The organism is Flavonifractor sp. An92, assembly GCF_002159175.1.
Taxonomy (GTDB): Bacteria; Bacillota; Clostridia; order Oscillospirales; family Oscillospiraceae; genus Pseudoflavonifractor_A.
Map to the genome: position 1 here is coordinate 55,760 of NZ_NFGZ01000001.1, position 229,796 is coordinate 285,555.

A 229,796-nucleotide genomic window follows, 5' to 3' on the forward strand; every position below is an offset into this window, starting at 1 on the left:
GAAAATGGGGCGGCATCCCGACAGGTGCCACCCAGAACGTCAAAGACCTGCTTTCTTCCCCGGAGATCGAAAACATTCTGGAAAATAGCGACTTCATTTGCCTGCTCAATCAGGCGTCCGGCGACCGGCGTATCCTTGCAGAGCGATTGAACATTTCCCCGCAGCAATTACGGTATGTGGACAATTCCGAACCCGGCGAGGGGCTTTTGATCTATGAAAATGTGATCCTGCCGTTCCGCAACCCCATCCCACAGCGCAGCCAGCTCTACAAGATTATGACGACCCGGTTAGGCGAGGGCGAAACGGTATGACAGACAAGGAGGTGACGCCCTATGAAGCCATTGAAGCCCCGTGACAAGGTGACGCAGCACATGACCCGCGACGGCCTGACGCTGGACAACCAGACCACCGGCGAGAGCATCAACATTTCCAGCCGGGAGGCCGAACAGGACTATTCCGCAGCCGAGCCGGGCGGCACCGCTGAAAAGGTGCTGGAACGTGCCGGGGACATCCGGGAGCGCAGCAAGGCGAAGCGGGCCGCCAAGGATGGCGCGAATACGGCGGCGCAGGCCACCGGCCCCGCGTCCCGCCTGCAATTCACCGCCGAGGAACGGGCCGATCCCGCCCTTTCCAAGTACATCCACAAGGCGGAAAAGCGGGCGGATAAGCTGGACGCAGCCAAAGAAGCCCTGCCGAAAAAGCGCGTCGTCACCACGGAAACCGTCTATGACGAGGCCAAGGGCAAGGCCAAAACCAAGCTGCACTTTGACACGGTGGAGAAACCGGCTCCCAAGCTCAAACCCAACCCGGCCAGCCGTCCGATGGAGGAAGCTGGCCTGTATCTGCATGGAAAAATCCATGAGGTTGAGCATGAGAATGTGGGCGTCGAGGGCGGCCATAAGGGAGAAGAACTTGCCGAGCGCCAAGCGGGAAAAGCCATTCGCAGCAGCATCCGGCGTCATAAGCTCAAACCCTACCGGGCCGCAGCCAAGGCCGAGAAAAAGGCCATTGCCGCCAATGCGGAGTACATCTACCAGAAATCCTTGCGGGACAACCCGGAAATGGCGCAGGCGGTGAAAAACCCGGTGGCCCGGTTCTGGCAGAAACAGAAAATCAAACGGGACTACGCCAAGGCAGCACGGGCGGCGGGCCAGACGGCACAGGGCGCAGCCAGCGCCACAAAAACCACCGCCGCAGCCGCCAAAAAAGCCGCCGAGAAAAGCAAACAGGCCGCGTCCTTTGTGGCCCGGCACTGGAAAGGTGTGCTGCTGATCGGCGGCGTGGGCCTTATGCTCATGCTGATTATGGGCGGCCTGCAATCCTGTACGGCCATGTTCGGCAGCGCCGGAACCGGCGTGGCGGCCACGTCCTATCTGTCCGAGGACAGCGATATGCTGGGGGCGGAAGCCGCCTATGCGGACATGGAGGCCGATTTGCAGTATGAGCTTGACAACTACGAAAGCCTGCACCCCGGCTATGACGAATACCGCTACGATCTGGACGAGATCGGCCATGACCCCTATGTGCTGACTTCCATCCTGTCGGCGCTGCATGAGGGCGTCTATACGCTGGGCGACGTACAAGGCGACCTTGCCATGCTCTTTGAGAAGCAATACACCCTGACACAGACCATTGAAACCGAAACCCGATACCGCACCGAAACCCGGACGGACAGCGAGGGCAACCCCTACACCGTGGAAGTTCCCTACACCTACTACATCTGCAATGTGAAGCTGGAAAACTTTGACCTGTCCCATCTGCCTGTCTACATCATGGGCGAGGATCAAATGAGCCTGTATGCGGTGTATATGCACACGCTGGGCAACCGGCCTGACCTGTTTCCCACAGGCACTTATCCCAACGCTTCCACCGTCAAGGAGCCGACCTACTACGACATTCCCCCGGAGGCTTTGGAGGACGCCACCTTTGCCGCAATGATGGCCGAGGCGGAAAAGTATATTGGCTATCCCTATGTGTGGGGCGGCAGCTCTCCCAGCACCAGCTTTGATTGCAGCGGCTTTGTGAGCTGGGTAATCAATCACAGCGGATGGGATGTGGGACGGCTGGGCGCACAGGGCCTTTGCAATATCTGTACCCCTGTTTCCCCGGAACAGGTTAAGCCCGGCGACCTTGTGTTTTTTGTCGGCACCTACGACACCCCCGGCGTTTCCCATGTCGGCATTTATGTGGGCAATTCCGTGATGTTGCACTGTGGCGACCCTATTTCTTACACCAACCTCAATTCGAGTTATTGGCAGCAGCATTTCTATTGTTACGGGCGTCTGCCTTGACGCCAGAAAGGAGTTTTGACGATGGCAAACAAACTTGACCGTATCGAAAAAGACATTGAGAAAACCAAGGCCAAGATCGCGGAGCTGCAAAAGCAGCTTCGTGAGCTGGAAGCGGCAAAGACCGAGCAGGAGAATTTGCAGATCATCCAGCTTGTGCGCGGCCTGAACATGAAGCCGGAGGAATTTGCGGCGTTCCTGCGCGGCGGCGCTTTGCAGAGCGCCCCGGCCCCGCAGCCGGATTTTGAACAGGAGGACAATGCCGATGAAGAATAAGATCATTCGCACGTTTACCGTGACGCTGGCCGCCGTGCTTTGCCTGACGGCCTTTTCCACCACCGCTTTTGCCGGTGGAACTGACCCCAACCCGGAGCCTTTGCCGGAAACCACCGAGGCACCGCAGGAGGAAGAACCCACCACTGGCGGCATGGAGCCGGAGGGCGTACCTGTCACCCCGGAGGGCAACGCAACGCTGGTGGATGATTTCTATGGGGACAAGCAGCTTATCACCGTTACCACCAAGGCGGGCAACTACTTTTATATTTTAATCGACCGGGCCAACGAGGACAAGGAAACCGCCGTTCACTTCCTCAACCAAGTGGACGACGCCGATCTACAAGCACTGTTGGAGGACGGCGAAGCTGCCCCGGAAACCTGCACCTGTACGACCAAGTGCGCGGCAGGAACCGTCAACACGAATTGCCCGGTATGTAAAACCAATATGACCGAGTGTACCGGCCCGGAGCCGGAGCCGCAGGAGCCGGAGGAAACCGAGCAGCCGCAGGAAGATGAAGCGAAAGGCAGCGGCATGGGCGGCCTTGTCGTGTTCCTTGTGGTGGCCCTGATCGGCGGCGGCGCGGCCCTTTACTTCTTCAAGTTTAGAAAGCCCAAGGCCGACACCAAGGGCGGCGACGAGCTGGACGAATACGATTTTGGCGAGGACGAGGACGACGAGGACGAACCGACCCCGGAGGACGAGGAACCCGCGCAGGATAAGGAGGAATAAAGAATGAGTATTCAGTTGGTAATTGCAGAGAAACCGAGCGTCGCCCGCAGCATTGCGGGCGTGATCGGTGCAGATCAGAAACGGGACGGCTACATGGAGGGAAACGGCTATCTGGTGAGCTGGTGTATCGGCCACCTTGTTTCCCTTGCCGACGCCGGAGCCTATGACGAGCGTTTCAAGAAGTGGCGCTATGACGACCTGCCGATTTTGCCGCAGGAGTGGCAGTACATCATCCCCGCCGAGAAGAAAGGACAGTTTGCCGTGCTGCGCTCTCTGATGGAGCGCCCCGACGTGACGGGGCTTGTGTGCGCCACCGACGCCGGGCGCGAGGGCGAATTGATTTTCCGTTTCGTCTATCAGATGGCGGGCTGCAAAAAGCCGTTCAAGCGCCTTTGGATTTCCAGCATGGAGGACACCGCGATCCGCGATGGCTTTGCCCACCTGAAACCGGGGGCCGACTACGACGACCTGTATCAATCGGCCCTGTGCCGGGCGCAGGCCGATTGGTTGGTGGGGATCAACGCCACCCGGCTTTTCTCCATCCTCTATCACAAGACCCTGACCGTGGGCCGTGTCCAGACGCCTACCCTCAATATGCTGGTTGACCGGGAGGCCAAAATCAGCAATTTCAAGAAAGAGAAATACCACGTTGTCCATATCGCGGCGGGCGGCATGGAGGCGGCCAGCGACCGCTTTATGAACCCCGACGACGCCGACGCCACCAAGACGGCCTGTGCAGGAGCGCAGGCCGTTTGTGTATCGGTGAAGCGTGAGAAAAAGACGGAGCAGCCGCCCCGTCTTTACGATCTTACCACCTTACAGCGGGAGGCCAACCGCCTGTTTGGATTTACCGCCAAACAGACCCTTGACTATGCCCAACAGCTCTATGAAAAGAAGCTGCTGACTTATCCCCGTACCGACAGCCAGTATCTTACCGACGATATGCAGCCCACAGCGGAAAGCATCGTGTCCGGCCTGTGGCCGCTGCTTTCCTTTGCGGCGGGGCTGGACATTGCCCCGCAGTTTAGCCGGGTGCTGAACAGCAAAAAGGTGTCCGACCACCACGCCATTATCCCCACGATGGAGTTTGTGCAGAAAGGCTTTGACGGGCTGACCGAGGGCGAAAAGAAACTGCTGTCCCTTGTGTGCTGCAAGCTGCTGTGTGCCGTGGCTGCGCCCCATGTGTATGAGGCCGTCACCGCCACATTCACCTGCGCCGGGAACGAGTTCACCGCCAAGGGCAAAACCATTTTCACCCCCGGCTGGAAAGAGATTGAGCGCCGCTTCAAGGCGTCGTTCAAGACCGACGCCGACGAGGACGCGCCGGAGCTGGCGCGGGAGCTGCCGGAGATCACCGAGGGCCAGACCTTTGACCCGGTGGAGGCCAGCATCACCGAGCATTTCACCACGCCGCCCAAGCCCTACACCGAAGATACGCTGCTGTCGGCTATGGAACGGGCCGGGGCCGAGGATATGCCGGAGGACGCCGAGCGCCAAGGTTTGGGAACCCCGGCAACCCGCGCTTCCATTCTGGAAAAGCTGGTGCAGATGGGCTTTGTGGAACGCAAAGGCAAACAGCTACTTCCCACCAAGGACGGCCACAACCTTGTGTGCGTCCTGCCGGATGTGCTGACCTCTCCCCAGCTCACGGCGGAATGGGAAACCAAGCTGACGGCCATTGCCAAGGGCGAGGCTGACCCGGAGGGCTTCATGGTGGGCATTGAGGAAATGACCCGGAGCCTGATTTCCCGGTATTCGCAGATCAGCGAGGACGCGCAGAAGTTGTTTCAAGCCGAGCGTGTTGTTATCGGCAAGTGTCCCCGCTGCGGCGAAGCCGTCTATGAGGGCAAGAAAAACTATTACTGCGGAAACCGGGCCTGCCAGTTTGTCATGTGGAAGAATGACCGATTTTTTGAGGAACGGGGCAAGACGTTCACCCCGAAGATCGCCGCCGCGCTGCTCAAAGACGGAAAGGCAAAGGTAAAGGGCCTGCGCTCCATGAAAACCGGCAAAACCTACGACGGGACGGTGCTTTTGGCCGATACCGGCGGAAAATACGTCAACTACCGCGTGGAGAAAAGGAGCTGACGGAGTAACGTAGCAAGCATAGGAAGTGTAGCCACACTTCCGATAAATCCCTGACCCGGCCACCCTGCCGGGCCGGGGATTTTGCTTGTTGGGGAAAGCCCCAAACCCCTATTTTTGAAAGAAAGGAGGGCTGCCAATGGCAAGTCTTAGGGACGTTGTATCAGAGTATCAAGACGACCTGCGGAACGGCATTGCATGGCTGGCGTTCTGGCGCGAGGGCCGGAGCTGGCAGGCCGAGGCGTTCCACCTTGATCTGGACGACACCCTTTATCCAGAGGACAGAGCGCGGCTTGCCGAGATACAGGCCGCCGATCCACGGGCCATTGCGGTGAATGGCTACTATTCCGGCTATCTGTCCGAGAAAATGAGCGTGGCGGAGTTGGCCGCCGGTGTGAGGCACCACTATGACAACGGCCTGAACAACATTGCTCCATTCATAGAGGCCCACAGCGACGAGCTGCCGCCGGATGTGTTGGAGGCAGCAAGGGAAAAAGCCCATGCTGCCGGACTGCCTTTCTATGAGCGCCCCTACCGTGGGGACGACATCGACCCATACACCTATGACGGCCACATGAGCATTGAGGACTACGAGTTAATGCAGAAATTGATGGAACAAGACAGAGAAAGGAGTGAACCCATGAGCGAAGTATTTTCGATCCTGCTTCATAACCGACAGCGTTATGAGCAAGGCAAAGAGGGCCTTTGGTTTTCTTTGCCGACTACAACCGAAAAGCTGCAAGCAGCCCTGCGGGAAATCGGGATCAGTGCCGACAATCCGCAGGATTTTTTCTTGTACGGCTACCGAAGCCCGCAGGAGCGTCCCATTAAGCTGCCCCGCGATCTGGTGCTGTCCGCTGACGTGGACGAACTGAACTTCCTTGCCGCGAGGCTGGAAAAGCTGGACGCCGCCGAGCTTGCGGAGCTGAACGCCGCCCTGACAAGCCCGCAGAGCGATTTTCACAGTATCGGCCAGATCATCGACTACCCCGACAACGTGGACTACTATGTGCATCTGCCGGATGTCACCGGCACGGGCCAGTTGGGTGACTACTACCTGAACCGTTCCGGCATGGTGGATATGCCGGAGGAATGGAAAGCGGGAATTTTCCTGCCCAGTTTCGGCCTGCATATTGCCAATACGGAGCATGGTGTTTTCACCGATTACGGCTATCTGGTGAAAAGCGGCGACGAGTGGCAGCGTGTCCATGAGGGCCAGCCGGTGCCGGAGGAATACCGGGTGATGGCCTATCCCGCGCCGGAAATTTTGCGGGACGAGGCCCCGGCCCGGACGGTGCAGCCGGAGGCAGCGCCCGCCGCCGAAGCTGCGGCCCCGCCGCCCGTCGTCCCTATCATTCTCAACAGCCAGAACAGCGCCGACCGCATGAAAGAGATCACCGACCGGCTGGAAACCGGCATACAGGAGCTTTTCGAGAGTGAACGCTACAAAGCCTATCTCACCTCTATGGCGAAGTTCCACAGTTACAGCTTTAACAATACACTGCTGATCGCCATGCAGGGCGGTCAGCTTGTAGCGGGCTACAACAAGTGGCGGGACGATTTTCACCGCAATGTGAAGCGGGGCGAGAAAGGCATCAAGATTCTGGCCCCCGCCCCCTACAAGGTGAAAAAGGAAGTGCCGAAGCTGGACGAACAGGGCCAGCCGGTCATGGACAAGGACGGCAACCCCGTTACCGAGAAAAAAGAAATCCAAGTTCCGGCGTTCAAGATCGTGTCTGTCTTTGACGTGAGCCAGACCGAGGGAGAACCGCTGCCCTCTATCGGTGTGGACGAGCTGGCCGGGAATGTGGAGCAATACGAGGACTTCTTCAAGGCGCTGGAACAGACTTCCCCCGTGCCGATGGCCTTTGAGGACATCCCCGGTGGTTCTCACGGCTACTACCACCTGACGGAAAAGCGGATCGCCATTCAGGAGAACATGAGTGAGCTGCAAACTTTGAAAACAGCCATCCATGAGATTGCCCATGCCAAGCTCCACGCCATTGACCCGGACGCCCCTGTGACCGAGCAGGCCGACCGGCCCGACAGCCGCACCCGCGAGGTGCAGGCCGAGAGTGTGGCCTATGCCGTCTGCCAGCACTACGGGCTGGACACGTCCGACTATTCCTTTGGGTATGTGGCCGGTTGGAGTTCCGGCAAAGACCTGAAAGAGCTGCGGGCGTCCCTTGAAACCATCCGGGCCACCGCCCATGAGCTGATTACCGCCATCGACGGCCACCTTGCCGAGCTTCAGCAACAGCGGCAGGCGCAGCAGACCGTGGAACAGGCCGCCGAGCAGCCTGCCCCCGACAGTGTGTTTTCCAAGCTGCCCCCGGAACAGCAGCAGGAAATGACCGACAGTGTAAAAGCTATGCTGCAAACCCTGATTGACGCCGATGTGAAATCCACCGGCGAGGTGACGCAAGGCACGTTGGACGCCATTCAGACACAGGGCTTTGTCCTTTCCGGCGACGGGACGCTGCAACGGGCCGAGGCCAGCCAAACGCCGGAGCCGCAGGCCGAGGCCCCGGCCCTTGACCCGGCAGCGGAGCCGGTTGTGACGATCCTGTTCAGCGAAAGCCCCCATCTGGAAATGGGCCAGCAAATGCCGCTGCATGAGGCTGACGCCTTGTTTGCCCGGCTGGACGCAGAACATCGAGGCGGCGGCTACTATGACAAGACCGACTTCCGCATTGATTTTACATTCCAAGGAGAGCCGCACAGCTATTCCGGGCGGCAGGACTTTGGCGACCGGGACGGTTCCCTGATTGAGCATATCCGGGAGTATCAGACCTTTTATCTGAACGACGAAAAATGGAAAGACCATCTGACCCGGCAGGGCGGCCCGGAGGCATGGGCGGAGGATCACGCCAGCCGGGAAGCCTTTCTCACCGAGATCATCCCCTACATGGAGCTGCATTGCAACCTGTCCCGGCTGGAACAGGAGGTGCAGACCCGTTTGGCGTCCAGCGACACCCTGACGCCGGAGGAAACCGCCTACTATGGGGCGTTGGTGGACTACGCTATGGAGTGCCGCCCGCTGCTCAACCACGGAGAGCCTTTGCCGGAAATGCCGAAACTGACCGACTTCGACCAGAGCTTGCAGGACTACAAAGCGCAGGTGGAGGCCGAAATTGCACAGGAGGCCGCCGACGCCGGTATGACCGTGGAGGAATATGCGGCGGTTGGCTATGAGGCCCCGGCCCAGCCGCAGGAAGCCCAAGAGCCGCCCCAGCAGGAAACCCCGGAACAACCGACGAAAGAGCCTGCGGCGTCCGACTACTACTATTCCATCAATGAGGGCGCTGCCCGCCGTGCCAAGGAAATGAACAGCTTTTCCGACTACCAGCCCGGCAGCGCCACAGCCGAGTACCGGCATTATGTGGATAAAGCCTTTGCGCTGGCACAGGAACAGAAAAAGCGCGTCGATCCCATGTACCATGAGAAGATCGACAGCCTGCTTGACACCTATGCCCGGAAACTGGCTGCCAACATGAACCACGGCTATGAGATTGACGCCCGTGTTCCGTCCATTTTGATTGCCGGTGGTTCCAATTTCCCGGTACGGAAGAAAGAAAAACAGAACGCGGCCCGCGACAGCAATATGCAGGAATGGCAGTACATTCAAGGGCTGCTTGATAAAATCCGCAGCACCGGCATGGGCGGCATCCGGCAGGACGATCCGCAGGCCATTCCCAAGCTGCAAAAGAAGCTGGACGGTCTGGAAAAGGCGCAGGAAACCATGAAAGCGGTCAATGCCTATTACCGCAAACACGGTACGCTGGACGGCTGCCCGCACCTCTCTCCTGAAAACATCGAAAACCTGAAAGCGGATATGGCGTCCGGCTGGCACTATGAAAAGAAGCCGTTTCAGAGCTGGGAGCTGTCCAACAACAATGCCGAAATCCGCCGTGTCCGGCAGCGGATCGAAAGCCTGACCCGTGCAAATGAAGTGGCCTATGTGGGCTGGGAATTTGACGGCGGCCATGTGGAGGCCAACCGGGATCAGGGGCGCTTGCAGGTGTTCTTTGACGGCAAGCCGGAAGCGGACGCCCGCCAGCAGTTGAAAGAGAACGGTTTCCGCTGGGCGCCGAGTGTGGGCGCATGGCAGCGGCTTTTGAACGACAATGCCTACCGTGCGTCGGACAGGATCGCTTGTATTCAGCCCCTTTCCGGCATCAAGCCCACGGAGCTGCAACGCAACAGCAGCCGGGAGCAGCGGGAGCAGATGGCACAGGATCAGACCGAGCCGGACTACTTCTACCGGGTACACGCCACCCCCAGCAGCGACAGCCGGGAAAACCTGTATATGCTGCAAGCCTATGTTCCGCAGGACAACGGCAGGGCCAAGATCGGGGATATTCTCTACGTCGGAACGCCGGAACGGTGCCGGGAGCTGATGGATCAGCTCAATACCGGGGAGCTGACGCAGGAGGCCATCAAGGAGCTGTATGCCAAGGAGCAGGAGCAGCCGACACCTGAACCCACCCCGGAACAGGAACCGGCACCAGAGCCGGAGCCGGAACAAGAACCCATGCAGGAGCCGGAAACCGCCCCGGCGCAGGAAGTTACTTCCGACGACGAGCCGCAGGCAGCCCCCGCAAAAACCCTGACGGAGTTGCAGGAAAAGGCGCTGGAAATCGCTGACCGCTACAAAGACCTGCCCTTGCAGGCCAAGATTGATGTGATCGCGCAGGCGTTTGGCTGTAAGACCGGCGAAATCCACACGTCCCCCTGTACCGGCAAATGGCGCGGCACCAGCGACATGACGATCCGTTTTGACAACGGCGCGTCCCTGTTTATCGGCAACCACCTGACGCCGAAAGCCAAGACGGTCAAGGTGCAGACGGAATGTGTCAACCGTACTTTGGTACAGTACAACCCGGAGATCGTCAAGGCCACCAAGGAAGCGGCCCTGCCCGCGCTGTTGCAGCGGGAGGCCAAGGACAATGAGATTGCGGCCCAAAAGGGCTTGAAGCCCTACACGCTGCTCAATGTGGAATTTAACGAGGGAGCCGACGAAAAGACCGGCGGTTATATTGGCTGGTACTATGTGACGCTGGCCGTGGACGGCAAAATCTGTACCCATCTGGAAACGGGATTGAACCATGATATTGCGGACGGCAAGGTGAGCGACACCCCCACACGGGCCGACTACTACCCGGCAGGAGCCTTGAAAGAGGCCGATGTGGACTACGTTTTCAATAACGTGGGCTTTTCCTCTGCATCAACCCTCTATACGGTGCCGCTGCGGGACGATGTGCGGGAACGTGCCGAAAAGACACTGGCCGAGCGCAGCGCCGCCGCGCCGGAAGCTGGCCGGGAATGGGGCTTTTACATCATTCCCGACCTGAAAACATGGGCCACCAATGCCGAACAGCAAACCCCGATTGAACACTTCGCCACCTTTGAGGAAGCCAAGGCCCGGTTCGACGAGCTGCGGAGCCAGCCCTACAACAGCGAGGCCAAGGATTTGAACACCGATGGCCGCCCCTACGCCCATCTGACGCTGGGCATGGAAAGCAAGGACGGCATGAGCGCCGCCGATATTCTCCATGTGCGGGCGGGCCAGAATTATCTTGTGGAGGATTTCACCCGCATGGAACGTCTGCGGAGTGATCCCGTGGTACTGGAAAGCCTCTCCCGTGTGGCACAGGAAATCGGCTTTGACCGGGTGCGGCCCTATGTGATGGAGAACAGCAGCTACAAGGCCATGCCGGATATGCCTTTCACCCAATGGGAAAACCCTTATTTCACCGTCGATCCCCCGGCGCAGGAGCAGGGCAACACCTTTGCCATCTACCAGCTCAAAGGCGGGCCGGAAACACGGGATTATCGCTTTGAGGCTTACGAGAGTTTGCAGGAAGCGGGGCTGGCCGTTGACCGGCAGAATTACGATCTGGTTTACACGGCCCCGCTGGACGGTAAAACCACGCTGGAGGACATTTACCGCACATTCAACCTTGACCGTCCCGCCGACTTCACCGGCCACAGCCTTTCCGTTTCCGACGTTGTGGTGCTGAACCACAGCGGCAAGGAGGAAGCCCATTATTGTGACAGCTTCGGCTTTACGCCGGTGCCGGAGTTCTTCTTGCAGCGGGAAAAACAGCTTACGCCACGGGAATTGCTCACCGGCGAGAGCATCCAGACCCCACGGGGCAGCTTCCTTGTAACCGACATGAGCCGGGAGCAGTTGGAGGCCGCAGGCTATGGCTTCCACCACCAATCCGAGGACGGCAAGTATCTTATCATGGGCAACGGCACGGACGCCTTTGCCATCCCCGCCCAGCAGGAAAGCCCCATCAAGGCCGCTGAAATGACGACCGAGCAGAACTACAACATGATCGACGGCGTTCTGAACAATGCCCCGACCATGAGTGAGCTGGAAGCCAAGGCCAAAGCCGGGGAACAGATTTCCTTGTTTGACGTGGCCGAGGCAGCCAAGGCGGAAGCCCGAAAGCCCAAGCAGCCCCAGCGCCCGGCGCAGAAACCGAAAAAGCCGTCCATCCGGGCGCAGCTCAAAGCCGCCAAGGAGGAACAACAGAAGAAACCGCCACAGCGGGAAAAGACACAGGAATTGGAGGTGTGACGCCATGAACAGGTTTGAGAATGTGGATGTTGTGGCCGCGCTGGAACAGCTCATGCGGCAGAACACCGCCTTTTATCGCAATGATTTTGAGATCGACAAGGAGATCATCGGGCGGGCCGCTGCCAGCGACAAGGCCGAGGACAAAACGCTGCTGTGGATGTCCCGTCCGTCCGGGACGTACTGTTTCCGGGAGCGCGACGTTTTCCTGCAAGATACCCGGCAGCATAACACATGGCGCTTTTATGGAGAGCAGACCCGTGACCGTATTCTGGCCTACGCCGTGGAGCTGACCGGCAAGGTGGGCGGAAAGATACGGGGCAATCTCTATGAGCTGGACTATCCCCAGCATTTCCAGCACGTCGCAGCCGAGGCGGTACAGGCCGACACCATCATCCTGCACTATGAAAAGGGCAACCGGGAACAGCCCGCCAGCCTGTATTTTGACGGACGGCCTGACCCCAAGCTGGGGGCGTTCCTACGGTATGAGGCAAAACCCAATGAGCCGGAAAACCTGCGGGAAGTGCTGCGGCAGGAGCAGAAAAGCCGGGAGCAGCTTGCCCCCGGCGACTTCAAAGCCCATGTCACGGCGCTGCATGACCGCCTGATCCGGGACGAGGCCCAGCGTATTGTTGCGGAAATGAAAGGTCTTTCTGCCCCCAATAGCCCCAACAAGACGCATTTCATGGTGGAACTGTCCCCCTATTTTACGCAAATCGCGTCCAGCAAGGACACCGACCGCCTCTTTTCCATGCTGCCCTACAAATCGCTGGTGTTTACCGGCATCAGGGACAGGCATGGGATATATGCCATGATAAGCAAAGACGAGAACCGGGACAAGGAAGTGCGGCGGCCCCGCGCTTCCATCCGAAAGCAGCTTTCCGAAAATAAGCAGGCCCAAGCCCCGAAAAAGGCCCCGGCCCGCACCAAGAAAAACGAATTGGAGGTATGACAATGCAGTTTAATGTGGAAGAAGAAAACCTGATCTGTCTGTATCACAATGCCGACCGGCGCAGGACGATGGCGAAGCTCCATGCCGCGCTGCCGGATATGGACGGGGAAATGGCGGCACTGGCCCGCCAGACCCTTGCCAAGCTGGATACCATGACCGACGCCGACTTTGCGGCGTATCAGTTCCATTTCACGGACGAGTAAGTAAAGCATAACGAAGCGCCGGGCGCGGGGGCTGTATGGCCTCTGCGTCCGGCGCTGTTTTTTTACGTTTATGATCCCTTAAACACTTCTGTCATAGTTTGGCCTTGCTTTTTGTACGAGAGAAAACTATACTAAATCTTAGACAAACAACTTCTTTTGTTCAATTCAATAACGTACTTAATTCTTGTGGGAGGGAAAATATCATGCGACGAAAACTTATTCCGTTGCTTGCCCTTTGTATGTTGCTGTTTTCCGGGTGCGTTCAAAATACCAGAAATAGCTATGATGTACCAGATAATTATTCAGTTGGAATTATCCGTACAAATGGTTCAAGAAATAGCAGCGACATACTATATTTTGATGCCAATTTGTCACAAACAGGTTCCATTCACTATGATTATGCAACAATGGGAGAATTGTTCTATCCCCCTGTAATTTACGATGGTTCCTTATATATTGTGCCACAGGGACAAGCAAACAAGAAAGATGAAAAAACTATTCTTCGCCAAGATTTAGATACTTTTGAACAGAATGAATACTATTTGGATCAGATAGCAATTTATGGTTTAAGCGTTGATGCATCGGCTATTTTTGCAGCCAACAATATCAATCAGCAATCTTTTATTAACCGAATTGATAGGGCGGATGGAACTGTAAAAACCGTAACATACGACAATTCATATATTTCTATTGTATATTCGTATCAAGATAAATTGTATGCTTTTTCAAGCCAAAGTACGCCGTCTGGAAAGAATGAAACTTTACACTGTCTTGATCCTATAACACTGGAAGAACTGAAAAGAATTGATATTTCAGAATTTGGATGTGATGTCTATTCCGTGACAGGGGTTGGCGATACTTTGTATTTTGCTCCCATGGTAACTTCACAAGACACATTCAACCAAATTGTATGCGCTTACGATATTTCCACCGAAGAAATTAGTACAATAAAGTTTCCAGATGATGTCTTTCACCTTTTGAATATGGATGATAAGTTATATGTTACACACGGAAATCTGGTAACAGGGGAAGGTACAACTTTGTCTGTTTATGAAATATCGACAGGAAAAATTGATACTTATGATTTGGGTGTGTGGATAGGGCAAATTGCCATAAATGACGATTATTTGTATCTAATGGGAACGGGCAGAATTGCGAAGTATGATTTACACACTATGAAAAAAGAGATGGAAACAGAAATTCCTCTTGAGAATGGGGACTATCTATCGGGTATTTTTACGCATTAGCACAAGCAAAAAAAGATGCCGGGCGCGGGGGCTATATGGCCTCTGCGTCCGGCGCTGTTTTTTTGCGTTTATGCCTGCTCCATTGGGAAATTCGGCAGGGCTTCCAACAGTTTCATAATCAAGTGCTGCTTCGTATCCTCGTCCACGGCCAGCTCGTCGATCATGGGGGCATAGTGTTCAATCACCTTTTCTGTGGCCCACTTCTCACCCGCGACGGCGGCCTTGATCGTGACGCTGTCCAGCAACATTTCCTGTTCAGCCATCCCTTAAACACTCCTGTCATAGTTTTACTATGAGCATACCACAGAAGCACCGGGAATACCACTATAAGAAGAATTTTCCTACGCATTTAGAAGCCCTCTCTGGCAGGGATTGGATAATCTGTCCCGTCTACACGCCGACCACGCCGGGAAAGTCTTGTTATGGCTGGCTTTTCACCGTCCTAAATGCGTAGACAACAGGCATCTTTGCCGCTATTGTTCGGCTTCTTTCTTCCGGCGCATCCGCACCGCGCAATCCGGGCAGTATTTGGCCCGGTTGGATTTCGGCGTGAACACGGCCCCGCATACGGTGCAGCGTTTCAGCTCGTCCCGGCTCTTGCTGATCTCGGCGTACAGGGCCGCGTCCGGCGCTTTCTTATGGGTTGTCCTCTACACATTTAGAAGCCCTCTCTGGCAGGGATTGGATAATCTGTCCCACCCACCTGCCGACCTTGCCGGGAAAGCCCTGAAATGACGAGCTTATTTGCGCCCTAAATGCGTAGACAACAGGTGTCTTTTTTGTTGCCGTTCGGTCTTTTCCTTTCTGCTCACGGCTTTCTCTGGATATGGCCTATACTTAGACAGTTATATTTCTCATTGAAGTTTTCCTCTGTTTATTTGAAACGTCAAATTTCAATTAGCTAAAACTCGTAGGCATACCCATTCTAATGATTAAAACGATAAATAAAATACCAACGGTGAAAATTGCTAACCAAATCCATAACTTTTTGGATTTCCAGTCAAGCGTGCTTTTGGTGATTTTTTCAAAGATAATACCCATTACAATGGAGAATGTAAAGATACCGCCCCAAATAGCCCAACCGTAATGACCGTAACCGTATGCTGCTCCTGCGGGATTCTGGCCCACTAATTCACCAATAAGTAGTCCAAGCGCAAATCCTGCCAGTGTTGTAAATGAAAAATACTTTTTTCCAAACAATGCAGGGATTACAGATACCGCCATAGCAATCCAAAATATATTTTGATGTAGCAGCCAACCATATAAATAGCTTAATTGTGCTGGATCATCTCCAAATAGCCACCCTATTACACTTGTTTGCTGCCCAGTCGTACCGAAAATGCGTCCAACAAGATAGACAATGACATACCCAACGGCAACAACCAGTGTAAAAAATATATTCTTTCTTATTTTTTTACGGCGTTCTTCACGTATCTTTTCTTGCTCCATTTTGTAAAGATAGTAAATCTGTTCCGCCGGTGTGTCTTTTTCTTCTTCATCGGAAGCTAACAGTATATCTACTGTCGTGCCGAATATCTCTGCCAGCTTGAAAAGATTCTCTGTGCTTGGGGCGGATTGACCTGTTTCCCACTTTGTTACTGCTTGTCGGCTTACACCGACAAACTCGGCCACTTTTTCTTGTGATAATCCAGAGATTTTTCGTTGCTCCTTAATCCTTTCGCCTAATGACATATTCTTCACCTCCACCCATATTGTAGCGAAAGTGGCACTCTCATTCTACCAACTATTCGGCAACTATCGGTTGCATTCCAAAATTTGTAGCAATTTATCACCTTAACTCTCAAAAATGATACGATCTTTGGGTGTTCCTGTTATGTATATTATATCAAAGGTTAATGAACAAAGCTACATCATTTCAACCTGCCAACGGATTTCATGGCAGGGTGCGTCTGCCCCTGTCTGTATTTGCAAATGCCTGTGCCGGTGATCCGCTGGCAATGGAGCGCATCTTACGGTACTATGACGGCTATATGAATAAGCTATGTACCCGGACGCTCTATGATCTGGACGGAACGCCTCATGTGCGGGTGGACGAGTACATGAAACACCGCTTGCAAAGCAAGCTGATCCAGGCCATCCTAAAGGACAGCCTATGAGAAAACGCCGGGCGCAGGGCCAGCAGGCCGTGTCCGGCGCTTTCTTATGGGTTTTCCTCTACGCATTTAGAAGCCCTCTCTGGCGGAGATTGGATAATCTGTCCTGTATGCCCACCGACCATACCGGGAAAGTCTTGAAATGGCGGGCTTATTGGCGTCTTAAATGCGTAGACGGGAGGCATTTTAACCGGGCCACACCCGGCTACCACAACAAAATTGAAATCTGAAAGCACAGGCGGAAACGCCTTTTCCATATCTTCACGACCTGTCACCACTTTTCCGGCCTGTATTTTGCGTACTTTCGCAACGGCCTTGCGTGCATTATACGGAATTGTTCGACGGATTTGTAGGACGATCATTAACCAAACCAGCGCAGATCGTTGACATGTTTTTATCTGCATGGAATTTTTCTTGTGCGTCCATTTCCCTGCGGCCAAAGACAGGTATCTTTGCCGCTGCCGTTCGGCCTCTTTCTTCCGGCGCATCCGCACCGCGTCCAGAGGGATGACGGCGGCCTTAAACTACCATAGACATATTGAAAATATCTTTTACAAATAGCAAGAAATATGTTATACTGAAAAGCAGATTTTCGAGGAAGGCGGTGAGTAGATGGCGGGAAAAAGCAAATACACTTTTGAGAGCAAAATCCATGTGTACCGAGCAACCAAGCGAATGACCCAGCAGGAACTTGCCGATTTAGTCGGTGTGTCCCGCCAAACCATTATGCAGCTTGAAAGAAACCGTTATAACCCATCTATGCTTTTGGCATATAGCATTGCGAAAGTATTTGATGTAACGATTGAAGATTTGTTTGAGTTTCGGGAGGGAGAATAATGCAGAATTTTCTTGAACTATTATTCGATAGTCAAATTGCTCTAAGAGGTAATGTCATATTGGGATGTATATTATTAGCTATTTTCATTTTCTATTTTTTCTCTAAAGAAGGTCGTGATGAACGGGGACGAAAAATTATTGCAATCGCGGCTCTATGTTCATTTGTAACGCTTTTTGTTGTTCTCAATATGATACCTTTTTTTGTTACATGGATGATGGATAATGAAATTCGCCTTGCCAATGTAATACAATCCGCTTATACGATAGTCCTTTTAGTCGCAGATATAGCTATATTGATCGTGCGAAAACTGAAAATAAACTAAGAATTGAAACGCACACCCATAAAATCGGATTATTGGGTGCGCGTTTTTATTTCTTGCTTAAAGTATGAAATACTTGACATGCAGAAAGAAATATGATATATTTTGGGTATGGCATGAAAGGCCAATCACGATTTTTGTTCAAGGAAAGGAGAGCACAAAATGGCTAAAGAGCGATTTTTAGAAACCTACTCACAAGGAGTAACCAATGTACGGAAAATCATCGTTGATACAGAAACCGGCGTGAATTACCTGTTGATTTCTTCCAATATGACAACTGGCTGCGGCATAGCTGTTCTTGTTGATAAAGATGGGAAGCCCATTGTTACACCTATTGACGCGGAAAATCAGTAATTTCAAAGAGGGTTGACGGTCATGGGGCGACAGCAAGGAGTGCTGCCGCCCCATGTGATTATAAATACAACTCGTCTGCCATCAATGGCCTGTGTTGAGAAAAGGATTTGTTATCCTGCCTCGCCCTAAAAAGTGCCGGGTGCGGCGGCCTGCTGGCCCTGCGCCCGGTACTTTTTGTAATTGAAGATACTACCAGCCTGCCCCGCCCGATGGGGAAAGAAAAAAACCGTTGCCGGGCAGGTTGCTTTCGTGCGCTCAATATACATTTCTCTGCGGCGGTTTTGAAACACAAATCAAGGCCGCCGTTCTTTATGCCCTCATACAGAGCGACGCCCTGACGCTGGCGGGATCGGCGGCCCACGGAGGGAGCCGCCATGAAGCCAAAAGCGTTTCGACAAAATCCGACGGGGTATAAACCGTCAAAAAAAGCCCGTCCCCGGCAGCGGGGACAAGCGGCCATGAGTATGTACTATACTATGTAAATCAACTGCATATCGCTTCTTCTTTCGCCCGGTGGGTCTGCGACCTGCCGGGCGAAATTTGTTATTTCCTGCGGTTCCCCGGTGCGGGCCGGAGCCGCCACATTGCTGTCAGTGAAAGGAGTAGAATAAGCAACTTTATCTTCTCACTCTCCCGCAGATCGGGGGTGAGAAGATGAACGAACACACCTTTGACTATGTGGAACGGAACCGGCTGGACGCTTTCTGCAAGACCGTTCTCCGCAACGAGGCCATCAACTACCTGTCGGAGCTGGCCCGCCGCCATGACCGGGAAAAGTCACTGGACACCTTGCCGCAGGCTGAAATGGACAAGCTCTCCACGCTGGACGAGTACCCCAGCGACAGCTTTAAGTTCTCGGCCTTTGGCTATGACCTACATATCCGGGACGAGCTGGTGGCCGGAGCTTTTGCCGCCTTGCCGGAACAGGAGCAGCAGATTTTAATTCTGCACTGTGTCGCGGCTATGTCGGACGGCGAGATCGGCGGCCTTGTGGGGATGTCCCGCAGCGCCGTCCAGCGTCACCGCACAAAGACCTTGAAAGAATTACGGCAAAGATTGGAGGACGACGGAGGGAGGAACGCAAAATGAAGCAGCCCACATTTCACGGCAGGGTGCTTCTGCCCCTGTCTGTATTTGCTGACACCCGCGCCGGTGATCCGCTGGAAATGGAGCGCATCTTGCGGTACTATGACAGCTACATAAATAAGCTGTGTACGCGGACGCTCTACGAGCTGGACGGTACGCCTCATGTGCGGGTGGACGAGTACATGAAACACCGCTTGCAAAACAAGCTGATCCGGGCCATCCTAAAGGACAGCCTATGAGAAAACGCCGGGCGCAGGGCCAGCAGGCCGCCGCGTCCGGCGCTTTCTCATGAGTTGTTTTCTACGCATTTAGAAGTGTGTTCTGGCGGGGATTGGATAATCTGTCCCGCCTGCCCGCCGACTATGCCGGAAAAGCCTTGTCACGGCTGGGCTTTCACCGGCCTAAATGCGTAGACAGGAGGTATCTTTTCCGCTGTCGTTCAGCCTCTTTCTTCCGGCGCATCCGCACCGCACAATCCGGGCAGTATTTGGCCCGGTTGGACTTCGGCGTGAACACGGCTCCGCATACGGCGCAGCGTTTCACCTCGTCCCGGCTCTTGCTGATCTCGGCGCACAGAGCCGCGTCCAGCGGGAGGACGGCGGCCCGAAACCACCGGCACAGCAGCGAATAGGAAATGCTTTGGACGCACACACATTCCTCTCCATCGTCCAAAAGCAAGCAGTTCCCGTCACAGTAATTGCAGCACTCATGCGTCAGCTTCCGGGCCTTGCGGTACTGCCGGTAATTCATTCTCGGTATGCTCATAGCTCTTGTGTCCTTTCTTGATGGGGCGTCACCCGCAAAATGCTGTCCACATTCTGCTTGATGATGCCGTAGTCGGCCAGTTCCTTTTTCACTTCGCCGTACTTCTGGTACAGCCGTTCCTTTTCCTCGTCCAGCTTTCGGTATTCGGCTTTCAGGGCGGCCAGATTGGGGAGCTTTGTCACGCCTGCGTCCCTGATGGCTTTTGCCGCTGCCTCGTACAAGATAAGCTGACTTTCATGTTCGCGCCGGTACGCGGCCTTGTCTTTGGCCTTTCTGTATTCCAGCGCCACGGGCCTTGTCTGCCGGTAGGTGGAGATATTCTTTATCAACACCGCCATGTCGGATAGGCGGCGTTCCACCGCTTTCAGGGCAGCGGCTGCCTCGTCGTTGGCCGCACTGATCTCAGCCACCTTGCTTTCCAGCGCCGCATAGTCGTCTATGCCGTGTTCCGTCAGGAAGTTCAGCGTCCGGGCGGCCTGCTTCAAGTTGTGGACTTTCGCCCACTTTGCATAGCCCGCGCTCTGCTGGGCCTTGATGCTGTTTTCCAAATCAATCCGTAGGGTGATTTCCTTTGTGGCTTTCCGTTTCGGGCCTCTGTCCACGGCCAGCCCCTTGATCCGGCGGGTAATGGCTTCTTCCGTGTAGTCATCACCCAGCGTCTTGCAGCGGGTGAAGCGTTCTTGTCCGGGGGCGCGGAAAGAAATAAATTTCCCCTGTTTGATTTCATAGCCCTGCGCCTGCATGAGCCGCAGGAAGTCGTCAAAGTCTTTGGCCTGCGGGATGGCTGCGTCGATGGCGATTTTCAGTTTGGCTTTCCAGCTCTTGCCCTTGCGCTGGGCGTCCCATTCGGCGTAGGACTTGCCCTTGTCCTTGCCCGGCTTTACGACGGACAGGCCGTTTTCCTTGCACAGCCGGTCACTGGTTCGCCGGATATAGGCGTAGCTGCGCCGGTTAGAAATGTACTTGCGCTGCTGTACCATATCCACGGCGCAAAAAATGATGTGGTTATGCAGATGGCCCTTGTCAATGTGGGTAGTCAGCACATAGGGGTACTTGCCTTGCAGCACTTCGTCGGCAAGCTGCCGCCCGATCTCATGGGCCTGCTCCGGCGTGGTTTCCCCCGGTTCAAAGGCTTGTATCAGGTGGTGGGCCAGATTGTTGCCTTTGTTGAACGCCTGCGCCAGCAGCATTTGAAATTCGATGTCCGCCGTTTCGTAGGAACAGCCAAAGGACGATACCAGCATTTTATCGTCCGTCTTGTCCGGGTTTTCGATATAGTCAAGGGCCGCTTTCAAGTTTACCTTGATAGGATGGATCTTTGTAACTGCCATATCTGTGTAAGCGCCCCCTTGATGTCCTCAACGTCCTGCGCGTACACAGCCCCGGTACTGTTGATACGCCGCGCAATCTGGTTGACGTTGACGCCGATTTTTTGCAGCTCTGCGGTCTGCGCCCGGATGTCGCTGGTGTCCATGTGGATGATATACCCGTCAATCAGCATTTTCCGGGCATAGGCCGAAAAATTCTTTGTGCCGAGCTGGGCCATTTTCTGCTGGATGATGGCCCGTTCTTCCGGCGTCACCGGGACGCGCAGCACGATTTGACGTTTACGGTTTGCCATTGCGTTTCACGCTCCTTTCCGGCAAAGGGGTTTGGGGATTTCCCCAACAAGCAAAACGGACGGCCCGGCAGGGGCGGGACGGAGCGTTTTTCGGAAGTGTGGCTACACTTCCTATGCTTGCTACGTTTCTTCTTCTCCGCAAATAAGACGCTCCCAACACGTCCAACTACCCGCAAAACGAGGCTTTTCCGTAAAAAACACAAAAAAAATAAGAGGGCCTTGCGGCCCTCTGGCAAAACGGAAAACGGAGGATGTTTTCACACATCCCCCGTTTCTTTCGCTGATTGTTCGATTTTCAGCGCCCCGTCGATTGCGCCCTCAATGACTGGTAAATAGTGTTCCGGGCAAAGTTTCAACTTGTGGCTGACCCGCTGCCGCTGTTCGCTGTCCCCGCGTATGATTTCCGGGTTGAAATACTGTTCCACGGGAAGCCCGCAGACTTTGATAAGCTGGATCACAACCGGGAGGCTGGGGAGTGTGCCTTTATTTTCAATATTGGCAAGATAGCGCCATTCAATTCCCACTATTTCGGCCAGCACCTTGCGCGTCAGGTGCTTTGCTTTCCGCGCAGCTTTCACATCCGCGCCGAAAGTTTCAAAGCCGGGGCAATCTTCAACTTTCGCCATATAACATCACCCATTTACATTGTATAGTTCATAGTATCTCGATGGAATGTTGTTATATGCAGGTAAATTAAACTTTATAATTCATATATCACTTGAAAAGGAAAAAATAATACGCTATCGTTAGTTTACAAAAGTGAGCAGAAACGGCGAGGAATATAATTTCAAGTTGCTGTATGCTATATGCAAGGAGGTCAAGAAATGGAATGGTTAAACAATCTAAGTAAGGCCATTGAATACATTGAAAATCACTTAGATCAGGAAATTTCGTTTGACGAGGCGGCGCGAATTGCGTGCTGCTCAACATATTACTTTCAACGAATTTTCTCTTATGTTGCCGGTATATCATTGGCGGAGTATATCCGCAGACGCAGAATGACGCAAGCTGCCTTTGAATTGCAGCGAACAGATAAAAGAGTGCTGGACATTGCTTTGAAATACGGGTATGCTTCCCCGACCTCTTTTAACAGAGCGTTTCAATCCGTTCATGGGATTTCTCCAATCGCAGCCAAAGAGAAAGGTGCTATTTTGAACGCTTACCCGCCAATCCGCTTTTCTGTGAAAGTTTCAGGAGGGAGTGCTATGTCCTATCACATTATAGAGAAGCCTGCTTTCCGCATTGTCGGCATCCGCATGAAATTGGTTGACGATATGGAAGAAAACCAGAAAAATGTGCCGCTTTTCTGGGAACAGACTTTGAATGACAACCGTTTTTCAGAGCTATGTGCCTTAAACAATGCCGCACCGAATGGAATTTTAGGTGTCAGCGTATATGAAAATCCCGAAAACATCTTTTACTATATTGCGGCATCCAGCAGCAGCAAGGCACCTGATGGAGTATGTGAATACGAAATTCCTGCATCCACATGGGTAGTCTTTGAAAACAACGGATATTTCAAAGAAAATGTCCAATCGGTTTTTAGAAGATTTTATACGGAATGGCTGCCGTTTTCGGGCTATGAGTATGCGGGCCTGCCGGACATCGAAGTATATCCGATCCAGCACAAAACAATCCAGAACGGTCATTCCGAAGTGTGGATCGCTGTGAAAAAAGAAAAGGAGAATTGACATGGAATATCAAATTGAGATCAGAGAAATAGAGCCTGTGCGAGTGGCTTACATCAAGTACAAAGGCTTTGCCCCGGAAGCAAACAAAGTGTTTCCCAATGTGTTCAAGTCGATCCGTGGGCAAGCAAACGGAGCGCCCTTTTTCAGCTATTTATCAATGAACCCCGAAACCAAAATTGGAGATATGGAACTCTGTGTGCCAACGGAGGCCACCCCTTCGGGAAATGGCATTGAAGTAAAAGAGATGCCCCGGATAAAGGCTGTGTGTGTCACGCATATTGGCTCCTATGAAACACTTACATCTGCTTATGCTGCGATTGACAGCTATGCGGAGCAAAACAAGTTGAAGCTGCGTCCGCCTTTCCGAGAAGTTTTCATTAAAGGCCCCGGAATGTTTTTGAAAGGAAATCCAGACAAGTATATCACGGAAATTCAATTTCCCATTCAGGAGAACTAAGCACCATGTACGCTATTGAAGTGAGCAATGCGGTAAAAAAATATAAGAATGGTGTGCAGGCGTTAAATCAGCTTAGCTTATCAGTCGAGCAGGGACAGATTTTTTCCCTGTTGGGGCAGAATGGAGCGGGCAAATCGACACTCATTCGCATACTGACGACATATCTGCGGCCCACGGCTGGCGAGATCACCATGCTGGGAAAGGATGTCTATACCGAAGCAGCGGCAATCCGTTCTGAAATCGCCTGTGTATCACAGCATATTTCCATTGATACACACCTTTCCTTAGAGGAAAATATGATGTTCCAGAGCCGCTTATATAAAATCCCAAAAGCGGATGCAGAGAAGCGTATGGAGAAGTTGATCGCAGATTTTGATTTGAGCAAATACCGAAAATATCCTGTATCTTCTTATTCTGGCGGTGTAAAGCGCCGTCTGGATATTGCGCTGAACATGATGTCCAATCCTCGCATTTTATTTTTAGATGAACCTACTGTCGGCATGGATATTCAGTCACGCATGGCTATGTGGGATATGATGCGAAAAATACGGGACGATTTTGCGACAACGATCTTTCTCACAACTCATTATTTGGAGGAAGCGGATCAACTAAGTGATGCAATCTGCATTATGAAAGACGGAAAAGAAGTCATACAGGGCAGCCCTGATGCCTTGAAATCTGTACTGCGGCAAAATGTTATTCAAGTGAAATTTGCGACCAGCAAGGATGCCCAAAAATATCTGCCACTTTTGCAGCAACAACACCCCTCTCATAGATTCTCTATACGAAACACTTCTGTCCTCTGCAATTCCGATGATGATCGTTCCTGCATGGTGGATTTAATGACGTTTCTTTTGGAACACCACATTCCGCTGGTTGGAATTGAAATTGTGCAGCCTACATTGGAAGATGTGTTTCTTCGGCTGACACAAGCTGGACGGGAGGGATGTGCGTGAGCGTTCTTACAATTTTACAGCGAAATGTCAAATGGCGGTTTCATAATTCCTTTACCATTGTCGTGACGATTTTGCAGCCGATCCTTTGGCTGGTTCTTTATAGTGCGGTTGCCTCTCAAACCATGCAGGGAACGGGAATTAGTAACTATACAGGTTTTATTTTGCCCGGCCTTATTGTGTTAGTGAGTTTTTCCGCTTGTAGCAGCGGAGGAATAATGAACTATATGATGAAAGCTGACGGCAGCTTTTACCGCATTTTGATTGCCCCTGTCCGCCGATGTTCCATTGTTTTGGGACAACTTTTAGAAGCGGTGCTATGCACATTCCTTGAAGTTTTCATTATGGCAGCTATCAGCCTTTTGTTTTCCGTAGAATTTTCTGCTGGTATTGGAGCATTTCTACTGGCCATCCTTCTGGTGTTTTTGGCAGCTTTCTTTATATCGGGAATGGCGTATGGAATTAGCCTAATTCTCCCGAATGAAGTTGTTTACGAAACGGCAATGAATGCCATCGTGCTGCCTCTGTTCTTCCTTAGCACGGCACTGTTTCCGGCAGGAGGAATTGACGGAGTTTTGGGCGTGATTGTTAATCTCAACCCCTTTACTCATATTATCAATGCTCTGCGGTCTTTACTGTTGAATGGAACACTGGCAACTGGTGAGTTACTTTTCGTTATCATTCTTTATACCGCAATGGGAAGTATCAGCTTTGGATGGGCTTTGCATCGCTTAAATCGTGAAACTGCTTTATAAACCATTGGAATAAGTGCTTGCTGCCGGACGACGGCAAAAGAAAAAAAGCCGTCGTACAGCAGCCCATTTGACACGCCCATATAACCAGCGGCGGCTTTGAGTAATCAAGGCCGCCGCTTTCTTTTGCCCGGCGCAGGATCGGCGGCCCACGAAGGGAGCCGCCATGCTGATACGACTTGCTTTTCAACGGAATAACTTCTCAAAAAAAGCCTGTACCCAACAGGGGGCAGCTCCGGCCAACAGTATGAACTATACCATGTAAGAAAACTTCATATCGCTTTCAAATTCGCCCGGTGGGTCTATGACCTGCCGGGCGAATTTTGTCGTTTCCTGCGGTCTGACATTCGGGCAAAAACCTTTTTCAAGTTTTTATGGAAAAAGAGGCGTTTTGCGGGTAGTAAAAGGGCTTGCCGGTGTCATTTTGGCGGAAAGGGAGAGAACCACCTAATCCCCCAACAGAAAGGGGGTGAGAAGATGGAAACTATCCCCCGTAATTATGGCAGACAGCACCGCTTTGACGCCTATTGCAAAGTGGTGCTGCGGAATGAGGCCAAGAACTATCTGCGGGAACAGGCGCGGCAGCGGAACCGTGAAAAGTCGCTGGAAGCTCTGACGCAGGCGGAATTGGACAAGCTCGCCACGGTAGATCATTACCCCAGCGACAGCTACGTTTTTTCGTCGCACGGCTATGACCTGCTGATCGACAATGAGCTTGTGGCCGACGCCTTTGCCAGCCTGCCGGAACAGGAGCAAAGCATTTTGATCCTGCACTGTGTTTTGGAAATGGCAGACGGTGAGATCGGTAACCTCATTGGGATGTCCCGTAGCGCCGTCCAGCGCCACAGGACAAGCACTCTGAAAGAGCTGCGTATCAAGTTAATGGCGCTTATGCCGGGAGGGAGGTAACGCGGATGAAGCAACCCACATTCAACGGCAGGGAGCTTCTGCCCCTTTCGGTAATCGACGCCGCCCGCAGCGGGGACGCCGAGGCTATGGAGCAAGTGTTGAGGTATTACGAGGGCTACATATTCAAGCTCTGCACCCGGACGCTCTATGACGAGGACGGTTATCCCCATGTGTGCGTGGACGAGTATATGAAGCGCCGACTGGAAATTAAGCTCATTCAGTCCATCGTCAGTCAGACGATTTGACGACAGGCCCCCGGCAGCACGGAACGGCTTACCCTTTCCACGATCCGTCATCCCCCCGGAGGCCCCTGACAGCACCTTGACAAATATGCCCGCAAGATAACGGCGGCGCATCATAGGGCAGCGGACACATTCTGCAACTTCCGCATCGGCGTGGTGCGCCATGACCTCATATCCTATGAGAGAGCGAGAACCACCGGGCCGAGGGCAAGGCAGCTCTTAAACAGCGGAGGTAGCGACAATGATACTCCCTTATAGCTAAACGAGGCCCCATGTTTGGGTGCTTCCAAGTCCGAGCGTTAAAAGCGTCGCAGGCAATGGGTAGGGCCGCGTGAGAACCACGCGGGGGTGAGATTCCCGTGGAGCTGCGCCAACAGCCGTCCGTACTGCCCATTTCGTTTTACATCAATGTAAGCGAAAGGGGGATTACTGTATGAGTACAGTAACAAGTCAGAACAAGACCGCCCCCGTAGTACGTCAGTACGAGATCGGAGGCGTTCGCTATATTGTCAAAGCGACCGTCAAGGACGGCGCAAATGAAACCGCAGTCAAGAAAATCCGTCGGCTGCTCCAAAATGATTTGAGCAAGGCAGCCACTTAAAATTAAAGATTTTTTCATTTCCTACAAGCAGACGGATGGGGCATGATATGGTATAATATGCTTGTATCATGCCCCGTTTTCCGGCTGCGGAATAGGAGGAACTTATGAGCAAACAGCCGGAAATGGTGATTGCACGGAACCACCGTGCGACACGGAATAACGATACTACTTTGAACCTTGACAATCAAATGTACCAACAGCCAGTCACTTCCTTTCAGCGCGTGTCCAACGACGCGCCATTGAGCGAGGAAACCAAGACGGCCATCCAAAACACGGTGCTGCAATTTTATGTTCACAGCCAGCCGCAGGAGGAAGCCGAGGGCATTACTGCCTGCTATGAGCGTCTTTCCCAAGAAGATAAGCTGGACGGCGAGAGCAACAGTATCAGCAACCAGAAGCGGATTTTGGAAAAGTATTGCCGGGATCACGGCTATACAGCCATCCGCCACTATGACGAGGACGACGGATATTCGGGAACCAACTTCAACCGTCCCGGATTCCAGCGGATGCTTGCCGACATCAAGGCGGGCAAGATCAAGCGTGTTGTCGTTAAGGATATGAGCCGGTTCGGGCGTAACTATCTGCAAGTCGGGATGTACACGGAAATGCTGTTTCCAGAGTACGGCGTCCACTTTATTGCCGTCAATGACGGTGTGGACAGTGTGCGCGGGGACAGCGAGTTTACCGCCATCCGCAACGTATTCAATGAAATGTACGCCAAGGACACCAGCAAGAAAATCCGGGCAACGTGGCAATCCAAGGGACGCTCCGGCGAACACCTTACCACCATCCCGCCCTATGGGTACAAGAAAGACCCGGAGGACAAGAAGCGGTGGATCGTGGACGAAGAAGCTGCCGCCATTGTCCAAAAGATTTTTGCACTGTGCATGGACGGTTTGGGGCCGACGCAGATCACAAAATGGCTGCAAAAAAACAAGGTGCTGAACCCTACTGCTTACGCCTACGATAAAGGGCTGCCGGTATCCAACAAGCCGCCGGTCAATCCCTATAAGTGGACGAATGAAACGGTATCACGGATTTTGGAGCGCCTTGACTATTTGGGCCATACGGTGAACTTCAAAACCACCAAGCAATCGTTCAAGAGCAAGAAAAAGCTGTGGAACGACCCATCGGAATGGGTGATCTTCGAGAACACACAGGAACCTATCATTGAGGAAAGCGTGTTTCTGATCGTCCAGAAAATCCGGCAGGGCCGCCGCCGCCCGACCAAGATGGGCGACATGGGGATGTTCTCCGGCCTGCTGTACTGTGCGGATTGCGGCGGAAAAATGTACCTGTGCCGGACGAACTACTTCAAGCCGGAACAGGAATACTACATTTGTTCTACCTACCGCAAAGACCGCACCTTATGTACGACCCATTCAATCCGGCGCGTTGTCCTTGAAGAAATCGTACTGCGGAACCTGCGGGAAGCCATTCAGTATGTGACGCAGTATGAGGACGACTTTGTGCAGCGGGCAGCGGATCAAAGCCTGCGGGAACGGGACAAGGAGCTGGCGCAAAAGAAAGATACCCTGACGCAATCGCAAAAGCGGATTGCCGAGCTGGATGTTATCATCAAGCGACTGTATGAGGATAACATTTCCGGCAAGCTCTCCGACGAGCGTTTCATCAAACTGTCCCGTGACTATGAGCTGGAACAGACCAACCTTACAAACCTTGTCGAACATCTTCGGCAGGAAGTCAAGGAACAGGAAAAGCAGAAAGTCAACGTCAGACAGTTTATTGCAGCGGTCAGGAAGTACACCAATATGCAGCAGCTTGACGCCTCTGTTCTCCGGGAGTTTGTGGAGAAAATTTATATCTCCGAGGTTTACACGCCGGACGAGAACGAGCCACGCATTAAGGTCAGAGAAATTGAGATCGTCTATAACTTCATTGGTGCATTTGATTTTGAGGAAGCAAGGGAGCAATCCCAAGCAGCCCAAAAAGAAAAGAAAACCGGCGTAGCCTAAACTACGCCGATTCTCTCACATAAATGTTTTCTTACGTCACCGCCCCTAATCGGCGGTGATTTTTCGTTTGACCACAGAAATACCACAGACGGATTTCCGGTTTGACCACTTGGCGGGCACCCCCTCTCAGGAGTGCCCGCCTTATTTTGTTTATAGCGGCCCAAAATTTGAAGGGCATTCCTCGAAATCTGCGTGCTTACCAAGTCAGTTGTTCTGCCTGCAAAAACAGGTTTCCTCATGGGAATTGATGACTCCTACCGCCTGTAGGTAGGAGTAGACGATGACGATCCCCACGAACTTCATGCCACGGCGCTTCAGATCCTTGGAAACCGCATCCGAAAGTTCGGAACTGACCTTGCCTGTCTCATAGACCACTTTCCCTTCCGTCCAGTGCCAGAGATAGCAGTCAAAACTCCCCCACTCTTGCTGGATGGCTTGGAATATCCTGGCATTGTTCACAGTGGCGCGGATTTTCAATTTGTTGCGGACAATGCCGGGCTCCTGCATCAGTTTCTCCAGTTTCTTCTCGCCGTATCCGCAGACCGTCTCCAGGTCAAAGCCGTCAAAGGCCTGTCGGAAAGCCTCCCGCTTGTTGAGAATACATTCCCAGGATAGCCCCGCCTGGAAACTCTCCAAAATCAGCATTTCAAACAACTTGTGGTCGTCGTGAACGGGAACGCCCCACTCCTCATCGTGGTATCGGATAGAAAGGGGATTCTTGGGGTTGGCCCAACTGCATCGGATTCTCTTTTGCATATTGCACCTCTTTGCAGACAGAACTTCCGCCATGAATGGCTCACTGATGGTATCACTCTTTTATCCTCTGCCTTCAACCAGTATACACTTATCTTCCATTTACTCTCAAGGTTTTTTTCATATACAATCGTCAGGAGCTCTGCTATACTGGAATTCTTCCGTTGGGGCGAAAATTCAGATACACCCGCCGAAAGGGATGAAACAATGAAAACACAACAGTTTATGATCGACCAGATTCCGGCCGTTTTATATGGCGAATACGCGGAGAAGTTGTGGCTATTTCTACATGGACAGATGGGGCACAAGGAGGAGGCGGAGGCCTTTGTCAAAATCGTCTGTCCGAAAGGCGCTCAGGTTCTGGGCATTGACCTTCCGGGGCATGGAGCCCGTCAGGGGCGGGATGAGGCGCTGAACCCATGGACAGTGGTACCGGAACTGCTGGCGGTGATGGATTGGGCCACAGTGCGCTGGAACTCTATCTCCCTCCGGGCCAACAGCATCGGTGCTTACTTTGCCATGCTTGCTTTGGACGCACCTGATAAGGCCTTGCTGGTGTCGCCCATTCTGGACATGGAGCGCCTGATCCTGGATATGATGGGCTGGGCCAATGTGACAGAAAGGGAACTTTCAGAGAAAGGAGAAATCGTCACCTCTTTTGGACAGACGCTGTCATGGGCGTATCTCTGCTATGTGCGGGAGCACCCTATCCATGATTGGCACTGCCCCATCTGTATTCTGTATGCCGGGCAGGACAACATGACTTCCCGCCAAACAGTGGAGGAGTTTACCAGGCATCACGGGGCGCAACTCACGATTATGGACAACGGGGAGCATTGGTTTCACACGCCGGAGCAGCGAAAGGTTCTGCAAACATGGGAAGATTCCAATACTTGAACATACTTTGAGCACCATCTATCGTCATCAAAACAGGGAACACCTTTCTTTTGAGGTATTCCCTGTTTGCCTCAGTTTTGCCTTTGAAACTCCGATCGGATCTCATCGTAGTACCGCTGCACCGTGGAGCGGTCCATCTGCAATTCCCTGGCGATTAAGGACTTGCTGGATACGCCGGGGTGCTCCCGCAGGTAGGCGGCGATAGCTTTCTTCTTGGGACTCACCCCGTCGGGGTATTCCGTCCTTACCCCGGAGCGGAGGGCGGCGATCTCCGCTTTCATCTCCAGGATCAGTACCTTCAGTTTCTCCTCGCACTCCTTGCGGGTTTTGGCATAGACATTTCGGGAGTGCTTTTTTCCGTCCGGCCATACCGGGGAGTACCGCCCCTCCCAGAGGTGTTCTCGCAGTTGGCTGACGCACCCGGTTCCCGGCCTGCGCCTGGGTGGTTCCACCGGCACAAAGTCCTGCTTTGGGGGGGCGTCTGTCTGTTCCGGCATGGGCTCCACTTCTGCTTTGGCGATTCCCTGGTCGATACTTAACGCCGCTTTCTTCCGCATCTCATCGGTGATGTGGGTATAGGTGTTCAGGGTTGTGGCTGCAGAGACATGACCGATGATGGTGGAGAGGGTCTTGACATCCATCCCATTTTCCAGGGACAGGGTGGCAAACGTGTGACGCAAGTCATGAAACCTCACTTTTTTACACTCTGCACGCTCCAAGATTACTTGCAAGCGCTTGCGGACATAGCCGGGGTCGATTGGCTGTTCCGGCTTGATTCGTGATGGGAACATCAATTCAGAGAAGACGCCTTTCTTGTACTCCGCCAGCAGTTCCACCATGGCAGGTGGCAGGATAATGGTGCGGTTGGCCGCTTTGGTCTTGGGCTCGTTGAGAATGAGTTTCCCGCCCACGGGGTAGACTTGCTTGTCGATACGCAGTTTCCCAGTGGCAAAATCCAGGTCGTCCCATCGGAGGGCCAGCAGTTCGCCCCGGCGCATGCCGGTGGTCAGCTCCAGTAGGAAGAGTTCGTACATCCCCTCCGCCTTGGCTTGAATGAGAAATCGCTGGATCTCCTCCTGGGTCAAAATTTTCATCTCTTTACCCTTCAGAGGAGGCAGTTTGCACCCGATGGCCGAGTTGCTGTGGATCAGCCGCTCCTCCACCGCCTTGTCTAAAGCCATCTGACAGACGGCGTGGCAGCTGCGCACCGAGCGGTCCGCCATGCTGGGGCCTCTGCGTTCTACATTGGCTTTTCGCCCACTCTCCTTCATGCGCCGGAAGAACTGCTGGAGTTCTGCCTGGGTCAGTTGGTTCAGTGGGATGTCTCCCAAGCCTGGGATCAGATGATTGTAGATCCACCCCTCATAACTGAGTTGGGTTGTTTGTCGGAGTCTGGGTTTGGAATAATTCTGGTACCAGTAGTCCAGCCAGTCCCGGAAAGTCATATCGGATCGCACCTGGACAGGTCGAACCACCTGGCAGACACTTTTCAGGTCCTCCAATTTTGCGATACATTCCTTCTTGGTTTTTGCCAGTACATTTTTTGTCCTGGGATTGCCCGCCTCATCGTAACCCACCACTACCCGGCCCTCCCAGCGGCCGTCCTTCCGCAGGCGGACAGTGCCCTCTCCCTTCTTTCTCTTTCCTGCCATACGATCACCTCACCATAATATTTTCCATGAAGCCGCCCACGATCTCACTGGCCCGCTTCTGCATATCGCCAGTCACATGGGTATAAGTATCCAGGGTGAACGAAGCCTGAGTATGGCCCAGGATTCCCGAGAGGGTCTTGGCATCCACGCCGCTGGCCAGGGCGTGGGTAGCAAAAGTGTGCCGGAGATCATGAAAGCGAATACTGGGCAGCCCCGCCCTTTTCAGTAGCGTTTTCAAGTGATTGTAGGCGCTACCAGGACTGGCGGGCTGCTCCGGTCGGAGCGGATTTGGGAAGATCCACTGGGAGTAGGAGTGCTTCTTCCGCTGGGCCAGAAGCCCCGCGGTGCTGGGCGGCAGGGTGATGGTCCGTTTTCCTGTGCCCGTCTTGGTCTCACCGGCAACCAGCCTTCCGCCTTTCTGCGCATGGAGCGTCCTGCGGATGGCGAGGGTCCCATGGGCCTCGTCGAAGTCACTCCACATAAGGCCGCAGATCTCGCCTTGCCGCAGGCCGGTGGTCAACTCGGTGTAGAAGAAGTCGTACCAGACACTGTCCTCACGAATCACCTCCATGAAGCGCTCCAGTTGAGAGTCATTGAGAATCTGCTTGGGGGCCGTTTTCTTCTTGGGCAGGGTGATGCCCTCGGTGGGGTTTCGGGCGATGAGGTTTTCCTGTACTGCTGCATCCATGGCCTGATGAAATACCCCGTGGATACGACGGATCGTCGCGCCGGACAACTGGTATCCATACTCTGGGTGGAGTTCCTTCCGCCCGTTTTTCTGGAGTTCCCGGTATAGTTTCTGGACATCTTCCCGAGTGACCTTCCCCACCGGCTTGTCCCCCAGGTAGGGCTTGATGTTGCGGTCGATGTACCCCCGGTAGCCCTCCAGTGTAGATGGACGCACCGAGGGTGTGGCATACTCCTCCAGCCAGCGGTCCAGCCACTGGCCCAGGGGCATTTTGCTGTTCTCGCTCAGATCCACATCCCGGTATTCCTCAATGTTCTGATGGAGCTTTTTCAACAGCTCCTTCTGCGTCTTGGCAGATAGATAGCGGAAGATGGGCTCTCCGCTTTCCTTGTGGCCGATGACAATGCGCCCTTCCCAGCGGCCATCTTCCCGCTTGCGCACCATGCCGTCCCCGGACGGTCTGCGCTTTCCCATAGTTTTATTCCTCCTCTCTCATCTGGCGGCAGGCACGCTCTGTCTCCTCCTCATCGAAGGAGTACAGGCCGTCTGCCTCCAGTTCTTTGCTCAGCCCCCAGGCCAGTTTGAACCCAGCGGTGAAGCTGGCCAGGGAGATTTCTTCTTTCAACAGATTCTGACTGTCCACCAAATGCATGAGCCTGCGGCGCTGCATCTTATCCAAGAAATCTCGGACCTCCTGGCGGGTGTTCTCAATATCCTCTTCCAACTCTGACACATCCGGTTCCCGGAAGAACCGCTGGTGCAGGGCTCTCATGTAGTCGTTCATGTGTACCGCCTCCTTGCAGCAACACACCATACCACAAGGTTTGGTCAATAGCCATCCCAATCCCAGCGAGTTATCAAATTGTTATCAATTGCCCTGCGCTTATTTTTGTTTATGCGGCGCAAGTCCTGCGCATTGTCTTGTATTGGCCCGGAGCCTATGGTAAGATGCGGTTACTTCTTTCTAAGGGAGGTGCGGCAGATGATCTACTGTATGGCAGATCTTCATGGAGAACGGGATTTCTTTCTCCGGATGTTGGAGCAGATCCGGTTCTCTGATACGGACCATTTATACATTCTTGGGGATGTGATTGACCGGGGCACCGGCGGCATCGATCTGCTGGAGCAGATCATGGAAGCCCCCAACATGACCATGCTCCTGGGCAACCACGAGCAGATGTGTCTGAGTACCCTCGGCCCCCACAACGAGTTTGGCACCCGGGACCTGTGGCGGCAAAACGGTGGAATGACGACCTACCGGGAGTTGCTTTACCACTGCACGTATCAGGAGAGGAACCGTATCCTGCGTTTTCTCTCTGAATTACCAGATGATCTGGAACTCACGGTGGGCAATCAGAAATTTCATCTTGTCCACGGTTTCCCAGGTGATGATCACGACACCCGCATCTGGGGCCGGGTGGAACCGGACAGTGCAAGCCCCTATCCGGACACCATCTGCATCGTCGGCCACACGCCCACGGTCTTTCTCACCGGCCGAATGGGCGAAGATTCCTCCATCTGGCATGGGAACGGGATCATCGACATCGACTGCGGCTGCGGCAACCTGAATGCTCCCCACCGCCGTCTGGCCTGCCTGCGCCTGGACGACATGGCTGAGTTCTATGTGGGCGGAACAGAAACTGAAAACTTCATTTGAGTTTTGATTGAGCCTCCCGCACAGTTGCGGGAGGCTCGCTGACTATTTCACAGTACTTGTTTTCGATTCTTACCATCCACCCATAGTCATGTCACCTATATTCTGCTCTTTCTCATGGTCATCCGGCTTGTGACCCAGGGCGATTTTCTTTGCCCTGAGTTTCTGGAGACGCTTGCGATCAATGTGCATACCACCCGAGGTTGGAGTGGTTGGTACATTGTCCTTGAATATGTTGCCCATGTGGTGGAGCAGTCGGGTAGCCGAGAGCAGTAGGCTTGGTGATACCTGCTGTTCCTGCTGCTCCATCCTATCCACAAAGAATTGCGCATAGGTATGGCCCTGCTCCGCTGCAGCCTGAAACCACTGGTAGGCGGTGTCTGCATCCTGCTCTACACCCTCACCCGCCAGGTACAACTTGCCCAGCAGATACTGCGCCCAAGGGTTATCCGCTTGTGCCGCCTGGTGGAGATACTCCGCCGCTGTGCCAGAATTCTTCACCACATGCTTACCGCTGAGATACTCCTTGCCCAACACATAGGCGGCGTAGTCATTTCCGTTTTTGGCGGCTGTTTTCATCCAACGGATACCTTCGCTCGGATCACGCACATCCGGATCGTCAGAGAGAAACAATCTGCCCAGGGAATATTGTGCGACGTGGACTTCGTGCTTTGCCGCCTGCTCCAACCAGTGTCGGGCTTTCTCTGCGTCTGGGATCAGCAGTCCGCCGTCTCGATACAACAGTCCCAGGAAATATTGCGCGTATGCGTCACCCGCTTTGGCCATCTGCTCCAGCTTTGCCACGGCAGCATCCCGTTCCGCAAGAGGCAGTTCTTCATTTTCGATCGCCCCTCGCAGTTCCCAGCACGCCCAGGTGAGTTCCCGGTCATCCACCCAGCCGCCACCATCCTCCATGTCCATGTCCTCAAAGGAAATTTGATTTTGCCGGATGCGCTCGGCCTCCTGGATCACCGCATTCTTGATGGCACGGAACTCTTTCTGCTGAGACAGTGGCGGACGCCGGCGTTCCTTTTCCGAGTAGAAATCATTCACTTTGCACTGCAGGTCCCACCACTTTTGGTAGCACTCGTTTACAACAGTCAGCCGTTCCATCTGGTTTACGATCTCATCTACCTGTTTCTTCAATGCTTTCGGAAGATACCCGTAGGACTTCTTACCTTTCACATTACCCAACTGTTGCGCGAGATCCAGTATCATCTGCTCTGCCTCAGGATGTTCACAGACCGACTCACTCATCTGCTGAGACAACTCCAGCATGGCTCTCCGGGTTTCCCGCACCAGTTCGTCTCTGCTTTCAGACTTCTGCTCATAAAGATGAAGCATTTCCTGTTGGAAGATCTGATTGGTGAGGGTGGATTTGATCTGCCGGATACCGTCCCGTGTCAGATATGCTTCACCGGGTACCGTCGACCACGCCATCATGTGCACATGCGGATGCTTTCCCTCATCATGGAAGGCGGCGTACCAACGGAAGTCCTGGGGCGGGATCTTCATGGCGGCGGCAATGTCATTGCGATGTGTACGCAGGAGAGCACGCCACGCCTGGGCGTTGTTATAGCCCAGGCGCTCAGCGTCCTCCCGATGGAGCGAGATGATGTGCGTCCACACATTTCCCGTGTAGTGCTCCAGTTCCGACATGGCCTTGTCCAAATCCACACTGTCTTCATCGCCAAACAATCCATGGTCACCCAGACGCTCCGCACGGGGACGGGTAGCAATGTATTGTGCGTAGCCCTCGGAGGATTGTACTTGCGACCAGTTCTCCTCCAGGGCCAGAGTGATGAACGCCGAGGCGTTGGCCTTGGTGGGACGACTGGTGTAGTCCTCATACTCCAGCAGATCTTTTGTGTCAGGGAAATCTTTCACCAGTTTGGCAATGAGTTGCTCCTGCTTGCGGGTGGGCGGACGGTCATCCGGTATCATCTCCACCCGCTCCCGCGTGGCAATGTACTTCATATAGCCACCGGCACCCTGACCGCCGCCACACTTGATATATGGACTCTTGACGATCAATCTTGCCACTCATCATCACTCCCTTTGGCGTCTTTTGCAATCTGCTCGAACCGCAGCCGCCCATTGGTCCGTTTCACATTGGCGATGCTGTTGGCGCGACGGCGGCGCAGATACTCCTCATCCAGTTTGACGCAGTCAGCCAGCGTACTCATTCCTATGTCCAACTCCACCGCCTGCTTGAACAACAGCGACGCCATGCGATTTTCAAATTGATCCAGTCTGCCATCCAGGTAAGACTGAACCGAGGTGGGGAGAAACAGTCCGGCGTTATTGGCACTGAGGTAGTCCAGATAAAAGTCGATGGCATTCTCAATAAATGCGGTGAGGCTGCGGCTCCCATCTTCCGTATATCGCCGTTCCAGAGTGGCTTTTTTCTCCGGCGACAGGTAGAGAGGAAATTTTTCTTTTTTGCTCATAATGGCTCCTTTCTGGGGTTTGACCCCTGTTTTTTTCTTGTGGGAGTAAGCGTTGGGGGATAACGACCTCAGAACTCTGTTTTCTCTCCGATTTTGACCCCATTTCCAGCGCCCACGGAAACCCCTGAAACTGCCCGCACTGCGGGCAGTTGTGACCGGCAAAAGGCGTCGCGGTCGACGCCTTGCCTTTATCCTGCCTTTTCTTTCGTCCTCGCCTTGCGCTCTCATCCGAGCCGATAGTGGGCCAAATCCGCCTCAAAATCCCCGGATGGGGCAGGGACTCTGCCCTGCCCCGAAGGAGGGCACACAGCCCCTCACAGTGGGGAACACGGGGGGTTTTTGGCTTGCTGCTCCAGGCACTTTTGTACCCGCTGCCGTTCTGTTGCCAGTTCCAGTTCCGCCAACTTTTCTTCGTAGTATCGGGTGATCACATTCTGAGGCGGCAGCAAAGTGAACTGCAAGGTCCCATTGCGTGTCACACCCGCTTTGGTCGTTACCTTGGTGGGCTCCACCGAAATTAGCCCTCGTTCTTCCAACTTTTTCACATGTCGGCTCACGGTGTTTGCGCACATCCCCACCGCCTCCCCAATGGTTCTGTAACTTGGCCAGCACTGGTGCGTCTTCTGGTTTTCGCACCGACGCAGATAACAGTACACTGCCAACTCGCCGGGACCCAAGCCCAGGAGAAAGATCTCATTAGGCAGAGAGAAAAAGTTTCCTTTGTACTTCATCCAGCACCTCCCGTATGCTCCTCCACCCACTGTATGAACTTTTCCTTTGGTACCACCATACGGCTGCCCACACGCAGTACCGGGAAGTCCGGTTCATGCATCAGTTCATACCCACTGGACGGTGATACACCTAACACCTTCGCCACCAATTCCGAATTGAGAAACAGCGGCAACTCGTCGTAACTTTTGTAGACAGATTGTTTCATTTCAGATTCTCCTTTACAAAAAAGTAAGGACATCAGCGGCGGTACTGATGTCCTTCTGCTTGTATTGTGTCGGAGATTTTGATAGACTGAGAAAAAGGTGTGACCATTTATTTTTTAAGTGGGACAATTTTGAGAGGGGGCGGAGTTTGTATGTATGGAGAGATCGTATTTTATACGCACGGCAGCACGATTGAGTACGGCGGCGAAATCTTTCCGGCCGGTGAATTAACTGCTGACATATTGAACTTTACTCCCGAGGACTATCCCCCCATCCAGCGTCTTTTGGATCGCATGAAGGACTTGGCCAAGCAGTATGAGGACACATTGGATCGAGGCGTATGGTGGGAGTTGAACAACCAGTTGATGGAGCTGCGCAATCAGTTGATGCGGTATCGGGTATTTCAGATTTTACTGAAAGAGGATGACCGGTTTCTCAACGAAACCCAGCAGTACACGGAGAGTTACTCCTTTTTCACCGACGAGGAAATGGATGAGCAGGAGTGCTCCAATGATCGGTGGTTGGAGATGTACCGGCAGAAGGAAGAGGAGGGCTGGACGCCGCCTTTTCTCCTCATAGTAGATGGCGGCCGTGAGGACAAGTGGCGGTACTACAAACTGCAGATGGCCCGTTACCGGCGATACATCGATGATGTCATCGTGTTCAATCCCACCATCCATAACTTCATCAACTTTCTTCTCTCCAAATTGAAACGGAACTCCCCGGAGGAGTACGCCGCCGCGCTGTATCAGTTTTATAACGATGAGCGTCTGGTAGAGAAACTGATCGTGAACCCAACCAGCCTGGAGCGTCCCTTCTATCAGAAGTACGATCCCTGCGTGGTGAGTTATCTGCCCAGAGAATTGCCAGACGGAACCTTCGCCATCGCGCAGGAGCATACAACGAACAGTTTGCAGATGCTGCTGAAGGCCGACTTCATGACAGCCCTGAACGCCGGGCACAACATTCGCCGCTGCATTGTCTGTAAAAAATATTTCCTGGTTCGCAGCGGTGTCCATGCTCTCTACTGTGAGGGACGCTGCCCGTTGGATGAGCGGTTCACCTGCAGGCAGTATGGTAGTTACGAGATCCAGAAGGAACTGGCCCGGGATGTACCGAAAATCAGAGCCAAGATCACCGCTTTTAACCGCATCCGGAAGGACTACCAGCGGGGAGCCATTACGGAAGAAGAGATGCGGCAGCTGAAGGACGCCGTGCGGGACAAACTGTTTGACGCACTGAGCAGTCCCGACATCTCCAATGAGGACTTCAAACAGTCAATCTCCTCCGAACGCCTCTATCCCCTTTTCGGGATCGCCCGTCAGGCCAATCCCCGAGGCCGTCCCCGCAAAGTGAAGGACGGTGACGGCGCATGACCAATGAGGAACTGTTAGAGCGGATCGCCAACGGTGATGAGGCGGCTCTGGCCAAACTGTGCCTGATGAACACAGGTCTGGTGAAAGACCGTGCCCGATTGATTGCCCGTCAGTATCACTGCCTGCGGCAAACCAAATACGGCGGCTTGAGTGATTACACAAAAGAAACGCTCTCCGAACTGGAGAGCGTGGGAAAACTGGCACTGGTGGAGTGCGTTCGGGCCGGTGGCTATGATGCAGAGAAAGGTCGGTTCACGACCTATGTTACCCCGTTTCTGGACGGAGCCATGCGGCGGCATTTGGAATGCAGCATGGGGACGCTTGCGCTGGACCGGGACAGCATGGGATTGGTGCGAAAGGCACAGCGCCTTTATTATCAGGAAGGAAAAGAACCCAGTGAGATTTGTGCGTCCCTTGGCATTCCTTTCCGTGCTGTCGTCAGGGCGATTACCTACCCCACACATTTCTTCTCTGTCTATGATTTGCAAGGCCCTGACGATGGCGGCGATATTTTTGAGCGGCTTGCGTCAACCCGACTATCCGGATCTGCAGAAGACACGGTAATCCGCATGGTAACGATGGAATGCCTGCGGGAAGAGTTTTTGCAGCTTTCCAAGAAAGAGCAGGACATCCTGGGTCGCTATTTCGGCGTATACGGCTTTCCCAAGGCAGACCTGCGGGAAATCGCCGTGCGAAACCGGATGAAAGAATCCGGCGTAGAGAAAGCCACGGAGCAGGCACTGAAGCACCTGCAGGATCGGTGTCAACATAGTTTTGCTTGGGAACTCCGTCGGGCCAGGCGAATGGTGTCGCAGGCGGAACCGATATCACCCGACTCTGTCCCGCATTCTGCATGGTGGGAGGAAAAATAATACCCTTACTTATTTAGCTGAAAATATTTATGTGTGACATAGATTTGACACAATTTTTTGATGGTGTCCGAGTTGTCTATACTTATATCGGGGAAATCATATTCTATTGACATATACTTGACAAAAAACGGAGCGTCTGCTTTGTCGCAGGCGCTCCGTTTGATGTTGGATTATTTTTACTTTCGTGCTGGTTTCCGCAGTCGGCATGTTCCCTCCGTCTCGTCCTGCGCTTTCAGCAGGGAAACCAGAGCAGAGAAAAATTTCTTTCGCTGATAGTCCGTGCTGCCACGGTTCAGCTGATGGGCATCCGCGTACCTGCGGATAGGCAGGCCGTTTACACACTGGCCCACGAAAGCCTTCTTCCATCAGTCGCTCCACAGCTCCCCTGGAGATTTTCATATTAACCGGTCGCTTATGCTTGGCCCTCCGTTCACCATTCACCGCCACAAAGGTGCAGAAAAGCAAAGTCACCTTTCCAGCAAAGTATGGCTCCCCATATCCAGAAAACCACACTTTGTTTTCTGTGGTCCATCTCTAAATACTGTCACTTACAAAATACAGTGCCACATATTTAACTTCTAAAGTTTATAATAGGCAGTTGAAAATTTCAATTTAATTTTGAGGATTTGGCCGTCTTGTTGAAATCTCAAAAAATACTTGATATGATACTACATATATAATTGACCTAAGAGAAGATGCTATTACGAAGAGCGGAGGATTCAAAATGGCATACTCGTATAACCGTCTTTGGAAATTGATGATCGATAAGAAGATCAACAAAACAACTCTGCGCCGAGAGGCTGGCATTACATCCAATGCCATGGCAAAGCTGGGCAAAGATCAGCCGGTCAATATAGAAGTTCTGGCAAAGATTTGCCGCGTCCTTGATTGTACAATAGATGATATTATGGAAATCATTCCAGATACAAGTGTCTAAAACTCAGATATCTCTTAATGATATATTCCTGTTTAGATTAGAAAAGATCATTATTACAAAGTTGCAAAGGAAGGTATTACCTCATGGCAAGAAAGAAAGCCGAAGAAACTTTGAATTTGGATGCGATCCTTTTTAAATGCCGTGATATTCTGCGCCAAGCGCGCAATTCCGGTTCATTTTTTGAAAAACGTGACATGATGCTTACACTTGTGTTTTTGCGCTTTATTGGAGAAAAGTTTGAAGACGGGATTGAGCACCTACGCCAAACACTGATTGCACAGGGCCTTGACCCTGATGATAAAGAAATCCAGGCGGCATTTTTTGACGATGCCACTTTTACGGACGGCACCTATAACCTGCCTGTGGAAGCGCGCTGGTCAACGATTATCAATACGCCGGCCCCTCAACTGAATGTTGCATTGGATTCCGCTCTGCACAATCTGGCCGTTAGCAATAAGCAGCTCAAGGGCTGTTTTGTTGAGGGTACATTTACCACCCGCAACCTTGCGCCCAATGATATTAAGAAGGTTGTAGATGAAGTCAATAAAATCAGCCACAAGACTTTTGGCGAGGAGAAAGATCTGATTGGCCGGGTATATGAATACTTCCTCAAAGAATTCGCAGTAAATGCCACCAAAGAAGAAGGTGAATTTTATACGCCCCACGATGTGGTTCAGTTGATTGCTGCCATGATCGAACCCTTTGATGGTACGCTCTACGATCCTTGCTGCGGCTCCGGCGGAATGTTTATTCAGAGCGCAGACCTTGTGAAAGAAAAGCAGGGCGATATCAGCCGTATCAACATTTATGGCCAGGAAAAGGAGCCTGCAACCTATCGCCTGGCCAAGATGAATCTTGCCCTGCGCGGTCTCAGCCATCATCTGGGTGAAGAGGCAGACTCCACCTTCACTCACGATCTGCACAAAGGGCTTTACTTTAACTATATCATGGCAAATCCGCCCTTTAACCTGAAGGGGTGGTATAACGAGAATCTGAAAAATGACCCACGCTGGGCAGATTATTCCACGCCGCCGGAAAGCAATGCCAACTACGCCTGGATTCTGCACATTCTTTCCCACCTGAAGCCTCTTGACGGTGTGGCTGGCTTCCTTCTGGCAAACGGCGCTCTGGGTGACAGCGACACACTGGAAATTCGGAAAAAGCTGATCCAGAATGACAAGGTGGAGGCTATCATCATTCTCCCTCGCGAACTGTTTATCACTACGGATATCAGCGTTACCCTATGGATTCTGAATCAGAACAAAAAGGGCGGAGCCTATCACGGAAGAACTCTACGCAATCGGGAGCATGAACTTTTGTTTATGGATTTGCGCACTTGGACAGAGAATCCAGTCAAGGGCGAGAACAAAAAGAAAGTGCAGTTGGTAACAGATCAAATCGAAAAAGCAGCCCAGATCTACCACACCTGGCAGATTGAAGGGACAGACAGCTCAAATTATGCAGTGCCGGAGCTGTACCGCAGCGTTGGTATGGATGAGATCGAAAAACAAGGTTGGAGCCTGATTCCCAGCAAGTATATTGAGTTCATTGACCATGACCTGGACATTGATTTTCAGGCAGAAATGCGGCGGATTCAGGAAGAAATGAAAGCTGTCATGCAGCAGGAAAAAGCATCGCAGGCTATGCTGTTAGACGCTTTCAGGGGGATTGGTTATGGCATTGACTAAGTGTAAGCTGGGCGCATACATTGAACTGCATGGGGAAACAAATGCCAGCCTCATATTTGGCTCTGACGATGTACGTGGAGTTAATAATCTAAAATTGCTGATGCCAACAAAAGCAGACATCAATGGTCGTGATTTGAGTAAATTTCAAATCGTATATCCAGGAGAGTTTGTATTTAATCACAGAACATCCAGAAACGGCAGCAAATTCAGCATTGCGTATAACGATGGCGAAAAGGCCGTAATCTGCACAGAAGATTATGTTGTGTTTCGCATTAAAGAAGATGCAAAACAGGTTCTTGCTGCTGAATGGCTCTATATGTTCTTTAATCGGTCAGAGTTTGATCGGTATGTGATTACTAACTCATGGGGCAGTTCTACCGAATTCTACAATTGGGAAGACCTTTGCGAGGTAGAATTGGATTTGCCGCCATTTCCCGTTCAGCAGAAATATGTAAACATTTATAAATCCATGGTGGCCAATCAGAAAAGTTACGAGCGTGGGCTGGAAGATTTGAAACTTGCCTGCGATGGGTATATTGAAGAGTTGAGACGAGAGATGCCACGCGAGGCAATTGGGAAATACCTAATACAAAAAAATGATAGAAACACAGAGAAAAATATTACAAATGTAGTTGGTTTGAGTACGAAGAAAGAGTTTCGGGAGGCTCAAAGTCGAGTGAACAGGAATGAGCTTGGTAACTATAAAATAGTTAAACCTGATGAAATTGCTTTCGTGCCGACTACCGATACATGGAAAGTATTGGCTTTTGCTCAAAATACTTGTGGACACGCAGTCGTAGTCTCACCAATTTACGAAGTTTTTTGCGTTGATAAAAATGCGGTTTTACCGGAATATCTCGCGATGTGGTTATCGCGCAAAGAATTTGATAGATATGCTCGGTTCTATTCATGGGGTTCTGCACGAGAAAATTTTTCATTTGAAGACATGTGTAATGTACAAATTCCAATTCCTGATATTAAAATACAAAAGGCTATTGCAGAAATTTTTACTGTATATATTGCACGCAAGCGAATCAATGAACAGTTAAAAGCCCAGATCAAAGATATCTGTCCGATCCTGATAAAAGGCTCAATGGAGGAGAGCTAAGATGAGCTTATACACTGAACGACACGGGATGAGAACTCCCATAGAAAGGACTTACTCAATATCAATAAAAACTTATTCGCGCCTGTTTGACTGTTGTTCAAGATACTTTGAATACCTGGCATGGAAGTATCCGGTGGAATGTCCCGACGGAAACGGATGTTGTGGTTTGGATTTTAAAAAGTTCAGTGAAGATATGGAGTTTGAAATCCCGACATTGTTTCGAAGAGAGGGGCGCATTGATAAACCACAGTCCATACAGTTTCCATTTGATGATGAGCCCATTGATGATGAATTCGATCAATATGCTCTGATTGATTTAATAGAGTTTGTGGCACAGAACATCCGCGACATAACCCAGAAAAGATATCATGACTTTTTTCGACATAATGATTTATTCTTTGGGGGAACCAATGAAATTGCAGAAAAGTTTATTAAAGAGATAAACAACACTTTTCAAAAAGCCGGATTACTATACCAGTTAACCACAAACTTAGAGGTCGAACGCATTGAAGAAACCGCAATTCTTTCAGAGAAGATTGAAAAGGATATCCAAGCTATTAAAGAACCGGGACTTCATGAGTTATTAATAGTGGCTGTCCAAAAGCATAAATCACCTTATCCCGACGATCAAAAGGATGCAGTTGAAAAAATATGGGATGCATTTGAACGACTGAAGACCTACTATATCGGTAAAAAGAAAAATGAGTCCGCAGATCAAATCATAAGTGATATGTCTGAGGGAAAAGAAGCGTACATCAAACTCTTTACCGCAGAATTCAAACTGTTAACTGAAATTGGAAACAATTATCGTATTCGCCACCATGAAACCGATAAAATCGATATAACCGATATTCGTCATTATGATTACTTTTTCAACCGGTGTCTGGCTCTAATTGGAACCGCAATTCAGTATTTGAAATGAAGAAGTATCATTGGATACGAATTCGAGATTTGCTCGAACACGGAGGTCAACAGCAATGGCAAGACTGAAAAACTTCAATGGCCGCTATTGCGAGTCAGATTATGAAAATGCCTTCCTGAGTTTTTTAGAAAGAGAAGGCTGGCAATATCTCTCTGGTGGGGGAATTCCCCGCGCTTCCCGGAGAGAAGTGCTCTATACGGATGATCTGGAACAGTTTTTAAGCAATACCAATCCGGATCTGACTCCGGACGAGGTTCGGCAGATCATCGACACAGTCCGACTGGCCGGTGCAGAGAGCGATTTTACCACACTGCACAAGGTGTATGGTTGGATGGTAAACGGCATCCAGTTCACACCTCAGAATGGTTTGCCCAGAATGGTGCCCCTGATTGATTTTGAGCATCCGGAAAATAACATTTTCCGTGCAGTCAATCAGTTCACCGTGGAGTATACAAACAACGGGCAAACAGAAAACCGCCGGCCAGATATTCTTCTTTTTGTCAACGGAATGCCACTGTGTGTGATCGAGTTGAAAAATCCGGCAGATGCAAGTGCCACAATTTATGACGCATGGGAGCAGATCAACATTCGCTATTGGCGAGATATTCCTCATCTTCTGCATTATTGTCCCTTGGCCTGTATCTCCGATGGCGTTAAAACACGGCTTGGCACAGTCCGTACCCCTTATGAGCATTTCTACGCCTGGCGTCGGGTGGACGACGGCGACAAGGTATCCACACTTCCTTTTGAAGAAATGGAAACCATGATAAAAGGCGTATACACTCCGGAAAGATTTTTGGAAATCTTCCGTGATTACATCTATTTTCAGGACAGCGAATATGACGGCGATGAGCGGGAAATCGTCTGCCGGTATCCGCAGTTTTTTGCAACGCGTCTATTAAAACAGAGCATCATTAAATCGGTGATAGAAAAAAGTGGCAAGGGCGGAACCTATTTTGGAGCTACCGGGTGTGGTAAGACCTATACCATGGCATTCTTGGCCAGGCAGCTTGCCCTTCGCTGCACTGATGTCCCACAGATTGGATCTCCCACCATTGTCATGATTGTCGACCGTGAGGAGCTCCAGAAGCAGGGTGCCAAGCTGTTTACAAAAAGCAAGGAGTTCTTGAACCTGGGAGAAGTTAGCGTCGTGCCGAGCCGCAAAGTGTTGCGCGAAGAGCTTGGCGCACGTCAAAGCGGCGGTTTTTACATCTGCACCATCCAAAAGTTTTGTGACAGAGAGGACGACAAGATCGGTCTCATCAATGACCGGGCGAATATCATCTGTTTTTCAGATGAAGCCCACAGAACGCAGCTGGAGCACTCCAGAAAAATTCAATTCAGCAAAGATGCGGACGAGAACATGAAAGCCATGGTCTCGAAGCCCTACGCAAAAGTACTGAAAGAAGCATTTCCGCAAGCTACCTTTGTGGGCTTTACCGGTACACCGATTGCGGAAACCTATCAGACATTTGGCGACGAAATTGACCGCTACACGATGGATCAGGCTGTTGCGGACGGCCTGACCGTGTCTATTAAATATCATCCGCGTATTGCGAAGGTTTTGCTGGATCAGGAAAAAGTTAAGCTCATTGAGGACTATTACAAGAAATGTGCCGATGATGGCGCGACGGCCGAGGATATTGAGGCCAGTAAAAAGGCCATGAGCTCCATGGAAGTCATTCTGGGCGAACCTTCACGGTTGGAGCGTCTGGCCGTAGATATCCATGACCACTATGTGTCCTCCTGCGCCAATGACCCAGATAGGGTACAGAAAGCAATGGTGGTGTGTTCCAGTCGGCCTATTGCTTATGAATTGCTGAAAAAGTTTCAGGAGAGATATCCGGAGTGGTTTGTGGAAAAGAAATTCCCGGACGGTATGGATGTTTCCGAAGAAGAACTGCGCGAGTTGAAGCCGATGCCGTTCATGGCAATGGTGGCCAGTGTGGGCAGCAACGATCCGGCATATATGTACCGGTATCTTGGCGGCGTGAAAAACGGGAAGCGCTCGGAGGAACTTGATGCTGCATTCAAGCAGGAAAAGTCAAACTTCCATATTGCAATCGTTGTAGATATGTGGATTACAGGATTTGATGTTCCATCGCTCACCTATATGTACAATGACAAGCCGCTGAAAAAACACCTATTGATCCAGACGATCAGCCGTGTCAACAGAAAGTATCCTGGAAAAGAGTATGGTTTAATTATAGATTATATTGGAATCCGGGATAATATGCGCCAGGCTATGAAGCTATATGGCGGAGATAGTTCTGTGGCTCCTACGGCAGATGATGTGGATCAGGCTACCGGTGTATTCAGAGAAGAGCTTTTGATTCTGAAAGACCTCTTTTCTGGATATGACTTGGCTCTTTTCCTTGACCCAGATGGTGATCCTGCGGAGCGATATAGGCTACTGGCTAAAGCGGCAGAGTATGTTTTTGTTTCCACAGAGGAACTAAGCACAGAAAGTAACGGCGGAAAAACCACAAAGAAAGTTTCGTTTAAGACCTACTTTCTCAAAACAGTGAAAAGAATGCGCGCCGCATATGATATTTGCCAGCCTTCCGGCGAGCTCAGCGAAGAAGAGTCCTCCCTTGCACAATGCTTTATGGCTATTGCAGGCTTTGTCCGCAAAATGAGCGGCACCAGCGAGGTTGACACCGACACTATGAATCGCCATGTAGCGAAAATGGTTGAAGAGGCTTTAAAATACAACCAGGTTGAGAGTATTTTGGAAAACGGCGAACAGGAGGATCTTTTCAGTCCGGAGTACTTTGAAAAGTTGTCTGATGTAAAAATGCCGGCGTCCAAGCTGGAGCTGCTGGTAAAAATGCTGCGCAAGCAAATCTCGGAGTACAGTAAAACGAACCAGATGGCAGCAAAAAAATTCCAAGAAATGCTGGAGGAAACTATTAAACAATACCACGAACGGCGGAAACATCTTACCACAGAAGAGGCTGGAGTTGCACAGGAAGAGACCTCCGAGGAGATCATTCGAAATGCAACCGAGCAAGCTTTACAGATTCTCAGAGAGATGCATGCCGATCGGGAGAGTTTCCGAAAAGTTGGGCTTACATTCGAAGAAAAGGCCTTTTATGATATATTAATGGCTTTACGTGACCAATATAACTTTGAATATGGTACCGACAAAGTGGTTGACGGCGTATCTGTGAACGATAAATGCAAATCGTTGGCCAAAAAAATTAAAGAAATTATAGAAGTAAAATCTTCGTTTGCTGATTGGCTCAACAATCAAATTGTCAGGGATCAATTGAAATTTGATATCAAAGTTTGCTTGATTAAAAACGGATATCCCCCACAGTATAGCCCGGAGGTCTTCCGTAAAGTTATGGAACAGGTGGAAAATTTCGAGGAAAATAATTTGTAAACTCAGGGCTTTCGCTTAACGAGCATCTCTGCATTATATTATCGTTTTATCGTTGATTATAGAATGTCCTTACAAATTAAAAGAGGGGCCGCCAAGCGGTTTCCTGACCACGTACCAAATCCTACTCAATCGTCTCAGACAAAGTACAACATAAAACAAACCCCGGAAGAAGGTTTATACTCCTCTTCCGGGGTTGTTTTTAAGATAACCAATTATTGTTCCGCCAGAGCTTGTTTCAACTCTTCCTCAAAGGCCTGTACCTTTTCCATGCACAAGTCCAGTTTCCCAAAAATCTCCTTTTTATCAACGGACTCGCCGAGCTTCTCGCTCTCCGTACGGAAAATCGTCCACCATTTCCAGCCGTCTTTTCTGGGCCGGACGAAGGGCAGAGAACTGACCCGGTCGCAGGTTTCCAAGAAGTCTTCCGTTGCGTTCTTGGAGCTAAGGGCCAGTTGAATATGTATCTTGTCTCCCGTGCGATTGACGATTTCGTAAAAGTAATGGTTCTCTGTGCCCCAGCCACTGGGAGCGCCGGGGATGGCCGGGAAGATTTCCGACATCTGATCCGTTGTAAAGCGGGTCAGGGTACGGTTACATTTCGCCAGATTTTCCTTTACTTCCGGCCGGCTTACTGTCCACTCCCGCAGGATACCGGCAATCTCGGAAAGACGCTGCCCCAGTGCATCCTCGCTCTGCAAATATGGGAGGACCGCATTACAGATGGCGTCGCTCCATTCCGCATGGAACTTTGCCATGCGGGGCCAATCTCCCTCATCCGCAATACTCACATCTTTCAGCTCATAAGAAATCCAGGACGCCTTATACTGGTCGGCCCGCACCCAATTCAGGGAGATTCCAAGTTCTTCCTCGATCTCGGCCTTATGGCTGTACAGCAGATCAAAGGAACTCTTATTCCATGCGGTATCGCTGCTGCCCAAAAAGAAGTCGATCCGTGCTCCGTCATAATTGGCGATACACTGCACCGAGCATCCGCTGATTCCAAAGAAGCCCACCACGGTATTGGATGTGCTGGGGCTGACGTTGCTGAAACTGCCCCGGTGCATATGCTGCTTCTGGATGAGTGGCAGGGCATAAGTCCAGTACCGCCTGCGAAGTTCAAACCGGCTGGCCTCCGCCATTTTTTCGCTGTCCGGATCTTTCAGGTAAAACACCAACTCCATGGGGTCCACATCATAAAGGGCAAACAGCCGCCGCAGGATCGACAGTTTCATCGCTGTGCTGGTATTCTTCTCAAAGTAAATCGTGTCGTCAATTTGCAGCGCACTACGCAACTCGTTTCCGGTGCCAGAGACATACCCCGCAAGGTCCGTCGCCTGGTCCGCGCTGCACGCCAAAGCTGAAAGGACAGACTTATCTTTCTGGTGCAGGAACTTCACCACATGTTCAAACATGTCTGTCCAACTGGCTGCGGGCTGCTCCGTATTCAGCAGGCTGTATTTCACAATCTCCCGGCCGGTGAGATCCACATCCTCATCATCCAGCGTGCAGGAATCAAACTCCTTTTCCGCCGGCTTAAAGTCCGTCTGTGGGCAGGGCCAGATCTGGAGAGCCTGGGCAACCATCTCGCTGCTTCGTTCTTCCAGTTCCGATAGACCCCAGGCATCCTTCTGCCCGATCTTCTGGTTCATCCGCAAGCCACTGTTCCGGTATCCGCCTTGCTTGTCGTCCCGCTTCTCCCGGAAACTTTTGTTGCTGAGATTAGGGTTGTATCCGGTCAGCGTCAGGTTGGCCAGGCGGTGCAGCCATGTCGCATGGATCTCTGCCGCATTGGGTCCCAGCTCCTCCGTCCAGGCCGGCGTCAGGTGCTGGGGCATGATGTGCTCAATGCTGTACTCATTGTTGTCTAAATGGGCGTAAACATCCTTGGTCTCCACGGTGCCGAAGTTCTCAAACCGCTCAAACAGATATGCCTTGTATTTGCCCCGCATCAAATAGACCTGCTTAACCGCCAGGGCATCGGCAAATTCCTGGTCATCCGGAAAACGCCCACTCTCTCGTTTGGCCCGCAGGGCATAGATGCATTTGTCCACATAGTTATCGGCGGTATTGTCGTAGCGCAGGATCTCTTTGTTGAGCGTCAAGAACACCTTGTTTAACGCATTGGTGGGGACTTCACAGATGTTCCGCCGGAAGAGGTAGTTCTCCGTGATCTCGAAAACATCCCGCACCGCTTCCACAGAGAGTTTGCCATCCTGATTCAGCCGCAGCACCTCCATCAGGAAGGGGCGGGTCACCGTGATCTCCAGGCGGGCCATGCGGTACAGGCAGTTATCCAGCCGCTTCTCTCCCAGCCCACTTTCACAGGTCAGAAGCTTTTCAAAGAGCCGTGCATACTTCAAAAGATCCTCCAGCAAGGCCTCAATGGGCAACTGAACCTCCTCCACATATCGCTTGAATGCCTGGTAGATCGTGTTGACATTGGGAGTCATCTGCTGTTTGATACTGAGATAGTCCCGGACAAAAGAGCTGACATCATTCCGGGTACATTTCTCAATTTTCTCCCAGTACTCGGTGTAGTACTTACTCTGCTCTTTGGATGGAAGGCCCATGAGAATGTAATTGCGGATTTTATCCCCTTCCGCAAGAGCCAGGCCGGTGGAGTTCAGGCTCTCAAAAATCAACTGGGCATTGTCGTCCGGTTCCAGCGTAATACTGATGATCTCCAGCTTGCCGATGGCGGCATACAACTCATCGACGGAGACCTCTTCCTTCAGCAGAATATCCCGGAAAAACAAATAGTTGAGGGTCAGGTTGGAGGCACGGTCATAATCCTCCTCCGGGCCAAACAATTTGGCCAGAGCAGCCCGGTCGCTCTTGACAGGATGAAGCTTGATCCGGTCGTCCTCGCTGGCCCAGGGCGCAATGAGAAAGCGCTGACTGATCTGCTCGTCGAGCCTGGCTTCCTTGGACGTCAGGTTTCCTTTTGCAATCAGGTTACAGAGAGCCAGGAGCAGTAGGGAAACGGTGGTCAGGCGCTGCTGACCATCTATGATGTGGTACTCGATTTTGCTCCCGTTGGGAACTACCGACGAGACGATGCTTCCGAAAAAATGACTGGAACGGCCATTTTTAATGACTTTCTTGAGGTCCTCATAAAGTTGGCGGCAGTTCTCCTGTCTCCAGTCGTATTTCCGCTGATAGACAGGGATAATATATCGTTTATCCGCACCTTCCATGAATGCGGTCATTCTGGTCTCTGAACCCTTCATGAAACGCACCTCTCTTTCCTCTCGCAAAACTGTTCGCTATAAAATTCCATTTTAGTATAACATAACAGCAGTGATGTATCTACCCGCACATTATCAAAGTCCATTTTACTTCCAGGCAAACCAGCCAGCAAACAGCACTTCTTGCACAATACCTCTCTTTGTTTACAGTCCCATAATTTCTGAGTCCCTGACGGCACAGAAGTGATTTGCTGATCCCGGTTCTCGAAGTTATCATTCAAGGCAGAGAAAACCAGCCCGAGAACAGTCTCAGGCCGGTTCGTGTATTTATGGTGTATATCGCTTTTGCTTGGTAAGGGACATTGGCATTGATCTTTACTATAATTATATCAATTTCTTCAAATGATATAATTATAGTAGCCAATGATAAAATTATAATCCATTGACCAGTTTCATCTCAGTCCCAAGTATTGAATACGATCTCACCAACTGTTTGCGGATTCCAATAACGGATCTGCTCCAGTTCTTCCGGGCTCATCTCCCCGCACAGGCCATGCCAGTCCTGGTTCAACTCGTTGGGGCTCAGAACCCACACTGGGCCATCCCACAGTTGCAACCAATCCGGTGGACTGATAAGAACAAATCTGCTGGCGGCGTCCCGCTGGGCAAAAGTTATGTAGGGATAATGGATGTTCTGCAAAATAAAGACGGACTGGTCATATACGCTGAGTTTGGCAGAATAGAAGTTTCTTGGGTATGTATCTGTGTCCAATTCTGTCACAGTCCCGCCGTTTTTCCAGGCCAGTGCATGGCACATCTGACAGAACGCTTTCTCATCCAGAAACAGAGGCGGCGCTTCGTTCACGCTCCAAAATCCAGTGATTCCTCTTGAAAGTATCATGTTATCACCATCAGCACATTAGATCATCAATGCAGTTCCCGTTAAGATCAAAAATTGCGGTGTAAATTGCCACATAACTGCCCTCATTATCGTAGATGTCCATACTGAAAGCGATGCAAAGTAAAGGCGAGTCATACATATAGTTTTTCTCGAATGCGGCAATTTTGCGCTTAAACTGGTAAGTTTCCGCCACAGTCCGGTAATCTGCCCTCATTTCTCTCTGAAAATCTTCCGGGCCATCATCGTACCAATTCTTCAGGTACTCCATCATGAACCGCATGGTTTTCTCGAATATTTTGTACTTTTCAAGGTAGGCGTCAAATGGTATTCCGTTCAGTAACATCTCGCTCATGACATACAATCTTCCTTTATCCGATCCTATTCTGAAGAAGAAACTTTTGCAAAGCCTTCTGTCCAGTGGCGCTGGCCAACCCGGTAGGTATCCAGGCTCCACTCTTGCCTGCTCATCTGCTGTTGGGCTTCCCCCATAGCTCTCTGGGCTTCTTCAAAATCCGCATAACAGGCGCTGCACCAGACATCTGTCTCATCCCCCTCTGCGTCCTCGTCCCAGCCCCAAATCATATGGACTTTCTGCGATTGGCCGATTGTCCCAACCACCAACTTTTCTGTGATCTCATAGGTACAGGGGTAATCCCGGAATCCTGGGAGAGCAGATAAGTAGTGTTCCGCTACTTGCCGGGCCTTTTCAGTGGATTCGAACAGGCCGATGAAAAAGCCTTCCTGTCGCTCATTAAACAGCATTAAGCCGTATAGCATATTTGTCATATGCATCTTCCTTCTGGCCTGTTTAGTCTCCCAGGCCGGACAAGCCGTATCCATGCTCCATGGCTACATCACATACATGACCCAATTCATCCGCAAAACGCCGGATCTTTGGGAATGACAGGCCATATTGCTGGATCAATCTGTTTTCTTCTGTGCCATGTTCTTCAAGCCACTTTACAATGGACTGCGAAAAAGTCTTGATTGCCGGAACCTGGTCCGCTTCCAGTTGGGTTTCCCTGTATGGATCAAATTGGTAATAGTATGTATAGTTTGTGTGTTCGTTTCTGGTATCGTACAGGAAGCCGTCTATTCCTTCCGGTTCTGATACCACGTGATGTTTCATCGTTTTTCTGGGGCTCACCGATACAATCTCAAACGCATGGTTAAGGTCTTTGGCTGCAACTATCTCAAGTGCCATCCTTCCACTGTCCTTTCTTTTCGTTATTTTGCAGGGTATCCCTTACTGGTCTTCTTCCGGCCAAACCGGCTTTCCCGGAGTGCCGTCCCCGTTGATATAGTAGCCGTCTACGATGGTTCGTACACCGCCACCAAAACTCCATCTGTTCTCCTCGATGAACGTCAGGAACCTATCCAGGAACTGGTCCTCTGAAAACTCCATCGGCACCTCCACGCACCCTTGGAACTCAAACTCCTTGCGGTGTGCCTTAGCAATTCCAGCACTGGGCGCGATCACGGTGACCTTAGGCGGCTGCGCTGCAATTACATCTACAACAAGTTTGGTTCCCACAAACAGCCAATGGACAGTGTCCTCAGGAAGCAGGGCGCTTCGTTCTCGGAGCGTATTCAAATATTCAGAGTCTGTACTTTTCCAGAAAGACCACGCCTGCTTAGGATCGGAGATCCAGAGATCTTCCCGGTAACATTCCCCGGACAGTTGATAACTGACGATGGATTCCCAGGTGAGCATCAGTCGCTGCCCTTCCAGTTCCTCTTTGTATTTCCCATCCGGCAGCAAAATCAAGGTGTATCCATCCGGCCTCATCCATACATCGTCCACATCGTACATCGTGTCCAGGTTATCATAAGGATACCATTTTTTAAATATTTGCTCCATCCTTTGCCTCCGTTTTGCCCCGTGTTTATTCCTTACTGTCCACCCATATCAAAACTTTTCTGCACCTGGGACAATGCCATGCGGGGTTCTCCGCCAGGGTAGAAGGAATGGTAATGGTCTGCCGGGTAAGCGATCCCGCAATTCCTTTTTTCCTCTTCTCTGTCTCTGAGGTAAACTCATACCAACTTTCAAAACCAGCGCCAACGCACTCCGATGTGCCTTGCTCCATCTCAGCGCCACAATCCAAACATTTCATAGGTCAATGTCCTCGCTTTCCGGCTCCTCAAACGGCAGCCTGATCGGATAAAAGTCCAGCACAAAGTGCTCCTCATCAATTCCTGTATTGGGATGGCAGTCAGAGCGGCCAAAGGTCACATCCCCGATCCGGTGGGTGAAGTCCTTGGGGCAGCTGCCAAAGACGATATACTGACAGACGCAGTATTCCAGGTATCCGTTCTCGTCCGGCTCCAGTGGAGAAGTCTCAAAGGGCTTTTCGATGTCCACCCCCAGGGAGTCCAGATACCGGGCCACCTCCGGATAGGCCGTCTTGACCCTGGCGCAGTAGTTTTGGCAGTAGGCACAGTCACAGATGTTCTCTGGGCCAAGATTGCGGTAATAGTTCCTTGTTTTTTCAATATCCGGTTTCATCACGGCTTCTTTCTCCTTTTCCTCACGATAGCCTTCAAAAACTGCAAGTAGCCGACAAGCGCAATTCAGAAAAATTCCTCTTCTGAAAAGGCCCTGGCCTTCAATCACAAATACCAGAAGAAACAAGCTGGAGATAGCGATGAGAAACACAAAGGATATGAGGGCGGTGCAGAGAATCCGGATGGTTCTGGAAACCTGCTCTGACTGCACCGCATCCATGCAGCCCTGAAATAAAAGGTCAAGCCACATCTCTTCCCCTCCTCACACCAAGAGCCACTTCTGTCCGTCCGGCATTTGGCGGAGGCTTCCCGGTATCCGCTCCAGCACTTCCCCGGTATCATAATCCCGCACCAGAAGCTCCTCCCGGTAATCCGGGTCCTCATACCAGACCGAAGTATACAGCCTGTTTCCTTCCAAAAACTCAAAAAATTCATGGTCCTCTATCGTAAAGTCCCGGCGTTCCGGCCAGATAATCTGAAACTGATTGTCGTGGGCTGACCGGGTTAACATAAGCGGTGATGCCTCCAGCATGAGATTATAGCAGTCCGCCACGATAGAGAGAGGCAGCACCGCCAGCGGCTCAGCGGTTTCCTCTGCTTCGTAGAAGGTCAGAACGCGAATCTCTTCCTTTGGAAAATCTACCATCAGCAGTACCACCCGCCCGTCATGATACACCGGTCTTCCAAGATATTGCCCCGGATTTGTGCGTACCGGCTCATAGAGCGTGCCCTCCGGGCAGCGGACCAGGACAAGCCGGTTTTTGTCGATGGGATGGCCGTTGCGGAACAGTTCCTCCGCCTCATATAAATCGTTGCTGGCATAGTCGGCACCCCAGTACCATTCGCTGCTGCCAGGCAGTGGCTCCAGATTGGTGATCCCGTTTGTGATGATGCGTTTCATATCATATCCTCCGGCTATGTCTTGATGCAGTTCTGAGATTATATCATAGCAAGCGGAGGATTCTCATGAACATTCTCTTAAGGTTTCTTAATCTTTGGGAGCAAAATGCCTCTTTTTGTTTACAGTCCCTCAATTTCTGAGCCGTGGACGGCGCAGAAATGACTTGCTTAATCCTGTCCACAGAGGTACAATGCAGGCAGTTAGAAGCATGAAAAACGCTCCCCGTCCCTGTCGGCGAAAGGCACCGGCAAGGGCTGGGGAGCGTTTCTGACCACAGAACCTACCACACACCGTTCCGGACCACACGGAAACAGTATGGGCAAAGAGGCACAAAGATGAAGTGGAGCGGAGCGGAAACGGCTAAAAATGGCCAGAAATGCTCAAAAAAAGTTTTAGGTTCTGGTTCGCATCCGTAAGGTCGTCGGTTCGATCCCGATTAGGTCCACCAAACTCGAGAGATCTCGAAATGAGATCTCTCGAGTTTTTTTATGCTTTCAGGATGCACGATAGGACATCCTCTTGTCCCCTTTTGGGTGTAGGAAATCAAGAACGCCGGGCACATATCGTGACCCGGCTTCCGGAGAAAAACCCGTAATTTATCGGTGAACCCATTTATGCGAAACAGCTGAACGGAACGCATACTTTGGTACTTCTACATTCCATTTTGCTTTTGCGCAAGAAGATTTGATTAAATGCACTCCATCAAAATTTCGTAAATCTCATCGTGGGTAAACTGCTGATAACCGTTGGGCAGCAGATTGGTGCTGTCGGCTACCTGCCGCAGAAGCTCGGGCGTGATTTCCGTTCTGGAGCGCAGCTGTGACAGTTTGGTGGGCAGGCCGCATTCCTTGATGAAGGCAGCTAACGCCTCCACCGCGGCCACAGCCCCGTCCACACCAAAGACAGCCTGACCCATCCGGGCGAACTTCTCCGGTGCATCCTTTACAATATGGCGGTAATAGACTGGATGGAGCACCGCCAAGCCCTGCCCGTGGTTACAGTCTGTGTAGGCCCCCAGCTGGTGCTCAATCTGGTGGCATTCAAAATCGGTCCGGCGGCCCACCTTCAAAATCCCGTTTTCCGCCATGGCGGAGGTCCACATCAGATTGCTCCGAGCGGTATCATCATTGATGTCCCGGAGCAACGTCCGCATATTGACCACCGTGCTGCGCATGATGGCCAGAGCTACCTCGTCCGATACATTGTCCCGGTCGGAGCGACCGAAGTAGGTTTCCATGGCGTGGCTCAGCGTGTCAAAGGCCCCTGAAAGCACCTGCATCCGGGGCAGGGTCATGGTATAGTCCGGGTCGAGAATGGCAAACCGGGGTGCGGCGGCGAACATTCCACCTTTAATCTTGGCGCTCTCGTTGGTGATGACGGCCCCGCCGTTCATCTCCGCTCCGGTGCCGGAGGCAGTGACCACTGCACCCAGGGGGATGGGTTTGCCTGCGGGGATACCGTGGCGCACCATCTCCACCTCCCACAGATCCTCATCCGTGACAGCCTGGGCGCAGACAACCTTGCAGCAGTCCATCACAGAGCCGCCGCCCACCGCCAGTACCAGGTCGATTTTGTTCTCCCGGGCCAACTTAGCCCCCTCCCGAACCTTTTCCCAGGTGGGATTCGACATGATGCCGGTAAACTCCGTGACCGTCTTGCCGTTCTCCTTCAAAATACCGGCAATCTCGTCATAGACACCATTCTTCTTGATGGAGCCGCCGCCGTAGGCCAGCAAAACATTCGGACCGTAGGCGGGCAAAATGTTAGCAAGGTGCTGTCTGGCCGCCCCCTTTCCAAAATAGACCTTGGTAGGATATTCGTAAACGAAGTTTTCCATGGAGAACGCTCTTTTCAGCGGATGAAGTATGTTCAGACTTTCCGACTCAGCCCGGAAAGCATCTCCACCACAGCGGGGTCCCGATGGTCAAAGAAGGAGCTGACGCCGGTATCCAGGGCGGCAATCGCATCCATGTCCTCCTGGGGCAGGATGAAGTCGAACACATTGAAGTTCTGCTCCATGCGCTCCCGTCGGGTGCTCTTGGGGATGCAGACGATCCCCCGCTGGAGCTGCCAGCGAAGCACCATCTGGGCCACGCTCTTGTGATATTTCTCCCCAATGGCAGTCAGGACGGGATGATTATGTCCCTCGGCAAAGGGCGCCCAGCTCTGCATCTGCACGCCCTTGGACTTCATGTACGCCTGGGCCGTTTCCTGCTGGAAGAAGATGTTGCACTCCACCTGGTTCACGGCGGGGGCAACCTCGTGGAAGGCAATCAGATCGGCCAGCCGGTCGGGATAGAAGCTGCACACGCCGATGGACCGGATCTTGCCCTCCCGGTACAGTTCTGTCATCGCCCGCCAGGCCCCGTAGTAATCGCCCAGAGGCTGGTGAATCAGGTACAGGTCCAGGTAGTCCAGGCCCAGCCGCTCCATGGAAGCGGCAAAGCCATGTTTGGCCCCCTCATAGCTGGCGTCCGAGATCCACAGCTTGGTGGTCACAAACAGCTCTTCCCGGGGGACGCCGCTCTCCTGCACTGCCTTGCCAACTGCCTCTTCGTTCCCATAGGAGGCAGCGGTGTCGATGAGCCGATAGCCCACATCGATGGCATCCCGCACCGCCCGCTTGCACTCTGCCGGGTCTTTGATCTGGTAGGTCCCAAAGCCCAGCAGAGGCATCTTGATACCGTTGTTTAAGGTCACATTGGAACCGGTAACACCTCCCTGGGGAAACCGGTTCTGAAATACTTTGTCCATACCAATTACCGCCTTACTTCTGCTCATCCACGGGAGGCACCATTTCCGCGTACTTCTTCAGCATCTCCGGGGTGCTGTGATAATACCGCTGTTTCTGATCCATGGCAGCGATTTTCGCCATTTCCTCGTCCGTGAGGGAGAAGTCGAACAGATCCAGGTTGGCCTTGATGTGCTCCGGGTTCTTGGAGCCGGGGATCACGATGTTACCGGCCTGGATGTGCCAGCGGAGGATGATCTGGGCGGTGCTCTTACCGTACTTTTTGCCCAGCGCGGTGAACAGAGGTTCCTGCCGGAGTGCCTTGTCCCCGTGTCCCAAGGGATACCACGCCTGGATGACGATACCTTCGTCGGACAGAAAGGACTTCAGCTCCTTTTCCTGGGAGTAAGGGTGGACCTCCGTTTGGAGAACGGCAGGCTTTACCTCGCAGATGTCCAAAATCTCCTGGATCTGTCGGGTGTTGAAGTTGGACAGGCCGATGGCCTTCACCTTGCCCTCCTGATATGCCTGTTCCATCTGCTTATACCCGGCCACATAGTTGCCGGCGGGCTGGTGGATGAGCAGCAGGTCAATATAGTCGGTATCCAGCCGCTCCAGGGTCTTATCCACCGCGTCCGCCTGTTCATAAAAGCTGGGCCACAGCTTGGTCTCCAGGAAGATGTCCTTGCGCTCCACACCGGACTCCTTCATGGCACGGCCCACCGCTTTTTCGTTCACATAGGCGTTGGCGGTGTCGATGAGCCGGTAGCCGCACTGGAGGGTGCTGAGGACGGAGGTCTCCGCTTCATCCGGCGTCAGCAGAAAGGTTCCGATACCCGCCATCGGCATGTTCACGCCGTTATTCAAAGTCGCAAATTCCATATAAGTCATCCTTTCATCCTGGAATATTGTAGCCGTAGTCTCCCCGTGGGAGAAGTCTCGAAAAGTTTCGCTCTGTATACCTTTTGGTTTACAGTTTTTTGCCGAGCTGGTAGGCCTCCTGGAACGCCTTCGTGTCCATGACCTCACCTTTCTGATAGACGCCGGAGCCGTAAACAGTCCCCTTCACCGCAGAGGCGGACTTCTTCAAACGGCACCGCAGAGCATCAGCCAATTCCGAATCCTCCGTGGGCAGCTCCAGTTCCCGCAGAAATTCCACAAAAGCGCGGACACCGGCCTGGGCCGTTTCCTGATCGAAGCGCCCCGTGTCATCAGTCCCCCACACACGGCGGGCCAACTGAGCCAGAACGGCGGGATGCCGCTCTGCTTGTGCCTTATTATAAAAAAATCGAGACCTCCGCAGAAGTCTCGAAAAGTTATGCAGTATATACCTTTGTGTTACAGCTCGTACACCGTTCTGACCGCCTTGAGGAACCGCTTCACCGTGGCGGAGGGCTTGGGGGAATGGAACAGGCCGAAGGGAATGGTATAGTCCCAGTCCACCGGGATAGTTTTGAGCAGCGGATGGATGTTCTTCCAGTTGTCGATGGTCATCAGAATGTCGTTGGAGTTCTCGCACTGATTGAAGATGTCGATGCTGAGAAAGTCAAAGTCCACGATGTGGATCTCTGGGTGATCCCGCCAAAGCTCGTCCCGCATCTGGTCCAGATAGCGGTTCCAGCCCCGGCGGATCATCCGGAAGTTCTCTCCGTGGAGGTCATCCGCCGTCAGGCAGGCTTTGGCGGCCAGCGGGTGGTAGATGGAGACTGCGCAGCGGACGGGCGCGCGGCTTAGTTCCAGAGCGGCACACTGGCGGGTATCCAGCAGATTTTGGTCATAGGGACCGGCCACGATGTCGATGTTCTGTCCCAGATTGCGCAAGATTTCCCTCGCGTTCTCCGGGGTGTTCTCATAGGGCACCAGCTGGAACTTGATGTCCGGGCAGTGCTGGTGGAGGCTGGGCCACAGATCCAGCAGAAATTGCCCCGGTGTCATGGGGGAGGTGCCGATACGGATGACCTTGTCCCCCTCCTCCGCGGCGTTCTTGGCCCGCACCACCGAGTCCTTGCAGTATTGGATGATATACTGGGCATCCCGGTAGATCGATTTGCCCGCCTCGGTGAGCTTCAGGCCCCGTGGACTGCGGACAAAAAGCTGGAGATCCACCCCCGCCTCCAAGGAGGTGATCTGCTTGATGACGGCCGGCGGCGTGATGAACAGCTCCTCCGCCGCTTTATTGAAGCTCCCCGCATCCGCCACCCGGAGGAAGGTCTCAAGCTGAGGATTATACATCATATGCGCCACCGCCTTTCCGCCCATGCCTTGGGCCCTGTTTCAGAATTATTTTACTGTCTTTTGCCGAATATGGCAAGAAAAACACACGGGCAGGCCTCGTACTGCTCCTGCCGCTGTGTGAATTTTCTTCCAGGAACACATCCCCTCCTCTTGACAATCGAAGCGCCCCTGTATATAATCGTTTCATCAGTTAGTGCCTGCTAACAGCAGTGGGTGCTTTCCTTTTATCCCTTGATTAGCAATAGCTAACCATATAGTCGGACCACACAGGCACACGCCGATCGGATCATCGAGACAGGTCGTGAGAAACTCATGCTGAAAGAATACCTTTTTCGCCAACATGCTCTGCCTCTCTGCTGGAGCAGCCGAATGCCCGGGGTCCAGACCTGCCGTTTCGTCCTGCCGGAGCCAGACCAGGCCCCTGTGCAACCGGTTCCGGTATGCGGTGTCCCGCTCCAGTTTGAGGTCTTTTTCTGCCTGACCGGCCGCCTTACCGTCCAGCCGCTGCAAGACGCGCCTGATACGGTGGAGGCGCCGGGGCTCTTTCTTCTCTCCGACAGCTCGGGGCTGCGCGCCTGCCAGTACAGCGGAGAGCTGGGCGGCATTTTGGTTGCGGTCGACGCCAAAGCTGCCAAAGAAAGCCTGATGACGGTCTGCTCCACCCTGGGCATGGACCTGGACACCCGGTTTGTCAAGGAAAAGATGGCGGTGAAAAAAGGCTGCATGGCTCTGCACGGCACCCCCTGGGCACAGGCGGTGTTTGAAACCATTCGGTGCCTGCCCGCGGAAGCCCAGGAGCGTTACTGTGTGTTCAAGTCGGTCGAGCTGCTGTACCTGCTCTGCACCGAAACTCCCGCCCCGGATGGCATTGCCCCCGGCTTGAACCGCACGGTATCGCACAGCCTGTTGGAAGTCGGGACTTATCTTCAGGCACATCTGTCCGAAAAGCTCACCATCGAACTCCTCTGCAAGCAGTTTTCCATTTCCCCCACCTGCTTGAAAGAGGGGTTTCGCCGCGCCTATGGCGTCCCGATCCACACCTATCTCGTCCAACAGCGCCTCCAGCGGGCCCGAAAGCTGATCTGCACCACCAGGACGCCGATCCAGAAGGTGGCCCAGGCCGTGGGGTACGAGGGTATGAGCCAGTTCAACGCGGCATTCAAGCGGCATTATGGCATGACCCCCGGACAATACAGAAAAATGTCGGAAACCGCAACTCCGCGTCCGTTTTGACAGCGACAAGCCTTTTGATTCCCGGTATAATAATCAGACATTCCACCCTCTCAAAGGAGTGACAGCCATGAAACAGCATCGTTTTTGGGCCTGGGGCGCCGTGATCTGTATGGTCATGGTCATGGTCACCGGCTACAAACGGAAATAAGGGAAAGGACGATCATCATGAGCGTGTATACGAAACTGGCCTGCTTTGCCACCGGTGCGCTGTTCGGCTCCTTCGGCGTCAAGCTGCTGTCCAGCAAGGACGCCAAGAAGGCCTATGTCCATGTGACAGCCGCCGGTCTGCGGATGAAGGACTCGGTCATGGAGACTGTGACCACCGTGCAGGAGAATGCCGCGGACATTCTGGCCTCCGCCAAGGAGCTGAACGAGGACCGGGCGGCGAAAGACGCGGAGGAAACCGCCGCTGCCGTTCTGGAGAGCGAAGAAACCTGATATCCGCAGAGGGAGCCGCCAGCGGCTCCCTCTTTTCGTGAAGGAGGTACCTATGAACGCAACCATTTTGCACGAAAGCCGGGGGCGCATCCGGCTCCGGCTGCGGCAGAAGCAGATGACGCTCGGCCAGGCCGACTTGCTGGAGGCGTGGCTCCAGGGGAAGCCCTGGTGCCGGCAGGTCACCGTCCATGAGCGCACCGGCTGTGTCATCCTGTACTACGATGGGGCGCGCCAGACCGTGCTGGACGAGATCCGCCGCTTCTCCTGGCGGGAGGCGGAGCAGACCACCGCGCTGCCTGCCCACAGCAGCCGGGCGCTGAACCGGGCATTTGAGGAGAAACTGGTGGGAAAAGTCCTGTGCAAAGCGGCCTGTACGCTGTTTCTCCCCCTGCCTCTGCGGATCGCCCGCACGCTCTGGCACATGGTCCCCTTTGTACGCCGGGGCCTGCACTGCCTGCTGCACCGGCACGTCAAGGTGGAGCTGCTGGATGCCCTGTCCATCACCATTTCCGCCTGTCGGGGCGACTTTGAAACCGCCGGTACCGTCATGTTCTTGCTGGAAGTGGGCGAGCTGCTGGAGGAGTGGACCCGAAAGAAGTCTGTGGCAGATCTGGCCCGGTGCATGTCGCTGAACGTGGATCGGGTCTGGCTGCGCACCGCTCAGGGCGAAGTGCTTGTCCCTGTGTCCCAGATCCAGCCGGGGGACGCCGTGGTGGTGCGCGCCGGCGGCATCATCCCCGTGGACGGCCTGATTCTGGAGGGCGAGGTCACCGTCAACCAGGCCTCCCTCACCGGGGAATCCATCCCGGTCCCCAAACACCCCGGCGGAGCGGTCTACGCCGGGACCGTGGTGGAGGAGGGCGAATGTGTGCTGGAGGTGAAGCAGGCCTCCGGCCAGAGCCGCTATGACCAGATCCTCCAGATGATCGAGCAATCGGAACAGATGAAGTCGGAGGCCGAGAGCAAAGCCGCCCATCTGGCGGACAAGCTGGTGCCCTATACCTTCGCAGGGAGTTTGCTGAGCTTCGCCCTCACCCGCAATGTGGCGCGGGCCCTTTCGGTGCTGATGGTGGATTTCTCCTGCGCGCTGAAGCTGGCCATGCCGCTGGCGGTGCTCTCCGCCATGCGGGAGGCGGGCCGCGCCCACATCACCGTCAAGGGCGGCAAGTTCCTGGAGGCGGTGGCTGCCGCCGACACCATCCTCTTCGACAAGACCGGCACCCTGACCCACGCCTGCCCCCGGGTGGCACAGGTGGTCGCCTTCGGCGGCAACGAGGAACCGGAAATGCTGCGGCTGGCCGCCTGCCTGGAGGAGCACTTCCCCCACTCCATGGCCAACGCTGTGGTGGAGGAGGCTAGGCGCCGGGGCCTGCACCACGAGGAATACCACTCCAAAGTGGAGTATCTGGTGGCCCACGGCATTGCCAGCACGGTCAACGGCGAGCGGGTCCTCATCGGCAGCGCCCATTTCGTCTTTGAGGACGAGCAATGCCAGATCCCGGAGGGAGAACAGGCCCGGTTTGACGCGCTGCCGCCGGAGTATTCCCACCTGTATCTGGCCGTCGGCGGGCAGTTGGCCGCGGTGATCTGCATCTCCGACCCCCTGCGGGAGGAGGCCCGAGACGTCCTGAACGCCCTCCGCGCCCTGGGGATCACCCACACCGTCATGCTCACCGGCGACAGCCGCCGTACCGCCGCGGCCATTGCCGCCCAGGTGGGGGTGGACGTCTTTCAGGCCGGAGTGCTTCCGGCGGACAAGGCGGAGTATGTGGCTCGTCTCCGCCGCGAGGGGCACACGGTCCTCATGGTGGGCGACGGCATCAACGACTCGCCGGCACTCTCCGAGGCAAATGCGGGCATCGCGATCCGCGACGGCGCCGCCATCGCCCGGGAGATCGCAGACATCACCATCGCCGCCGACAGTCTCTGGGAGCTGGTGGAGCTCCGCCGCATCGCGATGGCACTCATGGCGCGCATCCACTCCAACTACCGCTTTGTCATTGGCTTCAACGGCGCCCTGATTGCCCTGGGCATGGTCGGTCTCCTTCCGCCCGCCACCACCGCCACCCTCCACAATCTCTCCACGCTCGGCGTCAGCCTGCGGAGCATGAGCCCTCTGTCCCCCCACAGACAGTTGCACAATGAATAAAAAATGTGCTTGATCCGCTCGTCCTCTTGTGCTTTTTGCGTGGTTGCACATTGCTAACTCCATGTGCTATAATAAGCCCACGATGCGCAGTGCGTGATGCATGGTAAGTCCAATCGCCGCTGCGCATCTTTTTATCTGCATAGGTTAGCTTAAGCTAACCTATGCGAGAAGGGAGAGGATTTTATCAGATCGTATCGCTCCACCATCGTCCTGTTGGTGCTGCTGCTGGTACTGTCCGGCTGTTCGCTGTTTGTGGGTGTCATTGACCTGACACCGTCGGATCTGCTGGCAGGAAACCTGGAACAACTGGAGATCTTCGTCATCTCCCGGCTGCCCCGCCTGCTGGCGATCCTGTGTACGGGGATCGGCATGAGCGTGGCCGGCCTCATCATGCAGCAGCTGTGCAGCAATAAGTTTGTTTCCCCCACCACCGGCGCCACCATTTCTTCAGCCCAGTTCGGCATCCTGCTGGCGCTGCTGTTTCTGCCGTCCTCCACCCTGTGGAGCCGGGCCATCTTCGCCTTTGCCACGGCGATCCTGGGGACCTGGATCTTCGTCTGGTTCATTCAGCGCATCCAGTTCAAGGATGTGGTGATGGTTCCCCTGGTGGGCATTATGTTCGGCAATGTCATCGGCGGCATCACGAACTATCTGGCCTACAAATACGAGATGACCCAGGCCCTGTCCTCCTGGCTGGTGGGCCATTTCTCGCTGGTGCTGAAAGGCCGGTACGAGATCGTCTGGCTGACGGTGCCGCTGGTCATTCTGGCCTTTGCCTTTGCAAACCATTTCAACATCGTGGGTCTGGGCCGGGATTTCTCCAAAAATCTGGGTGTCCCCTACAACCTGGTCCTCTTCTCCGGGCTCACCATCGCCGCCATGATCACCGCCAGCATCGTGGTGGTGGTGGGCTCCATCTCCTACATCGGCCTGATCGTGCCCAATGTGGTGGCCATGTACAAGGGCGATAAGATCCGGGGCACGCTGGTGGACACCGCGCTGTTCGGCGCTGTCTTTGTGCTGGTGTGCGACATGCTCGGTCGGGTGGTGATCTTCCCCTATGAGCTGCCCATCGAGCTGATCGTGGGCATTCTGGGCAGTCTCATCTTCATCGCCCTGCTCTTTTACCGGCTCAAGCACGGCCGCAAGGCCATCCGCCTGGGCGGCGCCGGGACAAGCTGCTGTGCCGCCATGCCCGGCCTGAAGGGAGGTGCGGGCCAGTGAACACCGCTGCTGTGCGCGCCAACCGGCGCAAACTGCTGATCCTGGCGGCGCTCGTCCTGCTCTGCGCAGCGGGCTATATGCTGGTGGAGGTGAACTTCTCCAACCCTAAGCTGTTCGCCTACGCCATGAAGATCCGCGCCCCCAAGCTCATCGTCATGCTCATCACCGCCTTTTCCATCGGCGGAGCCTCCCTGGTGTTCCAGTCCATCATCAACAACACCATCGTGACCCCCTGTCTGCTGGGCATGAACTCCCTCTACACCCTCATCCATACGGCGGTGGTGTTCTTCCTGGGCTCCGCCAGTGTGGTGGCCTCCAACTCCAACCTGTCCTTTGCGGTGGATGTGGTGCTCATGGGCATCACGGCCACGGTGATTTACAGCTGGATCTTCCAAAAGGCAAAGCACAATGTGCTCTATGTGCTGCTGGTGGGCACGGTGCTGACCTCCTTCTTCGGCAGCATTCAGACCACCCTGACCCGCGTGATGGACCCCAATGAGTACGACAGCCTGCTCAGCACCCTGGTGGCCAGCTTCAGCAACATCAATTCCGAGATCATCGTCTTTTCCCTGATCCTCCTGGCCGCTGTGATCTTTGCGCTGCGCAAGGAGCTGGCCCTGCTGGATGTGTTGACCCTGGGCAAAGCCCAGGCCATCAATCTGGGCGTGGACTACGACCGCTGCATCCGCCGCCTGCTGCTGGGCGTGACCCTCTGCATCGCCGTGGCCACCGCCATGGTGGGCCCCATCTCCTTCCTGGGGCTCATCATCGCCAACCTGTCCCGGCAGCTCCTGAAAACCTTCCGCCACACCCAGCTGATCCTGGGCTCGGCCCTGTTCGGCATGATCGTGCTGGTGGGCGGACAGCTCATCGTGGAGCATGTCTATTCCTACTCCGTGCCGGTGAGCGTATTCATCACCGTGGGCGGCGGCCTCTACTTCCTCTATCTCCTCCTGACCAGAAAGAAGGTGTAATCGTGCGTATCCAAGCATTGACCAAACAGTACGACGGAAAGACGGTGGTGAACGGCGTGACCTTCACCATCCCCAAGGGCAAGGTGATCTCCCTCATCGGTCCCAACGGCGCGGGCAAATCCACGGTAATGGGCATGATCTCCCGGCTCATCGCCCACGACAGCGGGTTGGTGGACTTCGAGGGCAAGGACATCGGCAAATGGAAAAGCAAGGAGCTCTCCAAGCGCCTGGCCATCCTGACCCAGAGCAACAACATCCAGATGAAGCTGACCGTGCGGGAGCTGGTGACCTTTGGCCGCTTCCCCTACTCGGGCAACCGGGTCACCCCGGAGGATCAGGCGATCATCGACCGGGCCATTTCCTACATGGAGCTGGAGGAATTCCAGGACCGCTTCATCGACGAGCTCTCCGGCGGCCAGCGGCAGCGGGCGCTGATCGCCATGGTCATCGCCCAGGACACCGAGTATGTGCTGCTGGACGAGCCCACCAACAACCTGGACATCTACCACGCCACCAACATGATGAAAATCGTCCGCCGACTCTGCGACGAGCTGGGAAAGACGGTGATTTTGGTGCTGCATGAGATCAACTATGCGGCATTCTATTCCGATTACATCTGTGCCTTCAAGGACGGAAAAATCGCCAAGTTCGGCACGGTGGAGGAGGTGATGACGAAAGAGAACCTGTCCGATATCTACCAGGTGGACTTTGAGATCCTGACCATTGCGGGCAAACCCCTGTCCATCTATTATTGACATCTGTTTTTCGGTACTTTTTTGAAAAAGGAGCGTTTCGCATGAAAAAAGTCGTTTCTCTTGCCCTGGGCCTGGCCCTGACCCTCTCCCTGGCCGCCTGTTCTTCCGGCACTTCCTCGGCCCCCTCCTCCCCCGCCCAGAGCGAGGGCCCCTCCACCGTGACCATCCAGGCCCTCAACGGCGCCAAGGAGACTGTGGACCTGGAGGTCCCCTATGATCCCCAGCGCATCGCCATTCTGGACATGGCCTGTCTGGATATTCTGGACGCCCTGGGGGTGGGCGACCGGGTAGTGGGCACCGCTGATACCAGTCTGGACTATCTTCAGGATTATATCAATGATGACATCGTCAACCTGGGCACCATCAAGGAGGCCGACCTGGAGGCCGTCATGGCCTGCGAGCCGGACGTCATCTTCATCGGCGGCCGTCTGGCCTCCAGCTACGACGCCCTCAGCGAGATCGCGCCTGTGGTGTATCTGTCCACCGACACCGAGCTGGGCGTCGTGGAGAGCGTTCGCCAAAATGCTACCACCATCGCCTCTATGTTCGGCCTGGAGGACAAGGTGGACGAGCTGATGTCCGATTTTGACGCCCGCATTGCCGCTCTGGCTGAATTTGCCGCCGGCAAGACCGCTATTGTGGGTATGTGTACCAGCGGCAGCTTCAATGTGCTGGGTAACGACGGCCGCTGCTCTCTCATCGGCGTGGAAGTTGGATTTGAGAACATCGGCGTGGACGCCAACCTCGACACCTCCACCCACGGCAACGAGGCCTCCTTCGAGTTCATCGTGGACAAGAATCCGGACTACATCTTCGTGATGGACCGTGATGCCGCCATCGGCACCGACGGCGCACAGCTGGCCCAGGATATTATGGAAAATGAGCTGGTGATGGGGACCGACGCTTATCAAAACGGCCATCTGGTCTATCTGGCCCACCCCGCCGTGTGGTACACCGCCGAGGGCGGCATCACCGCACTGGATCTCATGCTGCAGGATCTGGAGAGCGAGCTGCTGGGCTGAGCCGCCTGACCGCCCCATATCATCCGCCAAACACAGAAATCGCCGCAGGTTGCACTGCGGCGATTTCTGTTTCCCTGACGGCGGTACGAATCGGAAACGGGTCCCCGCCTCACACCAGGAGCCAGTTCTGGCCGTCCGGCGTGGGCCAGATGCTCCCCGGCATCCGCTCCAGGACTTTGCCCGTCTTGAAATCCCGCACCAGGACCTCCTCCCGGTAGTCCGGGTCCTCATACCAGATCGTGGTATACATCCGGTCTCCGTCCAGAAAAATAAAGCTCTCGCGCTCCTCCAGCAAAAACTCCCGCTGTTCCGGCCAAAGAATGCAGAAGCGGTCGTCCTGGGGCGCTCGGGTCAAAAGCAGGGGCGCGGTCTTCAGCATCAGATTGTAGCAGTCCTCCGCCAAGGCGAGGGGCAGCACCGCCAGCGGTTCGGTCCCTCCTGTCTCCTCGTGAAAGGCCAGGATATGGATCTCCTCTTTGGGAAAGTCCACCAGCAGCAGGGCCACCTTCCCGTCATAGTACGCCGGCTTTCCCAGATACTGCCCGGGTTCCGGACGGACCGGTTCATAGATGGTCCCCTCCGGGTAGCGGACCAGGATGCCCCGGTTGCACTGGATGGGGTGTTTGTCCCGGTAGAGGTCGCCCGCCTCGTACAGGTCTCCCCCTGTGTAGTCCATGCCCCAGTACCACTCGCGGCTGCCCTGTAGAGGCTCCAGATAGGTGATCCCATTTGTGGGTATGCGTTTCATGCCATATCCTCCCGGCTATCTCTGGATTCGGTTCTGAAATGATAGCACGGGCCCCTTTGAATCCCCCCGAAGATTCCCTTAACTTTTCTTAATCTCCCCCGGCAGATTCAGCGCGTGTTGCCCCAATAAATCAGCGCCAGCATCCCGGGTCCGGTGTGCGCCCCGATGATCGGCCCGATGTCCGCCGTAAAGACCTCCGCCTCAGGGAAGCGCTCCCGCACCGCCTTTTCCAAGGCCTGTGCCCCCTCCGGACAGTCTCCATGGCCCACCACGATCCGCTTTCCCAGCTCCGGGGTCCAGCCCTGCTCCAGTTTGGCCAGCTGGGCCCGGACGGCCTGCTTCCGTCCTCGCGGCTTCTCCACGACGGCCAGCGCTCCGGTCTGGCTCACATGCAGGAGCGGCTTGATCTGCAGAGCCGTCCCCAGGACAGCGGCACTTGCCGACACCCGGCCGCCCCGCCGCAGGTGGTCAAACACATCCACGGTAAACCAGTGGCAGACCTCCAGACGATGCCGGGTCACCCAGAGGGCCAGCTCTTCCAGGGTGTATCCCTCCGTCTGTCGCATGGCCGCTTCGCAGACCAGAAAGCCCTCCCCCACCGAGGCGCACAGCGTATCCAGACAGATGATGTTCCGGTCCGGATAGCGTTCCTGCAATTCCTCCGCGCAGATCTGCGCCGACTGGAAGGTCCCGGACATGCCGGAGGAAAAGCACAGATACAGAATATCCTTCCCCGCTCGCAGCACCGGTTCAAAGGCCTGCAGGTATTGGCTGGGCGTGATCTGGGAGGTCACGGCGTACATTCCGGCCCTTTGCCGCGCGTAAAAATCCGCCACGGTGATGGTCCCCTCCGGCCCGTAGGTATACTCCCGGTCTCCAATCGCCACCTGCATGGGAAGGACTTCGATGGGCGGCAGGGACGCGAGCCACTGGGGCGCGCAGTCCGCCGTCGCATCGGTGAAGATCTGATAGGATGCCATACTCACTACTTCCTCTCTCCGCAGCCGCCGCAGTTCTTCCAGAGCTCCTGCGCGGTATCCTTCCAGTGTTCCGCGTAGGGCGTGGTCCTGTCGCACAGGTGGTCCACGCTCTCCGGGCTCTGGTATTTGATGCTGACCGCCCCGGGCTCTCTTTTTCTGCCTGTTCTCGGCCGGGTCAAGGCACATTATACGAAAAAACTCCGAAAAGTCATGGGACACAACACCAGGCCGGTCCAAAATTATGACATACCCCGGTCAACGTTACGTTTTGGGACAGCGGGCGCAAATTGTCCCTTGTCCCCAGGTCCCTGCGGCACTAAGCTTTTTTATCATCGGTCATACCGTCGCCCGGGAAGGAGACCCGTTCATGGAACATAGCATGTACCGCATTTTAATCGAGACCACCGTCCGGCAAACCCTGAAGGGGTTGAGAGAAAACCCCAAGCGGAGCATCCGGAACCTGGTGGATCTGGCCCTGCATTTTTCGGAAGGCCGTTTTCAGAGCCGCTTTTTCCAGACGGCCCAAACCATGCTCCAGCACGAGGACAGTGCATACTATACGCTGGTGGAGGACGCCGTCAGCCACATTGAGACGGAACACCTGGTGACCTTCGGCATGAATCTGGGGTATAACAGCTTCACCTGGGGCGCCCAGCGGATCCGCATAAACGAATCCCGCCTGGGCTTCAATATCCCCTGGACCGTACTGCTGCAGATGGAGGACTGCCAGTCTCCCGACCGCCTCGCCCAGTACGACCGCGTCATCCAGGAGGGCGAGCAGCTGGGGATCTACTGCTGGATGCTCCTGTCGCAGCGCGACCCGCGGGAGCTGTTCCCCCTCATCGGGTGCCATCCGGACAGCGCGTTTTTCCTCTTCTGCCGGTCTGACGCTGTCAATGCCGCCAGCCTGGACGGGATGCTCCCTCTCAAGCACCTCATGCCGGTGGTCCGCTGGGACGAGGGCGCCGGCGCGGCCTGCACCCTGCTGCGAAACGCTCAGCTCCCCTATGCGGTCTGCTGCCCCTACGGGCAAGACGAGCTCCCGGCCATCCTCAGCGGGGACCTCTTCTGTGACACCCAGCAGCTGCACCCCCTGTTCACGGTGCTGGCCGCAAAGCCGGACTGCCCCACCGATCTGCGGCGGCAGGCCCATGAGGCGGCGGTGCTGGTGCGGAAGGGACAGGCCTATCAGACCATCCCCTGGGAGCTGTCCTACGACACCCGCAATTTGGATGAGATCATCTCCGAGGACGCCTGCTGCGTCTTGTTCGACGGTCAGGGGCAGCTGCTCGCGCTGGATCACCCGGACCGCGCGCCCTTCGGCAACCTGTTTGAGGACGGGCTCACCCCCCTCATCCGGAAGGCCTATCCCAAATCCGCCCCCCTGCTGTCCAGAGCATGACCTTCGCGCGTATCGCTGCCCGGCGATACGCGCTCTTTTTTACCGCCCGTTCTCTTCTTGCTCCGCCTGCGACAGCTCCCGGCAGATGGAGCGGGCGCCCTCTTCGGTCAGCCGCTTGATCTTCTCCAAAAACTCCTCCGGCGGCATGCACTCCTTGGTCAGCAGCCAGCGCTCCATGGCGCAGAGCAGCGCGTCCGTAAAGAAGTCCAGGGTGAACGCGTCGGGCTGCGCCTGTTTGAACACATAGGTGATGCGGTCAGCCAGAAGGGGGCGGATATACTCCCGAAAGTGCTCGTAAAACGAATTCTGCCCCCGGATCTGCAGCGCTTTGCGATAAAACACATGGTTCTGATAAAAATAGTGGCAGGTCTTTTCGATGAAGGCCCAGCGCTCCTGATACCTGCTGCCCAGGTCCTCCTCTTTGACCAGCGCGATGAACTCCGTGTCAAAAATCCAGTTCACCAGGTCATATTTGTCTTTAAAGTGATAATAAAAACTCTTCCGGTTCATGTTGCAGCGTTCACAGATCTGCGCGACATTGATCTTTTCAAAGGGCTGCTCCATCATCAGCTCTTTCAGGGAAGCCGCCAACGCCCATTTGGTAATGTTGGACTCTGCCATATACGCTCTCCTTTCCTTGCGCCCGGGGGAACGGGCTGAACGACTGTCTTTTCTCCACGGGTAAAAAAAAGACTTATCTGCCCGCACAGATAAGTCTCGTCATTTCAGATAATACCAGGAAAGCTCCAAAAAGCTCCAGGATGTTGGTATCACCACACCAAAGTGCCGACTACTCCCTTATATAAAATGGAGTATAGCATACTGCCGGACACTTCTCAACCGCGCGCTTTCCCTTATCTTTGGACAAATCCGCCCATGTGTCCCAAAATGTAACACTGTCCAGCGAGCTGTGGAAAAGTGTAACGCCGCAACTATTTTGCCCAGTGCAATGGACCCCTTCTTTTTCTACAATAACTTTCGTGTACGATAGGTCAGCAAGATCTCACGACCAAGGAGCCGTTATGAAGAAAAAGCGTCCACGGCGGTTTTATGCAGCAGGTTTTGGTTTGGGCGGGGTCGCTCTGGGGCTTGCCGTCCTCTGGGCCCTGCGCTCCGATCTCTCTTTCCATGCGCTCCTGGCCCAGCCGCTTCAGGCTCCGCTTTGGACCGCGGGCTTCCTGCTGCTGTGCTACGCACTGAAGAGCGCCACCGTTGTCTTTCCCCTGCTCGTACTGGAGATGGCGGCAGGCTACCTCTTCCCCCTCCCCGCCGCCCTGCTTCTCAATTTGCTGGGGATCTGGATCATCCTGACCATCCCCTACGGGATCGGCCGGGCGCTGGGGCTCCGGCAAGTGCGCAAACTGACCCAGAATTACCCCAAGTTTCAACTCCTCATGGAAAAGCAGCAGGACCACTCTCTGTTCCTCTGCTTCTTCCTCCGCGCCATCAGCTGTCTGCCGGGAGATCTCGTCACCCTGTATCTGAGCGCCACCCACACCCACTTTTGGCACAACTTTCTGGGAGGTACGCTGGGGATCGTACCGGGGATGATCCTGGCCACGGTCATGGGCGTAGGCATCCAGGACCCGTCCTCCCCCACGTTCTGGGTTTCTGCGGCGCTTACGGTGGGCCTGTCTGTCTCCTCGACGGTGTTCTATTCCGTCTATCTGAAGCGCCACAGGGGCAAGGAGGACCAGGAGTGAACCATTTTGCTGACAAGAAGCCACCATCCTATCTCAAACGCAGGGAGGGACCCATATGATGAATCAAAAAGTCCAGCCTTCTGAGGGCTGCATTTCCCTGGAGCTCCAGCCGTCCCGTGTCATCCGCCAGGTGGATGAGCGCCTCATGTCCTATAACATCGAGATGACCGAGGTGACCGGCGGGACCTTCTGGAAAGCCTATACCCCCGAGCAGATCGCCGGCACCGCGAAATTTCCCTCCGTCACGGCCTTCGCCGATGTGACTGCCATGCCGGAGCTGATGGAGTATAATCCCCCCATCGATCTCTATGACCGGCAACTGCGAGAGCTCGCCAAGCAGCTCGGCCCCGCCTGGGTCCGGGTGTCCGGCACCTGGGCCACCAAGACCTACTACGACTTTGACGGCACTACCGGCGGGACCCCGCCGGAGGGCTACACCAGCGTCCTCACCGCAGAGCAGTAGACGCGCGTACTGGACTTTGTGTCGTATGTGGGCGCCAAGCTGCTGGTCTCGGTCAGCAACTGCGCCGGCGACCATCCCAGCGGCGGACCGCTGGACCTGGCGCAGGCGAAAAAGCTCTTTGCCTTCAGCCACCAGCACGGCGTGGACATCGACGCCATCGAATTCATGAATGAGCCGAATATGCTGGAGCTGTCAGGCGCGCCGAAGGGCTATACCGCCGCCGACTACGCCAGAGATCAGGATATTCTGTATGCGTGGGTCCGGGCCAACTATCCGAAGTGCCTTCTGGTCGGCCCGTGTACCACCGGCGATCCCTCTGCGGTCACCAGAACCAGCCAAGGCTTCGGCGCCGGAATCGCCAGTCTCACCAGGACCTGCACCACGCAGGAGCTGTTGGCGGGCACCCGCATCCCCCTGGATGTGTTCAGCTATCACTACTACAACGGCGTGTCCGAGCGGATCGCCGGGGTCTTGCCGTCCGCCCACTGGCCCAGTCAGATGGCCCATACCGCCCCCTATCTGGCGGTGGCCCCGGACTGCGCCCGCGCCCATGCGGCCCTGCGGGACCAGTTCGTCCCCGGTACACCCATGTGGGTCACCGAGTCCGGCGACGCCGGTGGAGGCGGCGATACCTGGGCGTCCACCTATCTGGACGTTCTGCGCACGCTGAATGAGCTGGGAAGCTATGCCGCCATCACCGACGGCGTCATCTTCCACAACACCCTGGCCTCCTCCGACTACGGCTTCCTGGCGCCCCGCATCTTTCTGCCCCGTCCCAATTACTTCGCCGTTCTGCTCTGGAACCGGCTGATGGGGACCCCCGTTTATGACTGCGCGGCGCTGAACCGGGAAAACACCCACATCTACTGCCACTCCCGCCGGGATGGAGCTCCCGGGGTCGTCTATCTGATCCTCAACAATTCGTTGACGGAGGTCCGGACCGTGACTCTGCCCAAAGACGCCCTGCGCTACACCCTCCACGCCGAGACCCTGCGCTCCCCCACCATCCAGCTCAATGGGGCCGAGCTGTCCCTTTCCGATACCGGTGCGCTGCCCGCGCTGGAGCCGGTTCCGCAGGCACGGGGCACGGTACCGCTCGCCCCCGGAAGCTGCACCTTCCTGGTGCTGTAATCAGCTCCCAAGAATGGGCATCTGGCCGATGAAGCGGACCAGCGTCCAATCCAGTCCCGATGTCCGGACCAGCTCCCCGATCGCCACCATCTCCCGCTTCGCCTGGGGGAACGCGATTCCCGCAAGAATGCAGGGTGCCACGGTGAGGAAGGATTTTTGATCCCGCTCCGGCGAGATGCTGGGCGTGCCCCAGTCGATCAGCCGCTTCACCCCCTGTTCCCGCATCTCCCGAATCAGGATCTTATGGTCTTCCAGAGATGCCATCCCCGGATACCCGCGCTTCATCGGAATGCCCACGCACCAAATGACCGTATTCTTCCCCGACACGGCCTCGGCGATCTTCTCCTCCTCCGTCAGGCCCGCGCCGGACGTTTACATCTTTTCCGGGCGGCAGACACCTGATGGCCATTTTGAAGCGCATGGCGGACCACATATTGTCCGATTCCCCCTGTGGCTCCAAAGATCAAGACATGCATAACACCACTCCTCTGGCTGTGTATTTACAGCCACGAGTATATGGTGTATGCTATCTTTTAGCAAGTACGTTATTTTTTCATAGGTACTATTAAAAAAGATAGGATCGGAGCCCGGAGATGCAACAACACGATGAGAGCGATCTGGAACACTGTCCGGTGGCAAAGGTCCAGAAAATCATCCGCGGGAAGTGGTCCATGGTCATCGTCTACTTCCTCTCCCGCGAGACCCTGCGCTTCCGTCAGCTGAAGCGGAAGATGCCCCAGGTCACGGAAGCCAACCTGACAAAAGAGCTGCGGATGCTGGAGCAATACGGCCTGGTCCACCGGGAGGTCTACCGGGAAGTTCCGCCCCGTGTGGAGTACTCCCTGACGGAGACGGTCGGAAACTGCTCCCCGTTCTTGAGTCCCTGGAACAGTGGGCACTGGAATATGAGCGGGAACAAGCAACGCAAGCCTCTCCTTCGGAACACCGCACAGCCCCGCAGGCATCAGGCCTGCGGGGCTGTGCTGCTCCACTCCTCACGCACCCTCCCTGTTCATCCGGAGCCAGGTATGCGACGCATTCCTCCTGGCCCAGAAATCGGTTGGTTCCGCTTGCAATCCCTTGCCTGCAAAGCTATAATAATTCCATCGATTTCAGACGCAAATCAAGCATATTTTTGTGTCATAGTTACCGCAAGGATACATTTGGAGGGATGTGAGCCCATGACGGAACCCAAAGAGCTGCCAGCCTGTCCGGTCGAGACCACACTCATGCTGATCGGCGACAAGTGGAAGGTCCTGATCCTGCGCGGTCTGATACCCGGAACCAAACGATTCGGCGAATTGAAGAAGTCCATCGTCGGACGACACTTCCCCAAGGCTTAGAAAAGGCCCACAGATACTGAAAAGCTTCGCCCCGAAAACCGCCGGATAAGCATATGATCCCTATTTAGCTGGATTAAGCATCCTATCTATCCCCCAAAAGTAAAATCATAGAAATCCTCAGGATGATATCTTGCACCAGAAATTTCTCGGTTAAAAAACTGCATATATCCCATGTAGCACAGTTGGTAGCGCGCTTGCTTTGGGAGAAACCGCCCGGGCAGTTCCACAATTTCATATCGGGGTGTTGCGCAGTTGGTAGCGCGCCTGCTTTGGGAGCAGGAGGCCCGGGGTTCGAGTCCCCGCACTCCGACCAAATTTTGCAGAAAAACCGCCTAAACAGGCGGTTTTTCTGCATTTTAAGTTTGATTTTTGTGGTTTTGGAGATTGCTGTTTTGCGGCGGTTTCAGTGGTGGAACAGCGGTCGGGGGATGAGTGAGCGCAGCCGCCGAAACCGCCAAATCCCTAACCCATCCCTAACGGGGAAACTTCCGCATTTTCTCCGTTTCTATCGGTGCCGTTGTCGACCACTCCTGATTGTATGTCTACGCTGCGTAGGTCGTGAAGCAGGATTTTTCCTGCTATGAGTCGATCTTTGACCAATCTTAAATTTAATAGAGCGTCCACCAGTATTCAAACACTTTGCGATACTGGTTGCCCTTCTTCGATAGGCCGAAATACTTACGGACTTTTCGATTGGATCTTCGCTTCAGGTACTGTTGACGATCGCTGGACTTCATATACTGAATGTGCAGTCCAGAATGAAGTAATGTTCTTAATCCCTCATAGTCTCCCATGATATACCCCATGTTTGGTGCATACCTGCTGTGCTGAATCAAAAACAGAAGATGGTCTGAGTGCCTGACACATTGGGTACGGCGATATTGGCGGCCGGAACGTCGACCGCATCCGGGCTCGTTTTTAGTAGATCCCAAGATCTCGGCGATCCGCTTGTTTAACTCTTGCTCTGTCATAAGTCTTCCTGCTCTGTACGGTTCGGGTGATAGGGTTGACCCCGTGCCAGGAGCCACGCTGTTTCGCGTGGTATTCCCGCTGGGCTTTCTTACTGCGTTTGTCCAATGGAACCAACTGCGTCACAGCTGATCATCTCCTTCTTTTTGTCTTGGTGTGAGCACCCCAGAGGGCACAGCACAGCAATCGCTGGCTGATATACGGACGGCACCGAGGATGTTCCGATCGTAGACTCTTGTATAACAATCTCATTACAAATGGCAAAGATCGCTTGCTATTTTAGAGCACATCAGGTATGCTGAAATACTCCGCTAAGGTGGAGATCATCCTGATGAATGGAGGCGATCCATATGTCCATGATTCAGTTTCCTGTCATCGATCCTGTGGCTACCGGGGCAAATATCTGCCGGCTCCGGAAGGATCGCGGCCTGACAGTCCGAGATCTCCAGCACTATTTCGGATTTGAGGAGCCGCAAGCCATCTACAAATGGCAGCGGGGCCAGAGCCTTCCCAGTGTAGATAACCTCTATGCACTGAGCGCTTTGCTCCAGGTGCCGATGAACGAGATCATCATCTCCACTTCTCATATCGTTTCTTGCGAGCAGCAGGCAGCCGCCTGCTGCTCAGGTCTTTTTATGGGGACATTTCCTCAGGTACAGTGGGCATGGCAGAATTTCAAAACCGCTTAGATCCTTATCCGCCTGTACCCATAGGCCTGCCGCGGTCCTGCCGGACGGCCGCAGCCCTTGGGTGAACAAGCGACTTTATAAATAGAATATCACGCCATTATGGCAAGTATCAGAGAAGCGTAAGGTCGAATTCTGCTTTTGACAATGGATGTGTGTTAGAAATGGCAGTATTTCGGTGGACGAGGATGGAGGCGACTGACGAGCCTTTCACAATGAGTTATGAGCTCATGTTGCATTCATCAGATGCAGTCCATTTTTTGCCGGGGGATGCGCAGCATCATAATTCATCTGCGCCTGAACCGATCATCACTGCCTATCCATTCTGCCACGCCCACCACACCTGAAGGTGTGGTGACGGCATTTATGCAGCCGTGCTCTTTTCGATGAAGTCGCTGAGGATGTCCTCAAAGCTGTCATTCATGTCAAAGGGCGGCTCATAGGATACCTCGGTGTTGACCAGACACTTATCCAGGGACATGGAGATCTCGTCGGCCTTCTTGCTGAGCGCCGTAGCCATGCCCCGGATCTTGTTCCGGTCAAAGTCGATGGTGGTGACCTGCGTGGCATCACATCGGTAGGAGACCTGGTTTCCCTCGCCGTTGAATCGGAAGCCGGAGCCTCCGCCGGCAATGGTCTTTTCGCTGTTGCGAAGCATGGCCATGTGGCGGAATACCTCAGCCAGGTCCTGACGCTGCCGGTTCAGGCCCACCTCGCTGTCCATATCCAAATCCAAAGAGTTCTTGGCAGTATGGATAGCCCGACACAATTTCTCCCGCTCCTCCAGCAGGGACATGAGGAAGGCGGCTACCTCGTTGGCATGGCCGGCATACTCACTGGGAGCAGCTTCCTCCACTACAGCATCCTGGGTATCGGACATGACCTTGCTCCGAAGATGTGTGGTCTTGACCTTGACGATATTGCGCCGATCCTCAAGAATGGCAGTGGCCTCACACATCAGAGCTTTCAGCTTATTCTGAAATCGAAATGCATCTTTCATATTCATGGATCATACCTCCTCATATCACTCCCCGGCGGAACGATTCGATGGGTCAAGCATACTCCAAACTCGATCAGTTGTCATTGAACTGCTGGTTGAATATGGAGAGGCATGCTTTTTATGCTTGCCTGTGATAAACAAGGAAGTGGACTTTATTGCTACTAATGCAGAGGAGAAACGGTATATCCAAGCGACCGAGTCCATGAATAAGCCGACCACCCGCGAGCGGGAACTGGCTCCACCGCGCATAATCCGGGACAACTACGCGCTTTTGTTATGCCCTCTTTTATGGTGTATGGGTTTATTAAAACCGCCTCCGGGATGAAAACCGGAGACGGCTAAATTTGGGTGTCTTATCTCAATGAGATCAAGCATAAGCTGGACTTTTTCGACAAGTTGTGAGTACATCCTTTCCGGATGCATTCTGACTTTCCATATGGAGATCCCCGGTTATCCCACGCTCTCGAACGGGATTACCTTGCACCGGCTCTCCTCCGGCGGGTCAGGCGGCTCTGGTTCCGGTTTGGCCGTGGCCGTTTCCATGAAGCCGCCGATCTTCTCTGCCGCGCCTCTCTGCATATCGTTGGTGATGTGCGTATAGGTGTCGAGCGTAAACCCTGCGCTATAGTGGCCCAGCATGCTGGACAGGGTCTTCACATCTACGCCGCTGGAGAGGGCCATCGTTGCGAAAGTGTGCCGGAGATCATGAAACCTGATGTGAGGCAGTCCCGCCTCTTTGAGCAGCACCTTCATCCAGTAGTAGGCGGCGCTGGGGCGCACCGGTTTCTCTGGAGCCAGCGGTTCCGGGAAGATCCATTGACTGACCGCGTGTTTTTTCCTCTCCTTTAATCGCTGGACAGTACTGGGGGGCAGACGGATGGTGCGTCTGCCCCTCTCAGTCTTGGTCTCGCCAATCTCCAGTTCACCCCGCTTGGGCACATTCACCGAGCGGAGGATTTTCAGCGTCCCTGCGTTCTCATCGAAGTCCCTCCACATGAGACCGCAGATCTCACCTCGACGCAGGCCGGTGGTTAACTCCGTGTAGAAGAAGTCCCGCCAGATTTCATTCTTGTCCACTGTCGCCAGGAAGGCATCCATCTGCTCCCGATTGAGAACCTGCTTGGGTTTGTAGTTGTTCTTGGGTAACTTAACACCGTCCGTTGGGTTATAGGGAACGATGTGGTCCCGCTCCGCATCTTTGAGGCAGCGGTGGAGCATGGCGTGGATGCGGAGCACCATGTTGTCCGATAGCTCATGTCCATACTCCGGGTGGTCGTGGACGCGGCCCTCTTTCTTCAGCTTCCGGTACAGCTTTTGGATGTCCAGCCGTGTGACGCGGGAGACAATCTTGCCGCCCAGGTAGGGCTTTACATAGCACCGGATGTACTGCTCGTAGCTGCGCAGAGTGTTGGGCCGCAGGGTGACGGCACCGTACTCCTCCATCCAGCGATCCAGCCACTCGCCCAGGGTCATACGGCTGTCCTCAGTGAGCTGTGCGTCCTGATAGATATCCATGTCACGGTGAAGCTTGGCCAACAGTTCTTTCTGGGTTTTGGCCAGCACATATCGGAAGATGGGTTCGCCGTTTTCCTTGTGGCCCACCACGATGCGGCCTTCCCAGCGGCCATCCTCCCGCTTGCGCACCATGCCATCTCCTGATGGTCGTCTTTTTGCCATGTTGTTTCACCTCCAATCGTTCAGTTTCATTTGTTGTGCGGTTACTGTGTAGCCTATTTCACAGGAGGATACTTGTAAGGTTCCGCCACATACTGGTAGAGCACAGCGCCGCAGCGGCGGCAGATCAGATACCGCAGTCGGTTGCCCAGCATACCGTGTTTCTTGAATGTGACCAGCGCTTCACCGTGCTGCCAGCCAAGACCGATGTCCTCGCACCCGCAGTACTGACACCGCTGAACGGGAAGTCGATTTGTCATCTCGATCGCTCCTCCTGTTCTATTCTGCGGCAGACGCGTTCTGTCTCCTCCTCATCGAAGGAGTACAGGCCGTCTGCCTCCAGTTCTTTGCTCAGTCCCCAGGCCAGTTTGAACCCGGCGGTGAAACTGGCCAGGGAGATTTCCTCTCGCAACAGATTCTGCGTGTCAACCAGATGCATGAGTCTGCGGCGCTGCATCTTGTCCAGGCAGTCCCGCACTTCCTGACGGGTATTCTCGATGTCCTCTTCCAACTCTGACACATTCGGTTCCCGGAAGAACCTCTGGTGCAGTGCTCTCATGTAGTCGTTCATTGCGCATCGCCTCCTTATCAGCAACACACAATACCCGAACCTTTTTACAATATCCAGCCCTTATTTGAAACTTTTTGAGAAAGATTTCTGGGCTGTGAAGAGGTTTTTATCTTTGTTTGGGCATGTCAGATTTTAATACGCCTACATCCCGCCCATGGTCATGCCACCCATGTTCTGCTCCTCCTCATGATCATCCGGCTTGTGGCCCAGGGCGATCTTCTTCTGACGGACCTTCTGGAGCAGTTTACGGTCTGTTCTGTGACTGCCCGGCGGGCAGGGCGGAATGGAGTTGTCCTGAAAAACCCGGCCCATGTGGTGGAGCAGTTTGGTGGCAGAGAGGAGCGCATTGGGACTGTGGTTGTCATTGAAGTGGTCTAGGAAGAACTGGGCGTACTCGTTTCCCTGTGATGCGGACGCCCAGAACCAGCGGTACGACTGCTCTTGATCCCGAGCCACATCCTCTCCGGTGAGATACAGCTTGCCCAGGGTGTACTGAGCATACTGGTTACCCTCTTGAGCGGCATCGGTCAGATACTCTACCGCCTTGGTTATATTCTTCGGGACATCCGTTCCATCCAGATACAGTTTCCCCAGCCGGTAGGCGGCATAGGAATTGCCTTGTGCCGCCGCTCTCTCATACCAGGACACCGCTTCCTCCATCCGCTTTTGACTTTGCAGCAGTTTACCAAGAGCGTACTGTGAGAAGTCATGACCGGCTTCGGCGGCACGGCGGAACCACAGCTCCGCTTGTTCGTCGTCCGGCAGCACACCCATACCATCCCGCCAGCATTTTCCTAACTGATGTGCTGCCACGGAAAAACCTGCGTCCCAGAGCTTCTTCAGTACTTGCACCTGTTCCGCTTTTTCTTCCTCTGTGTTTTCATAGACCGAGAGGATTTCTTTCGCGTTCTGGTAGGCCTCCGCCATCTGCCAGCGGGAGGACCAGGCGTAGGACACCTCCTCCTGGTCCTCGTCCATCTCATCCACCATGGAAACATCCTCGAAGGTGAATGCACCCAGGCGCAGTTCCTCCGCCTCCCGTATAATCATGTTCTTGATGGCCTTGAATTCCTGTTGCTGCGACAATGGTTTGTGTTCTCGTGGCGTGTCTTTGTAGTACCGCTCCAACTCATCCCGCAGCCGGTTCCATTGTTCATAGCACTCCGCTACCTCCGGGAGCCTGGCCAGTTCGTCCACGATGGCATCCACCTGCGCCTTTACTGGCTTTTTGAGATAACCGTAGGCCTTTTTACCTTTGACCTCCGCCAGCATTCCGGCCAGCGTTTCCATCTGACTGGCGATGATAGGACTGTCGCAAAATCCGGACTTCATCTCCCGGATAAGACGGCCCATAGCTTCCATAGCTGCGTCCCGTACCTCTTGGTAGGACAGATCTTTTTCTTGATAGAGGGACAACAGCTCGTCCTGGAAGATATCGTTGGACAGCTGGGAGCGCATCTGCTCAATGCCTCGTTCGGTCAGGTAGCCCTGCTTTGGATCATTGGACCACGCCATCATGTGGATGTGCGGGTGGTGCTTTTCATCGTGGCAGGCGGCGCACCAGCGAAAGCTGCTGAGTGGAATTTTCATCGCCGCTGCCAGTTCTGCCTGATGGGCCAGCAGCAATCTGCGCCAGCTCTCGCCGTTTTCGTAGCCCAGCCGTGCAGCATCCTCCCGCTTCAGGGAGTAGATGAAGGTCCACACCGGACCGGCGTGTGCGTTGATCTCCTCCATGGTTCGCTCCAGATCAGCAGCACCGTCCGCAGAGAACAGACCGTGAGAGCGGGGGCGCTCTGCAATGTACTCCAGGTAACCACCGCCTGCCGTGGGTTCCATCAGTTCCACACCATCTCGGGTGGCGATGTACTCAGCGTAGTGTCCGCCGCCACTTCCCGGCTTGATGTAGCCGGACTTTTGAATGAGACCCTTCATTCCTCAATCCTCTTCTGAAACCGGAACGCATCCTGAAAATCAATTTCCCCGTTGGTCTCTTTCACATTTTTCACGCAGCGCACCCGAAGTTTTTGCAGCGTATCCAGGCCGACATTGATATCGCTGGCAAGCAGATTCGCCATCACATCTTGGTCCACTGCCTGCTTGAAAAGCAGGTGCCCTATCCGTTTTCCAAAGGCGCCCAGCTTTCCCTCCAGCACATCAGAGAGGACACGAGGCAGATACTCCTCCGCGTGTTTCGTGTCCAGATAGCCGGAATAGAACTGGATCGCCTTTTCGATGTACTCGTTTTTGGTGGAGCAGTTGTCCGCCTGGTAGTGATGTTCCACATTGGACCAGGCCGATTCACTCAGCCACACCGAATGTTTCTTCTTCAACTCTTTCATCGCCAAAATCGCCTCCTTTTCTCATCAGCGCCGCCTGAAATCCCACAACGGCGGGGATTCAGGCGGTTTTTTACAAGAACAGCGCCAATCTTAAAGCCTACTGGCCGAAACAGCGCCAACTTCAAATTCCCGAAACCGCCCGCACTGCGGGCGGATGTGACTGCCCGGGCGCACAAAAGCGCCAGGGGTTTCTCCTGCTCCTCGTCCCTCCGTGGTTCCTGTTCCGAAAATCCGGCCCAAAGCCGTCCAAAAGCCCTCGGTAGGGCAGGGACTCTGCCCTGTCCCCAGGGAGGGCACACAGCCCCTCACAGGCCGTTACACGGGGGGATTTGGCGGCCAGGCTCACCGTCTTTTGGCTTGGAAAAGACAGTGGCGAAATCCTCGGGGCCGGACACCAGATGCAGGCTGTGCATGACCTGATACAGAATGAGTTCATACGCGCTGAGAGAAAAACTGCTGTGTACTTCTGCCTTCTTCTCCTTGGCGAAGGCACGCTGCTCCTCCGTGAGATCGCCCCGCTGTTCATCACAGAGAAAGAGCATCACCGCATTTTCATCCATGGTGTCTTCATGACTTTCGTTGTACCGGTTGATGATGTACCACTTTGTTTTTACGGTGCGCCGGGCGGCGAGCACAGGGGTGTGCTCGATGAGACTGTTAAGCATTTGCATCAGCATTGTTTGCACCTTCCTTTCTCTCCAGCGCGGCCAGGCGCTTTGTTACCTTCTGCCGCTCCAGTGCCAGGTCGGCCTCCTGGAACTGCCGCTCGTAGTACTGGTTGATGGACATCTGGATGGGCAGGATTTGATAGAGCAGACGGCCGTTGCGCTTGCGGCCGTCCCTGGTAATGACAGAGGTGTGCTCCGTGCGGATCAGCGATCGCTCCTCCAGCTCCGAAACATACTTTCTCACTGTGGTCACGCACATGCCCACGTCGTCACCGATCTCCCGGTAGCTAAGCAGACATTGGTAGGTCCTGCGATCCTCCCGGCGGAGCAGGAAACTGTACACCGAGATTGCGCCGCGGGACAGCCCCAGATCGTAGATCTCGTTGGGCAGTGGGAAATAGTTTTTGATGGGATCCCGCTTGGTCCAGCTCTGCTTTCTCATTTCGCACCTCCGGACTGTTCTTCCACCCACCGAATGAACTTTTCTTTCGGTACCACCATGCGGCTGCCCACACGGAGTGTCGGGAAACCGGGTTCGTGCATTACCTCGTAGGCGGTGGAGATGGACACGCCCAGCACCTGTGCCACCAGTTTTGCATTGAGAAACAGCGGCAGGTCGCCGTAGCTTTTACAGACTGACATCTTCATTTCAATACCTCCGATCATTTTCAAATACAGAGAAAAATTGTTCTTGCGTTTCGGAGGTCTCTCTGATAAACTGAACACAGATTGGGCTGTGTTTTCCGAAACGCAGCGGGCCGTTGAACTGTTGCAGCAGTTCAGCGGTCTTTTTTTACGGTGACTGTCTTTTGCCTGTGTTTGGCCATCACCATACCTGTTCCAGCCCTGCGGCCTTGTTTGACACGCACGGCGTTTGCTTCCCCTTGGTATGCTCGGCTGCTTCGCCCACAACAGCGTCATGGCAATACTTCTCCGGGGAGTATCATCTCTGGTGATGGGTATTTATTTTTCAAGGTGCTGTTGCCCTTCCGGCTGAGTTCATTGTAAAATAAAAAAAGAATTGCTTACATCAGGAAGTGATCTTGAGAGGAGGCGAGCAGATGGCAGGCGGAATTTCCGCATTGCTACTGAAGGCAGAAGATAAAAATCGATGGTCCGTGATCCTGCACCATGCAGACGGCAGGGAGACCACACTTCCCTCCGCAACTCCCGCTGAGCATCTGATTACCGCTTCGGAGATCGATTACAGCGCGTACCGCCGGGAGATCCGGAACCTACGGGAACATCATCCGCTGTTGGAGGAGCGTCTTGAAGTTTCCCAGGCAGACTTTGAGGATTTTGTTGCCGAGGCACTTCTGCTACCGAGTATGATCCGGGATATTGATCCTGTAGGCTACTTTGTGCTGGCGCAGCTCATAGACCAGTCCCTGCGACAGGAGGATGACGGTAGCGCATCGTTTCTCCTCAATGCCGCGGCACAGCTGCTTCAGATCTTGGAGGAGCCTCTTCGGGCTCAGGTGTACTTGCGCAACGCACTGGAAATTGCCTGTGACGGTATGGAACGGGCCACTCAGCAAAAGCGATACCAAAAACTGATTGGGACTTATCCGGAACTGCAAAACCTGTGTGATCCGACCTTACTGCCGGATGGGCCAAGTAAGGGGCAGGTATATGCAGCCTATTCCATCTTTGGGCTGCTGGGGCTGGAGCTTGCCCTATACTTCCATCAGGACAAACAGCGCATTGCACGTTGTGATTACTGCTGGCTCTATTTCATTCCCAAGACGAGAAAAGAAACTCACTACTGTGACCGGGAGACGGACGGGTTTCCCTGCAAACAGAGAGGTTCCCGCTTTAAGCGCAACCTGGACGCAGAGCAGGACGAGGCTTTGCTGGCCTGCAAGCGGCTACGGGATCGCATGTACGCCCGCATGCTGCGCTACACCACAGCGCTTCCCGAAAACCGGCAGGACCTGATTCCCATGGATTATGACCAGTACGACACATGGAGTGAGAATGCCCGGCTGGCCCGGATCGACTATCTGGACGGCAAACTGACTGCGGAGGAATTTCTCCGGAAGATCGATACCATGCACGATCTGGAGGACTACACCGTGGATGAGACACAGACCTCACCAGCGGAGACAGCTTGGCAGAGGATGGTGGCCGGCAATATTGGATTTGACCCGGAACTGCACTACCCGGAAGGGTTTATGCTGTTGGATTTAAGAGCCGACGATCCCAAGTGGCAGACCTTTTCAGCGGATGATCTGCGGCGGCGGGACCAGGAAGGTCATCAGAGCCTACGGGAAAAATACGGGAAGAAATAAAATGAGCCGGAGGGCACTTCAGTTGAAGTGCCCTCCGGCCGTATTCTTTGTATAGGCGATGTAGATTTTGTACTGTTTACATCAAGTAGATCTTTTCACGGTCAAAACAAATTTGATCTGTGTGATTAAAAATCCGTATGACATCTTCCAGCCGGTCAACAAAGACGCCCGTTTGGGGATTGCTGATTTCAGCAAACTCTTTGATAGACTGGGCCTGCATACTATAAGCGCTTTTTTTCATATGTGAACCCTGATCGACCAAGAATTCGCCCACTGGTCCCTCTTTAATGCCAGGAATGTTGCCGATCAATGTGCCCACCGCTTTGCCCGCAGTGCCAATACCGGCCAGAAGATTCTTCTCTATCGATGAGCCGCTTAGGTTTTCCAGGTATACAGAGCACCTGCCAAAGAGGTCTCGGTAGGCCTCGGACATCTGACGGATCTCATCTTTGATACCAGAGACATATTCCTCGTTGAAGTTACCGCCCAGCATAACCTCCATCAAAGAGGCCATGGAGAATGTGTAGAGAGAAAGCCGGTAGTACTTGAACTTCTTCAGTAAATCTTGTAGTGCAGATTTTACCTGCGCATGGGCAACAATCAGCTTTTTCCCTCTCACAATATCGCCGACTTTTTTCTCATAGCTCAGCATATTCTTTCGTGCTGTGCGCTGGATATCCAGAACCAGTTTGTGGTTGCTGGCGACAAAATGTTCATTATCCCAGTTCAGTTTGTACTTGAATGCAATGCTGAAGATGGTTTCCACATCTGCTTCTATTTCAGATTCTTTTTCGATTTCCAGAAAAGATAGGATCTGTTTCTGCATCTCGCTAATTTTGCCAAGTTGTTGCTCTATGGAGAACAGGGCTACAGCCATCATCATAGTTGCTGGATTGATGGCGGCGACTGACTTGGATGTTGCGGTCAGGGGGCCTGCAGACTGAAGCTGGGCAAGCTTTGAACCACCATCTGCGGTTTTTAAAGCACCCCAGGAGTTCCCGTTCTTAGCAATCTTTAAGGTGTCTCCCACGGCTTGATTGGCTACGCGATACAAGCCTGAGGTATTGAAACTAATCGTCTGTGTTACCGTGTTGAGAGCAGGGGCCAGTGAGGCCACCCCGGCCCCTAATGTGGCCAGTTGTGCAATGGGGACACTCAGCGTGGTTGCTTTGGTCAGTTCCGCACGAGTATCAGCCAGGAGATTACCGGTGAGTTCGAAAAGATTGTTATCACCAACTGAAATTTCTCCAGGAGCATCAAAATTCATGATTTCATCCACACAGCTCTCCCCTTTGTTTTTAGCGTTGTATCGTTACATATAAATTTCTAAGGCAGGAACTTTCTCTCAAACTAATGTGCGACATATTATACCAGATGGCAGGATCGTGGACAACCAAGATCATCCAATCATATACTCAGAGGAGGCTGGATGTTTTTTCGCACATTCGTTTTCGTCCTACAACCGTAGCTGTCAAGCTCGGCGCGAGATTGATGAAACTCTCAGACCTGGATTCAGCGGGGCAAGGAGTGAACAGATACATTGTGCCGCTCACTCCTGTCATTTAACTGATCTTCAACTTTTGGGTGATACCTCACGACTCCGTCTCATAGGGCCAGGTGTTAATGCCGCCGAATTCGTAGATGTTGGTGTAGCCCAGGTCGGCCAGCGTGGAGGATGCGGTCTTGCTGCGGTTTCCGCTGCGGCAGTAGACCAGCACCGTGGAGTCCTTCTCCGGAATCACCTCGGCGGCGGTGGTTTCATCAATGGTGCCCACCGGCAGCAACACGGCGCCGGGGATGTGGCCGCTGTCGTATTCGTCCTGTTCCCGCACATCCAGGATGATGACCTCCTGGTTGTCCATCATCTCTTTGGCCTCTTCCTGGGTGATCTGCTGGTAGGCACTGTCGGCGGCATTCCCGCCGCATCCGGCCAGCAACAGTAGAGAGAGCAGCAGGGGGATCATTCGTTTCATCTGAGTTCCTCCAGAAGTCCGGCGGCAAAGGCTCTGTGGCCCTGCTCCGTGAAATGTACGCCGTCATAGGCCAGGGAGACGTCCCACTTTCCGGCGTCGGCAAAGCGGATACCCAATTGCTCCGCCAGAGTCTGACAGCACTTGGCAAAGGTATGGGAGTCATCAATGAGCTGCGGACTGGGCACCCACTCGCCCAGGGTCACCGGTGGCGGTGCGATCAACAGGATCTTGCTTCGGTCCAGAGGGATTCCTGCGAGGAACCGCTCCAATTTCTCAGCGGCCCGCTCAGGACTACATCCCTGGAGCAGATCGTTGGTCCCCAGCATGACGATCAGCAGATCTGTGTCGGTAAGCAGGTTAGGAGCGGCGGACGGGATCTCCCGGCCATTCTGTCCCATGTTGGAGATCGTCCATCCGGTTTCCGTCGCCAGGATGTCCACCCACCGGGAGTCCGCGTCATAGCGCCCGCCGAAATAGCCCTGTGGGTCATAGCCGTAGGTGTTGGAGTCGCCGAAACAGATGACTTTCATCCCGTATGTTTCCTTTCTCTGTATATATGCGTTTTCCAGTAATAGTCCCGGAGACTTCCGTTTACTCAATAGTCTTCAGCCTGGTTAGGATTTCCTCATCTGCCGGACAAAAATCATATTGATCGATTTCATCCACAGTAATCCATCGGATATCATTGTGCTCCAGTTTTTGAGGAATGCCTGCTTGAATGGAGGCATTGAACAGGGTGAGGTGGACAGTCAAGTCTGGATATTCGTGGATCACATCCATAAACACTTGTCCTACATCCAATATAACGGCCAGTTCCTCCTGGCATTCCCGAATCAGTGCCTGCTCCTTTGTTTCGCCAGGCTCCACTTTGCCGCCAACAAATTCCCAGAGAAGGCCTCTGGCCTTATGTGTCGGCCGTTGGCAGATCATGAACCTTTTCTGATTCCAAATTAGGGCTGCAACTACTTCAGTCATCTGTTTCACCTATTCTTGCATTCTGTGCTCATAAAGGCTTATGAATCAATTCATTTTCATTCTCTGGTAGTACTGTTCCAACTTCTCATCGCAGATTAGTTCGATCTCCTGCTTTTCCTCTCGGGTCAGCTTTTTCCAGACGGACTCGTCCACCTGAATTACGCCCAGAGTCTTGGTATGGTGGAGCATCTGCATATCCTCGAACCGCTTGAAGGGGTTGGACAGGATATTCCGCTGGGCCTGGGCGTCGGTGTAGCCGCCCTTGGCATAAATGCTGTTGGCCTTTTCCACCACCAGCCCAGCTGCCCGGCGAGCCTCATAGAACTCCCGGAAGTAGGCGACGATATCGCTGAGCTTCACCCGGCCTTTGTCGTCAGCAAACAGCAGCACTGCTTTGAGCAATACCGGCTTGTAGGAGTAACTCATGTCCATCTGCCGCACCATATCCAGAAACAGATCCTTGCGGTTGGAGTCGTCGATGAGCGTCCAGCCGTACTGTTTCGCATACTTCTGGAGTGTTTCCTCTTTGAAATACTTGAAAGTCCGATGCTCGCTCATGGGCACCACCAAGTCGGGCACCAGCAGACCGTCCCGGACATATCGCTCGATGGTCTCCGCCTGTACATCCACCCGGCGGACAAACTCCATCTGGGAGATCATGCCGGCGGCTTCCTCCTGCCAGTTGAAGATGTCCACCAGTTCGTAGTCCAGGGCGTCCACCGGCCAGTCGATGAGGGCATCCGGGCGCTCGCCACGGTCGTAAAGGCCCTGCTCAGCAGCCTTTTGCTGCTTGGTGCCCAGCACCAGCGCACCGGGCTTGTAGTCTTTCAGCCGGAACAGCCGGTGCATGGAGTAGGGCATGTTGTATTGACTGGCATTGTCTACAAAGTCGAACACCATCAGGCTTTCCTTGCCGGGGGACAGCCGCATACCACGGCCCAGCTGCTGGGTGTAGAGCACTTTGGACATTGTGGGACGGGCCATGAACAGCACCTCGGTAGCCGGGCAGTCCCAGCCCTCATTGAGCAGGTCACAGGCGCACAGCACCTTGGTTTCGCCTTTCTCGAACCGGGCCAGCACCTCCCGGCGGTCGCTGGCTTTGATCTCACCAGACACTGCTTCAGCGGCCACGCCGGCATCATGAAGCCGCCCGGCGATCTCCTGGGCGTGCTTGACGGAGGCGCAGAAGATGACCGTCCGCTTGTCCTTCACATACTGGAGCCAGGTGTCCACGATGAGCTGATTCCGCTCCGGCACATAGATCTTGCTCTCCAGGTCTCGAATGTTGTACTGGACGCTGTTGAACCGAACCTTAGTCAAATCAATGTTGGTGTGGATGCGGATGCACCGCACCGGCACCAACTCGCCAATCTCCACGGCGGTCTGAATGTCCAGCTTGTGGGCAGTATTCTTGAAAATATCCAGGATGTTCTTGTCATCGGCCCGCTCCGGCGTGGCAGTCAGACCCAAGGTGAATTCCGGCGTGAAATAGGACAAAACCTTCTGGTATGTATCGGCAGAGGCGTGGTGGGCCTCGTCCACAATGATATAGCTGAAGTCATCCGGCTTGAACCGCTCCAAGTTCAGGGCCACGCTCTGGATGCTGCCGCAGACCACAAAGGCATTGCCTTGTTTCATGCTCTCCACGTAGCGGCCTACGGTGACCCGAGGCCACAGTGCCCGGAAGGCCTTGGTGGCCTGATCCACCAGCTCCACCGTGTGAGCCAAAAACAGCGTCCGCTTGCCGAATCGCTTGGCATCCATGACGGCGGTCACCGTTTTGCCGGTGCCAGTGGCGTGGTAGAGAAGCGCGATGGTCTCAAAGTTGCAGCGCATTTCCTCCAGAGCTGCAAGGGCCTGCTTCTGGTGTTCTTTCAACTCCAGTTTGGAGCCGTCCAGGGACTTACCACGCTGGGCGGGGAGGTAGTCCTCGATTTCCCTGAAGCTGGGGTGCTGGCCCAGGAATACCCGGAGCTCGTCCTTGACAGTCTCCGGCTGCTGCTGCATCTGCCGCACCGCCCAGCGATACACGTCCCAGCCCGGGTAGATCATGCTGTTCTGCTTGAGCAGGTCATCATAGAACTTGTTCTGGGAGATCAACTTTGGGTTGTGGGAAGCCTCGTCGTCGATCTCAATGGCCACCTTCCGCCCGCCGTTTTCGATCAGAAAATCGGCAAACCGGCTGTTCTGGTAGATGTCGGAGAAGGGGTACTGGGAGTAGAGATAGCCGGCTTTCTCGGCGCCGAAGGTGTCGGAGAACAGTTCAATGAACAGATCCTCGGCACTGCTGCCGGAGGCGGAGCGGTAGGTAGGCATGGAGATCACCTCACATCATTCGCTTTAGTCGTTCAACCTGCGGGACCGTTTCTTGAAGATCCCGCAGTTTTACCAGAGAGATGGGACGCTGGCCGTTTTTCTGCAGTTTCCCGCAATGCTCCCAGACCAGCTTGCCGGGCCCGTTGTATTCCTCTGAAAAGTGCCGTCTTTATGTATCTTCAGCACAAGCAGCCACTCCGGCTCACTGGAAAGAGAGACACGGTTGATTTGGGTCGCTTTGATCTGCACCAAGCGGCCATCCGGCGCTTTGGCATCGTGAGTCTCTTCTGAGGCGGTGAAGAGCTCCAGGTTATAATAACTGGCTGCCAGTGCCTCGCCAATGCTCCCGATCATATGGCCATCTGGCGTATAGTGCCGTCCGGGAAATAGCGTCTCTAACTCTTGAGATATCTCGTAAAGTGCCTTGATTTTTATCGCCACCGAATCCTGGATCGTTGTTTCGCTCATCCCCGCACTTCCTTCAGCAGGATCTTTTTCTCAAATCCGCCCCGTTTGGCAGCCTTATTCGCCCGCACCCGTTCCAGTTCTTCCAATGTCCAGCCGCGGGCTTTCGCGACAGCCTGCATGACCTCCAACAGATCGGCCAGTTCTTCCAGGGATTTGCTCTCCTGGTATTCCGCCAGCTCTTCGTTCAATTTTTGATCCAGAAGATATATGTAGTCCTCGTCAGAGAGCGTTTCACAAATGCAGACCTTCCCATCTGCTTCGATGATCTCCGGAATACGATCACGCACCAGTTTATGATAAGAAATTGCAGACATAATTTCACCTATTTAGTCTATATTAAATTCATGTCTCAAAATATCAACTAAAAAACTTGCTGTTTCCGAATCCAGTTGAATCGATTGACTGAGTTTTTCAGGGTTCTCTCTTCCGGTACGTCCATATGTATCCAACTGGACATACTTTTCGCCATCTGATTGAAAAACAGTATAGGTGGCATGTACCTTTTCATGGACGATGTTCCTGTTCTTTTCAATTCTCTGAATATCTTTAAGGTTAATCTGTGCCATTAACGCACTCTCCTTTAATTTCAGCACATAGCTGTTCCAATCTCTTTTCCCGAACTTTTTTCTTGAGTTCACACTCCCAGACGGTGATCACAGCCCAGCCAAGAATGTTCAGTGCTTCTATGTTTTTCTTGTCTCGCTCAACATTATGCTGAATTTTAGGTATCCAATATTCCTGATTTGATGATGGCCAAACAAAGCGTGAGCAGTCATGTTTATGCCAGAAACAACCATTCACAAAAATTACGGTTTTATATTTGGGCAATACAATATCAGGAGTACCTGGTAAACTCCGGACATTTTTCCGGTAACGGAATCCTTTAGAAAAAAGATATTTCCGAACAATCTCCTCTGGCCTGCTGTTGGTACTCCGGATATGCGACATATTCATGCTTCGGACTTCTTTTGAATGATTGTCAGCCATTTGAGGTCACTTCTGGATACAGATTTTTAGTTAAAATCTGAGCAAGTTTTTTTGCAATAGATTTTGCCATAATGGGAGGCACAGCATTACCCACCTGCTGATACTGTTTGTCTTTTGAGCCGCAAAACACGAAACTGTCTGGAAAGGTTTGAAGTCGGGCTGCTTCTCTGACACTGATTGCACGATCCAATGTGGGATGTATCCACATGGACTTTCTGACATTTACCACCGTTCCGCTTGGCTCATCATAATTCAGCCTAAGATAAATTGTGTTCTGAGTGCGAGTTGCATCGGTATAAGTATTTGTTTTGAGAGACTCTTTGAGCGAATGAAAGTTCTCTCCTTGTTTAAGTGCACGGAACCGCTCCATCGCTGTATCAGTTGTCTTCGTAATTATATGATTCCTGAGAACAGCAGAATTGCGGAGAGACTTTGCCAAATCACTTAACCCTTCCTTAGGTTGAAGCTTAATTCCATCTTGATCACTGTCGAGATCAACAACAGGTTCAACATCTTCTAAATCGCTGATAGCATCCCGCACAGTTCGATATTCATCAGCATCAAACCTGCCGTTGGGCAAGGCTATTTTTGCAGAAATACTTCGTTTAATTCCGATTATTACGAAACGCATCCGTTTTTGAGGCGCTCCATAGTCAGCTGCGCACAAGACATCACTATAGATTACATAGTCATTTTCAGGTGCTTCAAGAATACCTTTAAGATAATCATATACCGCAAATGATTGTATTTTTGCAGACAGTCCATCTTTATTTTGAATATATTCATCCACTGCAATATTATTGGCAAATATCTCTCTTGACTTACTGAGCATACGCTGGATCATAATAGATGGTTCGATATTCGCTTTAATATTTTCGGCGATCATTGCCCCGGAATAATATTCGCGGAGAGCGGCGAAAGCTCTCCTTGCTTCTCCGAAAATATGATTATCAGCAGGAAGCGTTAAATATGTGTCGGAAATCTTCAGCAGTTTCTTTTTATGCTTATCTAAAGCCTTGCGCATTTTCGCAACATTTTTGGATGCTTTATAAACTACATTTAGTTCAAAATAATCATCTTCCGGCCAGAGATATTTCGTGATTTCCGTTTCAGACTGTACGATGCCTAATGCATCTTCGAATATAAATTTATTATCTAATAAATGCAGGTAAGTATCTTTTACGGGAATATGGCAGTGTTTAATGGAGGTTTCATCACCTTTTTCCATATAAAATCTGTGCACTTCTGAGCGGAGCATACTGACATTTTCCATTACAAATGCTTTAGGCTGCAATTCCAAAATTGCCCTCAGATATTGCTTTACAAGCATATTATTCTGGCTGATTGCATGATTTTTTTGGCGGTTTGCGTTCGAAAAGCCTTGGCACGGAGGGCCGCCTATAACAACATCGATCTTACCATATCTGCTCATAATATCTGTATAGTCCGCTGCACAGACATCGCCTTGAACTTCAACGCCAGGGTGATTTCGGCGGTAAGTTTCCTGCATATATGGACTGTTCTCAAATGCTACTTTTATATCATATTTTTGTGTTTGCATGAACCCCAAGCTTAGGCCGCCCGCCCCCGCGAAAAGATCCACTGCTGTATATTTGTTCATCACTATTCACCCTTGCCGATTATTTCGGCGGAAATCCTTCAGCAATCGCTTTTCCCCTAAGTTTCATCAGACTCTTGCTTTGCTTTTCATCGGGGAAAAAACCTGATGAGATCTTTGTGGCATATGTCAGCGCTTTGCTTTCGGTCGCCGTTGCAATTCTATGGCTTCTCAGCCATAGCTCCATCTGTTTCCAATATTCCTCCCCAAGTTCAAATACAAATTTCATGTTGTCGATTTCATCATCCAGTTTGCGTTCCTTCCGAGCCTCTCGCTTAACAATCGAGAGTTCGTCATGCCCCTGAAGCAAAGTTTCCAAATTGCTTACGGGAGCACATGAAATCTGCTTTACGCTTTCCCAGCATGCCGCTTGCTTGCACCACTGCGTAACATTCTGAACTGGCCGAGATGGGGAGGTAATAGCAGCATACACTTTTTCAGCAAGGATTGTCAACTGCTGCATGAGAATATCCGGGCATTTTTGCTTTTGCCAAATTCTCTGAAGGTTTAAAGATTGTCCCGGATACCACTGTTTGATTAAGTAATGTAGCAATGCAGTTGTATATGAAACAATGTTGGCTTTATAGCCGCCTTCATACCAAGGCTGTTTGGGAACCATCTTATCGATTGAACGATATACAATTACCAATGCAACTGCTTCTTGAAAATAGTTATCATTGAAATCGTCTTTTCGTTTTTCCCATTCTGTCTCTGTCCGCTTTGCAAATTCACTGAAGTTGGATTCAGCGCCTTTGCTTACAATATGCGGATACTCATCCCATGCACTTAGAACTTTTGCTAAATCAGTTTTTGTAATAACTTGATCCTTCGGATTCTGCGTTACAAATTTTCGTTCCTGTGCCTTAGTCATGTGCATGGTGGCCTGAATATATTGGCCGCGTGCGCGTTCATAAAACCAGTGAGTTTCATGCTGTGCACCATCTTTTGCTGGAGCAAACTTTCTTCTGGAAATTTGCTCCAACCGCACATGATATTCATGCGTTGAAAAGAAATCTGCCGCATTGATCTTATTCTGACTATTTGCGCTTTTGGATATAATGGGAACAATTGTAGCTGCCGTTTCAGGCGGCACCTGAGTCAATTTCATAAGCACAGAGATTTTTGACAGATCCGCTCCGTTTGTATGTCTTGTAGCGGATAGGGTAGCGGTGGTCTGGCCTCCATTTACAATTTGGAGATCCCGAGCAAAGAGAAGTTTCCCATTTCGAACCTCAACTTCAGTAGCTGTTGCAGATAGGCCATTGTTATAGACAAAAAACATATCCGGTTCATTTAGGACAGTATTCCGAATTTCTTTATTTACGCCGCGTTTTCCTAAAAAAGAGCGTACATTTCCTTCCAGCATTCGGCTTCCATACTCGTCGTACAGATCAGCCAAAACATTTCCAGGGATTATACACAAGAAACTTCTGCAATGAGATGTTTCGCTGGAATAATCAGCAGACAGGCAAGGGATGCCGCCCTCCAAATAAGAGTTAAAGTCAATAGCAATCTCTTCATGGCCGTCTCCTACACCGAAAACTCGATAAAAACGGGGCATATCCCAAATGCGGTATTCAACATCAATATCACCGATAGGCTCTGCATCCAGGACTCCAGTCCGTTTAGATTTTGGTTTCTTTTTTCTTCCTTTTACCGACACATCTGTTTCGGACAGATTGGCTCTTTCGCTTAAAGACATGTCGGTTAAAAGAACAACCACAAAGCGTGAAATAAATCTTGCCTGGTCTTTGATCAATGAGGCCAGGTCATACGCTTCAGTGCTGATCTCAATTTTAGACGCTAAATCATGCTCTATTGAATTTGCTGCAAACATCCGGCAGCGATCCAATGCTGTTCGTGCATCGCTGCCGATTAAGGTTTCATTTTCTGAAGAGCCGGAATAAAGGGCTGAAAGCATATAGAATGTGCCGTCGTGGTCATCATAGGCGTAGCCATCCACTCTGACTGCAGCGTTGCGATACCCGGTTCCTTGATAATAACAAGGGGTGTATTCAGGCATAACATCCCCTTCAAATAGTTTCTGAGTGCAGATTTTTACGAAACTTGCAACAGTTCCGTTGGCCTCGCTCTCTTCTGTTGCCAGGGTATCTTCCAGGAATACTTTCCTGTACTCTTCAAAACTCTGCATAGCCAAGTCCCCCTGCGGTTATTGTTCCTGCCTCCAGCTTTGAAGGCCCGAAATGCTTAAAGAATATGTACAATTAGAAATTGCTGCCGGAAGATTAGATCTCCGGATTCTTGGGAAATCATCATTTACACGGTAATACTCTATTTGGTGCAGAAAATATGGCTCGTCTGCTTGAGGATCTGCTGGATCATATTTGCTTGATGACAGCCTCGATTCAAATATTATCCTCGCTTCAGGATCTTGAACGCTGTTTCTGACTTCGTCAGCCAAAGAATTCAAAGTAAAAGCTCCTGGAGTATTCTGAGATACCTTTTCGATCCTCAAAATGAGCAGAGTTCCCTCTGCACCTATGTCGAGCTGATCTGCGGATGATATAGTTACGATATCTTTGCTTAGGGTCACGGCTTTAGCTTCATACCATGTATCCGAAAACTCAAAATCACGGTCTGCACCAATAGGACCTATCCAGCCGGCAACAGCTGTTTGGGGAGAATAGCGCATCAAAATGACATTTCTTAATGCGCACAATTCCCCTAATAATCCCTTTACCTCAGCATCTGATAACTTCTTGTTTTTTTCTTCTGCAAATAGTTTCTGCCACATACAGAATCTTTTGACCGCCGCCTTTACACCAGATGCTTTGCTGTGCGTACTAATTGTGCAGTGCATGATATCCCAGCAAAGCGATACAAATTGCTCCTGCAGGCTGTTATCTGTTAAAGAAAAGCACACAGCGTACTTCCCGTCATGCCTAAAATTGGCGCGGACAGATATCTGCTGACTGGAGGGAGGTATCGTCGGAAGAAATTCCGATATCAGCATCATCTGCATATTTCGGTTTTCATCATAAGTGATGAAAAAATCCAGAGGATGATTTTTGTCAGCTCTACGCCCCACGCTTTGCCCCGCTTGCGGAATGATCTCCTTCCAGGCATCGCTGAGTTCACTCATCGATATCATCCAGCTGATCCTCCTCAATTTCATCCTCAAAACTCTGACGCTGCTCCACCGTATTAACATAGTAAACCGCATAGAATGGCTCAGAACCAGATAGTTTGGGGAAACCAATTCCGTAGCCGACAATCAAATCTTTACTGGTATCATAGCCTTTAGGCAGATCGCTTCCTGCTTTAGGCCTTAAATAATGAATAATAATAATCGGATCCCGATTTTCAATTAAATAAGCCCTATCAGAAATACTCATACTCCGAAGTTTCTGTTCTGCAGCGTCCCCGTACTTTGACTCGTATTCTCTTCGCTTGCTTTCCCTGAACCTTTCCTCTGCGCTTCTTCGCTCTGCATCCGAAAGGCCGTGTTTTGTAAGGCCCATGGTACCAATACGCATTTTGGTTCCATAGACGCTCAGCATACTGTTCTTTGCCGAGAACGGTCTGACTGTTGGATGAATCGTGATATCTGTTCCTTCAATATCAACTCCATCTTCTCCGCCGCTGGTTACAACCAAGACATCCCATTTGGCAAAGCGGGTATTCTTCCTGATGTAAGATTCCAAGGCGGTACCATCTGACTCCATATTCAGCGGGTGGTTTTCATATGTGCGAACAAATCCGCTGATCAGTTCAGAAGGAACATGTTTCCAGAACAGAGGCTGCCTGCCGGATCCTACGGGTTTTCCGCAATTCTCAATAATTTTTGCGATCAGCTTATCCGCCTTGCCGCGGTTTGCCCGAATTGCAGCAATATCGTTCTTAAATCTCGGGGTCTCAAAGAATTCACCGTCAAGTGTAATCCAGCATTCCTGACGTTCTGCGTGCTTCATCTTGTTGCGGGCAGTGACGATCAGTGAGGTCGGATGTGCTCTTACACGAAGCCCAAATTCTTTTGGTGTAGCTCCCATGCGGTTCATACGAGAAATGTCTTCCCTCAGTTCATTGGAAGCCCGGGTAATATGTGCATACCATCCGATAGAATCATCCGGCATCCAAATACGGAACAGATCCTTGTAGCCTTCACGGTACCCAAACCAGCGGCCCATCTGCATGAGTGTATCGTACATCTGTGTATTACGGTGAAAATAACTGACCATCAGTCCTTCGAGGGTAAGGCCTCTCGACAGTGCAAGTCCTCCAACAGCAATTACGCGCAGTCCAGTGTCACTATACTCAGTATAATCCAGCTTGCTTGCACTCCGCTGGTTGATCGTCCGCACTTCAATAGAACTAATTGCGCTCAGCAGATATTTTTGCTGGACATCTTCCCATTCGATTCCAAACTTTGAAAATGGATACTCAGAACTGTTCCATGTGTCTCTCAATGCAGCAAGGCTGCTGTTTCTGCAGGCTTGTTCTTCATCCAGTTTGCAATAGTTCCGTACATCTCTTTGCACTTCATAGAGCCACTCTACAATCAGCTTAGATATCTGTTCCTGGACTTTTGTGAACCTGCTGACATTGACCAGCATAGAACGATGGGCAGTCAGATCCCCGTTAATATCCCGCACAGCATTTGCCAGCAAGAAGTATCTCAAAGCGCTGTAAAGGCTCTCAGGAAGTCCATGCAGCACAATGTCCTGCTTGTGCTTATACGGGAAAAATTCTTGTGCGTCATCAATAGGAAGCAGCGAGCCGCTGTATGCTGCATCATCTCCGAAGATTTCATTTCCGCCGATGTAGTTTGTCGGCGGATCCAGTGCATAAATATAATCCGAAGGGAAAAGGTCATCATTTTCCATGTCTTCCGTTTTCTCAGGAAGAATAAAAATATTTGCAAATGGTGTTGCGGTTACGCCAATGTAAGAACTTTTTGTAAATAGTTCCAATATTCTTCGTATATGCTTATTGATGGTCGTTGGATCATTGTCTTCCCACGTGTTGATTGATGCATTGTCTGCCTCATCATCAATCAGCAGCAGCGGAAGGTCAATAACACCCTGGCTGTTTACATTATAGTCTTCCAGCCATCCGATCAGATTCTGCAGCGTTTTGGCATTCTTCTTCAGGACAAAAACGACAGGTTCATTTGTCATGTTCCGCAGACTTGCGTTCATGCTTCGTACGGCAGCAGTTTTAAAGTCGCTGGATTCAGTCGTGAATCCCGTTGCAAATCTTCGAGAATCCTTGCTGCCGACGCCCTTTTTAATGGTCTGACTATTTCTCTGCAGGTATGCCTTGCTGCTGCGGCCAATAAATCCTTCATCAACACGTTCCTGCGTCTGCCGGCGCAGGCTTTCGATGGTACCGGTAAGCAGAATAATCACCTTATATCCGACATCTGCCGCTTTATTCATCACAGCAATGTAGTTGCTCGTCTTGCCCGACTGGATATCTCCAAGGAGCAGACCTCTTCTATGCAGAGTTCCGGCTACATTTGGATCTCCTGCAAGATCAACAATTTTATCCGACACTTCATCTATTGCAGCGATAACACCTGATGTTCTCATAGCATCTTGTTCCAGATAGAGTGCATACCGATTCCAATAGAAAAAGTCTATGGAGTCTTTTTTTGCTTTGAGCCATGGCTCATATTCTTTTTCTATTACAATGCCGGTATCCATAGCAACATCAAGGGCTGCCTGCAGCTTTTTAATTATAATTTCGGCCTCTTCATCTGTAATGGGCATCATCAAACGAACCATATTGCATGCTGCTGTAAGTTCTTCTTCCGTGGGAGCTCGGTTGACAGCAACAGAACTGATCTGCGTACGGACAAATTTTTCGAACAATGCTAAATCTGCCATATTAGGAATCCAACTCCTTTGCCAGCATATCTACGATGTTTCTGTAGTTGCAGAACGGATCCGTCTGCATTATAAGACGTATCTGTGCATCCCGCATGGGGCTATCAGAAATATTTGCTAAAATAGTCTCAACAGTTTCTATTGCCTCACGCTCGGCGTCTTTTTCTTTCCTTACATTTACCTGTTCCTCATTATTTAGGTCAACATATAACTGATTAAGCGGCAAGTTTCCTTCTGCCAATCTAAGGTAATTCTCCAAAAGTTTCTTCTGCTCTTGGTTCAGAGTTTCTTCTAAAAGCTGAAGCAGAACATGTTCACGGTTTAAATTATAGACCACGCCATCTCGAATTTTAGTTTTGCTCCACAAATGGCTGCCATTGTCGCTTATTTCTCGTTTTCCTCTAAATGTCCATGCACGTTTGCTTCCCTCGGAAATTCTATCTACAATTCGAGCCAAGTTGCTTTTAATCACATCAGGCGGAACAGCAGTAGACTTTCTTATATCCAGAGTCCATAAGTGGTCAAGAGCGTTGGGAACATCTACCCGGATTCTGGCCAGCTTTGAAAGTTCATCTTTTCTATGCATTCGGAACCAGGTTCCCCATACGAGCAACCGTTTATTTCGGTATATGTAAAACCCCTGATCCTTCGTCAGCCCTTCTGTACCTCCAAGAGCCGCCTTTTCTTTTTTAGTCAGATTGCTGACATGCGGAAGCATAAAAGAAGACACTTCCACTGGATAACCTTCAATCATAAACTTTTCATCCGCTTGAAAAACTGTGCTGCGTCCAATCAAAAAAGGATCCTTGGGTTCAATCTTCAGCCCATTCATCTGGATAGTAAGTTTTGTAATTCCGGGTTCTCCAGCCAAATATCTATGAAATACAAGGGCTAAATGCTCACGTACATATTCCATCTGTTTGCTCATCAATTTATCAGTAGCTTTTGCCCCATTAAGCATACGGTCAAGTTTTTCCCAGAGTACCAATGTACCTGATTTCAATGATTTTAGTTGTGTTTGAAATTGAGGAATAGCGTGGATTTCTTCTGAGTTCAAACTTAAAAGTGCCCAAGTTCCCTTTTCATATATTTCATCAAGATCCCAACGCCTCGCTTCTATCCGCCTTCCTTGCTTTGTAATTACCGTCAGACACCTGCACTGAGAAAGAGACGCAGTTTTCAGCCCAAGGCCAAATCTGCCTAAATCCTTACTGTCCCGTATGTTTAGAGAACTTTGGCTGCCATACCGCATGGCATCATTAATTTGCTCTTTTGTCATACCATCCCCATTATCTAATATAGAAATAAATGGTACGGCATCGTAGGGAGAGAATTGGATATCTATATTACTTGCATTTGCTGCTATGCTATTATCAATAATATCTGCGACTGCAGACTCTAAACTATATCCCATTGCACGAGTCGACTCCATTAATACGGGCGCAAAAGGCGGCATATCCAGTATTTTCATTGGATTTCACTCCTTATTTGCTTCAATACGCTTAAAGTATTAGCGAGTGGGATCAAATGATCAATGTTTTGATTTGCAATTAATTTTGCCAAATTTAATGTCTCAAAAAACGGACTTTAATCCATCCCATCTGGAGAAATTTCCAGAACATCTTCGATCCGGCAATCCAATGCAGTGCAAATTTTTAGCAGAATTTCTGTGGTTACATGCCCGTTTCGTCCCATCTTAGTAACAGAAGCGGGACTGATTCCTGCCTTTGCACATAGGTCTTTCTTCTTCATATCCTTGTCTATGAGCAACTTCCAAAGTTTTTTATAACTGACTGCCATAAGAAGATTCCCCCATACTAAAAACAAAAATGCTCTGCCGGACGGCAGAGCATTTGGTCTATGCGGTCATGCCGCCAAGGTCCATTCCAACATCTGACAGCGTTGTGTACAATGATAGCATATTTGACAGAAATACGCAAGAAAATCATGTGTTCGCACGATTTTTAGTTTCTTTGTCGCAGAGTTTTATGGGGTTTCCGCAACTTACATCTGTTGTATCCGTAATCTTTTTGCAGTACAATGAAGGAAACAATCTGGATTTCAAAGGATGGCAGATGCAGAAAGAGAGTGGATGAACCTATATGCAAGCCTTGGAAATAGGTAGCAAAAATATATCTATTTTTCTAAGTACCAAGCCAAGAACCCCAATTATCTATCTCAACACCTTCTCTGACGAGGGCCGGAAGGTATATGAGGCCGCGCAGGCTACTGGTTGTCCACCGTTCACACTGGTGGCCATCAGTGATCTCGACTGGAACCACGATATGGTGCCCTGGGACAGTCCGCCTGCCTTCAAAAACGCCGAGCCTTGCACCGGCGGCGCGGACGACTATCTGCGGCTCCTGACCAGAGAGATCATCCCCACGGCAGAGAAGGAACTTGCTGGAGTTCCGTCCTGGCGGGGGATCGCCGGATACTCCCTGGCCGGACTGTTTGCCCTGTACGCCATCTACCGGACGGACCTATTTTCCCGGGTGGGCAGCATGTCCGGCTCTCTCTGGTTCCCCGGCATGAAGGAGTACATCTTCTCCCACGAGCCCAAGCGCCAGCCGGACTGCGTCTACTTCTCCCTTGGAGACAAGGAGAGCAAGACTCGGAACCCCGTCCTGCGGAGTGTCCGACAGAACACGGAGGAGATCCAGTCCTTCTATCAGGACAAGGGGATCAACACAATATTTCAGTTGAATCCTGGCAACCACTACGACCATGCTGCGGAGCGCACCGCTGCCGGTATTGCCTGGCTGCTGAGCCAATAGGCCTTGTCAAACAGGCGGCTCCTCGGTACAATGGCAGCAGGAAGGGAGGCATAGTCTATGGCGGCCATTCGATGCCCGCATTGCGGAAGTCCCGTAAAAATCCGGGGCAGCCGGTGGGAGTGCGGCTATTGCGGCGATTTCGGAAATATCTCCTCGCTCCATCCCTCGGAAAAGGCCAAACTGATGGGGACGGCTACGCCCACCGTTCAGGTCACCGTCACGGTGACGGATTCCTCTGAGGAGGAGACGCCTCGCAGGTTTTCCCGGGCTGAGTTGGAGGACATGGTGCGCCGGTGGGACTTTGACGAAAACGAGTGGGCCTGCCAGGATCTGCTCATCGCCGCCTTTCCCCAGGCGGCCAGCCGCTGGTCTGAGGAGGCGCTGGCGGAAATGCACACCATGGACCTTCTGGTGGAGACTGCACAGCATGACCCCCAGACCGCCCTTGAGATGGCGAAACTGCTGCTCAACACGGCGGAAGAACACCTCCAAAATGAGGAGGCGGCCAATCAGCTGCTGGGCTGGGACCTGTATGACCTGCTGGCCAGCGACGACATGCTGCCGCTGCTGGTGAAGGAACTTAAGTATGACGACCGGCTGGCGTGTCAACTCTTCCAGAGCGCTTATGTCGGCCAGCCTCAGGAAGAAATCCTCAACGCCTGCGGTCGCTTGGGCGAGAAGGATCTGCAGCGGAAGTTGCTGAATCTCCTGGAGCGCAATCCATTCTCCCATGACGAGATCGAGTTGGAGATGGACGAGGAATAACTGGGGCGATTCCTTCAGGCTGTATTCTTTGTATAGGCGTGTTAAAAATTGATACGCCTGACTTAAAAAATACCTTGCTTTTCGGCCTCAGTAGAGTTACAATACCCCAAACCTAAACAGCAAAAAGAGCCCTTCTGGACAGGCGACGGCAGCGGGTGCCGCACCTGGTCAAGAAGGGCTCTTTGACCACATGTTTGACCACAGACAGCCAAAACCGGCCCACCAGGGATGGAATTCCTGATGGGCCGGTAGTTTCGTCTCAGCTGGCCTTTCGGTTTCAGCGTTTTCTGGCTTTGAAGGTAGTCATAGCATACCATGTCCAGATGCAGGTTATATCTTCCAGCATATCTACCTTAGTACATCCTTTATTTTCCTTGCTGCTTAATCTGCAATGGGGAAAACGCTACCACTTTGGGTGGTACCAATGTACCGACAGGTAAATCAAGCAAGTATTCAACTTCTTCCGGCTTTATGGTTAAATTGTAATTGGACGACAACTCCTCCATAAATTCTCTACGACTAAAGACCCCCTCTTGCAAAAGCATGATTATTGAGGTTTTTAACAGTGCAGGACTTGCCGTAATCAACACATCATCTAAAGGCTCTTCTTTTCGTTGTCCACGTCTCTGCATTATTTTGATTAGAGTTTGATACTCATCCATTGTCATAACGCCCAAGTCCCTTGCTCTACGAATCATGGCAGCGATGGAGACTCGCCATTTCTTTTTCAATTGTTTGTAGTACATAAGGGCCTTGGAGCCAGCAGGGGCACGGAGCGCATCTTGTTTAAATGATATTTCAGGTAATAAAAATGCTGCAGCAAAATCATTTGCTTGCTGCTCTCTCTGCTTAAACTCTTCCTTAGTATAACTTTCGATCTCATCGCTCCATTCGTGAAGGCAGATATGACCGAGCTCATGAGCAATGTCAAAATGAATTCTTGACGCAGAAGTTTTGTTATTTGAATATGCAATTAAATAAGTTGGGTTATCTCCAATATCTATAAATTGGCTAAATGCGTCAACATCATCAGTACTTGTAGAAAATGATGTTACCAAAATGCCGTGCTGTTCCACAACCGTGATCAAATTTTCTACCGGCCCGTAGCCAAGCCCCCATGCATTTCTGAGCGCAGTGGCTGCCTCCTCTGGAGTTGTCTCTTCAACTAAGCACAGCGGTTCATACCGCGGAAATTCGATGTAATCTTGAAGCAATGAATATATCTGTGCCAGAAACTCCATCTTAACGACCTGTTCAGTGCGATATTTCTTGCTGGTGGTAAGCAACGACCTAAAATATATAGTACTTGTTGGTATGGGTTCAGGATGCTCATAAAAAAAGTCGACAGGAAAATCCAATTCACGGGAGATAAGTTCCACAATTTTTGAATCAGCAGGTTGACTCTTACAAATTTCGTACATAGATAGCGTTTGCCGTTGGCACCCCACTCGTTCTGCCAGTTCAGCAACCTTCATGCCTCTATATATTCTCGCTTTTTTTAAGCGTTCTCCATTAAACTGGGATTTCATATTGGACGACGCTCCTATTCATTAAATTAACCTTGCGCTTCGATTTCTTGGGTTTCCTTCCTCTGAAGTCCATTTTTCTTTCTTGCAATAGCTTTCGATTTAAGCTTAAGACCTCTATTGGGCTGGTTCCCGGGAGCATCAGAATGAGCAACTTTCTCAACCACAACACTAACATTAGTCGAAATATACTCCGACCAATCTTGAGAACCATCCTGAGCAATATCAAGGTTGGGTGTCACTTTGACTGCACGAATATGTGATAACTGGTAACCGGTTGTTTCAAACAAAATCAGAACATGATTCTGCACAACAGGTATCTCATCTTCCAAATCGTGCAGCAGAGTTTGGACTAATTGAGGAAGCTTATCCTCATCAGAAAAAGTGTGAGGATATAATTCCACTTGCTGCTGATCTGCTAATAGCTCTTTGTTAAACTGTCTTGTCAACATATCCAGATAATGCATATGTCTTCGACGCCGTTGAAACCTACGAAGTTCTGCAAATCTTTTTTCACGCATAAATGTGAGAATACATTGAGTTGTTCTCTCAAACACAACGAGCATTTGCCACGGTCCTCTATGCGCATCCGCAATGGTGCAATCCTCAGTTTCAAGTTCCCGAGCAAGATTTGTGTTCAATAAATCCCAAATCCGTGTTGGAACGCTATTGGTTGTCCGCAGACTATGATGTTGAATATCCGCAAGGATATCATCCTTTACTGCATCTTCAACACATTTTACTATTTTGACTCGTACCTCAGAGGGAAAGCAAATATTGTTGGTGCGCATAAAGCACCTCCTTCGTTGTTTTGACGCTATTATAGGTTTTTCTTAGGAAAATGTCAAGATAGTTTTCCTATTTTTTCTTTCCCTTATAAATGCTTTCCCTGATGCGCAAATATTTTTTGCCTCAACTGGCCTCTCGGCTCCAGCGTTTTCTGGCCTGGAAGGTGGTCATAGTCCGTTCTGGCTGGGCAATAGCTGTGTCCTGTACCTCCGCCTTTGCGATGCCCTGGTCGATCTTCACCGCTGCCCTTTGGCGCATCTCGTCGGTGACATGGGAGTAGGTGTTCAGAGTGGTGGCGCTGGACACATGGCCCAGGATGGTGGACAGTGTCTTGATGTCCATTCCATGGGCCAGGGCGTTGGTTGCGAAAGTGTGGCGCAGATCATGAAAGCGCACTTGCTCACATCCCGCATGCTCCAGCAGTGTGTGAAGCCGTCGGCTGACTGCCGAGGGGATAATCGGCAGATCGTCTTTCTTGGGTGAGGGGAATAACCATCTGGAGTTCACTCTGGTCTTGTACTCCGCCAACACTTTTCTGACAGATGGAGGCAGGATCAGGGTGCGGACAGCCGCCTTGGTTTTCGGCTCACTGATTACCAATTTCGAACCAACGAGGTTTACCTGTTTGTTAATCCTCAATTCCCCGGTGACCAGATCCACATCATCCCACTGGAGAGCCATCAGTTCTCCCAGCCGCAGTCCGGTGGCAAATTCCAGAAGGAAGAGTTCATAATAATTCTCCTCCTTGGCCTGAATCAGCACCTTCTGCATATCCTCTCGGGAGAGGACTTTCATTTCCTTTGGCCTGTCTGGAGGCAGTTTACAACCCTTTGCCGGGTTACGGACAATCAACTTTTCTGTCACTGCTTTTTCCAATACCCGATCACATAGACTGTAGCAGTTTCGCACCTGACTGTCTGAGAGTCCGCTATCTCCGTTTTTCTGATCCAGACGGGCCTCTGTCATCATCCAAGTACACATCTGCTGAATGTCATTGATAGTCACTTTGTTCAGGGGAATGCTGCCCAACCTGGGGTGAAGGTATAAACGGATATAACCTTCGTAGGTCCTCTGAGTAGCGGGCCGGGCATTGGGCTTACAGTAGGTTTCATACCAATAGTCCAACCACTCCCCGAATGGCATATCTGCCTTGAGTTTTATGGGTGTATCCGGTGTAATAGTGTTCTTCAGCGCCTTTAGTTTTTCTATACATTCGCCTTTGGTCTTGGCCAGCACATTCTTCGTCTTGGGAAGGCCATTCTCATCATACCCAATGACGATCCGTCCTTCCCAGCGGCCATCCTTTCTCAGCCGGACGGTGCCTTCGCCATTTTTCCGCTTTCTTCCCATGGCTTCAACTCCTCTCCGAAGATGTCAATGAGAAATTCTTCTACGATCTCAGCTGCCCGTTTTTGCATATCGCCTGTGGTGTGAGTGTATGTGTCCAGTGTGAACGCGGCCCGTGTGTGTCCCAGGATGCCGGACAGAGTTTTGACATCCACTCCTGATGTCAGGGCATGGGTGGCAAAGGTGTGCCGGAGATCATGAAAGCGAAGATCAGGAAGCCCTGCCTCTTTCAACAGGACCTTCATCCGTTCATAGGCGGCACTCGGGCGTGTAGGCTGTTCCGGCTTCCACGGATGGGGGAAGATCCATTCTGTCAGAGCAGTCTTTTTCCTTTCTCGGAGTAGAGCTGCGGTACTGGGTGACAGATGGATGGTACGGGTTCCCGCAGCAGTCTTGGTATCCCAGGCGGTCAGCTTGCCGCCCTTTTCCTCATGGATCGTGCGGCGGATCTTCAGTGTGCCGTGAGTTTCATCAAAATCCTCCCACTTCAGCCCGCAGATCTCACCCCGGCGCAGTCCGGTGGTCAGTTCTGTGTAGAAGAAGTCACACCAGACACTATCCCTCCGAATGATTTCCATGAACTTTTCCAGTTGTTCGTCTGTCAGAACTTTTTTGCCTTTGTAGCTGAATTTAGGTGCATCGATATCCTCTGTAGGATTTCGTAGAATGAGGCCAGCCTGCTGCGCTGCGCCCATCACCTCATGGAACATTGCGTGAATACCTCGGATTGTTCCGCTGGCCAGCCCCTCTCCTGTGTTTCGGTTTCCGTGATGAGCCAGTATATCATATAACTTTTGAATGTCTCTCCCTGTGACCTGGGAGATAATTTTCTCTCCCAGGTACGGTTTGATATGTCTGGCTACAGTTCCCTCATATCTTTTCATGGTGACGGGACGTATCGTTCCAGTCATGTTCTCCAGCCACTGATCCAGCCATTGGCCCAGTGTCATCCGGCTCTCCTCAGTCAGCTCGACTCCCTGATACGCCTCGATGCTCTGCCGGAGTTTGGCTGTCAGTTCCTTTTGGGTATCTGCGTAGATGTAACGGAAGATGGGATCACCGTTTTCCTTGTGGCCAACTACGATGCGCCCTTCCCAGCGTCCATCTTCCCGCTTGCGCACCATGCCGTCACCTGACGGTCGTCTTTTTGCCATGCCGTATCACCCCCAAGGCCTTATTTTCGTTTTGCGGCGCAACTTTTGAGTGCTTATTTTACAGCGGGGAATTTGTAAGGCTCCGCCACACACTGATACAGAACTGCGCCGCAGCGTCGGCAGATCAGATACTGCAGCCGGTTGCCGAGTAGTCCATGCTTTCTGAAGGTGACCAGCGCCTCGCCATGCTGCCAGCCAAGGCCAATGTCCTCGCATCCGCAGTACTGGAACCGCTGGACCGGAAGTCGATTCATCATCTTATTCAATCCTCCTGTTCTATCCTGTGACAGAGGCGCTCTGTTTCCTCCTCATCGAAAGAGTAGAGGCCATCCGCCTCCAGTTCCTTGCTCAGTCCCCAGGCCAGTTTGAACCCAGCGGTAAAGCTGGCCAGTGAGGTCTCCTCCCGCAGCAGATTTTGCGTGTCCACCAGATGCATGAGCTTGCGCCGCTGCAGCTTGTCCAGGCAGTCCCGCACCTCCTGGCGGGTGTTCTCAATATCTTCTTCTAACTCACTGAAGTCCGGCTCCCGGTAGAACCGCTGGTGCAGGGCTCTCATATAGTCGTTCATTGTGCCTCGCCTCCTTTGCAGCAACACACAATACCGAACTACAGAGAAAATAGCCAGGGCTTTTGACCACAATTATCAGATTGTTATCAATTTCTCCGGCCTATTTCTGCGCGGCCCTTATCATTGTTAACACTGTGCTATTATTGCTCACCATCCGCCCATGGTCATGCCGTCCATAGTCTGCTCTTCCTCATAGTCATCCGGCTTGTGCCCCAGAGCAATTTTCTTTGCCCTGAGTTTTTGGAGCCGCTTGCGCTCAATATGCGGTGCCCTTGTGGTGGAATCCTGCGGAGCGCTGTCCCGGAAAATATTGCCCATGTGGTGGAGCAGTCGGGTAGCCGAGAGCAGCAGGCTGGGTGATACAAGCTGTCCCTGCTGTTCCATCCGATCCACAAAAAATTGCGCATAGGTGTGGCCCTGTTCTGCTGCGGCCTGGAACCACTTGTAGGCGGTGTCTTCGTCTTGTTCCACACCTTCGCCCATCAGGTACAGTTTGCCCATCAGATACTGCGCCCAAGGGTTATCCGCTTGTGCCGCCTGGTGCATATACTCCGCCGCTGTACCGGAATTCTTCACCACATGTTTGCCGCTGAGATATTCCTCACCCAAGATATAGGCGGCGTAGTCGTTACCATTTTGTGCGGCTGCCTTCATCCAGCGAATGCCCTCGCTCGGATCATGCACATCCGGATCGTCAGAGAGAAATAATCTACCCAGTGCGTATTGCGCAGCATGGACTTCCTGCTTTGCTGCCCGTTCCAGCCAATGTTTGGCTTTCTCTGTATCCGGGATGAGCAGTCCGCCGTCCCGGTACAACAGCCCCAGAAAATATTGCGCGTACGCATCACCCGTTTGGGCCAGTTGTTCCATCTTTGCTGCCGCAGCATCCCGTTCCGCGAGAGGCAGTTTCTCATTTTCAATCGTGCCCCGCAGTTCCCAGCACGCCCAGGTAAGTTCCCGATCATCTACCCAGCCACCACCATCCTCCATGTCCCTGTCCTCAAAGGAAATTTGATTTTGCCGAATACGTTCTGCCTCTCGGATCACTGCGTTCTTGATGGCACGGAACTCTTTCTGCTGAGACAGCGGCGGACGCTGGCGTTCCTTCTCTGAATAGAAGTCACTTACTCTGCACTGCAGGTCCCACCACTTCTGGTAGCACTCATTCACAACAGGCAGCCGTTCCATCTGATCCACGACCTCGTCTACCTGCTTCTTCAATGCTTTTGGAAGATACCCGTAGGACTTCTTACCTTTCACATTACCCAACTGTTGCACGAGATTCAGTATCATCTGCTCTGCATCAGGATGTTCACAGACTGACTCGCTCATCTGCTGGGACAACTCCAGCATGGCTCTCCGGGTTTCCCGCACCAGTTCATCCCTGCTTTCAGACTTCTGTTCGTAGAGATGGAGCATCTCCTGTTTGAATATCTGATTGGTGAGCGTGAACTTGATCTGCCGGATACCATCTTTGGACAGGTATGCTCGCCCAGGTTTTACCGACCACGCCATCATGTGCACATGCGGATGCTTTCCCTCATCATGGAAGGCGGCGTACCAACGAAAATCCTGGGGCGGGATCTTCATGGCGGCGGCAAGATCATTGCGGTGTGTACGCAGGAGAGAATGCCACGCCTGAGCGTTGTTATAGCCCAGGCGCTCAGCATCCTCACGATGGAGCGAGATGATGTGCGTCCACACATTTCCCGTGTAGTGCTCCAGTTCAGACATCGCCTTATCCAGATCTACACAATCCTCATCGCCAAACAATCCGTGGTCACCCAGACGCTCCGCGCGGGGCCGAGTGGCGATGTACATCGCGTAGCCCTCGGAGGTTTGCACCTGAGACCAGTTCTCCTCCAGAGCCAGCGTGATGAGAGACGAGGCGTTGGCCTTGGTGGGACGAGTAGTGTAGTCCTCATACTCCGACAAACTTTTTGTGTCAGGAAAATCTTTCACCAGTTTTGTGATGAGCTGCTCCTGCTTGCAGGTGGGCGGACGGTCATCTGGAATGATCTCCACCCGTTCCCGCGTAGCGATGTACTTCATGTAACCGCCTGCGCCCTGACCACCGCCGCACTTGATGTAGGGACTCTTGATGATTAGTCTTGCCACTCATCATCACTCCCGTCGGTGTCTTTTGCGATCTGCTCGAAACGCAGCCTGCCGTTGGTGCGTTTCACATTGGCGATGCTGTTGGCGCGACGGCGGCGCAGATACTCCTCGTCCAGCTTGACGCAGTCGGCCAGCGTGCTCATTCCCATATCCAGTTCTACCGCCTGCTTGAACAGCAGCGACGCCATGCGATTTTCGAACTGGTCCAGTCTACCATCCAGGTAGGACTGAACTGAGGTTGGGAGAAACAATCCGGCGTTATTGGCGCTGAGGTAGTCCAGGTAAAAGTCGATGGCGTTCTCAATAAAAGCGGTGAGACTGCGGCTGCCATCTTCCGTATACCGCCGTTCCAAGGTTGCCTTTTTTTCCGGCGACAGATAGAGAGGGAATTTTTCTTTTTTGCTCATCATGGTCTCCTTTCCGGGGTTTGACCCCTGTTTTTTCCTTGTGGGAGTAAGCGTCGGGGGACAACGACCGCAGAATTCTGTTTTCTCTCTGATTTTGACCCCATTTCCAACGCCCACGGAAACCCCTGAAACTGCCCGCACTGCGGGCAGATGTGACCGGCCAAAGGCGTCGCTGGCGACGCCTGGCCTTTATCCTGCTTTTTCTTTCGTCCTCGAGATTTCCTCCGAAAGCGGGCCAAATCTGCCTTGAAAGCCCTTGGTGGGGCAGGGACTCTGCCACACCCCGAAGGAGGGCACACAGCGCCTCACAGTGGGGCACACGGGGCGCTCTCTGTGCTCTGTGTCAGGAGCGCCTGCGCCTGCTGCCACCGCTGCCGTTCCTCCAAGCGGAGCATCTGCTGCTGGTAGCAATGATCCATCGTCGCCTGGATTGGCAGGATGGTGTACAGGTTGTTGCCGTTCTGCTTCATGCCGTGTTTGTCGATGTAAGAGGTATTCTCGATGGTAATGAACTGCCTGTCCGCCAATTTCGTGATGTGCTTCATCACAGTGGACACGGTCAAGTGTACTGCAGCGGAGATGGTGCGGTAGCTGGGATGACACTGATGTGTGCGGCGATCCTCGCAGTAGAGCAGATAGGCGTAGACCGTGATGGCTCCGTGACCGATGTTCATGAAAAACAATTCATTGGGCAGAGAGAAAAAGTTCTTGCCGTTGCTTTTGAGTATCGGAACCATGTGCTGATCCAGCAGTCCGCGACGGTTGAGTTCGGCAATCTGCTTCACAGCCATGTCCTTGCTCATGTGCAGTTGGGATGCGAGTTCATCCGCACTGGGCACAGCATTCTTTCTGCAGTGGACATGCAGATAGCAGAGATAGGCAAGGATGGCAAATCCCTGGGGCTTCAGTTCCCATTTCCAGACATCATTCGGAAGTGGGAAGCGGTGTCGCTTCGGATCAGGCTGATACGAAAACAAATTCATTTACAGTTTCCTCCCTCCGTGTGTTCCGCGACCCATTGAATGAATTGTTCCTTGGGTACCAGCATCCGGTTACCGACACGCAGTACCGGAAAGTCCGGTTGGTGCATCAGTTCATACCCGCTGGACGGTGATACGCCCAGTACCTTCGCCACCAATTCCGAATTGAGAAACAGCGGCAGTTCATCGTAGCTTTTGTAAATAGATTCTTTCATGTTGACCATCTCCTTTTCAAAACTCCCTCTACTTCTTTAGCCGCAAACATTTGCATGTGACATAGGTTTGACATAACCTTTGGATGGTGTCCAAGTTGTCTCTCTACTTGTATAGGGGAAAATACATCCCACCGACATACATTTGACAGAAAAAAGGAGCGTCTGCTTTGTCGCAGGCGCTCCGTTTGAGGTTGGATTATTTACTTTTGTGCTGGTTTCAGCAGCCGGCATGTTCCCTCCGCCTCGTCCCGCTCTTTCAGCAGAGAGGCCAGAGCAGAGAAGAATTTCTTTTGCTGATAGTCCACGCTGCCGCGGTTCAACTGATGGGCATCCGCGTACTTGCGGATGGACAGGCCATCCACGAATCGCTCCCGGAAATAATCCTGGTATGCAGCCAGCACCGTTTTCAGGGCATCGTCCAGAAACTGCAGGTCCTCTTTCAGTTTGGCAAAGTCACTTTTGGTGATGGCGGCGAATCTCTTTTCCTTCACGCAGAGGCGATATTTGTTCCGGTCGAAGTTGTAGTGCTCGCAGAGATCTTTTGCGTATGCGTAGTAGGTAAGAGATTGCTGATAATCTCGGGAGTCATAAGCTTCATCCAGTTGCCGATTTTTTCGTTTACGTACCGGGCCCCGGAAGCCCTCCTCCTCCAGCCACTCTATGGCCTCCTCTGAGATCTTCATGTTGAGCAGTCGCTTATACTTGGCTTTCCGCTCACCGTTCACTTCCACAAAAGCACAGAAGGATTTTTTGCTGGAGGTGTAGTATCTGGGGACAGCCGCAAAGGGGTAGGTGGTCCAGACGACCATCTCTTCGTCAGTGTCGGCGTCGGTGGCCAGTGAGACCACATAGACCACTTTACCGTCGTACCGCCGGTAGTACCCGGCGCTGATCCGTCTGCCCGCCATCGCCGCACCTCCTCGCTTTTCTGTTTTCAGTATAGCGGAGTACAGGGTTTCTGTAAATGATGGAGGCTTTTATTGTTTACTCTTCCACAGAATTTGAGGGCACTTTCTGCCAGAATATTGAGGTGTGCATTTTCTCTACCACTTTCAAAGAAGAATCCAGCAGTAAAATGATCATGTAGTGGCAGATAGATAGATTTTATCTGAAAACTTCCCAGGGGCAAGTGATAGAGTGCGAATAGAACTAACATGTCCTTAATTCACTTCGTATCCTGCGCAGCAGAAAAATGGTTTTTGGTTTTGCTGTTGTCAACAACGCAGTTTATATGGTCCTGTTTATCGGACAGATACTGCGATAAAATATTTTATATGTAGAGTTTTACCCCTTTATGTGCTATTCTGTATATGAAATATTTTACAAGGTGGCGCCTTTTGATAAAAACACAAAAATAATTATTGGATTGGAGATTTCTTACATTTGAAAGAGCAAAAACTAATTATTACAATATCTATTGGCATTGGTATGCTTTCTCTACTAATTGCCACTGCTTTTGAGTTACAGATTGATAAATTTGTTTTTTCAGGCCAGACAATACTTTCAGGACATCGAGCATTTGTAATCGATATCTTGTTGGGAGTTTTTACGGGAGCACTGTTAACTGTTGGTGTTTCTGTAGCGTCTTTTCTGGTAAAAATGAGGAGCAGCCTTTTTGACTTTTGGGCAGATACAGAGATGTTTTCTGAAAAAGCCATCCTATTTGCGTCAAAATACTTCCCATATGGTGCAAATATTAAAACAGTAATTTCGGCTATTGAAAGGTCTCAAACACTATTAGATGATTCTTATTCTCTGCGCTCTGATTACTCCAATATTATTAAACTTCACCGTGATATTGTTTTCTTTAAAAAAGATTCGGAAATTAAGAGTCTGATAGATGAAATCATAAATTATGTTGGAAAAGTTAATGAAGATGTGTCGTCACTTTGCTATCTTCAAGTAAATTCCGATCTTACTTTTCAACAGAAAAGTAAATTAGCAACGGTTTTTGAACCTGATGATTGCAGTTTACAAATGTTAATAAAGAAATGCCGCAAACTGCAATCAAGATTGGGCGTCCATTTTAAATCGCCAGATTTTTTAGATATTAGCAATTCATAAAATACACATTCCATCACATTGGTATTTTTGCTTTGAAAAACTATTTCTGTAGGTGAAAAAAGTGTTCTACTATGAATCTGATTCTATAAATGAATTAAATCTTTCCGTACGCTCTTGTAATGCACTCAATAGAGCTGGTATCTTGACGGTCGGGGATCTTCAATCGCTGTCTGAGGAAGATTTATGGAAAATTAAAAATTTGGGCGCAAAAAGTGTTCAAGAAATTCTTGATAAAAGAGCAAGAATGGAAGTTGATTTAGGCCCGAAACCGGAAGTTGATTCAGTCCCTGAAACGGTACCATCTTTTTTAGGAAATGATGGAATTACATATCAAGATGTTGCTATTGAACAGATTGACTTTTCAAATAGAGCCTATAATTGCTTAAAAAGAGAGAATATTTCTTTCCTTTCGGAATTACTGCACCTTACATACGATGAGATAAAATCTTGGAATAAAGTAGGAGAGAAAACAGTAACAGAAATTATCGAGAAAAGGGATTCTTATCCGCTGCAACCCGTCTTTGAGACGGCAGGCACCGCGAATGCTGTGCAAATTGAAGCCCAACAGGCCCTCTGCAGATCGATTGCGAAACGTCTCTCCAATAGTTATAAGGTCGATTTGAAGTCGCTGTATGAACAAATTAGCCCGTTGTGTGAGATCTATTTTCAGGAAAACCCAGCAGAAACTATGACCGAAGAAACTCTTTTGGAGAACCCGGACTTCATCCGGGCGTTGTCGGCATCCCCGGTTTTTGCAAACGGGATTCAAGGCAAATTGTTGTCCGTTTTGAATAAATCCGTTTATGGTTGTACGGTCAAGCATCTCTCGGAAGTCTGTCGTCCCATTCCAGCAGATACTTTAGAAGTCAACTTGCGCTCTCTTGTCGCCACAAGACAAGTGACTCGAAACGAAGATGGGGCCTATACCATTAAACGGATGACCGCCATAGAGTATGCTGCGCAAATTCCTAATCAACGGCGCGGATATGTTCTGACCGAGAGACTGCACGGCCGTACATTAGAGGATATTGGAAATGAACTGAATGTACAGCGCGAGCGCATTCGGCAAATCACAGACAAAGCATTGGCACAGCATCCGACTTTGTATGAAGACCGTTACGCCGAAGTGTTTCAGAAATACGATTTTTCGCGAGATGATTTTCGACTTGCATTTCAAGAAAATGATACTGTGTTTGAATATCTCAAACTCGCATATAAGGCTGGTGACTTGCCGGCGGAGGAATTGATGGATGACGAATCTTTTCCAATTGTCTTCCGGCGTGCAGGAGAGCACATCGCATATAAGAATTGCGTGCAAATCGGTTCAACCATTGTTCCCTGCAGGCGTGACGCCCTATGCGACTATGCGTTGCGGCAATATGCAGTCGATGATATATCTTTCAGCTCTTTTGTAGATAAATATCATGCGCTGTTGTCAAATTTGAGTATCGAAGATAATCCTAAGCTCATAATAAGCGGTCGGGGATATGAAAACAAGCTTGCCGCAAGTAAAAATGTTCTATGGAAACACGGGAAGTGCCTGCGTTACTATCCTATTCTACTCTATGATTATACCAACTTGCTGGAGGCGTTAGATCTAAAGCAGTATACTGATGTTGAAATTTCCGCTCTTAAACTTTTTAACGAACACGCAGAGCTTATGCGGGAATATGACATTCGGGATGAATACGAGCTTCATAATTTGCTAAAGAAAATATGCACAGAAGAAGCATATCCAAATGTTCAGTTTCTGCGTATGCCTACCATAGAATTCGGTAATTTCAACCGTGACCAGCAAGTAATGGATTTGCTGCTTTCGTGCGCTCCTATCTCTAAAGAAGACTTTGCTCAACGCTATGAAGAAGAATATGGAATAAAGGCTGGTAGTGTGATGGCAAACTATTTAGGCTGCATCGCGGCCTATTTGGACGGGGACACCTATCGGATTGATTCTCTTGCCATGTCCGATGCAATGGCTCAGAAACTCAAAGGAGAGTTGACAGATGATTTCTATCTTCTTTCTGAGTTTCATGAGATCTACCGGCGCCTTTTTCCTGATGCGGACAGAGGGCTGCTCAACAGTTACAGTATTACAAATCTCGGCTTTCGCATTTACTCCAACTATGTTGTCAGCGGCAAATATCATTCCGCAGTCGAATATTTCAGGCATATACTTCTGGGCCAAGACATTGTGGATATTTCCACCTTTAAGAGAAGCCTTCTCTCAACGGTAACGTTTTGTTCCCAGCTCTATAAACTGCGCGAGGAAATGGAAATCGTTGAATTTGCCCCTCAACGCTACATACAAATCCGCAAGTTGAATCAAGCCGGCATCGGAAAAGAGGATTTACGAGGGTTCTGCGAGGACGTTGCAGAGTATGTAAGTGACGGAGAATTTTTCACCGTATTCTCCCTGCAAAAAGCAGGCTTTGCACACAAACTGGACGAATATGGATTTGATGACTGGTTCTACGCATCTGTTCTTGCCGAGAACAAAGATATGTTTTCTTATCAGCGCACGGGTGGAAGTCGCTTATTCCGAAAAGGTTCTTGCACAGTCGTATTGTCTGGCTTTATCGAAAATATTCTGGATTCTCAAGAAGCAAAATCTATGGATGTGTACGACCTGTCTGACTATATAGGAACTGAATTTGGACTATTTGTTCCGACATCCAAATTGATTGAAACCATTCGCGAGAGTTCCATGTATTACGATTCAATTTCGCAAAAAGCATATTTGGACTATGATATCTATTTTTCCGAAGTGTAAAGGTGTTGCCTATGGAACAGTCAGAAGCAAAAGTAAAAATTGTCGAGTATTTGCAAACCCATAGTCAGCCAGTCAGCCTTTTTCAGCTTGTCCATTTCGTATTACAAAACAAGTACTCAGATGCAGAAATAGGCAATGTTCTTTCGCAACTATTTGAAGAAAAACTTATTTATTACACTTCTCAAGGCATTATTGGAGCACCTCATAATCTGATGCAATTGATTGAACAGGTGCAGGAAGAAGATACCCGAAACATTCTTGAGTGTTTTTTCAGAGGCCAAAACATTCCAAGTGAGCAACGATCTAATGTCCATCAAATTGTCAAATTATTTTTGCGAAATCGGCGTCCTATCGATGAGGATTCCTATAAAAATGTATTTCGTAAATATCGCTTCACTCAAAATAGTTTTTGCACAATTTTTTCGCAGCCCGTCAGCACTTATCTTTACTTATCTCAAATTTGTAAGAAGGGCAAATTGGATTGGCGTCAGATACGGCTTGATAGTTCACAGCCAACTCAAGTGCGGAGTGCAGCTATAAACGCCATTAAAACTGAAGGGCTTTTGCTGGAAGGCACGGTGCTTCCTTGCACAGTAGAAGGTGTTGGACTATATCTATTACAACGGCATAAAACTTCTGTTGGAAAAGATGATTTATTTTTGGAGTATGTAAGTTTTCTCGACCAAGCCGCTCCGTTACCAGATTTCCTTACTGTAAGCAAGCATCGTTTTATTTCCATCTTGTCAGGCAGCAACCGAACAATTCTCGGACAAGCTGGGGCCTTGCGTTTTAGACAATCAAAAGAAAGAACAGATTGCGCAATGGTAAAACGGCTCAAGCTTTGGCAATATCGAAACCAATATGTATCAGCAGAGATAATCTACAAAAATGCAGTAGCGGAAATGGAAAAATCGGATATACAAAGCCCGTATGAACTCATCACAATTCTAAAGCAGTTTCCAGAAATCTGTGCAAAATATCAACTCACTTTTGCCAAAGCGCCGTTCCTGGTCTTTGGTACTGGGAATGCTACTTCTCAGTTACTGAATCTTCTCAAAGAACTTTCGCCGATCTCTGGCGACAGACTTGCGCAGGAATATGAGAGACGGTATGGTTTGAAGGCCACCACGGTGAAGACACAACTTCTGAAAGAAATATCTCCTTATTTGCGCAATGGCGTTTACGATTTACAGACGAGAAGCATTACGGACAAACAAATTCAAGCCATTGCAAAGAAATTAACAAAGCCTTGGTATACCGTAGAAGATGTTCAAAAGATTTTTAGGAGCAAGGTTGGTGCGCATTATGAGGCGTATCTATCTACAGAAAACCTGCGTAAAATTGGCTTTCGGAAAACCAATGTAATCATATATTCCAGTCAGTATCGCTCCCTTATAGAGTGCCTGGAGAAAAATGAATGGGCAGGAAACACATTTTATGTTTCAAATGAGATGTGGGAGAATCCACAGATTTATACAGCCTTGCAAAAGCAGGCAGCGAAATTTGAAATTATAGAATACCTGCCGCAAAAGTTTATTCGTCTGGCCTATCTAAAACGTAACGGCATTCATAAAAAGAACCTCTATGAATTCATTGATGAGGTTTGTGACCGCGTACAAGATGATGCCTATTTTACATTAAAGTTTCTGCGAGACCAGGGATATGAATTCCCTCTTGATGATTTGGGCTTTGATGACACCTTTTACTACTCCGTCCTGAAACAAGGGAAAAAGATTCAGGGCAAAAAAGTGGCGGGCACATATTTGTTCAGGAAATCAAAACAAGATGTGACCTTATCGGATTTTATTGAATCCTTGGTTTCTCAAGTCAGGAGCATCGATATATTTGATTTATCTGAACTAATTGGCACACAGTACGGAATTGCGCTTGCCCCGTCTTACATTCGTTTTCTTGTTTCTGATTCTCAGATGTACTATGATTCAATTTCCGAAAAAATATATTTAGACTATGATGAATACTTTGAGGAGGTCTGACAATGAATCTGTTAACTGACGGCATTAAATCAAAAGCCGTGATGCTTACACAGGGCACAAAAAAGCTTTCTATAGATAATCATACACAGGTGTACCCTGTATATAAAATCCGTCTCGACCAGCTGTATTTTAATGACCAGAATGATCGTATTGCGACTTGGATTAGCCAGTATAAGGCGGAGCATGCAGACGTTGCTTTGGAATCATTGGGGCACCCGGAGTACAACGATATTATTCAAGGATTTATTGTGGAAAGCAATCCTGAAGCAATTAAAAAGACGCAGAATAATATTGAACTTATTGGGCAACAAGAGGCTGGCGTGGTATTAACTGACGGCCGCATTATTGATGGAAACCGGCGGTTTACATGTCTCAGAAACATTGAAAAGAAAAGCGGAAAAACACAGTACTTTGAAGCAGTAATTCTTGACCATGATATTCGAAATAATGCCAAGCAAATCAAATTGTTGGAGCTAATGATTCAGCATGGAGTTGACAAACCTGTTGACTACAATCCCATCGATAGGCTCGTAGGCATTTACAACGACATTGTTGACAATAAAATTCTTACTGTTAAAGAGTATGCAGATGGTGTTAACCAGTCTGAAACCGACATCCAGAGAGAAGTTGAAAAGGCGAATCTAATGGTGGAGTTTTTGGAGTTTATCAATGCGCCTAAACAGTTTCACCTTGCCAGAACAATGAATTTGAATGACCCGCTGAAAGAGCTTAATATTATTCTCAAACAGTGCAAGGATGAAGAAAAACGCGAGGATTTGAAGAATATCGTCTTTGCGAATTTCCTGATGCAGCCTCACGGTGATATGACCCGATATATGCGAAAAATCAAAAAGATTGTTTCCAACGCAAAATTCCTTGATGAGTACTTGGAAGAGCAAATGGGAACGACAGAAAAAGTCTGTGATATTTTGGAGGAAACTCCGGTTGTTACAGACAAAGTCATTAACGAGAAGATTCGTACACAAGAAGACTTGAAAGAGGAATTTTCTCATTCTACAGAAAAATGGGTTAGTAAGGCTGATGGTGATGCCACTCGCAATCGTCCTGCACAGCAGGCTGAGAAAGCATATGAGATGCTGGATACCATTGACACCAATATCTTCAAGAAATTGAACGAAGAGCAAAGGGATGATGTTCGGAATCGGCTGGACCAGATTCAAGAAGCGCTCAACCGCATCAGAGGGGAACTTGATGTCTAATGTTTAAGGACTTATCTTTGCAGGCCACCTACTCCTCTTATGAGGATAATTTGGGAGAGCAGTTCTACTCTCCTGTGTTGGCCGAGAGCGTACGCTATGACCGTGCCACAGCGTATTTCTCTGCCAAGGCCCTTGCCAATTACGCCAAGGGTCTTGAGCGCTTTGCGCAAAATGGGTGCACCATGCGGCTTATTGTGTCCGCAGAGATCAAAAAAGAAGACTATCTGCAGATTCAAGAGGGATTGGCGCTGCGGGCTTCCTTAAGAGAAGAACTGGTTTCCAGGATGCGGGAAACGCTCTCACTTGAGGAAGAACGAAACATATCCAATTTGGCTTATTTGGTGGGTCTTGGAGTTATCGACATCAAGGTTGCTTTTACCCAGGAAGGCATTTTCCACGACAAGTTTGGAATCGTCGAAGATGCAGAAGGAAATATCATCTGTTTCCGTGGGTCCAACAACGAAACCGCAGCTGCCTTTGAGTCCAACTATGAAGCTTTCGATATCACCTGCAGTTGGCAGGCGTCACCGTTCGATTATTCCAAAATTACCAAGAGTCAGCAGACTTTTGAAAAGTTGTGGAGCAATCAGGACGAAAATGTTTGCGTTCTTGAAATGGACTCTCTCGTCTATCAGGAGCTGGAAAAGCACAATAAAGGCCGGCTGATTTTCGATCCTCTTCAGTTAGAAAACGAATGTATGCTCCTCGATTATGACGGCACATTAACCTTGGATTTTAAGGGGATTCCGAATCTTCTCTGGAACACATCTTTCTATAAGATGCGTCTGAAGCGGTATGTGGATGCTGCCAAAAGCACAAACGAACACATTTGCTTCAAGGATGCGCTGAAATATCCTCAATTTAACCGCATTATCAGTCTGCTGCAAAACGAGTCAGATAAACGCGGATACCGCTTTTTTGTAACTGCCCGTCTCAGAAAATATATCGCCGACAGAGAATTGTATATAGAAAAACGGGCAAACCTTGGCCTTGCGATTAAGCAGCGCAAGCCGGAAGTAATAGAAAAGTATGAAGAATATAAAGCTGTAGTGGATGACGCTTTCAGCAGACCTCTTCGTGAAAAACAGATGTGGGATTCTTTCTTCATGTGCACGATGAAAAAAGCCTGCAACTTCTCTGTCCCCGGTTCCGGAAAGACAGCTTCTGTTTTGGGTGTTTTTGCATACCTCCATGCCAAAGGTTTTGTCCGTCGCCTTGTGATGGTCGGCCCCAAAAATGCCTTTGGTTCGTGGCAGGATGAATTCCAGCTGTGCTTTGGTAACAAGCTTCCGCTTCAGGTGTTCAACATTCAAGATTATAAAACGCCCGAGGAAAAGCGAACGGCTCTTTTATTCGAAAGCGGCGGCGCAAATCTCGTCTTGCTGAATTACGATTGTCTGCGTTCCTATCTTCCGGAAGTCCAAAAACTGATTGGGCCTTCAACTCTTTTGGTTTTCGATGAGGTACATAAAGTAAAGGCTCTCGACGGAAGCAACGCCAGTAAAGCTCTGGAGTTAGCAGAAAACGCGTTCTACATAATCGCGCTCACCGGTACGCCGATTCCAAATTCCTATACGGATATATGGAACCTATTGAATATCTTGTACCACAACGAGTACGATGAATTTTTCGGATTTACCCTACAGCAACTTAAAGCCCCCTCACAAGATGATATCAATTTCATTAACAAAAAGATTCAGCCGTTCTTTTGCCGCACAACAAAACAACAGCTGGCAGTCCCGGATGCAAACCCGGATATCGTTGAAGAAGTGCCTGCAAACGAGGCGGAGAATCAGCTTTTCCATATTCTGCAGTTAAAATATGCGAAAAATAAGCTGGCACTTATTGTCCGCCTACTGCAGCTGGAATCAAATCCTGCGATGCTGCTGGAAAAGCTCGACCTATTAAAAGACTTTGCAGATATTCTGGATATTTCCGCCGCTGATGTGGCAGACATCGACTATGTGGATTATTCGGAAGATGTAAAGCGGCTCATCGACTCTATCGGAAGCACATCAAAGTTCCGTGCGTGTATATCTCTGGCGGAAAAACTGGTCAAGCAAAAGAAGCCAATCATTATCTGGTGCATCTTTGTGGATTCTATCAATCATATTGCCAGCACCTTGCGTAAAAAGGGCATTCGAGTAGAATGCATCTATGGTCAAACCAGCATGGATGACCGCCAGCAAATCGTATCTGCCTTTCGAGAGGGAAATGTGGATGTCTTGATTACTAACCCGCATACCCTGGCGGAATCCGTCTCTCTGCATAAATCCTGCCACGATGCGATCTATTTTGAATACAGTTACAACCTTGTTCATCTGCTGCAGTCCAAAGACCGAATCCACCGTTTGGGGCTGCCGGATGGACAATATACGCAGTATTACTATCTGCAGGAGCAGTTTGCCACAGATGCTGATGAGCTCTTCTCTCTGGACGCCCGAATTTTGACTCGTCTGTATGAAAAAGAGCAAACAATGCTTAACGCTATTGAAACAGATTGTCTGGAGTCTGCAACCACCGCACAGGAAGACTTGGAACTTATTTTTAAGGGGCTTAAATTATAGTTCAGGCTCCTCGCCAATATCATCTTGGTAAAACCAATGTAATATGAGACACAGCCCAGCATAGTGACTTTATAAAGGGGAGACCATGTATGGCAACAATTCGATGCCCACACTGCGGCAGTCCTGTGATGATTCGGGGCAGCCGCTGGGAGTGTGGTTGGTGTGGAGATTTCGGCAGTATTTCTTCTTTACAGCCCTCAGAAAAGGCCAAGCTGATGCGGGCGACCGCCCCTTCTGTTAAGGTGACCATTACGGTGGCAGACGCATCTGAGGAATCAGATGAAGAAGAGTCTTTATGTAAATTTTCCCCAAATGAATTGGAAGATATGGTGTGTCGGTGGGACTTTTCAGAAAATGAGTGGGCCTGCCGAGATCTGCTCGTTGCCGCCTTTCCTGAGGCGGTTCGATTCTGGACGGTAGAGGAACTTTCAGATATGGATACCATGGAACTTCTGGGGAAAGTCGGCGAGTGGAAACCGGAAGTAGGTATCCAGATGATGAAATTTCTGCTGGACACTGCAGAGCGTCATCTCCAGAAGCCGGAAGTTGCTGAACAGTTGCTGGAAAATGATCTGTACGAACTCTGCCGAAATCAAACTGTCCAGCCCAAATTACTGGCACAACTCAAAGAGGATGATCACTTGAACCGGCAGTTGTTCCAGAGTGCCTATGCAGGTGATCTCCAAGAGGAACTACTGGAGGCGTGTGACTGGTTTGGAGAATTGGTGCTGAAAGAGTGGCTTCAAACGCTTTTAACACAAAATCCTTATTTCAAGGGTTTTGACTAAATAAGACAGTCCGACCTGTGGCGATTCACAGGTCGGACTGTTTTGCTGTCTGGGTAAAACTCTTATCTTTGATAACACTGTACTAAAACCATCCTGAAAGATGTGGCTACAAACTGCATCCCAGTGCATTACTCTGACCACATGTTCAGCCACAGTGCCGGTCGGAGCACACGGAAACAGTCCATCCGAAGAGCGACAAAGAGTAAGCGGAATGGAGCAAAAACGGCTATAAAGTATTAGAAATAATATAAAAAAGATAATTATACCTCTTTGTATATAGCTTGTTAAAAACTGATATGCCTGATGTCCCGATCTGATCCTCTTGCCAGCAGAGCCTTTCCCAGATACAATGGGGACAAAAGGCAGTCAGTCCCCGTCCTACCGGACGGAATGTGAAATACCAAGGAGGGTGAAACCATGCAGCACGAATGCAGAATTACAGTATTGGAGACCAAAGTGTTTCCGGAGTATCAGGAGAAGTATCTTGCGGATCCCAAATCAGGTCCCTGCCCCTGCTTTCAGAAGGGAGATACCTTTTTGCTCAAGCGTACCGCTGAGCGGGACGATTTTTACCACCTGATGAACGGGAAATTCTGCGGGGAAGCATGGGACGCCATCAGCCGGTATGTCTACACAGCCCTCCAGGGCGGGGCCATCATGCACAAGTGGACCAATGATGAGCGGATGATGATCGCCTGCTGCAACGACGGGACCCGGCCGGTGATCTTCAAGATTGAGCGAATCGATATCCCCGAGACCGAAGAGGAACGGGAATGGCTGGAAAAGCAGAATTTCAAGAATACGGCAGAGGATGCCTACACCGGCTGAATCAGGGACAGGCCATCATAACATCCCCCAAAGTGGCGCACACTGTCCCTCCCTGTCTATTTCAGGGATACTTAATGCAAAGCGGAGCGCTCACACGGGCGCTCCGCTTCCTCATAGTTCTCTTTGCAGGTACACCATGTCCACTAACTGCACCCCGCACTCGTAAATGGGGTGGTCGTAGTGGTCGGTGAAAAAGTTTTTGACCAGATGGTGCCTGTAAAAGCCGCAGGTCTCATAAAAGGGGATGGTGGAGGGGCTGTCCCCAGTGCCCACCTGCATCGTTACATACTGGCCCGCGTATGTCCGGACGAGAAATTCCACCATGGCTTTTCCGTAGCCTCTGCCCTGGAAACCAGGCTCCACGGCGAGGTTCTTCAGCTCCAGAATTCCGTTTCCTTCGTCGGTTACCACGCATTCAGCCTTGACACCGTCATCCTCCAGCACATACATGGTCCCACGCTCTAAATAGCGATCCACCATATCCTCTTGCTCGTCGGCCAGCAGCAGTAAGTCGAGATATCTCTTTTTGTCCGTCTCCACTTTTCTGATTTCCATAGGCACACCTTATTGTTTCAGAAGCCGCTTCAGCGCGGCTGCGTCCAGCAGATTTACCGTCACGAATTTTCCCCCATAGAATACCGCCCAGTTGTTGAACACGCAGGGCAAGGACTTGGCCTTCTCCAGAGTGTCCACCGGAATGAGGGTGCAGGGTGCCTTCAGTTCTTCGCAGGTTTTCCGCACCAGCTCCACGCTCTGGTGGATGTAGGGACACTGGGAACTGTAATAGATGGTCAACTCCTGAGGTTCGATCGCCTGCCGTTTGGCGTTCTTCCCGAAGCGTGGCTTGGTTCCGTCAAAGGAGAGGGCCAGCAGCCGGTAGCCGTCCGGGGTGATATCCACCGTTTCAAATCCATATTTCTCTGCAAAGGCCTGGTCTGAGAGCCAGGCCTTCTGCTTTTCCGCCCCCAGCATACACACGCCGGACTTCCTTTTGGCCCTGGCGTCGGCTAGGCAGTACTCCATCAGCTGCCTGCCGTAGCCCTTGCCCTTGAACTCCCCGGTGACCCACAGGCAGTAGATATAGAGGTAGTTATCCCCATCCACCGGCACCCAGGCGGTCTCCAGCGGAGCGTACTCGATGAACACCACACCCTTGGCGTCCAGCTTACGGAACACATGACCTTCCTGAAGCCGCTCCCGGAGCCAGACCCGCTTGGCCTCCACGCCGGGGTGGGGCTTCTTGCTGCGGATGATGCAGCATATGTGCTCCCGATCCAAATTTTCTTCCGTCAGAGTGAGAAACTGATCCTCTATGTCCGCTACCTCCCGGAAAATCTGTCTCCATGATACCATGCCCTCCGCGGCAAGGCAATCCTGGAACTCCCAGCAAAAGTTTTTCTTGCAAGGGGAACACGACAGACAGTTGTCCGGTTCCTATGCTATAATGCAGACAGAAATGCGAAAGGCGGTGTACTCAATGAAGATGGAGCGCCTCATCGGCATCTTGTCCATTTTGCTTCAGCGGGAGAAGGTCACCGCCCCGGAGCTGGCAGAACAGTTTGAGGTGTCCCGACGGACCATCCAGCGGGACATCGAGTCTCTGTGCCGGGCGGGTATCCCCATCGCCACCGCCCAGGGCGCGGGGGGCGGCATCTCCATCATGGAGGGATACCGGGTGGACCGGACGGTGCTCACCGCCCCGGAGATGCAGGCCATCCTGGCAGGCCTCAGGAGCCTGGACAGCGTCAGCGGCACCCGGCGCTACGCCCAGTTGATGGAAAAACTGTCCGCCGGGACGGGCGGGCTGGTGCCCGGCGGCGCCCATATGCTCATTGACCTCGCCTCCTGGTACAAAACCAGCCTGCCGCCGAAAATTGAATTGATCCAGAGAGCCGTTGAGCAGCACCGCACCATCTGTTTTACCTACTTCTCCCCCAAGGGGGAATCAATGCGCACTGTGGAGCCCTATTACCTGGTGTTTCACTGGTCCACCTGGTATGTATGGGGTTGGTGCTGCAGCCGCAAGGCGTTCCGCCTGTTCAAATTGAACCGCATGACGCAGCTTCGTACCGGCGACCTCTTTGAGCCCAGGTCCGCGCCCCTGCCCGATTTGGAACCGGAGCGGGTATTTCCGATTCACTATCAGGTCACCGTGCTCTTTGATTCCGCTTGCCGCTGGCGACTGGTAGAGGAATACGGTGCGGACCGGCTCACCCCAGAGCCGGACGGTAGGCTGCGCTTTACCGGAGGTTTTCCCGATGCGGACAGCGTGCTCAGCTGGGTTTTGACCTTTGGGGATAAAGCAGAGCTGCTGGAACCGGAGGAGTTACGGGATCAGCTTGGGGCATTGACCAGAACTCTGGCCGACCGTTACAGGAGGAATTGATATGGCCTCTCATCAGGACTTTGTGGACTATGTGGCTGAACAGATGCGGGAGGCTGGAGCCATTCGCATCCGAAAGATGTTCGGCGAATACGGCCTCTACTGCGACGATGTGTTCTTTGCTGTTATCTGCGACGATCAGTTCTTTGTCAAGGTCACTCCCGCAGGTGAAGCGGCATTTCCCAATCTGCCTAAGGTCCCGCCTTATGAGGGGGCAAAGGACTACATCTGGGTGGAGGATGCGGAGAACCGGGAACTTATGACTGAGCTGACCCGCATGACCTGTGAGGCGCTGAAAAGTAAGCCCCAAAAGACGCGGAGGAAATGACCATGGCCTTTGACTACAAAAACGAGTATAAGGAATTCTATCTACCACGCAAAACACCGGGCATCGTCACCGTACCTGCCATAAACTTTCTGGCCGTGCGTGGTCATGGCGACCCCAACGAGGAGGGCGGAGCCTACAAGCAAGCCCTGGAACTTCTCTATGCGGTGGCTTATACCATAAAAATGAGCAAACTGGGAAAACACAAGTTGGAGGGCTACTTTGACTATGTGGTGCCGCCTCTGGAAGGCTTGTGGTGGCAGGAGGATACCCGGGGTGTAGACTACGCCCGCAAGGCGGATTTCCGGTGGATCTCCCTCATCCGCCTGCTTGAGTTTGTAACAGAAGATGCCTTCCGCTGGGCCGTCCGGGAGACCGAAGAGAAAAAACAGCGAGACTTCTCCAAGGTGGAGTTCTTCCCCTGGGAGGAGGGCCTGTGCGTCCAGTGTATGCACATCGGCCCATACGACGACGAGCCTGCCACCGTGACGGCTATGAAGGAGTACGCCAGGCAGCAGGGCTATGAGGAAGATTTCGGGGTGAACCGGTTCCATCACGAGATCTATTTGAGCGATGTGCGGCGGTGTAAACCGGAAAAACTGAAAACCGTCATCCGGCAACCGATTAAGCGGGCAGAGTGAGGAATGAGATGAACACCATTATTCGCGAAATGCGCCCGGAGGAACATAACCTTTTGCGGGAATTTCTCTATCAGGCCATCTATGTCCCGGAAGGCGTGGAGCCGCCGCCCCGGTCGGTAGTGGATCTGCCAGAGCTGCAGGTCTATCTTGCGGACTTTGGCACAAGACCCGGCGACCACGGCCTGGTAGCCGAGGTTGAGAAAAAAGTGATAGGTGCGGCGTGGTGCCGCATGATGGAGGACTACGGCCACATCGACAACGATACCCCCTCTCTGGCCATCTCGTTGCTGCCGGAGTATCGTGGACAGGGCACCGGGACACAGCTGCTGAACGGTCTTTTGCGTCTGCTTTGGGAGAATGGGTATCGGCAGGCATCCCTCTCCGTCCAGAAGGAAAACCCGGCCCTGCGCCTCTACCAGCGGACAGGATTCCGTATCGTGGCGGAGAGAGGTACAGAATATTTAATGCTTTGGGACGGCACCCAGGGGGGACAACAGGAAAATATGAATATGGACGCAGAGAAGCAGCGGGAAAGCAAGATCCGGCAGTGGTTCTCCATGTGGCTGGACAAGCGGGATACGGGCATTGAGGAGCTTTTCACCCAAGATGCCGTCTACATCGAGAGCTGGGGGCCGGAGTACCGCGGTAGCGGAAAGATCAAGCTGTGGTTTGATGAGTGGAATAGCCGGGGCACCGTAGAGCGCTGGAACATCCGGCAGTATTTCCACAGGGGAAACCAGACAGTGGTGGAGTGGGCGTTCCGGTGTGTCATGGCGGACGGCACCGTCCAGAGCTTTGACGGCCTTTCCCTCATCCGCTGGAATGAGGCGGGACAGATCTGCTTTTTACAGGAATTCGGCTGCAATGAAAATCGCTATGACCCCTATGCTCAGGGGAACGCCCCGGTATTCCGGGAGGAGCAGGCATTGTGGTTTTGAAAGGAGTATTGGTGTGGCGACTTCCAGGGTGACCATTCATTTCTCATGTCCAGTGGAGCAGGTGTGGCAGACCGTGACCGACCTCATGAATACCGCCTGGCGCAGTGATCTCAAACGGGTGGAGGTGCTGGACGAGACCCACTTTGTGGAATACACCAAAAGCGGCTATGCCACGAACTTCACCGTCACGGCCTGTGAGTCTCTTCGCCGCTGGGCCTTCACCATGGAAAACGGCAATATGTCCGGCTTCTGGGAGGGGATCTTTGAAACGGCGGAGGACGGCACACGGCTCCATTGCACCGAAACCGTGGGCGCCAAACACTGGTGGATGCGTCCCTTTGTCCCCGGCTATCTGAAGCGGCAGCAGAGACTGTATCTGGACGATTTGCGGAAAGAACTGCAAGAATAAGGCTTGTTATTTTGCGTTGCTTGCAGCACTGGTCGATGTTTTTCTGACGCAAAAAAGCATAGTTTTTTCCGGAAGGTTAGTTCCAACATCCGTGCTGTGACAGCGCCGCCGGACAAATATGAGCACGGAAAATCGGGCAGAGTCCGCTGCTTTCCGATATGCTGAAGGACAGAAGGGCGGTGTGACCAATGGATTGGGTAACCAGCATTCATCAGGCGATCCAGTATATCGAAGAACATCTCCGGGAGGAGCTGACCATCCGGGAAATTGCGCAGCAGGCGGCTTTATCCCCCTTTTACTTTCAGAAGGGCTTTGCCATGCTGTGCGGCATGACGGTGGGCGACTACATCCGCCAGCGCCGGCTCTCCGCCGCCGGGCTGGAGGTCCTCACGACGGACCGGAAAATCATCGACATCGCGCTGGAGTTCGGCTACGATTCGCCGGACAGCTTCACCAAAGCCTTTACCCGATTCCATGGCCTCACACCTGCCGCACTGCGAAAAAGCGGGGGCGCGGTCCGTTCCTTTGCTCCGCTTCGGATCAAAGTGACATTGGAAGGTGGTCAAAACATGGATTGCAAGATCATGAAAAAAGAGGCGTTTACGGTGCTCTGCCGGGCAAAGACCTTCAAGTATGAGGACGCGGTGACCCAGGTCCCCCAGTTCTGGGCAGAGCACTTCGCCGCAGGCGGCGGCAAGGTGGTGTGCGGCATGTACGGCATCAACCTGGACGAGAGCATGGGCGGCAATGAGTTTGAATATCTCATCGCTGACAACTACGATCCCGCCAAGGGGATCCCGGACGGCTTCACCACCCGCACCATCCCGGCCCATACCTGGGCGGTGTTCCCCTGCACCGGCCGGATGCCCCAGGCGCTCCAGGGCCTGAACCAGCAGATTTTCTCCCAGTGGCTGCCCACGAACCCCGACTACAAGATCGCGGCCGGTATCAATGTGGAGCTGTACAGCGACGCCAGCAAGTTTGAGGACGGCACCCAGGATCAGGACTACTACTGCGAGATCTGGATCCCCGTGGAAAAAAAGTAAGCAGCAGACAAGACAGGCCCCCGGCGAATAGCCGGGGGCCTGTTTCGTCCTCACTTTACCCAATAAACCACGGCATCCCGCAGAAAACGGGCACAGCCTAGCACCTTCTTGTCATAGTAGGCGGTGAACCGCTCGTCCATCACATAGAGCTCCGCGATCCCTCGGTGCTTAGCCGGGTCATATTGGTTTCCGGTGATGGTGAGCCACCGGCGGTGGAGGGCGGTGATTTCCTTGCCCTCCTCCCCCTCCGGGGACAGCCCAGCCTGGACGGCAGCCTCCAGACGCTCCTGGATCTCCCGGCCCAGATCCGTCCACTCCTGATACTGTTCCCGGGTCAGATGCATCACCGCGGCATTGGCCTCGTCCACTTCTTGGGCGCCGTATTTGGCGCGGATCTCCGCTCCGTAAACTTCCTCATTATGGGCTACTGTGCGCTGCTTGAACGCCTCAAATTTCTGCTCGTCGCTCATGATCTCGTTCCTTTCTTCCGCTCCGATGGTGTCTTTCACCGACCGGATGAGCTGTTCCAGCCGCTCCTGTTTCGCCTCCAAAGCGGCCAAATGGCTTCTCAGGGCGGCCAGACGGTCAAAGGAGGGATCGTCCAGACATCCCTTGATGCGGGCCAGCTCCACCCCGAGGGCCCGGTAATAGAGAATGTCCTGCAGTCGGTCCACCTCCGCCCGGCCATAGTAGCGGTAGCCGCTCTCCGCCACCCGGCTGGGTTTCAGCAGGCCGATCTGGTCGTACCAGCGCAGGGTGCGGGTGGTCACCCCGGACAGGCGCGACAGCTCCTGAATGGAATACTCCATAAACATCCCTCCCTGGAACTAAGGGTATCAGTTGACGGAGCGTCAAAGTCAAGGGGAAACGCTAAATTTCTTTGATTTCCCGCTGCAGCCGCTCCAGAAATACCGCCGCCGGAATGCCGTCCATACCGGCCAGGCGGCTCGCAGCCACTTGTTCTGGTACTTGCCCCAGATGAGGAAGGGGTTGTTGTAGCACCCGGCGTAGATGTTCACTACGCTGTCGATCCCATACCCCGCTACCGGCTCAGGTGTACCAGGGCCGTCACATCCGAGGTGCTTTGTAGATCTACTTCTCTCATGTCGTTCTTCATTCTGTTTGTGAAGTCCGGTTTGGTTGGCCGTGGTAAGTATCCCTTATCATAGCATAGCTCATGATTGTGGGCAACCGACCCTCATATTCTAGAGCCGAAACTTGTGGTATAATGAAACATCGTAAACAGAATGGAAGCTCAAACAGTGAGGACCAAATATGAAACACATTTTTCTTTTAGAGGATGACGAGACCCTGGGACATGGAATCGCCATGGCTCTGACAGGGACGGATACATCCGTCACCTGCCGTTCCACCTTGACCCTGGCCCGGGAAACACTGGCGGAGGAGCGCTTTGACCTGCTGATTCTGGATGTGAATCTTCCCGACGGCAGCGGCCTGGACCTGCTGCGTCAGGTGCGTACGAATGGGGACTCCACGCCGGTGATTCTGCTCACCGCCAATGATCTGGAGCTGGACGAGGTCACCGGGCTGGAGGCCGGGGCGGACGACTACATTACCAAGCCCTTCTCCCTGGCGGTCCTCCGGGCCAGAGTGAATGCCCAGCTCCGGCGGGGCGCTCCCACAGTTTCTCAAACGATATCCATAGGCCCCTTCACCTTCGATTTTGACCGAATGGACTTCCGCCGGGACGGGGTGTCCGTGGAACTGAGTAAAACGGAGCAACGCCTTCTGCGGGTACTGGTGGAAAATCGGGGACATGCTGTACCTCGAGCCACGCTGGTGGACCGGGTATGGACGGACGGCGCGGAATTTGTGGAGGAAAATGCCCTGTCCGTCACGGTCAAGCGGCTGCGGAACAAACTTGAGGCCGATCCAGCCAAGCCGGAATATCTAAAAACGGTGTACGGCATCGGCTACACCTGGGCGGTGAAACCATGACGGGATATATGATCGCGGGCGTGGCCCTGTTGCTGGCCCTGGCTGTGGTCGCCTATGACCGGTGGCACACTGCCCGCACAATTCGGCAGCTGGACGAGATGCTCACCGCCGCCATGAATGGCAGCTTTTCCGAACAGAATTTTGACGAAAGCCGACTCTCCGCACTGGAGAGCCGATTGGCCCGGTACCTGACGGCCAGCGCCCTGTCGGAGCGAAACGTGCGGGAGCAGAAGGACCAGATCAGCACCCTGATCTCCGACATCTCCCACCAGACCAAAACCCCGGTGGCCAATCTGCAGCTCTATGCCCAGCTGCTCTCGGAGCAGCCTCTCACCCCCCAGGGAAAGGACTGTGCCGCCGCCATCTCCGCCCAGGCGGAAAAGCTCCAGACCCTCATCGAGGCATTGGTCAAGACCTCCCGGCTGGAAACGGGGATCCTGGCCCTCCACCCCCAGCCCAGCGAGATTACCCGGGTAGTGGAGCGGGCCGCCGCCCAGTATGCCCCCAAGGCGGCGGAGCGTGACATTGCCCTGACCCGTGGAGCGCATTCAGGCTCCGCTGTCTTTGACCCCAAGTGGACGGAGGAGGCGGTGTGCAACCTGCTGGACAACGCCGTGAAATACACGCCCGCCGGCGGAGCGGTAACCGTGGAGGTCAGAAACTTTGAGCTGTTCTCCGCCATTCGGGTGAGCGACACCGGACCGGGCATCTCCGAGGTGGAGCAGGCCAAAATTTTCGGGCGCTTTTACCGTGCTCCCGGTGCTTATCAGGCCGATGGCGTGGGCATCGGCCTCTATCTCACCAGACAGATCGCGGAGAAGCAGGGCGGTTATGTGAAGGTGGAGAGCACGCCCGGAAAGGGAAGCGCATTTTCTCTCTATATCCCCCGAGAGACATAGAAAAGCAGCACACAGGAGGAATATACTGTGAGAAATGAATATGAAAACGAAGATCTTTTCCAGCAATACGCACAGATGTCCCGCAGCCGGGAAGGGCTTTCCGCGGCGGGAGAGTGGCACCAGCTCAAGCCCCTTTTCCCGCACTTAGAGGGAAAGGACGTATTGGATCTGGGCTGCGGCTATGGGTGGCACTGCAAGTTTGCCGTGGAGCAGGGCGCCCGGCGGGTGCTGGGCATCGATCTAAGTCAGAAAATGATCGAGGAGGCCAAGCGGCGCAACGATGGGGAAGGGATTCTCTATCGCGTGTGCGGGATCGAGGAATATGAATATCCGGAGGCCGCATGGGACTGCGTGGTTTCCAACCTGGCGCTGCATTACGTTGAGGACCTGAACGCCATTTTTGAAAAAGTCCATCGGACACTGAAAAAGGATGGAATCTTTTTGTTCAACATCGAGCACCCTGTCTTTACGGCAGGTGTGGGACAGGATTGGGCCTACGGGAAAGATGGCACGCCGCTGTACTGGCCCATCGATCAGTATTTCATGCCCGGGGAGCGCATCACCCACTTCCTGGGCTGCGAGGTCCGCAAGCAGCACCATACGCTCACCCAAATCCTGATGGGACTGCTTCGCAGCGGATTTGTCTTGGAAGCGGTGGAAGAGGCGAAGCCTTCTGCGGAAATGCTGGACATTCCTGGTATGCGGGATGAGCTGCGCCGGCCCATGATGCTGTTGGTGCGGGCCAGAGCGGCACATTGACGGAGCCGGACAAAACTTCTTTCAAAACTGTCATATTCTCGAAAGTACCAGGACAGATTTCCATGCTAAAGTCTGTATTGTCAAAAGACGGTACAGACTTTTTCTTTGGAGGAATATCGTATGACGATTCTTGAGACTCATGATCTGAAAAAATACTACGGCGCCGGGGACACCCAGGTAAAGGCTCTGGACGGCGTGGACCTGAGTATCGAACAGGGCGAGTTTGTAGCCATAGTGGGCACCTCCGGCTCCGGCAAGTCCACGCTGCTTCACATGCTGGGCGGGCTGGACCGCCCCACTTCCGGCACCGTCGCCGTAGACGGCAGAGACATCTTCGCCCTGAAGGACGAGGCCCTGACCATCTTCCGCCGCCGGAAGATCGGCTTCGTGTTCCAGTCCTACAATCTGGTGCCGGTGCTTAGTGTATGGGAGAACATTGTCCTGCCCGTGGAGCTGGATGGGGGCAAGGTGGATGAGGCCTATGTGCAGGAGGTTATCGCCACCCTGGGGCTGGAAAAGAAACTCACCAATCTCCCCAACCAGCTCTCCGGAGGCCAGCAGCAGCGGGTAGCCATCGCCCGGGCCCTGGCCACCAAGCCCGCCATTCTTCTGGCCGATGAGCCCACCGGCAATCTGGACAGCAAAACCAGCCAGGATGTGCTCAGCCTGATGAAGGTGACCGGGCAGAAGTTCGCCCAGACCATGGTGATGATCACCCATAACGAGGAGATTGCCCAGATGGCCGACCGGATCGTCCGCATCGAGGACGGACGGATCGTGGCGCGGTAAGGAGGAGATCATGATGAAAGTCTCCAACCGGGGCTGCATCCGCCGTCTGAGTTTCCGTGCCCTTCTGGCCAGCCGCACTCGCAATCTGGTGGCGGTACTGGCCATCGCCCTGACAGCGGTGCTTTTCACCTCTCTCTTTACCATTGCCCTCTCCATCAACGAGGGAATCCAGCAGAACAACTTCCGCCAGGCGGGAGGCTGGGCCCATAGCACCTTCAAATACCTCACCGAGGAACAGTTTGAGGAGTTGAAGGACGATCCTCTCATCGAGTCCTGGGGCCTTCGGCGGTTCGTGGGGATGCCCACAGAGGTGCCCTTCAACAAATCCCATGTGGAGATCGGTTACTCCGACGCCAACCAGGCCCACTGGGGCTACTGCGACCCGGTGGAGGGCCGCCTCCCCCGGGAGGGTACCGACGAGGCGGCCACCGACACCCATGTGCTGGAACTGCTGGGGGTGGAGCCGGAGATCGGTGCAAAATTCACCGTCACCTTTGAGGTGGACGGCCATACCACCACCCAGGCCTTCACTTTAAGCGGCTGGTGGGAGTATGACGAGGCGGTGGTGGCAAATGATATCCTCATTCCCGAAAGCCGGGCGGACGCTATCCTGGCAGAAGTGGGCGTCACCCCGCCGGGCAGCGACGGCATGACCGGCAGCTGGAACCTGGATGTGATGCTGAAGCATGGCGCCCGCTCCATTGCCTCTGACCTGGAGGAGATTTTAGCCAACCACGGCTATCAGTCGGAGACACCGGGAGAAACCTATATTTCCACCGGCGTCAACTGGGGTTACACCGGGGCGCAGCTCTCCGATAAGCTGGACCCCACCGTGGTGGCTATCATCGTGGGGGTGTTGGCTCTCATTCTGCTCACCGGGTACCTCATCATTTACAATGTGTTTCAGATCTCCGTGGCGGGGGATATCCGCTTCTACGGCCTGCTGAAAACCATCGGCACCACGCCCCGACAGCTTCGGCGGATCATCCGCACCCAGGCGCTGCTTCTCTCCCTCGTCGGCATTCCCATTGGACTGCTGCTGGGCTGGTTGCTGGGCGGCGTGCTCACTCCCGTCATTGTCGCACGGCTGGATGGAGTGACCAGTGTGGTCTCGGTAAGCCCTCTTCTCTTTGTGGGCTCGGCCCTCTTTGCCCTGGTGACGGTACTCATCTCCTGCCGCCGCCCTGGCCGCCTGGCAGGCAAGGTCTCTCCGGTGGAAGCGGTGCGCTATACCGAGGGAAAGGCGCTGAAACAGAAGTCCAGGCGAGCGGGCAAGGGGGTCTCCCTTTTCTCCATGGCCTGGGCCAATCTTGGCCGCAGCGGGGGTAAGACCTTCCTCACTGTGCTGTCCCTGACCCTGGCCGTGGTGCTGCTGACCCTGACCGTGACCTTCACCAACGGCTTTGACATGGACAAATATGTGTCCAGCTTCACCGCCAGCGACTTTATCCTGGCCGATGCGGGCCAATTCCAGACCGGCGGGGACGGCTTCAGCGACGAGATGGGGGTGCCGGAAGAGGTCATCGCCGCCGTGGATGCCCAGGGCGGCATCACCAGGAGCGGCCGCGTGTACGGCAAGACCGCTCCGGCCCTGGAGTTCGTCACTGAGGAATACTATCGCTCTATGTGGGGACGCTGGAACACCCAAGAACAGCTGGACAGCATGGTAGCCTTCCAAGATCGCACTGAGGGCGGCCTTCTGGCGGATCGGGTACAGCTCTACGGCATGGAGCCCTTTGCGCTCAGCCATCTGACGGTGCTGGAAGGGGATCTCTCCAAACTAAACGCCCCTGACGGGAACTACATTGCCGCTGTGTACAGCACCGATGACTACGGTAACCCGGAGCTGAGCAGTCATTGGGCCCGGCTGGGGGATACGGTGACCATCCGCTATGTGGAGGAGTTTGAATACTATAATCCAAACACCGGCGAGGTTTACGGTTCTTTGGAGAATGTTCCCGAAGGCGCCCCTTACACCGAGCGGGCGATCAAGTACCGGGATGTGGATTACACCGTGTCCGCTCTGGTGACGGTGCCGTCCGCCCTGAGCTACCGCTACTACGGCGCCGACGAGTTCGTTATGGGGGCGGAGACTTTTATCCGGGATACGGGCACCGACTCTGTCATGTACTATGCCTTCGATACCACGGACGAGGCCAACGCCGCCATGGAAGCCTTTCTCAAGGACTACACAGAGAATGAGAACCCTCAGTTTGACTACGAGAGCAAGGCCACCTATGCCGGGGAATTTGAGAGCACCCGGAGCATGTTCCTCCTGCTGGGGAGCGCTCTCAGCTTCATCGTCGGGCTGGTGGGTGTGCTCAATTTCTTCAACGCCATCCTCACGGGCATCACCGCCCGCCGCCGGGAGTTGGCCGTGCTCCAGTCCATCGGTATGACGGGGCGGCAGCTGCAGACCATGCTGGCCCTGGAGGGGCTGCTCTATACTCTGGGCGCGGCCCTTTTGGCCCTGGTGCTGATCGTGGCAACGGCCCCCTTTGTGGGTCCCGGGCTCAATGGGTTCATTTGGTTTTTCACCTACCGCTTTACCATCTGGCCCATTGTCGTGGTGCTGCCTCTGTTCGGTGCCCTGGGTGTCCTCATCCCAGTGCTCAGCTGCCGCGCCACCCAGCGTTTTTCCGTGGTTGAGCGCCTGCGGCAGGAATAAAAGACAAAGCCCCAAACAAGCCAACTGCACGCAGCGTTTACTTGCGGTTGGCTTGTTTCCATTCTTACAACATGTTCTGTATCATGGTATCGTGCGTTATCGTTGTCAGCCGTCATCGATCTCTTTCCGGACAGAGAACAGTTTCTGAGCGTTGATCGACACAAGTTTTAGTTGATAATTTCCATGCAATTCGGTATGATGGAAACGAACCATCCGACCTTACAAGTTACTACAACCGACTTACACTGTACGCATGGAATCATGCGTGATTTTTGGGAGATGCACACGAATCAGTTAAAAACACCGTTGATTCTATCGAAAAAAATGGATTCTGCCTGTGGAGGAAACCACATCTGGGGGATGTGGCTTCTTTCTTGCGGCCTTTTCGCGCCTTGCGTCAGCCTGTCCAAGTGACAGGGTGTCGCGGGGCGTTTTTTCTATCTTCGGAAAGGAGTCAGAAACAGAGACTGCGCCAAGAGTTTGCCAACGCTTCGAGAGAAAGAGGGCCATTTTTGGCCCTATGCATCCTGTATAGTATGTCTACCACAAACGATGAAAGGAACAGGAGGAACGGATCATGCCGACTGCCGAATGGTTGAACAAGTACGAATCCATCCAGGACAAACTGGCCTGCAAAACGGACCTGGACGCGCATTTTACCGAAAAAGTGATTGGTAACATGGAGGTGGATGTGCTGGACATCGGCACCGTCCACTTCCCCACCGGAACGATCTTTGCCTGCGATCCGCTGGTGGAGCTGGAGGACACGCCGCCGTTCCTGCAGACGATCCCCGCCGGAACTTATCCCGTCAAGATCTGCGTGGTGCCCAGCGAAAAATACGGCGACCGCTACGCCTGCGTCAAGGTGGAGGTCCGCCGGGAGAAGCCTGTCCGCTATGAACTGGGCATGACGGGCAGCGAGGATCTGGACGGGGAACTGGACGAGGGCGATTATTTTGGCTTCGGCGTCGACGCCGGGATGGGCTGTGTGGCGGACATCCAGGCCCAAGCGGCTTTCAAGGAGTACTGGGCCAAGCGGCTGGAGGAGGACCCGGACATCGACCCCTACAACGATCTCTTCTGCGACCTGCTGGAGGAAAACGCCAAAGCCCACCCCAAATACCAGAGGACCTACGGTGACTGGCTCAACTGGACGGTACCGGACACGGACTGCAACCTGCCCATCTTCGCCTCCGGCTGGGGTGACGGGTACTATCCCGTCTATTTCGGCTACAACGCAAAAGGAGAAGTCTGCGCCGTGTATGTGCGCTTTATCGACATTGAGGACGAGTACCAGGATTAGGCATACGGAGGCAATCAGAAAGATACCACGGAACCGACCAAGGAGGAACCGTCTATGGACATTTTGCAGCAATGCCAGAAGTGGAATGAGAAGGACGAATATCAGAAGATCATAGACGCCCTGGAGGCCATTCCTGCCCAGGAGCGCCCCCCCGAGATGGACAGTGAGCTGGCCCGCGCCTACAACAACCTGGCGGACCCCTATCAGCCCGGGGGCCGGGACCTGCTCCGCAAGGCCATCGCCCTGTTGAAGCCCCATGAGGACTATTTTCAGGGTGACCACTGCTGGAATTTCCGCATGGGCTACGCCTATTACTATCTGGACCAGGAGGGCCGGGCTCTGCGGTACTTTGAACAGGCGCTGGAGGCCCGCCCCGGCGACGAGGATACCCTGGAGCTGATCGACTGGTGCAAGAAAGGCATTGCTCTGCCTCGGTTTTCCGCGTGCTTCCGGGAGCGGACGGCAGCGGCGTGGGAAAACTTCGCCGAGCGGGAAGGCCAGCTGCGCCAAATCATGGACGAGGATGAGACCCATACGCGGGGCGAGAAGCTGATCCGTGCGTGTGAGGCCATTCTGAACCAGGCATTTGACGACATTTCTTTCGAGCTGGGCTTCAACGGCGAAACGTATGAGCTGATCCTCACCCCGGAGGGAGACAAGGTCAAACTGTTTGAGCTGGTCTATTTCCAGAAGCACGCCCCCAAATCGGTGCTGGAGCACTGGAACATCCTGGTAGGCCGGCAGCCTCTCCAGAGCATCGGCCTGCGGACCGAGGACGGCTGTGAGATCTCCGGAGACGATGTGCAGATCTGGCTGGAGGAGCTGGATAAAAACCGTTTCGCCATCTCCGCCTACTGTGAAAAGCTTCTGCCCATGCTTCAGGCGTCGGAAGGCAGAGTCTGGTGGATGCTCACCACCCTCACTGATCAGGTGCTGGGCGAGATCTCCCACATGAGATACATCGACCGCTTCGATGTGCTGGAACAGCCCAAAGAATCGCCGTCCATCCGTATGTCCCAGCTCCCCGACAAACTGCGCGAACAGGGGCTGAAGCTCTCCACCGACCCGGAGGCCTATCTGGAGACCTACCTCGGCTACCAGATGGAGCCCCATGAGGACCCGGACGCCGACTGGCGGCTGGATGTGATGGCGGGCTCCACCTGCTGTGCCCCTTTGATCAACGGCTATCTGGAGGCGGACAACGACTCCATGGACCGTCTCCACGCTGACGGCGCGGTGGCAGGCTTCTTCTGCTATCCTCTGGATTCCCTGCGGGAGGGGGAAGAAACCCAGAACATCTTCGCCTTCCGGGACCGGCTGGAGGAGGCTCTCACCGCCGGGGACGGCCCGGAGCTGCTCACCCTCACCGGCGGAGCCACCGGTCTCTACTGCGGCTATGTGGACTTTATCGCCTGGGACCTCCGTGCGGCGCTCCAACTGGCCCAGGAGTTCTTTGAGGACAGCGCCATCCCCTGGGCCAGCTTCCACACCTTCCGCCGTGAGGCGGGCTCGGTGCGCCTGAAGGCCGCGCAGGAAGAGCACTCGGACGGTGAAGCGCCCCAGCATGAGGACTGGATTCCCGAACTCTACACCGAGGCGGAGATGGAGGCCGTCGAGGGGCACATCCAGCGGTATTTCGGTACGTTTGAGAACGTGTACCACGAGCTGATCTCCCCGGACATCCATGTGGACATCTGCGTGGTGCCCCCCTCGGAGGAGCGGGACTACTATACCCTGGTCACCATGGGCATGGGCGCCCACCGGATGAACGTGCCGGAGGAGCTGGCAGAATACCAGCTGGAGCGTGCGGAGCTGGCCATCGCCCTGCCGAAGGATTGGAAACTCGGCCACGAGGACCTGGAACATGAGCGGTGGTACTGGCCCATCCGCCTGCTGAAAACCCTGGCCAGACTGCCCATTGCCAGCGATACCTGGCTGGGCTTTGGGCATACCATCGACAACCAGGAGGACTTCGCCGAGGACACGAAGCTGTGCGCCGCCATTCTCACCGCCCCGCAGAGTGCAGCGGACGGCGGCGAGGTCTGCCCCCTGCCGGGCGGCGAGGAGGTCAACTTCTATCAGGTGATCCCCCTCTACCGGGACGAGCTGGAGTACAAACTGGCCCACGATGCGGACGCCCTGCTGGGCAAAATGGATGGCATCTGCTTTGTGGTGGAGCCCAATCGCCCGGATACCATCACCAGAGCCTCCCTTTGCAGCGGGGACGATGCGGACGACTGCGTGGCAGAAATGGATGACGGGGCCTGGCACCTGGAATCCATGCAGGAAAAGGAACTGCCGGTGGATGAGATTCATGCCTATAACCACATGGCCATCTATCTGCGCTGGTGCATGGAGCACGACCTGATGGGAGAAGAATTCCTTGCGGAGTACGGTGATGTGGTCGAGAAGGTCAAGACCGAACCTGCCAGCGTGGACCTGCGGGTCTTTCTCCGGGATGAACTGGACGGCCAGCTGGTCGGACCTCTGTTCAACCAGAAGGGCCGGGCCTTTGCCTCCTACTACTATGGCGAGTCGGACAACCCCTACTTCCCCAGCGACATCGACGACTATGCGTTTCACTATTTCGGCGCAGAACAATATCACTCCGAGGAGTTTCAGGACGAAGCCTACCTGTTCATCCCCTTCGACGAGAACTACTACCAGGCCATGGCAGCGGTGATCGAAAAACGCTTCGTGAACTGGCAGGGACAGGACTTTGACGAGGAGACGCTGGAGCCCTCGGATCTGGCCAAGGCCATGATGGCGTATCTGGACTGCGAATGCACCTATTTCCCCGCCATGAAGGACGACGACCCCATCATGGCAGCGTACCGCTACGCCCAGCGGGAAGGTGTCAAAGAGGGCTTTGTGCCGGTGCTCCTCAAGGCGGACGATGAAACTCTGTGGGAGTGTCTGATTCTCAACTCCGACCCGGACCACGACGGCGCGGATGACTACGCCTTTGACCCGGACAAGGTGGCGGAATACCGGCAGAAGATGCTCGCCGCCCCCGGCAAGGACGGAAAGGCGGTCCTGGAGTACCGGAAAAACCAGCGCAGGGAAGAAGCCGAGGAGGACGATATGGACTGGAACGAGGAGATCCTGGGCGTGATGGAGGGCGGATATGCGAATGACCGTTTCTCCAGCTACTGGGACTGCGACAGCGAAATGACCTATCCCCTCATTCTGGCCAAAATCCCGGTGCAGCACCCCTGGGAGATCTTCGCCTGGCTGCCCTTTGGAAACTGGAACGAGTGCCCCGACACCCCCGAGCTGATGGCGGCGGCGAAATACTGGTTCGAGCAGTATGGCGCGGTGCCCGCCGCCATGACCTACGACGAGCTGGAGTTCATCCTCCCCTCCCCGGTTCCCCGGGAGAAGGCGATGGAGGCGGCGTTGGAGCTGTACGGCTTCTGTCCCGATGTGGTTGACCAGGGGCCGGAGGACGCCACCGTGGGCACCCTGGCCGATGGGCTGCGGCAGTCCACCATCTGGTACTTCTGGTGGGACTGATCGAGCAAAGACACGACTGGACAACAAAAAAGACAGCGGGCTTTGCCGTTCTTGAATCGATCACACAATTCAAGGGCGGCAAAAGCCCGCTGCAACTTATAGGGATGGGATGGGGAAATGGCTTCTAGTTAAAGCAGGTGGAGCTCCCGGACCTTCTCCATCCGCGCGATCACCGGGACGCCGAAGGGACAGCGCTTCTCGCAGTTCCCACAGGCGATGCAGTCCTCCGCCCCGGCGCTGAGGGCCTGGTAATGGGCCCGGATGGACTCCGGCACCTGGGGCTGCATCACCGCCAGGTCGTAGAGCTTGTTGACCATGGCGATGTCGATCCCCTTGGGGCAGGGGGCGCAGTGGCCGCAGTAGGTACACTGTCCGGAGTAGGCGTGGCGGGGCGCGCCGGCCAGGGTGCTGGCGTAGTCCCGCTCCTCCTCGGAGGCCGTCTCATAGGCCACCGCCTCCAGCACATGCTCCGGGGTATCATAGCCCGCCAGGATGCTGGCCACGGCCGGCCGGGTCAGGGCGTAGTGGATGCACTGCACCGGAGTCAGCGCCACGCCAAAGGGAGAGGTGCTCGCGGAAAACAGCCGTCCGCCGGCGTAGCCTTTCATCACGGTGATGCCCACGCCGCGCTGCTCGCAGAGCTTGTAGAGCTCGGCGCGGTCCGGATGAATGCCGCCCAAACCCTCTACGTAATGCTCCGCCGAAAAATAGTCGTTCATATCCTCGCTGGCGGGGAGGAGATCAAAGGCGGGGTTGATGCTGAACAGGATCATCTCGATCTCCCCGCTCAGGGCGGCCAGGATGCCCACCTTGGGGTTGTGGGTGCTCAGGCCGATATGGCGGATGACGCCCTTGGCCTTCTGCTCCTTCACATAGGCCAGGAATTCCCCCTCCATGATGCGGTGGAACTCGGCCTCCTCGTCCACGAAGTGGATCATGCCAAGATCAATGTAGTCGGTGCCCAGCCGGTTCAGCAGGTCCTCAAAGGCCGGTTTCACCTGGTCCATGTCCCGGGTGCGGACATACTGGCCGTTCTGCCAGGTGGAGCCGAAATGCCCCTGGATGATCCAGCGCTCCCGCCGCCCGGCGATGGCTGCGCCGATATTGGAGCGCACCTTGGGTTCCGACATCCAGCAGTCCAGAATGTTGATCCCCTGGGCCTCACAGCAGTCGATCACCTTCTTGACTTCCTCCGCGTTGTGGCGCTCCAGCCACTCCGCCCCCAGACCGATCTCGCTGACCATCAGCCCCGTATTGCCCAGTGCCCGATATCGCATGGAAACTCCTCCTTCTAAGCCAGGTACTTTACCCTATCTTACCATACTTTCACGGCTGGTCAAGCACAGGACGGCGGTTCAAATGAACCGCCGTCCTGTGCTTGATAACCTGTTTGAATGATTTGTGCTTACTTCCCCATCGCCCGGAACAGGAAGGTGACGATCTGGGCGCGGGTACAGATTTCATCCGGGCCGAAGGTGGTGGCACTGGTTCCGGCTGTGATGCTGTTTTCTACCGCCCACAGCACCGCGTCGTAATAGTAGCTTCCCTCTACCACGTCGTGAAACGGGTTGGCCTTACCACTCGGCGTATCCAGGCCCTTGGCCCGGTACAGGAGCGTGGCGATCTGGCCACGGGTGCAGACCGCATCTGGGCTGAACATGGCATCCCCCGTGCCGGCGGTAATGCCGTGGGAGACCGCCCAGCGGACCGCCTCGGCGTAGTACGCATCTTCGGGCACATCGGTAAAGCTCATGCTCCCCCGGTTCTCCACAGGGCTTCCGGCCGCACGCCACAGGAAGGTAACGACCTGAGCGCGGGTACAGGCCATATCCGGGCTGAACGTCGCCGCATCGGTGCCGGCAGTGATCCCCTCGGAAACGGCCCATTTGACCGCTTCTGCGTAATAAGCATCGGCCGGTACGTCAGTAAATACCGTCTCCCCAGGCTGCTCACTCTGGAGGAAGGTGGCTTTGACCGTGACCTTGGAGGCAGGCATGGTAAAGGTATACTTACCGTTCTTCTCTGTAACCGGGACCTCCTTGCCGCCCTGGTCGGTAACGGTCAGCGTATCCAGCCGGTAGCCCTGGTCCGGCTTCACAATCAGGGCCACGGTTTCGCCCTTGGCGGCTTTCTGGGGCTCCACGGCGATGGTGCCGTGTTCGGTGCTCACTACGGTAATCTCATAACTGGCAGCTCCGGAACCGCCGCCACCGCCGCCGGTGCTGACCTTGGTGTAAACGGCCCGCAGCTCCACATTTTCGCCGGGCATCCCAAAACTGGTTTCCGCGCTGGTTTCATCTGCCAGAGACACGCCGCCGGAGACGATCTCCCAATGGTCGAAGCGGTAGCCGCTCTTGCTGTCGGCGATGATGGTGACAGTAGCTCCCACCTCATACAGGCCGGAGCCGCTGCCGTCTGTGACGATGACAGCGGGCTTCTCGCTGACAAAGGCGGCATAGTGCGAGAAATGGTTGGTGGTGAAGGTGATCGCGCTGTTTTCGAACCTGGCACGGATATAGGTGATATAGCCATCGGCGGAGATGTAGCAGGCCACAGCGGTCTTTCCCTCCATACCGGCCGGGATCGTGTAGGGAATGGTGATTTCCACGCTGCCGTTCAGCTCGCTCAGGGTCGTATTGGAGCCGTCGGCGTGGGTGACCGTCAGAGACAGGTCCACGATGGCGGGCTCATCGGGCAGACTGGCCAGAGCGGCCTTCTGGGCCTCGCTCATATCCTCCGGCTGCACTTCGCTCATATGCAGCGTGACCTTGTCGTCCGGACCGGTGATCGCATCGGCGATGGTGTCGAGCACCGGATCGCTCATGGAGATGGAGGCATCCTCCGAGCCGATGGCCAGGGAGCCGTCGCCCTTGGCCAGGCCGTCCAGCAGGTCACCGGGCAGGGTGACGTCCTTCACACCGGTCAGGTTGCCCAGATCGATGGCGGTGTCGCCGCCGGCGTTGGAAAGGATCTCGTCCAGCGCACCGTCGGGAAGGGTGACTTCCGCCTTGTCGCCGTCCACAGCAACATCCACGCTGACATTGCCGTCGCCGGTGTCCACAAAAGCGCCCTTCCGGATGACAAGCGTGCCCTCCGCAGTTTTGGCTTCGCTGGGGATCAGGTTGTCGCTGGAAAACAGGGCAGCACGGACGCCATACTCACCGGCCTCGGCGGGGAGCGCAGTCGTCCAGGCGTCGTTTACCAGATATTCCACGGTGAACTTCGCGGTGCTGTCCTGTGGCGTGATGGAGACGGAGACGGGGCCGAGACCGGCCATGCTCTGTTCCAGATTGCCCAGGGTGATGGTGTAGTCGGCCGCCTTTTGGACGGTCAGGTTGCCGGAAACGAACTGGATGTCATAGTTTCGGGCAGTCAGTCCCGAGACGCTGATGGGGTACGCACCAGCCTTGCCGAACTGTTGATAGGCGCAGGTATACACGGCGGTACCTTCGAGGACGCTTTCGTCCTCGCACTTCACAAAACCAGACGCGGCATAGCCGCCGTTGGCAGGGGCCTGGCCATAGGTGATGGTGTGGTCGTTGGCTGTGATGGTCAGAGATGCCTTCTTGACAACCAATGTGAAGTGGATCTCCGTCTTGGCATACTGGTCGGGAACTGCGGCAGCCGTGGCCGTGATGACGGTCGTACCGGCGTTCCGGATGGTCACAATGCCCTTGGAATCCACCGTTGCAATGTCGGGGTTGCTGCTGGTATAGGTCACGGCACCGCCATCTTTGCTGCTGTTCGTGGCCTCAGCCCAGAAATCCGGTGTACCATAGGTGTAGGTGACCGTCTCGCCGATGTTAAAGGGCCACTCCAGCTCCTGCTTGGGCCACTTGGATATGGTTTCGGTCTCGGTCTCACCGCAGCGCTTACAGGTGCGGGTCCGGGAGCCGTCCTCGGTCTCCGTGGCAGGCTTGGTGATCTCCCACTCACCCCAGTCGTGGCCCAGGGCCTCCACATAGGTGTCCACATAGCTGTCATCGCAGCGGGAACAGGTATGGGTGGTGTAGCCCTGCTCCGTGCAAGTGGGTGCGGTGACAGAATCCCGGAAGTCGTGGCCCAGAGCGGGAATCTCCTGATTTTCCTGGGCGCCGCAGCTGATACAGGTGAGTGTCTGGGAGCCTGCCTCCGTACAGGTGGCCTCCTTGGTGACGTCCGCCTCACCCCAGACGTGCTGACCAGCCTTGCGGATGACCTCGTGACAGACAGCGCAGATATCGTCTTTGGTGCAGTCGCTCTCCGTGGAGGTGTGTCCGGTGGCGGGGATTTCGGTCACGTCGGTTTTGACGTCGCAGCGGGTGCAGTGGTGGGACTTGGAACCGGCTTCCGTACAGGTAGGCTCCACATCCGTGGTCCACTCCTCGGAGAAGCTGTGGCCCACCACGCCCAGGGTCATGGATTCGGTGTAATCGCATCTGGTGCACCTGCTCTCGGCGGTGCCGGTCTCGGTGCAGGCGGCCGCCTTGGTGACGGTCCACTCCCCCATGTTATGGCCCAAGGCAGGGATCTCCACGGTCAGGGTGTCCTTGCAGCCTTCCGCCGTACAGGTGTAGGTCATGACGCCCTTTTCCGTACAGGTGGCTGCCTTGGTCACGACGCCCTTGTCGTACTCATGGGTATGGGCGTCGTCCAGGCTGTCCACCAGTATGACTTCCACGGGAATTTCCGTGGTGCTGCCGGCGCCGGTGAACAGGAACACCTGCTTGAGCATGTACTCGATGCCGTTGGGCAGCTCCAGTCCTTCGGCGAAGGTGATGGTAAAGGTACCGGCCAGGACCTCGGTGGGCTTGAACTCCTGGGCGCTGAGGGTAAAGCCGTTTTTCAGCGCACCGATGCCGGCATCCGGCTGGAAGGGGCCCTTCAGGTCATAAGCCGCCAGGACCTCATCGATGGTGTAGGCCTGGCGGAAGGTGCCGCCGAACACCTCAAAGTTCACATTGTAGAGGGACTTGCCGGACACATTCCGCAGTTCATAGCGCATCCGGTAGGGTTCGCCAGTGACGGCGTTCTTCTCCGCCGTGATGGTCATCTGCATGGCGTCGCCGGCCAGAACGCTGACGGGGTCTTTGGTGGTAAAGCCAACCTCCATGGGTTCTTCAATGTCCTCAAAGGTACGGGTGCCCGTGACGGTTCCGCTCAGGGTGTAGTCGCCCTTGGCGTCGCCCCGCACATACCAGTGGTGGACGGCGGCGCCGGAGGGGGCGATATCCCCCAGCTCCACCGTGACCGACTGCTGGCCCTCTATCATGTCGGCCAGGGACAGACCGGCAGGCAGGTTCAGTGTTGCGGTGCAATCCTTCACCGTCTCCATGGCGGAGGAGTTGGTCACCAGCAGCTGGACGTCAAACATCTCCTTGAGCCAGGTGACCCGGGAGGGTACGATGAGGAAGATATCCTTGGCCGCGGGATACAGGACGCCGCCTTCGAAGGGAGCCGGGTCGCCCTTGACCACCTGGCCGTCGTCGTTGTAGTAGTACTTCACCTCCACAAAGTCCAGGATCACCGTGCTCTCAAACACATGGCGGTTGCCGGGGGCATTGGGGTCGATACCGGCCGCCACCATGTCGTCATCGGTCATCTCCTTGACGGTGGTCTCCACCTGGAGAATGTCTTCGGTGCTCATGGGGATGGTGAAGGCCTTTTTGTTCTCCGAGATGGCCAGATTGGGAATCCGGCGGGGCTGGTAGCCGTCTGCCAGAACCATTACGCTGTAAGTACCGTCGGGCACATCCAGCTTGGCCACGCCCCGCTCATCCGTGGTGGCCGAAGCCTTCAGAACGCCGTCCTGATAGAGGGCCACCGTGGCGCCGGAGATGGTGCCGGCGGTGTTGCTGTCCTCCACCCTAAAGGTCACGCGACCCTCGACAAGCTCCACTGCCCTGGTCTGGCCGGTGACGTGGACGCCCTCGCTGTCGGTGATCCCCAGGCGGACATTGTACTGCACGGGGAGATGGTTCGTATCCACGGGCGCGGCCCATGTGACCGTGGCCCGGTCGCCGCTGTAATCCACCGTCAGGTCGCCGTTCTGCCAGATACCGGGGGTTTCGCCGCCCGTCTGATACTGGAGGGTCACCTGCTGCAGGGTGGGCGTGTACTCCTCCACATCGGAGACAGCGGTCACAGTCAGGGGAATGGAAAGGGTGACGCCGTCGCCCAGAACCGTGTAGCTGCTCTTGAGATCGTCGGCAATGCTCAGCGTGGCAGTTTTGGTGACTGCGCTGGGAGAGCTGTCCGAGGTGTTGCCCGCCTTGTCCCGGGTCTGCACGGTAAAGGTGTAACTCGTGTTCTGCCGCAGACCGGTGACGGTGCAGGTGGTGGCATCCCCCGTCAGCTCCTGCGCCTGCTTTCCGTCCACAAAGACATTGTAGCCCGCCACACCCATGTTATCGGTACCGGCAGTCCAGCTCAGGGCCACGGTGGTGGTAGTGCGGCCGGTGACCGTCAGCTCTTCCGGCGCCGTGGGCGGCTCCTGGTCGGCGGTGGAGACGGTCTTTTGGGACTTGTTGCCCGCCAGGTCTACCGCCTCAATGGTGAAGCGGTTGCCGTCGTCCGCCGATGCCGCCACATTGTAGGAGGTGGAATCAGCCTGGGCCTTGCCCAGAGGAACGTCATTCTTGTAGATCTGGAAATAGTCCACATCCTTGTCGCTGCACGTCCAGTGGAGCACGGCGGCATTGTCCTCCAGGAAGGCGAAGGTCACGTCGCTTACGGTGGGCGGGGTGGTATCCACCGTCAGATAGACCGTCCTGCTGCCCACGGCTCCGCTGTCATCGGCCACCGTCAGGGTATGGGTACGCTCGGTAAGGCCGGTCAGCTCCGCGCGGAAGTAGCCATACTCGTTGGTCTCAGCCGTGACCGGCAGTTTATCCGTCTCGGAGACGGTGACGCTGCTGTTGGGCGAGGCATAGCCAAAGAGGGTGTAGTCGGTGCGGTTGATCAGCACGCTGTCACCGCCAAACTGGGGCAGGATCACATGGTCCGGATTGCCGAACACCAGGATCCGCTCCACCGGCTCGCCCATAACCACGCCCCGGTACGCTTCGTTATCGTGGTATTCGTTGCTCATGTCAACGGCAAACACCCGGATGGACTGGGTGTTCTCATAGGAAAAGCTGCCGTCATAGGACTGGGAATCCCAGAAGTCGGACCTGGGATTGAAGGTCAGGCTGAATTCGTACCGCCCGTCCTCCGTGGGACCCACATAGCCCATCTGCTGGCTGGCATGCCTTCCGTCGGCGTCGTAGAAGGACACCCACAGCTTGGTGGCAGGCAGGGACGTGGTGGCGGTGATGGTGTACTGGCTGTCCGCGGACTGAACGCCCTGGACGCTCTCGGGCACCCGGACATCGTAGTCCCTGGCAATACACAGCCACAGGTTGAAGGTGTAGGTCAGATTCTCGCTGTCGCCGCTCTTTCCGCTCTTGGAAAGCTCCACATACAGCGTGCGGGGGCCGTCCTCACCCTCAAAGGTATGTGCGTAGTAGCGGTTGGAAAAATAGGGCCGGAAGCTCTCTTCTGCCAGAGCCTCCTGAGTCTCGGCCCAGCGCAGATAGCCGTACGCGCCCATGTTGACGCCCTCGATCCGCACCTCCTCGGCGTGCATGACGGGGTCGCCGCTGTCATCACCCCAGGCGTCATCCTCATCGTTCAGGGTAATGATGGGGCTGGTCTCCGCCTGCACGGTGACATCGGTGTTGCCCAGAATCTTGCCGTCCATATAGACCCGCAGCTCATAGCTTCCCGCGGGACGGCCGGCAAAGACGCCCTTGTTGAAAAACAGGTACTGGGTACTGCCGTCCGCCTCGCCCTGGAGCGTCATGGGGAAGCCCTCCGGAGTCAGGCAGGTGTAGCCGCTGTACAGCTTTCCGGTGTATTCAGCGTCCACGGGCAGACATTCGCCCATCAGATACCCGTTGGCCGCCCCGTCCGATCCATACAGGCGCGGACTGGTTGTCTCATTTTGGTTGATGGTGATGTTCCTCACAAGCTGACTGCCGTCGAGATATACCGTATAGGTTCCGGCGGTGACCGGCTTGTCCAGGGTGAGGGTCAGATCATACCGATGGCTTTCGCTGTTCCACTGGACGGTATAGCTTGCGACGGCAAAGGTGTCCATGCCGTTGGAGAGAGTGATGGACTTGACCGCCTCCAGATCAGCTCGTTCGATGTTCTTGAAGGATCTGCTGTCTACATAGAGCTGGCCCGCCACAGTATTCTGACCCGACTTCATGCCGTACCAGTCAAAATACACATGGTTGCTGCTGCTCAGGTTCAGCGGGACCTTGTCCGCCGTATAGGTGAAGGCCTTGTCGTCGATAGGAGCTTCGGCGCCGCTGCTGTCCCGGAACACAAGGGCATAGGCCGTGCCGGGTGTCAGCTTCCCGAAGTCCCCGGCGGTGAAGGTGTGGGCATAGACCAGCATGTCCTGAACTCCGCTGGGCTGGCCGGTGATGATCGGGCTGGTCAGCACGTCGGTATCGCCGTTTTTGAAGACGAACCGGCCGGTACCGCTGGAATTGAGGACCTCCGTGTAAATTGGGAACTCGCCCAGGTTGGTCCACATGGTGTAAGCGCCAAAGTCTACCATGGGAGCGCTGGTTATGAGCCACAATCCATCCGTCGTGTAGACTGTATCGAACTGGACGCCGTTGAGGTAGAGATAATAGGTTCTCCGGTTGGTCAGGCTGCCGGTGATCTGCAGGGTGCCGGTGATGACGCCCTGCTCTCCCTTTGACTCGGTCTGCGTCAGCGTATCACAGCGGCCCAGTACGGTTCCGTTGCCGTCCCGCAGCTCCAGCACGTCTCCGCTCCCCTTGTAGAAGGAGCAGCCGTTGTAGTACTCCAGCCGGAACGCCAGGTTCTTAGCGGTGGGGTTCATGACGGTGGGATAAAAATAGACCGTCTCCTGGCGGAGGTTGGCGTAGGGGTTGGAGAAGCTTTCCGTTGTAGCGAGGTACTCCTCCTCCCCGTCTGCATAGACCTTTACCCACAAAAGGCTCTCGTAGCCCGTCATGGGCACCACCATGCCCCCGGTTGTCAGCTGCAGCTCCACCGTCTGGGTATCGCTTTCCGCCGTGAAGGTCTGGTCGGCATACAGATTTTTTCCCTGGGAGTCATTGCTGACCGTGACGTGATAGCCGGTGTCCGCCGTCAGATACCCAAGGTCTACCTCCACCCTGGCAGTCTGGGGATCCAGGACCCGGAAGCCCTCAGCGGAGGCCCTGGGGGCGGAGGCGCTGCTGGACGCGGCTCCTACGCCGTCCACCATCACCTTATCGCCGGTGTAGCGGATGGCCAGGCTGTACCTCGGGCCGCTCTGGATACTCTGCCCCTCGACCACCTTCATCTGGGCATACAGATACCACATACGGCTCTCGTAATTGGCAGTGATGTCCCGGTATGTGCCCGTGGACTGGGCCACCACGGTATCTCCGTCCATGAGGGAGAAGGTCAGGCCCTCCAGCTCCTCCTCCCGCTCGAATCCATAGACCGTCAGCCGGAGATCCAGCTCCTGGGCGCCGGTATACAGCTTGTCGAGGTAGGCATCGGAAATCAGCAGCGCCCCGTCGCCCACGATCTCCATGGTGCCGGTGCAGGGATAGGTCACATTTCCAGCCACCAGCTGGAGGGTGTAGCTTCCCGCCGGCAGCTCCGCAGCGTTATCAAACCGCGCCCCGGAAATGTAATAGTGCCCCGTTTCAGAATCGGGGTAATAGCTGGAGAGCGCCCCGCTGGAGGCCACCGCCGTGCCCTCCTCATCCAGCAGCTGAAGAATGCCGTTGGATTCCGGCTTCTCCGTCACATAGGATTCACCGTCAGGGGTTTTGATGAAGGCTCTTCCGTTGTAGGAAATAACCGTGCTGCCCGCATAGACATACTCGGCTCCTTCCTTGTTTTCCACCAGTCCAAAGGTGGAGATTCCGCCCGCGCCCTGGGGCGCAGGGGCCTCCTCCCCCTCCTCGATGACCGGCAGGAACACTGTCTGCCCGGCTTCCGGCAGCGCCGCCGCCAGCGCCTGGGCGGGCAGCAGGCTCAGCAGCAGGCACACGCTCAGCAGCGCGGCCCAAAGCCTTGTCTGTATTCGTCTCATAACCGTTCTCCTCTCTTTCGGCATACCGCCGATGGTGTCCCTCCATTTAGCACGGAATCAAGGGCCTGTCAACGATGTAGGATTTAACCGCCGCGAAATTTTACGGTGTTTTTTACTTGGTTAAAAGTTACTTCGTTGACAGACCGTTTCCCACGTGGTACGTTTTCCAAAAAGGGGGAGTTCTGTGGATTTTACCGGAGCCTATTGTCCCAAAACCTTCGCCCGGTTCCTGATCCCGCTGATGGCGGCGGAGCTGTTCCAGCAGATCTACGGTCTCATCAACACCGCCGTGGTCAGCCACGCTCTGGACGATACGGCTCTGGCGGTGATGGGGGCCTGCGGCGGCCTGCTGGCCGTCCGGGGCAGAGTGCTGGCCGGGATGTTCTACGGGTTTGGCATCTGCCTGGGCACGGCTGTGGGCAGCGGGGATCCCAGACGGCTCCCCGCCGCCTTTTCCGCCGCCCTGCGGTATACGCTGATCCTGTCCGCCCTGGGACTGCTGGCCGCGCTGGGGGTAGAGGGGCTGATGGCGCTGGGTAATGTCCCGCCCCAGCTGCGGGGCGCGGCGTCCTCCTATCTGATTCTCTCCTTTGCAGGAGCGGGGGCCACCGCCGTCAAGCTGCTGCTGATGGTACTGCTCCAGGCGGTGGGAGACACGGGCTATTTCAGCGCTCTGGCCGTTTTCGGGGCGGTGACCAACACGGCGCTGGTGATGCTGTTCATCGGTATTTGGAAGGGGGATGTGGCCTGCGCGGCCATGGCCACGGTGCTGACCAATGCCCTGCTGGCTCTGCTTCTGCTGCGGTATGTGCGCCGGAAATGGCCCCGGCTGCTCCGGACCGTGGCCGCCCGTGAGATCCCAGGTCCGGTGTGGCGGGGGCTGCTGGAAAACGGCGGCGCCAAAACCGCCTACTTTTTCCTCAGCGCACTGGGCGCCCTGGTGCTCCAACGGGCGGTGAACACCCTGTCTCCCCGGCTGATCGCCGCCCAGGCCATCGCCCTGTCCCTGCAAACCGCCCTCATCGCGCCCTTGGGAGAGCTGGGTACCGCCTCCGGCGTGATCACCGGCCAGAACGTGGGCGCGGGCCGCTTGGAAAATATCCTGCCCTATCACCGGCGGCTGGTCCGTCTCTTCGTGATTTTGGGTGTGGGGGCCATCGCCGTGGTCTGGCTGGCGGGGCGGCCCCTGGTGGGGCTGGTAGCCGGACTGGAACAGCCGCCCGAGGTCTCCGAAGCCGCCCTTTGGTGGCTTCGCCTCACGGTGCTGGCATTCCCGGTGAGCTTTGCCATTCTCTACCGCAACGCCCTGCAAGCCCTGGGACAGTACGGCGGTGTGGTGGCGCTGGGCGGTATGGAGGTGCTGTGCAGCGCCGCATCTGCCCTGCTCTTCGTCCCGGCCTTTGGCTATCTGGGCGGGGCGCTGGGCGTGGTGCTGAGTTGGGGAGCCTCTGCCCTTCTGGGCAGCGCGCTGTTTCGCCTTGCTCTGAAAGGGGGCGGCCGGAGATGAACACGGATACAGTCCGGCCTAAGGGCTTGAGCACGGAACATCTGCTGACACCCCAGGAGGGGCTGGCCCTGGGGCTGGACCGGGAACTGGTCTGGAGCTGGAACCAGATCGTGCTTCAATGCCGGTATCCCGACACTCCTCCGGGGTTTTCCGGCCCGGAGGAGCAGCAGCGGGCCGTAGCCCTCTGGGAGGCACAGTACACCGCCTATCGAAAGTCCCACGAGTATACGCTCTGTCCCAAGCCCATCCTCCCGCCGGAGCAGTTTGTGGGCCGCGCGGAAGAGCTGGCGGACCTCCACCGACAGCTCAGCGGCGAGAGCGGTCCCGGCAAAGTGCTGCTGCACGGCATGGGCGGCCTGGGCAAGACCACCCTGGCCCGGGCCTACGCCACCCGGTTTGCCAGAGCCTACGACGCGGTGCTGTGGCTGAACGTCCGCCAGGATCTGACCCACACCTTTTGTGACGACGGGGAGCTGACCATCGAAAATCTCTCCTGGAATTCCGGGCAGTACGCCGATCAGGCCCAGTATTTCCGTCAGAAGTGGAAGGTGTTCACCGGGCTTCTGGAACATCGGCGGGTACTGCTGATCCTGGATGACGTGAACCAACTGAAAGACCGGCTCTTTCCTCTGCTGTGGCAGCTGCCCTGCGCCCTGCTGATGACCGGGCGGGTGTGCGGTGCGGACTGGCCGGTGGCGGCCCATTGCCTCTCCCCGTTGGACCGCGGGTCCTGGACGGATTTTTACCGCTGTTACCGGACGGAACCACTGGCGACCGAGGAACTCCAGCGCCTGGATGCGTTCTGTGTCGGCGTGGAGGGCAATCCCCTTTTGATGCGCCTGGCCGTGTGCAGCCCGGAGCAGCCTCCGGCGCTTGTGGCCGGAAACGCCGACCTGACCCGCTACTTTATCCGCAGAACCCTGCTGAGCCAGACCGATCTCCGGGCCCTGCGCTGTCTGGCGCTCCTGCCGGCGAGCGGCATGGAGACCGGGCGCTTTCTCCGGGCCGCCGGGCTAAGAGCGGCGGTACTGGAACGGCTTTGCGCCATGTCGCTGGTGTGGGTCCGACCCCAAGATGGGGAATCCCAGTGCGGGCTCCACCCGGTGATCGCGGAGAGCGTCCGGCACTGCTATCCTCCTACCCCGGAAAACTGCCGCCGCTTTCTCCGGGGGATGCAGGCAGAATACGCCCACCTCTGGGACGAGCCCTATGGGGCGGTGATCAAAGCCGTGCCCATCTGCTTTTCGCTGCTGAACGCCTGGCCCACACCCCGGGCCTGGCTGGCGGACAGCTACGATACCTTTGCCACCGTTTTGTGGATCGGCGGATATTTTGGGAAATCCCTGCAATTTATGCTCCGGCTCTACCGGAGCTGCGAGGAGCACTATGGGCCGGTGCATCAGGTCACCGGCAGCATCGCCATGCGGGTGGGGGCGGTCTATCACAACAGCATGCAGTTTTCCAGTGCCAAAACGTGGTATCAAAAGGCACTGGACATCCTGCGTACCTGCAAGCCCTGCAATGTTCTCTACTTCTACCGGCTTGCCCAGGCAGCCCATAAACTGTGCCGCAATGACCGCCATGAGGGCCGCTATGCTTCGGCGGCAGCCTACTGCCAGGAGGCTTTGGAGGCCTTTGAACGGTATGTGGACGTGGTCGGTGAGCTTCCCCTTCCGCACCGAAAAACCGGCTATTTCCTGCGTTTGGAGCAGACCAAGCTGCTGGCCTGTCAGAACCGACACCAACAGGCGCTGGAGGTGTGCCTTCAGCTGCGGGAGGAGTTCCAGTCGGAGCCCTTCCAGGAGCAGCAGCATTTCGTTGTAGAGCTGGATCTTCTGCGCGCAGAGATCCTGCTCAGACAGGGCGCGGCATTGGAGGCCATGGAGCTGGCCCGGAACTGTACGGCACTTACCCGGTCCATGCGGGGAGAGAATGCCAAGGAGACCTTGAGCTGTCAGGAGGTTCTGGCGGATTCCTGGGCAGCGGCCGGAGCGGCGGAAAACGCCCGGACACTGTACCGCGAAATTCTGCGGAAACTGGGCCGGTATTATCCCCGCCAGACACAGTGGTATGAAGCAATTCGGAATAAGGAGACAGCCCTTTGAGGGGGGAAGTCAGAATGGAACCGCTCGAAATAGATACTCAGAACTGGTTGGAAGAGACCCTGGCTCTCTGCACGGAGTTCGGATGGGAGTCCCGGGAGCGGCTCTGGATCCGGGAGCGGTTTGAAGCGGTCGCCCAGTCGCAGAATCTGAGCGGGCGGGGCATGCTGGACCGCTTGATCTTTGAGCGGCTCTACGGACGCCCGCCGGAAAAAAGCACTGAGCAGCTGACCATCCGATACTGGCGCACCGGACAACACAAGCCCCAGAGCCGGGAGCAGTGCCTGGCGCTGGGGCAGGCACTTGGACTGGACACGGCAGACACAGATGTTCTCCTGCGGGGCTACTACGACAGCGCCGACCGGGTGTTTACCGCCGGCGATGAGGAGGACCCGGTGTACCACTGGCGCAGAAGATATTTGGAGCAACTGGAAACGCAATATCTGGCCATAATCCATCCGCTGACCCTGGAACGCCGGAAGATCCCATGGGAAAAATCCGGGGAATATCTGCGCCACTGCTATGTCCAGGAGGCCCGTCAGTATGTGGATACCAAAAACAAATTGGATGAGACCAGCCACCTCAACAGCGCCAACTATGTCAACGAGTTTCAGCGCCTTCGCTTTCTGCGGGGGGAGATCCCGCGAAAAACGATGCTGCGCCACCTGTTTTTGCTCTCTGTCCCTTTCGTCTCCCGGTCCGTCCTCGACCAAGGCCTGGAAACGCTGGGATATCTCCCACTGGATGCACAGCATGAGAGCCGGTTCGGTGAGCGGACCGATCTTCTGGTCCTGCGTCTCTTGGAGCGGTATCAGCAGGAGTGTGCGGGAAGGGCGCCTGACTGCTGTCACACATGGCTCCGCCAAACCTGCCGGACCCTGGACGCCTTTCTGCTGCGCTGCGGACACCCGGAACTGCGCTTTCTCCACTTCAAAACTCTGGATGGTGAAAAGAAAAAAGCGCGGCAAGAGACGCGCTGAACCTACCTCAAAAACACAGAGGAGGGCGCCTTACGGCGCTCTCCTCTGTGTTTAATCCGAAAACCCGATCTCCAGCTTCTCTTTTGGCTGGCCGATGTACTGCCGGGACTCCTGGAGCCGCCGCTCCAGTTCCGCGATTTCTTCCTCGATCTGCCGGCGGTCTTTGGCCCGGTTCGTCCGCAAAAAGGAGTGGTATCGTTCCTGCAGTGTCTCCGCCCTGGGCGGAAAGGTGATGACTGTGTCCCCGACCTGGTTCCCCTCCAGCTCGTTCCGGCAGATCTCATCGTCCATGACCGCCATATAGAGCGCAGATCGGGTGAACTCCCGGAGCGGCATCCGGATCGTCCAGCACCAGCCGACGGCGCAGCCAACTACCGCCGCCACACAGCCCAGGGCCGCAATTTTGTGACCTGTTTTCATCTCGTTATCCCCTGATGTTCTGAATCTTGCATCCGGACTTCTCTTCCAGGAAGCGGCGGAACTCCGGCATACTGCCGCCCTCCAGCGCCGCTTTTTCCATGGCCAGGGCGTGGTCCTTCCCTATCACAAAAACGAGGTAGTCCTTCGTCTCCGCCAGCGCAAGGATTTTGTCATACTGCCACTTGGACTCCGTGACGGCAGTTTTCACCCGATAATGGTCGGAAGCGAATGTAGTTTCGGCGAAGCTGGTCCCCGGCAGGGCTTTGCGCTTTGCAAAATAGCCGTTGATCGCATCCTCTTTCCAGGTGACCAGCAGCATGGCCACAATCGCCGCACTGTTGAGCGCCGTCTGCCAGACATTCCCCCAGGACAGCCAGACCGATACCAGGAGGAGCCCAATGATGATCCAGGCATACAGGCGGATGTACCGGTTTCTCTTCGCCCGGACCGTTTTGCGGACCGCCCGTGCCATGGCGGTCAGCGCTTTTTGATCGTATGTGGTATGACAGGTAAATTCCATAGAAACCTCCCAGTTCTGCATGTTCAGCACCACTATAACAGGAAAACGCATATCTGAGCTGAATCTTTCCTTAATTATCATGAAGGCCGGGCCGTCATTGACAGGCCCGGTCCGCGACGATATGATAAAATGGAGTGCTATCTATCCTGACGGGGGTGATTGACGCATGAACACAGCACAAAGGTCCCGGCGGAAACCATGGCTCATCGCCGGTGGGGTCGTTCTTCTGATCCTGGCCCTGCTGGTCGGGGCATTTTTCTGGTATGTGTCGGATTACTACCGGGCGGAGGATGTGGCCCTGGAGGTATTGGAGCAGGACACCGGCATCTCAGTGCAGGACAACCTGACCATCCTCTCCCCTTCCTACCCTACCGACACCGCCATTCTGTTCTACCCCGGCGCCAAGGTGGAAGCCGAGGCCTACCTGCCCCTGCTGGATCAGATCCGGCAGACCGGCGTCACCTGTATTCTGGTCCATATGCCCTTCCACATGGCGATTTTTGACGCTGATGCGGCCGAAGAGGTGATCGCCCGCTTCCCCAAGTTCCAGCACTGGTATATGGCCGGGCACTCTATGGGCGGCGCGATGGCGTCCAAGTTCGCCTCGGAGCATCCGGACCAGGTGGACGGGCTGATCCTGATGGGCGCCTACCTCTACGGCGATTATCCGGCGGAAAAGACTCTGACCATTTACGGCTCCCTCAACCAGAGCGTGGAGGACCACATCGACTACACGGAGAACGTCGTGGAGATCGAGGGCGGCAACCACGCCAGTTCGGCAACTACGGCCCGCAGAAGGGCGATCCTCCGGCCGCCATTTCCGCCCAGGAGCAGCAGGCCCAGACGGTGGCCGCCATCGAGGCATTTCTGGAATCTCAGGATTGAGGAGGGGCACCGATGTTTTTCAAGAAAAAACGGGAAACGCGCACCTATGACGTGGAAAACCAGAGGCCGGTGATCCGCTCCAGCATCTGCACCGGCGAAAAGGTGGCGGGATTTCAGGACATCTACACTGGAAAATTTACCGAAATCATGCTGATCCGCACCTCCGGCGACTTGGAGGAGTTCCGCCGCCTCTACGGCATCGGTGAGCGGGAGATCTCCACCCAATATTGAGCAAGAGCAGATCCCGTTCCGGGATCTGCTCTTTGCTTTTATCGTTTCTTCCCGCCCTGTGTCTTTCGGATCTCATGGCGCAGATAATCCAGCCGCTGAAGCTGCCGCTCCTTGAAGTGGATCTCCTCCAAAGCGGCGCTGCGCTTTTTCTCCAGCATGGCCAGACGCCGGGCCGCCGTGTGCTCCCCCTCCAGCAGAAGGCGCATATAAGTTTCCACTTCCTCCACCGTAAAGCCGATGTCGTGGAGGGTCAGGATGGTACTCAGCCGCTCCAGATCAGCGTCGTCATACTGCCAGTCGCCCATCACCTTTTTCACCGCGCCGCACAGGCCCCAGCTCTCGTACTCCCGCAGAATATGCATGGGGATGTGATAGCGCTCGCTTGCCTCCTGTATGGTCATGTCAACGCCTCCAAGCCAAAAAGATGTGGGTGTCCTTTCCCGGACACCCACATTCTAAAGCGATTTCTGCGCCATGTCGAATGCTTCTTTTCTTTCCCCTGCTATGCCGATTGGGCATTTCTGATGTGCTGGTGAAAGGCCTCCACCACCGGGGTCAGGGCCTGATCCTTTTTCCAGACCAGCACCGTCCCCGTCTCCATGGCCGGAGAAAGGGGCAGGAAGCGGAGATCGTCAAAGGCCAGATTCAGGTCGAAACCCAGCGCCGTGCCCACACTGCAGCGCACCATATTGGCGGCGTTGAGGATCAGGTTGAAGGTGGCGGCGATCTGCAGATGGTCCCAGCGATCCCCGAACCAGCTGGCCAGCTCGCCCTGCACGCTCTCCCGCCCGCTGACCAGCAGGGGGACCGATTCCAGATCCTGCGGCGTGACGGTATCCCGTTCCGCCAAGGGGGAGTCGGCCCGCACCAGCGCTCCCCAGCGGTCCTTCTCCTGCATCCGGCAGAAGGCGTATTTGCCCACATCCACCGGCTCCGTCAGCAGCCCCATGTCCAGAAGGCCCATATCCAGCCGCTCCTTCACATCGTCGGCGTTGGCGCTGAAGATCCGGAAGGTGACTTTGGGGTAGCGCTCCCGGAAGGTACGGATGGCCTGGGAGAGGAAAGTCATGCTCCGGGTCTCCCCTGCCCCGATGGCGATCTCACCCATGAGCTCGGTCTCCCGGGCGGCAAATTCCCGGGCCGTCTTGTCCGCCAGATCCACCAGCTCCTGGGCCCGGCGGCGCAGCAGCATCCCCTCGTCGGTGAGCACGATGTGGTAGCGGCTGCGGTGAAAGAGCTGTACCCCCAGCTCCTCTTCCAGCTGCATCAGCTGCCGGGACAGGGTGGGCTGGGTCAGATGGAGCAAAGCCGCGGCCTTGGTGATGTTCTCCTCCCGGGCCACCGCCAGAAAATAGCGCAACACACGCAGTTCCATGAACATCCCTCCTGTTTCCATCCTACCACCCCCGGCCCGCTCCCGCAAGACAAATATGCCTTTTCAGAATAACTGCAAATAGAAAATGAGTATTTTACATTCCTGGGCATCGGATTTACAATGGAGCCAGAAGATGCGTAAGGAGGTTATTCACATGAACGCATTGGTCGCTTATTTTTCCGCTACCGGCACCACCGCACGGGCGGCGAAGGCTCTGGCAGACTCCGTGGGCGGAGCACTCTATGAGATCAAGCCCGCCGTTCCCTATACCAGTGCCGACCTGAACTGGATGGACAAAAGCTCCCGCTCCAGCGTGGAGATGAAGGACCCCCACTCCCGGCCCGCTCTGGCCGACACCGACGCCCCGGTGGCGGAGCACGATGTGATTTTCCTGGGCTTCCCGGTGTGGTGGTATGTGGCCCCCACCATCCTCAACACCTTCCTGGAGGCCTACGACTTCTCCGGCAAGACCATCGTCCTCTTCGCCACCTCCGGCGGCAGCAATCTGGGCAAGTCGGCGGCCGGTCTGCGCTCCAGCGCCCCCGGTGCCAAAATCGTGGACGGCCGGATGCTCAATGGCCGCCTGAACGAGGCGGAGCTGAAAGCCTGGGCGGAAGGGCTGAAGCTGTAACACGTCCGGATATTGAAAAATGGGGAGCGTCCTGATAGACGCTCCCCATTTTTTACCGTTCTCTTTGCCGATACACCAGATCCACGAATCGGACCTCGCGCTCACCGCTTTTCGTATACCAGATCCACGATCCCGTTCCAATGTTCCGTTTTTACCAGCTTCAGCGGCAGTTCCTGAGGCAGCTCCGGGAAGAGCCGCACGCCCTTGCCCAGCACGGTGGGGATGATCGACAGCCATAGCTGGTCGATGCGGCCCGCCTTCAAAAGCTGTCCGGCCACGGACGCGCCGCCGCAGATCCAGATATTGCCCCGGTGCGCTTCTTTCAGCTGGTCCACCAGGTCGGTGAGCGCCCCACGCCAGAAGGTGATGTCCTTCCGGGGCGCTTCGTTCCGGTGGGTCACCACATAACAGGGACGGCCTTCATAGGGCCAGTGGTCCGGGGAGAGTTCCGTGACCAGCTGGTGATAGGTGGTCCAGCCCATGACGATGGCGTCCACCGCCTCCAGAAAGGCCGGGTAGCTGCCGGGAGCGTCCGGCTCACTGCCGTCGCCCACCAGCCAGTCCACGCCGCCCCGCTCGTCCGCAAGGTATCCGTCCACGCTTACGGCCAGATATAATACGCTCTTTCCCATATGGATCTCCTCCTTTTTTCTATTGTACCCGGTGGCCGTAAAACACAATATCAAACGGAACCGGACAGATCGTTGTTGTGTTCCTATGGTATAATACAGAAAAAGAAGATAGCTTTCACCACCAGATTATGCAGTGGTGTAAACCGGAGCGGTTGAAACCGTGATCCGGCACCCCATCAGGAGGGTATTATGAAAGGCTTTACCCGTGCGGAAACCCGTTTTTCCCTGTGCGGTCTCAACTGTGCTCTGTGCTCCATGCACCTGGGCGGCTACTGTCCCGGCTGCGGCGGCGGGCCCGGCAACCAGAGCTGTACCATCGCCAAATGCTCCCTGGAGCACGGCGGTGTTCCCTTTTGCTGGGAGTGCCCGCAATATCCCTGTTCCCGCTACGAGGGCTTTGACGCGGCGGATTCCTTTGTCCCGCACCGGAACCGGCAGTCGGATATTGCTCTGGTCCGGGAACTGGGTCTGGAAGCCTACTTGGCCCAGTTGGAGGAAAAGCGGGCCATTCTGGATGAACTTCTGGCCCACTACAACGACGGCCGCCGCAAGACCTTTTTCAACACGGCGGTCTATCTCCTGCCTCTGGAGGATTTGCGCGCTGTGATGGCCGCTCTGGACAGCCGGCCGGACTTGAGCGCGCAGGCTGTCAAGGAACGGGCTCTCGCCGCCGTGGCGCTGCTTCAGGAGGCGGCAGACCGCCGCGATATTCCCCTGAAACGTAAGAAAAAGCCGTGTTAATCTGCGTTGCTTGCGGCAACGGGCCATTCTCCCTACAATAGGAGCGAAAGGAGTGAGCCCGCATGTTAAGTGAAAACATCAAGACGATCCGGAAATCAAAGGGGCTTTCCCAGCAGGAGCTGGCCATGAAATTGAATGTGGTGCGGCAGACCATCTCGAAATGGGAGCTGGGGGGTTCACTTAGATAAAGATACCACATCAATCCCACGCTGACTTTTGCTCAACCGATACAGCCGGAGGGCTGGATAACAAGAAAAGGCGGTATGCGCCCCGTGGAGGGGTAGCGTACCGCCTTTTCTTGTGGGGGTTTCCAAAGGGGGCAACGCCCCCATTTGGCACACGACTTTGCGAAGCAAAGTGTAGTGTGTTATACGCTCTGTCGGCGTTGCCGTGAAAATGCCGTTGCCGCCGGGGAGGGCAAGGGCATTTGGAGCGGCAGGAAAACAGGGCTGTGCTTGCGTGGCGTAGAGCCGTAAGCACAGGTCTGGTTTCAACAGCAGACTGGGCGTATATGAAAGCCCCCGTCCCTCGTCCTACGCTCCGACTTGTGGACAAAGTGTCCCGAAGTTGTGGCTACACTCCCGGAAAAGTAACAGGACAGCGGGCAACCGTCAAGGCTGAAATGAACGGGCTTACACCCGGCCTTGACCGCCACCCGCCGTTCCGCTGAATGGGTGAACAAGGCGACCAATCCCTCAAAGTGCTTGGCCGCTCTCTTTCTGATTTTGGAGTGTTTCTTTTCTCATAATTGAAATGGGCGGGAAGCCATTTTAGGGCTTTCCCGCCTTGATTGCCCATCAGCAAAGCCAGACGGAACGGTCAACGGCGGCGCATGAAATGCGCCGTTCATCTTGACCGTTAACTGGCTTTGCTATTTCTCTGATAAATGAAATTTCGATTTTTAGAAATCGTTTAAGATAGCAATGCGGCTCCACTTGAAATTTTTTCTTTTACTGCAAAAACAGCCTCTTGGATAGAATAGGTTGTCGTTTCTATAACATTCGATTCATATATCCCCAAATTACAAAATTGCTCCCACATTGTTTCTACTAATTCAACATTTGTTTTTCTGTCTAATTTTGAACGTTCCACAGCTCGTTTCATAGTTTCTTCTTTACTGGCTCTTAAAACAATATAGTGTACTTCATAATCTTCTCGAACAAGGGCTCTCCATGGTTCTAAAAACCACGGCCCGACAATTCCATCTACAATTACATCATATCCGCCGCGGGCATAGCGCTTTGCAGCTTCTAAAAAGGCTTCAATGACAACTAAATTTTGTTCGTTGGACTCTGGTAAATGCGGCGGTATTGCTCCTTTGCTTAAATAATGAAAGGCTATGTCACAACAAACAGTTGATAAATAGCCATTTTTATAGGGGAGTATCAGAACTCCCCTACAAACTGTTATTTGCAGTTATCTATACTCATTTGGAATTTCGATATGAAGTGTCTCACACAATAACTTCACATCATGTGCATCATTTTCATCAAACTCGTATCCCAGATGGAACATTACTTGACTATATGGTTCAATACAGGAAACCTCTATTTCCTCAATTCTTCCTTTACCCGAAAAAGTTTCTACCGGAAAACAATCCCCATCATAAAGAATTTCACCTTCGTCCGTATATTCAAAACAATGCAAATCAATAATTCTGTTTTTCAAATCTTCCCATACAGTATGGTTCAATGTTGTATATTCCATCTTAATCTCATAAAAGCCATTAGCTTTCATTATTTCTATAAAGTTCTGATAATCGATCTTTTCTACAAAAATGTCAATATCATTATGGGCTCTTGACTGATATCCAAGAAGAGCATCTACACCCCAGCCACCATCAAGAAAGACTTTAATCTCCGCATCTATTGCAAATTGAAGAATCTGTTTTACATCTGTTATATTGACCATCTTATCATCTCCACAAATTCTAATTAGGCGACCAGAGGAACTGCTGGTCTGTTTGATAAATCTCTGCATTTAGCAGTTTTCAATGTTGCCAAAACGAAAGTTAAGAAGATGTTCCTTTTCTCCATGTCGCTTTCTTTGGCGTAATTTACAAGGTTATTCCACACAAGATAGTTGTTCAGATACTTGGTAGAAACACCGTTAAAGCCACGCATAAACCTCTTTAGCTGGCTATGGTAGCTATTGATATGTTGGATATTATAAATGCCTTTCTTGGCTTTGCCAGTCTTTAACTGCACAAGGTCAATGCCATTGGCATTTGTAAATCTCACATAGGAGTTCATCTTGTCCGTAACAAGAGTGGAATTGGTCTTAATCCTACCATCATAAATATGATGTAAATCTATTGTAGAAACTCTACCAGTATTCGTAATCTTGGAGATAGACAAGCCATTCCTATTAACCGCACAAGGAACACATACCTTTTCTTGGGACAAGCCTCTGATATGTGTAGAATGACCACGCTTATGAGCCTTGCGTGGCATAGCAAATGTCTTACTCTTGCTATGATTGCCCTTGTACGAGATGGCGAAAAAAGTTTCGTCAGCCTCAATAATGCCGTCAAGGGTAACATCGTCTGCCATATTCTGAAGTGCATCCAAAATCTTGTGTCTCCAAAGGAATGCGGTGTTTCTGTGAATCCCACAAGCAACAGCAGTCTTACGAATGGATAAGCCATTCATCATACAATCAATGTACTGCTCCCACACGGACAAGTCTTTTCTTGTACCAGACACAATGGAGTTCGTAGCAATCACGAAGGACTTGCCACAATCCTTACATACATATCGCTGTGTGCCATCTTTACGATGACCATTGCGAACCACATGGATACAGCCACAAAGAGGGCATACACGACCATTTGCAAAGCGTTCCTTTGCTACGAAATCTTCAATATTCAAAGACTTTACAAAGGCAGGACTTAAAAGCATTGTTTTAAGGCTTTCCTGCTCTGCGACAGTCAACTTACCGATAATATCTAATGCGTCTTTGATAGTAGGCATATCCAATTACCTCCTTCGGTGGTACTGTTTCTTACTATTATTATACGCTATTTCTCGTCAAAAATCAACCATTTGTTGTGACAGAGCCTAATGAAAAAAGTCGTCTGTGTGCATATGCACAGATTTATCCATGTTCGATTCTTTTGCGACAATCGACGCAGTTGTTGTCTTTCCTGTTCCCGGCGAACCTGTAATCACAATAATTCTTCCTTGATTCATCTACATTCTCCCTCGCAATTCAGATTTACCGCTCTCTTTCTGATTTTGGAGCGTTTCTTCTCTCAAGATTGAAATGGGCGGGAAGCCATTTTAGGGCTTTCCCGCCTTGATTGCCCATCAGCAAAGACGGGCGGGACTGTCAACGGCGGCGCATTTATGCGCCGTTCATCTTGACCGTTGATTGGCCCCGCTAACTTTGCTACTCTGTTCTAAGTAATTCCTCAATTTGTTTTTTCATATATTCTACAAGTGCCATCGCTTCCTTTTCTACTGTCTCCCATTCATCAGACAAATTTCCCAAATAAGCTTCCTTTGCCGTTGTTAGCAGGGGGGGAAATCTCTCCGGCAATTTTAAAATTACCCATTTTGCGGCAACATCTTTTGTCGTGATTTCTTCTGTTACTAAAGTAAACCACATTCGTGATAAGGTTAATAACACATTTCTTTCATCACCCTTAAAGCTGGAAATCAAACCAGGTAAAGAAAACCGAATTGCTTTTTTAATTTCGTGAAATGGGATAGCGGGAATAAGCTCTTTGCTTTCCGCCCCCTTCAAAGTTATGCTATTTTTTCTTGCTTGCCATAATAAAATCATTATATCTGGGTCATTGCAGGCTTGCGGATATTCTCCTGCTTCCATCTCTCCCCTTAGCCATTCACCATACATATACTGACATTTTGGCGGAAATTGCAACGGAACAATATCAGATTGATTGATAATAGTTACCTCTAAAGGTCTTTTTTCAATACAGCCTACGGAGCCAGAAATTTTCAATAATTGCTTTGTTAGATCTGCTCTGATTGAATTACTCAATTCTTGTTTAGTAATTATCAGTATATCTATATCACTATCTGGACGCAGCCCATTCATTGTTGCTGAACCATATAAATATATCCCCAATATTTGACCTTGTAATATGGTTTCTGCTATTGAAATAACTTGATTTACTTGTTGTGGAAATTCATTTATATTCATTGTAACTCCTATATGTATTTATTTTTACTCCTCAACAACTGATAAAACAGCGTCTAAGGCTAATTCTAAGGCTATGGATATACTTGTTTTTCCCCATTCTCTTTCTTGGTATTTATGAGGGTCTGCAAGAGTATCGGCTGAAAAAAGCAGCATAGCCCATGTAACTTTTCTAAATTTTGCACACGCCGCCAATGCGGAACATTCCATTTCTACTACTTGACATCCCTCTTCTTTCCGATACTGAACCATTTCTACTGTTTCTCGATAAAAACCGTCTGTTGTCCATGTTTTAACTTCCCAATATGGTATATTCTTTTGGCTTAAAGCAGATTCAATCGCATTTATACCAGCCTTTGAAATCTCTACTTCTCGGGAGGGAGGAAGATAATGGTAAGATGTTCCCTCATCTCTCAATGCAGAAACAGGTATCAAAAATCTATTTTCCGGGATGTCTTCCAATACGCCGCAGGAGCCGACGGAAATAATCTTTGTTACACCCCCTGCAATTAAATATTCTAAAACTTGGACGGCAGCAGCACTTCCCACAGGAGCCGGACATAGACATATTTTCTCCTGATTATAAAGACATTCATAAATAGGATATCGTCTTGTTGCACTTTCAAATTCATCTATCTGTATTCCATCATGGGTATGTGCATAATTTTCAACCTCGTCTCCTAAAAAAGCAAACACTGCTTTTGCAGGAAAACATTTTTTCCCATTTCCCGGCTGAAAAACAGCTTTTGATGCGGTATCGTACTCTAAAACAGGGTAGTCATGCTTTACTAATGGCATATTATTATCTCGAATAACAGGCTATTATTCTATTCCTTTCATCATCTTTTTTGCCAACTGCTTGAACAGGTCGGCAGTTTCTTCATCCATCGGTGCAAGCTGTCCGATCTGTCCGGCAACCATCGCCGTTACATCGTCAATGGAAAGCGGGTTTTGCTTCTGTTCCGCCAATGCGTCCCGCATGGCTTGGAACATCGCGGCGGTCACAGCTTCTCCCGGCTGTTCCCCGTTGTCAATGTCTTTCTTAATATCCCGCAGGATAGCAAGGAACACATTTTTGATTTTCTCAATCTCCGCCTCATGTTCCCCCATCTTCTGGGCGTTCAAAAGCTGTAAATCCTGCTTTGCTTCCGCCCGGTGTTCCGGGTGTTCTTTCATCAGGTCGGACAGGGAAGCCGTTGCCATCTCGATAAGCTGGTTTCTTGCTGTTATGCCTTTTGCCGCTGTGTCCTGAAAATAAATCCGTATCAAATCTATCAGCTTAGGAAAATTCCTATGTTCCAACAGGCGGTTGAGGATTTGCACATCAACAGCACCCGTCACAAGCCCCCTCACGGCTCCCTCGGACAAGCCTAATTCAGAAATATCGTAGCTTTTACGAACGCTCACGGTAGACAAGCCCAGTATGTAGTCTGTCGATACCTTAAATTCCTTTGCTACACCTATGAGAATATCACTGCTGACCGTTCTTGTTTCGCCGCTGACAATGCGGCTCAACTGGGAAGCGGAAACGCCTATCTTCTCCGCAAGTTCCTTTTGTGTGATGTGGTTCCCGTTGCATAAATCGGAAATCCGCTGTCCGGGTGTTCCGGGTAAAGCCATAGATACGCACCTCCTCCGCATACTTCCATTATACAGAATGATTGCAAAAATGCAATTTCCAAAGTGTAAACTTCATCAAAATGCAATTCTCGCAATATTCCGGGAATTGCATTTTTTTCGTGTAGACTTAGGGTAGTTCATCGATGGACGGCACCTTGAAAACAGAATGACCGTCCGAAAAGGAATACCCAGGCTGGGGAAGCACCGCAAGGAGTCGGACTTCGGGACAAAATGTCCCGAAGTTGCGGGGAGCGTGCCAACGCCGGAACACGCCGCAGGAATGGGGCAGGAAACCTTTTCGGGGAGAACGGCAACGGAAAGCAAAATGGAGGGAACGCATGAGAGATAACCCCTATAAAGACTTGCCGCCGCTGGAACGCAGGCCGGACGGTTCCCTTTACCGCATGACCCCGGCGCAGAGAAAACAGGCGGCCAGCCTGATACGCCGGGAGTGCTGTTGCTGTGAGGACGGCAACTGCATTGTCCTTGACGATGGGGACACCTGCACCTGTCCGCAGACGATTTCTTTCTCGGTCTGCTGTAAGTGGTTCCGCTGGGCGGTCTTGCCGCTGGACGGGACGCTGGAAGCGGAGATTTTCCGGGATAAGGACTTGAAACGCTGTGAGGTCTGCGGCGGTGTGTTCGTCCCCAAATCCAACCGGGCAAAATACTGTCCCGGCTGTGCCGCCAGAGTTCACAGGCGGCAGAAAACAGAAAGTGAACGGAAAAGGAGGTCTGCTGTGGACAGTTAGGAGCGAAAAAAGCCTTGATTTATCAGGCTTCGCAAGCCCCAAACCGGGGCAGGTGGTATAAAGTATCGCCCGCCCCGGAAAACGGGCTTCTAACCGTCCACAAAACGCACTATGACAAATACCATCTATATCCATCAGCCGGAAAGGGCGTTCAGCTTCACCCGGCTCCCGAATTTCCTCTTTGAAGCCCCCACGTTCAAGCTCCTGTCCAACGAGGCAAAGGTTCTGTATGCCTTTATTCTGCGCCGGACAGAGTTATCCCGCAAAAATGGGTGGGCGGATGACTGCGGACGGATTTTCCTGTATTTCCCTATCTGTGAAGTGGTCACATTGCTCCATTGTGGGCGGCAAAAAGCGGTGAACACCCTGCGGGAACTGCAATACGCCGGACTGGTGGAAATCCAGAAGCAGGGCTGTGGAAAACCCAACCGCATTTTCCCAAAATCCTATGAAGCGGTTCCAAACACCGACTTCAAGAAATCCCGTTCTGGTACGCCGGAGGACTGAAAACCGTACCCTTGAAGTACGGAAATCAATCTTGAGAAGTACGAAAACCAGACGGTATATAGAAATACAAAGATTAAAATGATTTATTTATATCCATTCCATTCCTATCGTATCAGAGATAATTCTGGCGGGATTTTCCCTGTGGAAAACCCTGGATAGGAAAGGAATGGGGAAAGGAGCAGAATGGCACAACACGCAATTTTGCGGTTTGAGAAGCACAAGGGCAACCCGGCAAGGCCGCTGGAAGCCCATCACGAAAGACAGAAAGAACAATATGCCAGCAATCCCGACATTGACACAAGCCGGAGTAAATACAACTTCCATATCGTCAAGCCGGAGGGACGCTATTACCACTTCATTCAGAGCCGTATCGAGCAGGCCGGATGCCGGACGAGGAAAGACAGCACACGGTTTGTCGATACACTGGTAACTGCCAGCCCGGAGTTTTTCAAGGGGAAATCCCCAAAGGAGATACAGGCGTTTTTCCAGAGGGCGGCGGCTTTCCTCATTGGCCGGGTAGGACGGGAAAATATCGTGTCGGCGGTGGTACACATGGACGAGAAAACGCCCCACCTGCATTTGACCTTTGTTCCGCTGACAAAGGACAACCGCCTGTGTGCAAAGGAGATTATCGGCAACCGGGCAAACCTGACGAAGTGGCAGGACGATTTTCACGCCTATATGGTGGAGAAATATCCTGACTTGGAGCGTGGGGAAAGCGCCAGCAAGACAGGCCGGAAGCATATCCCCACCCGGCTTTTCAAACAGGCGGTTTCCCTCTCCAAACAGGCCAGAGCCATTGAAGCCGCCCTTGACGGCATTAACCCGCTGAACGCCGGAAAGAAAAAAGAGGAAGCCCTTTCCATGCTGAAAAAGTGGTTCCCGCAGATGGAAAACTTCTCCGGGCAGTTGAAAAAGTACAAGGTCACAATCAATGACCTGTTGGCGGAGAATGAGAAGTTGGAAGCAAGAGCAAAGGCCAGTGAAAAAGGCAAGATGAAAGATACGATGGAACGGGCAAAGCTGAAAAGCGAACTGGACAATTTACAGAGGCTGGTTGACCGTATCCCGCCGGATATACTGGCGGAACTGAAACGGCAGCAGCGGCACACGGCAAAGGAAAGGTGATAGATATAAGCAGAAATTTTCGCCGCCCCTGTGCGGCATTGTACCTTGAAAACTGAATATGGAGGACACTGGATGGCAAAAAGCGAAAGCGATATTTTTACACCCCGGACAGGGCAGGTCATACGAACAGAGAACGGGACGCAGTATTTTGTATGTGGGAACAACCGTATAAAAATCTCCGAACACTTCGCCGCAGTCGGGAAGCCCCTCGGTGATCTGATTGTAGATGTGGTGCGGCATACCGCAGAAAAAGCCGCTTCAACCTGATAGCCCATCATTGATAACACGCCCACGCTTATGATATAATTGCCATAGAGCAAAAGTATTGTAAGCGTGGGTTGTTTCTTTAGAAGGAGGATTTTTAACGGTGAAACAACCTTACAATACTACGATTTACAACACGGCGCTTTATATGAGATTGAGCCGGGACGATGAAAACTATGGTGACAGCGTAAGCATTGAAACACAGCGGACAATCCTGCAACAGTACGCAAAGGAACAGGGGCTTCATGTAGTCGGTGAGTATGTGGACGATGGCTGGTCGGGGACGAACTTTGAACGCCCGGATTTTCAGCGCATGATGGACGATATGGAAGCCGGAAAAGTAAACTGCATTGTCACGAAAGACCTTTCCCGTTTCGGGCGGGAACATGTGATGATGGACTACTATCTGGAATTTCTGTTCCCGGAAAAACGGGTGCGCTACATCGCCGTTGCGGAGAATGAGGACACAGAAAAAGGGCTTTCCGATTTTGTCCCGTTCAAAAACCTGTTCAATGAGTGGTTTGCGAAAGATACGAGCCGCAAGGTAAAGGCCGCTTTCAAAGCGAAGTTTGCCACAGGACAGCGTATCGGCGCCTATGCTCCCATCGGGTACAGGAAACACCCGGAAATCAAAAACAAGCTGATAATCGACGAGGAAACCCGCTGGATAGTGGAGAAGATTTTTGACCTTGCCATTCATGGCAGAGGGGCGGCCAGTATCACAAGAATACTGATTGCGGAAAAGGTTCCCACGCCGGGATTTATCAACTTCCAGCGTGACGGGACTTTCGCAAACATCTATGCGGGTGCACCGGAGGAAAAAAGCTACGCATGGACGATAGCGCAGGTCAAGAGCATTATGAAAGATGAAACCTATATCGGCCATACCATCCACTACCGGGAAACAAATATTTCCTTTAAGAACAAGCGGAGGGTACGCAAGCCCCAAAGTGAATGGGTGCGGGTGGAGAACACGCAGGAGCCGATTATCAGCGAGCAGGTTTTCCGGCAGGTACAGGAGCAGATAGCAAACCGCCGCAGGAAGTGCAAGGATGGTACAACGCAGATTTTTTCCGGATTGGTAAAATGTGCGGATTGCGGCTGGTCGCTGTCCTATGGGGAGAACAGGCAGAACAGCAAGCCTTACGGCCATTATCATTGTAGCAAGTACGGGCAGGGCACACGCCAATGCTCCATGCACTATATCCGTTATGATGTGCTTTATGCCTATGTCCTCTCCCGTCTGCAATACTGGTCGGGACTGGTACAACATGATGAAGAACGGCTCTTGAAGCGGCTGTTAAATGCCACTGATAAGGGACAGGCCGCCGCAAGAAAGAAGCAGGCCGCAGAACTGAAAAAGGCAGAGAAGCGAAAAGCCGAAGTCGATACTTTGTTTGCCCGGATGTATGAGGACTGGGCGGCGGGGCGTATCACGGAATACAACTTCTCTATGCTGTCCGGGAAGTACCAAAGCGAACAGGCTGAACTGGACGAAAAGATTGAGCGGCTTCAATCCGCTATCACCACTGAAAGCCAGAACGCCGCAGACGCAGAAAAATGGATTGCCTTGATGAAAGAGTGCGTCAATCCAACGGAACTGACCGCCGAACTTTTGAATACGCTGATTGAAAAAATCGTTGTCCATGAAGCGGTCAAAGGTGAGGACGGAAGCAGGGAACAGGAGGTAGAAATCTTCTACCGCTTTATCGGCAAGATTGATTGAATGACACCAATATCTTTAACTATGTGATACCGGACTGTCCGTCCCGGATTCCGATCTGCTCATCGCTCTGTCGGAGGCTCTGGAGACTCCCGTGAGCACGCTGCTTGGCGAACCGGTAGCGGAGTCCGAGGTGGATGCGGTCAAAGCGCTCTCCGAAAAACTGGAGATCATCAATTTGCAGTTTGCGCGGAGAAAGGCACTCAGGAGAACAGTACTTCACTGGTCGCTGATCGCATGCTGCGCGGTCATCGTGGCAGTATTTGCCGCCCTAGCGGTCGTTAACAGTCCCTATCTGGGTTGGGATTTTCACGATCCGGAGCTTGCCGTTGCAGGCACCGTTTTTCACGCATTTGAATGGCTCTTTGTCCGGCTGGCTCCCATTGTCCTGATCGCGGCCATCGTCGGAATTTGTTTGACACGGAAAAAAGGATAAACCTCAGAAATCAGCACAAAGGCCCGCAGGTGTCGTTCTCTTTTCGCCCCGTATCCCTTATGATCTTATCAGCAGCTGCAAAGAATGGATCATAAGAGGAGATCATCATGAACACGGATAAAATTTTTGCGGAAGCCATCGCCAATGAGTACGCCCCCAAAGACACCTCCAAGGTCGTCGCGCTGAGAAAGCTGGATTGGAAAGCAAAGCGCGCGGCGACCCTCTTCGCCTACGGCTTCGGGATCGGGATGGCCCTGGTCCTCGGTTTGGGGATGTGCCTCTCCATGCAGGTGATCGGCGGGGGCGGCGTCCTGATGACGGGCGCCGGAATTGTTCTGGGCGTTCTGGGCATCGTCGGCGTGGGCCTGAACTATCCCATTTACAAGAAGCTTCTCCGGACCGGCAAGGAAAAGTACGCCTTTGAGATCATGCAGCTGGCCCGGGAAATCAGCGAATCGGCCGACTAAAGCAGCAGGAGGGCGGCAGATGAACAAGTCGGAAAGCAAATACTTCAATACCGCCCTTCGGATGGACGAGGCACTCCTGGCTCTTCTGGAGGAAAAGGACCTGGAATACATCACGGTGAAAGAGCTCTGCCGCCAGGCCGGCGTGAACCGCTCCACCTTTTACCTGCACTATGAGACCATTTCCGACCTGGTAAACGAGACCCTGGAGATGGTCAACCAGCGATTCCGCTCCTATTTTCCCCAGCGGGAAGAGGAGGTCCTGGGGGACATGGGGACAAGGGAACGGGAGGATCTGGTCCTGGTCACCCGGGACTATCTCCTTCCCTATCTCCGCTTCATCCGGGACAACAAAAAGGTCTACCGGGCGGCCTTCCGGAACCCGGGCAGTATGAGGGCTCACACCCGATACGGGGAGCTCAAACAGCAGATCCTCGGGCCTATTCTGGAGCGCTTTGAAGTCCCTGCCGCCCACCGCCCCTACTACATGGCCTATTATGTGGAGGGCATCATGGCGATCGTCAAGGAGTGGCTGCGGCAGGACTGCGCGGACGAGGTGGAGATGATCGCCCACATCATCGAGTCCTGCGCGCGGCCCAGGGATGGACGCGATGAGACATAACGGCAGGATCGCACGCTTTCTGCGGACATGGCGGGAGGATTATATTTACCAGACCCTGATGAGCTCCGCTGTGTCCTTTGTCTGTACGGCGCTTTTTGCCGTTTACAATGGATTCCTGGGCCTTTGCTATGGCTCGGTCTGGCACGGGAGCATCGGTATCTTCTACCTTCTGCTCATGGTGATTCGGGGCATGGTCCTTCTCACAGAGCACCGGAACCGGACGCGGGGCCAAGCGGAACAGGACCGCTGCCGCCGCCGGACCTTTCTCATCAGTGTGGTACTGTTGCTGATGCTGAATCTGGCGCTGATTCTGCCCATCTCCATGATGGTGGTGCTGGATAAGCCGGTATCCATGGGCCTGATCCCGGCCATTTCCATGGCGGTCTATACCACCTGGAAAATCACTATGTCCTCCATCCATATTCGTCGGCAGCGGCGCAGGTCCGGAGGTAATCTTCTGGTGGCGGAGCTGCGAACGGTCAATTTCATTGACGCACTGGTGGCCATCCTGACACTGCAAAACACGTTGATCATGGTGAAGCGGACAACGGCGGATGAAAACGCCATGCTCCCGCTGTCCGCCGTTTCCAGCGGTTTGATTTATGCGGTGATCGTGGCCATTACCGTGCAGATGCTGCGAAAGGGCACGCGGCAAACATAAAGCCTCCCAGACTGTGGTTTTCAAAGAATCACCGTCCGGGAGGCTTGCTTTTGTCTGCCCGCTCGCTGGACACAGGAGAATTTTAAATTTGGCGGATCTCCCGCTGCAGCCGCTCCAGAAATTCCGCCGCCGGGATGCCGTCCATCTGAGTGTGATGGAACTGGAAGGACACCGGAAGCGTGGCGCGCAGCCATTTGTTCCGGTACTTGCCCCAGATGAGGAAGGGGTTGTTGTAGCATCCGGCATAGATGTTCACCGCGCCGTCAATCTCATATCCGGCCAGGGCGGAGGTGCCGATGACCATATAGTCCTCGCCCAGCTCATAGCTCTCTCCGCTTTCCCGGACCTGCCCGGTGAGTTTCCGATAGTCCCGGTCAAACTGCTCCAGGTCCTCGGAAACAGGAATATCGCAGGTGGCGATGCCGCCGTCCCGGGTGGCCACCTTTCCGATGCACCAGCACAGGAGCATGTTGAATTTGTAATTCCGTTTCCGGCTCAGGCGCACCAGCGGCGTCACATCCAGGGTTTTCATCAGGGTCACCATGGGCATGGGGGCCTTCCTCCAGAGTTCAAAGGCCAGCGCCCGGGAGGTGCTTTGGGGATCTACTTCTCTCATGTCGTTCTCCATTCTGTTTGTGAAGTCCGGTTTGGTTGGCCGCGGTAAGTATCCCTTATCATAACATAGCGCCTCCCGACCGGCAACCGCCCCCTTTTCCGGAACCGAAAGCAAGAAAAAAGCAAGGACTTCCTCCCGCGCAGCCGGCGGATTCTATGGTATGATAGAAGGACCCTGCGGAGGTGAGGCAATGAAACCAAATCCGATCGCCCATCGGCGTGTACTGGATTACGCATACATGGACATCGACACGCTGTTCCGGGATTTTCAGATTTCCGATCAAGGATACCGCGACGAGCAGGTGGAGGAGAGTCGGGCCCGGTACGGCAAAAGCACCCTGTCCGGCCGGGGGGCAGATACCGTATGGTATCGCCTGAGGCGTGCCTTTCTGAACCCGTTTACCATCATTCTCTTTGTGCTGGCGTGCATTTCCTTTTTGACCGATGTGGTCCTGGCATCCAATTTCAGCCGCAACATCACCACGGTCGCCATCATTCTGTGTATGCTGCTCACCAGCGGCGCGGTGCGGTTCACCCAGGAGCTGCGGGCAAAACGCACCGCGGACCGCCTGACCGGGATGATCGCCTCCACCGTGCTGGTGTGCAGAAACGGAACGTGGACCCGGGTCTCCTCCACCGAGCTGGTGGTAGGCGATCTGGTGCGCCTGTCCGCCGGAGACCGTGTTCCGGCGGATATCCGGCTGACCGTCGCCAAGGACCTGTTCGTCTCCCAGTCGGTCCTCACGGGCGAGAGTGAGATTCTGGAAAAAGACGCCGGTACACTCCCCCCGGGGCAGGCACGCTCCTATTCCGAGTACCGCAACCTGGTCTTTCTGGGCTCCGCCCTCACCGGCGGCAGCGGCGAGGGCGTGGTTCTGGCCGTGGGCGAGGACACCGTCTACGGCGGCTTTGCCGCGGCGGAATTTTCTCGGAAAAACGGGTTCGACCGGGGCGCCAACTCCATCGCCTGGGTCCTCATCCGCTTCATGGCGGTCCTGGTCCCGGTGGTACTGATCGCCTGCGGCCTGACCAAGGGCGACTGGGTCTCCGCATTCCTGTTCGCGCTGTCGGTGGCCGTGGGACTGACGCCGGAAATGCTCCCCATGGTCATCAACGCCTGCCTCGCCAAGGGCAGCGCGGCCATGGGAAAAAAGCAGACGGTGGTGAAGAACCTCAACGCCATGCAGGGCTTCGGCAGCATGGACATCCTGTGTGTGGACAAAACCGGCACCCTGACCGGCGACCAGATCACGCTGGAATATTATCTGGACATTCTGGGCAACGAGAGCCAGACCGTTCTGGACTTTGCCTACCTGAACAGTCTCTATCACACGGGGGTCCGCAATCATCTGGACAGCGCCATTCTGCGCTGTCCGGAGATGCCGGGCCGGGAGCCGTATTTTCAGGCACTGGCCGGGCAGCATCCCAAACTGGACGAGCTGCCCTTTGACTACGAGCGGCGGTTTGCCAGCGTTCTGGTGGGGCACGGGGAGGAAAACCTGCTCCTCATCAAGGGCAGCATCGACGAGGTGTGCCGCCGGTGCAGCCGCGTGGAGTACAAGGGGGCGCGCCACGCCATATCCGGCGACGGGATGGCCAGCGTCCGCGCCATTGTGGATGAGATGCTGGAGGACGGGATGAAGGTACTGGCGGTGGCCTACAAGCCGCTGAAGGAAAACACGCTGTCGCCGGACGCGGAGCACGATTTTATCCTGCTGGGCTATCTGGCCTTTTTTGACGCCCCCAAGGAGAGCGCCGCCGGAGCCATCCAAAAGCTGCAGCAGCTCCACGTGGGCGTGCGGGTGCTGACCGGCGACCACCGGGACATTGCGCTCTCCATCTGCCGTCGGCTGGGCATCGACACCGCGCAGACGCTGACCGGCCGGGAGCTGGAGGAGCTGAGTGAAGAGGAACTTCCCCTGCGGCTGGAACGTACCACCCTGTTTGCGGAGCTCTCTCCCAGACAGAAGGTGCAGATCGTGCAGCACCTCCGGGCCAACGGACACACGGTGGGCTTTCTGGGGGACGGCATGAACGACCTGCCCGCCATCGTGGAGGCTGACGTGGGTATCTCCGTGGACACCGCGGCGGAGGCCGTCAAGGAAGGCGCCGATGTGATCCTGCTGAAAAAGGACCTGAATGTGCTGGAAGAGGGGATCCAGGAGGGGCGGAGGGCCTTTGCCAACGTGTCCAAGTACATCAAGATCACGGCCTCCTCCAATTTCGGCAACATCCTCTCCATCGTGGTCGCCAGCGTCTTTCTGCCCTTTTTCCCCATGACGTCGCTGCAGCTCTTGCTGCTGAATCTTCTCTATGATATCCTGTGTCTGGTCCTCCCCTGGGACCAGGTGGACGAGGAGACCTGCTCCCGGCCGCTGGAGTGGTCCGGGCGGACGCTGGGCCGTTTCATGCGCTTTTTCGGCCCCATCAGCTCGGTCTTTGACATCCTGACCTTTTCCTATCTGTTCTTCGTGCTCTGCCCCGCGGTGTGCGGCGGAAGCTTTTCCTCCCTGGTGGGGAGCGGCCGGGAGCTGTCCTTTATCGCCCTCTTCCAGACCGGGTGGTTCCTGGAATCCATGTGGACCCAGGTGCTGATCCTGCACCTGCTGCGCACGCCGAAGCTGCCGCTGCTGCAAAGCAGGCCCTCCCGCCCCGTGATGTGGGTCACCCTGCTGGGCACCCTGTGCTTTACCATTCTGACCTTCACCCCGGCGGGCCGCCTGATGGGCCTCACCCCGCTGCCGCCCGTCTATTTTGCCTTCCTGCCCGTTGTCGTCCTGCTGTATCTCTTCTGGGTGACGCTGGCCAAGGGCTGGTATATCCGCCGCCATCGCGAGCTGCTGTAAGAGAGGAGGAATCTGGGATGAAAAAACACATCGGCTTTCTCACACTGGATTTCCCTCTGGCGCGCTGGCTCTCCGACGCCCTCCGCACCGCTCCCCCCTCCCGCTCCGCCCAGGACCTTCTGGAGGGGCTGGGGGACCTGATGAACGGCAGCACAGAGTCCCTCATGCTGGAGCTGGGCGAGCGGGAGCCCGGGGCGGCGGACGATCTGCTCCGCTGCGGCGGCCTCTCCATCGACCTGCGGCTGCGCAGAGTGAGCCGGGACGGGGTGGAAATTTCCCTGACGCCCAAGGAGTTTGACATCCTGTATTTTCTGGCCCGCAACCGGGGCGAGGTCTTTACCAAGGAGCAGATCTATCAGGCTGTGTGGGAGAGCGACTACCTGCTGGACGACAGCAACATCATGGCCTTCATCCGAAAACTAAGGAAGAAAATCGAGCCCAATCCCGACGCGCCGGAGTACATCCTCACCATCTGGGGCATCGGGTACAAATTCAGCGACAAGCTGTAAGTGCAAATTCTGACCAAATCGCAAGAAAATCGCAAGGTTTTGACCATGTGATTTTTCTTGCGGTTTTTTTATACTCATGCAGGACGAACAAAAGGAGGGAACGCCATGGATCCGGACGGCAAACCCCGAAGATCGGTACAGTGCCCTATGCGTGGAGTTCTGACTCCCATCGCCTGTACCGCCTTGCACACACACAAGGAGGTAAGAAACTATGAATCGAATCGAAACGCGCCGCTCGGCGCAGCAGGCGGTCCTCCGCGACGAGCAGAACCGCCGCATTCAGGCCGCGGCGACCGCCCCGGTCCACACCCTTCTGCGGGAGCTGCGCGCTCCGCTGAGCGGACTGGACCCGGAGGCCGTCGCCGCCAGCCGCGCCAAATACGGCAGCAACAAGGTGACCCACGAGAAGAAAAAATCCCTGCCCCGGCGGCTGGCGGGGGCCTTTGTCAATCCCTTTACCGCCATTCTACTCTGTCTGGCCCTGGTCTCCACCATGACGGACATGGTGTTCCCCAGCCTCTCCCTGTTCGGCAGCGTGCCGGAGGACTTTGACTGTCTGACGGTGGTCATTATCCTGACCATGGTATTCATCTCCGGGACCCTCCGCTTTGTCCAGGAGTCCCGCAGTGGCAGCGCGGCGGAAAAGCTGCTGGCCATGATCACCACCACCTGCACGGTGACCCGCAAGGGCCAGGAGCATGTGGAGATCCCCATGGACGAGCTGGTGGTTGGCGACCTGGTCCACCTGTCCGCCGGGGACATGATCCCCGCCGACGTGCGCATCCTGGAGGCCAAAGACCTGTTCATCAGCCAGGCCAGCCTCACCGGCGAGAGCGAGCCGGTGGAAAAACAGCCCCAGGCCAACCAGCCCCAGGAGAGCATCACCGACTACACCGACATCGCCTTTATGGGCAGTAGCATGGTCTCCGGCAGCGCCCTGGCCGTGGCGGTCTGCGTGGGCGACGACACCCTCTTCGGCTCCATGGCCTCCGCGGTGGCGGGCGAGGCCACCGAGACCAGCTTCACCAAGGGCGTCAACGCCGTGTCCTGGGTGCTCATCCGCTTTATGCTGGTGATGGTCCCCCTGGTCTTTCTCATCAACGGCACCACAAAGGGGGACTGGCTGGACGCCTTCCTCTTCGGTATCTCCATCGCCGTGGGCCTGACGCCGGAGATGCTGCCCATGATCGTGACCACCTGCCTGGCCAAGGGCGCGGTATCCATGAGCAAAAAGCAGACCATCGTCAAGAACCTCAACTCCATCCAGAACTTCGGCGCCATCGACATCCTGTGCACCGACAAGACCGGCACCCTGACCCAGGACCAGGTGGTGCTGGAGTACCACCTCAATGTCAACGGCGAGGACGACACCCGGGTGCTGCGCCACGCCTACCTCAACAGCTATTTCCAGACCGGCTACAAGAACCTCATGGACCTGGCCATCATCCGCAAAACTGAGGAGGCCGAGGCGGAGGACCCCCGGCTGGTGGATCTGTCGGAGCACTATGTGAAGGTGGACGAGATCCCCTTTGACTTTGCCCGGCGGCGGCTGAGCACCGTAGTGCAGGACCGCTCCGGAAAGACCCAGATGGTGACCAAGGGCGCTGTGGAGGAGATGCTCTCCATCTGCTCCTTCGCCGAGTGTGACGGCGCCGTCCAGCCCCTGACCGGCGAGGTGCGCCAGCGGATTCTGGAGACGGTGGACGGCCTCAACGACAAGGGCTTCCGGGTGCTGGTCATCGCCCAGAAGAGCAATCCCTCCCCCGTGGGGGCCTTCGGGGTCAAGGACGAGCGGGATATGGTGCTCATCGGCTACCTGGCCTTCCTGGACCCGCCCAAGGAGTCCACGGCGGACGCCATCCGGGCCCTGAAGCACCACGGCGTGACCACCAAGATCCTCACCGGCGACAACGACAAGGTGACCCGCACCATCTGCAAGCAGGTGGGGCTGAAGGTGCGCAACATGCTGCTGGGCTCCGACCTGGACGCCATGAGCGATGAGGAGCTGGCCCGGGCCGCCGAGTCCACCGACGTCTTTGCCAAGCTCACCCCCGACCAGAAGGCCCGGGTGGTCTCGGTGCTGCGGGAAAACGGGCACACCGTGGGCTTTATGGGGGACGGCATCAACGACGCCGCCGCCATGAAGGCCGCCGACATCGGCATCTCGGTGGACACCGCGGTGGATGTGGCCAAGGAGTCGGCGGACATCATCCTGCTGGAGAAGGATCTGATGGTCCTGGAGCAGGGCATCATCGAGGGGCGCAAGACCTACGCCAACATGATCAAGTACATCAAGATGACCGCCTCCTCCAACTTCGGTAACATGTTCTCGGTGCTGGCCGCCTCCGCCCTGCTGCCCTTCCTGCCCATGATGAGCGTACACCTCATTTTCCTCAATCTGATTTACGACCTGTCCTGCACCGCCATTCCCTGGGACAATGTGGACGAGGAGTTCATCGCCAGGCCCCGGAAGTGGGACGCCTCCAGCGTGGGCAACTTCATGCTCTGGCTCGGGCCCACCAGCTCCATCTTCGATTTCACCACCTATCTCTTCATGTACTTTGTGTTCTGCCCCCTGTTCGTCTCCGGCGGCGTGCTCTTCAACGACCTGGCCAACCACTTCAGCGGCGCGGAGCTGGCCCTGATGCAGGCCAAGTACATCGGCCTCTTCCAGGCGGGGTGGTTCGTGGAATCCATGTGGAGCCAGACCCTGGTCATCCACATGATCCGCACCCCCAAGCTGCCCTTCCTCCAGAGCCGGGCCTCCGCCCCCCTGACCCTGCTCACCCTGACCGGCATCGCCGTGCTGACCATCATCCCCTTCACCCCCTTCGGCGCGGTACTGGGATTTGTGGCCCTGCCGGGAGCCTACTTTGCCTATCTGATCCCCTGTATCCTGCTCTATATGGTACTGGCCACCAGCCTGAAAAAAGCCTATGTACGCCACTACGGCGAATTGCTTTGATGTTGGGAGGAATGTTTTATGATCTGGTCGAAACTGTGGATGGACCTGTTTGGATGCACTTCCCTGTTCGGGATCGACATGGGTTTCTGGGTCGCCATGTCCCTGGTCCTGCTCATTGTCATCCTGATGAATGCGGTGTTCTGGGGCATGAAGCCCAAGGAGGACCACCGCGAAAACGGAGCGCCTTCCGTCCTCTCATAAAAGTCCTTTTTATCGAACCGTTCCGATGGTATACTAGCCACAATCCAACCAAAACCCCTGCCAATTCTGCCGGCTCACCGGCTGAATGGATGGGATCGGAGGACGCCGTAAAGGAGGAACTGCCATGAACGTCAAGGAAAAACTGGAGTCGATGGCTCTCAGCAGCATCGGTTTGGACATCGCCGGCGCGGAGACGTACCAGCCGGGCGCCACCCGCTTCGGCGGGCGGCCGGATGTGCCGCCGGATTTTGTGTGGCCCACCTACGAGGGGAGAGATCACGCGCATGTGCTCGCCAGCCGCCCTCTGGCCTTCCTGGCGCAGCTCAACTGCGCGGATCTGGCCCCGTACGATACCGCCCATCGGCTGCCCGACCACGGCCTGCTCTCTTTTTTCTACGAGCTGGAGAGCCAGCGCTGGGGCTATGACCCGAGGGACCGGGGCTGTGCCCGCGTCTACTGGTTTGAGGACGCCTCCAAACTGGCCGCTGCGGATTTTCCCGCGGAGCTGGACCCCGACTTCCACTTCCCCATGGTCAAAATCAAGCCCAGCCGTCAGACCACCTATCCCTCCTGGGACGACTTTTCCACCGTGTGGCCGGACGCGGTGTACGATGACACCTTCACCGCCGCCTGGGAAGCCCTGACCGGAACGGATGCGGAGGGGCCGCAGTCCTGCTCCCAGCTGCTGGGATGGCCCCATGTAATCCAGAGCACGATGTTCCTCGAGTGTGATCTGGCCGCCCAGGGCTATTATCTGGGTACCCCCGAGGGCTGGGCCGAGATCCCGCCCGCCATCCGCAAGCAGTCGGAAGAGACCGCCCACGACCGCTGGATGCTGCTCTTCCAGCTGGACACGGTGGAGTGCGGCGACTTCGAGCTGATGTTTGGCGACTGCGGACACCTCTACTTCTACATCACCAAAGAAGATCTGAAGGCGCGCCGTTTCGACCGCATCTGGTCGATCACCCAGTGCTATTGAGGCTCCGGGCGCGCCTAAAGCGGAGAACGCACAACAACGGAACCCCTGCCGCAGGTTTGCTGCGGCAGGGGTTCCGTTCTGTTCCACATTTCCTATATTTCTTGGGAATCTAGTGACTTTACCGGGAAAGCTATGGTAAAGTAAACAAAAGTGTCTCTTTGTCGGAGAGGAAGGTGTCATAGATGGACAGACCGCCCCCATGGACGGACACCGTCGCCAATGGAATACCCGGCGAGCTGCTCCTGGTGCTCACCTTTTTGATCTGGGCCATCTTCGCCTTGATCCTGGGGTCCAATGTGAAAAACCGGCTGAACATCTGGTGCTTCTGCAGCGGGATGCTGTTCAGTGTGGGCGCACTGAAGGAATATCTGTTTTACACACTGGGGCCCATCCTGATCCGCCACGGGATCTGGACCGTGGGGTTTTCGGAAACCCTCTACTCGCTCCTCAGCGCCGTGTTCTACTACCTGTCCATGCCGGCGGTTTTGATCTTCTGCCTGTACTTCCACCGCCTGGACCATACCCGCCCCCGCCTGTTCCGCCGTCTGCGGCTCCTGGTCTATGTGCCCGGCCTGCTGCTGGCCGTCCTCTTTCCCTGTACGCAGACCCACTCCTTCCAGCAGGACCGGATCTTCTGCCTGGCCGTGGGGCTGTATAACTGGTGCTACGGTCTCATCGGGACCGGTATCCTGCTGCACGCGCTGCGGGAAGAGCGGATGAGTGCCCATTACCGGCAGCGCCGTCTGGCGGCGGCCAGCCTGCTGGTCCCCCTCTGGTTCTGGCTGGTATCCGCCTTCCCCTATCACGCCCTGGGCATCCCCAATCTCAGCAAGCTCTGGCAGGTCAATCTGATCGTGGTCCTCTTCGTCCTGCTGTATTTTCTCTACCACGCCTTCCGCGACGGGATCTGGGGCATCCGCTTCCGCAAGGAGACCTATGACTGGAACAGCGGAAACCGGGTGCTGCAAAAGAATGCCCAGTATGTGGGCCACGCGCTGAAAAATGACCTCTCCAAAATCGAGTGGTGTACCGATTTTCTGGCCGCCCAGGGCGCCTCCGCCCGGGAAGTGGACATACTCCGCCGCTCCGCGGCGCACCTGCAGCAGTTCATCAGCCGGACGCAGCTCTACTCCGACCAGATCACGCTCTCGCCGGAGGAGTGCGACGTGCGTACCATGCTGCGGGATCTGGCTGAGGCATTCAACGCCGTCACCGGAGAAGGGGCAGCCGTCCGGGTGGCGGCCTGTGACGACGCGCCGCTTGTCTGCGACCCGGCCCATGTGGAGGAGACGCTGCGGAATCTGATCGCCAACGGGCTGGACGCCATCGGCAAAACGGGCACGGTAACGCTCTCCTATCAGAATCTGCCCCGCAAGCGCTGCGCGGTGATCGCCGTGGCGGACAACGGGTGCGGCATGGACCGCGAGACCATCCAGCAGCTGTTTGAACCCTACTATACCACAAAGATGGGCGGCAAAAATCTGGGGCTGGGACTGTACTACTGCTGGAATGTGATGAACGCCCACGGCGGCAGCATCCAGGTGGCGTCCCGCCCCGGGCAGGGCAGTACTTTTTCCCTGCTGTTTCCGGTCAGGCGCAGAAAAAAGGAGGTGACATCCGGTCGTGGCATCGATTCAGATCCTGGTGGTGGAGGATGACCAGGATTTTCAATATCTGATCCGGCAGAGTCTGGCCGTTGACCCGGATTTCGTGGTGACCGCCTGCTGCCGGGATGGCGAGTCCGGCTATCTCGCCGCGGTGCGGGACAAGCCCGACGTGGTCCTGATGGACCTGGCGCTCCCGGAGAGCCCGATGGAGGGCGTGGCGGCGGCCCGGCGCATCCGGCTGGAGACCCCGTCAAAGGTGATCCTGCTCACCTCCTACGACGACCCGGCCACCGTGGTCCGGGCCAGCGTGGAGGCCTTCGCCTCCGCCTATGTGCTGAAAAGCCAGTTCCCCCTGCTGGTTCCCACCATCCGGGAGACCGCCCAAGGCGTCACCCCTCAGGCCCACCTGATCTGCTCCGCCCTGCTGCAAAGCCTCACCCCGGCGGAGCTGACGGTATTCCAGCACATGCTGGGCATGCCGGTGACCCTCCGCTCTTCCGAGAAAACCATCGCCAACCAGCAGACCAGCGTGCTGCACAAGCTGGGACTGGCAAACAAGCAGCAGCTCCGCCATGTGTTTGAGGCCTACTATCCCCACATCGCGGAGCCGGGCGGACGCCTCCGCTGAATCTGAGAACAGCCCCCTCCCTTCCGGGAGGGGGCTGTTTTGCTGCCGCCGGATTTATGCTATAATCAGACAAAACCACCCTAGGAGGAAATACCATGGAGCTGGAACCGCTCGATCTGGATGCCTGGAACCGCAAAGAGCATTTTGAACACTATTTTTCCAATGTGCCCTGTACGTACAGCATGACCACCAAGCTGGATATCACCCCCCTGATCCAGGCGGGGGTGAAGCTCTACCCCACCATGCTCTATCTGCTGGCAAGCGCGGTGAATCAATACCCCGAGTTCCGCATGGACCTGGACACCGAGGGCCGTCCGGGGGTCTACCCTGTGATGCACCCCTGCTATACCGTCTTTCACAAGGACAGTCAGACCTTCTCCAATCTCTGGACGGAGTTTACCGAGGACTACGGCGCATTCTGCCGCGCCTATCAGCAGGACCTGGAGCGCTACGGCAGCGTAAAGCACATGATGGCAAAGCCCGACGTCCCCGCGAACAACTTCCCCGTCTCCATGGTCCCGTGGGAGAGCTTTGACGGCTTCAACCTGAACCTGCAGAACGGGTACCGCTACCTCCCCCCGATTTTTACCATCGGGAAGTACACCCAGAGCGACGGGCGGTACCAGATCCCGCTGTCCGTCCAGGTGAATCACGCCGTCTGTGACGGCTTCCACGTCTGCCGGTTTCTGGCCACCCTCCGCGAATGGATCGCCGACCCGTTGTTTCTCCAGCGATAGACAACATACACGCCCGCTCTGAGCCGATACCGGCGCGGAACGGGCGTATTTCATTCCTGCGCGCCGCAGGAGTCCGTACACTGGGGGTTGGTCATCTCAAAGCGCTCGTCAATGTGCTGCTCTCCCCACGCACACATCAGGTCCAGAATGGTCTCCAGCGACTGCCCCTTCGGGGTGATGGCGTACTCCACCCGGGGCGGCACCTCCGCGTACACCGTGCGCTGGATGAGGCCGTCGTTCTCCAGCTCCCGCAGCTGGTTGGTGAGGGTCCGCTGGGAGATCTGGGGCATTCTCCGCATGAGCTCGCTGAAGCGCTGCGTACCGTGCTCGATCAGGCTCTCCAGGATCAGCGGCTTGCACTTGCCGCCGATCATTTTCAGCGTGACTTCCATCTCACAGGTGACCTGTATCTTTTCCATAGTCCCCTCCATTGGTGCACTTTTTTTCACTTCCTGAGAAAAATGTGCGTACTTGCTGCCGTACATCCCCAAGGATATAATGCAAGTATAGCGGATTCTTGCCAAGTTGCAAGGTCTGATTTCAGCAGGAGGGCACTATGGAATACAGAGTGTTAGGCAGGACCGGTCTGCGTGTCAGCGAGATCGGCCTGGGCGGCGAGTGGTTCAACGGCCTGACCGTGGAGGAGAGCACCGCCATCGTGGACGCGGCCCAGGAAAACGGGATCAATTACATCGACATCTTCATGCCCCAGGCCCCCACCCGCAGCCATCTGGGCGCGGCACTGGCGGGCCGCCGGGAGCAGTTCATCATCCAGGGACACCTCTGCACCGTGTTTGAGGACGGGCAGTACACCCGCACCCGGGACATCGAAAAGACCCGCCGCTCCTTCGAGGACCTGCTGGAGCGGCTGCACACCGACTACATCGACGTGGGTATGATCCACTATGTGGACAGCGACGAGGACTTCCGCACGGTCTTTGAGGGCCCAGTGCTGGCATATGCCCTGGAGCTGAAGCGGCAGGGCGTCATCCGCCACATCGGCATGAGCTCCCACAATCCCCACATCGCCCTGCGGGCCGTGGAGAGCGGCGTGGTGGACGTGCTGATGTTCAGCATCAATCCCGCCTACGACATGGAGGCCGCCGACACCGACATCTACGACCTGATGGAGTTCAAAGGCATGGAGCGGAGCGGCCTTGTGGTGGATGAGGCGCGCCAGCGGCTGTACTCCGCCTGTGAGGCGGCCGGTGTGGCCATCACCGTGATGAAGCCCCTGGGCGCGGGCACCCTGCTGAGCGCCGAGCGCTCCCCCTTCGGCGTGGCCATGACCGTTCCCCAGTGCATCCAGTACTGCCTGGACCGCAACGGCGTAAAGGTGGTCATCGTGGGCTGCCACTCGGTGGAGGAAGTGCTGGAGGCGGTGCGCTATGAACACCTCCCGGCGAAGGAGCGGGACTACTCCCACATTTTCCACACGGGAGCCGCCATCCACATGACCGGCCGGTGCATGTACTGCAACCACTGCCAGCCCTGCCCCGCCCACATCGACATCGCCGCCGTGACCAAGTTCCTGGACCTGGCCATCCAGCAGGAGACGGTGCCAGAGACGGTGGCCCAGCACTACTGGTCCCTCTCCGCCACGGCGGACGACTGTCTGATGTGCGGCAGATGCGAGCCCAACTGTCCCTTTGGAGTCCAGATCCGGAAGAATATGGCGCGGGCCCGGGAGGTCTTTGCACACACCGCTCCCGTGTAAGAGCGCCGTTCCCCAAAATGCCGTGCGCGGCCCCCGGTGTTCCGCCGGAGGCCGCGCATTTCTTTCGCCAATTTATTGCGCGCGCACGCAGTTTGATGTATACTGGTCGCTGTCAGGAGGCGAAACCATGAAACTCTTAAAATGGCTGTCGGTGGCTGACCGGCTGGCAAAGACCGATTTGGATCAGCGTCTGGCCCCCCTCGGCATCAACAGCAGTCAACACATGTATCTCTTAAAAATCTGCGACCACCCTGGGATCTCCCAGGATTCGCTGCTGAACACCGTCTACGTCCACCCCAGCAATGTGGTGCGCATGGTGGCCGCCCTGGAGAAGAAGGGCTTTCTGACCCGCGTCCCCTGCCCCGAGGACAAGCGGACCTGGCAGCTCTACCCCACCGAGCGGGCCCTGGCCGCGGCGCCCCAGGTCCGCGCCGCCTGTCAGGCCACGGAGGCCCTCCTGCTGGACGGCTGGCCGGAGGAGGAGCGGGATGTGTTTGAGAATCGGCTGATGCGCATGGGCCGGGAGATGGCCCAGAAGCAGGGCATCGTGCGGGAAGGGGATGCGTTCGATGGCTGAAAATCCCCTGGGATCGGAGAAGATCGCAACGCTCCTGCGCAGCTACGCCATTCCCAGTATCACCGCTACCCTGGTCAGCTCCCTCTACAACATCGTGGACCAGGTCTTTATCGGCCAGGGCGTGGGCTATCTGGGCAACGCCGCCACCAATGTGTCCTATCCCCTGTCCACCATCTGCCTGGCCATTGCGCTGCTGCTGGGGATCGGCAGCGCCTCCCGCTTTTCCATTTTCCTGGGAAAAGGTGATCCGGACAAGGCCGCCCGGCTGGTGGGCAACGGCGTGGTGTGGATGGCGATCGCAGGGCTGCTCTACCTTCTGCTGGGCGAGCTCTTCCTCTCCCCCCTGCTGCGGCTCTTCGGCGCCACCGCCGAGGCCATGCCCCTGGCCAGAGAGTACGCCGGGATCGTGCTGATCGGGATGCCCTTTCTCATCCTCACCAACGGCATCAGCAACCTGATCCGGGCGGACGGCTCCCCCCGCTACTCCATGCTCTGCATGGTGGCCGGCGCAGTGGTCAACACCATCCTGGACCCGATCTTTATCTTTTGCCTGCACTGGGGCGTGGCCGGCGCCGCCCTGGCCACCATTCTGGGGCAAATCCTCTCCTTCGGCCTGGCGCTGCGCTATCTGTGGCGCTTCCGCACGGTACAGCTCTCCCGGGACTGCTTCCGTCTGGACCTGCGGGACAACCTGCGCACCTTCTACATGGGCATCAGCAACTCCGTCAATCAGCTGGCTATCACCCTGGTCCAGATCGTCCTGAACAACTCCCTCACCTTTTACGGCGCACAGTCCATCTACGGTGAGGACATCCCCCTGGCCGCCTGCGGCATCGTGATGAAAACCAATGCCATTCTGCTCTCCATCATCGTGGGTATCTCCCAGGGCGTGCAGCCCATCATCGGCTTCAACTACGGCGCGGGCAAGTATGACCGGGTCCAGCAGGCCTACCGGCTGGCCGTGTGCTGGAATTTGGTCGTGTCGGCGGTGGGCTTCTGCCTGTTTCAGTTCTTCCCCGGCCCCATCCTCGCCCTCTTCGGGTCGGGTGAGCCGCTGTATTTCGAGTTTGCCACCCGTTTTATGCGCATTTTCCTCTTTATGGTGCTGGTCAACGGCGTGCAGCTGCTCTCCTCCAACTTCTTCACCGCCATCGGAAAGGCCCTCAAGGGACTGCTGCTCTCTCTGACCCGTCAGGTTTTTTTCCTCATCCCGCTGATCCTGATCCTGCCGCTGCGCCTGGGCATCTGGGGTGTGCTCCTGGCCGCTCCCATTGCCGACGGGATCGCCTTCCTCCTCTCCGTGTTCCTGGTGAAGCGGGAATTCCGGAGCCTGCGGGCCCGCCAGGCGGCACTGCACTAACCCTCCGCCTGCGCTGCGGCGTCCGGCCCCTCCACCACCAGGTACTGCACCTCCCGGCTGAGCTGGGCGCGCAACTCCGACATCGTTCCGGTACACAGGTCTTTTTTCTGCAGACAGAGCATCTGTTCGCCATGGAACATCAGGAGCAGATCCTCCGTCTCCATGAGAAAGGCCATCTCTTGATAGGGGAGGTCCCAGTGCGCCTCGAGCCCCTCCCGGCCCACTGTCAGGCCCGCTTGGGAAAAGGCGACCCAGACGCCCTCCATCCCGTCGGCCTTGTCCTTGCCCCAGAGCAGCCGCCGGGCCTCCCGCTCGTAGGGGAGGCGCCGCCGTCTCCGCAGCAGCGCAGCAACGCCCAGAACCAGGGAGACCACTCCCGGCACGAGGAGTTCCCCCAGCTTCTCGGGATTTCCCAGCGCCCCCACGGTGAACAGGGCGGCCTGGAGGAGCGCCAGCACGCCCAGGGTGGTCCGGCCGTGCTTCCAGAGGTATCCGCCCGCGGCGCCGAGCCCCACCGCCCCCGCGGCCAGGACCGGCGTGGAGCCCATCGGCTCCGTGAGACCCGCCATCAGCAGAAGGCCCCCCGCCAGCCAGTTGACCACCGCCAGAGCCTTCCAGGCGTACTGCCGCCCTTTCGACGCCCTTCTGCCCGTCCGCTTTTTCTGATTGAGCCGGTCGGTCAGGGCCCACAGCCGGGGAAACTGGTCCCGGGAGAGCAGCTCCGCCCGCCGGACCAGCGCGCGGCTCACCTGGGGATAGAGCCGCTCCGGCTCCAGGGGCGTGATCTGAAAACGGTAGGTCCACTCCATAACGGATTCCTCCCAATGCGTTGTTTGGGACAGCCTAACACATGGGTCCGTATTTTCCCCGACTTTATCCTTAAATCTTCGAAAGACTTGTCCTGCCAAAAGAGCCCGGAGACCCTCGAGGTCCCCGGGCTCTTTGCCGGTGTGCTACTTCAGTTCCGCCCGGAAGCCGATGCGCTCCTTCTTCCGGTAGACGTGGATGCTGCCCCGGTGGCTGCGGGCGATGGACTGGGCGATGGACAGGCCCACCCCGAAGCCGCCGGTAAAGGTCCGGGCCGGGTCGGCCCGGTAGAAGCGGTCGAAGAGCTTGTCCAGCTCCAGCCGGTCCACCTGGGCATAGGTGTTCTCCACCACCAGCACCGGGTGGCGGCGCTGGAAGAGCTCCACCCGGATGTCCCCTCCGGGGTCGCAGTATTTGACCGCGTTGTCCAGCAGGATGGCCGCCAGACGGCGCACCAGCGCCTCGTCCCCCCGGTAGGAGATTCCGGGCTCCACCCGGGCCGTGAGGGTCTGGTCCCGCTCGGCGGCCAGGGTCTGGAACTCCGAGACGGTGTCCGACACCGCCTCGCTCAGATCGAAGGGCGCCAGGGTCAGATGGGACTCGCTCTCATCCATCCGGCACAGGGCCACCAGCTGGTTGATGAGCAGCCCCATCCGCTCACCCTCGCTACGGATGTCGTCCAGCCACTCATTCTTCCCCAGCTCCGACTCCACGATGTCCAGATTGGACAGGATCAGCGTCAGCGGCGTCTTGAGTTCGTGGTTGGCGTCGGTGATGAACTGCTTCTGCTTCTCATAGCTCTCCGCCACCGGGCGCACCGCCCGCTTGGAGAGGATCACCGTCAGCGCCAGGATCAGCACGGCGCTGCCGAAGAGGACCAAGAACGCGGTGAGCAGCAGGCGGTTGGTGATGTTCTGGTTGCTGCTGCCGTTGACAAAGACAATGGCCACGCCCTCATCGGTCTCGGTGACCTTGTAGCGGTACTCCAGCACCCAGCCCCGCTGTGCCCCCTTCTCCAGCGCCTGGGCGGCGTACTCCTCCACCTCGTCCTCCGAGAGGGAGGCGATGGCGTCGGTGTTCATGCGGGTGACCTCATCCTTCCCGTCCAGCCAGACCATGAAAAAGCGGGTGCTGAAGCGGGTCTCCGCCGTGATCACCTCCGCGTCGGAGAAGAGCGGGGCCGGCCGGTCCGACGGCTCAAAATCCGGGAACACGCCGTCGTTGGAGGAAATGGCGTCGGTGAGGGTATCCATGGTGCGGTCCATCTGAGCCATGCTGAAGGCCGAGATGAGCACGAAAATGCCCACGAACACCAGGAAAATGGAGATCCCGCTGATAAATATAAATTTCCTGCGCAGCTCTTTGATCATACCCGGCACTCCAGCACGTAGCCCGCGTTGCGGACGAAGCGGATCTCCAGCGGCGCCTGGAGGGCGGCGATCTTTTTCCGCAGGTTGGAGATGTGGACCCACACCACGCTGGAGTCCACATTGGTGTCCCAGCCCCACACGTGGGTCAGGAACCGCTCGGGGGGCAGGATGCGCCCGGGGGCCTGCATCATCATCTCCAGGATCTGGAATTCCTTACCGCTCAGCGTCTGGACCTGGTCCCCCACGCTGAGCTGATAGGTGGCCCGGTCCAGGGTCACCGGCCCCAGCGTCAGCAGGTCCGGCAGGTAGTTGTCCTTCCGCCGCAGCATGGCCCGCACCCGGGCCAGCAGCTCCGCGGTGGAAAAGGGCTTGGGCAGATAGTCGTCCGCCCCCGCGTCCAAGCCCTCCACCCGCTGGGACACCTCCGAGCGGGCGGTGAGGAACAGGGCCGGTGTGGTCACGCCCTCCCGCCGCAGGGTCTTGAGCACCTGGATGCCGTCCATGCCGGGCATCATGATGTCCAGCACCAGGCCGTCGTACTCCACCGACTGGCCGTGGAGGAGCGCCTCCTCCCCGGTGGTGACGCCGTCCACGCTGAATTTATTGCGTTCAAAAATGTGGGTCAGAGACTTGAGGAGCTTGGGGTCGTCCTCGGCGATCAACAGTCTCATGGGTTCACCTCCATATCCGGCCGGGCATGGGTCCGCGGCCCGCCTTCAGCTTAGCATGCCGGCCTAAAGTCAGACTAAAGCCGCTGTCCTCCTCCCGGGGACAAAAAAATTTTTTGTCCTTTAGCGCGGATTTAGCATTCTGTGATACAATGGTGCATCGGAGCGGGGAAGGCATACCCCGCAGCGATACTCAGGTCCTGCGCAGGCGCGCCGGGACCGTAGGAGGAATGTCTCTTGGATGGACTCTGGTTTCAGGTCCTGATCTGTTTTCTGGCTGGCGCGGGCGCCGGCCTGGGCACCGGTTTTGCCGGCATGAGCGCCGCTACGGTGATCAGCCCCATGCTCCTCACCTTTCTGGACGTGCCGGCCTATGACGCCATCGGCATCGCCCTGGCCAGCGACGTGCTGGCCAGCGCCGTCAGCGCCCGCACCTACGCCCGCATCGGTGCGCTGGACCTGAAGAACGGAATCGTCATGATGTGCGGCGTACTGAGCATGACGGTGGTGGGCAGCTGGCTCTCCTCCTTCCTGCCCAACCACGCGCTGGGCGGGATCTCGGTGGTCATGCCCTTCTTCCTGGGGCTGAAATTCCTGATCTTCCCCGTCACCAAGCCCCGGCCCGACCGCGGCGGGCCCGGCGGGAAGCTGGTCCGCGGCGCTCTGGGCGGAGCCGCCATCGGCCTGGTCTGCGGCTTCTTCGGCGCGGGCGGAGGGATGATGATGCTCCTGGTGCTGACCGTGTTCCTGGGCTACGAGCTCAAGACCGCCGTGGGCACCAGCGTGTTCGTGATGACCTTCTCCGCCCTCACCGGCGCGGTCAGCCATTTTGCCCTGGGCTCCGCGCCCCGGCTGGATCTGCTGGTCCTGTGCGTGATCTTTACCCTGGTCTGGGCCCAGCTGGCCGCCAAGGTGGCCGCCCGGTCCGACCCGCTGCTGCTCAACCGCCTGACCGGTGTGATCCTCGTGCTCTTGAGTACGGTCCTGGTGGCCGTGCATTTTGCCGCCTGATCCCAAATGCAGGATGTTAGGAGAATCGTTATGGCCGTAAAGGAAAAGAAAAAACGCAAGTTTGTGGTGGCCGCCATCCTGGTGGCCGTGGTCCTCGCCGTCTCCATTCCGGTGGTAGTGTTCCTGGTGTCCAAGGCCTTCACCGCCCAGGAACAGGTGGTGCGCACCGACTGGGCCTTTGACACCGGCGACATCATCGAGGAGAGCCAGGAATTCCAGGTGGACATCACCCAGGCCAACCTGGGCGAAGGCCTGTACGCCCTGCAGCTGGTGCCCCAGGACATCGGCGACGAGGGCTTCACCTACTATGACCTGGACGTGCAGCAGCGGCTGGAGGGCGTGGTGGAGCATCTGAAATCCTCCATCGGCGCCTCCTGGTCCGCCACCCTCCCTCTGGCTATTTTAAATCCATATGGCACCGGAAGCAATGGGCTTTACCTGTATTTTGACACCGAGCTCGCTACTTCCGTGAGCTACACCATCCACGTGGACCGGGAGGGCATCTCCGACTTCACCGCCCAGGCCGCCGACGCCTCCGGCGAGGTCTACACCAAGACCCACGAATTCCAGATGATCGGCCTGGTGCCCGGCGAGACCAACCAGGTCACGCTGACCGTCACCGACCGCTTCGGCGTCGCCCGGCAGCGGGTGTCCTTCACGGTGGAGATGCCGGAGAACACGTCCGGTTACGACACCACGCTGGAAGTCACCCAGGGCGACTCCCAGCAGGCCCAGGCTAATGGGCTGTTCACCCTCATGCGGGTCAACGGCTATCTGGGCTATGGCTTCTTCTACGACAACGACGGCGTGCTGCGCTATGAGATGGTGCTGGAGGGCTACGGACTGGACCGCATCCTCTTCGACGGCGATGAGCTGATCACCTGCGTCTCCTCCTCCAAGCTGGGCCGCATCAACGGCCTGGGCCAGGTCACCCAGGTGATCGATCTGGAGGGCTACGACCTGCACCACGACATCGGCATGGGCGCCGACGGGGAGCTGCTGGCGCTGGCCGAGGTACGGGGCGGCGAGACGGTGGAGGACCGGCTGCTCTCCATCGATCTGGAGACCGGCGCGGTCACGGAACTGCTGGATTTCAGCCAGCTCCTGGAGCCCTACTTCTCCATGACCCGGCCGGTGGGCGTGTCGGACGACTTCTTCTGGCAGGCCGGCGAGTGGGACTGGATCCATCTCAACAGCCTGCAGTATATGCCGGAGGATGACAGCCTCATCGTCTCCTCCCGGGAGACCTCCACCATCCTCAAGGTCCGTGACCTCCACGGTCAGCCGGAGATCGACTGGCTGGCCGGCGATGAGCGCTTCTGGGAGGACACCCCCTACGCCGACGCCTGCCTCACCCAGGAGGGCGATTTCGTGCCCCAGTACGGCCAGCACTGTGTGGAATTCTACGCCGACGGCGAGGAGGAGGGCGTCTACTACCTCTCCCTCTTCAACAACAACTACTGGTCCCTCAACAGCCGGGATTTTGAGCTGGAGGTGGCCGACTCGGTGGGCACCCAGCTCTACGGCTCCGGCGAAGAGGCCAGCCAGGTCTACATCTACCGTATCGATGAAAACGCCCGCACCTTCTCCCTGGAGGACAGCTTTGACGTGCCCTACTCCAGCATCGTCTCCAACGGCTCCCTGTGCGGGACGTCGGGGAACTGGGTGGTCAACAGCGGCGTGGCCATGGTGTTCGGCGAGTACGACGCCGACGGCGTCCTGATCCGGGAGTACAAATACGATTGCACCATGCAGAATTACCGCACCTTCAAGTACGACATGTCCCCCTGGTTCCGCTGATCCCCCATCCAGGTACAAAAAGACACCCTCTGTGTGAAACAGAGGGTGTCTTTTTTTCGCAAGGATTCGTTAAGCCTGTCCGGGCTGCACCAGATGGCAGGCCACATAGTGGCCGGGGCGCACCTCCTGGAGGGGCGGCACGCTCTGGTGGCACTGCTCGCAGGCCACCGGGCAGCGGGTGCAGAAGGCGCAGCCCTTGGGCTTGTTGATGGGGCTGGGCACGTCGCCGGAGATGATCTGCCGGGTCTTTTGGGCCTCCTTGTCGGGGTCCGGGATGGGCACCGCCGACAAGAGCGCCTTGGAGTAGGGATGGAGGGTGTGGCTGTACAGCTCGTCGCTGCTGGCCAGCTCCACCACGCTGCCCAGATACATCACCGCGATGCGGTCGGAGATATACTTGACAATATTCAGGTCGTGGGCGATGAACAGGTACGTCAGGCCCATCTCCTCCTGAAGGCGGCGCAGGAGGTTGATGACCTGGGCCTGGATGGACACGTCCAGCGCGGAAATGGGCTCGTCGCACACGATGAACTCAGGCTGGATGGCCAGAGCCCGGGCGATGCCGATGCGCTGGCGCTGGCCGCCGGAGAACTCGTGGGGGAAGCGGTTGGCGTGCTCCCGGTTCAGACCCACGATGTCCAGCAGGCGGGCCACCCGCTCCTGGCGCTCCTTGGCGTCGTACATCTTGTGGATGACCATGCCCTCTTCAATGATGGAGCCGACGGTCATGCGGGAGTCCAGGGAGGCATAGGGGTCCTGGAACACGATCTGGGCCTTCTTGGCGAAGTGGAAGCGGTCCTTCTTGCTGTGGAGGTCCAGCTCCTTGCCGTCATAGATCAGCTTGCCCTTGGTGGGGCGGTAAATACCCATCATGGTGCGGCCCAGGGTGGACTTGCCGCAGCCGGACTCGCCCACCAGGCCCATGGTCTCGCCCCGGCGGATGTCCAGGGTCACGTTCTCCACGGCGTGCAGGGTGCGTCCGCCGCTGACTTTAAAATACTTACACAGGCCTTCCGCCCGGATCAATACGTCATTGCTCATCCTTCTCACCTCTCTCCTGGGCAGGGGGACAGTCGGGATGGAGCAGCCAGCAGCTGGCGCAGTGCCCCTCGCTCACCTGGAACTCGGGGGGCTGCTCCTCCAGACAGATCTGCATGCAGTGCTTGCAGCGGGCGGCGAAGGCGCAGCCCACCGGCGGATTGAGCAGATCGGGGGGAGTACCGGGGATGGCCGTGAGCGTCTCATCCTTGGTGGTCTCGGGGGAGGGCAGGCTCTTGAGCAGAGCCTGGGTATAGGGGTGGCTGTTGCGGTAGAAGATGTCCTGGACGGTGCCGGTCTCCACCACCTTGCCGGCGTACATCACCGCCACCCGATCGGCCACGCCGGCCACCACGCCCAGGTCATGGGTGATGAGGATGATGGCGGTGTTGATTTTCTCCTTCAGCTCCACCAGCAGGTCCATGATCTGGGCCTGGATGGTCACGTCCAGAGCGGTGGTGGGCTCGTCGGCGATGAGGAGCTTGGGGTCGCAGGACAGGGCCATGGCGATCATGGCGCGCTGGCGCATGCCGCCGGAGTACTCGTGGGGATACTGCTTGGCGCGCTCCTCGGGGTTGGGGATGTTGACCTGCTTGAGGCAGCGGATGGCCTCTTCCTTGGCCTCGGCCCGGGAGAGGTTCCGGTGGAGCTTGATGGCCTCCACGATCTGCTTGCCCACCTGGGTGGTGGGGTTCATACAGGTCATGGGGTCCTGGAAGATCATGGACACTTCCTTGCCCCGGATCTTCTGCATCTCCCGCTCGCTGGCCTTGACGATGTCATGGCCGGCCAGGTCGATGGCGCCCGACACGATGCGGGCGGGGGGCATGGGGTTGAGCTTCATGATGGTCTGGGCGGTGACCGACTTTCCGCAGCCGGATTCGCCCACAATGGCCAGCACTTCGCCCTCGTCCACATGGAGGGTCACGCCGCGGACGGCCTTGACCTCTCCGGCGTAGGTGTCGAAGGAGACGTGCAGGTCCTGGATATCAAGTACACGGTTGGCCATTTGGGATCACCTCCGGAGTTTGGGATCGAAGGCATCGCGCAGACCATCGCCGAACAGGTTGAAGGCCAGCATGGTCAGGCTGATGCAGACGGCAGGAATGATGAGCTGGGAGGGGTACAGGCGGAAATTCTGGATACCCAGCTGGGCCAGAGAGCCCCAGGAGCACAGAGGCGGGCGGATGCCCAGGCCCAGGTAGCTCAGATAGGCCTCGGAGAAGATGGCGGAGGGGATGGACAGGGTGACGCGCACGATCATCACGGACAGGGTGTTGGGCAGCAGGTGCTTGGCGATCATCCGCCCGGTGCTGGCGCCCATGGCCTCAGCCGCCGCGATGAACTCCTGCTGCTTGAGGGCCACCACCTGGCCGCGGACCAGACGGGCCATGGGGATCCATCCCACCAGCGAGTAGGCCACGATGATGGTGATGATGCCGGGAGGCATGACCAGCATGAGGAGAATGACGATCATCAGGTAGGGGATGCCGTTGATGATCTCCAGAATACGCATGAGGATGATGTCCAGCGTGCCGCCGAAGTAGCCCGAGATACCGCCGTAGATGGCGCCCAGGAAGAAGTCCACGATGGCGCTGGCGAAGGCGATGATGAGGGAGACCCGGCCGCCCATCCAGATGCGGGTGAAGATATCACGGCCCAGGGTGTCGGTGCCGAAGAGGTGCACATGGCCGTTTCCGGCGCTCTGGGCGTCGTTACAGACAGTGCCGATGGGGGCGTCGGTGTGGCCGTAGTGCTGCTCCTGATACTCAAAGGGAGAGAGGATGGGAGCGAAGATGGAGAAGACGAGCATGATGAACACAATCACCACGCACAGCATGGCTACCCGGTTGCTCACCAGACGGCGCATAGCGTCCTGCAGGAAGGTGACGCTGGGGCGGCTGATGGCCTCGCGGTCATGGGCATTCTCACCCACATGGGCAAATCGTTCTTTTGCAATGTGTGCCATCGATCAGTCCTCCAGTTTGACGCGGGGGTCCACCACGCCGTAGAGCAGATCCACAACCAGCGTGCACAGGATCAGCAGCGCGCCGTAGAAGATCGTCGTACCGGAAATCATGGTAAAATCCTTATCCTTGATACTCGTAACAAAGTATTTGCCCAGACCGGGGATGTTGAAGATACTCTCCACCACGAAGGAGCCGGTGAACACGGCGGCCACGGTGGGGCCGATGATGGTGATGACCGGCATGATGGCGTTGCGCAGCGCGTGGCGCCAGAGGATCATGCTCTGGGACAAACCTTTGGCTTTTGCCGTCTTGATATAGTCCTGGCTGAGCACGTCCAGCATGCTGGTGCGCATCAGTCGGGAGATGGTGGCCAGGGAGCTCATGCCCAGCGCGAAGGAGGGCAGCAGGGTCTGGGCAAAGGTGCCCCAACCCTGCACCGGCACCAGCCGGAGCTTCACGGCCAGGAAGTATTGGAGCAGTGCGCCCAGAATGAAGCTGGGCACCGACACGCCCACAATGGCGATGAACATGGACAGCGAGTCGGTAATGCTGCCGCGTTTCACGGCGGCCACCGCGCCCAGCAGGATACCTGCGATCATGGCGAAGAGGATGGCCCGTGCTCCCAGGTCCATGGAGATGGGGAAGGAACTCAGAATGATCTCGTTGACCGAGCGGTTCTCGTAGCTGATGGAGACGCCCAGGTCGCCCCGGACACAGTTGCCCAGGAAAATAAAGTACTGCACGATCGGGGGCTTATCCAGACCGTACTTGGCCTCCATATTGGCCAGGGTGGTGGGCGACGGAGTCTTGTCGCCGATAAAGGGATCGCCCGGAAGGGCGCGCATCATGAAAAAGGTCAGCGTAATGAGTACGAAAAGCGTCAGAATGCCGTAGGCAATACGCTTCAACACATAGCGCAGCAAAGGATCTCCCTCCTTCTAAGATTCTTACAGAGGAGCGCCATGCGGGCGGGTATAGAAACTCCCGCACCGCATGGCGCATCAAGTGGAATCGCGGATTCCAAGGCCCGGCCGGTATCAAAGCCGGACGGCCGGTCATAGGGCGGCTATGCCCCGAAATACGGGTTTGGGTGAATCACAGCACGGAGACCGGTCATCACCGTGATTCCTGTTATCCAAATTTGCCCGCTATCTGGCTTACTGAGCCAGGGTGGTGTAGATGAGGTTGTAGTACTGGAAGGGCAGACGGATCAGGCCGTCGGCCACCTTCTCGCTGACCACATAGTCCTCGTGACGCCAGTAGATGGGGATGAAGGGCATGTCCTCGGCCAGCATCAGCTCCGCCTGGACGAAGAGCTGCTCGCGGGCGGCGGGATCGCTCTCGGCCTTGGTGGACTCGATGAGGGCGTCGTACTCCTCGCTGGCGTAGCCGGTGTGGTTGTTGCCGTTGGTGCTGGTCCACAGGTCCAGGTCGCTCATGGGATCGTCATAGTCGGGGCCCCAGCCGCCCATGAACAGGTCGTAGTTCTTGGCGTTGCGGCGGGCGCGGGCCTCGGTGATGGTGACCACGTCGATGCCCACCTCGATGCCCAGGTTCTGCCGCAGCTGCTCCTGCACCACCTGGGAGAACAGCTCATTCTGAGAGCCCTCGCTGGTCAGCAGGGAGATCTTGATCTGGCTGGCGTCGGTGTAGCCCAGGTCCTCCAGAGCGAGGGCCAGGTACTCCTTGGCCTTCTCCACGTCGGCGGTGGGGTTGTAGAGGGGCTGGCCGTTGTTGGCGGCCACCACGGCCTCACCGAAGGTCTCGGCGCTCACGCCGGAGATGCCCAGGGAGAAGGCGGGGGAGGGCTCGTTGTCGTTCTTAAAGACGGTGTCGATGATCTGCTGGCGGTCCACCGCGTAGCTGATGGCCTTGCGCAGGTTGATGCTGCGGGCGTCGGACAGCTTGGCGCCGGGGTAGTTGGCCAGATCTTCCTCCTGGATGTTGTTGCAGTAGAAGTAGAAGCTGTAGCCGGCGATCCAGTTGTTGACGGGATAGCCCTCAGCCTCGAACTGAGCGCGCTGCTCGCCGGTGATGTCGATGACGTCGATCTCGCCGGTCTGGAAGGCGTTGAGCTTGGTGTTGGAGTCGGTGTACTTGTCCCAGTAGATGGCCTTCAGGCTCACGTTGGAGGCGTCATACCACTCGTCGTTCTTCACGGTGGTGATGCTGTTCTCCAGGGTCCACTCGGTCATGCGGAAGGGACCGTTGTAGAGGAGCTTGTCGGGGGAGGTGCCGTAGTTCTCGGCGCCCACTTCCTCATAGAAGGGCTGGTAGATGGGGGTCATGACCTCGAACTTGAGGTACTGCAGCAGGTAGGGCAGGGGATTCTCCAGCTCGATGACCAGGGTATAGTCGTCGGCGGCGTAGAAGCCCACCTGATCCAGGGTGACCTCGGGAGCGCCCTCCACGCCGGAGGCGTAGTCATAGTAGGCCTGGGCGTTCTTGAAGATGGTGGCGAAGGCATAGTACTCCGCAGCGTTGTTGGGGTTGAGCAGCTCGCTCCAGGCAAAGACAAAGTCATTGGCGGTCACGTCGCCCACAACCTCGCCCTGGCTGTTCACCCACTTGGCGCCCTCGCGCAGGTGGAAGGTCCAGATCATGTCCTCCACGCCCTCGGCGTTGGGAGCGGACTCCCAACTCTCAGCCGCGGCGCCGATGACCTGATTGTTCTCGTCCAGCTTCACCAGAGCGTCCCAGCAGTGCCGGGCCACGGCGAACTCGGTTGCATAAGTCATGAGGATGGGATTCATAACCGACATGGTGGAGCATTCCACGCGGATGGATCCCGCTTCGGAGGTGCCGGGATACATACCCTGGGCAGCGCCGCCGCCGCCCTCGCCGCCGCCGCCCCCGCCGGAGCAGCCGAACAGGGACAGCGCCAGCGTACCGGCCAAAACAAGGGACAGAATTCGCTTTTTCATTGCTTCGCCTTCTTTCTTCAATCTTTGCAGTTGGATGTACATAAAACTAACTCTGCAGTCCACGCATCCCTTCCTTGTGTGTTCCGCAGAATTGTGTTAGAATTATGTGTAAATTGAGCATATCATAGAATCCAGCTATTTTGCAAGTGTATCTTCACTGGAAATTCATTTTTGCCCCATTGTCTCTGTACCAGAGGCATTTGTTTTGGCAGCTCACAGAGCCTTCTTCCAGGTATCTATCTCCATTTTTCCCCACATCTATACCCGTTCTGTTTTGACAATCGCGATTTCCACAAATGTTTGTTGTGGAAATTGAATAAATTTTTTCAGCTTCGCTCTGGAAAGGATGTTCAAGGATATGGCGCTCACCTGCCCTCAGTTCGACGATCTCTTTCAGTCCTGGTACGAGGACGTCTATCGCCTGTGTTTTTTGCTGGTTCCCAGCTCCCGCAATGCATATCATTGCACCTTTCATGTATTTCTGCGGCTGGGCGCGCGCACCGCTCCCCCGCTCTCACCAGAGGAGCTGCGGCGCTTTCTGGTCCGGCAGATCCTGGAGGTCTGCGGGGATTTTTACCTGCGCAAGCCCCATCGCCGCCCGGAGCGGGAGCAGCTTTCAAAATCCTTCCCCGGCCCTCTGGGCGACAGCCTCTGGGCGGTCTTTTCCCTTCCGCTGAAGGCGCGGGCCGCGTTTTACCTGCGGTACTGCATGGGACTTTCTGAGGCGGAATGTGCCGCATTGGTGGGCAAACAGGCCATTCGCGTCCCGGACCCGGCCTCTGCTGCCCAGGAATATGCCGTGGTTTCCCTGGGGGAGAACCAGGCCGCCGTCCTGCTGGACGAGGTCTATCTCCGCTTCCAGGACCGGAGCGTGGGCCTGGAAAACCGCCTGCTGCACATCCGCTCCACCATGGACCGCCTGGCGCCCTGGCTGGCTCTGGGCGTGCTGCTGCTGTGCGCGGCGGCCGCCATCTACACTGCCAATCTCTAGTCCGGATGGAAGCTCTGCATGAAATTGGAAGAAGAGGAGGAAGGACCGACCATCCGCGGTCTGCATAAACATGAATGAAATCTTGACGAGTCTCTGGAATCGGAAGTCGGTGCGGGCCTACCGGGAGGAGCCCATCCCCGACGAGCTGCGCAAACTCATCCTGGAGGCCGCCTGTCAGGCCCCCACCGCGGGCAACCAGCAGCTCTACACCATTCTGGACGTCACCGACCCCGCCCTGAAGGCCGCCCTGGCGGAGACCTGCGACCACCAGCCCTTTATCGCGGCTGCGCCCATGGTCCTGGTGTTCTGCGCCGACTGTAAGAAGTGGCACGACGCCTATCGGGAGGCCGGGTGCCAGCCCCGGCTGCCCGGTGTGGGCGACCTCATGCTGGCGGTGAGCGACGCGGTCATCGCCGCGCAGAACGCCGTGGTGGCCGCCGAGAGCCTGGGGATCGGCTCCTGCTACATCGGCGATATTATGGAGAACTGCCAGGAGCAGCGCCGCCTGCTCCACCTGCCCGAGTATGTGTTCCCGGTGGCCATGCTGGTGCTGGGCTGGCCCACTCAGCAGCAGATGGAGCGCCCCAAGCCCCAGCGCTGCGCCCTGGAGCACATCGTCCACGAGAACCACTACCGCTCTATGGACGGCGCGGAGCTGCGGGACATGCTGGGCTACAAGGCCGGCCCGCGCACCTATGAGGACTGGTGTGCCGCGTTCTGCAATCGCAAGTACAACTCGGATTTCTCCCGGGAGATGACCCGGTCGGTCTCGGAATATCTGACCCAGTTCCAGTCGCCCTGCCAGGATTCCTCCCATCCATAAGCCCAAATCAAAAGCGGCAGCTCTGCCAGTTTCATGGCAGAGCTGCCGCTCTTTTCTGCTTCTCAGCGCCGGACCCACTTGCCGCCGAAGAAGGTCTTTTTATAGTGTTTCAGCTCCTCCCGGGCCTCCGCAAGCTCTCCGGCCTTCTGGAGATAGTCCACGCCTTTGGCGATATCCTCCGGCACGCCCAGGCCGTTGCAGTACATCTTCCCCAGCAGGTAGAACCCCTGCGGACAGTTCCAGTCGATCTTCTCCAGGTACGCCCGTGCCGTCTCATAGTCCTGCCGGGTGCCCTGGCCGTTGGCGTAGCAGGCCCCCAGGTAGTAGAGCATAGCGGGGCTTCCGTTGTTCTCCGCCCATTTCAGCAGCTGGAAGGCCTTGGCGTAGTCCCGCTCCACGCCCCTGCCGTCGTAGTAAAACATCCCCAGTCGGTTGGCAGGGTTGCCCTTTTCGCGAATGGGCGCCTCCAGGGCCTGCTGGTAGTACCGGGCGGCCCGCTCCGGGTCCTTGGGAACTCCCTCGCCCAGCTCATAGGAGTACCCCGCCCAGAAGAAAGCCCGGGGCTCCCCGCCCTCCGCGGCGCTGCGATAGTAGGAAAAGGCCTCTGCCTTCTCCCCCTTTCCGTAGAGGTCGTTGGCGTAGTAAAACTGGCTGTCCGGATAGCCCTTTTCCGCCCCGTAGCGGTACACCTCCGCCTCCTTCTCCGGCCGGGGCGAGATCAGCCCCTTCTCCCCTTCCCAGTAAAACCAGGCCAGATTGAGGCCTCCCGCGGAGATGCCGCTGCGGATGGCCCGCCAAAGCCAGTCCTCACAGCGGGAGATATTCTCCCGGGCGTAGCTCAGGAAAGCGTCGTCGCTGTCGAAGCTCTTCTGGTCCTTCTTCTGGATGCGGAAAAAGTCCCCCCAGTAGTAGACGTTTCCAATCACCATCTGGCAGAAGGGCTCGCCGCGCTCAGCCTTGGCCAGGATCTGATCGAAGGCCTTCTGAAGCGTCTGGGGCATGCTCTGTTCCAGCTGCTGGTCCATCACACCGCAGCGCAGGGCGATCAGTGCCCCCAGGGCGCTGCCGCCCAGCACCGACTGACGCATCAGGTCGTCGCCCCGCCTCTCGTCCTCGGGAAAATCGTGTCCCGGCCAGGTGTACTCCGGGCCGTACAGACACCGGGCCAGCAGGCACTTGGCATCCGCGTCTCCGGCGGCCGCGGCCTCCTCCAGCAGCTGAAAGCCCTCCCGGCCCCGTCGTGCCTTCAGATCATAATAAATGTACTGCAAGGCCCGCTCCACCGCGTCGCTGAAAAACTGTCCCATATCCCGGCCTCCTCATCCGTCCGCTCGTTCCCGTTCTTCCGGTGCTGGCTGCCAGGTCCGGCCGGCGCGCTCCATGCGCGTCCAGTCCTTCAGGGATGGGATCTCCCCCCGCAGCCACCCCCGCAGCACCCGCTCCGCCTCACCGAACGTGACGTCCCGCGTCCAGGCGTACCGGCCGGGCTCCCGCGGAGAACCGGAGTCCTCCTCCAGCAAGATGCGCGTGAGCCCCTGTGCGCCGCCGGGAAGGCACACCAGGCGGCTGAAGGGCCGCCCCTCTCCCTGGAAGGGGATGCCGGGCACCATCTGCAAGGGGCCGCTCTCCCCCGTCCGGCTGGGCCGGAGCAGCCATTCCCGCAAGGTGTCCCAGGTGATGCGGGAGGTCACCGAGCCGTCGGGCAGGGTGAGCACCTGATTCTGGGCCAGACGGTCCTCTTCTTCCCGGGTCTGCTCCTCCACCCGGGCCTTTCTCTGGCGGTATTCCCGCTCCAGGCGATACCACTGCTCCTCGTCGGCGTGGAGCAGATCCCGGTACTCCTTGGAGTCGTATTTCCCAAAGACGGCGGCGGGGACCCGCTTGCGCAGGCACTCCACGGCCTCCTCCACCTCTTTCTTGGAGCGCAGAGTAGTGCTCTGCTGCTGCTGGCGGTCGTCGATGATCCAGAGCTCATAGAGGTAGGTCACCCGGGTCCGCTCGCCGCTGTGGGACGTCCGGCGCTCCACCCGGTCAAAGACGCCCCGGATGCGGGAGAGGGCGGAGGCCTCGTCCCCCAGCACCCACTCCTTGCCGACGCCCAGCCGGCCGATCCACTGGCCATTCTCCTTTAAGTCCCGGTCCACCATGGCGAAGAGTTCCTTCACCGGGGGCGCCTCGTCCGGGTAGGGCAGCTGGCTGCGGATGGACTGGGCCAGGGCACTTTTCTCCGGGTACAGGGCGTCCCTCAGGCTCAGGAAGGCCCACACAAGGCCAATAAAAGCCGCGATCGCGCCCAAAAACGGACTGAATCGATACGCGAGGAGGCTCTCCTCATCCAGGCGGGCCACCTCTTCCGGAAGGGCGCGCCCCATGAAAAAGAAGCCCAGAAGCAGCGCGCCCACCAGGAGAAAGATCCCCGCCGGGATCAGTCCACGCAGTTGTCCCCGGGTGCGCTGGAGGCAATAGCCCTCCTCCGGGCCGTCGGGCTGCTGCTTCTTGTTCCACCACATGATCAAGAGGATAAACGGGATGGAAAAGAGGCGGAGCACCACCACCAAGGCGACATAAACCACCACATTCCAGGGCCATCTGAGATAAAAACGCTTCTTTTGCACATCGTTTGTCTGCATAGGATCCCTTCCCAACTCGTCACGCGATATGGCCTTTGTTCTTATGCTATTCTAGCACAATTTCGTGGAACGGAACAGTGCTTCCCCTCTTGCTACATTTAAAAGGAAAAAGCGCGCAGACAGGAAAGACAGCGCCTCCCCTCCTGTGCTATACTGAGCACAGATGTGAACAGGAGGAACGACCATGAAGATCCTTGTTTTGAACGCCAGCCCCAAGGGGCCCAACTCCACCACGGTGCACACCGCTCTCTACTTGCAGGCCCTGCACCCGGAACACACCTTCACCGTAGTCCCGGTGGGCCAGCGCATCAAAAGCTACGAAAAGGACTTTGCCCCGCTGCGCGCCCAGCTGGAGCAGGCGGAGCTGCTCCTGTTCTGCTACCCGGTCTACACCTTCATCGCCCCCTACCAGCTCCACCGGCTCATCGAGCTCATCAAGGCCGACGGCGTGGACCTCTCCGGAAAATTTGCCTCCCAGATCACCACCTCCAAGCACTTCTACGACGTGACCGCCCACCGCTATGTGGAGGAAAATTGCTTTGACCTGGGGATGAAGGTGGTCCGGGGACTGTCCGCCGACATGGACGACCTGCTCACCGAGCAGGGCCAGCAGGAGGCGCACGGCTTTTTTGACCAGCTGATCTTCTCCTGTGAGCACAGCCTCTTCGTCACGCCCCCCGTCCGGGCGCCCCGGCGGGACAGGCCGGTCTACCAGCCCGTGCTCCCCTCCGTCCCCAAGCGTGGGGACCGGGATGTGGTCATCGTCACCAACTGCGCCCCTGAGGATGAAAACCTCCGGCACATGATCGCGGATTTCCGCGCCGCCCTCCCGCTGGAGAGCCGGGTGGTCAACCTGCGGGAGTTTCCCTTTGCGGGTGGTTGCCTCGGGTGCTTTGGCTGTGCCATCACCGGGAAGTGCGTCTACAAAGACGGCTTCGATGATTTTCTGCGCACTCAAATCCAGAATGCCGACGCCTTCGTCTACGCCTTTCCCATCTCGGACCACTACACCCACTCCAGCTTCAAGTGCTTTGACGACCGGCAGTTCTGCAACGGCCACCGCACCGTCACCCACGGCACCCCCATCGCCTACCTCATCAGCGGCGACTATCGGTATGAACCCAACCTGCGCATGATCGTGGAGGGCCGCAGCGAGGTGGGAGGCAACTACCTGTGCGGCGTGGCCACCGATGAGGGGGACACCGCCTACGATCTCCAGACCCTGGCCGACGCCCTGGTGTTCGCGCTGGAGCACAAGCTGTCCCGCCCGGCCAATTTCTACGGCGTGGGCGGCATGAAGATCTTCCGGGACCTCATCTACGTCATGCAGGGGATGATGAAGGCCGACCATAAGTTTTATAAGGAGCACGGCATTTACGACTTCCCCCAGAAGCAGAAAAAGCGCATCCTGCAGATGAAGCTGGTGGGCGCCCTGCTGGCAGTCCCGTCGGTCCAGAAGAAGATGAAGGGCCAGATGAACCAGTACATCATTGGCCCCTATCAGAAGGTGGTGGAGCAGGCCAAGACCGCCCCGTGCAAATGAACTGGCCCGCGCGCCAAACCTGTGCTATCATATCGGTATTCACTCAGAAGGAGAAGCGACCATGATTCGAGATATCTGCAAAGACGAGGCGTTTCTGGCCCAGAAGGCGGAGCCCGCCACCATCGACGATCTGCCCCTCGCCGCCGACCTGCTGGAGACCCTGGAGCACCACAAGGAGGGCTGTGTGGGCATGGCGGCCAACATGATCGGCGTCAACAAGCGCGTCATCGTGTTTGACAACGAGGGCAGCTATATGGTCATGTTCAACCCGGAAATCATCAAAAAATCCGGCCCCTATGACGCGGAGGAGGGCTGCCTCTCCCTCACCGGTACCCGTCCGGCCAAGCGCTGGAAGTCCATCAAGGTACGCTGGCAGAACGAGAAGTTCCAGGAGCGCCTGAAAACCTTCACCGGCTGGACCGCCCAGATCATCCAGCACGAGATCGACCACTGTGAGGGCATCCTTATATGAAAAAATGTAAGATCACCGTCATGCGCATCACCCGATACGAGGACCTGATGGCTCAGTATGAAAACCCCATCTCCCACGCCTGCGATCTGGAGGTGGGACAGGTCTTTGTCGCCAACGGCTGGGAGCGCCCGGAGGGCTTCTGTCCCAGTGCCTGGGACACCCTCTCCCCCTTCGTACTGGCCCTGAGCCACGGGGCCGCGGATTTCTACGACGGCTGGATGAAAAATCCCCGCTCCGCCATGCTCTCCTGCAACGACGGCTTCCGCCCGGTCACCTTCCTGGTGGAGGCGCTGGACGAGGATGCGGACTGAGGAGGAAATACTATGTTGGAACAGAAAGTTGCCGTCGTCACCGGCGGCGCCCGGGGCATCGGCAAAGCCATCGCGGAGGCCTTTCAAAAGGAGGGTACCCGGGTGTGCGTCATCGACCTCCTCCCCAACGACTATTTCGTGGGCGATCTGGCCGACCAGGCCGTGCTGGAGGAATTTGCCCAAAAAGTCATCGCCGACTGCGGCCACGTGGACTTTTTGGTAAACAACGCCCTGCCCCTGATGAAGGGCCTGGACACTTGCAGTTATGAGGAGTTCAACTACGCTTTGCGGGTGGGCGTCACTGCGCCCTTTTACCTGGCCAAGCTCTTCGCGCCCTACTTCGCCCCCGGCGGAGCCATCGTGAACATCTCCTCCTCCCGGGACCGCATGAGCCAGCCCCAGACTGAGAGCTACACGGCGGCCAAGGGCGGCATCTCCGCCCTGACCCACGCCCTGGCGGTGAGCCTCCGGGGCAAAGTGCGGGTGAACTCCATCTCTCCCGGCTGGATCGACACCGACTACACCGTCTACGAGGGCCCCGACGCCACTCAGCAGCCCGCCGGGCGGGTGGGCCATCCCATGGACATCGCCAACATGGTGCTCTACCTCTGCTCGGACAAGGCGGGCTTTATCACCGGCGAGAACATCTGCATCGACGGCGGCATGACCCGCCAGATGATCTACCACAACGACTTCGGCTGGAAACTGGAGGAAGCATGAAAACTGCCATTTGCTACTACTCCCGCCACCACAGGAACACCCGGAAAGTGCTGGAGGCCATGGCCCGGGAGGGCGAGGTGGACCTCCTCGATGTGACCACCCGGCAGGCCGTCCGGCTGGAGGAATACGACTGCATCGGCTTCGCCTCGGGCGTCTATTTTGGGAAATTCCAGGAGAGCGTCCTGGCCTTCGCCCGGCAGTACCTCCCGCAGGGCAAGCCGGTGTTCTTCGTCTGCACCTACGGCGGAGGCGACGGGAGCAGCACCAAAGCCCTCTCGGAGATCGCCGCGGAGAAGGGCTGCCCGGTGCTGGGCCAATTCGGCTGCAAGGGCTACGACACCTTCGGCCCCTTCAAGCTGGTAGGCGGTATCGCCAAGGGGCATCCGAATGCACAGGACCTGGAAAACGCCCGCGCATTCTATCGGAAGATCCAGGCCCAGAATCCCCATCGCTAAAGGAGGTCCTCTTATGTTTGGTCCAGACCCCAACGCAGTCCACCCCAACGAGCACATCCCCAGTGTCTGCTACATCAAGAACGTCATCACCCGCCCCAACATCCAGGTGGGGGATTATACCTATTACGACGATGCCGCTACCGGCGGCGAGGACTTCGAGGCCCATGTGACCCACCACTACGAATTCATTGGGGACCGGCTCATCATCGGGAAATTCTGCGCCATCGGCAAGGGCGTGGAGTTCGTGATGAACGGGGCCAACCACCGCATGGCCTCGGTCACCACCTATCCCTTCAACATCTTCGCCCACGGCTGGGAGAAGTGTACCCCCACCCTGGAGGAGCTGCCTTTCAAGGGCGACACGGTGGTGGGCAACGATGTGTGGCTGGGGCAGAACGTCACCGTCCTCCCCGGCGTCCACATCGGCGACGGCGCCATCATCGGGGCCAACTCCGTGGTGGCGGCGGACATCCCGCCCTACACCGTGGCGGCGGGCAATCCCTGCCGGGTGATCCGGCCCCGCTTTGATGCGGAGCTGACGGAATACCTGCTCAAACTCCGGTGGTGGGACTGGTCCCCGGAAGTCATCTTCCGCAATCTGAAGGCCCTGTGCAGCGGCGATCTGGAGCAGATCCGCCGCATCGAACGGTGATAGGAGGCTGTTATGAAGCTCGCGATCCTCTCCGACACCCACGGTCTGCTGCGGCCCGAGGTGGTGGAACATCTGAAAACCGCCGACGCCATTCTCCACGGCGGCGACATCCATAAGCCCGACATCGTGGATGAGCTGCGGCAGTACGCGCCCCTCTACGTGGTCCGAGGCAATAATGACCGAGGCTGGGCGGAGAACATCCCCCACGACCTCACGGTCACGCTGGACGGGGTCACCTTCTGCATGGTCCACAACAAGCGGGAGCTCCCCGCGGACCTCAGCGGCGTGGATGTGGTGGTGTTCGGTCACTCCCACAAGTATGTGCAGGAGGAGAAGGACGGGATCCTCTGGCTCAATCCCGGCTCCTGCGGCCCCCGGCGCTTCCACCAGGAGATCACCATGATGGTGGCGGAGCTCGCCGACGGGCACCTTCAGGTGGAGAAGATCACCATCCCCCACGAGGAACAGAAGAAACCGGACTGACCGGCTTTCTCTAGTAGAAAGGGCTGGATGAGATGAAACGGCAGACTGTGTTCGGCGTCATCAACACTCGCCTCTATATCTCCCTACTAGTCATGGGCCTCTGTCCCGCTGTGTACACCGCAGTCCGCATTCATTTTTTAGGGCAGATGCCGGACCCGTGGGCCTATTCCATTGCAGGCCAGCTCGGCTGGGTGAATCTGATCTTTGAGATCCTCCAGGAAGCGGTGCTCCTCCCTCTGTTTTTCTTCCTCGGGCAGGCGGTAACGGATAAACCTTCCTTTTCCAACCGGGTCCGAAGCGGATTGCTCCTGACTGCCTGCCTGTATGCCGCGCTCTCCCTGTTTCTGTGCAGTGCGGTGCGGCCGTTGCTGCGCTGGATGGCGGTGGAGCCCGCGATGCTGGAGGGATGCGCATCCTACATCCGCCTGGAGAGCATCGCCAGCAGCTTCGGCATGCTGGGTTCTTTCGCACTGGTGGCCCTGGTGACGCTGGGTCAGGTGAAGGCGCTCTATCTTCTGACCGGAACCAGGTTGATCCTGAGCATCGTGTTGGATACCCTGCTGACCTCAGCGCTCCCCTTTTCCCTCCACCTGGGCGTCAACGGGATCGGGTATTCGAATCTCACGGTGAACCTGCTCTTGCTTGCAGTATCCCTCTGGATGCTGTCCAGAGAGGGCGTTTCGATCTTTGCCCGTGGAAAGCTCTCCTTTTCCTGGATGCGGGAGTTTTTCAAAGTCGGAGGTCTCTCCGGTCTGGAGTCCTTTGTGCGCAATATAGCCTATATGCTCATGGTCGTTCGGATGGTGAATGTGGTCCAGGAGCAAGGCATCTACTGGGTGGCCAATAACTTCATTTGGGGCTGGCTTCTGCTGCCGGTGACGCAGCTCGCAGAGGTGATCAAACAGGAGATTTCCACAAACCCTGCCTCCCTGCAAACCCGCTCGCGGGGATATTTCGCTCTCACTGGTCTGATCTGTGCCCTGTGGGTCTGTTCCATCCCCATCTGGAAGCCATTCATGCAGTATGTTCTGGGTTATACCGATGTGGATACCTTGTTCCGTCTCGTGCTGCTCCTGCTGGGTTTTTACATGGTATACGCCTTCCAGAACATCTTTGATGCGGTGTTCTATGCTCTGGGGAAAACCAATTATATGTTGTTCGAGTCCATTGTCACCAATACGCTGTATTACGGCGGTGCCTTCCTCCTCTACCGCAGTGGAATTTGGATCCCCTCTCTGACCGGGATCGCGCTCCTGTTTGGCTTTGGCATGGCCTTTGACGGGATCGTATCCCTGGCCGCCTACCTCTATCTGATCCACAAAGAAGGCCGCCGTCTGGGAAAAGCCCCCGTTAATCCGCTAACCAATTAAAATATACACCTTACTGTCACAGAAAGGAGACGACTATGCCGTCTGACGAATATTTGAAAGAGGTCACCATCGGAACTGTGGAAGAACGGAATGGGACCATCACACTGCACGCCTATGACCCCGCCTGGCCGGAGCAGTATCTGGCCGAACAGGAGAAGATTATGGACGCCCTGCGGGGTGAGGCGATCACGGTGGAGCATGTGGGCTCCACCTCCGTGCCCGGCCTGTGTGCCAAGCTGATTCTGGACATTCTGCTTCTGGTGGAGGATGCCGGTGCGGAGGAGCGGTATGTCCCGGCCCTGGAGCGGGCGGGCTATGTGCTGCGCATCCGGGAGCCGGACTGGTACCAGCACCGGATGCTCAAAGGCAGCAATCCGGCGGTGAACCTCCACGTCTTTTCCACCGGCTGTGAAGAAGCCCGGCGGATGCTCCGCTTCCGGGACTGGCTGAGAAGCCATCCGGAGGACCGGGAGCGCTACGCCTGTGCCAAGCAGGAGCTTGCGCGTCAGACGTGGACCTATGTGCAGAACTACGCGGACGCAAAATCTGAGGTCGTCGCCGAAATCTTCCACCACATAGAGGCGGCGGACCGGGACCACGCCGAGCCCCAGAAGCCCAAGGTGGCCTTTCTCTGCGTCCATAACTCCTGCCGCAGCCAGATGGCGGAGGCCCTGGGAAAGCATCTGGCCGGCGATGTGTTTGAGAGCTTTTCCGCCGGCACCGAGTCCAGCGCCCAAATCAACCCCGACGCGGTGCGTCTGGTGAAGGAAATCTACGGCATCGACATGGCGCAGACCCAGTACAACAAGCCCCTCTCCGCCCTTCCGGCGGTGGATATCGTGGTCACCATGGGCTGCAACGTCCAGTGCCCCACCTTCCCCTGCTCCTACCGGGAGGACTGGGGCCTGGACGACCCCAGCGGCCAGGAGGACGCCGTGTTCCGCGCCGTTCTGAGCCGGATCGAGGCAAATGTACGGGACCTGAAGCGCCGCATCCAGGCGGGCGAGCTGGTATAAAGGCAAAAAGGCCCGGAGTTTCTGAAATTCCGAAACTCCGGGCTTTTTGTGGTCATTCGGGTTTTGCTCCAACTCCCGCTCGATGAGCGAGAGGGCATGGAAATGTCAGGAATCCGGGCGAAAGTGGCGGTTTTCCTTGGTAGATTTTCGGCGCCCGGAACGGTATACTAAGCGCAGAATCTGCCGCTTCAGGAGGGACCTGTCATGAGTTTGGGAAGCAGTCTGTACCACGCCCGGAAAAAGAGCGGGCTGACCCAGGAGAACGTGGCCGAAAAGCTGGGGGTCAGCCGCCAGACCATCTCCAAATGGGAGACCAACGAGACCCTGCCCGACATACGCCAATCCAAGGGGCTGGCCATGCTCTACCACATGACCCTGGACGAGCTGATCGAGTACGACTTTGACGAGCAGCAGGCCCAGCAGATGATCGAGAGCGTCAGCGACGAGGCCCAGGCCCGGATCGACTGGAACAAGGTGTGGAGCAAGAAGTACCCGGCGCTGGCCACCTATCACCAGAAGGTGCGCATCGACGACTACGCCCCCGCGTTACGTGAGATGCTCACCCAGCTGCGGGTGGACTACGGCTACAACCACACCGACGCCCTGCTGGTGCTCAAGGACATCCTGGCCCGGGTGTGGAAGGGCCAGATGTGACCTAGCGGCGGTCGCTCTGCCGCTTGCGGAAGTCCTCCTCAATGGCGTCCTTCCAGTGCGCATCCAGCGGGGCGCTGCACCGGACGGCCGCCACGGCCTCCCCCACCACCTCGTAGTTGAGACGGGTGCCCGCGCTGTCGCAGTGGTAGTTCACCGCCCGGTCGGCGGCGATGCCCAGGGACCCCGCCGTCTCCACCGCGTCGATGTTGGCCCCCAGGAAAAGAAACTCCCAGCCATACTTCTCCCGCTGCCGCCGGATCATCTCCTTCACCTGCTGGGCCGAGTAGCGGCGGCTGGCGTTCTCCATGCCGTCGGTGGTGATGACGAAGAGGGTGTGCTCCGGCACATCCTCGCGCCTAGCGTACTTGTGGACGTTCCCGATGTGATGGATGGCCCCACCCACGGCGTCCAGCAGGGCGGTGCAGCCCCGGACATAGTACTCCTTGCCGGTGATGGGCGGCACCTCTTCCACCCGCACCCGGTCGTGGAGCACCTCGGAGCGGTCGTCAAAGAGGACGGTGGAGACATAGGCCTCACCGGGCCCCTGTTTTTGTTTTTCCAGCATGGCGTTGAAGCCGCCGATGGTGTCCCCCTCCAGCCCCTGCATGGAGCCGCTGCGGTCCAGGAGAAAGACCAGTTCCGTCAAATTCGCTCGCATAAAAATCCCCCTATTCTGTGTCCTTTGGTTTACAGACACAGTATAGGGGGATTTTTGATCAAATTGGTCGCCTGCCAGGCGACAAGTGATCAGAGCCGGATCAGGATTCGGACGATCACGATGCATCCAAGGATCGCGAGGATGGCCGCCCAGAGGTACTGTTTCCCCTTGATCCCGTCGTGGATTTCCCACACCCAGCAGATGAACAGCAGCAGGAGGCTGGCAAAGATGAGAGACAGGCCCAGAGGCGCTCCGATGCGGAAGCGCAGGTCGGGATACGCCGCCCCGGACCCAATGACGGCCAGAAGAAGGAGCAGGCCTACGGCGGCCAGCAGGATGGCGATTCGATAAAGCAGGTTCTTTTTCATTTGAGGTCTATCCGTTTCTGCAAATCTTCTCCATGGGTTTTCCCTTGGCCAGCTCGTCCACCAGCTTGTCCAGGTATCGGATCTCCCGCATGAGCGGGTCCTCGATCTCCTCCACGCGAACGCCGCAGATCTTGCCGGTGATGAAGGTGCGGTTGGGGTTCAGCCTGGGGGCGCTGCGGAAAAAGTCGCCGTAGCTGGTGTCGGACTTCTCCAGGCGGACCAGGTCCTCCGCCGTATAGCCGGTGAGCCAGGTGGTCACCTGGTCCACCTCCGCCCGGGTGCGGCCTTTCTTCTCCGCCTTGTTCACCAGAAGCGGATAGAGCTTGGAAAAGGGCATCTGTGTCACGTTGGTACGGGGCATCGTGTCAACCTCCCAGCAGGCTCTGGTCGAAGGCGAAGAGAGCCTCATTGATCTCAAAGATATTGTAATTCCGGCGGGAAATGAAGTACTCCACGATGATGTCGAACTTGCTGGCGTGGGAAAAGGCAAAGCCGGCCTTCTGGAGCATCTCCCGCGCCTCCTCCAGCGGCAGCTCCAGGGCCACAGCGAAGGCCATGGCGGTGGGCTTGGAGGGTTTATAGTGGAGATCCGAGCGGATCTTGGAGAAGAGCTTGCGGTCGATGTTGGCCTTTTTGTAGCACTGGGCGTCAGTGAGCCCCCGCTCGTCGATCTTCCGCAGCAGCATCTGAGAAAAGCTCTCGTCCAGCTGGCTGAGGGCCTCCTCCAGGCTCCCGGGGGCGGCGTCGCAGGGGGCCGGAGCCCATTGGCTCTCCACCAGCGGCGCACCGGGCTCGGACACGGCGGCCACGCGCCGGCGGAACTGCTCCTCCCGGGCGTCGGTGTGGGCCTCCACATAGCGGTCGTCGATGTAGGCGGCGATGTCGGCAAAGAGCCCTTCCCCGATGGTGTAGGCCGCCCGGTCAAAGATGACCAGATACACCGTCATGTCGTGCTCGGTCAGAAAATCCCCGATGGTGTCCACCGCCACCTGGAGGGCCTGGTCCTTGGGGTAGCCGTACACCCCGGAGGAGATGAGCGGAAAGGCCACCGTCTCGCACCCGTGGGCCAGGGCCAGTTCCAGCGAGGAGCGGTAGGCGGATACCAGCTTGTCCCGCTCGCCGTGGCTCCCGCCCCGCCAGACAGGTCCTACGGTGTGGATCACATATTTGGCGGGCAGGCGGTAGCCCTTGGTGAGCTTGGCCTCCCCCGTCTTACAGCCGCCCAGGGTGCGGCACTCCTTCAGCAGCTCCGGTCCGGCGGCGCGGTGGATGGCGCCGTCCACGCCCCCGCCGCCCAGCAGGCTCTCCTTGGCGGCGTTGACGATGGCGTCCACCTTCATGGTGGTGATGTCGTTGCGCACGATGTGCAGGGGCATGTGGACACCTCCTCATTTGATGGTCTCATCATACCACGAACCGGGCCTTCTGACAAGGAAGACACAAAATCCCGGAATATACTTGACAGGAAGTAAGAAATCCTTATAATGAACATTGTTCAGATTGAGGTGATGGAATGAATCCCGCTGTCACATCCAAAGAAGAGATCCTGAAAACCAGCCGGGAGCTGATCCGGCGGGAGGGCTGGTCCGCCGTCAACATCCGCTCGGTGGCGTCAGCCTGCGGGGTGTCGGTGGGCTCCATCTACAACTATTTTGACTCCAAGGCCGCGCTGATGGGCGCCACGGTGGAGAGCGTCTGGTGTGAGATCTTCCACCGCCCGGAGGACGGGGCCGTGTTTCAGGACACCTTGGCCTGCATCACCTGGCTGTACGGGCGGATGGAGTACGGCTGCCAGCAGTATCCCGGCTTTTTCAGCCTCCACTCCCTGGGCTTTCTGGGAGAGGAGAAATCGGACGGCCGGCGGAAGATGCAGCAGACCTGGGAGCATATTCTGGAGGGGCTGCGCACCGTTCTGCGGCGGGACGCCCGAATCCGGCCGGACGCCTTCGCGGAGCCCTTCACCGTCGAGAAATTTGCGGACGTCCTCTTCTCCCTGATGCTCTCGGCGCTGCTGCGGCAGGACTATGACCCCACAGCGGTGCTGGAGATCGTCCGCAGGACCCTCTATTGAAATTCCCACACATCCGTGGGAATTTTCTATCCGGCAACTTGAACTATGTTCAGCAAAGGAGACGAACGATGAAAGTCAAACGGAATACCCTGCTGCTTCTGGCCTGTCTGGTGTGGAGCGCGGCGGGCTTCAACATCCTGCGCATCGGCCTGACGGCCTACCCGGCCTATCGCACCGGGCTGAATTACCTGCTCTCCCTCCTGGTATTTGCCGTTTTCCAGCAGATGATCTTCGGAAAGCTGGTGAAAAAACACACCGCCAGAATCACCGCCTATCTGGAAGAGCGGCACTTCTTCCTGAAATTCTTTGACAAGAAGGCCTTTGTCATCATGGCGGTGATGATGAGCGGCGGCATCGGCCTGCGGGTCAGCGGCCTGGCCCCGGAGCGGTTCATCGCCGTCTTTTATACCGGCCTGGGCGCCGCCCTTCTGCTGGCTGGGCTGCTCTTCGGCCGCAATTACGGCAAGGCGGCCTTCGCCGCATCCTCTGAATCTTAAAATCTGGAACAAAAAGGAGCATGAACCATGCAGGCAATCATGGAAACCCTGTTTGACGCCGTCTATCTGATCTCGGTCCTCACCATCGGGGTGCTGATGATCCGGGGCTGCCGCGGAAACCGCCAGTTCCGTCTGTTCGGCATCATGGCGGTGGTGCTGGGCGCGGGCGACGCCTTCCACCTGATCCCCCGGGCGGTGGCCCTGTGCACCACGGGCCTGGAACACTACACCGTCCCCCTGGGGCTTGGCAAGTGGATCACCTCGGTCACCATGACCATCTTCTATGTGCTGCTCTACTACGTGTGGCGGCAGCGGTATCAGATCAAAGGGCAAAGCGGCCTGACTGCCGCGGTGTACGTCCTGGCCGGGCTGCGGGTCCTGCTGTGCATGATGCCGCAGAACCAGTGGCTCAGCGCCGACGCCCCCCTCTCCTGGGGCATTTATCGCAACATCCCCTTCGCCCTGCTGGGCCTGGTGGTGATCGTGCTCTTTTACCGCAGCGCCAGGGAGCACGGGGACCGGGCCTTCCGCTGGATGTGGCTGACCATCGTGCTGAGCTTCGGCTTTTACATCCCGGTGGTGCTGTGGGCGGACGCCATCCCCATGATCGGGATGCTGATGATCCCCAAGACCTGCGCCTATGTCTGGACGGTGCTGATCGGATATCGCGCCATGAAGCAGGAGTGCTGAGTTTTCCACCCCGGTCATTCGAGGGGGCTGGTCCTGAATCCAGGACCAGCCCCCTCTTTCTGTAAATGGCCGTTGCCGGGCCCGCTATCATCCGGTATGATAGACATGAGGACCCACAATACCGGAAAGAGAGGCGATCCCATGTATTTTCCCGACCAGATGAATTTCCAGTACCTGTTCTTTTCCACCTACCTGGGAAATTTTATGCAGATGATCCCCATCGCGCTGGTGACCTTCCTGTGCTATCTCCTCTACAAGCGGCGCCGCGCGCCGGGGTGCTCTCTGGGGACCGCCGCGCTGGCCGCGCTGTTCCCGGCGTATCTGGTCTCGCTCATCGCTCTGACCCTCTTCTCCCAGATGATCGGCGACCTCTACTACATCCTCTTTTACCACCAGATGCCCTGGCCGGCCGGCGAGGGGGGATACCGGTGGCTGTCCTTTATCTACGACTTCCAGCTGGACTTTTACCGGAATTTCGGCTGGGAGAACTTTGGAAATATCCTGCTGTTTTTGCCCTTTGGGGTGCTCTATCCCCTCTTCCGCCCGGGGAGCTCCTGGCGCAGGACGCTGGGGCTGGGAATTGTCACCTCCCTGGCCATTGAGCTCATCCAGCCTTTGATGGACCGCAGCTTTGATCTCAACGACCTCGTCCTCAACGCCATGGGCGTCGCGGTTTCCACTGCGTTCTTTTTCCTGGTGCTGCGCCGCTTTACCCCCTCTTGACAGCGCGGCCCTCTCCGCATATAATTAACAACGTTAACTATATCAAGAGAGGACGGCATCCAGATGGAATGGACCGACATGATGCACTATCAGCAGCAGATGCAAAAGATCGTGCGTTCCCTGCTGCCGGTGCGCAGCTCGGCACTGACCGCCAGTGAATGTGAGCTTCTGGCCCGGCTGTATCTGCAGCCGGGCCAGAACACGCCTGTTCTGCTCAGCCAGGGCAGCGGCATGAAGAAAGAAGCGGTGAGCCGCTGCCTGAAGGCGCTCTATGAAAAAAACTGCATCCGCAAGGAGCGCAGTACCTCGGACGAGCGGAGCTATCAGCTGTTCATCACCGAGACCGGCCTGGCTGAACTGAAGCGGGGCTACGAGAGCATTTTACAGCCCTTCTACGACCTGTGGCACAGCTCGAAGGAGGATTTCGAGGCTTTTATGTACTACGCAGACCGCCTCGCCGCACATTTGGAGAAAGGAACGGAACCGACCTGTGAACATGAACTTCTATGACGCGCTGCAGCTGGACCCCGCCGTGCTGAAGCGGAAGATCGCCGCCTGTGACACGACCGGGGAGAAGGCCTACTACTGGAACGCCATGGCTATCCGCTCGGCCCTCATTGTGGGCTTTGCCATCGTGTTCATCAGCGTCCTCTCCGGCCTGTTCGGCGCGGACAATACCCCCCTGGCCGTGGCCCTGTTCTGCATGATGCTGGGCATCCGCTTCGTCCATTTTGAGTACTGCATCGGCGACTCCCTCATCGCCCTGGCCGCGGCGCTGGCCATTCTGGTCCTGGCCCCCTGCGCGGCGGCGGTCCTCCCGCCGCTCCTCCTGATCCCGCTGCACTTCGCGGCCTTTTTTGCCCTGCTGTGCATCACCACCCAGCGACCCGAAATGGGCAACGGCGGCCTGTACAGCTTCGCCTATGTCTATCTGACCGGCAATCCGGTGGCCGGCGAGGCCCTCCTGCGCCGCGGGCTCCTGGCCCTGGTGGGCTACCTGATCTGCGGCGCTATTCTCTTCGCCAAGCACCGGGGCCAGCACAAGACCACCCGTTTTCACCACTTGATGCGGAAATTCCGCCTCTCCAACCCGCTCCACCTGTGGCAGCTGCGCATGGCCCTGGGGGTGAGCCTGGTGCTGTCCGCCGGGCAGGTATTTCATGTGGAGCGCTTCATGTGGATGGGCTTTGCCTGCGCGTCTCTGCTGTCCGAGTATCCCTACTCCGGCAGCACCGCCACCCGCTTCTGGCAGCGCATCGTGGGTGCGCTGGCGGGTTCCCTGGCGTTTTACGCCCTGTACCTGGTCACCCCCGAGGCCTTTCACCCGCTGATGGGCCCCCTGGGCGGGCTGTGCCTGGGCTTCTGCACCGACTACCGGTACAAGACGGCCCTCAATTGCTTCGGTGCTCTGATGCTGGGCACCGGGCTCTATGGGCTCCAGGGCGCGGTGCTGCTGCGCATCGCGGACACCGTCCTGGGTGTGACCTTCGGCCTGGTGTTCGCGACCCTGTTCCACCATCTGGCGGCGGTCCGCTGGCTGCCCGCTCCGGAACCCCAACAGACCGCCGCCCAGCCGCGCTCTTAATCCGCCGCCTTGAAGTTGTAGATCGGGCGGATGCGGGTCTCGATGTGGACCGTGGGACCGATGTGGCTCACGATCTCGTCCACGCTCTTGTAGGCCATCGGCGACTCATCCAGCGTATCCGGCAGCACACAGGTGGTGTAGATGCCCTCCATCTCCGCCTGGAACTCCGCCATCGACAGCGTGTTCCGCGCTGCCTGGCGGCTCATCAGGCGGCCAGCGCCGTGGGGCGCCGAACAGTTCCAGTCCTCGTTGCCCTTGCCGGTGCAGATCAGACTGCCATCCCGCATGTTGATGGGGATCAGCAGCTTTTCTCCCGCCTTGGCCGAGACCGCGCCCTTGCGCAGGATCATGGCGTCCGTATCGATGTAGTTGTGGATGGTGGTGAAGGTCTCCACCGCGGTGAGACCCATGCCGGCCAGGATGACGTCCACCATGGCCTTGCGGTTGAGCATGGCGAAGTGCTGCGTCAGCTTCATGTCGTGGATGTAGTCCTCAAACCGCTTGCCCTCCACATAGGCCAGGTCCCTGGGCATCTTACAGGTCTCCTTGCTCTTCAGCTCCTGGATGGTCGCCTGGATCTCCCGGGCGCGGCCCTCCGCCTTCAGGCGCTGGATGACGTCCTGGAGCTGGTCGTACGCGCGGTTGTTCAGGGCCTTCCAGCCCTCCTCCTGGTAGTACTCGGCCACCTCGGTGCCCAGGTGACGGCTGCCCGAGTGGACCACCAGAAAGAGGCGGCCGTCCTCGGCGCGGTCTACCTCGATGAAGTGGTTGCCGCCGCCCAGCGTGCCGATGCTGTTTCTGGCGCGCTGGAGATCCATGTGGCCGGCGCAGCGCAGCTGGGTCAGGTCGATGTCCTGGTTCAGCGCGTGTGGGGTTTCCCGCACCTCACGGCCGCAGGGAATCTCTCTGCGGATGAGGGCATCCAGCTGTTCAAAGTCGATCTCACGCTCCGCCAGCTCCACCGTCTCCATGCCGCAGCCGATGTCCACGCCCACCATGCCCGGCACGATCTTGTCCCGGATGGTCATGGTGGTGCCGATGGTGCAGCCCTTTCCGGCGTGGACGTCCGGCATGATGCGGATCTTGCAGCCGGCAAACTCCGGCTGGTCGCATACCGTCCGGATCTGCTCATACGCCGCTGCCTCCAGCTGGTCGGTGTAACAAATGGCCGTGTTGCAGTTTCCCTGAATGGTAATCATATTGTTCTCCCTTTCTCTTGGTTTGTTTGATGGACTAAGCATACCTGATCCCGCCCGGAAAAGCCCGGAAAAAAAGGTGCGAGCCTCTGGAAGAAACTTACTTCTCCCGGAGGCTCTTGCTTTTCTTTGCCCGGTCCCTGTGATAAAATAGCCTCACAACCCGGCTTGGAGGTGGAACTTTTGGCCTATCAGGAACTCATCAAGCATTTTGAGCGCATCCGCAGCTACATGCGGGAATTCTATGTCTACGGCTTCAGGAGCCGGGACCAGTACGGGGAAAAGAGCGCCCGCAGCTACGACAATGAGCGGCGGAGGATCGAAAGCTGGCTGGGGGGCTATCTGTCCTTCCACCAGGACCCCTCCGGCAAGCGTGTGTTTCTCTCGGTGGACAGCCGCGTCATCCCACGCAATCCTCTCTACAAGGCCTTCAAGGCCAAGAGCTTCACCAACACAGACATTCTCCTGCACTTCTACCTCCTGGACCTGCTGGCCGACGGCAACCTGTGCTCGGTGCGGGAGCTGATCGACGGTATGCAGGACCACTATCTCTCCCGCTTTCCCGGCGCGGTCTCCCCGGATGAATCCACCGTCCGCAAAAAGCTGAAGGAATATGAGCGCCTGGGTCTGCTCCGCTCCGAAAAACACGGCCAGGAGCTCCGCTACCAGCGGACAGACGACACTCCCTTCCCGCTGGAGTCCTGGACCGACGCCCTGGCCTTCTTTTCGGAGGAGGACCCCCTGGGCGTGATCGGCTCCTTCCTGATGGACCGGCAGGAGGAGCCGTCCGACCTCTTCCGCTTCAAGCACCACTACATCCTCCACGCCCTGGATAGCGATGTGCTCTGTGAGCTCTTGCTGGCCATGGAGGCCCACCGCACTGTGGAGCTGACCGTCCGGAACGTACACAGCAGTCGTGAGGTCCGCCGGACGGTCTGTCCTCTGAAAATCTACATCAGCACCCAGTCCGGCCGCCAGTATCTGCTGGGCCACGCGTATATGGGCGGCCAACTGGTCTTTGTCCGCCTGGACGCCATCCGGACGGTCAAAGCCGGGGCCGTGGAACCCCAATATGAGACCTATCTGGCCGCGCAGCAGGCCCTGGACGGGCACCTCTGGGGCGTCTCCGGCAACACCCGCCGCACGCTGGACCACCTGGAAATGACCATCCGGTACGCCCCCTGGGAGGAGTACATCCCCCAGCGGCTCCAGCGCGAGAAGCGCCACGGCTCGGTCCAGATTCTGGATGAGCAGACCTGCCGCTTCACCGCGGATGTGTACGACGCCATGGAGCTGCTCCCCTGGCTGCGTACCTTCATCGGGCGTATCGTGGAGCTCCGATGCAGCGACCCGGCGGTGGTGGAGCGCTTTCAGCAGGATCTGGAGCGCATGGCCGCTCTTTACGGAGGTGACGCCCGTGCTGTTCAGTGAGATCTATGGCAGCTATTTCAATGTGGTGGCCGCCATCCTGACCGAGGCTTCCGACGGCCCCCTGACGCCCCAGCGGCTCACCGCCATCGTACAGGAAAAGGCCTTCGGCGAGAGCACCCTCTCCATCCCGGCTGCTCTGAAGTCGGGGGAATGGCCGCTGCTGGACGGGGAGCTCCGCTCGGTGCTCCGGCATCCGCCCACCATGCCGCTGACTCTGCTTCAGAAGCGGTGGCTGAAAGCCCTGCTCTCCGACCCGCGCATCGCCCTCTTCACGCCGGACACCACCGGTCTGGAAGATGTGGAGCCGCTCTACCGCCCGGACACCTTCGTCCGCTTCGATCAATACCACGACGGCGACCCCTATGGGGACGCGGACTATATCGCCCGCTTCCAGACCATACGGGAGGCTCTTCACACCAAGCGCAGGCTGCTCGTCCGCTTCCACAGCAAGAACGGGGCGCTCCACACCTTGCCCTGTACCCCCTACCGGTTGGAGTACTCCTCCAAGGACGACAAATTCCGGCTTCTGGCGGTGCGACAGCGCCGTCTCTACACCCTCAATCTGGCCCGCATCTGCTCCTGTGAGCTGCTGGAGCCCTATGATCCCGCCGACTTTACTCTGCCGCAGGTGCAGCGGAAACGGCTCACCCTCCTGCTCCACAATGAGCGCAACGGCCTGGAGCGCGTCCTCCTGCATTTCTCCCACTTTGAAAAGGAGACCCGGAAGCTGGAGCCGCACCTCTACCAGATCACCCTCTGGTACGATCCCACGGATGAGCCCGAGGTACTCATCCGCGTCCTCTCCTTCGGCCCGGTGCTGGAGGTCCAGGAGCCGGAGGCCTTCCGCCAGGCCCTGCAAACGCGCATTCGGACCCAGCTGACCATGCTGGACCACCCGGAGTAATAAAAAAGGTCTTACCGATTATTAAAATCGGTAAGACCTTTTTTGTCAGGAATCGGCGTCGGATACTTTGGCGCGGCCCCGCTTTCGGACCGCCACGGCCAGCAGGCCCAGCGCCGCCAGCACGATCACTCCGCCCCCGGCGAGGAGCATCCACGCTTCGGGGCCCTGCGCCCCCTCCAGCAGCAGGACGCTGCCCTCCGTGGGCGCCGTAAAGACCAGGTAGCTGCCGTCCAGGGTGCTGTCCACCCGCTGCCAACGGCCGTCCTGGTACACGGCGGCGGCGGGTTTCTTCACCCCGTCCGCCCGCAGGCGCACCGTGAGGGTATCGGCCTGACTGCCGGTGACAGTGTAGCTCCAGGCCGCGTGGGGCGTGCCGCCCTCCACCTCCTGGCCGGGCAGCTCCTCCTGCTGGACCGTGAGGGTGGCGTCCGGGGCAAAGGTGCCCTCCACCAGCAGTTGGGCCACCCCGTTCTGGTCAGCCAGCGTGGAGCTGGGGGAGGTGAACTGGGCCTCCAGCACCAGCGAGCGGCGCAGGTCCTCGGTGGGGAACTCCGGCCACTGGCCGTACTGGCCGTCCTGTTCCGGGGCCTCTGGCACCTGGCTCAGGTCCAGGTCGTCCCCATAGGCGAAGGGGATCTCGGCCACGGTCTGTCCGTTCACCACAAAGCGGTAGGAGAAGGTGAGGAAGTCGGCGGGGATGTACGAGAGCTGCGCAAAGGTGGCAAAGTCCAGGCCCTGGGCGGCCTCGGCATAGTCCACCCCGTCCAGTCCGGCCAGCTCCTCCATCAGATAGCGGTTGTCGGTGAGGGTGCCCTCCGCCTGTCCGGCGATGGCGCCCTGGTACTCCCCTTCGCTGTCGGCGCGGACCATGGCGCGGCAGTCGGCGATGTCCTCGCCCAGGCCGGCGATGCCGCCCAGCCAGCTCTCGCCGGTGAGATCGGTGAGGGCGGCACAGCGGATCACCTTGCCCCGGGTGCGGCCGGCGATGCCGCCGCAGTAGTCCCCGCCGGTCTCCACCGTGCCCCGGGCGGCGCAGTCCAGAATGACTCCGGCCTCACAGCGGCCGGCCACGCCGCCGCCGCACTCGTTCTTCACGGTGACGGCTCCGTCAAAGCGGCAGTCCCGCACCACCGCCCGCAGGGTGGCGTACACATCGCTCATCAGCTCCAGGTCGCCCAGGTCAAAGGTGGCCTCCGGGTCGTCGCCCAACTCGGTGGACACGGTGCCCACGATGCCGCCCACGTTGGAGTCCCCCTCCACCGTACCGGAGGCGGTACACCCCTTGATAAGGCCGGGCCCCTGGTCGATCCCGTCGGTCAGGTCCGTGACGGTAAGCTCCGGCTCCTCCCCCAGCCCGGAGATGGCCTGGCGCACCTCCTCCATCTGGTCCAGAATGGCCTGGCTGGTGGCGTGAAGGGCGTCGTTGTCCGCCCCGGCGGCCTGGGTCATCTGGTCCACCCGGTCCTGGATGGCGGTGAGCTCCTGGTCGATGTCATCCACGGCGGCCTGGGCTTTGTCGCCCAGGCTGTCGGTGTAGCTCTTGAGCAGGTCCCGGATGTGGTCGGCCTCACTGCTCACAACGTCCAGCTCCTCACCCACCGCGTCCGAGGTCCCGTCCCACGCCTGATTCAGGGCGGTGAGGGCCTCATCGAGGGCGTCCTGTGCCTCATTCATCGCTTTCCCGGTCTCATTCAGCTCGTTCGAGGTGTGGTCGTAGATCTTGTTCCACTCCCCGGGCAGGCGGGCGGCCAGATGGATGGCCTCCTCCACACCGTCAGCTATGGCAGTGCAATGTCCCTTCAGGTCCACCGAGGGGAACGGAAGCCCCAGGGCCTCTTCGAATTCCCCGGCGGCGATGAGGCGGGCCACGTCGGCCACATACTGCTTCAGATTCTCCAGCTCCTCCACCATGGTCTGGTAGTGGGTCCGGACCCGCCGGAGCTGGGTTTGGATGGAGGAGACGGTATCCTCCAGCGCCTCAATGGACTGGCTCAGCCCGCTGTCCGCCTGAGACAGCAGGTCGTCCAGCAGCTCCAGCATGCGGTCAGTCTGGTCCAGGGCCTCCTGGATCTGATCGCTGGCCTCGTCGCTGAACTGGTCCAGCGCCCCCCGCAGCCCGTCCAGACTGCCGCTGATGGTGGTGGTGTACTGGTAGAGCTGGTCCGACATGGCCCGGAAGTCGGTATGTCCCTCGGTCCCGGCGGCGTGGGTGCGGTCCTGGATGGCCGAGACCGAGTCGTGGATGGCCTGGGCGTCCTCCACGCCCCGGTCCACCATGTCATTGAGCTGCTCCGTGAAGTGCTCCAGCTGGCTGAACAGGTCGGAGAGGCTGTCGGCCACCTTCTGCGCGGGGGACTCACCATAGGTGAGGTTGGTGCTGGGCTCAAACTGACCCGCGATGCCCCCCACATCCTTGCGGCCCCGGATGGCGGCCGTATTGGTGCAGGAGGAAATTTCCCCCGACTGAAGGCCGGCGATTCCGCCCATGTTATAGCCCACATGCTGGTAGCCCACCGCGCCGGTGTTGGTGCAGCTGCGGATGGTCCCCCGGGACAGGCCCGCAATGCCGCCCACGCTGGTGGGGGTCTCCTGGTCGGCCTGGGTGTTGATGGCGCCGGTGTTGGTGCAGCTCTCCACCGTGCCCAGGTTCTGGCCGGTGATACCGCCCACGTTGGTCACGCCGGTGAGGGTGGCGGCGCTGGTACAGATGGTGATCACACCCCCCTCGCCGTTGAGGCCCACCAGTCCGCCCACGTCCTCCTGGGCGGACACGGTCCCCTGGGCGGTGCAGTGGCGGATGGTGCCGTAGTTCTCACCCGCCAGCAGGCCCGCCTGGCTGGCAGACCCCTGGGGAAGCAGCGTCCCCTCCACGGTGAGATCGGTCACCACGGCGCTCTGGGTCAAGGTGCGGAAGAGACCCACCTTGGAGCCCTTCCCGTTGAACGAAAGCCCGGAGATGGTGTGACCGTTGCCGTGAAAAGTCCCCTGGAAGATGGGGACCGGCGAGCAGTCGGCCCCGGTCAGGTCCAGATCGGCGGTGAGCTCCACCGTGCGGCCCTGGGACCAGGTGTCCCGGGTACACTGCCGGGAAAAATCCACCCAATCCTCCACATTGGCAATGGTGACCGTGTCGGCGGCGGCCGCCGCCGGCAGAGTCAGGGTACAGAGGAGCGCCAGTGCGGTCAGAAGGGCGGCTCCCCGCTGGGTATATTTCATGAATCTTCCTCCTGTTCCGGGGTCTCCAGCTCCTGATACTTGCTCTCGATGAGGGCGTCCACGCTGCCGTGGATCACGCCCTTGAACTCGCCATCCACAAAGCCTGCCACATGCCCCCGCACGTGGCCGTCCAGGCGCATGGTGCCCTGGTTGAAGCGCTGCTTGCGGTCCCGGTTGAGGGTGATGGCGGTGCGCTCGATGAGGGCGTCGCCCAGCATGAGCAGCTGAGGCAGCACCGTCATGACCAGGATGATGGAGGTGACGGTGCCCCGGCCCAGAGTCTGACCCACCGAGCCGATGGTGGCGTCGGTGGAGATGCCCCCGATGAGGAAGCCGGCCACCGCCATGATGGTACCGGAGGTGAGGATGGTGGGGAAGCTCTGGCTCAGGGCCTCCACCGCCGCCTGCTTCCGGTCCATCAGGGTTTTCAGCTCCAGATACCGGTTGGTGATGACGATGGCGTAGTCGATGGTGGCGCCCATCTGGATGGAGCTGACCACCAGATAGCTCAGGAAGAACAGGTTGGTCCCGGTCAGCACCGGCACCGAGAAGTTGATCCAGATGGAGCCCTGGATGGTGAGGACCAGCAGGATGGGCAGGCCCGCCGACTTGAAAGTGAAGAGCAGGATCACCATGACAAAGAGCGCGGTGAGAATGCTGATCTTCATATTGTCGCCGGAGAAGGAGCTGGCCAGGTCGAAGGCGTTGGTGGAGTTGCCCACCAGGATCACATCGTCCCCATAGTAGTCCTGGGCGATGGCGCGGATCTCATCCAGGAGGGCGTAGGTCTCGTCGCCCTCGGTAGGAACATCGGCAATAAAGACCAGCCGGGACCAGTTCTCGCCCCGCAGCTGCTCCAGGCCCACGTCCAGCTGCTCCTGGAGATCGTCCACTTTGTCGGCCTGTTCCCCGGTGAGGTTTACAACGCCCTTGTCCTTCTGATCCAACAGGAATTCAAAGACGTCGATGAGGGGCACCGCGTAGTCGTCCGGGTTCTGGAAGATGGCCCCGTACTCCTCCACGCTCAGGCCGTAGGCCTGGTAGAGGAGCCGCGCCAGCTCGATGTCCACCCCGGCCAGCTCCGAGAATTGCCGGGGCGTCATCTCGTCGGTGAGCATCCGGCCGTCCTCCACCTCGATGTTGGCAAGGCCGGTGGCCTGGGTCACCTGGGGCAGCTCCGAGACCCGCTGCAGGACGTTTTTCTCCTTGTTGTAGTCTCCCCGGGGCACCAGCACGGCGATGGTGTTTTTGGAGCCGAAGGTATCGGCCACCTTTTCGTCGGCGATGCGCCAGTCGGGCTTGTTGTCAAAGTCGGTGTCGTTGGTGTCAAAGACATAGTCACAGTGGGAGGAGAGCACCGCCCCGCCCACCACCACCACCAGAAAAATGGGGGGCAGGATGTAGCGCAGCCGGACCACCGCCTTGCCCCAGAAGTTGATCTTGGGCACCAGATTGCGGTGGCGGGTGCGGTCGATGGGCTTGCTGAAGAGCATGAGCAGGCCGGGCATGAGCAAAAAGACGCTCAGCATGGAGCACACGATGCCCTTGGAGAGGACGATGCCCATATCAAAGCCGATCTTCAGCTGCATGAGCATCAGGGCAACCAGGCCGGAGATGGTGGTCAGGCTGGAGGAGGAGATCTCCACGATGGCCTTGCTCAGGGCGGCGATGTCCGCTTCCCGGGGGTCCAGGCCGTTGTCCCGCTCCTCCATATAGCGGTGGCAGAAGATGATGGCGTAGTCGATGGCCAGGGCCAGCTGCAGGACCACGGCGATGGAGTTGGTAATAAAGGAGATGGTGCCGAAGATGAAGTTGGTGCCCATGTTCAGCACCGCCGCTGCCACAAAGACGATGAGGTAGACCGGCACCTCCATGTAACTCTTGGAGGTGAAGAGCAGCACCACCACGATGACCACCGCCGCAATGGCCAGGATGACGGTCATCTCCTGCTGCAGGCTGGCCGACTCGTCCCGGCCGATCTGGGTGGAGGCGTAGACGTCATAGCCGTCCAGGGCGGCGAGCACCTCATTCATGGCCTCCACGGTGGCCGGGTCGGTCTCCTCCCCGTCAAAGGAGATGGTGAACAGGGCAGCCGAGTTTTTGTAGTGTTCCTCCGTGTCGTCAAAGGCCACCTCGGATACCCCGGAGATGGCTTCCAACCGGTGGGAGAGGTCCAGCGCGGTCTCATAGGTCACGTTGGACACCATCACGTTGGCGCTGCCCAGGGTGATGAACTCCTCATCCATAATGGTGAGGCCCC

217 protein-coding genes, 1 tRNA gene and 9 pseudogenes (2 of these 227 running past the window's edge) are annotated in these 229,796 nt (G+C 55.4%); 123 read left to right on the forward strand and 104 right to left on the reverse strand.

Features of this window, described 5'->3' with window-relative positions:
- From B5G43_RS00315 to B5G43_RS16905, 9 genes are all read left to right on the forward strand, one after another.
- On the forward strand, nt 1-311 hold the 3' end of the coding sequence (locus B5G43_RS00315) for a PrgI family protein (protein WP_206404992.1). Its footprint begins 2,089 nt before the window's first position; 311 of the gene's 2,400 nt are visible here — the last part of the coding sequence; its start codon lies beyond the left edge, outside the window; its stop codon occupies nt 309-311.
- Between the two features lie 21 nt (nt 312-332).
- Nucleotides 333-2,291 (forward strand): C40 family peptidase, encoded by a 1,959-nt coding sequence (locus B5G43_RS00320; protein WP_087257683.1) that lies wholly within the window; start codon nt 333-335, stop codon nt 2,289-2,291.
- Nucleotides 2,292-2,312: 21 nt separating this feature from the next.
- On the forward strand, nt 2,313-2,564 hold the full coding sequence (locus B5G43_RS00325) for a DUF4315 family protein (RefSeq protein ID WP_087257686.1): 252 nt from the start codon (nt 2,313-2,315) through the stop codon (nt 2,562-2,564).
- Nucleotides 2,554-3,294 carry a DUF4366 domain-containing protein gene (locus B5G43_RS00330; protein ID WP_087257689.1) on the forward strand — a complete coding sequence of 247 codons (741 nt, stop codon included), beginning with the start codon at nt 2,554-2,556 and terminating at the stop codon, nt 3,292-3,294. Before B5G43_RS00325 ends, B5G43_RS00330 begins: the two co-directional genes overlap by 11 nt.
- A 3-nt stretch (nt 3,295-3,297) precedes the next feature.
- Nucleotides 3,298-5,382, forward strand: a complete 2,085-nt coding sequence (locus B5G43_RS00335) for a DNA topoisomerase 3 (RefSeq protein WP_087257692.1) — start codon at nt 3,298-3,300, stop codon at nt 5,380-5,382.
- Between the two features lie 136 nt (nt 5,383-5,518).
- Entirely contained in the window at nt 5,519-11,968 is a 6,450-nt protein-coding gene (locus tag B5G43_RS17595; RefSeq protein WP_343214353.1) for a YodL domain-containing protein, read from the forward strand.
- A 4-nt stretch (nt 11,969-11,972) separates the two neighbouring features.
- Nucleotides 11,973-12,917, forward strand: a complete 945-nt coding sequence (locus tag B5G43_RS00365; RefSeq protein ID WP_087257700.1) for a hypothetical protein — start codon at nt 11,973-11,975, stop codon at nt 12,915-12,917.
- Nucleotides 12,918-12,919: 2 nt separating this feature from the next.
- Nucleotides 12,920-13,120 carry a transposon-transfer assisting family protein gene (locus B5G43_RS00370; RefSeq protein WP_087257703.1) on the forward strand — a complete coding sequence of 67 codons (201 nt, stop codon included), beginning with the start codon at nt 12,920-12,922 and terminating at the stop codon, nt 13,118-13,120.
- A gap of 203 nt (nt 13,121-13,323) precedes the next feature.
- Nucleotides 13,324-14,367: a hypothetical protein gene (locus tag B5G43_RS16905; protein ID WP_143382802.1), complete on the forward strand. Its 1,044-nt coding sequence runs from the start codon at nt 13,324-13,326 to the stop codon at nt 14,365-14,367.
- Between the two features lie 68 nt (nt 14,368-14,435).
- Here B5G43_RS16905 and B5G43_RS00375 read toward each other — a convergent pair whose 3' ends face one another.
- Together B5G43_RS00375 and B5G43_RS00380 are read right to left on the reverse strand one after the other, a co-directional pair.
- A complete protein-coding gene (locus tag B5G43_RS00375) occupies nt 14,436-14,630 on the reverse strand; it encodes a helix-turn-helix domain-containing protein (RefSeq protein WP_087257706.1) in 195 nt (64 codons plus the stop codon).
- Between the two features lie 634 nt (nt 14,631-15,264).
- Nucleotides 15,265-16,059: a helix-turn-helix transcriptional regulator gene (locus B5G43_RS00380; RefSeq protein WP_087257708.1), complete on the reverse strand. Its 795-nt coding sequence runs from the start codon at nt 16,057-16,059 to the stop codon at nt 15,265-15,267.
- 164 nt (nt 16,060-16,223) lie between these two features.
- On the opposite strand from B5G43_RS00380, the gene B5G43_RS00385 reads away from it, so the two are divergent.
- A complete protein-coding gene (locus B5G43_RS00385; protein WP_087257711.1) occupies nt 16,224-16,484 on the forward strand; it encodes a helix-turn-helix domain-containing protein in 261 nt (86 codons plus the stop codon).
- A gap of 44 nt (nt 16,485-16,528) precedes the next feature.
- On the opposite strand, the gene B5G43_RS16910 is transcribed toward B5G43_RS00385, so the two are convergent.
- Nucleotides 16,529-16,969, reverse strand: a complete 441-nt coding sequence (locus B5G43_RS16910; RefSeq protein ID WP_143382803.1) for a hypothetical protein — start codon at nt 16,967-16,969, stop codon at nt 16,529-16,531.
- A 124-nt stretch (nt 16,970-17,093) separates the two neighbouring features.
- Between B5G43_RS16910 and B5G43_RS00390 the strand changes: the two genes are divergently transcribed.
- From B5G43_RS00390 to B5G43_RS00410, 5 genes are all read left to right on the forward strand, one after another.
- Entirely contained in the window at nt 17,094-17,318 is a 225-nt protein-coding gene (locus B5G43_RS00390; RefSeq protein ID WP_087257715.1) for a helix-turn-helix transcriptional regulator, read from the forward strand.
- Nucleotides 17,318-17,641, forward strand: a complete 324-nt coding sequence (locus B5G43_RS00395; RefSeq protein WP_087257718.1) for a hypothetical protein — start codon at nt 17,318-17,320, stop codon at nt 17,639-17,641. Before B5G43_RS00390 ends, B5G43_RS00395 begins: the two co-directional genes overlap by 1 nt.
- Before the next feature lie 159 nt (nt 17,642-17,800).
- The gene (locus B5G43_RS00400) at nt 17,801-17,992 is read left to right on the forward strand and encodes a DUF6440 family protein (RefSeq protein WP_087257720.1); all 192 of its coding nucleotides are present in this window, start codon (nt 17,801-17,803) and stop codon (nt 17,990-17,992) included.
- A 654-nt stretch (nt 17,993-18,646) separates the two neighbouring features.
- Nucleotides 18,647-19,081, forward strand: a complete 435-nt coding sequence (locus B5G43_RS00405) for a sigma-70 family RNA polymerase sigma factor (RefSeq protein ID WP_087257723.1) — start codon at nt 18,647-18,649, stop codon at nt 19,079-19,081.
- On the forward strand, nt 19,078-19,317 hold the full coding sequence (locus B5G43_RS00410) for a helix-turn-helix domain-containing protein (RefSeq protein WP_087257726.1): 240 nt from the start codon (nt 19,078-19,080) through the stop codon (nt 19,315-19,317). The genes B5G43_RS00405 and B5G43_RS00410 overlap by 4 nt, the downstream gene beginning before the upstream one ends.
- Before the next feature lie 154 nt (nt 19,318-19,471).
- Here B5G43_RS00410 and B5G43_RS00415 read toward each other — a convergent pair whose 3' ends face one another.
- The 4 genes from B5G43_RS00415 to B5G43_RS00430 form a co-directional block, all read right to left on the reverse strand.
- Complete coding sequence (locus B5G43_RS00415; RefSeq protein ID WP_087257729.1) at nt 19,472-19,843, reverse strand: cysteine-rich VLP domain-containing protein; 372 nt, start codon at nt 19,841-19,843, stop codon at nt 19,472-19,474.
- Entirely contained in the window at nt 19,840-21,174 is a 1,335-nt protein-coding gene (locus B5G43_RS00420; protein ID WP_087257732.1) for a relaxase/mobilization nuclease domain-containing protein, read from the reverse strand. The genes B5G43_RS00415 and B5G43_RS00420 overlap by 4 nt, the downstream gene beginning before the upstream one ends.
- Complete coding sequence (gene mobC / locus B5G43_RS00425; RefSeq protein ID WP_087257734.1) at nt 21,141-21,464, reverse strand: plasmid mobilization relaxosome protein MobC; 324 nt, start codon at nt 21,462-21,464, stop codon at nt 21,141-21,143. The genes B5G43_RS00420 and mobC overlap by 34 nt, the downstream gene beginning before the upstream one ends.
- A gap of 257 nt (nt 21,465-21,721) precedes the next feature.
- Nucleotides 21,722-22,090 carry a helix-turn-helix transcriptional regulator gene (locus B5G43_RS00430; RefSeq protein ID WP_087257737.1) on the reverse strand — a complete coding sequence of 123 codons (369 nt, stop codon included), beginning with the start codon at nt 22,088-22,090 and terminating at the stop codon, nt 21,722-21,724.
- A gap of 198 nt (nt 22,091-22,288) precedes the next feature.
- Between B5G43_RS00430 and B5G43_RS00435 the strand changes: the two genes are divergently transcribed.
- From B5G43_RS00435 to B5G43_RS00470, 8 genes are all read left to right on the forward strand, one after another.
- Nucleotides 22,289-23,155: an AraC family transcriptional regulator gene (locus B5G43_RS00435; protein WP_087257740.1), complete on the forward strand. Its 867-nt coding sequence runs from the start codon at nt 22,289-22,291 to the stop codon at nt 23,153-23,155.
- A 1-nt stretch (nt 23,156) separates the two neighbouring features.
- Complete coding sequence (locus B5G43_RS00440) at nt 23,157-23,612, forward strand: GyrI-like domain-containing protein (RefSeq protein ID WP_087257743.1); 456 nt, start codon at nt 23,157-23,159, stop codon at nt 23,610-23,612.
- A 5-nt stretch (nt 23,613-23,617) separates the two neighbouring features.
- A complete protein-coding gene (locus B5G43_RS00445) occupies nt 23,618-24,568 on the forward strand; it encodes an ABC transporter ATP-binding protein (RefSeq protein ID WP_087257746.1) in 951 nt (316 codons plus the stop codon).
- On the forward strand, nt 24,559-25,320 hold the full coding sequence (locus tag B5G43_RS00450; RefSeq protein WP_242960396.1) for an ABC transporter permease: 762 nt from the start codon (nt 24,559-24,561) through the stop codon (nt 25,318-25,320). The genes B5G43_RS00445 and B5G43_RS00450 overlap by 10 nt, the downstream gene beginning before the upstream one ends.
- Nucleotides 25,321-25,794: 474 nt before the next feature.
- On the forward strand, nt 25,795-26,226 hold the full coding sequence (locus B5G43_RS00455; RefSeq protein ID WP_087257752.1) for a sigma-70 family RNA polymerase sigma factor: 432 nt from the start codon (nt 25,795-25,797) through the stop codon (nt 26,224-26,226).
- Nucleotides 26,227-26,231: 5 nt separating this feature from the next.
- The gene (locus tag B5G43_RS00460) at nt 26,232-26,471 is read left to right on the forward strand and encodes a helix-turn-helix domain-containing protein (RefSeq protein WP_087257755.1); all 240 of its coding nucleotides are present in this window, start codon (nt 26,232-26,234) and stop codon (nt 26,469-26,471) included.
- 430 nt (nt 26,472-26,901) lie between these two features.
- The gene (locus tag B5G43_RS00465) at nt 26,902-27,069 is read left to right on the forward strand and encodes a transposon-encoded TnpW family protein (protein WP_087257758.1); all 168 of its coding nucleotides are present in this window, start codon (nt 26,902-26,904) and stop codon (nt 27,067-27,069) included.
- A gap of 104 nt (nt 27,070-27,173) precedes the next feature.
- On the forward strand, nt 27,174-29,045 hold the full coding sequence (locus B5G43_RS00470) for a recombinase family protein (RefSeq protein WP_242960397.1): 1,872 nt from the start codon (nt 27,174-27,176) through the stop codon (nt 29,043-29,045).
- Between the two features lie 204 nt (nt 29,046-29,249).
- Here B5G43_RS00470 and B5G43_RS00475 read toward each other — a convergent pair whose 3' ends face one another.
- Nucleotides 29,250-29,801 carry a DNA-3-methyladenine glycosylase I gene (locus B5G43_RS00475; RefSeq protein ID WP_087257761.1) on the reverse strand — a complete coding sequence of 184 codons (552 nt, stop codon included), beginning with the start codon at nt 29,799-29,801 and terminating at the stop codon, nt 29,250-29,252.
- Nucleotides 29,802-30,023: 222 nt separating this feature from the next.
- Here B5G43_RS00475 and B5G43_RS00480 point away from each other — a divergent pair, with 222 nt between their 5' ends.
- A complete protein-coding gene (locus B5G43_RS00480) occupies nt 30,024-30,695 on the forward strand; it encodes an alpha/beta hydrolase (RefSeq protein WP_242960398.1) in 672 nt (223 codons plus the stop codon).
- A 71-nt stretch (nt 30,696-30,766) separates the two neighbouring features.
- Here B5G43_RS00480 and B5G43_RS00485 read toward each other — a convergent pair whose 3' ends face one another.
- From B5G43_RS00485 to B5G43_RS00495, 3 genes are read right to left on the reverse strand one after another with little or no spacing between them, the layout of a single operon-like run.
- Nucleotides 30,767-32,347, reverse strand: coding sequence for a site-specific integrase (locus B5G43_RS00485; RefSeq protein ID WP_087257767.1), 1,581 nt, complete (start codon nt 32,345-32,347; stop codon nt 30,767-30,769).
- 4 nt (nt 32,348-32,351) lie between these two features.
- Entirely contained in the window at nt 32,352-33,509 is a 1,158-nt protein-coding gene (locus B5G43_RS00490; protein WP_087257770.1) for a site-specific integrase, read from the reverse strand.
- Nucleotides 33,510-33,513: 4 nt separating this feature from the next.
- Entirely contained in the window at nt 33,514-33,819 is a 306-nt protein-coding gene (locus tag B5G43_RS00495) for a hypothetical protein (RefSeq protein WP_087257773.1), read from the reverse strand.
- Nucleotides 33,820-34,017: 198 nt separating this feature from the next.
- On the opposite strand from B5G43_RS00495, the gene B5G43_RS00500 reads away from it, so the two are divergent.
- A complete protein-coding gene (locus tag B5G43_RS00500) occupies nt 34,018-34,692 on the forward strand; it encodes a metallophosphoesterase (RefSeq protein ID WP_158097314.1) in 675 nt (224 codons plus the stop codon).
- Nucleotides 34,693-34,761: 69 nt separating this feature from the next.
- Here B5G43_RS00500 and mobP3 (B5G43_RS00505) read toward each other — a convergent pair whose 3' ends face one another.
- The 4 genes from mobP3 (B5G43_RS00505) to B5G43_RS00520 form a co-directional block, all read right to left on the reverse strand.
- Nucleotides 34,762-36,732, reverse strand: a complete 1,971-nt coding sequence (gene mobP3, locus B5G43_RS00505; RefSeq protein WP_087257778.1) for a MobP3 family relaxase — start codon at nt 36,730-36,732, stop codon at nt 34,762-34,764.
- A complete protein-coding gene (locus tag B5G43_RS00510; RefSeq protein WP_087257781.1) occupies nt 36,720-37,139 on the reverse strand; it encodes a hypothetical protein in 420 nt (139 codons plus the stop codon). The genes mobP3 (B5G43_RS00505) and B5G43_RS00510 overlap by 13 nt, the downstream gene beginning before the upstream one ends.
- 314 nt (nt 37,140-37,453) lie before the next feature.
- Nucleotides 37,454-37,870, reverse strand: coding sequence for a helix-turn-helix domain-containing protein (locus B5G43_RS00515; RefSeq protein WP_164488724.1), 417 nt, complete (start codon nt 37,868-37,870; stop codon nt 37,454-37,456).
- Nucleotides 37,867-38,076 carry a helix-turn-helix domain-containing protein gene (locus B5G43_RS00520; protein WP_087257787.1) on the reverse strand — a complete coding sequence of 70 codons (210 nt, stop codon included), beginning with the start codon at nt 38,074-38,076 and terminating at the stop codon, nt 37,867-37,869. Before B5G43_RS00520 ends, B5G43_RS00515 begins: the two co-directional genes overlap by 4 nt.
- A 150-nt stretch (nt 38,077-38,226) precedes the next feature.
- Between B5G43_RS00520 and B5G43_RS00525 the strand changes: the two genes are divergently transcribed.
- The 7 genes from B5G43_RS00525 to B5G43_RS00560 all read left to right on the forward strand — a co-directional run bounded on the left by B5G43_RS00525 (nt 38,227) and on the right by B5G43_RS00560 (nt 48,365).
- Entirely contained in the window at nt 38,227-39,450 is a 1,224-nt protein-coding gene (locus B5G43_RS00525; RefSeq protein WP_087257789.1) for a DUF6076 domain-containing protein, read from the forward strand.
- Nucleotides 39,447-40,322: a hypothetical protein gene (locus B5G43_RS00530; RefSeq protein WP_087257792.1), complete on the forward strand. Its 876-nt coding sequence runs from the start codon at nt 39,447-39,449 to the stop codon at nt 40,320-40,322. Before B5G43_RS00525 ends, B5G43_RS00530 begins: the two co-directional genes overlap by 4 nt.
- Before the next feature lie 724 nt (nt 40,323-41,046).
- Complete coding sequence (locus B5G43_RS00540) at nt 41,047-41,259, forward strand: helix-turn-helix transcriptional regulator (protein ID WP_087257796.1); 213 nt, start codon at nt 41,047-41,049, stop codon at nt 41,257-41,259.
- A gap of 83 nt (nt 41,260-41,342) precedes the next feature.
- Entirely contained in the window at nt 41,343-42,947 is a 1,605-nt protein-coding gene (locus B5G43_RS00545) for an N-6 DNA methylase (RefSeq protein WP_087257799.1), read from the forward strand.
- Nucleotides 42,934-44,055: a restriction endonuclease subunit S gene (locus B5G43_RS00550; protein ID WP_087257802.1), complete on the forward strand. Its 1,122-nt coding sequence runs from the start codon at nt 42,934-42,936 to the stop codon at nt 44,053-44,055. The genes B5G43_RS00545 and B5G43_RS00550 overlap by 14 nt, the downstream gene beginning before the upstream one ends.
- Before the next feature lies 1 nt (nt 44,056).
- Complete coding sequence (locus B5G43_RS00555) at nt 44,057-44,977, forward strand: hypothetical protein (protein ID WP_087257804.1); 921 nt, start codon at nt 44,057-44,059, stop codon at nt 44,975-44,977.
- 55 nt (nt 44,978-45,032) lie between these two features.
- Nucleotides 45,033-48,365 (forward strand): HsdR family type I site-specific deoxyribonuclease, encoded by a 3,333-nt coding sequence (locus B5G43_RS00560; protein WP_087257807.1) that lies wholly within the window; start codon nt 45,033-45,035, stop codon nt 48,363-48,365.
- Between the two features lie 212 nt (nt 48,366-48,577).
- Here B5G43_RS00560 and B5G43_RS00565 read toward each other — a convergent pair whose 3' ends face one another.
- The 14 genes from B5G43_RS00565 to B5G43_RS00630 form a co-directional block, all read right to left on the reverse strand.
- A complete protein-coding gene (locus tag B5G43_RS00565) occupies nt 48,578-51,574 on the reverse strand; it encodes a DUF4268 domain-containing protein (RefSeq protein WP_343214356.1) in 2,997 nt (998 codons plus the stop codon).
- 436 nt (nt 51,575-52,010) lie between these two features.
- A complete protein-coding gene (locus B5G43_RS00570; protein ID WP_087257813.1) occupies nt 52,011-52,418 on the reverse strand; it encodes a hypothetical protein in 408 nt (135 codons plus the stop codon).
- A gap of 46 nt (nt 52,419-52,464) precedes the next feature.
- Nucleotides 52,465-52,806, reverse strand: coding sequence for a hypothetical protein (locus B5G43_RS00575; protein ID WP_087257816.1), 342 nt, complete (start codon nt 52,804-52,806; stop codon nt 52,465-52,467).
- A gap of 26 nt (nt 52,807-52,832) precedes the next feature.
- Nucleotides 52,833-53,240 (reverse strand): hypothetical protein, encoded by a 408-nt coding sequence (locus tag B5G43_RS00580; protein WP_087257820.1) that lies wholly within the window; start codon nt 53,238-53,240, stop codon nt 52,833-52,835.
- 22 nt (nt 53,241-53,262) lie between these two features.
- On the reverse strand, nt 53,263-53,658 hold the full coding sequence (locus B5G43_RS00585) for a hypothetical protein (protein WP_087257823.1): 396 nt from the start codon (nt 53,656-53,658) through the stop codon (nt 53,263-53,265).
- Nucleotides 53,659-53,700: 42 nt separating this feature from the next.
- On the reverse strand, nt 53,701-54,315 hold the full coding sequence (locus B5G43_RS00590) for a hypothetical protein (RefSeq protein WP_087257826.1): 615 nt from the start codon (nt 54,313-54,315) through the stop codon (nt 53,701-53,703).
- Between the two features lie 25 nt (nt 54,316-54,340).
- Nucleotides 54,341-54,571 (reverse strand): PF20097 family protein, encoded by a 231-nt coding sequence (locus B5G43_RS17600; protein WP_087257829.1) that lies wholly within the window; start codon nt 54,569-54,571, stop codon nt 54,341-54,343.
- Complete coding sequence (locus B5G43_RS17605) at nt 54,568-55,212, reverse strand: hypothetical protein (protein ID WP_242960399.1); 645 nt, start codon at nt 55,210-55,212, stop codon at nt 54,568-54,570. Before B5G43_RS17605 ends, B5G43_RS17600 begins: the two co-directional genes overlap by 4 nt.
- 12 nt (nt 55,213-55,224) lie before the next feature.
- Complete coding sequence (locus tag B5G43_RS00605) at nt 55,225-55,863, reverse strand: hypothetical protein (protein WP_087257832.1); 639 nt, start codon at nt 55,861-55,863, stop codon at nt 55,225-55,227.
- 688 nt (nt 55,864-56,551) lie between these two features.
- On the reverse strand, nt 56,552-57,700 hold the full coding sequence (locus B5G43_RS00610) for an iron-containing alcohol dehydrogenase (RefSeq protein ID WP_087257835.1): 1,149 nt from the start codon (nt 57,698-57,700) through the stop codon (nt 56,552-56,554).
- 32 nt (nt 57,701-57,732) lie between these two features.
- Nucleotides 57,733-58,617, reverse strand: coding sequence for an aldo/keto reductase (locus B5G43_RS00615; protein ID WP_087257838.1), 885 nt, complete (start codon nt 58,615-58,617; stop codon nt 57,733-57,735).
- Between the two features lie 13 nt (nt 58,618-58,630).
- Nucleotides 58,631-59,476, reverse strand: coding sequence for an aldo/keto reductase (locus B5G43_RS00620; RefSeq protein WP_087257841.1), 846 nt, complete (start codon nt 59,474-59,476; stop codon nt 58,631-58,633).
- Between the two features lie 88 nt (nt 59,477-59,564).
- Nucleotides 59,565-59,831 (reverse strand): iron-containing alcohol dehydrogenase, encoded by a 267-nt coding sequence (locus B5G43_RS00625; protein ID WP_143382805.1) that lies wholly within the window; start codon nt 59,829-59,831, stop codon nt 59,565-59,567.
- 101 nt (nt 59,832-59,932) lie between these two features.
- On the reverse strand, nt 59,933-60,826 hold the full coding sequence (locus tag B5G43_RS00630) for a LysR family transcriptional regulator (RefSeq protein ID WP_087258363.1): 894 nt from the start codon (nt 60,824-60,826) through the stop codon (nt 59,933-59,935).
- Between the two features lie 372 nt (nt 60,827-61,198).
- Between B5G43_RS00630 and B5G43_RS00635 the strand changes: the two genes are divergently transcribed.
- The 7 genes from B5G43_RS00635 (at nt 61,199) to B5G43_RS00665 (ending at nt 68,624) form a co-directional block, all read left to right on the forward strand.
- Nucleotides 61,199-62,062, forward strand: coding sequence for an AraC family transcriptional regulator (locus B5G43_RS00635; protein WP_242960400.1), 864 nt, complete (start codon nt 61,199-61,201; stop codon nt 62,060-62,062).
- A gap of 165 nt (nt 62,063-62,227) precedes the next feature.
- The gene (locus B5G43_RS00640) at nt 62,228-62,500 is read left to right on the forward strand and encodes a DUF6110 family protein (protein ID WP_087257851.1); all 273 of its coding nucleotides are present in this window, start codon (nt 62,228-62,230) and stop codon (nt 62,498-62,500) included.
- Between the two features lie 52 nt (nt 62,501-62,552).
- Nucleotides 62,553-64,649: a heavy metal translocating P-type ATPase gene (locus B5G43_RS00645; RefSeq protein WP_087257854.1), complete on the forward strand. Its 2,097-nt coding sequence runs from the start codon at nt 62,553-62,555 to the stop codon at nt 64,647-64,649.
- A gap of 216 nt (nt 64,650-64,865) precedes the next feature.
- A complete protein-coding gene (locus B5G43_RS00650) occupies nt 64,866-65,873 on the forward strand; it encodes an iron chelate uptake ABC transporter family permease subunit (protein ID WP_242960401.1) in 1,008 nt (335 codons plus the stop codon).
- On the forward strand, nt 65,870-66,847 hold the full coding sequence (locus B5G43_RS00655) for an iron chelate uptake ABC transporter family permease subunit (protein ID WP_087257860.1): 978 nt from the start codon (nt 65,870-65,872) through the stop codon (nt 66,845-66,847). Before B5G43_RS00650 ends, B5G43_RS00655 begins: the two co-directional genes overlap by 4 nt.
- Before the next feature lie 2 nt (nt 66,848-66,849).
- Complete coding sequence (locus B5G43_RS00660) at nt 66,850-67,602, forward strand: ATP-binding cassette domain-containing protein (protein WP_087257863.1); 753 nt, start codon at nt 66,850-66,852, stop codon at nt 67,600-67,602.
- Nucleotides 67,603-67,643: 41 nt separating this feature from the next.
- Nucleotides 67,644-68,624 carry an ABC transporter substrate-binding protein gene (locus tag B5G43_RS00665; protein WP_087257866.1) on the forward strand — a complete coding sequence of 327 codons (981 nt, stop codon included), beginning with the start codon at nt 67,644-67,646 and terminating at the stop codon, nt 68,622-68,624.
- A gap of 109 nt (nt 68,625-68,733) precedes the next feature.
- On the opposite strand, the gene B5G43_RS00670 is transcribed toward B5G43_RS00665, so the two are convergent.
- Nucleotides 68,734-69,372 (reverse strand): hypothetical protein, encoded by a 639-nt coding sequence (locus tag B5G43_RS00670; protein WP_087257869.1) that lies wholly within the window; start codon nt 69,370-69,372, stop codon nt 68,734-68,736.
- A 107-nt stretch (nt 69,373-69,479) separates the two neighbouring features.
- Nucleotides 69,480-70,352 carry a DegV family protein gene (locus tag B5G43_RS00675; RefSeq protein ID WP_087257872.1) on the reverse strand — a complete coding sequence of 291 codons (873 nt, stop codon included), beginning with the start codon at nt 70,350-70,352 and terminating at the stop codon, nt 69,480-69,482.
- Between the two features lie 367 nt (nt 70,353-70,719).
- Here B5G43_RS00675 and B5G43_RS00680 point away from each other — a divergent pair, with 367 nt between their 5' ends.
- The gene (locus tag B5G43_RS00680) at nt 70,720-71,754 is read left to right on the forward strand and encodes a hypothetical protein (RefSeq protein ID WP_087257875.1); all 1,035 of its coding nucleotides are present in this window, start codon (nt 70,720-70,722) and stop codon (nt 71,752-71,754) included.
- 39 nt (nt 71,755-71,793) lie between these two features.
- Here B5G43_RS00680 and B5G43_RS00685 read toward each other — a convergent pair whose 3' ends face one another.
- The gene (locus tag B5G43_RS00685; protein WP_087257878.1) at nt 71,794-72,375 is read right to left on the reverse strand and encodes a TetR/AcrR family transcriptional regulator C-terminal domain-containing protein; all 582 of its coding nucleotides are present in this window, start codon (nt 72,373-72,375) and stop codon (nt 71,794-71,796) included.
- A gap of 446 nt (nt 72,376-72,821) precedes the next feature.
- Between B5G43_RS00685 and B5G43_RS00690 the strand changes: the two genes are divergently transcribed.
- From B5G43_RS00690 to B5G43_RS00695, 3 genes are read left to right on the forward strand one after another with little or no spacing between them, the layout of a single operon-like run.
- Nucleotides 72,822-73,457 carry a VTT domain-containing protein gene (locus B5G43_RS00690; protein ID WP_158097315.1) on the forward strand — a complete coding sequence of 212 codons (636 nt, stop codon included), beginning with the start codon at nt 72,822-72,824 and terminating at the stop codon, nt 73,455-73,457.
- Nucleotides 73,458-73,512: 55 nt separating this feature from the next.
- Nucleotides 73,513-73,920: a hypothetical protein gene (locus tag B5G43_RS17610; protein ID WP_242960402.1), complete on the forward strand. Its 408-nt coding sequence runs from the start codon at nt 73,513-73,515 to the stop codon at nt 73,918-73,920.
- Between the two features lie 27 nt (nt 73,921-73,947).
- Nucleotides 73,948-75,051 carry a beta-glucuronidase gene (locus B5G43_RS00695; protein ID WP_242960403.1) on the forward strand — a complete coding sequence of 368 codons (1,104 nt, stop codon included), beginning with the start codon at nt 73,948-73,950 and terminating at the stop codon, nt 75,049-75,051.
- Here the strand turns inward: B5G43_RS00695 and B5G43_RS00700 are convergent, their stop codons facing one another.
- Nucleotides 75,052-75,408, reverse strand: coding sequence for an NAD(P)H-binding protein (locus B5G43_RS00700; RefSeq protein ID WP_087257884.1), 357 nt, complete (start codon nt 75,406-75,408; stop codon nt 75,052-75,054). It abuts the gene before it with no gap.
- A gap of 236 nt (nt 75,409-75,644) precedes the next feature.
- Here B5G43_RS00700 and B5G43_RS17615 point away from each other — a divergent pair.
- The 4 genes and pseudogenes from B5G43_RS17615 to B5G43_RS18095 all read left to right on the forward strand — a co-directional run.
- A pseudogene (locus B5G43_RS17615) lies at nt 75,645-75,958 on the forward strand (helix-turn-helix domain-containing protein); the annotation flags it as partial.
- A 322-nt stretch (nt 75,959-76,280) separates the two neighbouring features.
- Complete coding sequence (locus B5G43_RS16930; RefSeq protein WP_242960416.1) at nt 76,281-76,394, forward strand: winged helix-turn-helix transcriptional regulator; 114 nt, start codon at nt 76,281-76,283, stop codon at nt 76,392-76,394.
- 237 nt (nt 76,395-76,631) lie between these two features.
- Nucleotides 76,632-76,707, forward strand: a tRNA-Pro gene (locus tag B5G43_RS00715).
- 1,006 nt (nt 76,708-77,713) lie between these two features.
- Entirely contained in the window at nt 77,714-78,052 is a 339-nt protein-coding gene (locus B5G43_RS18095) for a helix-turn-helix transcriptional regulator (RefSeq protein WP_338109742.1), read from the forward strand.
- Between the two features lie 361 nt (nt 78,053-78,413).
- Here the strand turns inward: B5G43_RS18095 and B5G43_RS00725 are convergent, their stop codons facing one another.
- From B5G43_RS00725 to B5G43_RS00770, 9 genes are all read right to left on the reverse strand, one after another.
- On the reverse strand, nt 78,414-79,055 hold the full coding sequence (locus B5G43_RS00725) for a hypothetical protein (protein WP_006574940.1): 642 nt from the start codon (nt 79,053-79,055) through the stop codon (nt 78,414-78,416).
- A gap of 444 nt (nt 79,056-79,499) precedes the next feature.
- Nucleotides 79,500-80,726 carry a site-specific integrase gene (locus tag B5G43_RS00735; protein WP_242960405.1) on the reverse strand — a complete coding sequence of 409 codons (1,227 nt, stop codon included), beginning with the start codon at nt 80,724-80,726 and terminating at the stop codon, nt 79,500-79,502.
- A gap of 53 nt (nt 80,727-80,779) precedes the next feature.
- Nucleotides 80,780-80,983, reverse strand: a complete 204-nt coding sequence (locus B5G43_RS00740; protein WP_087257887.1) for a hypothetical protein — start codon at nt 80,981-80,983, stop codon at nt 80,780-80,782.
- The gene (locus B5G43_RS00745) at nt 80,980-81,294 is read right to left on the reverse strand and encodes a hypothetical protein (RefSeq protein ID WP_087257890.1); all 315 of its coding nucleotides are present in this window, start codon (nt 81,292-81,294) and stop codon (nt 80,980-80,982) included. The genes B5G43_RS00740 and B5G43_RS00745 overlap by 4 nt, the downstream gene beginning before the upstream one ends.
- Before the next feature lie 141 nt (nt 81,295-81,435).
- Entirely contained in the window at nt 81,436-83,226 is a 1,791-nt protein-coding gene (gene mobP3 / locus B5G43_RS00750) for a MobP3 family relaxase (RefSeq protein ID WP_087257893.1), read from the reverse strand.
- Entirely contained in the window at nt 83,223-83,633 is a 411-nt protein-coding gene (locus B5G43_RS00755) for a hypothetical protein (protein ID WP_087257899.1), read from the reverse strand. The genes mobP3 (B5G43_RS00750) and B5G43_RS00755 overlap by 4 nt, the downstream gene beginning before the upstream one ends.
- Before the next feature lie 305 nt (nt 83,634-83,938).
- Entirely contained in the window at nt 83,939-84,319 is a 381-nt protein-coding gene (locus B5G43_RS00760) for a hypothetical protein (protein ID WP_143382807.1), read from the reverse strand.
- Nucleotides 84,291-84,743 carry a helix-turn-helix domain-containing protein gene (locus tag B5G43_RS00765; protein WP_087257905.1) on the reverse strand — a complete coding sequence of 151 codons (453 nt, stop codon included), beginning with the start codon at nt 84,741-84,743 and terminating at the stop codon, nt 84,291-84,293. Before B5G43_RS00765 ends, B5G43_RS00760 begins: the two co-directional genes overlap by 29 nt.
- Entirely contained in the window at nt 84,740-84,949 is a 210-nt protein-coding gene (locus tag B5G43_RS00770; protein ID WP_039997380.1) for a helix-turn-helix domain-containing protein, read from the reverse strand. The genes B5G43_RS00765 and B5G43_RS00770 overlap by 4 nt, the downstream gene beginning before the upstream one ends.
- A gap of 413 nt (nt 84,950-85,362) precedes the next feature.
- Between B5G43_RS00770 and B5G43_RS00775 the strand changes: the two genes are divergently transcribed.
- Nucleotides 85,363-86,592, forward strand: a complete 1,230-nt coding sequence (locus tag B5G43_RS00775) for a DUF6076 domain-containing protein (protein ID WP_087257908.1) — start codon at nt 85,363-85,365, stop codon at nt 86,590-86,592.
- A gap of 76 nt (nt 86,593-86,668) precedes the next feature.
- Here B5G43_RS00775 and B5G43_RS00780 read toward each other — a convergent pair whose 3' ends face one another.
- The 15 genes from B5G43_RS00780 to B5G43_RS00850 all read right to left on the reverse strand — a co-directional run bounded on the left by B5G43_RS00780 (nt 86,669) and on the right by B5G43_RS00850 (nt 102,578).
- The gene (locus tag B5G43_RS00780) at nt 86,669-87,871 is read right to left on the reverse strand and encodes a hypothetical protein (RefSeq protein WP_204244483.1); all 1,203 of its coding nucleotides are present in this window, start codon (nt 87,869-87,871) and stop codon (nt 86,669-86,671) included.
- Nucleotides 87,872-88,184: 313 nt separating this feature from the next.
- Complete coding sequence (locus B5G43_RS00785) at nt 88,185-88,565, reverse strand: rhodanese-like domain-containing protein (RefSeq protein ID WP_087257911.1); 381 nt, start codon at nt 88,563-88,565, stop codon at nt 88,185-88,187.
- Nucleotides 88,562-89,095 carry a GDSL-type esterase/lipase family protein gene (locus B5G43_RS00790; RefSeq protein WP_087257914.1) on the reverse strand — a complete coding sequence of 178 codons (534 nt, stop codon included), beginning with the start codon at nt 89,093-89,095 and terminating at the stop codon, nt 88,562-88,564. The genes B5G43_RS00785 and B5G43_RS00790 overlap by 4 nt, the downstream gene beginning before the upstream one ends.
- Before the next feature lie 61 nt (nt 89,096-89,156).
- Nucleotides 89,157-89,540 (reverse strand): (deoxy)nucleoside triphosphate pyrophosphohydrolase, encoded by a 384-nt coding sequence (locus tag B5G43_RS00795; protein ID WP_087258373.1) that lies wholly within the window; start codon nt 89,538-89,540, stop codon nt 89,157-89,159.
- Between the two features lie 45 nt (nt 89,541-89,585).
- Nucleotides 89,586-91,856 (reverse strand): DEAD/DEAH box helicase, encoded by a 2,271-nt coding sequence (locus tag B5G43_RS00800; protein WP_087257917.1) that lies wholly within the window; start codon nt 91,854-91,856, stop codon nt 89,586-89,588.
- A 69-nt stretch (nt 91,857-91,925) separates the two neighbouring features.
- Complete coding sequence (locus B5G43_RS00805) at nt 91,926-92,324, reverse strand: hypothetical protein (protein WP_242960406.1); 399 nt, start codon at nt 92,322-92,324, stop codon at nt 91,926-91,928.
- On the reverse strand, nt 92,321-92,638 hold the full coding sequence (locus B5G43_RS00810) for a nucleoside triphosphate pyrophosphohydrolase (protein ID WP_087257920.1): 318 nt from the start codon (nt 92,636-92,638) through the stop codon (nt 92,321-92,323). Before B5G43_RS00810 ends, B5G43_RS00805 begins: the two co-directional genes overlap by 4 nt.
- Nucleotides 92,639-92,650: 12 nt before the next feature.
- Nucleotides 92,651-92,890 carry a methionyl-tRNA formyltransferase gene (locus B5G43_RS00815; protein WP_087257923.1) on the reverse strand — a complete coding sequence of 80 codons (240 nt, stop codon included), beginning with the start codon at nt 92,888-92,890 and terminating at the stop codon, nt 92,651-92,653.
- A complete protein-coding gene (locus B5G43_RS00820; RefSeq protein ID WP_087257926.1) occupies nt 92,877-93,311 on the reverse strand; it encodes a very short patch repair endonuclease in 435 nt (144 codons plus the stop codon). Before B5G43_RS00820 ends, B5G43_RS00815 begins: the two co-directional genes overlap by 14 nt.
- Nucleotides 93,304-94,932, reverse strand: a complete 1,629-nt coding sequence (locus B5G43_RS00825) for a DNA cytosine methyltransferase (RefSeq protein ID WP_087257929.1) — start codon at nt 94,930-94,932, stop codon at nt 93,304-93,306. The genes B5G43_RS00820 and B5G43_RS00825 overlap by 8 nt, the downstream gene beginning before the upstream one ends.
- Nucleotides 94,933-94,951: 19 nt before the next feature.
- On the reverse strand, nt 94,952-97,081 hold the full coding sequence (locus tag B5G43_RS00830; protein WP_242960407.1) for an AIPR family protein: 2,130 nt from the start codon (nt 97,079-97,081) through the stop codon (nt 94,952-94,954).
- Nucleotides 97,082-97,099: 18 nt separating this feature from the next.
- Entirely contained in the window at nt 97,100-98,041 is a 942-nt protein-coding gene (locus tag B5G43_RS00835) for a PD-(D/E)XK motif protein (RefSeq protein WP_158097317.1), read from the reverse strand.
- Nucleotides 98,025-100,778: a Z1 domain-containing protein gene (locus B5G43_RS00840; RefSeq protein WP_242960408.1), complete on the reverse strand. Its 2,754-nt coding sequence runs from the start codon at nt 100,776-100,778 to the stop codon at nt 98,025-98,027. The genes B5G43_RS00835 and B5G43_RS00840 overlap by 17 nt, the downstream gene beginning before the upstream one ends.
- Before the next feature lies 1 nt (nt 100,779).
- A complete protein-coding gene (locus tag B5G43_RS00845) occupies nt 100,780-102,249 on the reverse strand; it encodes an ATP-binding protein (RefSeq protein WP_087257935.1) in 1,470 nt (489 codons plus the stop codon).
- Between the two features lie 116 nt (nt 102,250-102,365).
- A complete protein-coding gene (locus B5G43_RS00850) occupies nt 102,366-102,578 on the reverse strand; it encodes a helix-turn-helix transcriptional regulator (protein ID WP_087257938.1) in 213 nt (70 codons plus the stop codon).
- A 302-nt stretch (nt 102,579-102,880) separates the two neighbouring features.
- On the opposite strand from B5G43_RS00850, the gene B5G43_RS00855 reads away from it, so the two are divergent.
- Nucleotides 102,881-103,555, forward strand: a complete 675-nt coding sequence (locus B5G43_RS00855; RefSeq protein ID WP_087257940.1) for an alpha/beta hydrolase-fold protein — start codon at nt 102,881-102,883, stop codon at nt 103,553-103,555.
- A gap of 183 nt (nt 103,556-103,738) precedes the next feature.
- A complete protein-coding gene (locus B5G43_RS00860; RefSeq protein WP_143382808.1) occupies nt 103,739-104,320 on the forward strand; it encodes a hypothetical protein in 582 nt (193 codons plus the stop codon).
- A 365-nt stretch (nt 104,321-104,685) separates the two neighbouring features.
- Here the strand turns inward: B5G43_RS00860 and B5G43_RS00865 are convergent, their stop codons facing one another.
- The 11 genes from B5G43_RS00865 to B5G43_RS00910 all read right to left on the reverse strand — a co-directional run bounded on the left by B5G43_RS00865 (nt 104,686) and on the right by B5G43_RS00910 (nt 114,332).
- The gene (locus B5G43_RS00865; RefSeq protein WP_087257946.1) at nt 104,686-105,849 is read right to left on the reverse strand and encodes an XRE family transcriptional regulator; all 1,164 of its coding nucleotides are present in this window, start codon (nt 105,847-105,849) and stop codon (nt 104,686-104,688) included.
- A 26-nt stretch (nt 105,850-105,875) separates the two neighbouring features.
- The gene (locus B5G43_RS16935; RefSeq protein ID WP_143382809.1) at nt 105,876-106,637 is read right to left on the reverse strand and encodes a DUF5986 family protein; all 762 of its coding nucleotides are present in this window, start codon (nt 106,635-106,637) and stop codon (nt 105,876-105,878) included.
- Nucleotides 106,638-106,758: 121 nt separating this feature from the next.
- Nucleotides 106,759-107,985 carry a site-specific integrase gene (locus B5G43_RS00870; protein WP_087257948.1) on the reverse strand — a complete coding sequence of 409 codons (1,227 nt, stop codon included), beginning with the start codon at nt 107,983-107,985 and terminating at the stop codon, nt 106,759-106,761.
- Entirely contained in the window at nt 107,943-109,136 is a 1,194-nt protein-coding gene (locus tag B5G43_RS00875) for a site-specific integrase (RefSeq protein WP_087257951.1), read from the reverse strand. The genes B5G43_RS00870 and B5G43_RS00875 overlap by 43 nt, the downstream gene beginning before the upstream one ends.
- 53 nt (nt 109,137-109,189) lie before the next feature.
- Nucleotides 109,190-109,393 (reverse strand): hypothetical protein, encoded by a 204-nt coding sequence (locus B5G43_RS00880; RefSeq protein ID WP_087257954.1) that lies wholly within the window; start codon nt 109,391-109,393, stop codon nt 109,190-109,192.
- A gap of 5 nt (nt 109,394-109,398) precedes the next feature.
- Nucleotides 109,399-109,704, reverse strand: coding sequence for a hypothetical protein (locus B5G43_RS00885; RefSeq protein WP_087257957.1), 306 nt, complete (start codon nt 109,702-109,704; stop codon nt 109,399-109,401).
- A 147-nt stretch (nt 109,705-109,851) separates the two neighbouring features.
- A complete protein-coding gene (mobP3, locus tag B5G43_RS00890; protein WP_242960409.1) occupies nt 109,852-111,756 on the reverse strand; it encodes a MobP3 family relaxase in 1,905 nt (634 codons plus the stop codon).
- Nucleotides 111,757-111,809: 53 nt separating this feature from the next.
- Nucleotides 111,810-112,229, reverse strand: a complete 420-nt coding sequence (locus B5G43_RS00895) for a hypothetical protein (RefSeq protein ID WP_087257965.1) — start codon at nt 112,227-112,229, stop codon at nt 111,810-111,812.
- Nucleotides 112,230-112,534: 305 nt separating this feature from the next.
- Nucleotides 112,535-113,212, reverse strand: a complete 678-nt coding sequence (locus B5G43_RS17620) for a helix-turn-helix domain-containing protein (protein ID WP_242960410.1) — start codon at nt 113,210-113,212, stop codon at nt 112,535-112,537.
- Complete coding sequence (locus tag B5G43_RS00905; RefSeq protein ID WP_087257968.1) at nt 113,209-113,424, reverse strand: helix-turn-helix domain-containing protein; 216 nt, start codon at nt 113,422-113,424, stop codon at nt 113,209-113,211. Before B5G43_RS00905 ends, B5G43_RS17620 begins: the two co-directional genes overlap by 4 nt.
- Nucleotides 113,425-113,624: 200 nt before the next feature.
- Nucleotides 113,625-114,332: a hypothetical protein gene (locus B5G43_RS00910; protein WP_087257971.1), complete on the reverse strand. Its 708-nt coding sequence runs from the start codon at nt 114,330-114,332 to the stop codon at nt 113,625-113,627.
- A 475-nt stretch (nt 114,333-114,807) separates the two neighbouring features.
- Between B5G43_RS00910 and B5G43_RS16940 the strand changes: the two genes are divergently transcribed.
- The 7 genes from B5G43_RS16940 to B5G43_RS00940 all read left to right on the forward strand — a co-directional run bounded on the left by B5G43_RS16940 (nt 114,808) and on the right by B5G43_RS00940 (nt 125,655).
- Nucleotides 114,808-115,488, forward strand: coding sequence for a hypothetical protein (locus tag B5G43_RS16940; protein WP_143382810.1), 681 nt, complete (start codon nt 114,808-114,810; stop codon nt 115,486-115,488).
- Nucleotides 115,489-115,549: 61 nt separating this feature from the next.
- Nucleotides 115,550-118,258 carry a DNA-directed RNA polymerase subunit alpha C-terminal domain-containing protein gene (locus B5G43_RS00915; protein WP_158097318.1) on the forward strand — a complete coding sequence of 903 codons (2,709 nt, stop codon included), beginning with the start codon at nt 115,550-115,552 and terminating at the stop codon, nt 118,256-118,258.
- A gap of 11 nt (nt 118,259-118,269) precedes the next feature.
- A complete protein-coding gene (locus B5G43_RS16945; protein WP_143382811.1) occupies nt 118,270-120,252 on the forward strand; it encodes a hypothetical protein in 1,983 nt (660 codons plus the stop codon).
- Between the two features lie 2 nt (nt 120,253-120,254).
- Nucleotides 120,255-121,472 carry a ParB/RepB/Spo0J family partition protein gene (locus tag B5G43_RS00925; RefSeq protein ID WP_087257979.1) on the forward strand — a complete coding sequence of 406 codons (1,218 nt, stop codon included), beginning with the start codon at nt 120,255-120,257 and terminating at the stop codon, nt 121,470-121,472.
- A 17-nt stretch (nt 121,473-121,489) separates the two neighbouring features.
- Nucleotides 121,490-124,039 carry an SNF2-related protein gene (locus B5G43_RS00930; RefSeq protein ID WP_242960411.1) on the forward strand — a complete coding sequence of 850 codons (2,550 nt, stop codon included), beginning with the start codon at nt 121,490-121,492 and terminating at the stop codon, nt 124,037-124,039.
- 89 nt (nt 124,040-124,128) lie between these two features.
- The gene (locus tag B5G43_RS00935; RefSeq protein WP_143382812.1) at nt 124,129-124,827 is read left to right on the forward strand and encodes a hypothetical protein; all 699 of its coding nucleotides are present in this window, start codon (nt 124,129-124,131) and stop codon (nt 124,825-124,827) included.
- A gap of 417 nt (nt 124,828-125,244) precedes the next feature.
- A complete protein-coding gene (locus B5G43_RS00940) occupies nt 125,245-125,655 on the forward strand; it encodes a TIGR04076 family protein (RefSeq protein WP_087257988.1) in 411 nt (136 codons plus the stop codon).
- Nucleotides 125,656-125,766: 111 nt separating this feature from the next.
- Here the strand turns inward: B5G43_RS00940 and B5G43_RS00945 are convergent, their stop codons facing one another.
- Both B5G43_RS00945 and B5G43_RS00950 read right to left on the reverse strand, forming a co-directional pair.
- Entirely contained in the window at nt 125,767-126,210 is a 444-nt protein-coding gene (locus B5G43_RS00945; protein ID WP_087257991.1) for a GNAT family N-acetyltransferase, read from the reverse strand.
- Nucleotides 126,211-126,219: 9 nt separating this feature from the next.
- Complete coding sequence (locus B5G43_RS00950; RefSeq protein ID WP_087258385.1) at nt 126,220-126,969, reverse strand: GNAT family N-acetyltransferase; 750 nt, start codon at nt 126,967-126,969, stop codon at nt 126,220-126,222.
- Nucleotides 126,970-127,132: 163 nt separating this feature from the next.
- Here B5G43_RS00950 and B5G43_RS00955 point away from each other — a divergent pair, with 163 nt between their 5' ends.
- From B5G43_RS00955 to B5G43_RS00985, 7 genes and pseudogenes are all read left to right on the forward strand, one after another.
- Complete coding sequence (locus B5G43_RS00955; RefSeq protein WP_087258388.1) at nt 127,133-128,041, forward strand: YafY family protein; 909 nt, start codon at nt 127,133-127,135, stop codon at nt 128,039-128,041.
- A 1-nt stretch (nt 128,042) separates the two neighbouring features.
- The gene (locus tag B5G43_RS00960; protein WP_087257994.1) at nt 128,043-128,366 is read left to right on the forward strand and encodes a TfoX/Sxy family protein; all 324 of its coding nucleotides are present in this window, start codon (nt 128,043-128,045) and stop codon (nt 128,364-128,366) included.
- 2 nt (nt 128,367-128,368) lie between these two features.
- The gene (locus B5G43_RS00965; RefSeq protein ID WP_087257999.1) at nt 128,369-129,004 is read left to right on the forward strand and encodes a GyrI-like domain-containing protein; all 636 of its coding nucleotides are present in this window, start codon (nt 128,369-128,371) and stop codon (nt 129,002-129,004) included.
- A gap of 8 nt (nt 129,005-129,012) precedes the next feature.
- Nucleotides 129,013-129,474: pseudogene (locus tag B5G43_RS00970) on the forward strand (GNAT family N-acetyltransferase); the annotation flags it as partial.
- 39 nt (nt 129,475-129,513) lie between these two features.
- A complete protein-coding gene (locus tag B5G43_RS00975) occupies nt 129,514-129,942 on the forward strand; it encodes a nuclear transport factor 2 family protein (protein ID WP_087258391.1) in 429 nt (142 codons plus the stop codon).
- Between the two features lie 13 nt (nt 129,943-129,955).
- Nucleotides 129,956-130,351, forward strand: a complete 396-nt coding sequence (locus tag B5G43_RS00980; protein WP_087258002.1) for an SRPBCC family protein — start codon at nt 129,956-129,958, stop codon at nt 130,349-130,351.
- 188 nt (nt 130,352-130,539) lie between these two features.
- Nucleotides 130,540-131,397, forward strand: a complete 858-nt coding sequence (locus B5G43_RS00985) for an AraC family transcriptional regulator (RefSeq protein WP_087258005.1) — start codon at nt 130,540-130,542, stop codon at nt 131,395-131,397.
- A 50-nt stretch (nt 131,398-131,447) separates the two neighbouring features.
- On the opposite strand, the gene B5G43_RS00990 is transcribed toward B5G43_RS00985, so the two are convergent.
- A complete protein-coding gene (locus tag B5G43_RS00990; RefSeq protein WP_087258008.1) occupies nt 131,448-132,206 on the reverse strand; it encodes a MerR family transcriptional regulator in 759 nt (252 codons plus the stop codon).
- 466 nt (nt 132,207-132,672) lie between these two features.
- On the opposite strand from B5G43_RS00990, the gene B5G43_RS00995 reads away from it, so the two are divergent.
- The 8 genes and pseudogenes from B5G43_RS00995 (at nt 132,673) to B5G43_RS17215 (ending at nt 143,418) form a co-directional block, all read left to right on the forward strand.
- Nucleotides 132,673-133,356, forward strand: coding sequence for a response regulator transcription factor (locus tag B5G43_RS00995; protein ID WP_087258012.1), 684 nt, complete (start codon nt 132,673-132,675; stop codon nt 133,354-133,356).
- Nucleotides 133,353-134,255, forward strand: a complete 903-nt coding sequence (locus B5G43_RS01000; protein WP_087258015.1) for a HAMP domain-containing sensor histidine kinase — start codon at nt 133,353-133,355, stop codon at nt 134,253-134,255. The genes B5G43_RS00995 and B5G43_RS01000 overlap by 4 nt, the downstream gene beginning before the upstream one ends.
- A gap of 27 nt (nt 134,256-134,282) precedes the next feature.
- Entirely contained in the window at nt 134,283-135,014 is a 732-nt protein-coding gene (locus B5G43_RS01005; protein WP_087258017.1) for a class I SAM-dependent methyltransferase, read from the forward strand.
- 120 nt (nt 135,015-135,134) lie between these two features.
- Nucleotides 135,135-135,803, forward strand: a complete 669-nt coding sequence (locus tag B5G43_RS01010; RefSeq protein ID WP_087258020.1) for an ABC transporter ATP-binding protein — start codon at nt 135,135-135,137, stop codon at nt 135,801-135,803.
- A 13-nt stretch (nt 135,804-135,816) separates the two neighbouring features.
- Entirely contained in the window at nt 135,817-138,471 is a 2,655-nt protein-coding gene (locus tag B5G43_RS01015) for an ABC transporter permease (RefSeq protein WP_087258023.1), read from the forward strand.
- Between the two features lie 538 nt (nt 138,472-139,009).
- Nucleotides 139,010-139,774, forward strand: a pseudogene (locus tag B5G43_RS01025) (DUF4241 domain-containing protein); the annotation flags it as partial.
- A 42-nt stretch (nt 139,775-139,816) separates the two neighbouring features.
- Nucleotides 139,817-143,290: pseudogene (locus B5G43_RS01030) on the forward strand (suppressor of fused domain protein); the annotation flags it as partial.
- A complete protein-coding gene (locus tag B5G43_RS17215; RefSeq protein WP_158097319.1) occupies nt 143,281-143,418 on the forward strand; it encodes a hypothetical protein in 138 nt (45 codons plus the stop codon). The pseudogene B5G43_RS01030 and the gene B5G43_RS17215, both read left to right, overlap by 10 nt.
- Here B5G43_RS17215 and B5G43_RS01035 read toward each other — a convergent pair whose 3' ends face one another.
- Complete coding sequence (locus B5G43_RS01035) at nt 143,419-144,567, reverse strand: aldo/keto reductase (protein ID WP_087258035.1); 1,149 nt, start codon at nt 144,565-144,567, stop codon at nt 143,419-143,421. It abuts the gene before it with no gap.
- A 128-nt stretch (nt 144,568-144,695) separates the two neighbouring features.
- Entirely contained in the window at nt 144,696-153,383 is an 8,688-nt protein-coding gene (locus B5G43_RS01040) for an S-layer homology domain-containing protein (RefSeq protein ID WP_158097320.1), read from the reverse strand.
- 184 nt (nt 153,384-153,567) lie between these two features.
- Between B5G43_RS01040 and B5G43_RS01045 the strand changes: the two genes are divergently transcribed.
- From B5G43_RS01045 to B5G43_RS01055, 3 genes are read left to right on the forward strand one after another with little or no spacing between them, the layout of a single operon-like run.
- On the forward strand, nt 153,568-154,890 hold the full coding sequence (locus tag B5G43_RS01045) for an MATE family efflux transporter (RefSeq protein ID WP_087258041.1): 1,323 nt from the start codon (nt 153,568-153,570) through the stop codon (nt 154,888-154,890).
- Nucleotides 154,887-156,995, forward strand: a complete 2,109-nt coding sequence (locus B5G43_RS01050; protein ID WP_087258044.1) for an NB-ARC domain-containing protein — start codon at nt 154,887-154,889, stop codon at nt 156,993-156,995. The genes B5G43_RS01045 and B5G43_RS01050 overlap by 4 nt, the downstream gene beginning before the upstream one ends.
- A 14-nt stretch (nt 156,996-157,009) precedes the next feature.
- Nucleotides 157,010-157,972: a hypothetical protein gene (locus tag B5G43_RS01055; RefSeq protein ID WP_143382813.1), complete on the forward strand. Its 963-nt coding sequence runs from the start codon at nt 157,010-157,012 to the stop codon at nt 157,970-157,972.
- 51 nt (nt 157,973-158,023) lie between these two features.
- On the opposite strand, the gene B5G43_RS01060 is transcribed toward B5G43_RS01055, so the two are convergent.
- Together B5G43_RS01060 and B5G43_RS01065 are read right to left on the reverse strand one after the other, a co-directional pair.
- Entirely contained in the window at nt 158,024-158,392 is a 369-nt protein-coding gene (locus B5G43_RS01060; protein WP_087258050.1) for a hypothetical protein, read from the reverse strand.
- A gap of 4 nt (nt 158,393-158,396) precedes the next feature.
- Nucleotides 158,397-158,912: a YcxB family protein gene (locus tag B5G43_RS01065; RefSeq protein ID WP_158097321.1), complete on the reverse strand. Its 516-nt coding sequence runs from the start codon at nt 158,910-158,912 to the stop codon at nt 158,397-158,399.
- A gap of 166 nt (nt 158,913-159,078) precedes the next feature.
- On the opposite strand from B5G43_RS01065, the gene B5G43_RS01070 reads away from it, so the two are divergent.
- Together B5G43_RS01070 and B5G43_RS01075 are read left to right on the forward strand one after the other, a co-directional pair.
- Complete coding sequence (locus B5G43_RS01070) at nt 159,079-159,870, forward strand: alpha/beta fold hydrolase (protein ID WP_242960412.1); 792 nt, start codon at nt 159,079-159,081, stop codon at nt 159,868-159,870.
- Nucleotides 159,810-160,028 carry an aspartate dehydrogenase gene (locus tag B5G43_RS01075; protein ID WP_087258056.1) on the forward strand — a complete coding sequence of 73 codons (219 nt, stop codon included), beginning with the start codon at nt 159,810-159,812 and terminating at the stop codon, nt 160,026-160,028. The genes B5G43_RS01070 and B5G43_RS01075 overlap by 61 nt, the downstream gene beginning before the upstream one ends.
- A 38-nt stretch (nt 160,029-160,066) precedes the next feature.
- Here B5G43_RS01075 and B5G43_RS01080 read toward each other — a convergent pair whose 3' ends face one another.
- Nucleotides 160,067-160,429: a MerR family transcriptional regulator gene (locus B5G43_RS01080; RefSeq protein WP_087258058.1), complete on the reverse strand. Its 363-nt coding sequence runs from the start codon at nt 160,427-160,429 to the stop codon at nt 160,067-160,069.
- A 101-nt stretch (nt 160,430-160,530) separates the two neighbouring features.
- Entirely contained in the window at nt 160,531-161,403 is an 873-nt protein-coding gene (locus B5G43_RS01085; protein WP_087258062.1) for a LysR family transcriptional regulator, read from the reverse strand.
- Nucleotides 161,404-161,557: 154 nt separating this feature from the next.
- Here B5G43_RS01085 and B5G43_RS01090 point away from each other — a divergent pair, with 154 nt between their 5' ends.
- On the forward strand, nt 161,558-162,034 hold the full coding sequence (locus tag B5G43_RS01090) for a flavodoxin (protein WP_087258065.1): 477 nt from the start codon (nt 161,558-161,560) through the stop codon (nt 162,032-162,034).
- Between the two features lie 101 nt (nt 162,035-162,135).
- On the opposite strand, the gene B5G43_RS01095 is transcribed toward B5G43_RS01090, so the two are convergent.
- Nucleotides 162,136-162,666 (reverse strand): dihydrofolate reductase family protein, encoded by a 531-nt coding sequence (locus B5G43_RS01095; protein WP_087258068.1) that lies wholly within the window; start codon nt 162,664-162,666, stop codon nt 162,136-162,138.
- Nucleotides 162,667-162,855: 189 nt separating this feature from the next.
- Here B5G43_RS01095 and B5G43_RS01100 point away from each other — a divergent pair, with 189 nt between their 5' ends.
- Both B5G43_RS01100 and B5G43_RS01105 read left to right on the forward strand, forming a co-directional pair.
- A complete protein-coding gene (locus B5G43_RS01100) occupies nt 162,856-163,407 on the forward strand; it encodes a DUF3795 domain-containing protein (protein ID WP_087258071.1) in 552 nt (183 codons plus the stop codon).
- Nucleotides 163,408-163,469: 62 nt separating this feature from the next.
- Nucleotides 163,470-163,580: pseudogene (locus B5G43_RS01105) on the forward strand (helix-turn-helix transcriptional regulator); the annotation flags it as partial.
- Between the two features lie 739 nt (nt 163,581-164,319).
- Here the strand turns inward: B5G43_RS01105 and B5G43_RS01120 are convergent.
- From B5G43_RS01120 to B5G43_RS01150, 7 genes and pseudogenes are all read right to left on the reverse strand, one after another.
- Nucleotides 164,320-164,742: pseudogene (locus B5G43_RS01120) on the reverse strand (chloramphenicol phosphotransferase CPT family protein); the annotation flags it as partial.
- An 81-nt stretch (nt 164,743-164,823) separates the two neighbouring features.
- The gene (lnu(C), locus tag B5G43_RS01125; RefSeq protein ID WP_058962568.1) at nt 164,824-165,318 is read right to left on the reverse strand and encodes a lincosamide nucleotidyltransferase Lnu(C); all 495 of its coding nucleotides are present in this window, start codon (nt 165,316-165,318) and stop codon (nt 164,824-164,826) included.
- Nucleotides 165,319-165,341: 23 nt separating this feature from the next.
- Nucleotides 165,342-166,379 (reverse strand): IS1595-like element ISSag10 family transposase, encoded by a 1,038-nt coding sequence (locus B5G43_RS01130; protein WP_058962567.1) that lies wholly within the window; start codon nt 166,377-166,379, stop codon nt 165,342-165,344.
- A 90-nt stretch (nt 166,380-166,469) separates the two neighbouring features.
- Nucleotides 166,470-166,598, reverse strand: a pseudogene (locus B5G43_RS01135) (zeta toxin family protein); the annotation flags it as partial.
- Nucleotides 166,599-166,797: 199 nt separating this feature from the next.
- Nucleotides 166,798-167,574 carry an aminoglycoside nucleotidyltransferase ANT(9) gene (ant(9), locus tag B5G43_RS01140; RefSeq protein WP_002578722.1) on the reverse strand — a complete coding sequence of 259 codons (777 nt, stop codon included), beginning with the start codon at nt 167,572-167,574 and terminating at the stop codon, nt 166,798-166,800.
- A 24-nt stretch (nt 167,575-167,598) separates the two neighbouring features.
- Nucleotides 167,599-168,369: a nucleoside phosphorylase gene (locus B5G43_RS01145; protein ID WP_002578723.1), complete on the reverse strand. Its 771-nt coding sequence runs from the start codon at nt 168,367-168,369 to the stop codon at nt 167,599-167,601.
- A 24-nt stretch (nt 168,370-168,393) separates the two neighbouring features.
- On the reverse strand, nt 168,394-169,191 hold the full coding sequence (locus B5G43_RS01150) for a helix-turn-helix transcriptional regulator (protein ID WP_087231435.1): 798 nt from the start codon (nt 169,189-169,191) through the stop codon (nt 168,394-168,396).
- Between the two features lie 338 nt (nt 169,192-169,529).
- Here B5G43_RS01150 and B5G43_RS01160 point away from each other — a divergent pair, with 338 nt between their 5' ends.
- The 9 genes and pseudogenes from B5G43_RS01160 to B5G43_RS01200 all read left to right on the forward strand — a co-directional run bounded on the left by B5G43_RS01160 (nt 169,530) and on the right by B5G43_RS01200 (nt 175,748).
- Nucleotides 169,530-169,943, forward strand: a complete 414-nt coding sequence (locus B5G43_RS01160; RefSeq protein WP_002588751.1) for a cysteine-rich VLP domain-containing protein — start codon at nt 169,530-169,532, stop codon at nt 169,941-169,943.
- A 111-nt stretch (nt 169,944-170,054) separates the two neighbouring features.
- Nucleotides 170,055-170,450, forward strand: a complete 396-nt coding sequence (locus B5G43_RS01165) for a replication initiator protein A (protein ID WP_087231432.1) — start codon at nt 170,055-170,057, stop codon at nt 170,448-170,450.
- A 183-nt stretch (nt 170,451-170,633) separates the two neighbouring features.
- A complete protein-coding gene (gene mobV, locus B5G43_RS01170) occupies nt 170,634-171,578 on the forward strand; it encodes a MobV family relaxase (RefSeq protein ID WP_087258076.1) in 945 nt (314 codons plus the stop codon).
- 72 nt (nt 171,579-171,650) lie between these two features.
- Nucleotides 171,651-171,845 (forward strand): hypothetical protein, encoded by a 195-nt coding sequence (locus B5G43_RS01175; RefSeq protein WP_087258079.1) that lies wholly within the window; start codon nt 171,651-171,653, stop codon nt 171,843-171,845.
- Between the two features lie 145 nt (nt 171,846-171,990).
- On the forward strand, nt 171,991-173,568 hold the full coding sequence (locus tag B5G43_RS01180; RefSeq protein WP_079861243.1) for a recombinase family protein: 1,578 nt from the start codon (nt 171,991-171,993) through the stop codon (nt 173,566-173,568).
- A 31-nt stretch (nt 173,569-173,599) separates the two neighbouring features.
- A pseudogene (locus tag B5G43_RS01185) lies at nt 173,600-174,001 on the forward strand (transcriptional regulator); the annotation flags it as partial.
- A gap of 107 nt (nt 174,002-174,108) precedes the next feature.
- Complete coding sequence (locus tag B5G43_RS01190; protein WP_087258082.1) at nt 174,109-174,468, forward strand: dihydropteridine reductase; 360 nt, start codon at nt 174,109-174,111, stop codon at nt 174,466-174,468.
- A 19-nt stretch (nt 174,469-174,487) separates the two neighbouring features.
- The gene (locus B5G43_RS01195; RefSeq protein ID WP_087258085.1) at nt 174,488-175,087 is read left to right on the forward strand and encodes a TetR/AcrR family transcriptional regulator; all 600 of its coding nucleotides are present in this window, start codon (nt 174,488-174,490) and stop codon (nt 175,085-175,087) included.
- A 58-nt stretch (nt 175,088-175,145) separates the two neighbouring features.
- Entirely contained in the window at nt 175,146-175,748 is a 603-nt protein-coding gene (locus B5G43_RS01200; protein WP_158097322.1) for a hypothetical protein, read from the forward strand.
- An 82-nt stretch (nt 175,749-175,830) separates the two neighbouring features.
- Here the strand turns inward: B5G43_RS01200 and B5G43_RS01205 are convergent, their stop codons facing one another.
- Entirely contained in the window at nt 175,831-176,364 is a 534-nt protein-coding gene (locus B5G43_RS01205) for a CatA-like O-acetyltransferase (protein WP_087258091.1), read from the reverse strand.
- Between the two features lie 190 nt (nt 176,365-176,554).
- On the opposite strand from B5G43_RS01205, the gene mgtA (B5G43_RS01210) reads away from it, so the two are divergent.
- From mgtA (B5G43_RS01210) to catA, 8 genes are all read left to right on the forward strand, one after another.
- Nucleotides 176,555-179,209, forward strand: coding sequence for a magnesium-translocating P-type ATPase (gene mgtA / locus B5G43_RS01210; RefSeq protein WP_242960413.1), 2,655 nt, complete (start codon nt 176,555-176,557; stop codon nt 179,207-179,209).
- A 17-nt stretch (nt 179,210-179,226) separates the two neighbouring features.
- Nucleotides 179,227-179,718: a winged helix-turn-helix domain-containing protein gene (locus tag B5G43_RS01215; protein WP_087258097.1), complete on the forward strand. Its 492-nt coding sequence runs from the start codon at nt 179,227-179,229 to the stop codon at nt 179,716-179,718.
- Nucleotides 179,719-179,929: 211 nt separating this feature from the next.
- Nucleotides 179,930-182,683: a magnesium-translocating P-type ATPase gene (gene mgtA / locus B5G43_RS01220; RefSeq protein WP_087258099.1), complete on the forward strand. Its 2,754-nt coding sequence runs from the start codon at nt 179,930-179,932 to the stop codon at nt 182,681-182,683.
- A gap of 18 nt (nt 182,684-182,701) precedes the next feature.
- On the forward strand, nt 182,702-182,884 hold the full coding sequence (locus B5G43_RS01225) for a hypothetical protein (protein ID WP_087258102.1): 183 nt from the start codon (nt 182,702-182,704) through the stop codon (nt 182,882-182,884).
- 124 nt (nt 182,885-183,008) lie between these two features.
- On the forward strand, nt 183,009-183,863 hold the full coding sequence (locus tag B5G43_RS01230) for a YwqG family protein (RefSeq protein ID WP_087258106.1): 855 nt from the start codon (nt 183,009-183,011) through the stop codon (nt 183,861-183,863).
- Nucleotides 183,864-184,045: 182 nt separating this feature from the next.
- Nucleotides 184,046-185,521 carry a HAMP domain-containing sensor histidine kinase gene (locus tag B5G43_RS01235; RefSeq protein ID WP_087258111.1) on the forward strand — a complete coding sequence of 492 codons (1,476 nt, stop codon included), beginning with the start codon at nt 184,046-184,048 and terminating at the stop codon, nt 185,519-185,521.
- Nucleotides 185,487-186,098 carry a response regulator transcription factor gene (locus B5G43_RS01240; RefSeq protein ID WP_087258114.1) on the forward strand — a complete coding sequence of 204 codons (612 nt, stop codon included), beginning with the start codon at nt 185,487-185,489 and terminating at the stop codon, nt 186,096-186,098. Before B5G43_RS01235 ends, B5G43_RS01240 begins: the two co-directional genes overlap by 35 nt.
- A gap of 95 nt (nt 186,099-186,193) precedes the next feature.
- Nucleotides 186,194-186,835 carry a type A chloramphenicol O-acetyltransferase gene (gene catA / locus B5G43_RS01245; protein WP_087258117.1) on the forward strand — a complete coding sequence of 214 codons (642 nt, stop codon included), beginning with the start codon at nt 186,194-186,196 and terminating at the stop codon, nt 186,833-186,835.
- 50 nt (nt 186,836-186,885) lie between these two features.
- Here the strand turns inward: catA and B5G43_RS01250 are convergent, their stop codons facing one another.
- Complete coding sequence (locus B5G43_RS01250; RefSeq protein WP_087258120.1) at nt 186,886-187,254, reverse strand: helix-turn-helix domain-containing protein; 369 nt, start codon at nt 187,252-187,254, stop codon at nt 186,886-186,888.
- A gap of 137 nt (nt 187,255-187,391) precedes the next feature.
- Between B5G43_RS01250 and B5G43_RS01255 the strand changes: the two genes are divergently transcribed.
- From B5G43_RS01255 to B5G43_RS01265, 3 genes are all read left to right on the forward strand, one after another.
- A complete protein-coding gene (locus B5G43_RS01255; RefSeq protein WP_087258123.1) occupies nt 187,392-188,552 on the forward strand; it encodes an aldo/keto reductase in 1,161 nt (386 codons plus the stop codon).
- A 127-nt stretch (nt 188,553-188,679) separates the two neighbouring features.
- Entirely contained in the window at nt 188,680-189,129 is a 450-nt protein-coding gene (locus B5G43_RS01260) for a MarR family transcriptional regulator (RefSeq protein ID WP_087258126.1), read from the forward strand.
- A complete protein-coding gene (locus B5G43_RS01265) occupies nt 189,122-190,489 on the forward strand; it encodes an MATE family efflux transporter (RefSeq protein WP_343214359.1) in 1,368 nt (455 codons plus the stop codon). The genes B5G43_RS01260 and B5G43_RS01265 overlap by 8 nt, the downstream gene beginning before the upstream one ends.
- Here the strand turns inward: B5G43_RS01265 and B5G43_RS01270 are convergent.
- The 3 genes from B5G43_RS01270 to B5G43_RS01280 form a co-directional block, all read right to left on the reverse strand.
- Nucleotides 190,486-191,298, reverse strand: a complete 813-nt coding sequence (locus tag B5G43_RS01270; protein ID WP_087258133.1) for a hypothetical protein — start codon at nt 191,296-191,298, stop codon at nt 190,486-190,488. The genes B5G43_RS01265 and B5G43_RS01270 overlap by 4 nt on opposite strands.
- A gap of 144 nt (nt 191,299-191,442) precedes the next feature.
- Complete coding sequence (locus tag B5G43_RS01275) at nt 191,443-192,666, reverse strand: HAMP domain-containing sensor histidine kinase (RefSeq protein ID WP_087258137.1); 1,224 nt, start codon at nt 192,664-192,666, stop codon at nt 191,443-191,445.
- The gene (locus tag B5G43_RS01280) at nt 192,663-193,337 is read right to left on the reverse strand and encodes a response regulator transcription factor (RefSeq protein ID WP_087258140.1); all 675 of its coding nucleotides are present in this window, start codon (nt 193,335-193,337) and stop codon (nt 192,663-192,665) included. The genes B5G43_RS01275 and B5G43_RS01280 overlap by 4 nt, the downstream gene beginning before the upstream one ends.
- A 234-nt stretch (nt 193,338-193,571) precedes the next feature.
- Between B5G43_RS01280 and B5G43_RS01285 the strand changes: the two genes are divergently transcribed.
- On the forward strand, nt 193,572-194,345 hold the full coding sequence (locus tag B5G43_RS01285; protein WP_087258142.1) for a sulfite exporter TauE/SafE family protein: 774 nt from the start codon (nt 193,572-193,574) through the stop codon (nt 194,343-194,345).
- Nucleotides 194,346-194,375: 30 nt separating this feature from the next.
- Entirely contained in the window at nt 194,376-196,145 is a 1,770-nt protein-coding gene (locus B5G43_RS01290; protein WP_087258145.1) for an aryl-sulfate sulfotransferase, read from the forward strand.
- Between the two features lie 69 nt (nt 196,146-196,214).
- On the opposite strand, the gene B5G43_RS01295 is transcribed toward B5G43_RS01290, so the two are convergent.
- The 5 genes from B5G43_RS01295 to B5G43_RS01315 form a co-directional block, all read right to left on the reverse strand.
- Nucleotides 196,215-197,186, reverse strand: a complete 972-nt coding sequence (locus B5G43_RS01295) for an oligopeptide/dipeptide ABC transporter ATP-binding protein (protein WP_087258148.1) — start codon at nt 197,184-197,186, stop codon at nt 196,215-196,217.
- Complete coding sequence (locus B5G43_RS01300) at nt 197,176-198,192, reverse strand: ABC transporter ATP-binding protein (protein ID WP_087258150.1); 1,017 nt, start codon at nt 198,190-198,192, stop codon at nt 197,176-197,178. The genes B5G43_RS01295 and B5G43_RS01300 overlap by 11 nt, the downstream gene beginning before the upstream one ends.
- A gap of 6 nt (nt 198,193-198,198) precedes the next feature.
- Nucleotides 198,199-199,152, reverse strand: a complete 954-nt coding sequence (locus tag B5G43_RS01305) for an ABC transporter permease (RefSeq protein ID WP_087258153.1) — start codon at nt 199,150-199,152, stop codon at nt 198,199-198,201.
- Nucleotides 199,153-199,155: 3 nt separating this feature from the next.
- The gene (locus B5G43_RS01310) at nt 199,156-200,076 is read right to left on the reverse strand and encodes an ABC transporter permease (RefSeq protein ID WP_087258156.1); all 921 of its coding nucleotides are present in this window, start codon (nt 200,074-200,076) and stop codon (nt 199,156-199,158) included.
- A 234-nt stretch (nt 200,077-200,310) separates the two neighbouring features.
- The gene (locus B5G43_RS01315) at nt 200,311-202,077 is read right to left on the reverse strand and encodes a peptide ABC transporter substrate-binding protein (RefSeq protein ID WP_158097323.1); all 1,767 of its coding nucleotides are present in this window, start codon (nt 202,075-202,077) and stop codon (nt 200,311-200,313) included.
- Between the two features lie 358 nt (nt 202,078-202,435).
- Here B5G43_RS01315 and B5G43_RS01320 point away from each other — a divergent pair, with 358 nt between their 5' ends.
- Together B5G43_RS01320 and B5G43_RS01325 are read left to right on the forward strand one after the other, a co-directional pair.
- A complete protein-coding gene (locus B5G43_RS01320; RefSeq protein ID WP_087258162.1) occupies nt 202,436-203,068 on the forward strand; it encodes a sigma-70 family RNA polymerase sigma factor in 633 nt (210 codons plus the stop codon).
- Between the two features lie 70 nt (nt 203,069-203,138).
- The gene (locus tag B5G43_RS01325) at nt 203,139-203,891 is read left to right on the forward strand and encodes a nitroreductase family protein (RefSeq protein WP_087258165.1); all 753 of its coding nucleotides are present in this window, start codon (nt 203,139-203,141) and stop codon (nt 203,889-203,891) included.
- 62 nt (nt 203,892-203,953) lie between these two features.
- Here the strand turns inward: B5G43_RS01325 and B5G43_RS01330 are convergent, their stop codons facing one another.
- Together B5G43_RS01330 and B5G43_RS01335 are read right to left on the reverse strand one after the other, a co-directional pair.
- A complete protein-coding gene (locus B5G43_RS01330) occupies nt 203,954-205,198 on the reverse strand; it encodes a tetratricopeptide repeat protein (RefSeq protein ID WP_087258168.1) in 1,245 nt (414 codons plus the stop codon).
- Between the two features lie 12 nt (nt 205,199-205,210).
- Nucleotides 205,211-206,467, reverse strand: coding sequence for a hypothetical protein (locus B5G43_RS01335; RefSeq protein ID WP_140397502.1), 1,257 nt, complete (start codon nt 206,465-206,467; stop codon nt 205,211-205,213).
- A gap of 238 nt (nt 206,468-206,705) precedes the next feature.
- Here B5G43_RS01335 and B5G43_RS01340 point away from each other — a divergent pair, with 238 nt between their 5' ends.
- The 11 genes and pseudogenes from B5G43_RS01340 (at nt 206,706) to B5G43_RS01390 (ending at nt 214,197) form a co-directional block, all read left to right on the forward strand.
- Nucleotides 206,706-208,064 (forward strand): NAD(P)H-dependent oxidoreductase, encoded by a 1,359-nt coding sequence (locus tag B5G43_RS01340; protein ID WP_087258174.1) that lies wholly within the window; start codon nt 206,706-206,708, stop codon nt 208,062-208,064.
- Between the two features lie 61 nt (nt 208,065-208,125).
- Nucleotides 208,126-208,536 (forward strand): peptide deformylase, encoded by a 411-nt coding sequence (locus B5G43_RS01345; RefSeq protein WP_087258176.1) that lies wholly within the window; start codon nt 208,126-208,128, stop codon nt 208,534-208,536.
- Nucleotides 208,533-208,847: a TIGR04076 family protein gene (locus tag B5G43_RS01350; RefSeq protein WP_087258179.1), complete on the forward strand. Its 315-nt coding sequence runs from the start codon at nt 208,533-208,535 to the stop codon at nt 208,845-208,847. The genes B5G43_RS01345 and B5G43_RS01350 overlap by 4 nt, the downstream gene beginning before the upstream one ends.
- A 12-nt stretch (nt 208,848-208,859) precedes the next feature.
- A complete protein-coding gene (locus B5G43_RS01355; RefSeq protein WP_087258182.1) occupies nt 208,860-209,567 on the forward strand; it encodes an SDR family oxidoreductase in 708 nt (235 codons plus the stop codon).
- Entirely contained in the window at nt 209,564-210,022 is a 459-nt protein-coding gene (locus tag B5G43_RS01360; protein WP_087258185.1) for a flavodoxin family protein, read from the forward strand. Before B5G43_RS01355 ends, B5G43_RS01360 begins: the two co-directional genes overlap by 4 nt.
- Nucleotides 210,023-210,035: 13 nt before the next feature.
- Nucleotides 210,036-210,674 (forward strand): Vat family streptogramin A O-acetyltransferase, encoded by a 639-nt coding sequence (locus tag B5G43_RS01365; RefSeq protein WP_087258188.1) that lies wholly within the window; start codon nt 210,036-210,038, stop codon nt 210,672-210,674.
- 12 nt (nt 210,675-210,686) lie between these two features.
- The gene (locus B5G43_RS01370; RefSeq protein WP_087258192.1) at nt 210,687-211,157 is read left to right on the forward strand and encodes a metallophosphoesterase family protein; all 471 of its coding nucleotides are present in this window, start codon (nt 210,687-210,689) and stop codon (nt 211,155-211,157) included.
- A 47-nt stretch (nt 211,158-211,204) separates the two neighbouring features.
- Nucleotides 211,205-212,527 carry an MATE family Na+-driven efflux transporter gene (locus B5G43_RS01375; protein WP_206404993.1) on the forward strand — a complete coding sequence of 441 codons (1,323 nt, stop codon included), beginning with the start codon at nt 211,205-211,207 and terminating at the stop codon, nt 212,525-212,527.
- Nucleotides 212,528-212,562: 35 nt separating this feature from the next.
- Nucleotides 212,563-213,084, forward strand: a pseudogene (locus B5G43_RS01380) (GrpB family protein); the annotation flags it as partial.
- A gap of 18 nt (nt 213,085-213,102) precedes the next feature.
- A complete protein-coding gene (locus tag B5G43_RS01385) occupies nt 213,103-213,543 on the forward strand; it encodes an arsenate reductase ArsC (protein WP_275532309.1) in 441 nt (146 codons plus the stop codon).
- Between the two features lie 204 nt (nt 213,544-213,747).
- Nucleotides 213,748-214,197 carry a helix-turn-helix transcriptional regulator gene (locus B5G43_RS01390; RefSeq protein WP_087258195.1) on the forward strand — a complete coding sequence of 150 codons (450 nt, stop codon included), beginning with the start codon at nt 213,748-213,750 and terminating at the stop codon, nt 214,195-214,197.
- Nucleotide 214,198: 1 nt separating this feature from the next.
- On the opposite strand, the gene B5G43_RS01395 is transcribed toward B5G43_RS01390, so the two are convergent.
- The 4 genes from B5G43_RS01395 to B5G43_RS01410 all read right to left on the reverse strand — a co-directional run bounded on the left by B5G43_RS01395 (nt 214,199) and on the right by B5G43_RS01410 (nt 216,599).
- Nucleotides 214,199-214,855: a vWA domain-containing protein gene (locus tag B5G43_RS01395; RefSeq protein ID WP_087258197.1), complete on the reverse strand. Its 657-nt coding sequence runs from the start codon at nt 214,853-214,855 to the stop codon at nt 214,199-214,201.
- 89 nt (nt 214,856-214,944) lie between these two features.
- Nucleotides 214,945-215,223, reverse strand: coding sequence for a hypothetical protein (locus B5G43_RS01400; protein WP_087258200.1), 279 nt, complete (start codon nt 215,221-215,223; stop codon nt 214,945-214,947).
- Between the two features lie 7 nt (nt 215,224-215,230).
- A complete protein-coding gene (locus tag B5G43_RS01405; RefSeq protein ID WP_087258203.1) occupies nt 215,231-215,584 on the reverse strand; it encodes a DUF2200 domain-containing protein in 354 nt (117 codons plus the stop codon).
- Nucleotides 215,585-215,588: 4 nt separating this feature from the next.
- A complete protein-coding gene (locus tag B5G43_RS01410) occupies nt 215,589-216,599 on the reverse strand; it encodes an O-acetyl-ADP-ribose deacetylase (RefSeq protein WP_087258206.1) in 1,011 nt (336 codons plus the stop codon).
- A 137-nt stretch (nt 216,600-216,736) separates the two neighbouring features.
- Between B5G43_RS01410 and B5G43_RS01415 the strand changes: the two genes are divergently transcribed.
- The 6 genes from B5G43_RS01415 (at nt 216,737) to B5G43_RS01440 (ending at nt 220,789) form a co-directional block, all read left to right on the forward strand.
- Nucleotides 216,737-217,294, forward strand: coding sequence for a TetR/AcrR family transcriptional regulator (locus tag B5G43_RS01415; RefSeq protein WP_087258209.1), 558 nt, complete (start codon nt 216,737-216,739; stop codon nt 217,292-217,294).
- 68 nt (nt 217,295-217,362) lie between these two features.
- On the forward strand, nt 217,363-217,791 hold the full coding sequence (locus B5G43_RS01420; protein WP_087258212.1) for a hypothetical protein: 429 nt from the start codon (nt 217,363-217,365) through the stop codon (nt 217,789-217,791).
- 27 nt (nt 217,792-217,818) lie between these two features.
- Complete coding sequence (locus tag B5G43_RS01425) at nt 217,819-218,481, forward strand: hypothetical protein (RefSeq protein WP_087258215.1); 663 nt, start codon at nt 217,819-217,821, stop codon at nt 218,479-218,481.
- A gap of 141 nt (nt 218,482-218,622) precedes the next feature.
- A complete protein-coding gene (locus B5G43_RS01430; protein ID WP_158097324.1) occupies nt 218,623-219,204 on the forward strand; it encodes a VanZ family protein in 582 nt (193 codons plus the stop codon).
- A gap of 63 nt (nt 219,205-219,267) precedes the next feature.
- A complete protein-coding gene (locus B5G43_RS01435) occupies nt 219,268-219,714 on the forward strand; it encodes a helix-turn-helix domain-containing protein (RefSeq protein WP_087258221.1) in 447 nt (148 codons plus the stop codon).
- Nucleotides 219,701-220,789, forward strand: a complete 1,089-nt coding sequence (locus tag B5G43_RS01440) for an FUSC family protein (RefSeq protein ID WP_087258224.1) — start codon at nt 219,701-219,703, stop codon at nt 220,787-220,789. The genes B5G43_RS01435 and B5G43_RS01440 overlap by 14 nt, the downstream gene beginning before the upstream one ends.
- Here the strand turns inward: B5G43_RS01440 and B5G43_RS01445 are convergent.
- The gene (locus B5G43_RS01445; RefSeq protein ID WP_087258227.1) at nt 220,786-221,988 is read right to left on the reverse strand and encodes an RtcB family protein; all 1,203 of its coding nucleotides are present in this window, start codon (nt 221,986-221,988) and stop codon (nt 220,786-220,788) included. The genes B5G43_RS01440 and B5G43_RS01445 overlap by 4 nt on opposite strands.
- A gap of 171 nt (nt 221,989-222,159) precedes the next feature.
- Between B5G43_RS01445 and B5G43_RS01450 the strand changes: the two genes are divergently transcribed.
- On the forward strand, nt 222,160-223,416 hold the full coding sequence (locus B5G43_RS01450) for a WYL domain-containing protein (protein WP_343214368.1): 1,257 nt from the start codon (nt 222,160-222,162) through the stop codon (nt 223,414-223,416).
- Nucleotides 223,403-224,320, forward strand: coding sequence for a WYL domain-containing protein (locus B5G43_RS01455; protein ID WP_087258233.1), 918 nt, complete (start codon nt 223,403-223,405; stop codon nt 224,318-224,320). The genes B5G43_RS01450 and B5G43_RS01455 overlap by 14 nt, the downstream gene beginning before the upstream one ends.
- Before the next feature lie 45 nt (nt 224,321-224,365).
- Here B5G43_RS01455 and B5G43_RS01460 read toward each other — a convergent pair whose 3' ends face one another.
- Nucleotides 224,366-227,536 (reverse strand): GLUG motif-containing protein, encoded by a 3,171-nt coding sequence (locus tag B5G43_RS01460; protein ID WP_087258236.1) that lies wholly within the window; start codon nt 227,534-227,536, stop codon nt 224,366-224,368.
- Nucleotides 227,533-229,796 carry the 3' portion of an MMPL family transporter gene (locus B5G43_RS01465; RefSeq protein WP_087258239.1) on the reverse strand. Its footprint extends 178 nt past the window's final position, so 2,264 of the gene's 2,442 nt are visible here — the last part of the coding sequence; the start codon falls outside the window, past its right edge; its stop codon occupies nt 227,533-227,535. Before B5G43_RS01465 ends, B5G43_RS01460 begins: the two co-directional genes overlap by 4 nt.

Bases quoted from the DNA above. Each gene is read 5' to 3' on its own strand.
- B5G43_RS00320 (WP_087257683.1), top strand. From the start codon at position 333: ATGAAGCCATTGAAGCCCCGTGACAAGGTGACGCAGCACATGACCCGC.
- B5G43_RS00325 (WP_087257686.1), top strand. From the start codon at position 2,313: ATGGCAAACAAACTTGACCGTATCGAAAAAGACATTGAGAAAACCAAG.
- B5G43_RS00330 (WP_087257689.1), top strand. From the start codon at position 2,554: ATGAAGAATAAGATCATTCGCACGTTTACCGTGACGCTGGCCGCCGTG.
- B5G43_RS00335 (WP_087257692.1), top strand. From the start codon at position 3,298: ATGAGTATTCAGTTGGTAATTGCAGAGAAACCGAGCGTCGCCCGCAGC.
- B5G43_RS17595 (WP_343214353.1), top strand. From the start codon at position 5,519: ATGGCAAGTCTTAGGGACGTTGTATCAGAGTATCAAGACGACCTGCGG.
- B5G43_RS00365 (WP_087257700.1), top strand. From the start codon at position 11,973: ATGAACAGGTTTGAGAATGTGGATGTTGTGGCCGCGCTGGAACAGCTC.
- B5G43_RS00370 (WP_087257703.1), top strand. From the start codon at position 12,920: ATGCAGTTTAATGTGGAAGAAGAAAACCTGATCTGTCTGTATCACAAT.
- B5G43_RS16905 (WP_143382802.1), top strand. From the start codon at position 13,324: ATGCGACGAAAACTTATTCCGTTGCTTGCCCTTTGTATGTTGCTGTTT.
- B5G43_RS00375 (WP_087257706.1), bottom strand. From the start codon at position 14,630: ATGGCTGAACAGGAAATGTTGCTGGACAGCGTCACGATCAAGGCCGCC.
- B5G43_RS00380 (WP_087257708.1), bottom strand. From the start codon at position 16,059: ATGTCATTAGGCGAAAGGATTAAGGAGCAACGAAAAATCTCTGGATTA.
- B5G43_RS00385 (WP_087257711.1), top strand. From the start codon at position 16,224: ATGAACAAAGCTACATCATTTCAACCTGCCAACGGATTTCATGGCAGG.
- B5G43_RS16910 (WP_143382803.1), bottom strand. From the start codon at position 16,969: ATGCGCCGGAAGAAAGAGGCCGAACGGCAGCGGCAAAGATACCTGTCT.
- B5G43_RS00390 (WP_087257715.1), top strand. From the start codon at position 17,094: ATGGCGGGAAAAAGCAAATACACTTTTGAGAGCAAAATCCATGTGTAC.
- B5G43_RS00395 (WP_087257718.1), top strand. From the start codon at position 17,318: ATGCAGAATTTTCTTGAACTATTATTCGATAGTCAAATTGCTCTAAGA.
- B5G43_RS00400 (WP_087257720.1), top strand. From the start codon at position 17,801: ATGGCTAAAGAGCGATTTTTAGAAACCTACTCACAAGGAGTAACCAAT.
- B5G43_RS00405 (WP_087257723.1), top strand. From the start codon at position 18,647: ATGAACGAACACACCTTTGACTATGTGGAACGGAACCGGCTGGACGCT.
- B5G43_RS00410 (WP_087257726.1), top strand. From the start codon at position 19,078: ATGAAGCAGCCCACATTTCACGGCAGGGTGCTTCTGCCCCTGTCTGTA.
- B5G43_RS00415 (WP_087257729.1), bottom strand. From the start codon at position 19,843: ATGAGCATACCGAGAATGAATTACCGGCAGTACCGCAAGGCCCGGAAG.
- B5G43_RS00420 (WP_087257732.1), bottom strand. From the start codon at position 21,174: ATGGCAGTTACAAAGATCCATCCTATCAAGGTAAACTTGAAAGCGGCC.
- mobC (WP_087257734.1), bottom strand. From the start codon at position 21,464: ATGGCAAACCGTAAACGTCAAATCGTGCTGCGCGTCCCGGTGACGCCG.
- B5G43_RS00430 (WP_087257737.1), bottom strand. From the start codon at position 22,090: ATGGCGAAAGTTGAAGATTGCCCCGGCTTTGAAACTTTCGGCGCGGAT.
- B5G43_RS00435 (WP_087257740.1), top strand. From the start codon at position 22,289: ATGGAATGGTTAAACAATCTAAGTAAGGCCATTGAATACATTGAAAAT.
- B5G43_RS00440 (WP_087257743.1), top strand. From the start codon at position 23,157: ATGGAATATCAAATTGAGATCAGAGAAATAGAGCCTGTGCGAGTGGCT.
- B5G43_RS00445 (WP_087257746.1), top strand. From the start codon at position 23,618: ATGTACGCTATTGAAGTGAGCAATGCGGTAAAAAAATATAAGAATGGT.
- B5G43_RS00450 (WP_242960396.1), top strand. From the start codon at position 24,559: ATGTGCGTGAGCGTTCTTACAATTTTACAGCGAAATGTCAAATGGCGG.
- B5G43_RS00455 (WP_087257752.1), top strand. From the start codon at position 25,795: ATGGAAACTATCCCCCGTAATTATGGCAGACAGCACCGCTTTGACGCC.
- B5G43_RS00460 (WP_087257755.1), top strand. From the start codon at position 26,232: ATGAAGCAACCCACATTCAACGGCAGGGAGCTTCTGCCCCTTTCGGTA.
- B5G43_RS00465 (WP_087257758.1), top strand. From the start codon at position 26,902: ATGAGTACAGTAACAAGTCAGAACAAGACCGCCCCCGTAGTACGTCAG.
- B5G43_RS00470 (WP_242960397.1), top strand. From the start codon at position 27,174: ATGAGCAAACAGCCGGAAATGGTGATTGCACGGAACCACCGTGCGACA.
- B5G43_RS00475 (WP_087257761.1), bottom strand. From the start codon at position 29,801: ATGCAAAAGAGAATCCGATGCAGTTGGGCCAACCCCAAGAATCCCCTT.
- B5G43_RS00480 (WP_242960398.1), top strand. From the start codon at position 30,024: ATGATCGACCAGATTCCGGCCGTTTTATATGGCGAATACGCGGAGAAG.
- B5G43_RS00485 (WP_087257767.1), bottom strand. From the start codon at position 32,347: ATGGCAGGAAAGAGAAAGAAGGGAGAGGGCACTGTCCGCCTGCGGAAG.
- B5G43_RS00490 (WP_087257770.1), bottom strand. From the start codon at position 33,509: ATGGGAAAGCGCAGACCGTCCGGGGACGGCATGGTGCGCAAGCGGGAA.
- B5G43_RS00495 (WP_087257773.1), bottom strand. From the start codon at position 33,819: ATGAACGACTACATGAGAGCCCTGCACCAGCGGTTCTTCCGGGAACCG.
- B5G43_RS00500 (WP_158097314.1), top strand. From the start codon at position 34,018: ATGATCTACTGTATGGCAGATCTTCATGGAGAACGGGATTTCTTTCTC.
- B5G43_RS00510 (WP_087257781.1), bottom strand. From the start codon at position 37,139: ATGAGCAAAAAAGAAAAATTTCCTCTCTACCTGTCGCCGGAGAAAAAA.
- B5G43_RS00515 (WP_164488724.1), bottom strand. From the start codon at position 37,870: ATGAAGTACAAAGGAAACTTTTTCTCTCTGCCTAATGAGATCTTTCTC.
- B5G43_RS00520 (WP_087257787.1), bottom strand. From the start codon at position 38,076: ATGAAACAATCTGTCTACAAAAGTTACGACGAGTTGCCGCTGTTTCTC.
- B5G43_RS00525 (WP_087257789.1), top strand. From the start codon at position 38,227: ATGTATGGAGAGATCGTATTTTATACGCACGGCAGCACGATTGAGTAC.
- B5G43_RS00530 (WP_087257792.1), top strand. From the start codon at position 39,447: ATGACCAATGAGGAACTGTTAGAGCGGATCGCCAACGGTGATGAGGCG.
- B5G43_RS00540 (WP_087257796.1), top strand. From the start codon at position 41,047: ATGGCATACTCGTATAACCGTCTTTGGAAATTGATGATCGATAAGAAG.
- B5G43_RS00545 (WP_087257799.1), top strand. From the start codon at position 41,343: ATGGCAAGAAAGAAAGCCGAAGAAACTTTGAATTTGGATGCGATCCTT.
- B5G43_RS00550 (WP_087257802.1), top strand. From the start codon at position 42,934: ATGGCATTGACTAAGTGTAAGCTGGGCGCATACATTGAACTGCATGGG.
- B5G43_RS00555 (WP_087257804.1), top strand. From the start codon at position 44,057: ATGAGCTTATACACTGAACGACACGGGATGAGAACTCCCATAGAAAGG.
- B5G43_RS00560 (WP_087257807.1), top strand. From the start codon at position 45,033: ATGGCAAGACTGAAAAACTTCAATGGCCGCTATTGCGAGTCAGATTAT.
- B5G43_RS00565 (WP_343214356.1), bottom strand. From the start codon at position 51,574: ATGACCGCATTCATGGAAGGTGCGGATAAACGATATATTATCCCTGTC.
- B5G43_RS00575 (WP_087257816.1), bottom strand. From the start codon at position 52,806: ATGAGCGAGATGTTACTGAACGGAATACCATTTGACGCCTACCTTGAA.
- B5G43_RS00580 (WP_087257820.1), bottom strand. From the start codon at position 53,240: ATGACAAATATGCTATACGGCTTAATGCTGTTTAATGAGCGACAGGAA.
- B5G43_RS00585 (WP_087257823.1), bottom strand. From the start codon at position 53,658: ATGGCACTTGAGATAGTTGCAGCCAAAGACCTTAACCATGCGTTTGAG.
- B5G43_RS00590 (WP_087257826.1), bottom strand. From the start codon at position 54,315: ATGGAGCAAATATTTAAAAAATGGTATCCTTATGATAACCTGGACACG.
- B5G43_RS17600 (WP_087257829.1), bottom strand. From the start codon at position 54,571: ATGAAATGTTTGGATTGTGGCGCTGAGATGGAGCAAGGCACATCGGAG.
- B5G43_RS17605 (WP_242960399.1), bottom strand. From the start codon at position 55,212: ATGTGGCTTGACCTTTTATTTCAGGGCTGCATGGATGCGGTGCAGTCA.
- B5G43_RS00605 (WP_087257832.1), bottom strand. From the start codon at position 55,863: ATGAAACGCATCATCACAAACGGGATCACCAATCTGGAGCCACTGCCT.
- B5G43_RS00610 (WP_087257835.1), bottom strand. From the start codon at position 57,700: ATGGAAAACTTCGTTTACGAATATCCTACCAAGGTCTATTTTGGAAAG.
- B5G43_RS00615 (WP_087257838.1), bottom strand. From the start codon at position 58,617: ATGGACAAAGTATTTCAGAACCGGTTTCCCCAGGGAGGTGTTACCGGT.
- B5G43_RS00620 (WP_087257841.1), bottom strand. From the start codon at position 59,476: ATGGAATTTGCGACTTTGAATAACGGCGTGAACATGCCGATGGCGGGT.
- B5G43_RS00630 (WP_087258363.1), bottom strand. From the start codon at position 60,826: ATGTATAATCCTCAGCTTGAGACCTTCCTCCGGGTGGCGGATGCGGGG.
- B5G43_RS00635 (WP_242960400.1), top strand. From the start codon at position 61,199: ATGCCCGGGGTCCAGACCTGCCGTTTCGTCCTGCCGGAGCCAGACCAG.
- B5G43_RS00640 (WP_087257851.1), top strand. From the start codon at position 62,228: ATGAGCGTGTATACGAAACTGGCCTGCTTTGCCACCGGTGCGCTGTTC.
- B5G43_RS00645 (WP_087257854.1), top strand. From the start codon at position 62,553: ATGAACGCAACCATTTTGCACGAAAGCCGGGGGCGCATCCGGCTCCGG.
- B5G43_RS00665 (WP_087257866.1), top strand. From the start codon at position 67,644: ATGAAAAAAGTCGTTTCTCTTGCCCTGGGCCTGGCCCTGACCCTCTCC.
- B5G43_RS00670 (WP_087257869.1), bottom strand. From the start codon at position 69,372: ATGAAACGCATACCCACAAATGGGATCACCTATCTGGAGCCTCTACAG.
- B5G43_RS00675 (WP_087257872.1), bottom strand. From the start codon at position 70,352: ATGGCATCCTATCAGATCTTCACCGATGCGACGGCGGACTGCGCGCCC.
- B5G43_RS00680 (WP_087257875.1), top strand. From the start codon at position 70,720: ATGGAACATAGCATGTACCGCATTTTAATCGAGACCACCGTCCGGCAA.
- B5G43_RS00685 (WP_087257878.1), bottom strand. From the start codon at position 72,375: ATGGCAGAGTCCAACATTACCAAATGGGCGTTGGCGGCTTCCCTGAAA.
- B5G43_RS17610 (WP_242960402.1), top strand. From the start codon at position 73,513: ATGATGAATCAAAAAGTCCAGCCTTCTGAGGGCTGCATTTCCCTGGAG.
- B5G43_RS16930 (WP_242960416.1), top strand. From the start codon at position 76,281: ATGCTGATCGGCGACAAGTGGAAGGTCCTGATCCTGCGCGGTCTGATA.
- B5G43_RS18095 (WP_338109742.1), top strand. From the start codon at position 77,714: ATGTCCATGATTCAGTTTCCTGTCATCGATCCTGTGGCTACCGGGGCA.
- B5G43_RS00725 (WP_006574940.1), bottom strand. From the start codon at position 79,055: ATGAATATGAAAGATGCATTTCGATTTCAGAATAAGCTGAAAGCTCTG.
- B5G43_RS00735 (WP_242960405.1), bottom strand. From the start codon at position 80,726: ATGGCAAAAAGACGACCATCAGGAGATGGCATGGTGCGCAAGCGGGAG.
- B5G43_RS00740 (WP_087257887.1), bottom strand. From the start codon at position 80,983: ATGACAAATCGACTTCCCGTTCAGCGGTGTCAGTACTGCGGGTGCGAG.
- B5G43_RS00745 (WP_087257890.1), bottom strand. From the start codon at position 81,294: ATGAACGACTACATGAGAGCACTGCACCAGAGGTTCTTCCGGGAACCG.
- mobP3 (WP_087257893.1), bottom strand. From the start codon at position 83,226: ATGAAGGGTCTCATTCAAAAGTCCGGCTACATCAAGCCGGGAAGTGGC.
- B5G43_RS00755 (WP_087257899.1), bottom strand. From the start codon at position 83,633: ATGAAAGAGTTGAAGAAGAAACATTCGGTGTGGCTGAGTGAATCGGCC.
- B5G43_RS00765 (WP_087257905.1), bottom strand. From the start codon at position 84,743: ATGAGAAAGCAGAGCTGGACCAAGCGGGATCCCATCAAAAACTATTTC.
- B5G43_RS00770 (WP_039997380.1), bottom strand. From the start codon at position 84,949: ATGAAGATGTCAGTCTGTAAAAGCTACGGCGACCTGCCGCTGTTTCTC.
- B5G43_RS00775 (WP_087257908.1), top strand. From the start codon at position 85,363: ATGGCAGGCGGAATTTCCGCATTGCTACTGAAGGCAGAAGATAAAAAT.
- B5G43_RS00785 (WP_087257911.1), bottom strand. From the start codon at position 88,565: ATGAAACGAATGATCCCCCTGCTGCTCTCTCTACTGTTGCTGGCCGGA.
- B5G43_RS00790 (WP_087257914.1), bottom strand. From the start codon at position 89,095: ATGAAAGTCATCTGTTTCGGCGACTCCAACACCTACGGCTATGACCCA.
- B5G43_RS00795 (WP_087258373.1), bottom strand. From the start codon at position 89,540: ATGACTGAAGTAGTTGCAGCCCTAATTTGGAATCAGAAAAGGTTCATG.
- B5G43_RS00800 (WP_087257917.1), bottom strand. From the start codon at position 91,856: ATGCCTACCTACCGCTCCGCCTCCGGCAGCAGTGCCGAGGATCTGTTC.
- B5G43_RS00805 (WP_242960406.1), bottom strand. From the start codon at position 92,324: ATGAGCGAAACAACGATCCAGGATTCGGTGGCGATAAAAATCAAGGCA.
- B5G43_RS00810 (WP_087257920.1), bottom strand. From the start codon at position 92,638: ATGTCTGCAATTTCTTATCATAAACTGGTGCGTGATCGTATTCCGGAG.
- B5G43_RS00815 (WP_087257923.1), bottom strand. From the start codon at position 92,890: ATGGCACAGATTAACCTTAAAGATATTCAGAGAATTGAAAAGAACAGG.
- B5G43_RS00820 (WP_087257926.1), bottom strand. From the start codon at position 93,311: ATGGCTGACAATCATTCAAAAGAAGTCCGAAGCATGAATATGTCGCAT.
- B5G43_RS00825 (WP_087257929.1), bottom strand. From the start codon at position 94,932: ATGAACAAATATACAGCAGTGGATCTTTTCGCGGGGGCGGGCGGCCTA.
- B5G43_RS00830 (WP_242960407.1), bottom strand. From the start codon at position 97,081: ATGCAGAGTTTTGAAGAGTACAGGAAAGTATTCCTGGAAGATACCCTG.
- B5G43_RS00835 (WP_158097317.1), bottom strand. From the start codon at position 98,041: ATGATATCGATGAGTGAACTCAGCGATGCCTGGAAGGAGATCATTCCG.
- B5G43_RS00840 (WP_242960408.1), bottom strand. From the start codon at position 100,778: ATGGCAGATTTAGCATTGTTCGAAAAATTTGTCCGTACGCAGATCAGT.
- B5G43_RS00845 (WP_087257935.1), bottom strand. From the start codon at position 102,249: ATGAAAATACTGGATATGCCGCCTTTTGCGCCCGTATTAATGGAGTCG.
- B5G43_RS00850 (WP_087257938.1), bottom strand. From the start codon at position 102,578: ATGGCAGTCAGTTATAAAAAACTTTGGAAGTTGCTCATAGACAAGGAT.
- B5G43_RS00855 (WP_087257940.1), top strand. From the start codon at position 102,881: ATGCAAGCCTTGGAAATAGGTAGCAAAAATATATCTATTTTTCTAAGT.
- B5G43_RS00860 (WP_143382808.1), top strand. From the start codon at position 103,739: ATGGGGACGGCTACGCCCACCGTTCAGGTCACCGTCACGGTGACGGAT.
- B5G43_RS00865 (WP_087257946.1), bottom strand. From the start codon at position 105,849: ATGAAATCCCAGTTTAATGGAGAACGCTTAAAAAAAGCGAGAATATAT.
- B5G43_RS16935 (WP_143382809.1), bottom strand. From the start codon at position 106,637: ATGCGCACCAACAATATTTGCTTTCCCTCTGAGGTACGAGTCAAAATA.
- B5G43_RS00870 (WP_087257948.1), bottom strand. From the start codon at position 107,985: ATGGGAAGAAAGCGGAAAAATGGCGAAGGCACCGTCCGGCTGAGAAAG.
- B5G43_RS00875 (WP_087257951.1), bottom strand. From the start codon at position 109,136: ATGGCAAAAAGACGACCGTCAGGTGACGGCATGGTGCGCAAGCGGGAA.
- B5G43_RS00880 (WP_087257954.1), bottom strand. From the start codon at position 109,393: ATGATGAATCGACTTCCGGTCCAGCGGTTCCAGTACTGCGGATGCGAG.
- B5G43_RS00885 (WP_087257957.1), bottom strand. From the start codon at position 109,704: ATGAACGACTATATGAGAGCCCTGCACCAGCGGTTCTACCGGGAGCCG.
- mobP3 (WP_242960409.1), bottom strand. From the start codon at position 111,756: ATGAAGTACATCGCTACGCGGGAACGGGTGGAGATCATTCCAGATGAC.
- B5G43_RS00895 (WP_087257965.1), bottom strand. From the start codon at position 112,229: ATGAGCAAAAAAGAAAAATTCCCTCTCTATCTGTCGCCGGAAAAAAAG.
- B5G43_RS17620 (WP_242960410.1), bottom strand. From the start codon at position 113,212: ATGAATTTGTTTTCGTATCAGCCTGATCCGAAGCGACACCGCTTCCCA.
- B5G43_RS00905 (WP_087257968.1), bottom strand. From the start codon at position 113,424: ATGAAAGAATCTATTTACAAAAGCTACGATGAACTGCCGCTGTTTCTC.
- B5G43_RS00910 (WP_087257971.1), bottom strand. From the start codon at position 114,332: ATGGCGGGCAGACGGATCAGCGCCGGGTACTACCGGCGGTACGACGGT.
- B5G43_RS16945 (WP_143382811.1), top strand. From the start codon at position 118,270: ATGGAACAGTCAGAAGCAAAAGTAAAAATTGTCGAGTATTTGCAAACC.
- B5G43_RS00925 (WP_087257979.1), top strand. From the start codon at position 120,255: ATGAATCTGTTAACTGACGGCATTAAATCAAAAGCCGTGATGCTTACA.
- B5G43_RS00935 (WP_143382812.1), top strand. From the start codon at position 124,129: ATGGCAACAATTCGATGCCCACACTGCGGCAGTCCTGTGATGATTCGG.
- B5G43_RS00940 (WP_087257988.1), top strand. From the start codon at position 125,245: ATGCAGCACGAATGCAGAATTACAGTATTGGAGACCAAAGTGTTTCCG.
- B5G43_RS00945 (WP_087257991.1), bottom strand. From the start codon at position 126,210: ATGGAAATCAGAAAAGTGGAGACGGACAAAAAGAGATATCTCGACTTA.
- B5G43_RS00955 (WP_087258388.1), top strand. From the start codon at position 127,133: ATGAAGATGGAGCGCCTCATCGGCATCTTGTCCATTTTGCTTCAGCGG.
- B5G43_RS00960 (WP_087257994.1), top strand. From the start codon at position 128,043: ATGGCCTCTCATCAGGACTTTGTGGACTATGTGGCTGAACAGATGCGG.
- B5G43_RS00965 (WP_087257999.1), top strand. From the start codon at position 128,369: ATGGCCTTTGACTACAAAAACGAGTATAAGGAATTCTATCTACCACGC.
- B5G43_RS00975 (WP_087258391.1), top strand. From the start codon at position 129,514: ATGGACGCAGAGAAGCAGCGGGAAAGCAAGATCCGGCAGTGGTTCTCC.
- B5G43_RS00985 (WP_087258005.1), top strand. From the start codon at position 130,540: ATGGATTGGGTAACCAGCATTCATCAGGCGATCCAGTATATCGAAGAA.
- B5G43_RS00990 (WP_087258008.1), bottom strand. From the start codon at position 132,206: ATGGAGTATTCCATTCAGGAGCTGTCGCGCCTGTCCGGGGTGACCACC.
- B5G43_RS00995 (WP_087258012.1), top strand. From the start codon at position 132,673: ATGAAACACATTTTTCTTTTAGAGGATGACGAGACCCTGGGACATGGA.
- B5G43_RS01000 (WP_087258015.1), top strand. From the start codon at position 133,353: ATGACGGGATATATGATCGCGGGCGTGGCCCTGTTGCTGGCCCTGGCT.
- B5G43_RS01010 (WP_087258020.1), top strand. From the start codon at position 135,135: ATGACGATTCTTGAGACTCATGATCTGAAAAAATACTACGGCGCCGGG.
- B5G43_RS01015 (WP_087258023.1), top strand. From the start codon at position 135,817: ATGAAAGTCTCCAACCGGGGCTGCATCCGCCGTCTGAGTTTCCGTGCC.
- B5G43_RS01035 (WP_087258035.1), bottom strand. From the start codon at position 144,567: ATGCGATATCGGGCACTGGGCAATACGGGGCTGATGGTCAGCGAGATC.
- B5G43_RS01040 (WP_158097320.1), bottom strand. From the start codon at position 153,383: ATGAGACGAATACAGACAAGGCTTTGGGCCGCGCTGCTGAGCGTGTGC.
- B5G43_RS01050 (WP_087258044.1), top strand. From the start codon at position 154,887: ATGAACACGGATACAGTCCGGCCTAAGGGCTTGAGCACGGAACATCTG.
- B5G43_RS01055 (WP_143382813.1), top strand. From the start codon at position 157,010: ATGGAACCGCTCGAAATAGATACTCAGAACTGGTTGGAAGAGACCCTG.
- B5G43_RS01060 (WP_087258050.1), bottom strand. From the start codon at position 158,392: ATGAAAACAGGTCACAAAATTGCGGCCCTGGGCTGTGTGGCGGCGGTA.
- B5G43_RS01065 (WP_158097321.1), bottom strand. From the start codon at position 158,912: ATGGAATTTACCTGTCATACCACATACGATCAAAAAGCGCTGACCGCC.
- B5G43_RS01070 (WP_242960412.1), top strand. From the start codon at position 159,079: ATGAACACAGCACAAAGGTCCCGGCGGAAACCATGGCTCATCGCCGGT.
- B5G43_RS01075 (WP_087258056.1), top strand. From the start codon at position 159,810: ATGTTTTTCAAGAAAAAACGGGAAACGCGCACCTATGACGTGGAAAAC.
- B5G43_RS01080 (WP_087258058.1), bottom strand. From the start codon at position 160,429: ATGACCATACAGGAGGCAAGCGAGCGCTATCACATCCCCATGCATATT.
- B5G43_RS01085 (WP_087258062.1), bottom strand. From the start codon at position 161,403: ATGGAACTGCGTGTGTTGCGCTATTTTCTGGCGGTGGCCCGGGAGGAG.
- B5G43_RS01090 (WP_087258065.1), top strand. From the start codon at position 161,558: ATGAACGCATTGGTCGCTTATTTTTCCGCTACCGGCACCACCGCACGG.
- B5G43_RS01095 (WP_087258068.1), bottom strand. From the start codon at position 162,666: ATGGGAAAGAGCGTATTATATCTGGCCGTAAGCGTGGACGGATACCTT.
- B5G43_RS01100 (WP_087258071.1), top strand. From the start codon at position 162,856: ATGAAAGGCTTTACCCGTGCGGAAACCCGTTTTTCCCTGTGCGGTCTC.
- B5G43_RS01130 (WP_058962567.1), bottom strand. From the start codon at position 166,379: ATGCCTACTATCAAAGACGCATTAGATATTATCGGTAAGTTGACTGTC.
- B5G43_RS01145 (WP_002578723.1), bottom strand. From the start codon at position 168,369: ATGCCATTAGTAAAGCATGACTACCCTGTTTTAGAGTACGATACCGCA.
- B5G43_RS01150 (WP_087231435.1), bottom strand. From the start codon at position 169,191: ATGGCTTTACCCGGAACACCCGGACAGCGGATTTCCGATTTATGCAAC.
- B5G43_RS01160 (WP_002588751.1), top strand. From the start codon at position 169,530: ATGAGAGATAACCCCTATAAAGACTTGCCGCCGCTGGAACGCAGGCCG.
- B5G43_RS01165 (WP_087231432.1), top strand. From the start codon at position 170,055: ATGACAAATACCATCTATATCCATCAGCCGGAAAGGGCGTTCAGCTTC.
- mobV (WP_087258076.1), top strand. From the start codon at position 170,634: ATGGCACAACACGCAATTTTGCGGTTTGAGAAGCACAAGGGCAACCCG.
- B5G43_RS01175 (WP_087258079.1), top strand. From the start codon at position 171,651: ATGGCAAAAAGCGAAAGCGATATTTTTACACCCCGGACAGGGCAGGTC.
- B5G43_RS01180 (WP_079861243.1), top strand. From the start codon at position 171,991: ATGAGATTGAGCCGGGACGATGAAAACTATGGTGACAGCGTAAGCATT.
- B5G43_RS01190 (WP_087258082.1), top strand. From the start codon at position 174,109: ATGAACACGGATAAAATTTTTGCGGAAGCCATCGCCAATGAGTACGCC.
- B5G43_RS01195 (WP_087258085.1), top strand. From the start codon at position 174,488: ATGAACAAGTCGGAAAGCAAATACTTCAATACCGCCCTTCGGATGGAC.
- B5G43_RS01200 (WP_158097322.1), top strand. From the start codon at position 175,146: ATGAGCTCCGCTGTGTCCTTTGTCTGTACGGCGCTTTTTGCCGTTTAC.
- B5G43_RS01205 (WP_087258091.1), bottom strand. From the start codon at position 176,364: ATGAGAGAAGTAGATCCCCAAAGCACCTCCCGGGCGCTGGCCTTTGAA.
- mgtA (WP_242960413.1), top strand. From the start codon at position 176,555: ATGAAACCAAATCCGATCGCCCATCGGCGTGTACTGGATTACGCATAC.
- B5G43_RS01215 (WP_087258097.1), top strand. From the start codon at position 179,227: ATGAAAAAACACATCGGCTTTCTCACACTGGATTTCCCTCTGGCGCGC.
- mgtA (WP_087258099.1), top strand. From the start codon at position 179,930: ATGAATCGAATCGAAACGCGCCGCTCGGCGCAGCAGGCGGTCCTCCGC.
- B5G43_RS01225 (WP_087258102.1), top strand. From the start codon at position 182,702: ATGATCTGGTCGAAACTGTGGATGGACCTGTTTGGATGCACTTCCCTG.
- B5G43_RS01230 (WP_087258106.1), top strand. From the start codon at position 183,009: ATGAACGTCAAGGAAAAACTGGAGTCGATGGCTCTCAGCAGCATCGGT.
- B5G43_RS01235 (WP_087258111.1), top strand. From the start codon at position 184,046: ATGGACAGACCGCCCCCATGGACGGACACCGTCGCCAATGGAATACCC.
- catA (WP_087258117.1), top strand. From the start codon at position 186,194: ATGGAGCTGGAACCGCTCGATCTGGATGCCTGGAACCGCAAAGAGCAT.
- B5G43_RS01250 (WP_087258120.1), bottom strand. From the start codon at position 187,254: ATGGAAAAGATACAGGTCACCTGTGAGATGGAAGTCACGCTGAAAATG.
- B5G43_RS01255 (WP_087258123.1), top strand. From the start codon at position 187,392: ATGGAATACAGAGTGTTAGGCAGGACCGGTCTGCGTGTCAGCGAGATC.
- B5G43_RS01260 (WP_087258126.1), top strand. From the start codon at position 188,680: ATGAAACTCTTAAAATGGCTGTCGGTGGCTGACCGGCTGGCAAAGACC.
- B5G43_RS01265 (WP_343214359.1), top strand. From the start codon at position 189,122: ATGGCTGAAAATCCCCTGGGATCGGAGAAGATCGCAACGCTCCTGCGC.
- B5G43_RS01270 (WP_087258133.1), bottom strand. From the start codon at position 191,298: ATGGAGTGGACCTACCGTTTTCAGATCACGCCCCTGGAGCCGGAGCGG.
- B5G43_RS01275 (WP_087258137.1), bottom strand. From the start codon at position 192,666: ATGATCAAAGAGCTGCGCAGGAAATTTATATTTATCAGCGGGATCTCC.
- B5G43_RS01280 (WP_087258140.1), bottom strand. From the start codon at position 193,337: ATGAGACTGTTGATCGCCGAGGACGACCCCAAGCTCCTCAAGTCTCTG.
- B5G43_RS01290 (WP_087258145.1), top strand. From the start codon at position 194,376: ATGGCCGTAAAGGAAAAGAAAAAACGCAAGTTTGTGGTGGCCGCCATC.
- B5G43_RS01295 (WP_087258148.1), bottom strand. From the start codon at position 197,186: ATGAGCAATGACGTATTGATCCGGGCGGAAGGCCTGTGTAAGTATTTT.
- B5G43_RS01300 (WP_087258150.1), bottom strand. From the start codon at position 198,192: ATGGCCAACCGTGTACTTGATATCCAGGACCTGCACGTCTCCTTCGAC.
- B5G43_RS01305 (WP_087258153.1), bottom strand. From the start codon at position 199,152: ATGGCACACATTGCAAAAGAACGATTTGCCCATGTGGGTGAGAATGCC.
- B5G43_RS01315 (WP_158097323.1), bottom strand. From the start codon at position 202,077: ATGAAAAAGCGAATTCTGTCCCTTGTTTTGGCCGGTACGCTGGCGCTG.
- B5G43_RS01320 (WP_087258162.1), top strand. From the start codon at position 202,436: ATGGCGCTCACCTGCCCTCAGTTCGACGATCTCTTTCAGTCCTGGTAC.
- B5G43_RS01325 (WP_087258165.1), top strand. From the start codon at position 203,139: ATGAATGAAATCTTGACGAGTCTCTGGAATCGGAAGTCGGTGCGGGCC.
- B5G43_RS01330 (WP_087258168.1), bottom strand. From the start codon at position 205,198: ATGGGACAGTTTTTCAGCGACGCGGTGGAGCGGGCCTTGCAGTACATT.
- B5G43_RS01340 (WP_087258174.1), top strand. From the start codon at position 206,706: ATGAAGATCCTTGTTTTGAACGCCAGCCCCAAGGGGCCCAACTCCACC.
- B5G43_RS01345 (WP_087258176.1), top strand. From the start codon at position 208,126: ATGATTCGAGATATCTGCAAAGACGAGGCGTTTCTGGCCCAGAAGGCG.
- B5G43_RS01350 (WP_087258179.1), top strand. From the start codon at position 208,533: ATGAAAAAATGTAAGATCACCGTCATGCGCATCACCCGATACGAGGAC.
- B5G43_RS01355 (WP_087258182.1), top strand. From the start codon at position 208,860: ATGTTGGAACAGAAAGTTGCCGTCGTCACCGGCGGCGCCCGGGGCATC.
- B5G43_RS01360 (WP_087258185.1), top strand. From the start codon at position 209,564: ATGAAAACTGCCATTTGCTACTACTCCCGCCACCACAGGAACACCCGG.
- B5G43_RS01365 (WP_087258188.1), top strand. From the start codon at position 210,036: ATGTTTGGTCCAGACCCCAACGCAGTCCACCCCAACGAGCACATCCCC.
- B5G43_RS01370 (WP_087258192.1), top strand. From the start codon at position 210,687: ATGAAGCTCGCGATCCTCTCCGACACCCACGGTCTGCTGCGGCCCGAG.
- B5G43_RS01390 (WP_087258195.1), top strand. From the start codon at position 213,748: ATGAGTTTGGGAAGCAGTCTGTACCACGCCCGGAAAAAGAGCGGGCTG.
- B5G43_RS01395 (WP_087258197.1), bottom strand. From the start codon at position 214,855: ATGCGAGCGAATTTGACGGAACTGGTCTTTCTCCTGGACCGCAGCGGC.
- B5G43_RS01400 (WP_087258200.1), bottom strand. From the start codon at position 215,223: ATGAAAAAGAACCTGCTTTATCGAATCGCCATCCTGCTGGCCGCCGTA.
- B5G43_RS01405 (WP_087258203.1), bottom strand. From the start codon at position 215,584: ATGCCCCGTACCAACGTGACACAGATGCCCTTTTCCAAGCTCTATCCG.
- B5G43_RS01410 (WP_087258206.1), bottom strand. From the start codon at position 216,599: ATGCCCCTGCACATCGTGCGCAACGACATCACCACCATGAAGGTGGAC.
- B5G43_RS01415 (WP_087258209.1), top strand. From the start codon at position 216,737: ATGAATCCCGCTGTCACATCCAAAGAAGAGATCCTGAAAACCAGCCGG.
- B5G43_RS01420 (WP_087258212.1), top strand. From the start codon at position 217,363: ATGAAAGTCAAACGGAATACCCTGCTGCTTCTGGCCTGTCTGGTGTGG.
- B5G43_RS01425 (WP_087258215.1), top strand. From the start codon at position 217,819: ATGCAGGCAATCATGGAAACCCTGTTTGACGCCGTCTATCTGATCTCG.
- B5G43_RS01430 (WP_158097324.1), top strand. From the start codon at position 218,623: ATGTATTTTCCCGACCAGATGAATTTCCAGTACCTGTTCTTTTCCACC.
- B5G43_RS01435 (WP_087258221.1), top strand. From the start codon at position 219,268: ATGGAATGGACCGACATGATGCACTATCAGCAGCAGATGCAAAAGATC.
- B5G43_RS01440 (WP_087258224.1), top strand. From the start codon at position 219,701: ATGAACTTCTATGACGCGCTGCAGCTGGACCCCGCCGTGCTGAAGCGG.
- B5G43_RS01445 (WP_087258227.1), bottom strand. From the start codon at position 221,988: ATGATTACCATTCAGGGAAACTGCAACACGGCCATTTGTTACACCGAC.
- B5G43_RS01460 (WP_087258236.1), bottom strand. From the start codon at position 227,536: ATGAAATATACCCAGCGGGGAGCCGCCCTTCTGACCGCACTGGCGCTC.